Consider the following 230686-nt stretch of genomic DNA (forward strand, 5'->3'; position numbering starts at 1 on the left):
CCAACAGGAAGTGTATGTGTATTTTGGAATGTTGACAAGTGGTTTTTTAATTTGTGCAGGGCCTACGGCCCTATTGCACAAATTTAATGCCATACCCTACATTTTTATGATGCCATAAACACCTTTGTAACGAGTAATGGTAAATCTTCTAAAATCACATTAGAAAGTCCAGTAGAACCAATTGATCAAGAAAAAGTGTTAACTGCTATGCAATCAGTTATTTCTGCCAATATCTTTACTGGTAATAATGGTGATTTAGTTGCAGCAAAAGGAATACGTCTCATTGAACGTAATGTAACTGATTTTGATTTATAAGATAGGGTAGAAGAAAAGGATAATGCCATTAGTAATTCATTCTAATGGCATTATCTACTTATAAGTAGAATGGAGGAGGGGAAACGATGGAGGATTTAGTAACCATTATAAGTCAGGTTGGTTTTCCTATCGTAATAAGTTTCTACTTACTTAATAGAATTGAAACAAAACTAGACGTTATGATTACATCCATTCAGAGTTTACCAGAATCATTAAAATAGTAGAAACCTATCTATGTATAGAAAAAATAGGATAATTATCAGATAAATGAAAGGGTTTTCTATTGACAGAGTTACCTAATAATGTTAAATTTATATCAAGCCGTTCATCACGTATTTAGTATTTATTGTATATTTCTATCAAATTGTTTGAGAGAGTAATAGTAAAAATGCTTATGCGGAAGATGGTAATTTAATGAAGCTAGCAAAGCTTTTTTAGGAGGATTTATTTACATGAAAAACGGAAAAGTGAAATGGTTTAACGCAGAAAAAGGTTTTGGATTTATCGAAGCTGAAGATGGTAACGATGTATTCGTACACTACTCAGCAATTCAAGTAGAAGGTTTTAAATCTCTTGAAGAAGGTCAAGAAGTATCTTTCGAAGTAGTTGAAGGTGCTCGTGGACCTCAAGCTTCAAATGTAGTTAAAGCATAATAAGATATTGCCATATAATATAATAAAATCAGGCCCTTTTCTTAACAAAGATAAGGGTCTGATTTTTTGTTTATAAAAAATGTTAATTGGCTACCTCTACCATACCTAGCCTATTACATAGTTTGATATAATGTTAGAATAAAATCGGAATAAAATATCATAAAAATTTCTAACCTAATTAGATTAATTATTTTAAAAGAGGTGTCTATTGTGAAATTTATTCATACAGCAGATTGGCATTTAGGAAAATTGGTACATGGATTGTATATGACAGAAGACCAAAGAATCATGCTCCAGCAATTTATAGAGTTAGTCAAGGTTGAACAGCCAGATGCTGTTATAATCGCCGGTGACTTATATGATCGATCCATTCCTCCTACAGAAGCAGTTAATCTATTGGATGAAGTTCTTTATACCATTAATGTAGAACTTAATACTCCTGTTTTAGCTATATCGGGAAATCATGACAGTGCAGAAAGACTTTCTTTCGGTAGCTCCTGGTATCAAAAGAATCGCTTCTTTTTAAACGGTAAAATAGAAAATAGTTTTACTCCTATTCAAATAAAAGGAGTTAATTTTTATTTAGTACCTTACTGTGAACCAGTTATTGTTAGAAAGGTACTAGGAGATGAATCGATAGTAAGTCATCATGATGCAATGAAAGCAATTGTTGGGAAAATAGAAGATAGTTTGAATATGAACGAACCGAATGTTTTTGTTGGACATAGTTTTGTACTAGGAGGAAAAACAACTGATTCTGAGAGAATCCTTTCAGTTGGTGGGTCTGGATGTGTTGGTGCAGAAGTATTTACATCATTTTCCTATACAGCATTAGGGCATTTACACAGTCCAGATGCTATCAAGCACCAAACAGTCAAGTATTCCGGGTCTTTAATGAAATATTCCTTCTCTGAGGCAAAGCAAAAAAAATCTGTTTCTATCATTGAGATGCAAGAAGATGGTAGCTTTACGGAACGGTTTCATACTCTAATCCCACAAAAAGACATGAGAGAAATGGAAGGATATTTAGAAGAGCTTTTAGATCTTTCCTTTTACCAACAGCAAAAAGTAGATGACTATTTAAAAATTACCTTGCTTGATGAAGGAGCCTTAATGGATCCTATACAAAAATTAAGACAAGTATATCCTAATGTTCTTCATTTAGAGAGAAAAATAGAGTTAGTTGATCGAAAGAAAAAAGTGGCGATGGAAATGCGTCAGGAAAAGAAAAGAAATGAACTTGATTTATTTACGGCGTTTTATGAAGAAATGACAACTGCGTCCTTTTCTCAAGAAAAACAGGATTGGATGAGTTCTGTGATTAATGAAGTTTTAAGAGGGGAGAGTTCTAAATGAGACCTTTGAAAATAACGATGCAAGCATTTGGTCCATATGCCCAAAAAGAAACGATTGATTTTACTGTTTTAGGTAATCGAACGATGTTTGTTATTTCTGGTAAAACTGGATCAGGTAAAACAACCATATTCGATGCGATTAGCTATGCTATTTATGGAAAAGCAAGTGGGGAAGATAGAAACGGACCAGAGCTTCGAAGTCAATTTGCTCCTCCTTCCCTTTTAACAGAAGTAAGCTTTGAGTTTAAGCTAAAGGAAAAGCGATACTTAATTACACGATCTCCACAACAAGAGAAGAAAAAAGAAAGAGGAGACGGTACGACTACAATTGGTGCAAAAGCAGAGCTTTATTCATTTAATGAAGAGGGCGAACAAGAAATCATCGCCTCCTCCATTCGAGATGTGGAGGAAAAGATAAAAGAAATCATCCAAATAGATAGCAATCAATTCAGGCAAATCCTGATGATACCACAAGGTGAGTTTAGGAAATTGCTAACTTCTGATAGTAAAGAAAAAGAGAACATTTTACAACGGCTATTTCATACAGAAATGTATAAGCGAATAGAAGAGAGATTAAAAGACCAAGCGCAAAACCTTAAGAAAACGGTTGAACAAAAAGTATTAGTAAGAAACAATGCGCTTTCCAATATCTCTAGCTTATTTACAGAAGAATTAACAGAACTTATCGAGCAGTCCAGTGATAATGATGTTGTCATTTTGCCATTACTAGAGAAAGAAATCCAGAAGATGGAGAATGAAATAAGTATCAAAGAGAATAATCTGGTACAGCAAAATGTAGAAAGAGATAACTTAAAAAAACGTCTCTATGAAGCAGAAGTAGTTCTTAAGCAAATGAATATGAAGGATGAACTTCAGAATAGATTAAATCAATTAAAAAACCAAGAAAATGATTACAAGGATTTAGAAGAGAAAATCGAGTTAGCTCAAAAAGCAGCAATTCTAGCTCAGCAAGAGGAGATTTGTCATCATTTAAAAAGACAAATAGATCAAGGAGAACTAGAGAAAAAGCAAATCACGACATCTCTATCTCAATGGCAAGAAAAATTAGCACATGCTGAAGAACAATATAATATCCAAAAAGATAAAGAAAAAGATAGAAAACAAATAGCGGATAAAATCACGTGGTTAAAAAATATGGAACAAGATGTTCGAAAATATGCCAAATTGGAGGAACAGTTAGCACATACGAATAGCGAATTGAAAAGCTATAGTAAAAAAGAAAAAGTGCTAATGGAAGAAAGAAGAGAATTTGAAGTAAAAGTAATGACATTTAAAGAAAAGAAAAAAGACCTTGAAAATCAAAGAGAACAGTTTTTACAACTAAAAGAAAAAATTAGTGATTTAACCATTTTTCTTGATAAGCTAAAGGAATACGAAAGAGCAGGTACTAAATGGGCAAAAGTAAGTGAAGAGGCCATTTCCAAACAAAAAGAGATGGAAAAGGTAAGCCAAAGGTATCAAGATGCTAAAGACGTAGTTGAAAAGGTAGAAGAAAAGTGGCTAACCAATCAATCTTATTTTTTAGCATTGCAATTGAAAAAAAATGAAGCATGTCCAGTCTGTGGCAGTACTCATCATCCAGAACCTGCATCAATCCAAGAAAATGTTCATGGTGTTTCAGAAGAGGATAGAAAAAGTGCCAAAGCAGATTTAACCAAAATGGAGCAAGAAAAGGCATCTATTGAAAGAAAATGGTTTGAAGTAAAATCACAAGCTACTGTTTTGGAACAAGATGTTAATGAAAGGTTAGTAAAAATTAAGGCGCTAGATACTAGTTTTACACATGAAAATAGTTCCATCATAATCAATACAATTGAAGATCAATTGAAGCAGTGCAACAAAGAAAAAGCACAAATAGAAGAAAATATAAAAGAACTTGTACCTATTAGTAATAGGATTGAAAGTATAGAGGCACATTTGGTTACAAGCCTAGAACAATTAGACGAATTGCGAAAAAAGATACAGAGTTTAACCATACATTTTACTGAATATAATACAACACTCCAAAAAATGAAGGATAGTATTCCAGAGGAACTCCGTAACATAGAACACTATAATAAGACATGCAATGATAGTAAAAAGACGTTAGAAGAAATGGAACAAATATGGGAAAAAACGCAAAATCATCTATTGTTCACAAAAGAAAAAATGCAGAGTGAATCTATTCGATTAGAGTCTATGGAGAGACAGGTAGTACAGTTAAAAGAATCACTAGAAAAGGAAAGAGACATCTTTTTGGACAGAATGAGTAATCAAGGATTCTCTACTTATCGTGACTATGCGAATAGTAAAAGGCCAGATCATGAAATAGATCAATTCAAAAAAAATCTTCAAGGTTATAAAGAAGAATGCCGCTCGATTATTGATCGCTTAAATGAATTACAACAAGGTTTACAAGGAGTAGAAATACCGAATATAGAAGAGTTAAATGAATCTTTAGCAGCGATTACGGAAAAAATTAACACATTACAACAAGAAATGACGAACCTATTATTGATGCTAAAAGAAAACAAGGGAATTTATCAACAAGTAACAACAATTAATTTGGAAGTGAAGAAACTAGAAGAGCAATATAAGCTAGTTGGCCATTTATATGACATTTCTAGAGGTCAAAATGTACAGCGAATAACTTTTGAACGTTATGTTCTAGCATCATTTTTAGATGATATCTTACTAGAAGCGAATACAAGACTGAGTAAAATGACAAGTGGCCGTTATATGCTGCTAAGAAAAAGTGATCGATCAAAAGGTAATGTACAAAGTGGATTAGAACTATTAGTTTTTGATCAATATACAGGTCAGGAAAGACATGTTAAGACATTATCAGGTGGCGAAAGCTTTAAAGCATCACTATCACTTGCATTAGGTTTGGCAGATGTGGTGCAACAGCATGCAGGTGGAATATCACTTGAAACCATGTTTATTGATGAAGGATTTGGAACTTTAGATCCAGAATCACTAGATCAAGCAATTGAAACATTAATGGATATACAAAGTTCTGGAAGATTAGTAGGAGTTATTTCACACGTCCCAGAATTAAAAGATAGAATGGAAGTTCGTTTAGAGGTTATTGCAAGTCAAACTGGAAGCACTACAAGATTTGAGTATTTAAGCTAGACAATTATTCACTAACAAAATGAATTTAGTGCAAAACAGTAGACGTCTGTACTAAATTTGAAAAGGAAATAAAGTTTGTAAGCTAGGCTAATATAAACTAGTTAATAGAGTTACATGTTCAGCTAGTATAAAAGTAATATAGAAAGATAAACTAATTTTTCTGCAGATGATTGTAGTGTTTAAGGGGTGAGACTGTGGGATCTCCGAGACAGCTGAGACCCTACAGGTGAAAGGCAGACAGCGGCTCAGCGCGAGCCTGTAACGGAAGTCATCCTCTTATTTAGTATGGTATTTTGAACTTCATCTATATTTACTAGTTTTTTCCTATAACCATCAAAACACATGGAGAAATAAGAAATATCATGTAATTTTCCTATTTTCCTACAAATACATGTATATAATGGAAAAATCATGAAGAAATGGTGAGCATAAACTCGTAATTTACTAGAAGAAAAAAGAGAATATGGAAAACATTTTAACATATTAGTAGATTTTGGATGAATATCCATTTTCTAAGGATTGGAATTAAAATGATAGCCACTTAGAATAATAGTTAGCCAGAAAAAACTTTTCTTACAAAGGGAGATTACTTCGATGAAAAAACAACTATTAACGGTAGTGGCTGTATCAGGAATTCTATTAAGCTCTTTTTCTATTAGTGTAAGTGCTCATGAACAAAAGTACACAGTTAAAAATGGTGATACACTATGGAAAATATCACAAGAAACAAAAGTATCTTTGAGTAATATTAGAAGCTTTAATAACCTGAACAGCGATATCATTAAAGTTGGACAAGAATTAACGTTAATTCCACAGCATAGTCATTATACAGTCAGGTCAGGTGATAGTTTATCTAGAATCGCAAAAGATAATAATACAACTGTAATTCAATTGAAGGAAATGAATCAACTAACATCTGATCTTATTAAAGTTGGACAAGACTTACAAATTCCAGTTAATTCAACTGCATCAATAAGTTCACCTCCTACAAGCACTTCAATAAATAATGCAAATACGTATACAGTAGTAAGTGGAGATTCTTTATGGGGAATCAGCGTGAAGAGTAATTTGACTGTTGATCAATTAAAACAAATGAACGGTTTAACATCGAATACTATTTACGTAGGACAAGTATTAAAATTAACAGCAACAACAGAGACAACTACAAATGTAAATGAATCTGACAAAGTACAAGCATTAATAACAGAAGCTAAGAAATATATTGGCGTACCATATGTATGGGGAGGTAGTACACCTAACGGATTTGATTGTAGTGGATTCCTTAACTATGTTTATAATAAAGTAGGTGTATCAATTCCAAGAACAGTCGCTTCTATTTGGAATGCTACAACTCCGGTATCATCACCAAGTGTGGGAGATATCGTTTATTATGAAACTACTACAGGACCTTCTCATGCGGGAATTTATCTTGGAGACAATAAATTCATTCATGCAGGTTCCTCTACAGGTGTTGCTATTACAGATATGAATAACAGCTACTGGAAGCCGCGTTATCTTGGAGCTAAAGCAGTTTCTAATCTATAAGTGCTATCATTAAAATAGAGTTAACCATTCATGGTTGGCTCTATTTTTTTCGCATATAAATGGAAGGATTGTAAGAGATGCTGTACTATAGAAGGAGAACTAACAATGAAAAAGTATTATGCATTAGTGTACACTCATTTTTAGTTTATATACATCGCAAAAAACATGTTGGGAGATTATCACTTGAGCATGAAAACAAAACGAAAAAAGAAGCACTTCATTACCAATTTTATTATTCTCCTTTCCTTTTTTTTCATTCTCTTTTACTATTGGAAATCTAATACAGAAGAGAAATCAATAACACCGTTGCCTCAAGAGTTGAATGAGACGGTAAAAAATAAAATGAATAGCTTAATTGAACAAGTGGAAGAAGTGGGGATACGAATTATCATTACAGAAGACTATAGAAGTATAGAAGAACAAGATAGACTTTATGAACAAGGGAGATCTACAGAAGGAAACATAGTTACGAATGCAAAAGGTGGAGAATCGTATCATAACTATGGACTTGCTATAGATTTTGCTTTGCTTGATATAAATGGTAATGTAATTTGGGATATGAATTATGATGGAAATGGAAATGGGAAAGCAGACTGGATAGAAGTCGTTAATACGGCAAAAAAACTAGGGTTTGAATGGGGAGGAGATTGGGCTAATTTTAAGGATTATCCTCACTTACAAATAGATTTTGACTTAAGTATCGAAGAACTTCAAAGGGGAGAGAGACCACCTGAATAACAATAATAAAGAAGGTGTATTGAAAATTTACACCTTCTTTATTATTGTTATATTATTTAATCAAATCACTTAATAAGTATTGGTAAATTAAGTTTCCTGTTGCTTCAATGGATCGGAAGTGTGTGCGCTCATATGCATGAGAAGAATCAATCCCTGGTCCAATTAATGCGTGTTTAATATCATGCCCTGATCGAATAGCAGCAGATGCATCTGAACCATAATAAGGATAAATGTCTAATTGGTAAGGAATAGAATTTTTTTCTGCTAATTGCACTAAGCTCTTTCTCAATCCGTAATGATATGGTCCACTACCATCTTTTACACAGATAGAAACCGTATATTCATCTGTAGATTGCCCATCTCCCATAGCACCCATATCGACTGCTAAGTATTCCACTGTTTCAATCGGAATATTAGAGTTACCTCCATATCCAATTTCTTCGTTATTGGATATTAAGAAGCTAGTTGTGTATGGTAGTTCTATTTGCTGTTCCTTTACTTGTTTTAATACTAGTAAAAGAATAGCAACACTTGCTTTGTCATCTAAATGTCTCGATTTAATAAACCCAGAAGGAGTCATCTCAATGCGAGGGTAAAAAGAAACAAAATCACCTACTGAAATACCAAGCTTCACAACATCCTCTTTATTTCTTACAATCTCATCAATCCGGACTTCCATATTAGCTTGATTTCTTTCAGCAGTTCTGGCGTCTTTATAAACATGCACAGAACCTTGATGTAAAAGAATGGTTCCTGTATAAGTTTCACCTGAAGCCGTTTCAATCGTACAATTTTCTCCTTCAATACTATTGTATGTAAAACCGCCGATTAAATCTAAACGAAGTCTGCCGTTAGGCTTAATTTCCTTGACCATGGCACCTAGAGTATCTACATGAGCTGTAACCATCCGTTGTTTACTAGAATCCCTACCTGGAATGGTTGCGATAAGACCACCCTTATTATTTTGCTTTGTTTCTATATTTAACTGCTGTAAATAACTTTCTATTCTTTTTATAATAGCTTCTGTGTTACCAGATGGACTTGGTATAGATAAAATTTCCTCTAATAATTGTAAATATTCTTCTTGATTAATATGTACCATATAATAAATATCTCCTTTCATAATAGTTTCATTATACTATTAAATACTACATAAAGGTTGAGATCTTATGTGAATAAACAGTTTCAATAAAATACCAGTAGCTAATATAAAAAAATATGATAATGTAGTTATTTGTCGAAAAAAATATTAATATGTTCTTTAATATCCTTTTTTCGTAAATGTTATATATTTTACTGGTAAATTTCCTAAAATTCATGTAAGATATTTTTAATTTGGAAAGCGACAAATGATGAATTGACAGAAATAGGAATAAAAAAATATGACCTTTCTTACGGCTATATGTTATAATCTATTTTGTGCTTTTCAAGGATCACTTCTAATAAGAGATAAATATTTAGAAGGATCATTCGTCATGTATGAATTTATTTATTATTTAAAAAGGGTAAAATGAAAAATTTTTGAACTAATTGAATTGAGGTGAACGTGATTGAAAGGTGCAGCGGAATTATTTCGTAAAGTTATGTCCAAACATTCTTCTTTCTTTTTAATCGCTATTTTTTTATTTTGGATGAAAACGTATATTGCGTATAAAGTAGAATTTAGTCTTGGGGTAAAAGGGGCTTTACAAGAGTTTCTACTTTTTTTAAATCCCTTAAGCTCTGCTTTACTCTTTATCGGACTTGCACTATTTGTTAAAGGGAAAATTCAGCCTATCATGATTACAATCATGACCTTTATTATGTCTTTTTTACTTTATGCAAACATTGTCTATTACCGATTCTTCACTGACTTCATAACAGTTCCTGTTCTGATGCAGGTAAAAGTGAACGGTGGACAATTAAGTGATAGTATAATGTCACTATTTAAGCTTTATGACCTTATTTATTTCCTTGATGTTATTGTACTAATAGTATTACTAGTTACAAAAGCATATAAACCTAAAGTGCAGAAAAATAGACGAGCGGCAAAATCAGTTTTTGCATTAGCAATCCTAATTTTTATTATCAACCTTGGTTTAGCTGAAGCGGATCGTCCACAATTGTTAAGTCGATCTTTTGACAGAAACTATTTAGTTAAATATCTTGGTGCGTATAACTTTACTATCTATGATGTCGTGCAAAATGCTCGATCAGAGAGTCAAAGAGCACTTGCTGATAGTAGTGATATTACAGAAGTACAAAACTATATTAATGCAAACTACGCGGAACCTAACGAAAGTTACTTTGGAGCTGCAAAGGGTAAGAATGTAGTGTTTATTTCTTTAGAATCTCTACAATCATTTATTATTGATTACAAGCTTGATGGTCAAGAAGTAACTCCATTTCTAAATTCTTTATTAAAAGATCAAAACACATTTTACTTTGAGAATTTCTTCCATCAAACAGGGCAAGGGAAAACCTCTGATGCTGAATTTATGATGGATAATTCATTGTATGGCTTATCTCAAGGAGCGGTATTTGTAAATAAAGCTCAGAATACTTTACAAGCAACTCCAGCCATATTAAAATCTCAAGGCTATACTTCAGCAGCATTTCACGGAAATTATAAGACGTTCTGGAATCGAAATGAAATGTACAAAACAATTGGATATGATTCTTTCTTTGATGCTGAGTATTATAATATGACAGATGAAAACACGATTAACTATGGATTAAAAGATATTCCATTCTTTGAAGAAAGTATGCCTTTATTAGAAGGGTTAAGTCAGCCGTTCTATACAAAATTCTTAACTTTATCTAACCATCATCCGTTTATTTTGGATGAGGGAGATACAGATTTCCCTGCTGGGGAAACAGGGGATTCAGCAGTAGATGGATATTTTCAAACAGCTCATTATTTAGATCAATCTATTAAATTATTCTTTGACGAGTTAAAGGAATCTGGTCTATATGATAATACGATGATTGTTATGTATGGTGATCACTACGGAATCTCAGAAAATCATAATAAAGCAATGGCTGAGGTTTTAGGAGTAGATGAAGTTACATCCTTTATGAATAGTCAATTACAACGTGTACCTCTATTTATTCATATTCCTGGAGTGGAAGGAAATGTTGTAAGTGAGTTTGGTGGAGATGTGGATGTAATGCCAACTGTTCTTCATTTGTTGGGTGTAGACACAAGAGATTATTTACAAGTGGGTTCTGATTTATTATCTGAAGAACATCGTGAAACTGTCCCATTCCGAAATGGTGATTTTGTTTCTCCGACGATTACTAAAGTCGGTGATAATTACTATAATACAGAATCTGGTGAATTAGTGGATGCTGCAGAAGGAAAAGAGCAAACAGAAGCAGCAGCTGCAGAATTAAGCATATCTGATAGTATTGTTACGAAAGATTTATTAAGATTCCATACTCCGAAGGACTTCACTCCGATTAATCGAAATGATTATAACTACATCAAAGGTGGAGAGTCTAAGGATACTAAATCAAGTAATGATACTGTTTCAGAAGATGAAACTAATTAAAAGTACTTAGGGCAATTGCCCTAAGTACTTTTTTCTATTTATCTAGTTATATATAGGTAAAATATTCAATTAAATTATCTGATTTATTACAAGTATGATAATTTTAAAATTTTATAGAATTGCTAAAAAAAACTATTGCAGGTTTTATTGGATGAGAGTATGATATCAATGGAATATTTCAGAAATAGAAATATATTGAAAAAAGGATGATACTTTAATGCAAGAGCCAGAACAACTGAACCTTGAAAATGAAAAGTTGAGTATTAGGAATGGAATCTTCACAACGGTCATACAAAATATATCAAGTAATTATTTTCCACTCTTTGCCATAAGTGTTTTAGGAGCTTCTAATTATCAAGTAGGATTAATAAGCTCCTTGCCACAATTCATTGGTATGTTTGCAATGATTATCGGATCTGTGATTATGAATAGACTACAAGAGAAAAAGATTTTTACGGTGTATTCTTTCTTAATTGCTCGTCTTTTTTTAGTTGGGATTGCATTGGTTATTTTTATACCAGAAACGTATCAGAGTATTGTTTTTATCTTATTAGTTGGCCTAATGAATTTTCCCTTTTCATTTGCAAATCTGAGCTGGCAAGCATTAATTGGAGATATTATTCCAGAAAATCGACGAAATACTTTTTTTAGCTCAAGAAACAGAATGATGACTTTAATCGGAATGATTTCCACATTCTTTATCGGTTTATTTTTACAATTCTTTGAAGCTTCAAATCCTATTCCGTATGTGCTTTTATATTTACTTGCATTTGGTTGTGGATTAGTGGAAATATACTATCTAAAGAAACATAAGGAACCTAAGAAAGAAGTTATAAAAATAAAAAAAGCCACACCATTAATATCATTTTCTGTATTTAAATATAAACCATTTTTATATTTCATATTGTGTGCCTTGTTTTTTAATTTTGCATGGCAAATGTGTTGGTCGTTATTCAGTATTTATCAAATTAAATATGCCCATGCTACAGGCTTATGGATCAGTTTATTTGCGGTTGCGAACTCTATAGGGCAAATTGTTAGTTTTAAATGGTGGGGGAAAATGGCGGAGAAGCATAGTCATGCTAAGATGCTTATATTAGTCTCCATTGGTATGGCGATGGCTCCAACGGTAACGATTCTTTCCACCAACTTAATCTTTATTGTTATTACAAATATATTTGCTGGCCTTTTTGTTTCTGGTACTGTTTTACTACTATTTAATCAGTTATTAGATGTAACGAGGGATGATAATAGAAGTCAATGTATATCAAATTATAATATTCTCTTAGCATTAATTGCATTTTGTGCACCGCAATTTGGCGTGTACTTGTTAGAGACGACCAATATTTATACAGCCATGAATATTTCAGGATTTTTAAGAGCTTTCAGTGGTGTATTTTTCTTCTTTTTTTACATATACTTAAAGAGAAGAAACGGTTTATCGGTCAAAAGGAAATTTGCGAAAGCGTAAATAAAAATCCCATATCCAGAAGGATATGGGATATCATATATGTATAAAAAGGTAGTAACAAATCCAATAATGTGATAAAATCAGTTAATCTATAATATGTTTTATGCTTGTCGATTTTATAGGTAGATTTATATATTATAAATTATATTATATATTCCTGTGGTTTGTCAAGTTAATTGTTTAGGGGGACTTATCATGAATAAAGATGAAAAGGTAGAATACGAAAAAGAACAACAGAGAATTGACTTTGTATTGTCTGAAGTTGATGAGAAGATAAAATCTATGACAAAAGATAAGGATTTTATTAGTGGGGACGTAGGGCAGTTAAGAACCACTTTCTGGGAAGATGTTACAGTAAATATGGATGAACCAGATGATGTAGCAGAAACATATCTAAGTATAAAGCAGCAAGCGGAGCTTCTTGGTGAGAGGGAAAGAAGTTATGGGCAAATACATAGGCAATTAGCTACCTTAAGTAAATTGCAGAATTCTCCTTACTTTGGAAGAATCGATTTTAAAGAAGATGGAGAAGACACAGATCAAATTTACATTGGAATAACATCCTTTATGGATAAGAAAGATGAAAACTTTTATATTTATGACTGGAGAGCACCTGTTTCAAGTGTATATTATGATTATTCGCCAGGTGAAGCCTCTTATAAAACACCAAGTGGGATTATTGATGGCGAATTACAATTAAAAAGACAATTCATCATTCGAGATGGTAGTCTTATTAGTTTATTTGATACCGGAGTTACTATTGGAGATGAATTACTGTTAGAGGTACTTGGAAATAATGCCAATTCTATGATGAAAAGCATTGTTGCGACTATTCAAAAAGAGCAAAATCAAATCATTCGAAATGAAAATAGCAAGATACTACTTGTTCAAGGAGTAGCTGGCAGTGGCAAAACATCTGCTGCTTTACAAAGGGTTGCTTTTCTTTTATATAAACATCGTGAAACACTGAATGCGGAGAATATTATGCTTTTTTCTCCAAATCCGTTATTTAACAGTTACGTTTCTACCGTTTTACCAGAGTTGGGAGAAGAAAATATGAAACAATCCACATTCTATGAGTTCTTAAACTCTAGAATTGGGAAAGGGTATGAAGTAGAAGATCCTTTTAGTCAGCTAGAGTATTTGCTATCAGAAACGGATGAAGAGGCGAAAGTAGTTCGAGTTCATGCTTTACAGTATAAAAGTAGTATTGCATTTAAAAATAAAATGGATCGCTATGTAAGTAAGCTACTTCAACAAGGAATGATATTTAAAGATATAGAATTTAGAAATAAAGTGTTTATTTCTAAGGAGGAATGGAATAGAAAGTTTTATGAACTAGATGACCATATTTCCATTTCCAATCGCATACAAGCTTTAATGGAATGGGCACATAAAGAGATGAAAAAGCATGCCAAAGTAGAAAGAAATCAACGATGGGTTGATCAAGAAATTGAATTAATGGATAAAGAAGATTTTTTAAGTGCTTATCATGCTCAAGAGAATAAAGGGGAGAGAGAGCAGGAATTTCAATATTATGATCAAGAAGAAAAATATCTTCGTAAAATAGTTATTAATAAGTACTTTAAACCTCTTTATCAAGCTATTAGAAAAGTAAAATTTGTGGACTACACGTCCCTTTATAAAAATGTATTTAAAACAGAATGCCCAGAAAACTTAAGTACTAAAGAATGGGATGAAATTAGTAAGCAAGTGATTCATAATCTTTCGAGGCAATTTCTTTCCTATGAAGATGCTGCTCCATTTGCCTATCTTAAAGAGAAGATAGAGGGTAGAAAATCTACAACAGGGATTCGCTATGTTTTTATTGATGAAGCACAGGATTATTCAGATTTTCAAATGAGTTATATTAATGAATTATTTCCATATAGTAAAATGACATTGCTTGGTGATATTAATCAAGCCATATTTGCCCATAAGAATAAGACGTTAAATCCATCAGAATCAAAGCAAGATGTAGAAAGAATCGTCTTAATGAAAAGCTACCGTTCTACTAGTGAAATCGTGGAATTTACTAAAGATATCGCGATAAATGGACATCAAATTGAGCCTTTTAATCGCCACGGTTCTTTGCCAACACTTGTACATGCAAAAAACGATTCTTTAAAACATGAAGACTTGATAAATAGAATAGCAAAGTGGAAAAATAAAAATTTTCATACAATAGCAATCATTTGTAAAAATTATCAAGAAAGTTTACGTGTTTATCATATTTTAAAGGATCAGCTTGATGTCCGTATTATTGATAAGGGAACGAATACGTATGAAAAAGGGATATCAATAATACCTGCTTATTTAGCAAAAGGGATCGAATTTGATGCAGTGGTATTATACAATATTTCCATTTATAGAACATCTTTTGAAAAGGAATTGTTTTACACTGCATGTACAAGAGCTATGCACGAGCTTTATATGTATGGAGAGGAAGGAGATTCTAATCCGTTTCTTTCTCTCATTAGTAAGGATAAGTATACGCAAGTACACCTTACATGAAATAAATATAATAGTGCTGGTTAATTATACGACACCTAATAAAAACAGTTAAGTAAATATAAAAAATAGAACCTCCTCTGTAGTAAGTATATAAAATGCATGGAGGTTCTATATTTTTTTGAAAATCATTTAATTGTATTGTATTTTTCACTTTTCTTTTATGAAGCATTTTAACTTTCTTTTATATAATAAGTAAATCTCATATGAAAAAATGGATTGTATTACCATTAATAATGATGTAAAATTACACTATTAGTTTATAAAGGTAGTATTTGGTTAAGGAGATAAAAGAAAAGGAGAATAATCATGCAAAAATCCTTTGATGGTTCTTTTGAAAAACTATTAGAGAAACTTTTAGAACAAAAATACATATCAGAAGAAAATTATCAAGATGTTAGAACTGGTTTTCAACAATATGTACGAGAAGAACAGTTGAGAATGGATACGGAAAAGAAAAAAAGGGAGGAGGAAAAAGCAAGGAAGATTCAAAAATCTGTTAAACCAATAAAAGAGAAGAAAAAGCATACTCCTGAACAGTTAAGAGAAAGAAATTTAGGAGTAATGCTGTATCTTGGGGTATTTCTTCTTTTGTTAGGTGGTCTTTTTGTTGCAACGAGTAATTGGGAATCTATGCAAGGCTGGATGAAAGCAGGAGTTATTATCTTAGTATCTTTCCTGTTCTTTGGTTTTGGCTTTCTAACAAAAGAGATGATTAAAATACAAAAAACAGCATTTGCATTTTTTGTGCTAGGTGGTCTTTTTCTACCTATTGTTTTTATATCTATTAGCTATTTTCATCTCGCTGGTTTCTATCTCTCATTTATAGGAGAAGGGAGATACTTACTTGGCGTAATTGCAGGAATATTACTTATACCAATATATCTTTACCTCTCCCTTTATTTACACTCTAAGTTGTTTAAAGTGCTTACAATTCTAACACTCACCGGTACAATTGGCTTTATGCTTTCTTTCCTGCATGTAAATATGGATGTTTTCTTCTTATCTATGATTATTTATCATTTTCTTCTTCTTTTATTGCTGTTAAAGGGAGGAAATCATAAATGGGTTCTATACTTTACGAAAGAACTTCCAACGATTATTCAAACACAATTACTATTTATAACAATCTTTATGCTTTTTATCTATGATCAAATACTGTTGAATGGGTTTCAATACATACTCCTAAGTGCCTTGTTTTTTATGAGCGTTGCGTTAACCAAACAAAAGAACACGCATTTTATCATCACATTAACAATTACATTAGGGATTTATCGTCTTTTTTCGAATGAATTAGTAAGAGATATGCTGCCTATTGCATTTGCGGCATTAAGCATAGTAGTTATATGGTTCACCTATTTCCTGAAAGGGAGAGTTGTTTGGGGGAAAATATGGGATACCACTAGTCTTGTCTTAGCGATTGGCACTTTTCTCTATTCCATCGTTTTTTATGTAGATCGTCTTTTATATGGAAGTTTCTATTTAGTGATAGCTTATATACTATTATCCTTACAATTTCTGATTTTAACAAAGAAACTATCCTCTAGATTTATTTCTATTTTGCCTGCTATATTTCTTAGTTTATCCTTATGGCATATCAGTTTATTATTTAATTTAGTTAGCGATATTCATAGCTTATTTATGGTACTATATGCTATTCATTTCCTTTTACTAATGGTTATAGGAGTACTTTATACGAATCAGTATGTTCAAAGTATCAAACTTCCATCAGCTTTCTACTTATTTGCATGGATATCTATGATAACAATTCTTGCAGGAACCATATTTCTTGGTAAATGGTATATACCTCTTCTGATTATAGGTATAACCATGAGTTTACTATATGGATATCGATTTACGGTTAAAGAGGACGTTCGAAATTTTCTACATTTCACTATACCTGCTAGTATAGCTTGTTTCTTTGTAAGCTTAGTAGAAAGTGTTCCATTTATCCATGAAGAGGGTATTTTTTTATCTCTAGCGCTAGCTGGGATATTTACTACTGTTTCAGTTTCTATCTATAGGAAAATTAGTTTACAAATGACGAAATTAGCATATCTAATCGGTCACGTCATCTATATATTAGCAATGGTAGGTACGTTTACCTCTTTTGTAGAATATAATAATTGGATCTCAACCACCATTTTCCTTGTAGGAATCTTTATGTTACTTACCTTTTATAAAAAGCAAAAGCAATTATGGATTGTGTGGCTTGTTGGGGTAGGTAGTACACTCAGTTATCTATCATTAATACTTACTATATGGGATCAGGGAGATTATATATTTACCATTTTATTAAGATACGGTTGGATAGGTATATTTTGTTTGTCAATCTATCTCTCGAAAACAGTTTTCAAGTATCCTTTTTTAACCCTTTCTCATTGTTATTTGATTATTAGCATTTTGGTTAGCTGGTTTATAGATGGAACAGTGCCATATACGGTGTTTTTATTTTCCTTGTTAGCGTATATTATTACATCCGTGATAGTACCACATGTAAAGTGGAAGCTGTTTTTTCAATATGGAAGTTTTCTATGGACCTTTTTCTTTCTCGCTAGAGTAATTCCTTTTCATTTAGCAGGTGGAAACTCGTTTGCACTAGCATTTATTTCTACATCTATTCTTTTGTTTCTTTTATATGTAGGAACTAAAAGGAAGCATATTGTATATTTTTATATTCCTTTTAGCTTTCTTGGTATAAGTTACTGGCTATTTGCATGGCCATATAGTGTTTATACGTATTTAATTATTACATGCTATATCTTTTTGTTCCTTTTTGTAATTAATATCTCTAGGATTCATCTAGCAGCTATTATTGCTGTTTGCTTCATTCTTTTTAATAATCAATTATGGATACATCATGGAGATTTCTTACCATTTGATTCTTACTTATTACATGGAGCTTGGGGATTATTATTCTGGTTTATTAGCAGTATTTCTTATCCTAGCTTTTTTTCTTGGAAAAAGGATAAATGGGTGGATGTGTATATACTAGGGAGCTTTCTATCAATTGCTTCTTTATATACCATTTCTACACCATTTGCATGGGATAGCATCTTTCCTGGGGTGTTACTTGCAATTGTGCTATTTGTACAAAGAAATAGGGTGGAGCATCACTATCGTTGGTTACCAACATTACTTAGTTTACTACTATTATTACAACCATATTATGATTGGCTAAACATTCTTTCCATTCCAACACTAATTAATACCGAAATGTACGTTTTACCTTGGATTCCGTTATTATTGCTGTTAAAGAAATGGATAGCAAATCATGAAAGAATGTTTAAAATAGCGGAATGGAGTATCGTGGTATGTATAGCCATTGTTTTAGCAATTGATGGATGGAATTCTCATACTATAGATGATGCTATTCTTTTAGGGAGTTTAGCGGTGATTTCCATAATAGGTGGATTTTATTTTAGATTAAAATCTTACTTCTTTACAGGAATAGGTGTCCTGCTTTTAAATGTAATCCTACAAACAATGCCATTATGGGGTAATTTCCCTTGGTGGGTATATTTATTAATAGCAGGGTCACTATTGATTGTAATGGCAAGTGTGTATGAAATGAAAAAACAGGGGAAAAGAATTAAGCTTGTTTCATCTATATACTTATGGATAGTTGATAAAATAAAGCAATTAAAAAGCTGGCGATGATTTAGAGGAGAGAATAGAAGAAAGATATTTATAAAACATAAGGAATGGTTAGCCTTTATCTCCTTGCTTGGCTAACCATTCCTTTATTAGGGGCTAACATTTTTTGTTATTCCTGTTGTATCGTTTGTTAATTCTGCTGTAACTATGAATCTTTTTGGAGCATTTCCTATAAAGGAAAACGGATAACAAGTAGTAAGTGTAAGTATTGGTTTCGATCGAGGTGTTAAAATAGTGTCATTATCGGCAGATACAATAGAAAATTTCTTAATTCTATAAGTGAATGTTCCTTTCGATGTTTCCACTGAGATTAAGTCTTTTTCATTTAGTAGTTTTAAGCTTTTAAAATAGGTATCTCGATGGCCGGAGATGATGACATGGTTTTCTCGTTCACCAGGAAGGGCACTTTCACTATAATGGCCAGCTCCTTTAGCAAGTACGGAACTAGTAGTACCTTCGTATATCGGTATATACTCTTTTAACGAAGAAAAGATAATGGTACCTATTTTTTCTCCTTCTACATATTTCTTATTTGGTTTAACTGAAATAATTCTATCAATAGGTTGAGTAGGCGGCGTTTTTATCTTTTTATTCACTTGTTCCATTTGATATCCTGTAAAGAGTATAAGAAGAAACCCTAAAATGATCGTGGAAATGCCTACATAAAGAAATTTATTTCTTTTCATGATAGTTTTTTTGTAACAGAATAAATAGTCCACCTAAAATAAGTATATATCCCATACATAGAAAAAGAGGGAGAGAGGAAGCAGTATCTGGCATTTGCGCTGCGTATAAAGTCGATAATTCTTCACTGATACTAGCTAGCTCCACCATTTTTTGCACAGATTCAGCTGAGAATGGAATATTAATCATATCCGCTGTTAAAATAGCATCAGCAATAAATAATTCATTATCATCATATAATTCAATAGCAATTGTATCTGTTAGTGGTTCATTAACCAATTCAGCCATGGATCGTTTAATTCTATTTCCATTATCATCGATTGTAGTAATAACGGGCTTTAGGGAAGTGCTTTTAAAATAATTTACCCAAAATTCAATAAGGTTTTCTCTTTGTGTGCTAGTTAAGGTTTCGTTTTGATCTAGTTTTCTCAAAGGGATTAGTTCTTGTTCCCATGTTTGTATATGTTGAGAGAGGGCGGCAGAATCTAGTTTGGTTAAATGAGTAAGAAATAGCTGCTTTTCTTGATCATTAATACCAATTTTCTGTAGAAAGTTATCTAAGTCTATCATTTTTTCTTCATGATTTTGATAAAACTCAATAGCCACTTCTAAATCCTCTATAAACCAATAATCCGTAACGTCCTCATGAAACCCTGCTAAAAGTATATCAAGCTCTTCTCGAGATAAATCTAAATCTACTAGTAAAGAATCCAAATTAGTTGGCGTAATAGGAGTTCCTAATTGGCTTTCTAGTATATCAATAGTATCGAAATCTTCTATTTGTAAACCCTTGTAGGATAAATATGTTTGTAAGTCCTCTTTTGTCCATCCAAGTTTTGAAACTAAGCTATCTATTTCATGTTCTTTTGGAGCGGCTTCTGCAATAGTAGAGTGAAACCCAAAGAAGAGAAGGAATAAAAGGGAGCAGGTGATTTTGTATTTTTTCAGCATAAGGAAAACCTCCATCATTATTCTAAGCCTTATTATGTGAAGTTTTTCCAGTATTATGCATGAATAATAGAAAGAATCGAAATAATTAGTGATAATACTTCAGTAATAGAGTCTTTACTGAAGTATCAGAACATATTTTAGATGTTTTAAAAAATAGAGATGAAACATGAATGCTCCATCTCTTAATACTCGCTGACCACACCTTCAACATCCTATGTCTTTGTAACCCAATCCTCCTATTAGTCAGGTTCATGGCATACTACAACATCAGTGCCTTAACTTCTTACAAATCCATTAAGATCGTTCTACCTGGGCTAAACCTTGCTTTCTCATCTAACACATTTTCCTTTGCAGTAATTTTTGTTGGAGTTAATTGAAAGATGGTTGTTTTGCTACCTAGTGATGAAACATATTTTTCTAAATGAGATTTACTAAGGGGTTTATTGTAATACCCAGGTACGTACTTGTCTAACAATGCTTGCATCACATCACGACTAATGTTGATGTCCTCTAATTTGGTTACATTACCAAAAATCATCGCACTCATATATGCAGTATCCACTTTTGCTGGTATTGGGTTACTCATTACCCCTAAGCTCTCACTAATCGTAAAGCATGCTAAATGATTCTCTGCTAGAATTCTGGTCTTTCTTCCTTCACTTGCTCCGTGGAAATAAATACAGTTCTGAAACCATACGAAGTTTAACGGGATAACATAAGGTTCTAATCCATCAGATAATCCTAAATGACCAATTTGACTTTTTGTTAGAAAGGTATTTATTTTTTCTTGATTGTTCACTTCTAATTTGGATTGACGCATTTCATTCATGTTTTCTCTACCACCTTTAATTTAGTAAATTGTTCCTTTATTCTAAAATATTTCTAGCCACTTTTTTAGGTACAGTTTATGATTGTTTTATAGGTACAAATAAGAGAGGTTGGTGTAGATGAATATTGCAATTCATATTAGGAAAGAGAGTAAAACCCCGGTGTATCTACAGTTATATGAATACTTTCAAGATGAAATCATCAAAGGAAAAATGCCTGCAGGAACAAAACTTCCATCCATTCGCTACCTAGCAAATTACTTACATATCAGTAAAAATACAGTGATTGATGCATATCAGCAGCTGTGGATGGAAGGGTATGTAGAAAGTAAAGAAAAAAGTGGATATAGAGTAGTTTCACTATCTAGTTTTGACTACCATTCTAATAAAATGGAAACTAACAATGTAATAGTTCCTAAAGAAGAAGAGCATTTTATTGACTTTCATTATGGAAAGATAGATCAGCCACATTTTCCATCTAATGCATGGAAAAAAGCATTGAAGGAAGCAATAGAGACAGAAGGGAACTGGATGTTATATGGTGATTATAAAGGGGAAAGTATATTAAGAAACGAACTAGCAGGCTATCTTTCTAGATCTAGAGGGATATCTGTATCACCAGAAAATATTCTAATTTCTGCTGGGACTGAACAGTTAATCATGCATGTACTAGGTTTACTGAATAGAACATCTCTGCAAATTGCCATGGAAGAGCCAGGTTATGATGGAGTAAGAGAGGTGTTTAGGAAAGAAGGTCATACAGTTCATCCTGTTCCTGTTTTACAAGAAGAGGGTTATCAGCTTTCTTCTCTATTAAGTAGTAATAGTAATTTAGTATATGTCACTCCCTCCCATCAATTTCCTCTAGGAAATATTATGCCAATTAATCAAAGAATTGAACTATTAAAGTGGGCAGAGCAAGCAGATGGATATATATTGGAAGATGATTATGATAGTGAGTTTCGTTTTTTAGGCTCTCCAATACCAAGTATGAAGAGTATTGATAGGCAAGATAGAGTGATATATTTAGGAACTTTTTCTAAATGTTTTTTGCCATCCGTAAGAATTAGCTATATGATATTGCCAACAATACTCATGGAAAAATGGAACACAAGACAATTTGAAGAAACGCAATCTAGTTCTCCTCTTCTTCAAAAGGCAGTAGCAGCCTTTATGAAAAGTGGAGAATTTGAGAAGCATATAAAGCGTATGAGAAAGGTGTATGAACGAAAATATCATCTTTTAATGGAATGTATTAGGAGATATATGGGGAATAAGGTTACTATCATCGGAGAAAGTGCAGGAGTTCATGTATTAATTTCCGTAGAGAAAGTCCCTATAGACAAGCTGATACAAAAAGCAGAGAAAGTAGGAGTTAGAATTTATTCAACTGAGAAATATTATAAACAAGAAGCCAAATGCTTTCCTATCATTTTAGGCTTTGGGGGCTTAAATGAAGAAGAAATAGAAGTAGGAATTAAAAGGCTATCTAATTGTTGGTTTAATGAAGAGGGATGAGAAGATGAACATAATGATCAATATATTAATAGGAGTTATTGCTGGTTTAGTTATTATAGGAACTTTAGAGACTTACTTTTCTTTTCCTATAATAATCACTTTATCCATTAGTTACATATTAATATTCTCCCTTTTGTATGGTTTTCTATTTATGCAGAATAATAGGGAAAAAGATAGCAGGAAGGTGGAGAAACGATTAAAGAATAACAGGAAGCATCCGTATTATGGTTTTATCTTGGCCATGAGTAATCGAAATGATCGACAAGTGATCTTAACTTATCGAAAAATGATAAAAAATAAAAAGTATCTTCGCTTTTATCCCCAAATTACTATTCTATTCTCTTTGTATTTTGATCAAGCACTAGGCTTAGAGGATGAAATAAAGAAATTAAAAAGACCAGCTTGGAGAGCTTATTATAAGACAATTATATTATTAAAGCAAAATGAATTAAATCAAGCTGAAGAAGTATTGAAAACGATAAAAGTTAGCTGGATGAAAGAAGCACTCCTATGTGAATGGAAATTGAAAATAGGAGATAGAAATCAAGCACAAAAGCATGCTAATCTCGCATTAAAGCATGCTAGAGGAATAATTTTATATCAACTTAAAAAAGAATATGAGAACAAGTTTTCTTAACATTTTATTTGCCAGGAATTTTGGTGAGTAGGAAGATATTTATTTTTGCTTATGGAAATTTCAAGAATAGAACGAGGATAATCTGTTTTTAATACTTTATTGCAAATATCGATGGGGAATAAGATGCTTCTATTTTTTTCCTCAAGAATATTATTTAAATTAGTATTAATTTGTATGTGTAAGGTCTTATCCTCTACTAGTAGGAAAATATTTTCGGTGGAGCTAGGTAATAAAACTTCAATGAAGTATTCTTGTTCTGATTCATACAAATCAATGCGAAATTCTGTTATGTCTAAGAGTGAGGTTAGTGGATCGAGTGATTGATTTTGTAGCCATTTTTCAATCAAATGGAAATGGTCATTAACCATGCTAACACCATCTTTCATAGAATTTTATATTATATTCCCAGAATATAAATGTCGTGTCATTATTTTACAGACAAGAAGATAAATTGGAGTAATCATTCATAATTAGAAAAAAGTAGGAAATACTTAGTAGTAGAAAGGACTAAGAGTGCTAACTCGTTAATAGAGGAGACACCTAGATGGAATTAGTAGAATATTACATAATAAACTATGGATACATGGCGATTTTTATTCTTCTAGCTTTAGGAATTGTAGGACTACCTGTTCCTGATGAAGTAATCATGACCATTATCGGTTATTATACGCATACAGAAGCCTTAAGTTACCAAATGGCTATGATCGCTAGCTTTCTAGGAGCAGTGATTGGGATGCTTATTAGTTATACTATTGGTAGGAAATTTGGTAGAAATGTCATAAAGAAGTATGGAAAGTGGTTTGGATTGAAAGAAAGCAGGTTAAATAAGGTTGAATTATGGATGAAGAAATATGGAGCCTTTGCCCTGGTTTTTGGTTATTTCATTCCAGGTGTTCGCCATATCACATGCTATGTTTCTGGTATTGGTAAAATGAATGTAAAAATTTATCTATTATTTGCTTCCTTAGGTGCTTTTTCTTGGTGTGGTACTTTTATTTTAATTGGTCGTTACATAGGGGTTATTGGGACATAGTCTAACTATTGTCCAAACATAATTCATGAAAAGTCAAATGAGTTTAAAGATGTAACTCATTTGACTTTTTTCATATTCCTTAAAATGGTTAGGTAAGTAGAACGAATTACTACTTAATCTAAAACAGCTAAATTAATTCTTATAGATCATGGTGACTATTATGTTTCTGTCTAGAATGGTTGCGGTTTTTTACTTTTTTACTTCCACTCAATGGCTCAGGTTGGCCAGATTGTTTAGGAGCATTTTTACGCATATCCTTACTATCATTCTTATTCATACATATCTCTCCTTTTGTTTGTCATGAGAGTACTACAACTTTCTATATTAGAATGGTTTTTCTTTCTCCACTTTATACCGAATATTTTTACGGGCGCCTGCACAACTTAACAATATGCAACATGAATAACAAACAATTAGGAGGTACTTCTATGCCTTATCATAGTAATAAACAAGAAGCATTTCAGGATGCTCAGCGTAATATGAATGACACACAAACTTTATATCAAGATATTGTAAAAGACTCTGCAAATTATGGCCATCAGTTAAAGCATTTACAACAAGAAATAAATGAAACATATCAACAAATAGAAAATGCACTAGAAGTTGCTTCAGAGCATCAGAGAGAGCAACTAGAAACGTTTCAAAGAGATCTTAAAAGTATTGTGGACGAAGTAAACGGCATTTAAGATAGTGCCGTTAATGAGTGAATAATAAGGTTCCATATATAATGTAGGAAGTCAATTAAAACATGAAGGAATTATGGTTAGAGGATGTCTTCTATATAGAGAAGATGTCCTCTTTTATTTAAATAGTGTTAACCATGGGCTTTCCTTAGCGTTTCGAGAAGCTTAAAGTGAGGGATTAGATTTATTAGAAAATAGTAAATCAAAACCAAATCTACTCATAAGTAAATCTTATAGTATTTGATAACTTTATTGTTATTTACTTATCAAGAAACGTGTAATACAATAATTGATAGTAAATAGATAATAGAAAGATCAAAATATTCGACTATTTTTCTATTTTTGGTATATGATTACAATGAGGGGGTAATACATATGGCAAAAGATTTTTTTAATGCGCGAAAGTCCTTTGAATTGGATGGGAAGCGTTATCATTACTATCAATTAGCTGCGTTAGAAAACGCTGGAATCGGTAAGGTATCTAAATTACCGTATTCTATTAAAGTGTTACTAGAATCTGTTTTACGACAAATGGATGATTTCGTTATTAAACAAGAGCATGTTGAAAACTTAGCAAAATGGGGAACTGATGAAGTGAAAGAGGTAGATGTACCTTTTAAACCTTCTAGAGTTATCCTACAAGATTTCACAGGAGTACCTGCAGTAGTGGATCTTGCTTCTTTAAGAAAAGCTATGGCTGATTTAGGTGGAGATCCTAATAAAATTAATCCTGAAAAACCAGTTGATTTGGTTATTGATCATAGCGTGCAGGTAGATAAATATGGAACACCAGATGCATTAAGAGCAAATATGGATTTGGAGTTTGAACGAAATGCGGAAAGATATCAGTTCTTAAGCTGGGCTCAAAAATCTTTTGATAACTATCGAGCTGTACCACCAGCAACAGGTATTGTGCATCAAGTTAACTTAGAATATTTAGCTAATGTTGTTCATGTTAATGAAACAGTAGATGGAGAATACGAAACATTTCCAGATACTTTAGTAGGTACAGATTCACATACTACGATGATTAATGGGATTGGAGTTCTTGGTTGGGGTGTAGGTGGTATTGAAGCAGAAGCGGGAATGCTAGGACAACCATCTTATTTTCCAGTACCAGAAGTAGTAGGAGTGAAACTAGTTGGTGATATGCCAAATGGTTCAACTGCTACAGATTTGGCACTTAAAGTAACACAAGTTCTTCGTGCAAAAGGAGTAGTTGGGAAGTTTGTAGAGTTTTATGGAACTGGTGTAACTCAACTTCCACTTGCAGATCGTGCAACTATTGCTAATATGGCTCCAGAATATGGCGCAACATGTGGATTTTTCCCAATTGATGATGAATCACTAGCATATATGCGTTTAACTGGTCGTTCAGAAGAACAGATTAAAGTGGTAGAAACATACTGTAAGGAAAATGGTTTGTTCTTTGATCCTAGTCTTGAACCAGTATATACAGAAGTAGTTGAAATTAACCTTTCTGAAATCGAACCAAATCTATCTGGACCGAAACGTCCGCAAGATTTAATTCCTTTATCTAATATGCAAGAAGCATTTATTTCTTCTATAACTGCTAAAGAAGGCAATCAAGGATTTGGTTTAAAGAAAGAAGAATTCAATAAAGAAGTAGTAGTAGACTTTGCTAATGGAGATTCTACTACCATGAAAACAGGATCTGTGGCAATCGCTGCGATTACAAGCTGTACGAATACTTCTAATCCATATGTACTTGTTGGAGCAGGTTTAGTTGCAAAGAAAGCTGTTGAAAAAGGGATGGAAGTTCCAAAATTCGTAAAAACATCTTTAGCACCTGGTTCAAAAGTAGTAACAGGATATTTAAGAGATTCTGGTCTATTACCATATTTAGAACAGATTGGATTTAACCTTGTTGGTTATGGTTGTACAACTTGTATTGGTAACTCTGGTCCATTACGCGATGAAATTGAAAAAGCGGTTGCGGATTCTGATTTATTAGTAACAAGTGTTTTATCTGGTAACCGTAACTTTGAAGGCCGTATTCATCCGTTAGTAAAAGCTAACTATTTAGCTTCGCCACCATTGGTAGTAGCTTATGCGCTAGCTGGTACGGTTAATATTGATCTTCAAAATGATTCAATCGGAAAAGACAAAGATGGCAATGATGTTTACTTCAAAGATATTTGGCCATCTACAGAAGAAGTGAATGAGGTAGTTCATCGTACAGTGACACCTGAATTATTTAATAAAGAATATGACAGAGTATTTGATGATAATGAGCGTTGGAATGAAATTGAAACAAATAGCGATTCATTATATACGTTTGATGATACTTCTACTTACATTCAAAACCCACCTTTCTTTGAAGGGCTTAAACCTGATCCAGATCAAGTATTACCTTTAAAAGGATTGAAAATTGTCGGGAAGTTTGGAGATTCTGTAACTACTGACCATATTTCTCCAGCTGGAGCAATTGGAATCAATACACCAGCAGGGAAATATTTAAAAGATAACGGAGTAGAACCTCGTGATTTCAACTCTTATGGTTCAAGACGTGGAAATCATGAAGTAATGATGAGAGGTACTTTTGCTAATATCCGTATTCGTAATCAAATTGCACCAGGAACAGAAGGTGGTTTTACCACTTATTGGCCAACTGGTGAAGTGACTTCTATCTATGATGCTTGTATGAAATATAAAGAAGAAGGAACTGGCTTAATGGTTATAGCTGGAAAAGATTACGGAATGGGATCTTCTCGTGACTGGGCAGCAAAAGGAACGAATCTTTTAGGTATAAAAACAGTTATTGCAGAAAGCTTTGAAAGAATTCACCGATCCAACTTAGTGTTAATGGGTGTATTACCATTACAGTTTAAAGACGGCGAAAGTGCGGAAAGCTTAGGCTTGACTGGTAAAGAAACGTTTAATGTATATGTAGATGAAACAGTAAAGCCTCGTGATTTTGTTGAAGTTACTGCAACAGATGAAGATGGCAAGAAAACAACATTTGATGCATTAGTACGTTTTGATTCTGAAGTAGAAATAGACTACTACCGTCATGGTGGAATACTACCAATGGTATTACGTGATAAGTTAAAGAACTAGTAAGATTTGAGAGACTATCAATTTTTGATAGTCTCTCTGTTTTTTCTAGAAAAGAAGACCCTATTTCAAGGTATCAAAATGCTTGCAGAACTGAATGAAAAAACGTATCTATGAATTGGGTTCATTATAAAATTTTCTGTACTCAACAAAGTAAAATAAACGGAGAATTTCCGGTTACGTGCAAGTAGAATCTGATTTTAAGGATAATGAGGGGAGTTTTTCCGGTTAAGTAAGGAGAAATTGGCCTTGTTTCATGCTATTTAAGGAATAGTCGGAAATCCTCCGCTTATTGGAGCTATTTTTTATGCAAGTAATGAATAAAGAGTAATTTCTCCGGCTATTTAATGTCTGATCTGGTGCCTCGCCTAATTCTCCAGTCGATAAGATTAGACCCTTTTTATGTCAGATGAGAGAATAAGGAAATAGAAGATGATAGAAGAAAAATCAAATGGAAGATGCTACATTATCGTCATGATGTTTTCTAATCATTATAATAAAAAGCGCTTTACTAGTAATTGGTAAATAAGTTTGCTATTATAATAATGATAAATAATATATAGGAGTGATGAATAGTGGCATTAACGTTCGGTAAATTAGTAGAAGAAGCGAAAAGTAACGTATCAGGAATTTCTTCAGTAGAAGCTAAAAAGAAATTGGAAGATAACCCAAATACATATATCATCGATGTTCAAGATGCAGTTGACGCAGGTGCATGTGGATTAATTCCAAGCTCTGTAAACATCTCCTTAGGAATGCTTCCTATTCGTGCAGATTTAGAATTACCAGAAGAATTAAGAGATCCAGAATTAGCAGACCGTAATCGTTCTATTCTCGTAACATGTGGTCTAGGTGGACAAGCATGTCTTGGAGCATATTTACTTAAACAAATGGGCTTTACAGATGTAGCTTATATCGAAGGTGGAACTACAGCTTGGAAACAAGAAGGTTTTGAAACAGTTTAATAAATAAGGAAAAAATCGAGGATAAAAGTCCTCGATTTTTTTAATAACCCATTCTTTTATCAACCACATTTAATAATTCGTGGCCATTCATAAATCGTTTTATATTTTCTAAAAAAAGCTCCATATAGCTATCCATCGTATTTGGAGAATAGTAGGCATTATGTGGTGAAATAATGACATTATCTAAATCCCATAATTCATGGTGTTTCGGCAATGGTTCTATATCAAAAACATCTAAAGCGGCACCAGCAATCCTTTTTTCCTTTAGTACGGTAATTAAGTCTTTTTCTACTATAATATTTCCTCTGCCAATGTTAATTAAAAAACTAGATTTCTTCATCATTTCAAGTTTTTTCTTATTAACTAAATGAAAGGTTTCTTTTGTAGAAGGTAAGGCTAAAATAAGAAAATCTGCTTTTTTAATGACGGTATCTAATTCATCTAATCCTACAATAAAATCAGCAGGATCATCTGATTTTTGGATTTCAGGTCTTTTTTTACATCCAATAACAGACATATTAAAGGCTTTACACCGCTTAGCTATTTCTTTTCCAATTTCACCATAGCCAATAATTCCTACAGTTGATTTAGTAAGATCTGTAATGGGAGTGGGTTCCCATGCCTTCTTAAGTTGATTTCTAATCATGAAAGGAATGCCTCTTGCTAATCCAGAAATCATGGCAATAGTATGTTCAGCAATTGGAACGGAAGTGCAACCTTTCGTGTTTGTTATCGTGATCGGACTCTCTATAACATCTTTATGTAATAAAGCTTCTAAGCCGACACTCAAAGATTGAACCCATTCTACTTTTGGAGCAAATTGTGTTATAGCTAGAGTATCATGTAGTCCTAATGTCAAAACAATATTACAGTGACTAATATCATGCTTAGGTGGTTGTTCGAGATCACCATATTGCCAAGGTTCCATTATTAATTCAGCACCTAATTCCATCATTTTATCTAAATAATTTTGTGGAATAGTTTTACGTATATAAATTTTAGGTCTTTTTTTACTAACTAATGGATGCATTATTGAGCTTCCTCTAAATTTAGCTTGCTTTTCACATATTGATAATAACTATTTGCAAGTCTTTTTATTCCTACATAAATGGTAGCCTCATCACAATAGGTAAAACATAATCTCATATAATGAAAGCCTTCATTTTTAAGAAAGAAATGCTTACCATCAATGAATGAAACCCCTTCCTGAACCGCAATATCCATAAAATCGCTAGTATTTACATCCTTGTTAAAAGTAAGCCAAAGAAAAAATCCACCAGTTGGTTCATGGAATGATACATCATTTCCAAAGTGTTCTCTTATAGCAGCAACCATTGCATTCTTTCTTGAAGCATATATGGAGTTCAAGGAAGAGATATGGTCATCCATATTCATTTTTTCAAGTACTTGATGAGTAACTTCTTGTACATAAACACTTGTTAACCCATCAATTTTTAATAACTTCATTTTTTCTATAACTTCAGGTAAGCCAATTGCCCATCCTAAGCGTATTCCTGGTGCGATAATTTTAGAAAAAGTACTCAAATATATGACTCTTTCTGGTGCAAAGGAATAAACAGACGGTAGAAAATGACTATCAAAAGAGAGCTCCACATAAGCATCATCTTCGAGAATAAAGAAATTATATTCATATGCTAGCTCAGCTAGTTTTTTCCTGCGTTCTAAAGATAAGCACACACCACCAGGATTATGATAATTAGGAATTATGTAGAGTATTTTAGGTAAAGGTAAATTGTTACTAATTCGATATTGTAGCTCATGTTCTAATGTATCGACTATTAATCCATTCTCATCAATAGGAAAAGAAGTTAAATGAACTTCCGCAAGACGAAAGGTTTTAATGGCTCCGAAAAAAGTGGGAGCCTCTACCCATACTTCATCACCAGGATTTGTTAATGTTCTAGTAACTAAATCAATTCCTTGTGAGCTACCTGATGTAACTACTATTTGATTATTACTCACTTCAAGATTTCTGCGTTGAGATCTTTCTCTTATCCAATTCACCACATGATTTGGTCCACTTCCTCCTGTGTATCCTAATGAATTAGTTCCTTGAGCCTCCATTGCTGCTTTAGTAGCAGGTGCCATTAAATCTACTGGTAAAGATTCTGGTGCGGGAAAGCCGAATGATAATGGGATAAGATGGTTCTGATTACCGGCAAAAGAAGTGCCGATAACATCCATTTGGGGAAATCTACTGCTAAATGAAATTGGTTTTAACATACTCATTTTAAAGCCACCTACCTATAAAGAGATTTTTAATAGAGTTATTATCTATTTTTCATAAGAAAGTATTTCTATTACTGCATTCATCATATGAACAATATAAGCTATATATTTCGAATAGGGAAATATTGAAAGTAGGCTTAAATGAAAGTAATTAAAAGATAAAAGACGAAAAACAAACTAAAATAAGGAAAATTCAGAATTTTATATTTATTTTAGTTGATGGAGCCACTTAATATTCTAGTTATACAGTCGGAATACTAGTTTAATAGTATGTAAAATTCATGTAAACGCTATCTAATAAAATTTTTCAAAAAATTTAAAAAAACTATTGTATTAGATTAAAAGATTCCTTATAATGAAACCAAGTTAGATATTAGAACATGAATTGTGAGGTAAGTTAACATGAGTGAAATTACATTAGAAAAAATCGAAAGTATTGTTAAAGAAAAAAATGTAGAGTTATTACATCTACAATTTGTGGACATCGAAGGAATCTTAAAAAACATTACCATTACTGCTGCTCAATTAGAGGATGCAGTTGAAGGGAAAATCATGATTGATGGTTCTTCCATTAAAGGATTTTCACCAATTAATAAATCAGATTCATACTTATTACCTGATTTAAATACATTTGTTGTTTTACCTTGGACTGAAACAGAAGGATACTCAGAAGCACGTTTCCTATGTTCTGTAACAAATCCAGATGGAACTTTATTCGAGGGAGATACTCGTAACGTTCTTAAGAAAACAGTAGAAAGAGCTGCAGAAAAAGGCTACACAATTTCAGTAGGTCCTGAATTAGAATTCTTCTTATTTGCTACAGATGAGAATGGATATCCAACTCAAGAATTAGGAGATAGAGGTGGTTATTTCGAGCCATCACCAAAAGATTTAGGAGAAAAAGTACGTGTTGAAATCTTCAAAGCTTTAAGAGCAATGGGCTTCACTATTGAAGCACTTCACCATGAAGTAGCAGAAGGACAACATGAAATCAACTTTAAATATGCTGATGCATTAACTGCAGCTGATTTAGCTACAACTTACAAATGGGTAGTAAAAACAATTGCAGCACAATTTGGTTTACATGCAACTTTCATGCCTAAGCCAGTGTTTGGAATCAACGGATCTGGAATGCATGTTAACATGTCCTTCTTCAAAGATGGAGAAAACTGCTTCTATGATTCTAGTGATGAATTAGAATTATCTGATTCTGCATATTCTTTCATTGCTGGAGTATTAGATAATGTGAAAAGTTTTGTAGCTGTTACAAATCCATTAGTTAACTCCTATAAACGTTTAGTACCAGGATACGAAGCACCTTGCTATCTTGCATGGTCTGCATCAAACCGTTCTGCATTAATTCGTATTCCTGCAAAACGTGGAATGGCAACTCGTGTTGAGCTTCGTTGTCCAGATCCATCTTCTAACCCATACTTAACTTTCGCTGTGATTGCATCAGCTGGTTTAGATGGAGTAGAAAAAGGACTAAAAGCACCTGCTCCAATTAACGAAGATATCTTCCATATGACAGAAGATCGTCGTGCAGAGCTTGGAATTGATAGTTTACCAGGTGGATTAGATGCAGCAATCGCTGAACTTGAAGCTGGTGAAATCGGACTTAGTACACTTGGAGAGCACGTATTCTATGAATATGTAGCTGCTAAAAAAGAAGAGTGGGATAACTACCGTACAACTGTTCATGCATGGGAAATTGAAAACTACCAATTCAAATTCTAATTTCATAGATTACTTGAAAAAAGGAGCGCAATTTTTGTGCTTCTTTTTTCTTATTGTCAGAGGATTTAGGAAAATGAAATGTTATTTTTAAGCACTTGATTGTAGTGGGAGTAATGAGATTCCTGAGGGATTAGGAAGAGGCAAATGAATGAAAAGTGCATAATAGAAAAAGAAGTTATTTTAGTAACCAATACTTCCTTGTTTGAAGGGACATCTGGTTGACTTTTACGGGGGATCTGTGAGAAAGTCCGAGACCCTGCAGGAATGAAGTGACGAAGCTGCTTGTAGATGAGCCCCATAGAAAGCGATCGGTAAGCCTCGGAAAACACAGACTTAAACTATATTTTGTGATTATGTTAAATGCTTATAAAATAATATTACTTTTTCATTTGCTTTATTAGCGAACCCTTGTATCGGAAATCAATTCCCTAATTGAAGAGATTATTAGATATGCTAAGATTTATATATTGAAATCTTACACTAAATTTTCCTATCAAAATAATAGGAAATTGATAGGATTTTTCTTATCCAATCTTTTAATATTATGAAGATGTGATAAAATAAGGAAAGATGTATGTTTCGTATGAATAAGAAGTACATCATAATTACATATGTTTAAGGAGAATTGGATAATGAGTAATGTTTTAATTTTCGGTCATAAAAATCCTGATACGGATACTATCTGCTCAGCAATTGCTTATGCAGAGTTAAAAAAAGCACTTGGAGTGAATGCAGAAGCAGTTCGTCTTGGTGATGTAAGTGGAGAAACACAGTTTGCTTTAGACTACTTTAAAGTAGAGGCTCCACGCTATATTGAAAGTGCAGCTGCAGAAACGGACTCCGTAATTTTAGTTGATCATAATGAATTTCAGCAAAGTGTGTCAGATATTAAAGACGTTACCGTTCTTGAAGTAATTGACCATCATAGAATTGCAAATTTTGAAACAAGTGATCCATTATATTACCGTGCGGAACCAGCTGGATGTACAGCAACTATTCTAAACAAAATGTATAAAGAAAATAATGTGGAAATTAAGAAAGAAGTTGCTGGCTTAATGCTATCTGCTATTATTTCTGATTCTCTATTATTCAAATCTCCAACATGTACAGAGCAAGATGTACATGCAGCAAAAGAACTAGCTGAAATTGCTGGTGTTAATCCTGATGTGTACGGATTAGACATGCTTAAAGCAGGTGCAGATCTTAGTGATAAAACAGTTGAACAATTACTAAGTATTGATGCAAAAGAATTTTTAATGGGATCATACAAAGTAGAAATTGCACAAGTAAATGCCGTTGATACGAATGATGTACTATCTAAACAAGTTGAATTAGAAGCTGCAGTTCAAGGTATTATTGCAACAAAAGGATTAGACTTATTCTTACTTGTTGTTACTGATATCCTTAATAATGACTCTGTTGCAGTGGCATTAGGAAGTAAGGAAGCAGTAGTAGAAAAAGCATTTAATGTAACATTAGAGAACAAGACTGCATTATTAAAAGGTGTTGTTTCACGTAAGAAACAAATAGTACCTGTTTTGACAGAAGGTTTTGAAGCTCTTTAATAGTTGGAAAAAAAGGTGAGGGATCCTATGGAAGGATTCCTCGCCTTTTTTTGTTAATACACATCGTTTTAAGCTTAATACTAACTCTTATAGCAGGTATACGTATCAAAATTTTTGAATGTTAATACATATATATTTAGTTGATGTGAAAAAGTTGATTTAGCCATATTCATATAAAAAAATACCTTAAATAAAGTATAATAGTAATAATATCGATAAAAGGATGATTCGATGAAAAAAGACAAAATTTTAATTATTGAAGATGATAAGAAAATAGCTCGTGTTCTTTCGATGGAGTTAGAATACGAAGGATATGAAATAGCTGCAGAATATACTGGAAGTAAAGGATTAGAAAGAATCACACAAGAAAATTGGGATATTGTATTATTAGATGTTATGTTACCTGAATTAAGCGGGTTGGAGGTACTAAGAAGAGTACGAAATGCCAATAACCATGTACCTGTCATTTTACTAACAGCAAGGGACAGTATTCCGGATAAGGTAGCTGGTCTAGATTTAGGAGCAAATGATTATATTACTAAGCCTTTTCAAATAGAGGAATTGTTGGCCAGAATTCGTGCAGTTCTCCGGGTTGCCTCTGTACTAGAGAAAAAAGAACAAAAGAAAATTTTTACAATAGAGGACTTAGAAGTTCATGTTCAATCTTATCGTGCTTTTAGGAATGGTATAGAACTAGAATTAACTCCACGTGAATTCGAACTACTTGTATATTTATTAGAAAATAAAAACATAGTTGTTTCAAGGGAGCAAATCTTAAATCAAGTATGGGGTTATCATTTTGAGGCAGATACAAATATTGTGGATGTCTATATTCGGTATGTTCGGAAAAAAGTGGACTATCCCTTTGATCGCCCAATTATTCAAACAGTAAGGGGAATAGGCTATATCATTAAGGATAGCTCTGTATGAGTGTTAGAGTAAGGATTCAAACATTTACGACAATCATGTTAATTGTCATTATGATAATCGTAAACATATCCATCTATTTATTGTTTCAAAATCTGCTCTATTCTAATGACTTAGAGATAACAGAGCTAGAAAGAAACCAGACTGCTGAAGGGATACATTCCTTGTCTAACACAGAAGTACATGACATAAATCGTTTCTTACGAGCATATTTGCCTAGTAATGGAATGATTCGTATTATGAAGCAAGAGCAGATTCTTTATACAGTAACAAAGGAATCATCCTATGCAGATCTACCTGTTGAACCTACTTCCTCTCAAAGTAAAAGACTTTTACTACATGAAGATACGATGTATGCCATTACAAGTATGCCGATTATCTGGCAAGATGGTTCAGTTGTTACTCTAGAGGTTACTGATAATATTAATAGTTCAAAGGAAATATTAGGGATATTAAGACTTTTACTTATTGCTGCATCTGTAATTATTGTAGTACCAACATTTTTGGCTGGAAAAGTTTTATCAAGAGTCATATTAAATCCCATTCAGCAGCTTATATTAACAATGGAAAATATTCAAAAAGAAGGGAAATTTCATCAAATTCCATTACAAGCTAATAAAAAAGATGAACTAGAAAAATTAAAGAGTACATTTAACCATATGATCGCCATTTTAGAAAGGCAATACGAAAAGCAAAAACAATTTGTATCAGATGCTTCTCATGAATTAAAAACGCCAATAACCGTAATAGAGAGTTATTCCAAAATGCTAAAAAGATGGGGAAAAAAACGGGAAGATGTATTAGAAGAGTCAATAGAAGCCATTTATTCTGAGTCTATTCATATGAAAAATATGACGAATCAGTTACTAGAACTTGCTAATGCAGATGGAAACTGGAGTTTAAATGAAGAGAAGGTTAATCTTTTTGAGCTCAGCAGTGATATTGCAAAAAAAATGAAAATGACTAGCAATAGAACAATAATAGTTTCGAGTGATAATAAGGACGCTATTATTTTAGCTGATGTATTAAAAATGAAGCAGCTACTATATATTTTGATTGATAATGGTTTTAAATATGGCGCTGATCAGATGGCTATTACATTAACTTCTGATAGCGAGGAATTAAGGATGGCTGTAAAAGACAATGGTGATGGAATTGCTTTGGAAGAGTTATCTCATATTTTTGACCGTTTCTATAGGGTAGATAAGGCACGAACTAGGGAGGTAGGTGGAGTTGGCTTAGGGCTAGCCATTGCTAAAGAAATTATGAATGCTCATAATGGCGAAATACAAATAGACAGCAAGCTAGAAGAGGGAACAACCTTTACCTGCATTTTTTCTAAAGAGGAGCTGGGTAAATGAAAGTAAAAAGAAAAAAGTGGATTATAATTGGAACGTTAACAGTTGCTCTATTACTCATAATAGTTGGTTTTCTTTGGATGCATAAAGAAAACTCATTAACAGATAAAGCTGTAAATGAATTAATAATAAACACATATGGAGTTGCTCCAAGTAGTGTTAAGTTAGATGAGGATAAAAAAATATATACTTTTGAAATAGAACGGGCTACTGGGAGATATCAGGTAGATGTAGATGCGGTTTCAGGAAGTATTTTAAACTTAACTAATTTAACACCAAACAGTAATTCGGATAATCAAGAAGATAATGGCTTGCTATCTGAAGCAGAAGCGGAAGCTATTATTCAAGAACAAGAACAAACTTCACCAACAGAAATAAAAGAAATACAAAGAGGGGTGGAAAGGTACTTTTCCTATCAGGTTGCTGGAAAGGAAGAAACATTTCTAATCAATCGAATAACGAAAGAAATAACGATTAATGAAGAAAACAAGAGTGATAATGTCATGATTTCGGAAGAAGAAGCGAAACAAATAGCTGTTAAAGAAGTAAACGGTACAGTGCAAGAAGTTGATTTAGAAGAAGAAGACAATCAAACATATTATGAGGTAGAACTAGAAGATACGAATAATCGTGAAGCTAAAGTTCAGATTAATGCGTATACAGGAGAAGTAAATGCTATAAGTTGGGATGATGATTAATTACCCTAAACGAAATTTACTATCGTATCGTTGTTTATTTCATTGTCTCTAGATGATTTCTCATGAATTTCTCATTTTACTTCTTATGCTGTCTCATTTTTAGTGGATAAGATAAGAGTATAAGAAATGAAGGAGGAATTGAAAATGAAAGAAAAATTAACAAGAGCTATAAGTGACATAAAAAAATCAAAATGGAAAAAAACTGCGCTGGGACTACTATTAGTTTGTGGGATAGGTTTTGTGGTGTTAGAAATCATGGATGAAAGAACATCATACGCTTCTAAAAACCCTATCAATAATGTATTACCATTAACAACAGAAGTTTCTAAGAATGAAGCTGTTACAATTGCAGAGGAAAATACAAATCGTTTAGTAGAAGAAGTAGATTTAGAAACAGATGAGAATGGTCAAAGAGTGTATCATGTTGAGTTCGATGATGATTTAGAGGAAATTTATATCAATTCTGAAGATGGAAATGTTATTACAAAAGCTGATATGACCAATAATATTAAAATTACTGAAGATCAAGCTAAAGAGATAGCACTTAAAGATACAGAAGGTGTTGTAACAGAATTTAGTTTAGATGAAGAGGCTGGCCAAATTATTTATGAATTGGAAGTTACACAGCAAAACGGTAATGAAGTAGATCTAGAAATCTCTGCACAAACTGGTCAAATTTTAAAAAAAGATATAGATTAAGGAGAGAAGGAAGTAAGGGTGCTCAAAAGTACTCTTGCTTTTTTTATTTAAATTATAATTTTACGCAATCAACTAATAATGAATAAGTAAATGGATAATCTATAATAAATAAAGAAAGGAGGCACATCATGAAGAAAAAATATAGCTTTTTAATCTTTATTCTTTTACTTTTCGTTCAAACAAGCCTGGTAGAATCAGCAAATAATCAAACAGGCATTGAGATAGGGGAATATGCGCCGAACTTTCAATTAAAGAACCTTGAGGGTAAAATAGTTAATCTTACCGATTATAAAGGGAAGAATATTATGTTAAATTTTTGGACAACATGGTGTCCCCCTTGCAAAAAAGAAATGCTAGATATACAACAAATTTCAAAGGAAAAGGAAAATAGTTGGGTCGTACTTGCAGTCAATATTGATGGTGGGAATGAAGCAGGAGTTAGAGAGTTCGTTCAGAGCAGGAAACTAACTTTTCCTATTCTATTAGATGAAAGAGATACAGTATCCAACCAATATCATATATTAAGTATTCCAACTACGTTTTTTATTGATAAAAACGGGAAAATAATAAATAAAGCATATACCATGTTAACATTAGAGGAAATGAGAGAAATTGTGAAGGATTAACATAGAATAAAAACATTGAAAGCGCTTTACAAATATACTTCGTCCTATTATAATAGAAATGAGGGAATGCTTGTTCATTCCTTTACGATTAATTATCAGAAAAAACACACTTTTTATAATATAATGAAATATTTTTATGTTATTGTAATAATAAATGGATTAAAAGGGAATTATGTATGTACTATTACATTTTAAAGGAGCTAAGTCATGAGAAAACCTCGTAAAAGATCATTTCAAGAACTAGTTATGGAAAATAAGATGCAATTATTAAAAGACAGAGAAGCAATTGAAAGAATTGAAGAAAGATTGGAAAATAAGCATTTAAAGAAAGTACGCTAAGGCTTGGCAATAATTACTATCATGGGATGATCACCTTCCGAGCAAAATAGTAAGGAAGGAGATGATAATATGAGTAATCCAAAAAAGGACAGTAAACATTTTGTACCTAGTCATATCGGTACGAAATCAAGAGCATTTGGTGGAAACAATGGAAAGAAAATGCAAGATACATCTGGTCAGCATCCTCAAGTAATTCAAACAAAAGGAGAGTAATACTCTCAATAAATACCGCCTATATCAGTACAAAAGGAACAAGTTGTTTGTTCTTTATACTGATATAGGCTTTATTTGTTTTCAATCAAAAAATAACAATAAAATTAACGTAATAAGACAAATATGTTAGTATTATAGGTAGAACATCCCAAATCTACTAAGTGAAGTGAAAAAATAGAAATGAAAAAGCAAGGTAAAGTTATACAAGAAGAATTGGTTCAATTAGAAACAGAATTTAATGAAAAAGGATATATCGAAGAGGAGAAAATACTTCTAGATAGGATTCAGCAGTTAGACGAGAGTAAGGATAGCTTGGAAATTTCTAAGTTATTAAGTATTGCTGCAAAATCTAGAATGGCGAAAAATAATAAAGATACCATTGCCATTGCTTGGCTTAACAAAGCTGGTGAACTAGATCCTACAAATACGGAAGCTTTAAAGTATCACTCTCAATATGATTGGAAGCAATTTAAGGATTTATTAGATCTGTTGGTTTTTCCCAATATTAGAGAGACGGACAATAGAACTGCAAAAAGAAAAATTGCAGAGCAGTATATTAATAATTGTCATACTTTCTTGACTAATATAGATGATGAGTTAGAAAAGCTATCTAAGCAAAAGGAAACAGCTTCCTTATATGCTAATGAACTAGCTATTAGTAAGTATCAAGATATGCAAGTAATTCTCGAAGAAATAATAGCTAAAACCTCTGAGCTTTTAAAATCTTCTAAAGAATATGAAGAGTCTATTAGCGGAGTGTTTCATACTTCTATTTATTATGAAAGTGTTAAAGAATTAATCGAAGAATTAACTGTTTATAAAAAGAAATGGGAAGAGCTTTTTGTAGAAGAGGATAGTGAACATAGTAATCCTTCCTCGTTAGACCAACTAAATGAAATGATTGGTCTTGACTCGGTGAAAAGAAGAGTGAAGGATTTTTATCAGTTTTTAAAATATCAAAAATCTCGGAAAAAACTTGGTTATACCATTCAAGATGAACTAAGCTTAAACATGATTTTTACTGGAAATCCTGGGACTGGAAAAACAACACTTGCAAGATTAATGGCTAAAATTTATCATGAGCTCGGAGTATTGCCAAGTGCTGAAGTGGTGGAAACAGATCGATCTCAGCTGATTGGTGGATATATGGGTCAAACAGAAGAAAATGTTAGATCTTTAGTAAAGCAAGCAGTTGGTGGAGTGTTATTCATTGATGAAGCATATAGTTTAAAGAGAGAGGGACAATCTGGCAATGATTATGGTCAAACTGCTATAGATACACTGGTTTCGTTAATGACTGGTTCAGAGTTTGGCGGTAAGTTCGCTGTTATACTAGCTGGTTACCCAGAAGAAATGAGACAATTTCTAGATGGAAATCATGGACTTAGGAGTAGATTTCCGCAATCAAATTTCATTCATTTACCAAATTATACAAGTGAAGAACTTTTAGTTATTGGTGACAAAATTGCTACGGCTAACGATTATGTTATAACAGAAGAAGGAAAAAGAGAACTGTTAAAAAGGATAGAAAAAGAGCAAGTGGATGAAAGCTTTGGTAATGCAAGAGCAGTTCAAAATATTGTGATGGATGCCATTTTTAATAAAGGCTCACGCAAGGAAAACGAAAAGGAAATTCTACAATATACGTTATTGCAGGCTCTAGATTTTGCTTGTGATGAAGAAGATAAGCAGCTTGATCCTTCGAAAGAATTAAATGAGTTAATTGGATTAAATAAAGTAAAAGAAGAAATAAAAAAAATTATAGCATTTGTTAAAATACAGCAAGCAAGACAAGCTAGCGCTAAGAGGAATTTACCGATACAGCTACATGCTGTATTTACAGGAAACCCTGGAACTGGAAAAACAACGGTTGCACAGCTTTATGCACAATTTTTAAAAGACTGTGGAATGTTAAAAAGAGGTCATTTAGTTGTAACAAGTAGAGCTGATTTTGTTGCAGGATATGTAGGACAATCTGCTATAAAAACACGAAAGAAAATTAGAGAGGCTTTGGGCGGGGTGCTTTTTATTGATGAAGCATACTCCTTATTAGGAGCTGGCGGTCAAGATTTTGGCAAAGAAGTGATTGATACCCTTGTTATGGAAATGACAAAGCATAATGAGAATTTAGTAGTGGTGCTTGCAGGTTATCCAGATCAAATTAATGAGCTACTACAAAGTAACCCAGGATTAACTTCTAGATTTAAAAAGTTTATACATTTTGCTGATTATTCCCGTGAAGAATTAATTAAAATTATGAATCAGTATGCTAATAAATTTGATTATGAGCTATCTAGTGAAGCTATTGAAGCGTTGAATAAAAAATTACCAAGTGCATCCACACAAGGTAATGGACGATTTGCAACAAACTTAATAGATGAAGCAGTACAATTACAAGCATTGCGATTAATGGAAGAAAAGGATGTAAAAGAGGAAGATTATTCCATTTTATCAGAAGTTGATATCCAAAATGTTTTGGACAATTATCTTCAACAAAAGCAATAAAATACTTATTTAACAAGGAACGCTTATTAAAAAAAGCATTAAAGTTTAAATAAGACGTTAAGGAAAAGGAAGTGCAGTTATCTTGGTATTTATGAGTTCTCGAAATATTGATTTGTATTATGCAGATACTGATATGATGGGGGTAGTATATCATGCCAACTATCTTAAGTTCTTCGAAAGAGGGAGAACAGGTTTCATTGAGGATTTAGGGTATAGTTATTTGGAGATGGAAGAGAAAGGCTACTTTGCTCCAGTATATGATGTATATGCAGTGTATAAAAAACCACTTCGATATGGAGATAAAGCAGTTGTGAAAACATGGGTGGAGTCAAATGATGGTGTGAAAACAGTCTATGGGTATCAGATTATTAATCAAGAGGAGGACATCTGTGTAGAAGGTACAACTACTCATATCATTGTTTCAAAAGATAGCTTTAAACCAAAATCTTTTAAACGAGTTTTCCCTGAATGGTTTTATAAGTATGAGGAAATTAAGAAAGTGAAATAAGTATATACTAGTAAAATTTCTATGTTTTGATAAGCGAAGGAGATTTTATAATGGCATTTGGAATTAAAAGGTCTGATGTTAAAAGATGGAAAGAAGAAATTGATCAAGGGAATATTGCCTTTTTAACTCATTACTGGTTAGATGATCGATTTCCAGGATGTAAAACCGTAACAAAGGTCGGGTGTTCGGACCTAGCGAAGCTTGCTGACTGGGGAAAACAACATGGCTTAAAAAAAGAATGGATTCATCATAGAAAAGATGGATATTCCCATTTTGATTTATTAGGAGACACACAAAAGCGAATATTAGAAAAAGAAGGAATTTCTAATACTTTATAATAATAGCCATAGATGAATGGAAGAAAATAAAAACTACCAAATGTTAATTATCATTTGGTAGTTTTTGTTTTATGAATCTCATTAGGCGAAATATAATCTTCTTAACTTGCGTAATGATATTCTGGTTCGTTTGCTACCTCATTGAAATCAGCATACAAGTCTTGGTCATCAAAATACCATAAATCTTTTTCTTCAATATAATAATGGATGCCATTTTTTTCTATGCTTACACCAATATTCACAGGTTCTTCACTCGAGATTCCTAATGAGAAACCCTGTTGTACAGTGCTGCATCCACCATAACGGGCAAAGAAGCGAACATAAGCACCTGCTTGTAACAACATTTCCTCTTTATACCACTCTGCAGCTTTATCACTAATAATTATTTTCATGTACATAACTCCTTATGCTTTTTTTTTGATTAGTATTCTTTATAACTATACCCTAATTATAAAGGAATGTTCCTTTTTATGCGAAAAATTGACTTGTAATTTACTTGATATATTGAAGCATATGATTTGTTATCTTTTCATAAATAGAGGAATCATATTTTTCTATTGCTGCCTCAGAGTCTTTTAGAGGGTGCATGATATAATTTCTCTCTGCTTCACTAGAAACAAATGTAGGATAGAAGGTTGGTTCAAGCAAGGTAATGGCTTGTCCATTTTGGTTAGTCGTTTTTTGAACGCGCACAGAGACCATTCCTCCAATATCTCTATATTCCTCATCCTGTCCAGATAAAAAGTTACCTAAAGAATAAACAACCAACCCTTTATTACCATCCTTGCCTTCTAGCCATTCCATAGGCTGTAGAACATGTGGATGACTTCCAAAGATAATATCTACTCCTTCATTAACAAGCATTTGCGCTAATTTTTTTTGGGAGGCGGAAGGATAGCGTTCGTATTCAGAGCCCCAGTGAATCCCCATTACGATTACATCAGCTTCCTTTTTTGCACGACTTATTTCTTCTTTTATTTTCTGTTCATCAATGATATTAACAATATAGTCTTTTCCTTCAGGAATTGGTATTCCGTTTAAGCCATAAGTATAAGATAGAAATGCTACTTTTATTCCACCAGAAGACAACGTAGTAACTTGTTTCTGCGCATCATGTGAAGTATACGTTCCAACATGAGGAAGGGAAATACTATCAAGATAAGAAATAGATTGCTTTTGTGCATCAACACCTCTATCTAATGAATGGTTATTAGCAGTGGTTACAATATCAATTCCAGCAGCTTTTACACTATCTGCTACTTCATGTGGACTATTAAAGCTAGGATATCCTGATAATCCTATAGATTCACCAGCAACTATCGTCTCTTGATTGGCAAGTAAGATCGTAGGTTTGTTTAATTCAGGAGTAACATTTTGAAACATCTTGTCAAAATTAAATGTATCTCCTTCTCTAGCATCATTATAGACTCTGTCGTGAATTAATATATCCCCGATACCTGCTATAGTAATTTCCTCTATTTGATCCTGTGTAAGTTCTTTTTCATGAATGTTTATGGATCTTTCAGAAAAGTTACTCGTCTTGTGAAGGCTGCTTGATTCATTCTTTAAGTAAGCCATAGTACTGAGAAAAATAACTACTATTAATAATATAAATAGGCTAATCAACTTCTTTTTCATTTTCATTCTCCTAAAACAATGGACGTATCTATTCTAGGATAACAAAAAAATACTTGTATGTAAGCAAATAGAGAAAAGTAATAGAATAAATATGTTAAGACTAGGTGAATTTTCCTACAATAAGATTGACAATGATGTCTTTTGAATATAGACAATTACATTATCTATATTCAAAAGATTATTTTAATTCTTTATAAAAGGAAGAAGTAGTTTTACTGTAGTACCTACATTCCGAGTGCTTTCCACCACTATATCTCCATTTGCTCTTTCAATTAACTTCTTACATAAAAATAATCCCATTCCATTTCCTTCTTTTTTTGAGGTTTGTAAGGGTTGGAATAACTGTTCTAATTGCTTTTCTTTCATCCCAATTCCATTATCTTTGATAGAAATCACAATAGTTTCTTGGTTTAATTCAGTCTTAATGTCTATTACTCTATTAGAATAAGATGTGATCTCATCATAGGATTCTAATGCATTCGTTATTATATTTAATAGCACTTGTTTTAGCTTGTTTTTTTCACCAATTGTGAAGAGCGTTTCATTCGTTAAGGTTGTGTGTACTTGTACATCAGAAAAATTTGCTTTTGCCATAATAATGGGAGAAATCTCCATAATAGTGTCATTAATGGCATAAGATTCAATGACTTGTTTATGATTTTTACTACATGCAAGAAATTCAGTTAGTAAATCAGAAGCACGAGAAATTTCATTTAGTGAGATATCAATATAGGAAGCTAGTGTTTGTTCCTTTATGGATTGCTTCATAAGCTGAAGAAATCCTTTAACAGTTGTTAGTGGATTGCGAACTTCATGTGTAATGCTTGATACCATTTTATTAATATTATTACTGTATGTCGTATGAAAAGTTAAATCCTCCAGTGTTTCTTCCATACTTTTTAATAATGCAGCTTGATCTTTCATGCGAATTTCAAATGCTTGCTTTAGCTGTTCAAAGGCTTCTGTAGTCAGCATTTCTTTATCTAGAGTAGATTTCTCCATCTATATTTTCTCCTTTGTCTAAAATAAACTTGGTATGGAAAAGATATGACGAATCTCTACACTTTATGACAGTTTATAGCATGAAAAAGACGAAATAAAAAAGGCAGTATCAAGGGTACTTGATACTGCCTAGTTTTAAATCAAAATTACAACCAGCTTATTTTAGGTTCTGTTTTATTCATAATTCTTTTAATATTAGCTCGATGACGATAAATGACAAAAATAGTTAATAAGGCCATGATTACCATCAATAATTTATCATCCCATAATATAAGGGTATAAATAAATCCACATATTCCTGCAATCATGGAAGATAATGAAACATACTTGGATATGTATAGAGCAAGGAAGAAAACAGCCAGGATAATGATAAATAGTAACGGCTCGTGTCCAAGCAGAATTCCAGCTGAAGTAGCAACAGCTTTACCACCTTTGAATCCAGCAAAAATAGGATACATATGACCAATAACGGCAAAAACTCCAAATATGAGAGGATTTATATTAATCTCTATTCCCCATAATGAGGTAACGATTAATGGAAGTAAGCAAGCTAAGGTTCCTTTTAATATGTCAGAGATGGTAACAGCAAATCCAGCTTTTTTGCCTAATACACGAAAAGTATTAGTGCCTCCAAGATTCCCACTTCCATGTTCTCTTATATCTTTATTGTAAAATGCTTTACCTATAATTAAACCCGAGGGAATAGATCCGAGTAGATAAGCTAGTACAATTAATAGTCCAATAATCATTGTTTTTAGCTCCTTCATAATATGTAAAAATATAATTCGCTCATATATTGTATCATGTATTAGAAGAAACTCATCATTTTTTCAAAAAAAAATACTGATTATCACCTAATTATATGCTATTTACAAAAAAGATTTAGATTTAAAGAGCTATTACTTATCAGCCTATTTAATAAATGCTAATATGAAATAAATGACTTACTAGTGAATGATGTGGAGGATGAGAAGATGAAAACTCTATTGAATAATGATGACTTGGAACATCGGTTGGACATACTTAGTGAAATGGCAAAAAACTTTGCAAGGAGAGCAAAAGAGGTGGATGAAAGCAGCTCCTTTCCATATGAAAATATGAAAGAGTTAAAACAGTCTGGATACACCACTTTATCCATTCCCAAAACATATGGTGGAAAGGAAATATCCTTATATGAGTTAGTTCGGTTCCAAGAGGTCATTGCACAAGGAGATGGTGCAACTGCACTATCAATAGGATGGCATATGGGGGTTGTCAGAAATATAAACGAAGCGGATTGGGACGAATCAGTTAAAGTAGAAGTTTATAAGCAATTGGTGGAAGGAGCACTCATAAATAGTGCTGCAACAGAACCTCAAACAGGTAGCCCAACAAGAGGGGGGAAGCCGCAAACTGTAGCTACTAAGAAACAAGATACATGGGTTATAAATGGTCATAAATCTTTTACAACGATGTCACCTGTGCTTGATTATTTTTTAGTAACAGCATCTATTGAAGGTTCTAATGATGTCGGTAATTTCCTTATACCAAAAGATTCTAATGGAATTCAAATAGAAGAAACATGGGATAGTATTGCTTTAAAGGGAACAGGAAGTCATGATGTGTTTTTTCATGACGTAATTATTCCAGATAGATACTTTGTTGAAAAAGTAAGCAAAAATAAAAAGATAAATCCTTGGTTACTTCATATACCAGCCTGTTATCTTGGTATTGCAGGTGCTGCTCAAAGAGAAGCAGTTCAATTTGCAAATTCCTACTCTCCTAACAGTATTAATGGAACAATAGCCACAATCCCAAGTGTAAGAACGAAAGTGGGAGAAATGGAATTGAAGATGCAAGTAGCTAAACACTTCTTATATTCAGTATGTAAAAAATGGGATTGTGCTGATACAGATCAACAAGCTATTCTATTACCTGAATTAAGTGCGGCAAAGTTATTTGTCACTAATACTGCCATTGAAGTAGTAGATGTAGCAATGAGAATAGTTGGTGCTAGAAGCTTATCAGCTAAAAGTCCGCTACAAAGATATTATCGAGATGTAAGAGCAGGTTTACATAATCCCCCGATGGATGATATGACCATAGAGCAACTTGCTAATAAGTCCTTCTCAGAATTTTAATAAAAAATAGAGTTGCCATGTCTATTATGATTGATTGGCAACTCTTATTGTATCTTAACTAGCTTTATCCCATTCTTTCTTTTTCTTTCTCGTCTGATATACCTCTTTTATTTTACTTTCCCATTTGAATGGTCCATTAAAAAACCTTTTTAAACCGAGAATTACTGTTTCTTCCACAATGATAAGACTGACGATAGTAATACCTATAAAAGTAATTATGTTCATCACACCTTTACTTGTGTTAAGATTTCATCCAATAAGTACCAATTCTATTTAATGAAGTCATTTTCCTTTAATTTTATGAAATCAATAAGAAAAAAGACTTTATTAGCTGGTAATAAAATGAAAATTGATAATATTTATGTAATCAATCCTTTGAAGAAGAGGATATACCGCTATAAAACGGTGCTTTCAAAGAGCTAAACATTTTATTTTTTCTAGCATTCTCTATGTCTCTGTTCGTGCATTTCTTATTAGCACAGGTGTAGGTAAAGTTTTGTTCCTGGTTATATATTGAAAATAATTTTTCAAATCAGCGAGAATACGCTTACATTTCGAGTTGGCTAACATAGTATATAGTAAAATAATAGTATGTTAGGAGAATGGAATATGATTTTTGAACAGCTTCCTTTTTTGGTTTGGATATTATATTACCTATTTTATATCATCACAATACCTAATGGGTAAGGATAAACGTTTATATATTTATCTATAAAAAACCTATTTTCGCTCCAATTAACCTATTTTAAGACCGTTTTTTATCTAAATTTATATAATGAAATAAAGAGCGTATGAAAAGTAGGGATAATTATGAAGATTATTTGTTTTGGAGATAGCTTAACTAGAGGTGTTACCTATGTGAAAGGGAGAGTGAGAATTCTAAAAGAAAATTATCCTGCTCTCCTCGAAAGAAAGTTATTATCCTCTTACTCAGAAGACCTCGTTATTCTAAATAAGGGAGTTTTTAATGATAACTCTCATTTATTAATAAAGCGATTGGAAAAAGATGTGATTTCACATAAACCAGACTATGTACTAATAAATATAGGAGGGAATGACTGTAATTTTAACTGGCCTGAAGTTGTAAAGGACCCTAACAACTCTCATATGCCTATCGTTTCGATTCATGATTACTTAGCGAATGTAAGGAAAATAATCACAACGCTTAAAGAATTCAATATTAAACCGGTCATTATCACATTACCTCCTCTTAATCCTGTAAAATACTATAAGTTTCTTGCAAGTCAAAATGGGACAAGTATTAGTCATTGGATTTGTTCTTGCGGCGGCATTGAGTATTGGCATAGCTTATATAACACTCATTTAAATAGCTTAATAAAGGAACTGCACTTAGAGTGTATTGACATTCGTGAGGGATTGATGAAAGTTGTTGATTATCAGGAGTTATTTAGTGAGGATGGTATTCATTTAAATCAACAAGGATACAATGAAATGAGCGAAATTATTTATACGAATTTAGAAAAAATAATTCATACTAACTCATAGGGAATTCTATTGATCAATTAAAGGGCACTGAGAAACACATTTTTAGTGTCCCTAATCGGACTTAGTATCCATCCGTCCTTTTAATATTTTGTTATTGGAATAAAAAGTTTCTTCAAATTTTTGTATAATTACTATATGATGGAAGTAACAAACTTGTTATAACTAGGTAGATTTCGGAGGAAGAACACATGAGTACCATGTATGAAAAGATAATAGAGGTTTTAGAAAAACAAGGACCAACTAATCTTGTAAACTTATATGAAGAGTTAAATAGACAATGTAAAGATAGAGACCATCAAGAATCCACCATAGCTATGTCATCTATTAAGTCCGTGTTATCACGAAAAAAAGATTTATTTCATGTAAATGAAGATATTGTTTCCATTAATCCCGAAAAAGAAATTAAAAAACTAATTATAGAATATAGAAAAAATTCATACCAGACTTTTAGTATTCATATTGATTTTTTTAGAGAATCATATGTTATACAAGAATGGAGTCTTCGTCGAATAGTGTCACCACCAGTTTTTAAGAATGTTCAGCCAGAGCAATATAAATTATTAAAAAGAGACCTGTATCGCTTAAAAGTATGGGATTGGGAAAAGGAGAATATCATAGATGCTGCCTTTATCATACACTTACAAACACTAAATTCTACTTATACTTACAAAAGTCATGAGCTAGAAACAGATAAATGGAAGCAAATGAAAAAAATTCTCTCTATTTTTACTGACTTAGATCGCTTAAATAGTATCTAGAAAAATAAATGAGATAACAGTAACTAAAAAGATTAAAGAAATCCTTTAAGATAGCAGGATTGTCGTTGTGGATAGTACATTTTCCATGGATTACAATAAGTGGCAATCTTATTGTTCCTTTCATTGTGTATATTCCTCTCCTATTCTCCAAAAAAGCAAAATCATTTTTTCAAGATAAAAATGATTTTGCTTTTAACTGCTTGGATACTCCTAGCTATCCCATTTAAAGCTTATGATCTGTGCATTGTCCATAATCCAATATCCTTAAAACCAATTTTTTTATATAGTTTCCCTGCATTTGGATTGTCGTAAAATAAGCATACATAATTCTTTTCTTTAAGCACTTCATTTACAAGTGCTTTCATTACCTTACTTGCTAAGCCTTGATTGCGATAGTCTTTATGGGTGCAAACTCCTACAATCATCGCAGATTGAGAATTTTCTGCTGTAGTAGAAGCAACAGAAAGTAATTCTTTGTTTTCTCCCTCTATATAAAAACTTCTACCCGTCTTTGTTTCAAATGCTTTCTGTTTCATTGCTTTTCTATCTTCTGAAGGATGAAATTCATCAATGGAATCTTCTAGTTTAATAATTCTTGAAATGTCCTCTATAGAAGCAATTTCAACTTCATCAAAAGAAGGTGATGAGATGGAATCACATTGAGCAAAATAGGTGATTTTTTTTGCTCCTAAATATAGGTCACTTTGATTTTCAAACCTTTCAATAAGTTCTGTTTTTCCAGAAAGCTGTATAGGTTGTTTTCCTTGTTTTAAAAGAGTAGAAAATCCTTCAACATCGAAATTATCTTTGTCTTGACTATAGAATATGTAACTATCATAGAATTTAAGTAAAACGGCCGTTAATTCATTATTCCGCCATTCTCCCCATAACTTTTGGAAAGATGTATCATACCCAAATGCTTCTATATCCCCGATAATAAAAAGATTGATAGATGCCTCTTTTAATAAAAAGGGAAACAAGGAATCATGATCTTGTTTCGTTAACTGTCTTATCATTACAATACCCACTTTCATTTATATTAATTGTTAGTGTAACATAATGAATTACTATATAATAGGGAAAATTTTGAATTTTTGAAGTGGAGTATTAAAGGGGGGAATCGGATGTATCAGGCAACTTGTAGTAGGAGGGAGAGAAAGTAGCTATCCACAATAGGAAGAAGTTTTACCCTAATAAAACAGAGCTTGAAGGGGCACTTCAAAGCTCTGTTCAGGATAATGGAATATTTGTTTACATAATAAGGTTGCTATCTAGAATTCTATAAATCTGTGATTAGATTTACTTGATAGTTTCACCTAAGTGTAATTCAGCTGTTTTCTGTAATGCTTGCTCAAAATCTTGGATAAGATCCTGAGGATTTTCTAATCCAACAGAAAGACGCAGAAGAGAATTAGTTATCCCGCGTTCTTGTCTTGCACTTGGGTCCATTGCAGCATGTGACATTTTGGCAGGATAAGAGAGAATAGATTCAACTGCACCTAAGCTAACAGCAAAAACGGGTAGCTTCACATGCTCAACAAAGGTTCTCATTACCTCCTCATTATGTAACTCAAAGGAGAAAACAGCACCTGGACTTTTTGCTTGTTTTGTTTGAATTTCAAATTGAGGATGATCTTCAAATCCAGGATAATATACGTTTTTTATTAATGGGTGATTACGTAAGTATTCAGCTACTAATCTTGCAGCCTCACAAGAATGCTTCATTCTAACATGTAATGTTTTGATTCCTCTTAATAGCAACCAGCAATCTTGCACACCTAAGACAGCACCAAAGGAATTCTGTAAAGACCATAATCTTTCTCCAAGTTTCTCGTCTTTAACTACTGCTACACCTGCAATTACATCGCTATGTCCAGATAAAAACTTTGTAGCACTATGTAATACAATATCTGCACCTAAGTTCAAGGGCTTTTGTAAGGCAGGTGTTAAAAAGGTATTATCCACGAATGTTAATGCATCATGCTTTTTAGCTAGTTTGCTAATAGCTTCGATATCCGTTACTTTTAAAAGTGGATTAGAAGGTGTTTCAATATAAAATAATGCCGTATTAGGTAAGATAGCTTTTTCTACCTCATCAATGTTTGTCATATCTACGAATGTATGTTCAATACCAAATCTATTTAGAACAGTAGTAACCATTCGATAGGTTCCTCCATATACATCCTCAGAAATAATAACATGATCTCCTTGAGAAAGTAGTAGGAAGGCTGTAGAGATTGCTGCCATTCCTGAAGAAAAAGCAAATGCTCTAGAGCCGTCTTCTAAATCTGCTACTACTTCTTCTAACGCTTCTCTTGTTGGGTTTAAGCTTCTACTATAATCATATTTTCCAAATTTATCGATATCCTTTTGATGAAAGGTGGATGCATGCTGAATAGGAACACTAACAGCACCAGTTTCTGGATCAAATTTATGTTTGTTATGAAGTAGCTTTGTTTCAAAGGAATATTCAGAACTCATATTGTTACCTCCCTTGCAATACCTTTAGAGATAGAAAAAGCTTTATCTAGATCTTTAATTAAATCATTTGCATTTTCGATTCCTACGGAGAAGCGTAATAAGCGATTACAGACTCCGTTTTCTATTCTAATTGCTTCAGGTATATCTGCATGTGTTTGAGTTGCAGGATAAGTAATAAAGCTCTCTACACCACCAAGACTTTCAGCAAAGGAAATTAATGTTAAGCTTTGTAGAAATGGATTTACCCATGTTTCATCCTGAATACGGAAGGAAATCATTCCACCTCTGCCTGGATAAAGCACATCCGTTACAGCGCTATTTTCTTCAAGAAAAGCACAAAGAATTTTAGCATTCTCTTCATGTTTTTCCATTCTCAACGCTAAAGTTTTCATCCCTCTCATTAATAACCAGGAATCAAATGGACTTAGCACAGCTCCAGCTGAATTATGGTGAAGAGCTAATTCATCGCAAATTTCTTTGCCTTTTGCAACAATTAACCCAGCTAATACATCATTATGTCCACCCAAATATTTTGTGGCACTATGAATAACAATATCAGCTCCAAGACGAATTGGTTGTTGAATGATTGGAGTATAGAAAGTATTATCAACAATAAGAAGGATATTGTTTTCTTTTGCTATGGAAGCAACTTCATTTATATCTGCTTGTTCCATTAGAGGATTAGTTGGTGTTTCAAGAAAGATAGCTTTTGTATGCTCCGAAATGGCTGATTGTAGTTCCTCACTACACGAAGTATCGATATAAGTACACTTTAATCCCCATTTTTTAAAACCTTGCTCTAATAATCGGTAAGTACCTCCATATAAATCTTTGGAAATAATCCATTCATCTCCACTTTGAAAAAGAGAAAGTATAGTTTGGATAGCCGCCATTCCAGAGCTACATGCAAAACCACGATCTCCACCTTCAAGGTCTGCGATTGCCTTTTCTAAAATCTCTCTTGTAGGGTTACCAGTTCGCGTATAATCATATCCTGTAGATTCACCAATTCCAGCATGGCGGTAAGCAGTGGAGAAATAAACAGGTGGATTAACACTTCCTGTCGTTGTTTCACTTCTATTTCCAATTTGAGCTAATTTTGTTTCTACATTATACATTTATAACACTCCTTATTCTTATTTACTTAACACAGTTACTTTTCAAAGAGAGGTAGAGAAAGAAGGGGATGTCAAAAGCTATAGAAATAAAAAAGTCTCCTTCGTTTTAAGAAGAAGACTTTTAGACTGTAAGCTTAGCCGTTCTTCTTATCTCTCAAGCATCCAGCTTGATGGAATTAGCACCTTTTCAGCTAATATTGCACTGAAGGTTGCTGAGGTTTCTTCGGGCCATTTCCCTCTACCTCTCTGGATAAGAACTCCTATGTAATTGTGTATAAATTTACTATATATTCACAAATATAGCAACCATTATTTTTTGAATTCTTTATAAATTCGTTCATATTGGCATTTTTAGAGTATTATAATTTTTGTTAAAATTCTTCAATTAATTGAAAAACATCTACATCCATTTCGTGATCAGGATTGGTTTTAGTATAGATTCGTGCCACTTTAGATTTTTCATCCACATTTTGAATGATTACTTTCTCTCCTTGATAACTAACATCAATAATCTCAGCTGCATTCATTATTTCAATTGCTCTTCCAATATTCATTATTATCCTCCTAAATATACCCGTTCTCAAGCTCCCTTATTTAATCCATTATAAATTTGAGAGTATGTACAAGTTTCTATCTATATAATTGGTAAATTTTAAGAAATTTATGCCCATTTTTTTCTTCTCATTAAATTTTAATGATTCTTTCATGCAATTTTCGAAACAGAGGTATACATTAATTTTATTAGTTAAGCACTTTGAACAATGGGGAAAAGGTATTTATCTTGTAAACAAGGACTTATATATTAGGGAGAGATGAATCATGCATTATTTACGAGTAGCAATGATTATTTTTAGTTCTTTAACAGCAGCATCTTTATTTGGATTTCAAATTGTGGAAATGACACATTCTATCATGGACTCCATCTTTCAAAAAAAATAAGGTTAAGATCCCAATAGTCTTTTATGATTAATCTAAAGGCTATTGGGATTATGTCTTTTTTCATGTTAGAATAAAGGCTATCTTAATTTGTGAGCGTGATAAAATGAAAAAAATACTTATTATTGAAGATGAAAAAAATCTAGCTCGATTTATTGAATTGGAGCTTAAATATGAAGGATATGATACAGAAGTATTAAGCGATGGTAGAAGTGGGTTGAATAAGGCTATTGCAGAAGACTGGGATGTTATTCTTTTAGACTTAATGCTGCCTGAATTAAATGGATTAGAAGTTTGTAGGAGAATTCGGCAAACTAAAAATACCCCTATATTAATGATAACAGCAAGAGATAGTGTGTTAGATAGAGTAGCTGGATTAGATAGTGGGGCAGATGATTATTTAATTAAACCTTTTGCAATAGAAGAGCTATTAGCAAGGCTTCGAGCACTTTTTCGTAGATTTGAATCCAGTTCAGAGCAAAAAGAGCACCATTTAACAAGATTAACGTTTAAAGATCTAACATTAGAGTTAGAATCGCATATTGCCAAAAAAGGGAATGACAATTTGTCCCTCACCAAGAGAGAGTATGACCTTTTAAATATGTTTATGTCTAATATCAATATTGTTCTTACGCGAGAGGTGTTATTAGATAAAATTTGGGGTTATGAATCAGAGGTAGAGACAAATGTTATTGATGTATATGTTAGATATTTAAGAAATAAGATTGACCCTACAGGAAGTATGAATTACATAGAAACGGTAAGAGGCATAGGGTATGTGATGAGATGAGAATAATGAATAAATTTAATTTGTTACCATGGAAATGGAAATTAACACTTGGTCTATCTGTTTGCATCTTTTTAACATACTCTGTTTTTTCCTTTTTTGAATTCCATATGGTTTCATCTTGGTTGCAAAATCAAGAAGAAGAAGATGTGAAACAAACCATGAATCAGGTTATAGAAGAACTAAAGGGGAATATGGGAGAAAACGAAAAGAACAATGAATTGCTGTTAGAAAAACTTAATTCTCATGATCAACTAATTCGAGTATTAGATGAAAAGGGGCAAGTTGTCTTTTCTATATTAGATGGCAGCTTTAGCACGATAGAACCTAATGCTTTATTTAAAGATAAACAAATTCACTATATTACAATAGGTGAGCAGAAATCCTTAGTTTATAGTGAAGAAGTTACTTTTGATTCTTTTAAAGGCAGTGTAGAAATAATACGTTCCTTGCAATCCTTTCAAAAAGTAAGAGAGCATCTAGCTGTTGCAATGAGTTTATTCGCCATTGCGGCATTACTTATTTGTGCCATAATAGGCTATTTCATTTCACATTTACTATTAAAGCCATTAAACTCCATGACAAATACTATGAAGAATATTCAACAAACTGGTTTTAAAGAAAGAATGAATGTGTATCCTCAAAAGGATGAAATATCCGAGCTTTCTACGATTTTTAATGAAATGATGGATGTATTAGAAAATTCCTTTCAGCAGCAGAAACAATTTATTGAAGACGCTTCCCATGAATTGAGAACCCCAGTTTCTATTCTTGAGGGACATTTATCGATGTTAAACAGATGGGGAAAGAACAATCAAGAAATATTAGAAGAGTCCTTACAAGCTTCTACTGAAGAAGTGGCCAAGTTAAAAAAATTAATTATTTCCCTTTTAGATTTATCTAAACTAGGTCAAAATACCATTAAATCTGACTTATCTTCCAATAGATTAAAAGAGATAATCGAACAAACTATAAGAGACTTTAAGATGCTTAATGAAAACTTTCAATTTAAAGTGCATTTAGAATCCTTAAGCTTACAAAAAATATCGGAACAACACTTTCAACAAATTATCACTATTTTACTAGATAATGCGACTAAGTATTCTTTTCAGCAAGGAACTATAAAGGTTCATACTTACGAAATTGATTCTTATTTCTTTCTAGAAATTACGGATCAAGGATTTGGAATTGCAAAAGAAGATTTAGAAAAAGTATTTGATCGATTTTATCGAGTGGATAAAGCAAGAAGCAGGGAACGTGGAGGTACTGGACTGGGCTTATCTATTGCTAAGAAGTTGGTAGAAGCTTATGAAGGCTCCATTAGAATGGAAAGTGAATTAGGAAGAGGTACGAAAGTATTAGTTCGCTTCAGGATTTAATATATGGAGAATAAGGAAGGCTTTGTGATTTTTAAGGAAAAATAATCACGAAGCCTTCCTATTTTCATTGTCATGCTGTTGTTAATACATGCATAAAATTTTAAGAAAGTAAGTGAAAAATTTTTTAATAAGGCAGAAATAAAAAAATTTTTAATTTTTTTACGGTATTTATATGTAAAACTTTTGATGGTGCATTTAAAGCATGATAGAATATAAAATGTAAACGTTTTATTTTTTGCTTGAAAGTGTAAAGTTCAATTAAAATGGGAATATAAAGATGATAATAATTATGGTGGAGGGAAATTTCATGGGAAAGCCATCTGACGGTACTGTCTCATACCAACCGAAGTTTTACGGTCCTAATTTAGGGCTTGTAATGGAACTTTATGATCAATATGTAGAGGATCCTTTTTCGGTAGAGGAGGATATAAGAAACCATTTTGATCAATGGGGTGCTCCAACAGAAATAAATCAACAACAAGAGTCAAATTATTTATCTTTAGAAAGTACTGTTCAAGTAGAAAAGATTATTGCTGCCATTACATTAGTCAATAAAATACGAGGCTATGGACACTTGGCTGCAGATATTTATCCGCTGCAAGATCATGAACGAGAGCATAATTTATTTGATTTATCCAATTTTCAATTAACACAAGAAGATTTAATGAAAATACCGGCACATCTTATTTGCCCAGATGCTCCGAAGCACATTGTTAATGGGCTTGACGCAATAAATTATTTAAAAGATATTTATACAAAAACGATTGCTTTTGAATTTTATCATGTTAACGATATAAAGGAAAAAAATTGGCTACAGAAGAAAGTGGAATCAGGAAGCTTAAAACTATCTTGTCATAATGAATTAAAGAAAAAATTATTAAAAAGAGTAATAGAAGTGGAAGAGTTTGAAAAGTTTCTACATAAAACTTATGTTGGTCAAAAAAGGTTCTCTATTGAAGGACTTGATACGATGGTCCCATTATTAGATGAAGTTATTTCTGCTTCTGTTATTAACGGAGCGAAAAACATTAATATTGGAATGGCCCATCGTGGAAGGTTGAATGTATTAGCACATGTCTTAGAGAAACCATATGAAATCATTTTTTCAGAGTTTCAACATGCTCCAAATAAAAGATTGGTTCCATCCGAGGGCTCAATAGGTATTAGTTTTGGTTGGACAGGAGATGTGAAGTACCACTTAGGCTTAGATAGACAAATTAAAGCGAATAGTACTTCAAAGGTGCGATTAACCTTAGCTAATAATCCAAGTCACTTGGAATTTGTAGGGGCAGTAGTAGAAGGGTTTACACGCGCTTCACAGGATGACCGAACGAAGCCAGGTTTTCCTGAAGAAAATCAGGATAAGTCAGTTGCTATTTTAATTCATGGTGATGCTGCTTTTCCTGGTCAAGGAATTGTCTCTGAAACCTTAAACTTAACAGGATTAAAAGGATACCGTACAGGTGGGACTATTCATATTATAGCAAACAATACCATTGGGTTTACGACAGAATCTAGTGATTCTCGCTCTACAAGATATGCAAGTGATCTTGCTAAAGGCTTTGAAATTCCTATTATCCATGTAAATGCAGATGATCCTGAAGCCTGTATGAAAGCAGCTAAGCTTGCTAGTGAGTACCGAGCAACATTTAAAAAGGATTTTTTAATTGATTTAATAGGATATCGTAGATTTGGTCACAATGAAATGGATGAACCTATGACAACCAATCCATTGATGTACCAGTTAATCCATAATCACCCAACAATAACAGAGGTTTATGGAGAAAAGCTCTTAATGGAAAAGATAGTAAATAGGCAGGAAATAACAGCTGTAAGGGAAGATATTGTAAATAAATTAAAAAAAGCACATGAAGTAGTTCCTAAGAAAAAAGAGGAGCCAACAATCACCAATCCACCAAATTCTGTAGAAAGACAGTTACCTAGAATCGATACATCTGTTTCTACGAAAAGATTAACAGAAATAAGTAAAGGATTAGTGGCATTTCCTGATCAGTTTCAAGTGTTTGATAAATTAGTGAAAATTTTAAAACGTAGAGAAGACTCTTTCTATACAGAAGGAAAAATTGACTGGTCATTAGCAGAAACACTTGCTTTTGCTTCTATATTAGAAGATGGAACACCTATCCGATTATCTGGACAGGATTCACAAAGAGGAACCTTTGCGCACCGAAATATTATGTTACATGATCATCAGACTGGAAAACAATATTCACCTTTACATACACTGTCTAGTGCTAATGCTTCATTTGCTGTCCATAACAGTCCTTTATCAGAAGGATCTGTACTAGGCTTTGAATATGGATACAATGTATTTGCTCCCGAAACATTAGTATTATGGGAGGCTCAATTCGGTGATTTTGCAAATGCTGCACAAGTTATTTTTGATCAATTTATCGCTGCAGGGAGAGCGAAGTGGGGACAAAAATCAGGATTAGTCATGCTGTTGCCACATGGGTATGAGGGGCAAGGACCAGAGCATTCTAGCGCAAGATTAGAAAGATTTTTAACGCTTGCAGCGGAGAATAACTGGACTGTCGCTAATCTTTCATCTTCTGCTCAGTATTTTCATATTTTAAGAAGACAGGCTGCAATATTAACGAAAGAAGAAGTTCGACCACTTGTTATCATGACACCAAAAAGTTTATTAAGAAATGTTGATGTTGCTTCTTCTCTTTCTTCCTTTACAGAAGGAATTTTTGAGTCTGTTTTAGAAGAAGACACAGGGGAGAACTTTAATAGTGTCAAACGTTTAGTTTTATCCACTGGTAAAATGGCTATGGATCTTCATCAAGCACTTAAAAATAAAGAAGATGTAAATCATATACATCTTGCTAGAATCGAAGAATTATATCCATTTCCAGAAGAACGGCTACAAGAAATTATTAATCGTTTTCCTTCATTAGAAGAAGTGCTATGGGTACAAGAGGAACCAAAAAATATGGGCGCTTGGACTTTTATGGAGCCGAGATTAGAAAAACTTACTTCACCACTTGTTAAGGTGGAATATGTAGGTAGAAGAAGAAGATCTAGCCCTGCCGAAGGGGATCCAAATGTACATCGTAAAGATCAAGCTAGAATAATTGAAGAGGCATTGAGTTCGAGTTCGCAATGAATTATTTTGAGGGGGAAATATAATGGCGGAGATTAAAGTACCAGAATTAGCTGAATCTATTACTGAAGGAACGGTTGCACAATGGTTAAAAAAGACTGGGGAATACGTGGAAAAAGGGGACTATATCGTAGAGTTAGAAACAGATAAAGTCAATGTGGAAATTGTTTCAGAAGAAAGTGGATTTATCCAAGAGTTAAAAGCTAGTGAGGGGGATACCGTTCAAGTTGGTGAAACCATTGCCATTGTATTAAATAATACAGTAAAAGAACAGCAAGAGCCTAAAGAAGAAATAAAAGCTCCAGAGAAAAAAAGAAATGAGGAAACGAAGCAAGCGGAGGAAAAAGTAGAGGTAATTAAACCAACTAGTGATAATAGAAAACTGATTGCTTCTCCAGCAGCTCGTAAGCTTGCTAGAGAAAAAGGGATTGATTTAGCTAGTATAGAAACATCTGATCCTTTTGGAAGAGTAAGGGCACAGGATGTAAAAGACTATAAACCTAGCCCAGCGTCTAATGAAAGTGCCACTAAAGAGGTTAAAGAAAAAGCTCTGAATAAAGAAGCGGCATCAAATGATACTCGAGTGGAAAGAATTCGAATGACACGTAGAAGACAAACAATAGCTAACCGCTTATTGGAAGTTCAACAAAATACTGCTATGCTCACAACCTTCAACGAAGTAGATATGACAAATATTATGAATCTTAGATCAAGAAGAAAAGATGCATTCCAAAAAGAGAATGATGTAAAGCTTGGATTTATGTCTTTCTTTACAAAAGCAGTAGTTGCAGCATTAAAAAAAGCGCCTTTATTGAATGCAGAAATCCAAGGAGATCAAATACTCTTAAAGAAATATTATGATATCGGAATTGCTGTTTCTACAGATGAAGGGCTAGTAGTACCGGTAGTAAGAGATGCAGATCGTAAAAATTTTGCTGAAATAGAAAGTGAAATCATTGAGTATTCAAATAAAGCTAGAAGCAATAAGTTATCGATAGGTGATTTACAGGGTGGGACCTTTACCATTACAAATGGGGGTGTATTTGGGTCCTTATTATCAACGCCTATCCTAAATGGGCCACAAGTAGGGATTCTCGGTATGCATAAAATCCAATTAAGACCCGTCGCTATTGATGAAGTAAAAATGGAAAACCGCCCTATGATGTATCTTGCTTTATCTTATGATCATCGAATTATAGATGGGAAAGAAGCAGTTACCTTTCTCGCTAGAATAAAACAGTTATTAGAAGACCCAGAAGCATTATTATTTGAAGCTTAATAGGAATACGTAAGTAATCTAAACGTGATAAAACATGGCTGGGACATAAGTGTTTCAGCCATGTATTTTTGTCCGAACTATTAGAAGTCATTTTTTCTAGTTGTTCGGACTTTTTTGATACCTGTTGAATTATCTTCTTTAATCTTTACAATTTCTTTCTGATAAGGTTTAATGGACAGATTTCTTGTGGTATAGAAAGAAGGAACACATCTAGAAAGAAGGTCATAATATGTATATCCATGATCAAAATACCCTGTATGTCATTACACATGAAAATAAAAGGTATTATTCAATGAATTTTAAAAGAGTGGATTGGATTCACGGAAAATGCTATGTGACTTTTTACCAAGAAGTGACAGGACGATGGTTTACCTTTGAAAAAAGTTCATTGAATTTTATGGAGCAACAAAAAGAGAATTTAGTTTCTTGAGGAAAGCCTGTTGCACTTTAGACTTACTCAATATATACTATGATGGTAAAAGTATTGAAAGGAGTAGTAGAATGATACATCAAATTTGGGATCAAAAAGAAGCGATAAAAAAAGTAAAATGTATACATACAGATGCAAGCAAATATATCGTGAACAGAGTGCTTACAGTTGGAAAAGAATATGAAGTTAAAAATGAAACAGAAGAATTTTATTTTATCTTAGATAATTCAGGTAAAGTAGGCGGATTCTACAAAGATTATTTCCAAGCAATATAAGATTTCTTACAAAAAATTGGAGAAACAGGAATTGAATATCTTTCAATATGAGAGATATTCAATGAAGTTTTTCTTTTTTTTGAGAGATCTTTTTTAATTTTACAAGCTTTTTAACTAGTATTACATAGAGAGAATGTGTGACATATGAAATACGTATATATTGGGATTGGTGGAACGATAGGCAGTATAGCGCGATACCTAGTAACAAGCATCCCTATTTCAGCTAGTTTTCCTTTCCAAACAATGATGATCAACTTAATTGGTTCATTTTTATTGGGATGGCTTACTAGTGCTATTATTACTAAACAAAAATGGCGTGAAGAGCTAAGTTCAGCAATTGGTACAGGTATTATTGGCTCTTTTACCACTTTATCAACATTTAGTTTTGATGCAGTTAAATTATTAGAAAAAGGACAAATTGTCTCTGCTCTTATTTATATATTTTGTAGTGTAGTATTTGGATTAGTCTGTGCATTTATTGGCTTAAAGCTTGGTGAGAAGGGTAGAAAGGAACACATAAGAAATGGTTAGTATTCTACTTATTGGAGCAGGTGGTTTTTTCGGTGCAATAACCCGATATTATATAATAAATTTATTAAAGAGTATGTGGAAGAAGGATTTTATTCCTACGATACTTGTTAATTTAAGTGCTTCCTTCTTATTAGGACTTCTAGCTAATTCCATTAATCTATCTAGTATATATACGTTTGCTTGTATAGGATTTTTAGGAGCTTTTTCTACCTTTTCTACCTTAGTTGTAGAAGCTTGGAAACTATTCAATTTGGGAAGAAAAGTAGATTCACTAGTATATTTAGCTCTAACCTTTTTTGGTGGGATGGCTTTTTGTTTTTCGGGGGTTATGATAGGAAGAATGTTTTTTTAGAAATCAAAAAAGTATTCGATAAAGGATTTTTATCGAATACTTTTTGCTTTCTATTTTTGGGTAACTATTACTGGGTCCTTTTGTGCAGGATAAAGTTTTCTGCCCAACATGGATTGTAGTATTAAGAAAATACCTCCAACTGTCCAGTATAATGGAAGAGCAGCAGGAGCATTTAAAGAAACCATGATAATCATAATGGGTGAAATTAATCCCATAAATCTCATTTGCTTTTGTTGTTCAGCAGTCATCGTACTCTGACTTACTCTAAATTGTAAATAATAAACAATACCTGCAATAGCTGTTAGGATTAAATCTGAATGTCCTAGATTAAACCATAAAAAAGAATGTGAAGCAATTTCTTGTGAACCACGAATTGCATAATAAAATCCCATAAGAATAGGCATTTGGATAAGCATAGGTAAGCAACCAATATTTAAAGGATTAATATTATTCTTTTTATATAAATCCATCATCTCTGCTTGTAATTTTTGTTGTTCTTTTTGGTCTTTTGTTGTTTTTAATTTTTTTTGTATTCTATCCATTTCAGGCTTGATACCTTCCATTTTACCCTTCATGCTTTGTTGGTTTTTATATTGTCTTAACATTAGGGGCATTAACACTAAGCGTATCACTAATGTTATTAATATAATTGCTAAACCATAGCTTCCTGCAAAGATATTAGCAGTACCATGTATAATCGAAATAAATGGTTCAACAAAAACATTGTGGAAGAAACCACTGTCTGTACCATTTGTAGATGAAGAACATGCACTTAATAAAAGGGTAGTAAATAGGACAACTAGCATTAAACCTGTATTTTTTGTTAATTTATTCATTATTATTCCTCCAAATTTAGTATTAATTACTACTAAGAATGCAAGGAGGAAAAGGTTTTTCCAAATCATCATGAGAGCTTTGTATTCTTTTACGGATATTTTTACATATCCAGTGTAAAATAGGAATATTATACTTTTTAACATTCATATTTATAGCATTAATAGAAACATGCAAAGAAAATTGCTCATCAGTGTTAATAAACTCATTTTGAACGGATGCTTTCAAGTTCCAATCCCAAAAATGCTTTAAGATTAACCCTAAAAGTACCGTATAATATAAAGTTTGATAACTAGGAAGATTTGATAAGTCAAACAGTAATTCAATCATTTAGACACCTCTAATTCTAGTTAACAATAAAATTATAACTAACAGATGCATGAAAAGCAATTTATTGTTAAGGATTACATAGAAAAAAACACTAAATGATTCAGAAATGTGACAGAGAGTGGATAATCATTCAAATAAAAAGATTGTTATTAAATAGGATATGGGAGTAAAATAAGTAATTATAGTAATAGGTAATAGAACTTAATAATGGGAAATAAAAAATGCAATGGTATAATAAAAAGAAGAAAAATAACCGTATAGAAGTTCTAAACCAATGAGGAGGGAGATTGTGAAGGCTTTAATAAATATTGATTATACATTTGATTTTATTGAAGGAAACCTACCTTGCGGGAAACCGGGGATAGAAATCGAGCATAGTGTAACTTCTATTTCTAGGAATTTTATAGAAGCAGGAGATTATACTGTTTTCGCTATTGATTTACATCATAAGGATGATTCCTTTCACCCTGAATCCAGTTTATTTCCACCACATAACATAGAGGGTACCCCAGGTAGGGAATTGTACGGATCCTTACAAGAGGTTTATAAAGAGAATCAAAGCTTAAATAATGTTTACTGGATGGATAAAACGAGGTATAGTGCTTTTGCAGGCACAAATTTGCATATCAAATTGCAAGAAAGAAATATCAAAGATTTATATCTTGTAGGAGTTTGCACAGATATTTGTGTACTTCATACAGCGGTAGATGCTTACAACTTAGGATACAAGATTTATGTATATGAAAATGCCGTTGCTTCATTTAATGAAATAGGACATAAATGGGCATTAACGCATTTTGAAAATGTGTTAGGTGCCAAGATACTTACTTGGTAATTGGTGTTAAGTAGCAGGAGGATAATAGAAGAATGAGTTTTAATTTTGAAGATGACAGTTTAATGTTACATACAGATTTATATCAAATTAATATGGCAGAAACATATTGGGAAGATGGAATTGCGGAAAGAAATGCGGTTTTCGAACTATATTTCCGAAAGCTACCATTTCATAATGGCTATGCCATATTTGCTGGTTTAGAAAGAGTGATTCAATATTTAAGAGAATTACGTTTTACAGAAACAGATTTGCAATATTTAAGAGAACAGGGCTATCAAGAAGATTTTCTTCATTACTTAAAGGATCTGCGTTTTACTGGAAATGTAAGATCAGCTAAAGAAGGGGAAGTCATTTTTGCAAATGAGCCACTTATGAGAATTGAAGCACCATTAGCGCAGGCTCAATTAGTAGAAACCGCTATTCTAAACATTGTGAATTACCAAACATTAATTGCAACAAAAGCATCTAGAATCAAAAATTCTATTGGTGAAGGAGTTGTTATGGAATTTGGTAGTAGAAGAGCTCATGAGTTAGATGCCGCATTGTGGGGAACAAGAGCTGCATTTATAGGCGGATTTAGTTCTACTTCAAACGTAAGAGCGGGTAAATTATTTGGTATTCCTGTTTCAGGCACGCACGCTCATTCCATGATTCAAGCATACAGAGACGAGTATACAGCTTTCCATAAGTATGCAAGAAGACATAAAAATTGTGTGTTTTTAGTTGATACATACGATACCTTAAGATCTGGAGTACCTACTGCTATAAAGGTAGCTAAAGAACTTGGGGATAGTATCAATTTCCTAGGAATTAGGTTAGATAGTGGCGACTTAGCCTATTTATCAAAAGAAGCTAGAAAAATGTTAGATGCCGCAGGGTTTACGGATACTAAAATTGTGGCAAGTAATGATTTAGATGAATACACCATTATCAACCTAAAAGCTCAAGGTGCAAAAATAGATATTTGGGGAATAGGGACGAAACTAATAACTGCATATGACCAACCCGCACTTGGAGGAGTTTACAAACTTGTTTCCATTGAAGATGAAGAGGGACAGATGGTGGACACGATTAAAATTAGTGGAAACCCAGAAAAAGTGACTACTCCTGGTCTAAAAAGGGTATATAGAATTATTAATAGTATAAATGGAAAATCAGAAGGAGATTATATTTGCCTAGAATCGGAACATCCTGAAAACGAAGAGCGCTTAAAAATGTTCCATCCTACGCATACTTATATAAGTAAATTTGTCACAAACTTTCATGCAAAAGATATTCACCAAGATATCATTCAAAATGGAGAGCTTATTTATAAAACTCCAGATATTCTGGAAATACAGAAATATACAGAAGAAAGTTTAGCTTTTCTTTGGGATGAATATAAGAGGTCTTTAAATCCAGAAGAATATCCTGTGGATTTGAGTCCACTATGTTGGGAAAACAAAATGAACCATTTAGAACAAGTAAAAGAATCTGTTAGAAATAGAAGCTGAGGAGGAAATATTAATGAATCTACAACAGAAAATTATGAATGACTTAAATGTTCAAGCTCAAATAGATCCAAAATCTGAAATAAAAAAACGTGTAGATTTCCTTAAGAGTTATGTGAAAAAAGCGAGAGCAAAAGGTTTTGTACTAGGTATAAGCGGAGGACAAGATTCTTCTTTAGCTGGAAGATTAGCACAATTAGCTGTGGAAGAGTTACGACAAGAAGGATATGATGCTACCTTTATCGCAGTTAGACTACCTTATGGAACGCAGAAAGACGAAGAAGATGCAAAAAGAGCATTAACGTTTATAGCTGCGGATAAAGAGGTTATTTTTAATGTTAAACAACCAGTTGATGCTGTTAAAGAAGTATTTGATAGCATGGCAGGTGTTGAATTAACGGATTACCACAAAGGTAATGTAAAAGCAAGAATGCGAATGATTGCTCAATACGCAATTGGAGGACAAGAAAACCTACTTGTTATTGGAACAGACCACGCTGCAGAAGCAGTAACTGGATTCTTTACGAAATATGGAGATGGTGGAGCAGATATCCTTCCATTAACTGGTTTAACTAAAAGACAAGGAAAAGAGTTGTTAAAAGAATTAAATGCAGAAGAAGCAATCTATTTAAAGGTTCCTACAGCTGATTTACTTGACAATAAACCTGGTCAAGCAGATGAAACAGAACTAGGAATCACATATGATCAATTAGATGATTACTTAGAAGGAAAAGAAGTAACAAAAGAAGTAGCAGATAAAATAGAAGCACGCTATTTAATAACAGAACATAAAAGACAAGTTCCTGTATCTATGTTTGATACTTGGTGGAAGGCATAAGTCAGATGAAAATCCCTGTACTAAGCAGAAAGTGCTATGTACAGGGATTTTTATTTTTAAGACAAATGTTGAAAGTTTTTCAAAATATAATGATTTTGTACAGGCATGTCCATAAAAATTTCATAATCTATAACAAAGATACAAATTAGAAAGAAATAGGTTCCTATTTTGTATCTAATACATTTAAAGGAGCGAAATATATATGTTTACTATTTTTGGGTTAGATGTGAATTTAGTATTGCTTAATATTCCTTTTCATTTTGAGTATGCAATTTCTATCGGGGATGACCACAAAAAACCTCATCCACCTAAGAAACCACACCATGGAATGGCTGCAGCTACAGAAGAAGCATAATTTAAAAAGAAGGATTTCATATTTGAAATCCTTCTTTTTTTTATATTTGTCGTTAACTTATTGCTCTGATTGCTTTATTCAAGATATGTGTTGCAAAGTCAACAGACTCTTGGCTAGGAGGATCAATTCCATCTAGAGGGTAGTCAAGTCCGAGTGTTTCCCATTTATATACACCTAACTTGTGGTATGGTAAAATATCTATTTTTTCAACATTCTTTAAGGTTGAGATAAATTCACTTAGCTTAGTTAAGTCTTCTTCATTGTCATTTATTGTAGGAACTAATACGTGTCTAATCCAAACTGGAATAGCTTTTTCTGATAAATAATGAGCAAAATCTAAAATATGATCATTTCCCATTCCTGTTAAGCTAATATGTTTTTTTCTATTAATATGCTTTAAATCAAGTAGGACAAGATCTGTATATTCCATTAATTCACCTAATTGTTCTTGAAAAAGAGCAGATTTAGAATAACACCCACCAGATGAATCAATAGTTGTATGAATTCCTAGTTTTTTGCATGCTTTAAATAAAGAAATTAAGAAGGGAAGTTGTAATAAGGGTTCACCACCACTTACAGTAATACCTCCACCAGAAGCATCAATAAAAGGAAGATAGGTCTGAATATCATTCATGATTTCTGCAACAGACATTTGCTTTCCTGTACCAATTTCCCATGTATCTGCATTATGACAAAACTGGCATCTAAGTAAGCATCCCTGAGTAAATACAACATATCGAATTCCAGGGCCGTCCACAGTACCAAAAGTTTCAATTGAATGTATATTTCCGATCATTTTAAGTTCCTCCTTGTTAATAACACATTGTAGCAAGTATTACTCTAAGTAGAAGGGGGAAGAGGAAGTAAAGCTGTCTCTTCTCCCTAAAAATAAATTACATAGTATCGTGGAAAGTACGGCTAATTACATCTTGTTGTTGCTCACGAGTTAATTTAATAAAGTTAACTGCATATCCAGAAACACGAATGGTTAATTGTGGATATAACTCAGGATGCTCCATTGCATCTAATAAAGTTTCTCTGTTAAACACGTTAACATTTAAGTGATGACCAGCTTTTGCAGCATAACCATCTAAAATAGATACTAAGTTTTTAGCACGATCTTCTTCTTCTTTTCCTAATGCTTTAGGAACGATTGAGAAAGTATTAGAAATACCATCTAATGAGTAGTCATATGGTAATTTTGCTACTGAAGAAAGAGAAGCAAGTGTACCTTTTGTATCACGACCATGCATTGGATTAGCTCCTGGAGCAAATGGTTCACCAGCACGGCGGCCATCAGGTGTGTTACCAGTTTTCTTACCATAAACTACATTTGAAGTAATCGTTAAAACAGATGTAGTATGCATAGAATTACGATACGTTTGGTGTTTGCGTAATTTTTTCATGAAGCTTTGTACTAGTTCAATAGCTAATTCATCAACAGCATCATCATTGTTACCGTATTTCGGGAATTCACCCTCTGTTTCAAAATCAACAGCTAATCCGTTTTCATCTCTTAGAACTTTCACTTTAGCATGTTTGATCGCACTTAATGAATCTGCAACTACACTTAATCCAGCGATTCCAGTAGCCATTGTGCGTAGGATTTGCGTATCATGTAATGCCATTTCAATTCTTTCGTAAGAATATTTATCATGCATATAGTGAATAACGTTTAATGTATTAATGTATAGTCCAGCTAACCATTCCATCATATTATCGAATTTGTCTTTAACCTCTTTATAATCTAAATACTCAGAAGTGATTGGAGCAAATTTAGGACCTACTTGAACCTTTAATTTTTCATCTACTCCACCATTGATTGCATATAATAAGCATTTCGCTAAGTTTGCACGTGCCCCAAAGAATTGTAGTTGTTTACCGATTTCCATTGCAGAAACACAACAAGCAATTCCGTAATCATCTCCCCATTGAGGTTTCATAATGTCATCATTTTCATATTGAATGGAGCTTGTTTGAATAGACATTTGTGCACAGAATTTCTTAAAGTTTTCAGGTAATTGAGTAGACCATAGTACAGTTAAATTTGGTTCTGGTGCAGGACCTAAGTTATCTAATGTATGAAGGAAACGAAATGAGTTTTTAGTAACTAAAGGTCTACCATCATTTGCCATACCACCAATAGATTCTGTAACCCAAGTTGGATCACCACTAAATAATTCATTATAATCAGGTGTACGAGCGAATTTTACAAGGCGAAGCTTCATAATGAAATGATCGACAATTTCTTGTACTTCTTTTTCTGTAAGAGTTCCTCTAGCTAAATCTCTTTCTACATAAATATCTAAGAAAGTAGATACACGACCTAAACTCATTGCTGCTCCATTTTGTTCTTTAATAGCTGCAAGGTAAGCAAGATAAAGCCATTGGAAGGCCTCTAATGTATTTTCTGCTGGTCTTGAAAGATCAAATCCATAAGATTTGCCAAGTTCTTTTAATTCACTTAAAGCACGAATTTGCTCAGATACTTCTTCTCTTAAACGAATGTTTTCTTCTGTCATAACAGAACTTGTTGCTCTTTTATCTTTTTGTTTTTCGTTAATTAAGAAATCTACTCCGTAAAGAGCGACACGACGGTAGTCTCCGATAATTCTTCCACGGCCATAAGCATCTGGTAGACCAGTGATGATAGCTGCTTTTCTAGCTAATCTCATTTCATCTGTATAAGCGTCAAATACTCCAGCGTTATGCGTTTTACGGTGTTCAGAAAAGAATCTTTCTAAATCTTCATCTGCTTTATAACCATAAGATTCACATGCTTGAACAGCCATTCTTATACCACCATTCGGTTGGAAAGAACGTTTGAAAGGTTCGTCTGTTTGAACACCAACGATTTTCTCTTTTTCTTTGTCTAAATATCCAGGACCATGAGAGATAATAGTAGATACAATATCCGTATCTAAATTGTAAACTCCACCGCGTTCGCGTTCTAATTTACTTAATTCTAGCACTTGTTCCCATAATTGTGTTGTTTCTAAAGTTGGTCCAGATAAAAAGGAGGAATCACCAAGGTATGGATTAAAGTTTTTTAAAATAAAGTCTCTAACATCCACTTCTTTTTGCCAGCTACCTGATTTAAAGCCTTCCCAATAATTTGTTTCTACTTTTTCCATGAAATTCACCTCATCGAATAAAATATATAACAGAAAGCTAATTTCTTTCTGATTTAACTATAACAGATTATATGTGATGTTTTTCACATAAATATGTACAACTGACGAAAATTCTGTGACTTATTTGTGAACGGTATGATTAAAGAAGGGTTTATCAGTATGTAACCAAAAAGAATATATCTATATAAATGTTCATATTTTAACATCTGTTATATATAATAATCTTCTAGATTAAGAACTGTTATATTATAGGGGAGCTTTTCTTAGTATACACATACAGAATAACCTTTTTATTTCTGACCATACTAATTTTATTGTTTGTTTTTATTGAACAGGAAGGATATTTGTAACTTAAACGAATTAAAAAAGTAATAATAAATGCTAGTAAGAGTACATTACTGCTTAACTTTTTAGAGCATATGACAAGACTGTGTAGGTTAAAATACAGAACTATTTCATTTTTATAACAAATTCATTTATCTTATCCATATCTATCAACTGTTTGATACAATAGTCATGGTAAAAATATAGATAAAAAGTCATGGGTGGGGAAAAATGAAAATTTTAAAAGTGTTCTCCTTAATTATTTTATTATGGAGCATTCCTAGCATTAGTGAAGCAGCAGAAAGTACAGAAGTAAAACCTCAAATCATAAGTGAAGCAGCTTTTTTATTAGACAATGATACTGGTGCTGTTTTGTTTCAACAAAATGGGGACGAAAAAATGTATCCAGCAAGCTTAACGAAAATAGCAACCGCCATTTATGCATTAGAAAAAGGAAATTTAACAGATAAAGTCACGATAAGTGAAAATGCGTATTCAACAGATGGTACGAAGGTGTACCTTGAATTAGGTGAAGAAGTTACATTAAAACATTTACTAGAAGGAATGTTAGTTAATTCAGGAAATGATGCAGCTGTTGCTATAGCAGAGTACTTGGATGGCACAGTTGATCAATTTGCTGAGAATATAAATTCCTTTCTACAAAAAAAAGTGAAGGTAAAGTCGACTCATTTTACAAATCCTAGTGGCTTATATAACGACAATCATTATACAACTGCACAGGATTTAGCATTAATTACTCAATACGCATTAAAAAATCCAACCTTTCTCGAGATTTTTGGAACAAAGGAATTAGAGTGGGATGGTTTAACCTGGGATACGACACTAATAAGCCACCATCAAATGCTTAATGGAGAAAGACCTTATGATGGGATTATTGGAGGAAAAACGGGGTATGTTAATGAATCGAAGCAAACATTAGCTACTACAGCAGTTAATGGTGATATGAATTTAACTGCTATCGTGTTAAAGGCTGATTATAAAGAAGATGTATATATGGATACAAAATTATTATTAGATTATGGTTTTGCTAATTTTACACATAGTGAGATCAGTAGTAATCAAAATTTTAGTGTAGAGCAAACATCATATAAGCTACCAGCTAACACAGAAATTACTGTTTCCAAACAAAATGGAAAGGAAGAGGTTACTTCATCAGGAACCTTATTGATTGAGAGTAGTGAGGGTGATTTACTTCAAACTCTTTCTTTAGAAAAGGTGGAGAATTTCCCGTTACAAGCGAGCGATGTAGAAGTAGCAGCGGTAAGCTCTAATGAACAAAATAGGCATATATTCATACCTATTCTCATTCTTGGTGTTATGTTAGTTTTAGGATTTCCTCTTATTAGATGGGTTCAGAGAAGAAGAATATAAAGAGGCTGGGACAAAACCTTCCTTTTAAGATGAAAAGCCGTGAAGTTTTACGTGGAGTAAAATTTCACGGCTTTGTTTATTTTTTCAATAAAAATAACGAAAACATCGGATATCATATAGTTACCACACCAAATTTTATTCGAAAGAAGGGTCCTTATGTTTAAAGATTTTAACAGGAATCAATTAATTCTGTCTTTAGATTTAGAAATGAAATGACAAGAAAAAGATACCGCCTTACTATTCATCATTTAGTGGAAAGTATCCAGAATGAAGCGTTCGATTCCTTTGTTCGTTAAACGGGGTGTCTAGCTTATCATCCACGTATTTTTCTTTCTAAGTTACTTTTTCATTCCGCTTCTATTAATAATTTTGTTGAAAAAAAATCCCACAGCCACTTTGTAGGAATTATCAATAATAAGCGGAGTATTCCGACTAAAGGCAAATATACTGTTAAATGCTTTGCTAATAAGCGGATTTTTCCGGTTAAGGAAGGAAAATGCCTCCGAATTCATGTGTTCTAAGGAAATAGGCGTAATTCTCCGTCTATTTGCGTGGTTTTTCATGGAAGTAATGAAAATAAGAGGATTTCTACGACTATTTTTCTAAATAGTGGTCTTTTCTAAATTTTATATGGTACAAAGCATCATACATTATTTTATAGCTCTTTCGGTTTTCTACTATATCCATATTTGAATAGGTGAAGTACATAAAAAATCCCTCGTTTTCCATCTATTCAGTTAGTTAATTACCTATAAAGTTTACGTCACACTGATGCCACTAGTAATAGTGACATTTACATGGACATAATCTTTTTCAACAAACAAAAAAACTATCCTTTTATGGATAGTTTTTTTAGTTCATTTACTTATACATTTCAGCAATGCTTTTTTGTAAACTTACATCTTCTAAATACTCATCATAGTTCATTTGTTTATCAACTAAGCCACTTGGTGTAATTTCCAAGATTCTATTAGCAATAGTAGAAACAAACTGATGGTCATGTGATGCGAAAATCATGGAACCTTTAAAGCTAATTAATCCATTATTTAATGCGGTAATAGATTCTAGATCTAAATGGTTTGTAGGTTCATCCAGAAGTAAAACATTCGCTCCACTTAACATCATTTTAGAAAGCATACAACGAACTTTTTCTCCTCCAGATAAAACGCTTGGATTTTTCATTACTTCTTCTCCAGAGAATAGCATACGACCTAAGAATCCACGCAAGAAGCTTTCTGTTTCATCTTGAGGGGAATATTGTCTTAACCAATCTACTAAAGTAGACTCTTCTTTTGAAAAATACTCAGAGTTATCAGCAGGGAAATAACTTTGGGAAGTAGTTATACCCCATTTGTATGAACCGCTATCTGGCTCTAATTCTCCAGCTAAAATACGGAATAGCGTCGATTTAGCTAATTCATTTGCACCAACCAATGCAATTTTATCATCCTTGTTCATGATAAAACTAATGTTATCTAAAACTTTTTCACCATCAATAGTTTTTGTAAGACCATCTACTCGTAAAAGGTCATTCCCAATTTCACGCTCTGGAGTGAAAGCCACATATGGGTATTTTCTAGAAGATGGTTTGATATCATCTAAATTAATTTTATCTAATAATTTCTTTCTAGATGTTGCTTGCTTCGATTTAGAAGCATTCGCACTAAATCTAGCAATAAAGTTTTGTAATTCTTTAATTTTTTCTTCTTTTTTCTTGTTAGCATCATTAGCCATTCTAGATGCCAATTGACTAGATTCATACCAGAAATCGTAGTTTCCAACATAAACCTGGATCTTACCATAATCTAAATCTGCAATATGTGTACACACTTTATTTAAGAAGTGTCTATCATGGGAGACAACAATAACTGTATTTTCAAAATTAATTAGGAACTCTTCTAACCATTTAATAGCATGCAAATCTAAATGGTTGGTAGGCTCATCTAATAATAGAACATCTGGTTGACCAAATAGTGCTTGAGCAAGTAAAACTTTTACTTTTTCTGATCCGCTTAACTCAGCCATCGTTTTTTGATGAAGATCTTCACCAATTCCTAAACCTTTAAGAAGGATAGCTGCTTCTGATTCAGCTTCCCACCCATTTAACTCAGCGAACTCACCTTCTAATTCAGCTGCTTTCATACCATCTTCATCTGTGAAATTCTCTTTCATATAAATAGCATCTTTTTCTTGCATTACTTGATATAGTCTTGTATGACCCATAATGACAACCTTAAGCACTTCATGCTCTTCATATTCAAAATGGTTCTGTTTTAATATAGCAAGTCTTTCTCCAGGTCCTAGAGCAACATTACCAGATTGAGCTTCTAATTCTCCAGATAGAATTTTAAGGAAGGTGGATTTTCCAGCTCCATTTGCTCCGATTAATCCGTAACAATTTCCTGGGTTGAATTTAATATTTACATCTTCAAATAATTTACGATCACCATATCGAAGACCAACATTTGTAACTGTTATCATTAATTATTTCCTCCAAACTACAATATCCATAAAATTATACCATTATTGAAATAGAAGAGCGAATAATTTTCTAAGAAAAAGTAACTTAACACTATATTTATTACTTAAATAGAAGTAATCTACTGAAAGTGTATAGTTATTGAAGTAAATAAGCATATTTTAAGTATCAAATGTTTAATCATGTACAACTTGGGGGAACTAGATGTACAACAATAAATTTTAACAAAAAATAAAGGTATTCACTTTGTATAGAGAGAATAATAACTAGTGAAAATAGCTTTGTACAAGTTGTTATATTAAAAAGAATCATTATATTTCTATTTTGTTCATAGTTTATTCATATTTATCCTGTAAACTATTTAAAAACAGGAAGTAAAGGAGTAGTTAAAATGGCTAAAAAGCAACTTGTTGATTTGGTTAATAGTATGAAAAAATCTGGTATTAAAATTGGTTTTACAAAACCTAAATCTCAGCTTACTGTATTAATTCAACAAAGTAATAAGCTTACAACTACGACTAGCCACTAAGAACTGCATGATTTAGTACATATAGATAGATTTAATAGATTTTTTTCATGGAAGTGCAAGGATGCATTTCCTTCTAATTGTTAAAAAATGTTCAATATTTCACAAGGGATGAATAACTCCTTTCTGTATAATGTTAGCTATACGGAAAGGAAGGATACAAAAATGGAAAAAGAACCAATTGATCAAGCCGTTTATTATGCTTTGAAAAAAAAGAAAACCTTAGATGAATCATTTTTACGTTATTTTACAAAAGCAGCCTTAGCAGGTGTATATATTGGATTTGCTTTAATGATTTGTTATCGTTTTGCACAGCCTTTTTTTGATGTTCACTCACCAGCAACCTATCTAACGACAAGTATTCTCTTTGGATTAGCACTTGTATTAATTTCATATGGTGGGGGAGAGTTATTTACAGGTAATACAATGGCTTTTACTATGAGTACTATTGCTGGTGTTACAACATGGAAGGATACAATTAACAATTGGGTAACTACTTATCTTGGTAACTTTGTAGGGGCTTTATTTTTTGCTGTATTAATACATTACTCAGGGCTTTTTAGCTTGGCTCCAAAAACGACATGGATTATGGAAGCAGCGCATACGAAAATGAGCGCTACTACTTTGGAGTTATTTGTTAAAGGGATATTATGTAACTGGTTAGTATGCTTAGCTATTTGGATTCCAATGAATGTAAAAGGAGATATAGCAAAAATATTTACGACGATCTTGATTGTTTTTGGGTTTATGATTTCTGGCTATGAGCATAGTATAGCCAATATTGCATTATTCTCTATTACTTTAATAGTGCCACATCCTGAACATATTACTATTGCACATGCTTTACACAATATTATTCCAGTTACTTTTGGAAATATTGTAGGTGGAGCTGTTTTTGTGGGAGCTTTAAATATGTATATATTTCCAAAAAAGAACAATCAACAAAGTAATAGTGAGTCTGTTTCCACTAGTGTGGCTAAGTAAATAGCTACACATTTACATATTATTTATCCAAGTTAATTGGTAGTATGCTACATATCAACCGATGCTTGGATAGATTCACCCTATCGTGCTCATTGTTAATGAGAAAATTAAACCGATACAAGTAATAAAACCTACAACTGGTCCTCCTTGTTCAAAAGCTTCAGGTAACATGGTAGAACATACCATCGCTATTAAACCACCCGCTCCAAAAGCTTCAATACTTGTCAAAACATTTACAGAAGCATTTTTTAAAAATAAGTTACCAAAGGAACTGCTTATGGCCGAAACAATGATAACACTTCCCCAAAGGATAATTATCTTTGTATTAGAATATAAATCCTTCTTTAACCCTACCGTTGAGGAGAGAGCCTCTGGAAAATTGCTTATTAATATGGCGATCACAAAAAGCATATCTACTTTATGGTTATTTAATAAGCTAACTCCAATAATGATTGATTCAGGTATTGCATCCATAAGGGTACCTACATAAATGGCAAGACCAGAATGTCCTTCTGGATTTTTGTGTGACCTTTTTCTGTTGGAACCGCCCTTTCTATATAAAAATAATTCAATAATAGTAAAAAGCAATGCACCACCTAAAAAAAGAGTGGAGGTAATGAATAAACCGCTTTTTTCCACAGCTTCAATAAGTAGATCAAACGAAGATGCCCCGATTAATATGCCTGTGCCTAAGGCCATTAAATATCCTATCATCTTTTTCGGTATGGATAAATATAGTCCAAGGATGGAGCCAATCAATAAAGAAGAACTTGCAATAGCTCCCCAAATTGCCGCTATGTACATAATAAAACTCCTTTTATGCTTTACATTTATTTCTATTATAGATATTCAATAGTAAATGGAATCATATAAATTATTCTCTATTATTCTTTAATTATTCGACAAACATATACTTCTGTTTTACATCTGAAGTAGAACGGATCTTTTTTCCGCTTTTGATGTAGGATAGTTGTCCAATCTAAGTAGGGACTCGTACATATGATATATAGAAAATGGATAGGAGGTGTCATTATGTCATCAAACGGATTTTATAATCAATGTTCCAGAGGAGTAGGAAAGTGTGTAAGAATACGTCTTCAAAATGGCCAAACGCATATGGGAGTAATTGATAGAGTAACTCCGAGTAAAGTATATATCAGACCAATTGGTGGAAATCGACGAAACTATGGTGGCTTTGGCTATGGATATAGAAGAGGAGGCTATGGTCCTGGTTATGGATTTGGCTGGGGTGGAGCTGCAGTTGGTTTTTCTCTTGGTTTAATTATAGCTTTGGCCTTTATTCCTTTCTTCTAAAGCATTTTAAATGCAAAAAGTATTAAAGGTACCTTAGGTTTTGTTATGTCTAAGGACCTTACATAATTTTTATTAAAAAATTTTAACACAGCCCATACGTGACAAGCATAGTCTTCATATATTGTTAACGTGTATGAGGGAGGTGGATTAAATGAGTGGTAACCCAGAAGTTGGTTTTGGTGGAGGATTTGCTCTACTAGTAGTACTATTCATTTTATTAATTATCGTGGGATCTAGCTTTGTTGGATTTGCATACTAAAAAAATATAGAAAAAAGAGGAGTGTTTTTGAATGAATTACGGTTACGGTGGATATGGATATAATTCTTGTGGATGCGGTTATGCTGCTCCAGTAGCACCAGTTTCATCTTGTGGAAATGGTAATGGTTTTGTTTTAATCGTAGTATTATTTATTCTTTTAATCATTGTTGGTGCAGCTTGGTTATAAGAATTTAATTAATAAAAAAATGAAAAGGGAAGCTCTATACACGAGCTCCCTTTTTAGCATTATTTATTATTTCTATTAGAAAATGTTACAATTAAATAGTCTTCGAACTTTAAATGGAGGAATTTATGAAATGATGAATCAAGCAATAGAAGTATTAAAACAATATTTTGGGTATAACCATTTTCGAAAAGGACAAGAAGATGTTATTAAGCACATTCTAACAGGTGAAGATGTTGTTTGTATTATGCCTACAGGCGGTGGGAAATCTATCTGTTATCAAGTACCAGCAATGGTTTTTCCTGGTGTGACAATAGTAATATCACCTTTAATATCCTTAATGAAAGATCAAGTGGATTCCTTAACAGAAGTAGGTATTCCAGCTACATATATTAATAGTACTTTAACCGTCCAAGAAATGAACGATAGATTGTATGATCTCAAAGCAGGAAAATATAAATTATTATATGTTGCTCCTGAAAGATTAGAAGCAGGTTTATTTGCAGAAGTAATGGATGAGATGCCTATTTCATTAATAGCAGTAGATGAAGCGCATTGTATCTCTCAGTGGGGTCATGATTTTCGACCAAGTTATGCTAAAATTGGGTCCATAATAAGTAGAATGAAGAAAAAGCCTGTTATAGCTGCACTAACAGCTACAGCAACACCAAAGGTTCAAGAAGATATTTGTGAGCAATTAAAGATTAATCCTAATAATAGTGTTAAGACAGGCTTTCAAAGGGAGAATTTATCTTTATCTATTGTAAAGGGTGCAGACAAACTTTCTTATATGGATTCTTTTCTTCAACAAAATAGAGAAGAATCAGGTATTATATATGCGACAACTAGACAGGATGTCGAAAAAATTCATGAGCGATTGTCCAAAAAGGGGTATTCTGTTTCCAAGTATCATGGTGGAATGAGAGATATAGAAAGAGAAGAACAACAACAATCTTTTATTAATGATAATAATCAAATAATGATTGCTACTACTGCGTTTGGAATGGGTATTGATAAAAGTAACATTAGATATATTATTCATTATCAATTGCCTAAAAATATGGAAGGGTATTATCAAGAAGCTGGAAGAGCTGGGAGAGACGGGTTAGCTAGTAAGTGTATATTGTTATATTCAGCACAGGATATTCGTATTCAACGGTTCTTAATAGAGCAAACTTCCTTCGATATGGACAAGCAAAAACAAGAAATAGAGAAACTACAGGCAATGATCAATTTCTGTCATACAGAGGGCTGCTTAGAACAATACATACTCCAGTATTTCGGTGAAGTTCACTCTGAAAAATGTGGCAGGTGCTCCAATTGTACAGATAATCGTTCGATGGTAGATGTAACGATTGAAACGCAAAAAGTTTTATCTTGTATGATTAGAATGGGAGAAAAATTTGGTAAAACAATGATAGCGCAAGTCTTAACTGGTTCGAAAAGTAAGAAAGTTATTGATTTTCAACTAGATAAGATTAAGACCTATGGATTAATGAAAGAAAAGTCAGCCAAAGAAATTAGTGATTTTATGGAATTTCTAATATCTGAACAATATATTGATGTTAGCCTAGGTTCTATGCCCATTTTAAAGGTTGCTAATAAAGGAAAAGAAGTTTTATTAGGTAATGTAAAAGTGATGAGAAAAGAGCAAATGCAGGTAGTTAGCATTACAGAAGAAAATGGTCTTTTCCATTTCTTAAGAAGTATACGCAAACAATTGGCAGATCAAGAAAAAGTTCCTCCATTTGTTGTTTTCTCAGATGAAACATTACGGAATATATCTTTATTAAAACCTTCAACATTAGAAGAATTCCGTCAAATTAAGGGAATTGGAGATCATAAGTTAAAAAAATACGGAGAAACTATGATCCATAGTCTGAATCAGTACCAGAGTGAGAATGAACAAGAAATTCAAGAAGTAAACACTCATAATAGTTTGTTGAAAAAGACTACTTCTAAGAAATCTGTGGAAAATTCCCATTTAGTAACATTGGAGTTGTTTCAAGAAGGACTTGATATCAAGCAAATTGCCAAGAATCGAGAATTGAATGTACAAACAATTGAGAATCATTTACTTAAATGTGGAGAAGAAGCAAGAGATATAAATTGGAACGTCTTTCTAAGCGACGAAGATCATAGCAAGATAATGGAGGTAGTGAACGAATTAGGAAATAGTAAACTCAAGCCGATTAAAGAAGCATTACCTTCAGAAATTTCCTATTTCATGATAAAAATTGCACTAATGTTAAATAGCCGAGATACCGTTAAGCATTAAGGAGTAAAGGTTATAAGCAAAGATTGAAAAGAGTTAGAACTCGAACTTTATATAATTATCTCCTAGTCTAGCAGTTATATTTTGTCTTAAGCTATTACAACTTTATATTCATATTGGAAGAGAATGGGACATTAAAGCTCAGGTTCAGAAAAAAACGAACTATTTATATAGTTCGGTCAGTTTGTAGAAAAAATATTTAGAAAGAAAAAATAGAATTTTTATCCACATAATTTACGTTCCAGGGGTGAGATTGTGGAAAAGCTGAGACACTGCAGGCTTTAAGCAGACCGTGGCTCAGCGCGAGCAGCCCCTATTCAGTAGAGTGTTTAATAGCCTACATTATATTCTCCCTAAAACGAGGGGTCTTTCGAGAAGATGAGCAGGAGAATATAAGTCTCCTGCTTTTCGTAATTTAATAAATTATCTATATATACTTAGGTACTAAATCTAGTAACCTAAAAAAGTATATATCGTTTTAATGTGATATTTCTTTCTGGATTAACTTACTTAATTCTTCCATACATAGAAGAAGGTCTTCAACTTTCTGGAAAGTTGCTTGAGCTAATAGTTGATTGCCACCGCCTTTACCTCCGTAATTAGAAACGAAAGATTTTATGTATTCACCACAATGAATAGGCTGACTTCCATTATGCTGTAAAAGTATTTTTCGATCCATTGCAGAAGCAAATAGTAAAATAGAAGAAGATTTAGTTATTAATAATTTTGCGAGCTGAGTAATGTCTTTCATGGATCTATCTTCAAAAACTTCTTTCACAATGTCCCCTTGGTTGTTTTCTAATAGGCTATGAACGAAATGTTCATTCATTTGGTTTTTTAGGTAGTCATTTTCTTTCACTAACTCTTTTTTCTCTTTATCTAATTTTTCTAAACGAGTGAAAAGCTCTAATTTATTCGTCTGGAACAATAAACTCATACGTTCTAATATCATATGGGCGTTCTGATAATCATTTCTTGCTCTTTCTCCGCTTAAAAAAAACAATCTTGTTTGCCCACGCTGTTTTTCTGTTTTTATCACCTTTAATAAATTAAGTTCGCCTGTTTGATTTACATGTGTACCAGCACATGCTGAGATATCAAGATTTTTAATATCTACAATGCGAATGTGATCTGTCACTTTAGGTAGTTTTCGTAAAGGGATTTCTGATAATTGCTCTTGTGTTACAAAATATGTGTCTATAGGAAGATTTTTCGTTATGTAATGGTTTGCTTTCTCTTCAATTAGAATCAATTGATCTGGAGTTAATTTATTTGTTTCTAAATCAATTGTCGTATAGTCCTTACCTAAGTGAAAGCTTACTGTAGGAATTTGATATAATTCCTCAATAACAGCAGATAATAAATGTTGTGCAGTATGCTGTTGCATATGATCGAATCTCGTTTTCCAATCTATTTCACACGATACAAATTTCTGTCCTGGCAATTTCTGAACAACATGATAAATGGTATTATTAATTATTTGAACATCCTCTACTTCTAAACCATCTATTTTCCCTATGTCTACAGGTTGTCCGCCACCTCCTGGATAGAAAGCAGTTTCTCCTAGTTCTACGAATATTTTATCTTTTTTTTCCATGGTACTAATGATAGTTGTATTCCAATTTATAATATAAGGGTCTGAATAATATAATTTTTTAGTCATCTTAAACTCCTTTGCCTAACTGCTTACTCCATTTTGAAAGCTTTTTAAAGAAGAGTTAAAACAGCTTTCTTCTTATCATAACATATTCTTTTCAAAGTACTATTTACACTTGTTTAAAACGGGATATATATATAACAAATCATGTTTAATGAAAGTGGAGAAAAATAGAAATACTGGAAAAAGAACATAAATGACGGGAGATTTGTTCATACTATGGTAAAAAGGAGGATATTACATATGTTTTTCAATAGAAAAGGGATGGAAGATAAACCAGAAGAGGTTTTATTAAGTATGGAAGTTTACGCTTGTGAATCATGTCATGGTTGGATGAGAAAAGACTTTGCGACAGATGATTTACTTTGTCCTTTATGTGGTGGAAATACTTCCATGGAAATGAGAGAATTGCCGCAAATAAGTAATTAATGATAAAAATAGGAGTGTTTCAATAGAAAGCAATCTATTGAAACACCTTTTATTGTTATTGAAGATATTGATCTTGATACATGGTTTCATAAGCATCTGATGCATCGTTTTCTGTACGGAACAAAGCATCATCATCCTCGATCGTGTGAAAGGTATCATTTAAGAACAAAGCTACTGCATTCGGATCTTTTGGGTGTGCAACAATTTCTGCTGGTTTGACATTTGAAACGGTTGGAGTATGAGGGTTATGGTAGATAACATATATTTCATCTCCTACTTGTAAATCTTTTGGGTCAATGGTTTCCATCTATAATTCCTCCTTTAAAATGAAAGAAAAGCTGTCTTCTTTAGATTGTTTGTTTTTCAAATGATTTTTATGATGGGAATATATGGGGAGGTCGAAAATAGAGGACATATATGTCAAAAGCTTGGAAAATCAGTTTCGTTCATCTCTTATTGTGACTTTTATGTGACTAAATTTACAGAAAAACACTTTTCTATACTATCTATTTGTTTTACAATCAAATAGATACATGATGGGTACATATAACCACCATTATGTTATTTTGATTAGTATAGGAGGATTATTGTTGTATAACTCCATTTTAGTATTAATTAGCATCCTTATTGTCTATATGGCATGCTATTCTTCCTTTGACTTATTTCAACTAGTAAAAAATGGGGAGAAAAACAGTCGTTTATTATTCTTAGCCTCTACATTCACCATGGGATTTGGATTTTGGATATTAAGCTTTATAAGCTTAATGGTAACAAATGTGAATGCAACTGCAAATTATCGGATACCAATTACTGCTTTATCAATGGTTGTAGGTATTTGCTTTAGTGGAATGGCTTTTTATGCACTGTTAGATAAAGAGAAAAAGAAAAGTAGAATTTTTGTATCTGGCTTATTTTTTAGTTTTTCCTTAATTTCTGTTTTAATTATTAGCTTATATTCCATTGGAAGTATGGTTCAATTTCATTTACCTTTATTAATGTTTTGCTTTATTTTATTATTTTTGGGTTTTTCCAGTTGTATATGGATGTCCTATTATCGAGTGAAACCACTATTTATACCAGAAAAATGGGTTCGGTTTTTTTGTAGCTCTATCATGACAATCATTTGCTTAGTTAACCATTTTCTCCTTTTAAAAACAATAGTGGCACCAATTATAGTGGAGCATATTCATGCTTATGAAGATAGCTTTATTATTTATGTTTCCTTATTTGTAGCTATTTTAGTCCTTGGTGGTTTAATAGGAACAAGTACATTAATAGGAGAAAAATTAGATGTTAATAACATAAATGTTCGTGATATGCAATTAGCATTAGATGAATCCTCTATAGTAGCGTTTACTGATAATAATGGAATAATTACGTATGTGAATGATAAATTTGTTGAGATTTCTAAATATACCCGTGATGAGCTTTTGGGTCAAAATCATCGACTTATTAATTCAGGTCACCATTCTGCTGAATTTTTTCGGGAACTTTGGGAAACGATTTCTAAAGGAGAAACATGGAGTGGGGAAATCTTGAATAAAGCAAAAGATGGCTCTTTTTATTGGGTGGATACTGTTATTGTTCCGTTCTTAAATAAAAAAGGAGCTCCTTATCAATATGTTTCTATTCGGAGAGATATCACAGAACAAAAGAAAATAAATCTACAATTAGAAGAATCGATCAGAGAAGTTAGTGATATTACCTTTGCTCTTGAACAATCAAGTATTATTGCTTTCACAGATAAACGTGGTGTTATTACAAAAGTGAATGCTAAATTCTGTGAAATTTCAGGATATACTCGTAATGAATTAATTGGAAATACCCATCGAATCATAAATTCTGGGTATCATTCCAAGGAGTTTTTTCAAAAGCTTTGGAGTACTATTTCCAATGGGGAGATATGGAAGGGCGAAATTCGAAATAAAACAAAGTTTGGAACTTATTACTGGGTAGATACAACCATTATCCCTTTCTTAGATAAAAATAATAAGCCTTATCAATACTTAGCCATTCGAAACGATATAACAGAAAAGAAGCGAACAGAAGAAGTATTACATCGTCAAGATAAGCTAGCTGCTGTTGGCCAATTAGCTGCTGGAGTGGCTCATGAAATTCGGAACCCGTTAACTTCTATAAAAGGATATACAGAATTTCTTAGTTTGGATGAACAGGATTCAACAAAGAACGAATACTTTACGATTATATTAGATGAAATAGACCGAGTAAATGCTATAGTAGAAGAGTTTATGCTTTTATCTAAACCATCTGAGCTACATTTAGAAAAAAAGTCTATTTTACCTATTATTGAACAAGTATCAACTATTTTAGATTATCAGCTTAGAAAAAGTAAAATAGCATTAGATATCATTCATGAAGAGGAACTGTACATGGTAGAATGTGATGGAAATAAACTAAAACAAGTGTTTTTAAACTTTATGAAAAATGCTATTGAAGCAATGCCACAAGGTGGTAACTTGTCTGTTCATATTAAAAAGGTACAAGAGGAAATACACATCTTATTTAAGGATAGTGGAATAGGAATGTCAAAAGAGCAAGTAAAAAGAATTGGAGAACCTTTTTATACAACCAAGAATAATGGAAATGGTCTTGGGTTAATGGTGAGTTTTAAAATTATCGAAAATCTCCATGGGAAAGTATATATAGATAGTGAAGAAGGAAAAGGTACAAGCTTTCATATAACATTACCAAATGCTGAGCTTTGAGTTAACATAAAATAAAAAGAGTCAGATTGCCGCTGAATTCGCGGAATCTGACTCTTTTATTTATCATTAGAGCTTTTCATCTTTTTCTTGTTGATCTAACTTAATAAAGAATCGTTGAACTGGTCTTGCGATGCTTTTCATATTTTCTTCCAGCTTACTTGTTAAATAGTGAATTCTTTCAAAGATTACTTCCTTAATATGATCCAGTTGTCTAGATAATTTACTAACATTTCCATTTGTATCTTCTATATTTTCTAGGATCGTTTGATGAAAAACCTCTTGAAGGATCAGTTTTTCCTCTAGTTTTGTGTAGATAACTTCACTTTGATGCATTTTTTCCTTCACTTCATTCGCAAGAATAGAAAATTCATCTGTTTTTTCTGTTAAATGAGAAATATCTCTGTCTTGATTAATTATTTGATCAAAAAGAGCAGTATTTCGTAGGGATTCCTCGTGTATTATTTCTTTTTGTTTCGCTTGAATCTGTTCCATATCTGTTAATTGAGCATAAATGCTGTTCGTTTGTTCGTTAAGGATAGATAACTTTTCCGATAATTCACCTGTTAGTACATGATGGTTTGTTAAGTTTTGCTCCATCTTATCTATTTTATCTTTTTGATAGTCTTGAGCTAAAAGAGTATGTGCTTGTAAAGCTTCAATAAGAGATGTCAGTTTTTCTGTTTGCTGCTGCTGGTTACTTAAATAGGATTTCATATAACTGTGCTGGTAGTGAGTTTGATTGTGAAAATGATTTTTATTAGAAGCTGGAAGGTAGATCTTCCCTGATTTTTCTGAATGATAAATTGTATGCATATTCCTCCTCCTTTCTTCTTATCTTATGAGAAGTGGGGGAGAAAGCGTGCATGGGGCAAAGAGGGGGGGAAGTAATGAGAAAATAATTACATTAGCTTATGTGTACTAAAGTACATGTAATTGCTTTCTATATACTTCTATTTTCTTACATAAATGGTGGAATACCTTTAGTGATTTCTGTCATTATAGAGGTAATGGATGCAATATCTTGATCATCTAAATTAAAGGATTGGCGAATTTTATTCTCCAAATCTTTACTAACATTCCTTTTTCCTACTTCTACTAAAGCAATAAGAGCAAAGCTACAGTTTACCACTCTAGCAAATTCTCTTTGAGTCATTTCATAATTTTTTCTAATGAATTTAATGATATCCTTATTCATGGTTCACCTCAATATAACTTCTTTCCTTATATAAAATTCCTATTCAATGAATGAAAGGGGGTTTCAATTGTATAAGTAATGTTTATCCATCCATCCCTACAATAGAAGAATTATAGATTAATAATGTCAAAATGTAAATATCTCAAGCATCTATTTTATAAGTATTATTGATTTTAGAAGACATTTTCCCTTAAATAAAGGATATAACACCTCTATAAAGATTTGTGTACTATAACTAAAATATTCTCCTTATATTATATAATACGTACAATGACATAAATTAGCTTTAGAATTAATATTTTAATAACATAACATGTGATAAAATATAACATGATGGTAAGAAACCAATTATAATGGATGTAAGTCTCATTTTTTCGGAGGGATTTGATGTCATCTGATCAATATGCCGTTATAGAATCTATAATAACAAGTAAAAAAGGGAGTTTCCTGGCAACCATTATGGCTGTGGAAGGTTCTGCCTATCGAAGAGAAGGTACTATGATGTTTATCTCTGAGAGTGGTATTGAAGTAGGCTTATTAAGTGGAGGTTGCTTAGAAGAAGATATCATGGCTAGGATTGCAGTTCTTGAGAAAGATAAAGCTTTTTTAATGAACTATGATTTACGATCAGAAGATGATTTAGGATGGGGTCAAGGTATAGGATGTGATGGAAGCATATGTGTTTTAGTAGAACCAATCACAAGCGATTTAATTCATGACTTTATTCAGATAAAAAATCAGCTCCGTTTAGGAAACGCAATGGAACATAAGAAATGTATTAATAAGGAACTCGAAATAGTAGAAAGTTGTACTTATAACAATGCTGAAAACTATTTCGAAAAAAGAGAGATGAAAATCCAGATAAATGAATTAGCATGTAACCTTTTTTGGTGGTCTAATGAAGATGAATTAATCTTTCAACAAACCTTTTTTCCTCCTCCGAGACTCATTATTTACGGAGCAGGTCCAGATGTATTGCCAGTTGTCTCTTATGCAACAAATGCAGGATTTTATGTAGTACTTGCTGATTGGCGAGAAGCTTACTGTAAGGAAGAAAAAATCCCTTTTGCTAAGGAATATATTATAGACTATCCAATAGAAGCGATGAAGAAAATTCAACCTACAACAAAGGATTATTGCCTCCTTATGACTCATAGCTTTAGTAAGGATCAAGAATTGGTGAATTATCTTTTCCCTTTAAAATTAAATTACCTAGGTATACTAGGATCAAAAAAAAGAACGGAAAAACTGTTAAATAAGCTAAATCCTCCAGAGTGGGTATATTATCCAGTTGGTTTACCAATAGCTTCTGAGAGTCCAGAGGAAATTGCCATTAGTATTGTTGCAGAGCTAATCTTAATAAAAAATACCAAAAAGCGAGTTGCTTTATGATTACGGCCATATATCTTGCTGCCGGAAGTAGTAGGAGAATGAGGAAAGCTAAACTTTCCATGGATTTAAATCAGAGTAAAGTGGGAGATTTAGCATTATCCGTTATTCTTCATTCAAATGTGATTGATTATGTCATTGTGGTTGTTAATCAGCAGGATAACTTAGAGTGGATCTCTAAAAGTAATATGGCAAGATTGGATAGTGGGAGTGGAGAAATAATTGTTTGCCCAGAAGCCGCGAGAGGGCAATCATACTCCTTAAAAAAAGGTTTTGAGATAGCGGTAACTAGGGGTGCAGATAAAATCCTTATTTGCTTAGCAGATCAACCTTTCATTACAGAAAAGCTATTAGAAACATTGGCAATTACAGAGTGGGATGAAAAGGACGATTTTATAGCTAGTTCTCATCATGAGATTGTAAAACCTCCTATCTTATTTCGGAGAGAGGTATACTCAAAAGTAAGAAAGTTAGAAGGTGATGTTGGAGCAAAGCGACTTATTCAGAAGGGCGAATTATACGGTAAGAAGATTGAATTTTCTGAAGAAAAGCTTTTTTATGATATAGATACAGAAGAAGATTATTTTCGGATTTTAGAAAGAAGGGATTGAAATGAAGGGACAAAAAGATTCTAATCTTACAATAGTTGATGTACCGAATAATCTTAATGAGTTTCAAGAAATGAAAAGTCCTAATAGCCTGATAATCGGTGGCGGTACATACATGCAGTTAAACTGGGAAGCAGGAATAAAAAAGCCGAAACGTATGATAAGTATCCATAAGTTATCGATACTACAAGCTATAGAAGAAGTGGAGTGGGAGGAGAAAGCATGTATTAAAATAGGCTCCTCTGTTACTATTGCTAGTTGTTTAAAAAGTCCACTTATAGCAAAATATGCGAGTATTCTATCAGAAGCTTGTCAAAAAATTGCTGCTCCTGCAGTACGCAATCGTGCCACTATAGGCGGAAATATTTGCAGTAAAGTAGGAGATTGTATTCCAGTTCTTTTAGCCCTTGATGCAAGGCTGCAGTTTTTTGGGGAAAAAGAATATACCATTTCGTTGAATGAGTGGTTAAGCTTGGAAAACTCTGATCCTGATGATTTGTTAGTTAGTATCCTAATTCCTTCAAAGAAACCTACTTCTATTCAGACATTTGCTTTTTTTCATAAAGTTGGAAGAAGAAAAGCATTTACAGCTGCCATTATTTCCATTGCTGGTTATATAGAATTAGAAAATAAAAAGATACAGAAGGTGAATTTAACGATTGGGGGCGGCTCTCATGTTCCCTGTCATATAGTGAAGGCAGAGCATGAGTTATTCCATGTAAATATAGAAAATATTAATTGGAAGAATCTTCATGAAATAATCAAAGCTGGTTTTTCTACATACACCGATCCATTCGTATCTGCGGAATATCGTAAAACGATTTCTGCAAATCTCTTTGTCACAAACTTAAAAAGAATGGTTCATTCATTGGAGGGAGACGGATGATCCTAAATAGTCAAAATATGGGCAATCGATGGAAGATTAGAAGAGATGGAGAACAAAAAGTAACTGGTAGTTTGCAATATTTAACAGATTTGTATTTTCCAGAAATGCTGTACGGCTCTGTCCTTAGAAGTGAGTATCCGCATGCTGAAGTTCTTTTCATTGATACGCAGGAAGCAGAAGCACTGCCTGGTGTTGTTGCTGTTATTACCTATCGAGATGTTCCAGGATTAAATGGATTTGGCATTGTCATTCAAGATCAGCCTGTTTTATGTGAAGATAAAGTGAGATATGTAGGAGATGCTATTGCAGCTGTTGCGGCTGAAACAAAGGAGATAGCAGAGCAAGCTCTTGCTCTCATTCAAGTGAAATATAAGGTATTAGAACCTATAACTGATCCTGAATTAAGCTTGTTAGAAAATACTACTAAATTACATCCTAATGGAAATCTCTTGCATTCCGCGATATTTGAGAAAGGAAGCTTAGAGTTAGAACCTATTTTTTCCTCTTGTAATGTAGTTGTAGAAGATGTATATGAAACACCTAGGCAAATGCATGTATACATGGAGACAGAAGGTGGAGTAGCGGTTCCAGAGAAGAATGGGGAACTAACAATATATGCTCCTACTCAACATGGATTTAAAGATCAATTGCAATTATCAAGAATTTTAAATATACCAAAAGAGAAAATTCGGGTAATCTCTAGTCCAATCGGTGGGTCATTTGGAGGAAAAGATGAATTAAATATTCAGCCTTATATTAGTATTCTAGCATTAAAAACAGGAAAACCAGTTAAAATTCATCAATCTAGAAGAATGTCTGTACTATCTAGTATTAAAAGACATCCAATGAAAATCTATATGAAAACAGGTGCAGACTCAACAGGGAAAATAGTGGCTCATCAGGTGAAAATTATAGCAGATACTGGCGCTTATGCGACATTAGGTCCTGCTGTTTTGGATTTTGCTGTTGAGCATAGTGCGGGACCATATCGTATGGAAAATATTTTAGTAGAGGGCTTCTCTGTTTATACGAATAATGGGGTAGCAGGTGAATTTAGAGGTTTCGGTGGAAATCAAATTACTTTTGCATTAGAAACGCAAATAGAAAGATTAGCTGAAAAGCTGAAGATGGACTGTACAATGGTGCGTGAAAGAAACATTCGAAATCAAGATGATCTAGGACCTGTGGAACAAGAAATTGTTCCGACTAATGGAGCAAAAGCAGTCTTGAAAGAGATTTTAAAATCTCCTATTCTAGCAAACAAAGATGCTAAGAAAGCTTCAAGTGAATTTATCATAAAAGGAACGGGCTATAGTATTACCATGCATGGTGGAGGATTGGGATATGGTAGACCAGACCCATCAGGTGCTAGGTTATCTTTAAATAAAGAAGGTAAACTGGAGGTTTCCTTTGGGTTTGAAGAATGCGGACAAGGCTTAATAACAAGTATTGAGATGATTATGACAGAAACATTCCAATGCAGTTCGGAAGACATAGAAATTATTATAGGTGATACTTCAAAAGTTCCCCATTCTGGGTCTTCCACTGCCTCAAGGTCGACAAGTATGGTTTGGCTGGGTATTAATAAGCTCAAAGAGGAATTTACAGATGCTTTATTAGTGCTTGCACAAAAATTTACTTCATTAAAAAAGGATACTCTTTATCTTGGAAAAAGTGGTGTGTGGGCGTTTGGAAAGGAACAAGAAAAAAACTCATTAGTAGTAACTTATAAGCAATTAGCTGAAACGGCAGAAGTATTGCCATTGGTTACCACTAATTATCACTTTCCAACTACTCCAAACTCTATAGATGGAGGTCATTATTTATATACATTTGCAGGTGTAGCATGTGAAGTAGAAATAGATGTGTTAACTGGAAGAGTAGTTGTAACAAAAATGGATCATGCGATATCTGCAGGACCAATTGTTAATCCAATGGGGTACTTAGGCCAAATTGAAGGTGGTGCAAGTATGGGGCTTGGATTTACCTTAATGGAAGATGCTGTGATGGAAAACAGTAGATATATGGTTGGCAATTTAGATAATTACTTAATTCCAACTATTATGGATATACCTAAACAAACAAATGTGATTGGAATAGAGGAACTATTAGCAGGAGATGAATTTGGACCAAGAGGGGTAGGAGAAATTGGAACAGTTGCTGTTGCGCCCGCTATTATTTCTGCCATTCATCAGGCTACAAATGTATGGATTACGAAATTACCGATAAATACCTCTGACATTTTAGCAGCTGTAAAGGACAGATTCATCATTTAAAAGAGGGAGTTGAGGGAATTGGAGAGACCAACTGTAATAAATCATACAATTACTTTTACCTTAAATGGTAAGCTAATAAACTTAGAGATTTCTCCTACCTATCGCTTAGTAGATATATTACGAGATATTTTACACCTTACTGGAACAAAGATAGCTTGTGAGGTAGGGAGATGCGGAGCATGCTCTGTAATAATGAACAAACAGCTTGTAAATGCCTGCCTCATTATGGCTTATCAATTGGAAGGTGCTGAAATCATAACAATTGAAGCATTATCAAAAGATGCTTTGCATCCGATTCAAGAAGCATTCTTACAAGCAGGTGCCCTTCAATGTGGATATTGTACCCCAGGTATGGTGATGGCTCTAAAGAGTTTACTAGATGAAAATACCAAACCCTCCAAAGAGGAAGTGCATACAGCCTTATCTGGTAATTTATGTAGATGTACGGGATATGAGGGTATTCTGAGAGCTGTCGATCTTTTGATTCAAGAATAAAGAATGAGAGGAAGAGAAAGATGTATCATTTATCGGATGTAAATCAAATGAGCCGCGAGGAATTTATGGAGAAAATAGGATGGGTATTTGAACATAGTCCATGGATATCCAGTCTTGCTTGGAAATATAGACCATTTAGTGATCGGAATATCCTACATCAGATGATGGTTCAAGTAGTGGAAGATGCTACGAAAAGTGATCAAATGAATTTAATACGTGCACATCCTGACTTAGGTTCAAGATTGCAAATGACCGATTCATCTGTAAGAGAGCAAAAGGGAGCTGGCTTAAATACATTAAGTGAGGAGGAATATCAGCAGTTTGTTTCTTTAAATAAAGAGTATATATCTAAATTTCAGTTTCCGTTTATACTAGCTGTTAAAGGACATACAAAGGATAGTATTTACAAAGAAATGCAGAATAGATATCACCATTCCGAAGCAGAAGAATTTGAGACAGCACTAAAGCAAATATACATTATTACAAAATTTAGATTAGAGGATATTATTTTATCAGATGAAGAGTAGGTGTTTAAGGTGAAAACAGGAATTACTTCACATGTACTAGATATAACTACTGGAAAGCCAGCAGTAGGCATGAAAGTAGAGCTCTACCAGATTAAATCGCAAGAAAAGGCGCTACTATCAAGTGGAATTACGAATTCAGACGGAAGAGTAGATGAAAGCTTATTACATAAAGTTATAACAGGCGAATTTGAGTTGCTATTTTATGTGGAAGAGTATTATAAAAGTACTAATAATAGCGAGAATATTTTTTTTACCACAATTCCTATTCGTTTCTATACACAAGAGAGTGAAACACATTATCATATCCCTTTATTATTATCTAGATGGGGATATCAAACTTATCGAGGTAGTTAGCTAAAATGTATACAAGATAGGTGGAGAATAACACATGGGTCGAATGGATCTTTTAATTAAAAATGGCACTTTAGTTCAGCCTACTCAAACAGTTCAAGCAGATATTGGAATAGCAAATGGAAAAATAGTAGAAATAAGTGCTAATCTATCTAATAGAGATGCAAACAAAATAATAGATGCAAAAGGAATGCATCTCTTTCCTGGCCTTATTGATCCACATGTTCATTTTAATGAACCAGGTAGAGCAGATTGGGAAGGGATTACAACTGGGAGTAAAAGTGTTGCTGCTGGAGGCGGAACACTATACTTTGATATGCCATTAAATAGCCATCCACCAACTATTTCAAAAGAAGCTTTTCGAATGAAAGAGAATCTAGCAAACCAAAAATCTTTGGTAGATTTTCGTTTATGGGGTGGGGTAGTACCAGGTAATGTAGAAGAACTAGAGAAATTACATCATGCAGGTGTTATTGGGTTTAAAGCCTTTATGTCTAATAGTGGCATAGAGGACTTTTCTCACTCTGATGACCATACTTTACTAGAGTCCATGAAAAAAATTTCTACCTTGAACAGTATACTTGCTGTACATGCAGAGAGTGACGTCATAACAGAGTTTTTAGGAAAGGAAAATGTTTTACTGAATAAATACTCAGCAATTGATTTTTCCAATGCAAGACCAATTTATTCTGAAATAGAAGCAGTTCAACGTATAATTGCTTTCGCCGAAGCAACAAATTGTAAAGTTCATATTGTCCATATTTCGAGTGCTAAAGTACTGGAACCTATTTTAGATGCTAAGAAAAGAGGGATAGATATAAGTGTGGAAACCTGTCCACATTATCTTTCTTTAAATCTAGTAGATCTAGAAGAATTGGGAAGTATAGCAAAATGCGCTCCTCCCCTTAGAAGTCAACAGGAAGTAGATTTATTATGGGAATCGATACGTAATGAGGAAATGGATGTAATAGGCTCTGATCACTCTCCATCATTAAGCTCGATGAAAAAAGGAACCTTTTTAGAGGCGTGGGGAGGAATATCTGGTTGTCAATCTACCTTATCCATTTTATTAGAAGAAGGTTACTGGAAAAGAAGCATCCCTCTAGAAGTGATTGCAAAAATTACAAGTGAAAACGCCGCAAAAAGATTTGGTTTATATCCAAAAAAAGGTGCACTTTCTATAGGTAGCGACGCAGATATAGCCATTGTTGATATAAGCGAAACATATACACTAGAAAAAGAGGATTTGTTTTATAAAAACAAGCAAAGTCCTTATATTGGGAAAACCTATCGTGGGAAAGTAAAACGAACTATTAGTAATGGGAAGCTAGTGTATGAAGATGACGAAGAATAAGGAATGAAAAGAGGACTATTTTCTATAATGGTCTTCTTTTTTTGTTATATAAGCAATGTATTTGGAGGAAAGGTGGAAATAGTAGTATTGATAAATAACGAATAATTTTCGTTATTAAATTAAAAAATGTTCGGTAATTATCTAAAAAACACTTGAATAGACCTAAAATTTACGATAATATGCACAATAAAGGAATAATCATATTTTCGTAAGGGGGATTTTGTATCTATGTTAGGGGCACCATATACTTCACAAGCAAAAAAGTTCATGTTATTAGGAGCAGGTGAGTTAGGAAAGGAAGTAATCATTGAAGCTCAACGATTGGGATTAGAAACGATTGCTGTTGATCGTTATAATGAGGCACCAGCCATGCAAGTAGCTCATCACTCTTATACGATTGATATGTTAGATTCTGCTCAATTAAGAGAAATTATTACAAAAGAGAAACCAGATTTTATTGTTCCTGAGATAGAAGCATTGGATACAAGTGCATTATTAGAGATGGAAAAAGAGGGTTTTACCATTGTCCCAACAGCAAATGCGACCTTTTTAACCATGGATCGAGAAGGAATTAGAAGACTTGCAAGTGAAACATTAGGACTACCAACTGCAAAATATGAATTTGCGAATAGTTTAGAAGAATTACAAGAAGCTGTACATAAAATTGGAAAACCATGTGTCATTAAACCAGTTATGAGTTCATCAGGTAAAGGTCAAAGTATTTGTAGAAATAACGAAGATATAGAAAAATCATGGAAAGAGGCAATAGAGGGTGGGAGAGGAAAAAATGCTAGAGTAATTATCGAAGAGTTTATTCATTTTGACTCAGAAATTACGTTACTAACTGTGCGATCCACTAACGGAACTATTTTCTGTCCACCTATTGGTCATACTCAGAAGGATGGAGACTATATAGAATCTTGGCAGCCTCATTTTATGTCAGATGAGCAGCTAGAGGAAGCAGAAAGCATCGCTAAAAAAATAACGGACACGTTAGGAGGGTATGGGGTATTTGGTGTTGAATTGTTCTTGACTTCGAATGGTGTATATTTTAGTGAAGTATCTCCAAGACCGCATGATACAGGCATGGTTACGTTAATCACACAGAATTTATCTGAATTTGCTTTACATGTTAGAGCAATTGTAGGCTTACCGAATACGAATGTAAGGCTATATGCTGCAGGAGCTAGTAAAACCTTAAAAGCAGATAGAGAATGTGATGTATATCAAATAAACGGATTAGACAAAGCACTAGAAGTTCCTGATACAGAGATCCGCGTTTTCGGAAAACCTAAAACCCTTGTTGGCAGAAGAATGGCTGTAACATTACATACAAATGAAACAGTTGAGTTAGCATTAGAGGGTGTTCGTAAGGCAGCTGAACAGTTATCCATCACCTATCAAGGGGAAGAAAAATAAAATATAACATAAATTGGGGAGAAAACAACATGAAAACAAAAAATCGTTGGTTGATTGCTTTATCCGCAGTAGGAATCCATATTTCCATCGGATCTATTTATGCATGGAGCGTGTTTACTAAACCTTTAGAAGCAAGTTACAATTGGAGTTTAACAAGTATTTCTTGGACTTTTAGTATCGCTATTTTATTTTTAGGATTATCCGCAGCCTTTTTAGGCCATTTTGTAGAGAAGTATGGACCTCGTGCATCTGGTACACTTTGTGCGTTTTTATTTGGTATTGGCATGGCAGGAGCAGGTTTTGCAACTAGTATAGAATCTTTACCTTTATTATATATTATGTATGGTATGTTTGGTGGTATAGGGCTAGGCGTTGGTTATATTACTCCTGTTTCCACATTGGTAAAATGGTTCCCGGACAGACGCGGTTTAGCAACAGGGTTGGCTATTATGGGTTTTGGTTTTGCGTCTATGGTAAGTAGTCCAATCATCAATCATTTCATTAACACTATTGGTATATCTAATACATTTTATGTATTAGCAGCCATTTACTTTGTTATCATTTTATGTTCAGCACAATATTTAGAGGCACCACCTAAAGGATATATGCCAGAAGGGTATAAAGCCACCGATAAAAAAGAAAGTTTACTTCAAAAAGATTTATCGCAATTAACGGCTAATGAGGCAATTAAAACAAAAAGATTTTGGGCTTTATGGATTATGTTATTTATCAATATTACATGTGGGATAGCCATTTTAGCCGTTGCATCACCTATGGGACAAGAATTAGCGGGTATGTCTATAGCCCAAGCTGCTACACTAGTAGGGGTAATGGGTATATTTAACGGATTTGGTCGTATAGCATGGGCAACCATTTCGGATTTTATTGGAAGACCTAATGTATATACATTGTTTTTCGCCATTCAGGTGGTTGCATTTTTCGCTCTTCCACATTTAAATCATGCCATTGCTTTTTCCATTATTGTATGTATTATTATGTCCTGTTACGGAGGGGGCTTTGCTTCTATTCCAGCTTATATAGGAGATTTATTTGGAACAAAGCAGTTAGGAGCAATACATGGATATATATTAACGGCATGGTCTGCAGCAGGAGTGGCTGGTCCAAGTTTTGTTTCTTGGATTAGAGATACTACGGGTAGTTATCAAGGAACCTTACTCGTTTTCTCTTTTATGTTTATTGTTTCTTTAATTGTTTCCCTTTTAATTCGCTTAGACATCAAAAAGCTTAAAGAAGTGAATAAAGCAATGACACAAACAAATAGTATGAGCTAAGTAAAAAGAATCAGAGGTTGCTTTGGAAAAGTAGAACAGCAGCCTCTGATTCTTTTTCATTATACTATCTATGCAGAATGATCAATACGTAGTATAGTGATTTCATTAGGTTTTTTTGTATACAATTTCGTTGTTAGGGGATACGGTAAATGGAAAACTTCAATACCCAATTTATGTATTCTATTATCATTATTGCAATAGGATATATTTTTAAAAGAAGTAACTTGTTGAAAGAGAAGGATGGTGAAGCAATTGCTAGATTAATATTTAACATTACTTTACCATGTTTAATTATTTCAACCTTTCACAATATTATACTAGAAAAGTCTCTTGTTATGTTGATAATCATTGGTTTAACTTACGGTATCCTTATTGCATTCATAGGATTATATTTTCTTAGAAAAGAAGCAAGAACGAATAAAGGAATGTTAGGCATGCTAATGCCTGGATTTAATATTGGACTTTTTGCCTATCCATTAGTACAGGGAATATGGGGTGCAGAAGGAATTAAGTATTTTGGAATGTTTGATATTGGAAATGCTTTTGCTACTTTTGGGATTTCTTATTTGATTGGTAGTTACTATTCAAAAGAGAATGATACATTAAATGTAAAAAGTGCTGTTCATAAAATGAGTAAATCTATTCCACTTATGACTTATATGGTCATTTTAATCGTAAATATCATAGGTATAGCAATACCATCACCTATAATTGATATTACAAATACTATTTCAAAAGCTAACATGCCTTTATCTCTATTATTGTTAGGTATCTATTTGAATTTTACATTTGATAAGAGTTATTGGAAAGGGATTGGGAAAGTACTTGGGCTAAGATATAGTGTAGGATTAGTATTAGGAGCTACTTGCTTTTTTCTTTTGCCTGTTGAAGATATGTTTCGTTATACTGTTTTAATAGCACTAATCTTACCGATGCCCACATCAGTTTTACCATATAGTGTAGAGTTTAACTATAATCAAAGATTTGTTGGAACAGCAGCTAACCTATCCATTTTAATTAGTTTTTTGTTACTTTGGTTCTTAGGAAATATGATTGTTTAGAATAAATAATCACCATAAATGTTTAAAGGTCTTCCCTCATTCTTTCTAAGAAATGAATAGGGAAGACCTTTAATTATTTTGTAAGGAAATTCTCGGTATAGTAGGGCTGTGACTTTTCGTTAAAAGCAACTCCAACTCCTAATAAGGTAAAATCCTTTTGTAATATATTTTCTCTGTGTCCAAGAGAATTCATTAGTCCTTCATGTGCAAAAATACTACTGTTTTGGCCATATGCTAGATTTTCTCCAGCAATTGAATAGCGTATCCCATCATTTAACATTCTGTCAAAAGGCGATTCTCCATCTAAATTCGTATGATCAAAGTAATTATTTGTAGCCATATCCAAACTATGATCTCTTGCTGTCTCTTTTACGGCATCATCCCAACCAAGTGGATGTAATTGATTATTCACTCTGCTCGCATTGGTTAGGTCAAAGAGTTGATATTCAAACCCTATCTTTAATTGTTCATCACCTGAAACATAAAAATCGTCTCGATTATCCTCCAACTCTGTACTGATTATTTGCATAGCTGTTACTGTATTGTTCTTGTGTTTATCAAAGAATATAGTCACATAAGAATCGTCCATTAAGAACATCTCATAATCACGATCATCAGGCATTTTGTAGAAAACAAATCCCTTTTGTAGCTCTGTTAATGGATCACCAAGCGAATCTAAAACAGTTTCTTTATCACTTCCAAGCTTAATCCCATCTTTGGAGGAGATTAAATCTTGATTCGTATATAATGCAACAACTGTATTTGAAGAGTCATAGCCCACCATAATAAAATTTTGATAATCTTGGTGATAAGTCGACCAGGAAATTCCATATTCATTGATGGTTTCTCTTTTTGATTCTCCAATTAGTTCTTCTACTTTTTGTTTACTTTCTCCAATTGAGATATTATATATAGAAAAAGTTTGCTTATCTGGAGTGATTAAATCAGGCTTTTCGATAGATTCAGAAAGCTTTGTATCTTCTTCTACATTCCAATCTGGAAGTATTTCTTCTGTTTGTAAGATTAATGATTTTAATTTTCCGATCTCGTTACTGATGAATTGAAGAACATTTGATATAGAATCTTCATTAACGGAATCATGTAACTCATTTCCTTCCGTAGATAGAGAAAGGGAATTACTTTTATCTGAGACGAAATTCCAAATACCATATATAATGACGATAAGTATTAACCATCGTAAAAGTGTTCTCAATATATAGGTACCTCCTTTCCATATCCTTCATTATAGCCAAAAATTATTGGAAACATAATCTATGCTTTCATTGTTATCAATAAATGAATAGTATGAGACTATCATATACTATTTCATTTCCTACGTATATTGTTACATGAAAAAATTTCATTGTATCATCCCTGTAATAGAATTGTAATGGGCAATTAGTATGTTTTTGATGGGAAAGTTGCTATAATAAAGAACACAGATTAGTTCATTCATGCTCTTACAGAGGCTAACATAGCATACTAAATAGCTAAGAGGAGGCTTCCATATGCAATTACTTAGAGCGGATATAGATCAAGTGTTAAAAGATTCAGCAGAATTAGCAAAAACAAGTTGTTTATGGGATGTTTTTTTTGTTGAAATTGATAAACTTTTAGAAGAAACAAAAGATTGGATAGAAAAATAGAAAAGAAATATATATATAGAAAGAAATCTACAATCTGGACGTTGACTTTATTATGTGAGCAACCTTGAAAAGGGTTGCTCCTTTATATTTTACTAGGTTAAAAATAAAAATAATGAAGATTTTAGTATTTTCTCTTTTCCTTTGGAAACTTTGCGTTATAATATATAGAAATATATATAAAAGTAAGGAGAATTTACTGTGACTGAACAAACAATTACTGTAACTCTAACAAATGAAAAGAAACCAAAACCAGATCCATCTACACTTGTGTTTGGTAAAGTATTTACGGATCACATGTTTATGATGGACTATACAGTTGGTGAAGGCTGGCATGATGCACAGATTCTCCCATATCAACCCATTTCTCTAGACCCTGCTTCTGTTATTTTCCACTATGGTCAAGCTGTTTTTGAAGGAATGAAAGCTTATTTAACAGATGAAGATAAAGTGCTTTTATTTAGACCAGAGAAAAATTTTGAACGTTTGAACAAGTCGAACGATCGTTTATGTATACCAGAGATTGACGAGGAATTTGCTCTTTCAGCTCTGAAGCAGTTAATTAACATTGATAAAGAGTGGATCCCTAATGGGGAAGGTACTTCACTTTACATAAGACCATTTGTTATTTCAACTCAGCCTTACTTAGGAGTAGCTGCATCTGTAAGCTACAAATTTATGATTATTTTATCACCAGTTGGTTCTTATTATAAAGAAGGAATTAAACCAGTTAAGATTTTCGTAGAGAACGAATATGTACGTGCAGTAGCTGGTGGAACAGGAGCTGCTAAAACTGCAGGAAATTATGCGGCAAGTCTTAAAGCACAAACTGTTGCAACTGAAAAAGGATATTCCCAAGTTCTATGGCTTGATGGAGTAGAAAAGAAATACATTGAAGAAGTTGGAGCTATGAACGTTTTCTTCAAAATTAATGGAGAAGTAGTTACTCCTCAATTAAATGGAAGTATCTTACAAGGTGTGACTAGAAGAAGTATTATTGAGCTTCTTCAACATTGGGATATTCCAGTAACAGAAAGAAAAATTACGATTGCTGAAATCTTTGAAGCTCACAAAAATGGACAATTAGAAGAAGCATTTGGTACAGGAACTGCAGCGGTAATTTCACCAATAGGAGAGTTCCTTTGGAATGAAGAGTCCATTGTATTAAATAATGGAGAAACTGGTGAATTAGCAACAAAATTATATGATACAATTACAAACATCCAAAACGGAAAAGTAGAAGATCCATTTGGTTGGACAGTAGAAGTAGAATAAGAAGATGTAAAAAAGGAGTCTTTATTTTAAGACTCCTTTTTACAGTGTTGAAAAGATTATGTCAATGAAAATACCACCAATTTTAATTACATGAGGGAGTCGAGAACTCGTATAAGGAATGGTACACGCTAATAAGGTTCTGATTTCCGTTACAGGTCTTTCCATGGGGCTCGAAGCTAGCTGAGGTCTGCCCTTTGCCTACGGAGTAGAAATCTTTCTCAGATTCCATAGGAGTCTCACCACTAAAACCTGAATCATCTGGATAAAGATTAAGCTTATATTTATAATTTTGTTAACAAAAAATCCATAGCTAAATTAGTAGGAAGCATAAAAAATAAGCGGAGAATTCCGACTAAGGGCAAATATAATGTTCATTTTCTTGCTAATAACCGGAGTTTTCCGGTTAAGTAAAGGAAAATCCCTCCGATTTCATGTGTTCTAAGGAAATAGGCGTAATTCTCCATCTATTTCTGTTGTTTTTCATGGTAGTAACGAAAATAAGAGGATTTCTACGACTATTTTCTAAAAGTGTTTTTTTCCAAATTCTCTATGTGCAAAGCATCATACATTATTTCATAGCTCTTTCGATTTTCTACTACTTCTATAGTTGAATGGGTGAAGCACATAAAGAATTTCACGTTTTGTTACAAGGAGATCTCTATTTTCACAAATTGTCCATAGATAATTTTGTTTTTCAACAGTAGAAAGGAGTCTTAACAAAGACTCCTTTCTTTTTAGTTACCATACAGAGTATAAAGTGGTTAGAGTATAATCCAATTCATCTTCCAATAATCTCGAATATAAGTATTAGTACTATTAAAGTAATCAATTAGTTCATTTACTTAGACTCTGTTAATTCATCTAAGATAAACTTTTGGACAACTTTTGCAACACCATCATTGTTATTAGTATCTGTAACATAATTACTAATCGCTTTTACATCATCAGGAGCATTCCCCATAGCAACTCCTAAGCCAGCAAATTCAATCATAGCAACATCATTATAGCTATCACCCATAGCAATTACTTCATCCTGTTTAATCCCTAATTTTTCAATAAGAATAGAAAGGCTTGTCCCTTTTGTTACTCCAAGCTCTGTGAACTCTAAAAAGAAAGGCTTAGATCTCATAACACTTAATTCGGATACTAATTCTCTTTGTAATAATGATTCAACCTTTTGAAGATGTTCAGCTTCTTTTACCATTAATACTTTAACAACGGGATTACTAATTGCTTCTTTAAAATTTTCTACAGTCTTTATAGGTAGACCAGTAATCTTCGCTTCTACATCTGTGAAGGGATTATTTTCTGGTGTAACAATTTCATCACCTACGTATGTATGAATCCAAACATTTTCCCTTGTGCTTAGATCAAACAGTTTATGTACAGTCTCTGGAGGAAGGGTGCTACTGAATATTTCTTCCTTCGTTTTCCAGTTGGTTATTTTAGCTCCATTAAAGGATAGGATATAGCTTCCGTAGTCCGCTAAATGTAGTTCATTTGCCACATCGACCATTGCAAATGTAGGTCTTCCAGACGCAAGAACTACTTTTACACCATGTTCTTGTGCTTTCATTAATGCACTTTTCGTTGCTTCAGAGATGGTATGGTCATCTCTTAATAATGTATCATCCATATCTAATACAATCATTTTATAACTCATAATAATAGCTCCTTCCAATTTCATACTACTTAACAAGAATACATGATTATCCTCTATATGCCTATACTTAATATCCATGTCATTAATTTTAAAATAAAAGGAAAAAATTACTTATAAAAAATAATTGAATTATCTGAAAATTATTGCTATAATAAAAAAAAGAAAAAGGGGTTGAATCAAATGGAAAAGTATTTATTAAATGCACCAAAACAGTCTGTAGAAAATGTGGTTGATTCATTATTTGCTGAGATGGTATTGGATAAAGCCCTTTATGACTTTCAAATGGAGAAATTAAAAAAACAAATCGATCAATCACTTATTTCAGGTGACAGAGAGCTGTTCTTTTCTCTAACAGAAGAACTTAAAAAACTTACTACCTAAATTATTCTAAATAATAAGCGATCCATAAGTAAAGGTTGTCTGAACTGGTCGGGTGTTGCTTAGTAAGAAGAAATTCTTTTAAGTGACATCTTTGGCCTGGATTGGGCAGCCTTTTTATCATTTGATTTAAATAAATAAAAAGGACACCTATAATAGGTGTCCTACGTATTGAGGCAATAAACTACGCTCCACATAGCGTATAAAACGTTCATTGACTTATTCAATAGAGCTCATCGCATTAGTAAATATAACATGATGTATAAATATATGCAAGTGTTTTTAAAAAATCTTATACAAAAAGCAAAATAATCATGCAACAAAATGCACAGATAAGTTCAACGATTAATTAGCTCCGTTAAAGGATGTAAATAAGTGACATTAAGCTTTCTAAGTATATTTCTTTGCAATATTTTATAATGCTGTATATGATATCCGCATATACTTCCTTTATCTTATGCTTATTTAAGTTGGATAGGAAGAAAGTGAATTCTTAAAGGAGGATGTTTATATGACTACATATAGCTCAAGAAAAGATGTACCTATAAATGAGACTTGGAATCTTCAAGATATTTATAAAACGGAAACAGATTGGGAGAAAGATTTAGCACTTTTAGAACAAAAAAATGAGGGATTATCCCATTTTCAAGATAAAATGGACGGCTCTGCTAGCTTGCTACTCTATCTAAAAGAAACAGAGGAATTTAGCCTTGTGTATCGAAAGGTATATGCATATAGTATGCTTTCGTTAGATTTAGATACTAGGGAAAATCATGCACAGAGCTTAATAGAAAAAGCAAGGAAGATAGGACAACAATATAGTAAAGCTACTTCCTTCTTTATGCCATACTTATTATCATTAGACGAAGAACTTTTAAAGAGCTATATAAAGCAAGAAGAAGGACTATTATATTTTGAGAAGGATTTATTAGAGTCTTTTGCTTATAAAAAGCATGTCTTGAGTAAAGAAAAGGAAGAGATTCTTTCTGAATTTGGAGAAGCATTATCTGTACCGAGTCAGGTATTTGGTATGATTAACAATGCAGATATTAAATTTGGAGAAGTGACTAACGAAAAAGGTGAAAAAGTAGAATTAACAAGAGGATTGTATGCTAAGTTAATGGAGAGTAAGGACCGAGAGAGACGGAAGGAAGCATATCATGCCTATTACATGCCTTATTTAAATATGAAAAACACGATTGCAACAACTTTTGCTGCCTCTGTTAAAAATAATGTAAAAACATCGAGAATAAGAAATTATACGTCTGCACTTGATAAAAGTTTATTTGCTGATCGAGTTCCGTTAGAGGTTTATGATAATTTGCTTATCTCCACTAGGAAAAACCTTAAATATATGGATGAATATATGAGTTATCGCAAGAAAAAATTAAATTTAGAAGAGCTTCATGCTTATGATTTAAGTGTTCCCTTAGCGTTAGATGCAGACGAGATGGAAATTAGTTTTGATCAGGCATATGAAATTATGTTAGAGGCTTTAAAGCCATTAGGGGAAGAGTATATAACCATATTAAAAGGATTTAAAGAAAAACGTTTCTTTGATGTTAGAGAAACTCCAGGTAAAAGAAGTGGAGCATATAACTTAGGGGTTTATGGGGTACATCCATACATATTGTTAAACCATCAAGATGACTTGGATAGCTTATTTACGCTTGTACATGAATGTGGACATGGAATGCATTCCTACTATAGTAATAATTATCAACCACAAATTAGTGCAGGATATAGTATCTTTGTTGCAGAAGTAGCTTCAACGGTAAATGAAGTGCTTTTAATAAGGTACTTACTAAAAACAGAAAAAGACCCTGATAAAAGAGAGCATTTGTTACATCATTTTATCGATAGCTTTAAAGGAACTTTTTTTACGCAAGTAATGTTTAGTGAATTCGAAAAAGCAGTGCATGAACAAGCGGAAAAAGGAATGCCGTTAACGCTTGATTTCTTCAATGAAACGTATGAAGAGCTCTTTAAATCATATAATGGAAGTGAATTAGTAGTAGTAGATGAAGTGAAATACGGCTGGGCAAGAATTCCGCATTTTTACAGACCATTCTATGTATATAAATATGCCACTGGATTTGCGTCTGCAATAAATATTGCAGATAAACTTCTACAAGGGAACGAAGAGGACAGAGAAAATTATTTGAACTTTTTAAAAAGTGGAAGCGCTGATTTTCCTTTAGAATTACTAAAAGGTGTTGGAATCGATCTTACAAAGCCAGAACCGATTGATCATGCATTAAGTATTTTTCATTCATTAGTGCGCGAAGTCCTAGCGAATTAAATTTTAATGGATCTGACTACTTAGTGATAAGATACATAACTTCTGTTCTTATCTACTAAGTAAAAGTTAGATCCATATTTATCACCTATTGATACTTTTCTAAAATAGTAAAAAAATCAATGACATAGCGACTGAATATTTGTACAGAGGGTGGAGATTCTCGATTACTTGGTACTATAATACCAACTGTTCTACTGATAATAGGATCCTCAATTGGAATTTTCACTGTAAATTTTGGAACCGTATCATAAAAAGTGCTTTCAGGAAGTAAAGTTACACCCATACCAGCAGAAACTAGTCCTTTTATAGCATCCAAATCCTCACCTTCCGCGTTGATAGTTGGCAAAAATCCCTCTTGTTTACAAGCATCAATGGCAATCTTTTGTAAGATATATCCCTCAGGAAACAAAACAAATGGATCATTTCTTAAATCTCGTAAGCGAATAGATCTTCTTTCTGATAAAGGATGTTTATGAGACAATAGCGCAAACATTTTCTCTGTAAATAATATATTTCCTTTTAATAGAAAGTCATCTGTTGGTACAGGTCCAAGGAAAGCTAAATCTAATTCACGATTTTTTACAGATTCCATTAGATAATTATAAGATCCTTGTCTTAAATGAAACTTTACATTCGGGTGCTTTTCTTTGAAGGCAGAGATGACTGTTGGTAATAAATGACTTGCTAAACTAGTAGGAAAGCCAATTTTAATAGAGCCTCTCTCAGGATCTAAATAGGCATTTACCTGCTCAATAGCACGATCTACAGACTTAACGATGGTTAGTGAATGAGCTAAAAATATTTTCCCAATGGAAGTAAGCTTTACATTTCTACCTTCTCTTTCGAAAAGTTGAACACCAAGTTCATCCTCTAAATTAGCTATTTGCCTACTAACAGCCGATTGTGCTACATGTAGATGTTCTGCTGCTGCTGAAACATGTTCTCGTTCAGCTACTTCAATAAAATACTTAAGTTGTCGTAATTCCATTCTTTAGACCTTCTTTTCATGTAATTAGATTGATAAACAGTATTATACAATAGACAAAATGATTTATGATCTCATTTTTAGATTATTTCTATCTAAATGATATATTGTACATATGAATTTGTATAGTATAATTGAATTATCTGAATAAAAAAATTTGTTAGAAAATCTGACAGGGGTGGTTGAAATGACGTACAACCAAATGGAAAAAGCACAAGGTTTATATAGACCAGAGTTTGAACACGATGCATGTGGAATCGGATTATATGCACATATAAAAGGAATTGCATCACATGATATCGTAAAAAAAGGTTTAAGTATGCTTTGTCAATTAGATCACCGTGGGGGACAAGGAAGTGACCCGTTAACAGGGGACGGATCAGGATTAATGGTTCAGCTTCCAGATCAATTTTTTCGTAAAGAAATAAGTGAGTTCCAATTACCAGATCAAGGGGAATATGCAGTTGGCATGATCTTTTTTTCCCAAGATGAAGTAGAAAGAAAGGAAATAGAAGCTCAAATTAATAAATATATAGAAGAAACTGGTGAAATTCTGTTAGGTTGGAGAACTGTACCTACAGATGTCAGAAAAATCGGAATTGTCGCTCAAAAAAGCTGTCCAACTGTTCGCCAAGTATTTATTCAAAAGAATGTTTCTCATACTAACAAGCTAGCTTTTGAACGAAAACTATATATTATTAGAAAGCAAGCAGAAAATTGGGGGAGAAATAACGAGAAGGAATTTTATTTTGCTAGTTTGTCTTCTAGCACAATTGTTTACAAAGGATTATTAACTTCTGATCAAGTAGAAACATTTTACTTAGATTTACAAAATCCAGCATTTAAATCAGCTTTCTCTATTGTTCACTCTCGTTTTAGTACAAATACATTCCCAAGTTGGGAAAGAGCACATCCAAATAGATACTTAATTCATAATGGAGAAATCAATACACTAAGAGGAAATTTCAATTGGATGAAAGCAAGAGAGCAACAATTTGCTTCAGAAGCATTTGGTTCAGATTTATCTAGTGTATTACCGATATTAGATGCAAATGGAAGTGATTCTTCTGTTTTTGATAATGCTTTAGAATTCTTTATCCTATCTGGACGCACACCAGCACATGCTGCCATGATGATGATCCCAGAGCCTTGGACAGAGAACCCACATGTTTCTGATGAAAAAAGAGCTTTTTATGAATATCATAGTAGCTTAATGGAGCCTTGGGATGGTCCTATGGCTATTACATTTACAGATGGAAAACAAATTGGGGCTATTCTTGACAGAAATGGTTTGCGACCAGCTAGATATTATGTTACCAAAGATGATTATATTGTCTTCTCATCAGAAGTAGGGGTTATTCCTGTTGAGGAAAACAATGTATTGTATAAAGAGCGTTTAAGTCCTGGGAAAATGTTATTAATTGATTTAGAAGAAGGAAGAATTATTTCTGATGAAGAGCTGAAAAATCAAATTGCAACAGAACAACCTTATCAAGAGTGGTTGGATCAAGTTATTACTTTAGAAGATACAACAGAACAAGAAGAAAGATTAGAAGATTTCTTCACAAGACAAAAGGCATTTGGATATACGTACGAAGATGTTCAAAAGAATCTACTTCCTGTTGTACTTGAAGGGAAAGATCCAATCGGATCAATGGGGAATGATACACCACTTGCTGTGTTATCAGATAAGCCACAATCATTATTCAATTATTTCAAACAGTTATTCGCTCAGGTTACGAATCCACCAATTGATGCTATACGAGAGCAGTTAGTCACTTCTACCCTTTCATGGTTAGGAAGAGAGGGAGATTTACTTCACCCAAATGAAAAGAATTGCCATCGTATTCAATTGAAATCACCAATACTGAAGAATTCAGAATTGGAACAATTAAGATCAAATACACTTTCTGGATTTAGTACACGAACACTGGATATCCTGTTCCGTGATAACTTAAAGGAAAGCTTACGTGAACTTGTAGAGCAAGCAGAAGATGCCATTCACCATGGTGTATCTTTACTCATTCTTTCTGATAGAGGAATGAGTAAAAACAACAAAGCAATTCCAGTTTTACTAGCAGTAAGTGCTTTACACCAAGAATTAACAAGTAAAGGATTACGTACTAAAGCAAGTATTATCGTGGAGTCGGGTGAAGTAAGAGAAGTTCATCATTTTGCAAGCTTAATTGGTTTTGGAGCAGATGCAATTAACCCTTATCTAGTATATGCAACCTATTTACATGCAATAGAAGAAGAAATCCTACCATTAAGCTATGACGAAGCAGTCACACGTTTTAATGCTGTCATTACAGAAGGTGTAGTAAAAGTAATGTCAAAAATGGGAATTTCTACTGTACAAAGTTATAGAGGTGCTCAAATCTTTGAGGCAGTTGGTATCGGAGAAGAAGTTATTAATGAATACTTTACTGGAACTGTTTCTCAATTAGGTGGTATTGGTTTAGATACAATTGCTAAGGAAGCAAGTGTTCGTCACGAATTAGCTTATGTAGAATCAATAGATCAAACCCTTGATTCTGGAAGTGAATTTCAATGGAGAAAAGGGGGAGAACATCATGCCTTCAATCCAAAAACAATTCATACGTTACAATGGGCTTGTCGTAAAGGGGATTATTCCTTATTCAAGCAATATTCTACTGCAGCAAATGAAGAAAGTTTAAGCTTTATCAGAAACTTATTTAGCTTTAACTCTTCTCGACAAGCAATTGATATAAGCGAAGTAGAATCGGTAGAAAGTATTGTAAAACGTTTCAAAACTGGTGCTATGTCATTTGGATCGCTTAGTAAGGAAGCACATGAAACCTTAGCGATTGCTATGAATAGACTTGGCGCTAGCAGTAACAGTGGAGAAGGCGGAGAAGATCCAAATCGCTACCTAATAGATGAAAATGGGGATAATCGTAGAAGTAATATTAAACAAATTGCTTCAGGACGTTTCGGAGTAAAAAGCCACTATTTAATAAATGCAAAAGAATTACAGATTAAAATGGCACAAGGAGCGAAACCAGGAGAAGGCGGACAATTACCTGGTAATAAAGTTTACCCATGGGTTGCCGATGTTAGAGGTTCTACTCCTGGAGTTGGTTTAATTTCTCCACCGCCTCACCATGATATTTATTCGATTGAGGATTTAGCTCAATTGATTCATGATTTGAAGAATGCAAATAAAGAAGCACGTATATCCGTTAAATTAGTATCCAAAGGCGGTATTGGTACAATTGCTGCTGGTGTTGCTAAGGGAGCAGCAGATGTAATTGTTGTAAGTGGGTATGATGGTGGTACTGGTGCTTCACCAAAAACAAGTATTAAACATACAGGCCTACCTTGGGAGCTTGGTTTAGCAGAAGCACACCAAACATTAATGCTTAATGGTTTAAGAAGTAGAGTTGTATTAGAAACAGACGGAAAATTAATGACTGGAAAAGATGTAGTGCTTGCATGTCTTTTAGGTGCAGAGGAATTTGGATTTGCAACTGCACCATTAATAGTAATGGGCTGTGTCATGATGAGAGCTTGTCATTTAGATACTTGTCCTGTTGGAATCGCTACTCAAAATCCAGAGCTTCGCTATAAATTTGCTGGTGATCCACAGCATGTTGTGCATTTTATGCAATTTATTGCTGAAGAAGTTCGAGAACTAATGGCTCAACTAGGGTTTAGAACAGTAGAGGAAATGGTAGGAAGAACGGATGTTCTTGGTGTGAGTGAAAGAGCACAAACACACTGGAAAGCAAGTAGCTTAGATTTATCAAAATTATTACATCAAATGAATGGTCCACGTACTTATCAAACGGCACAAAATCATAAAATTGCTGAAAGTATGGATATGACTAAAATTCTACCAGCAGTAGAGTCTGCGATTGAAAATGGAAAGTCAGTAGACTTATACTATCATATTAAAAACACAAACCGTGTAACTGGAACCATTGTAGGTAGTGAAATCTCTAAAAAATACGGAGAAGCTGGTTTACCAGAAGATACTATTAATCTACATTTCTCTGGTTCTGCTGGTCAAAGCTTTGGAGCATTTATCCCAAAAGGCATGAGTCTTTATTTAACTGGTGATGCAAATGATTATATTGGAAAAGGATTATCTGGGGGGAAAATCGTAGCAAAAGCAACAATTAATGATACTTTTGTGGCAAAAGATAATGTAATCATAGGGAATGTTGCTTTTTATGGAGCGACAGATGGAGAAGCATTTATTAATGGAAAAGCTGGAGAACGTTTTGCAGTTCGTAATAGTGGTGCAAGTATCGTAGTAGAAGGTATAGGTGACCACGGTTTAGAGTATATGACTGGTGGAGAGGTTGTCATTTTAGGTGAAGTAGGTAAAAACTTTGCTGCAGGTATGTCTGGAGGAGTAGCTTATGTATTGTCCAGTCAAGTAGAGGAAGTTAAAAACCTAAGTAACAAAGAAATGATTATGTTTGAAACATTAGAAGATCGTGCAGAAATAGAGAGAATAAAAGGACTGTTACAAAAACATATAGATAATACAGATAGTATGGTTGCAAGACAGGTACTTGCAAATTGGGATAAATATATTTCTAGATTTATTAAAGTTATTCCTAAAGATTATAAACGTATGATTTCAAGTATTCAAAATGGTTTATCTAAGGGGCTAACAGAAGAAGATGCTGTAATGCAAGCATTTGAAACTAATTCAAAGCAGGACAAAAAAAAACAAACAAGTAAGTTAACGGTAGCAGTTCAGTAGAAGGGAGAGAATAGTATGGGAAAAGCAACAGGATTTATAGAATTTAAGCGAGAGGAAGCGGATGAAAGAAATCCGCTTTCTAGGCTAAAAGATTTCAAAAAATATTCCGCTCCTTTCTCTGATGAGGTTTTATCAAGACAGGGTGCTAGATGTATGGATTGTGCAACTCCATTCTGTCATATTGGGATGGAAATTGCAGGTAGTACATCAGGTTGCCCAATACACAATTTAATTCCTGAATGGAATGATCTTGTGTATAGAGGAAGATGGAAGGAAGCTCTTGATCGTTTGTTAAAAACAAATAATTTTCCTGAATTTACTGGAAGTGCTTGTCCAGCACCATGTGAAGGATCATGTACAGTAGCTATTTCAGATCCTGCTGTTGCTATTAAGAATATCGAACGTTCTATCATTGATAAAGGATTTGAGAATGGTTGGATTACACCTCGTATTCCTGCAAAAAGAACAGGTAAGAAGGTAGCAATTATTGGATCTGGTCCAGCTGGACTTGCTAGTGCAGATCAACTAAATCAAGCTGGACATTCTGTAACTGTTTATGAACGCTCAGATCGACCAGGTGGTTTGCTAATGTATGGCATTCCTAATATGAAAGTCGAGAAAAAGGATGTAGAAAGAAGAGTCAAATTACTAACACAAGAAGGCATTGATTTTATTACAAATACAGAAGTAGGTAAGGATATTACAGCAAGTGAACTTAGAGAACAATATGATTCCGTCATTCTTTGTACTGGTGCACAAAAACAAAGAGATTTAGTGATGGAAGGTAGAGAAGCAGAAGGTGTGCATTTTGCGATGGATTATCTATCTGGTGTAACAAAGAGTCTACTAGATTCCAACCTAGAGGATAAAAAATTCATCGATGCACAAGGCAAGGATGTAATTGTAATAGGAGGAGGAGATACTGGAGCAGATTGTGTGGCTACAGCTCTTCGTCAAAATTGTAAGAGTGTTGTTCAATTTGGTAAACATCCTCAATTAGGTGTTGTTCGTAGTAGTGACAATATGTGGCCAGCAGCACCAAATGTTTTTACATTAGAATATGCATATGAAGAAGCAGAACAAAAATTTGGAGAAGATCCTAGACAATATGGAATCCAAACGAAGAAAATGGTAAAAGACCAATTCGGACAATTAAAAGAGCTTCATACCGTTTCCATGGAGAAAATTAAGCAAGAGGATGGAACTTTTCTTTTTAAAGAAATTCCAGGTACAGAGAGAGTTTGGCCTGCACAGCTTGTATTTATTGCTATTGGTTTTGAAGGTGCAGAGAGCCCAGTATTAAAGCACTTTGGAATCGAAACAATGAATCGTAAAGTTGCAGCAGCTTATGGAGATTTTACGACTAATATTGATGGTGTATTTGCGGCAGGTGATGCACGTAGAGGGCAGAGTTTAATTGTTTGGGCTATTAATGAGGGTCGTGAAGTAGCAAGAAAAGTAGATGAGTATTTAATGGGTGTTTCTTATTTGCCAACAGTAAATGCTTAATAAAAGAACCAGAAATTCTATCTTTGGAGGGATTTCTGGTTTTATTTCTATCTATAACAATAATTTTTATCATGAAAATAATTTTACGCAACCAAATTATTAAAAAAATTAAAAAATATCGTTAGAGAAAACATAAAACAAATCCTATCCAATTGAACTTTTTAATTATCATTTATCCCAATTTATAATATAATAGGAAAAATACTTTTTAACGTGAGGAAGTAACCAGCTATATTGTACAAATAAAACTACAAGATAGGAAGTGTCGGAGATGAGAGATGTAAAGCTAACAGATATTTTAAACCACCATATTGCACAGAAATATATAACCAGATCGGGCTTAGCGCATGCTCTGGCAGTTGCTTATCATGCATTTGAGTTAGCGAAAAATGGAAATATAGATGTAGATAACGCTGCAAAAGCAGGTTTTTTACATGATATGGGACATTACACATGGTATAAAGACGGAAAATGGGATTACAAATTATATAAACAAAATGATATTCATCCCATTAAAGGTGCGGAGAGAGCTCATAAACTTTTAATACGATTAGGCGAAAATCCGATTAAGGCGAAAGAGATAGCTTTGGCCGTACTATTTCATACAGATAGTTTTATTCCTGGAGGATCTGTCAATCTTACTCCTTTACAAAAAATAGTTAAGCTTGCAGATGAGAAGGATGAAGAGCCAGGTGGCCACCATCATTATCGAACTATTTCCATCTCTAGAGCAAGAAAAAGCTTACAAGAATTAGATGGAAAAATCGATCGGATTCTAGGAGGAAATATAATAGAATAATTTTCTCCTATACACGATGGAAAATAGGTGTATTAATCTTTAACCTAGATTCATCCCTAATAATTAGAGTCTTGGTTACCAATAACTACTCACTATTTCTTCCCTACTCTTCATGTTATAATGGATAAACGAATTTTAGAGAAAAGGTTTAGATTATGACAAATATTATTTCAACCATTAAAGAGTGGCAAGAAGCATTACAACAAGAAATAAACTTTTTAAAAAGACATACACCAAATAGCTTGGCCATATATAATGGTAAGCTTTTAAATACTGGAGAAAACTACACCTATTATTTTGAAAGTATTAGTTTAGTGAAAATACCAATTGGCTCTTCCGTTACCCTTAATTGGTACACGAATCAGTTGAAAGGTAGAATACTTTCCTCTGATGGAAAAAGCTTAATCATTCATTTGGAAAAAATGATTGGAGAAGAGGTATCTGAAGCTACTTTATTCCATGATCCATGGGAACTTTTAGAGCAGCTCCAAGTACGATTTGATTCTATTAAGAAAAATAAACGAAAGCTTAGTAGAATTATTAAATTAATGAAGCCTAGTGAAAAAACAAAGCACCCTACAATAAATATACAAAATCATGTGCATGAGCTTGCTTTAAGAAGTAAGTATAATCCTATTACATTTGTATGGGGTCCTCCTGGAACTGGGAAGACATATACATTAGCTAGAGTTGCTTTACAAAGATACTGGAAAGGGAAGAGAATCTTACTATTAGCACAAAGTAATCAAGCAGTAGATGTACTTTTGAAGGAAATCACTCAAACCGCTAAATTAAAGAATCGCTTTAAAGTGGGAGATATTCTTCGATATGGAGGAAATACATCTGATGAGTTGTTAGCAAAGGAACAAATCACCACAAGTTCTTTATTAACAGAAAAGGATGTTAACTTAGCTAAACAAAAGAGTGAGCTTTTACTAGAAAAAAAGAATCTTAAAGTAGATTTGGCCATGTCTTTTACTAATCGCGATTCTTCTAGTTTATTAAAGCTAGAAGAAAAATTAGCATTGGTATTAGAAAGGATACGAAAACGAGAACTACAATTCGTAGAAAAAGCGATGATAATCGGTACAACCCTGGCTAAGGCAGCAACAGATGCAGTTATTTATGAAGAGGATTATGACCTAGTAATACTAGATGAAGCGAGCATGGCATATGTTCCACAAGTAGCTTTTACAGCCTCATTAGCCAAAAATACTATTATTTGCGGAGATTTTAAACAATTGCCTCCAATAGCAGCAAGTCGTCAACCTTTAGTAGAGAAATGGTTGAAAAATGATATCTTTCATGCTTCCAATGTAGCTGATCGTGTAGATTCTAAGACCCTTCATCCTCAACTTTTATTATTAAATGAGCAAAGAAGGATGCATCCAAGCATATCTGCGTTCACTAATAAATATGTATATCATTCCTTAGTGGCAGATCATAAAAGTGTCGAAAATACTAGGAAAACTATTACCGAGAAAGCACCCTTCATTGGGGAAGCAAATATATTATTAGATTCTAGTAATATGGGTCATTTTTCCTCCTTTGAAAAAGGAACAAAATCAAGAATTAATATTTTGCATTCCCTTTTAGCTTTACAAGTTATGAACGAAGCTATTCAAAATAATATGGAAAGTATAGGCTATGTAACACCATATAGGGCACAAGCAGAATTAATGGAAGGCATGGCTAATGAATTTTTCCCTTTATCTATGCAAAATAAGCAAGTAACTGTCGCTACAGTTCATCGTTTTCAAGGTAGCGAAAGAGATATGATTATCTTTGATAGTGTAGAAAGTGAGCCATTATTGAAAGCTGGAATGCTTTTAACAGGAAGAGATAGCGAAAGACTATTGAATGTAGCAATCACTCGTTCAAAAGGGAAGTTTATTCATATTGGTAATCGAGAATTTATTAAAAGAAAGACAGCTAAACAAAGCACTATTCATACACTTATTAAACATCAAGAGGAAGAGAATACCGTATTAACATCCTCTGCTATTGGATCATGGATTAAAGATAAAAATCCAAAACTTTTTTGGACACACGCTCAAAAAACAGAATTACTACAAAGAGATTTACAAAGAGCGGAAAATGAGGTATTCATTGCACTACCAGAAGATACAATACTATCTAATTCAACAAAAGGTCTTTTATCTCCATATAAACCATTACTAATAAAAGACCTGAATTTTCCAATTGTTATAATTAAAGAGACCATTGTATGGCTAGGTTACCCTCTAGAAGCTATGAAAGGAGTAAAGCCACCATCCATTGGCCTACGAGTATACTCTCCTACCTTATCAAGCTATTTATTAAAATGGCTTGATAAGTGATGATGGTAAATAACCATCATTATATGAATAGGAAAGCAAAATCGCGAATTTATAACACCTTTTAGGGAAAACGAGGGACTTTTTTATGTACTTCACCTATTCAAATATAGAAATAGTAGAAAATCGAATGAACGATGAAATAAAGTTAAACTTTGCATCATATAGAATTTGGAAAAGAGCATTTTTAGAAATAATAGTCGTAGAAATCCTCTTATTTTCGTTACTTCCATGAAAAACAATGGAAATAGACGGAGAATTACGCCTATTTCCTTAGAACACATGAAATTGGGAAGCATTTCCCTTACTTAACCGGAAAAATCCGCTTATTAGCAAGTAAATGAACAATATATTTGCCATTAGACGTAAATATCCGTTTATTTTTGGTGATTCGCTACAAAATAACTAATGTAGAATACCCATGAATGAAGGAAGGAAGAGTTTGTGAGGAATCGGTGAAAAGGTTTCTATTCCTACTCAATTAGGTGACCAACGGAAAAAATCAATAAATACTAATTTAGCAAGAAAAATTAGTATTATTACACAGATGATTGTAGTGGAAGGGGTAAGACTCCTACGGGATAAGCGGGACAGCTAAGACCCCACAGACGGAACGGCGAGGAGGCTTAGCGCCCGCCCCGTGGAAAGCGAACCTCTGTAACGGAAATCAGCCCCTATTCAGAGAGGAAATGACCTCCCTATACAATTCCTAGGCAGGATGATGCTAGTAATTTTTTTGTCTATCCATTGACATAATCTTTTTCCAATAAAGTGAAGATCTTCCTACCAAAGGAAGATCTTTTTATTTATTAAAAAGGATATTACTTTCATTTGTCGAATAAATTAATTAACTAGAAAAAAATATATAAGAATATTATAGGAGAAAATACTAGTCAACATTATTACTGTTAGGAGTTCACATGTTTAATTTCAAAAATCTCAGAAAAATAAATGTTTTCCTTTTTGTGTTGCCCATATTCACCCTATTAGTTATATACTTCTTAGCGAATACTTCATTAGTGGTTGAAAATTTTACACCATTACACACATTCCTTGAGATATGTGGTATTTTTGTTTGTTTTTCTATAGCTACATACAGCTGGCAAGCCTATAAATATGAACAATCCGCTGTTTTTTTATGGACACCATTCATATTCATTACCATTGGTATTCTTGATTATTTTCATACCTTTTCTTTTTTTGATATGCCCCAATTTATAACCGAAAATACGGCAGAAAAAACAATGTGGTTTTGGATTTTTTCAAGAATGCTACAATCAGTCTCTTTGTTTCTATTAATTACTTACTCAAGTGTAAAGCAACTAGTTTCTATTAAAAATCGTATCTATTTCTTTTTAAGCACTATTATTATCATTACTATAATCAGTTTTACTATTATCTACTTTGAACCTAATTTACCATTATTAATTGATCAAAATAATAATACAACACTTTTAAAAGCCTTATTTGAATGGTTTACCATTAGCTTTCAATTACTATCTATCCTTTTTCTTTTTACTTCTTATTTTGATGTTAAGCAATTCTCTAAACATGACCTTTTGTATGCACTTTTTTTCTTATGTGTAAATAGTTTTTTGTTATCTGCTTATAATATTGCGGAAAATGGCTTAATTATTATCGCTCATGTTTTTAAACTATTAGGGTTTGTCTATATATATAAAGCTTTCTATTATTCTCAAATTACACTTTCTTTTGCACAAAAAAAGGAAATTAAAAATAACTTAAAAGAAAGAGATACACTTCTTCAATCCTTTATTAATCATACAAAGGAAGGCATAATGCTTACCAATATGGATGGGGAAATTAAAACCATTAATAGTGCTTTTAGAGACATTTATGGATTATCTAATGATGATGTAACAGGAAAACATATTAATGACATACTGCCACGTTATCAATTACCTATTCAAAAATTATGCTATCAAATAATACATGGTATCCCTGTGGAAAACTATGAGTTTAAGTATGTACGAAATGATGGTAGAACTATTTATATTCAAATAACATTATCGCCTATTTACGATGAACAGGGAGAAATGGAATATATCTCTGGAATCTCAAGAGATATAACGGAACAAAAGAAAGCTCATATGCTACAAGAACAAGCAGAGCTTGAATTGAAAAATGCTGTGAAGCTACAACAAGGCATTATATTTAAATATCGAAGTCGAAATGGACAATTTATTTTCTCCTTATGGGATGGTCTCTTAAATGAAAAACTAAAAGTTAACCCAGATGAGATAATCTATAAAAATGTTCACTCTGACTTTTATGAAAAATTTCCTGGTTTACTTGCATATCAGCAACTAGCATGGAAGGGAAACGCCATTTCCTTTGAACTACCTTTTCAAAAAGAGATTCTTTTGTATGTTACATTAAATCCTGTATTTAAAAATGGAAAAGTTGATAGTGTTATAGGATCTTGTATAGAAATTACCCAGTTAAGAAATACGGAGAATTTACTTCAAAAGAAAGAAAAACTTGCTGTTGTTGGTCAAATGGCTGCTGGTGTTGCACATGAGATTAGAAATCCGCTAACAACCTTAAAAGGTTTTTCTCAATTACTTCATAATAATCTACTTTCAACTAGTAATAGAGAGTATTTAGAGATTATTATGGCAGAAATTGATAGAATTGAACTAATTACAAATGAATTTTTAGTAGTAGCTAAGCCACAAGCCCTTGTTTTAAAGCACCACAATATAAGTACATTAATTGAACAGGTTATCTTTTTTTTACAGCATGAACTTTCTACATCCAATATTCAGATAGAAACAGAATTTCAAACAAGTATTTTACATATTGAGTGTGATGGAAATCAAATAAAGCAGGTCTTTATTAACCTGTTGAAAAATTCTATTGAAGCAATGCCCAATGGAGGAAACTTAAAGATTTTAGTGCAGGAAACAGATGAAAGATATTTAAAAGTGGATATAGTCGATAATGGGATCGGTATTCCTCAAGAAATTATCCCTAAATTAGGTGAGCCATTTTATACCTTAAAAGAAAAAGGAACTGGTCTTGGTTTAATGGTAAGCTATCGAATTATGGAAGCAAATAAAGGGAAAATTTATTTTTCTAGTAAAGAAAATATTGGTACTAAAGTGGAGTTATTATTACCTAAATAAGTATTAATAACTCATAATCCTTGTCCCTCAAAGCTTTTTTCGATATGATGGAATGAAAAGTGATTAATGCATAGGAGTGTAAAGAATGAAGAAAGCACCATTTATAGTACAAAAGGGATTGGTTTTAACTACCATGTTGCTAATCATCATTTTGGCAGGATGTGGGTCGTCTAGCGACCAAGAAACGAAAAAGTCATCAGAAAGTAATGCATCTAATTCAACTGTAACTAGTTCAAGTGATAACCCTATTGTAACCATTACAATGGAAGATGAAGCAAAAATAGAAATAGAGCTTTTTCCAAGTGTTGCTCCTAATACGGTGAATAATTTTATTACTCTTGTGCAAGACGGTTTCTATGATGGATTAACCTTCCATCGAGTTATACCAGATTTTATGATTCAAGGGGGAGATCCGAATGGTGACGGCACTGGGGACCCTGGCTACTCTATTGAAGGGGAGTTTTCTGGGAATGGTGTAGAGAACAATCTTAAGCATGAAAGAGGCGTACTCAGCATGGCAAGATCTCAAATGCCTGATTCTGCTGGAAGTCAGTTCTTTATTATGGTTGCAGATGCCCCTCATTTAGATGGAGAATATGCCTCTTTTGGAAAAGTAGTAAGTGGAATGGATGTAGTGGACAAAATCGTATCTGTAGAAAGAGATTCAGCAGATAAACCAGTAACAGAGGTCAAAATGAAAGAAGTAACTGTTGATACAAAAGGAAAAGATTATCCAAAGCCAGAGACTATCGATAATTAAGATGGATAGTAAGAACATAAGATTTTCCTTCTTGCAAAAAAAATGGTATGATAAAATCTGATTTTAAAAAAGGAGATGTTTTTATGGCTAATAAAGGATACATATTAATGCAAAATGGTGAGAAAATTGAATTTGAATTATACCCAAATGAAGCACCTGGTACTGTAGCTAACTTTGTTGAGTTAATTAATAAAGGATTTTACAATGGATTATCATTCCATCGCGTAATTCCTGAATTTGTAAGCCAAGGTGGAGATCCAAACGGTAACGGAACTGGTGGTCCTGGTTACACAATTAAGTGTGAAACAGTAGGAAATCCACATAAACACGTAGAAGGATCTCTTTCTATGGCACATGCTGGTCGTGATACAGGTGGAAGCCAATTCTTTATTGTACATGATCCACAGCCTCATTTAAATGGAGTTCATACTGTATTTGGACAAGTTACTTCTGGAATGGATACAGTAAAAGCTATGAAAAATGGCGATGTAATGGAGAAAGTAGAAATTACAGAATAATAAACGGAAGTCTAAAAAACACTAGATGCGATTATGTCACGCATCTAGTGTTTTTTTTATATCCTCCATTTTTCAAAAAGAAAATGGTGTTAGTTGCTCAAAGATTACATATAATGTATTGAATCATCTTTGGGCGGTAATAGCTTTCAATTAATTTCATTTCGTTAAGCATTTCATGTTGGTATTTACTTGTACCAGATTCATCGTGTGTTCTAAATTTTGTTAGCGAATCATCATAATAATGAATAGGAATGCCATTTACAAGCAATCGGAACCACATTTCGTAATCATGTGTATACTTAAATACTTCATTAAATTTACCGAACTTTTTAAAAAGATCCTTCTTTAACATGATGGTACAACCGTTGATTATATTTGTGTTCAGATAGCTTTTGTATACCTCAGTAATGGTAGTGAAACGTTGGCTATTACATGGTGTGATAACATGATTATTTTTATCGATAATATCATAGTTCGTAAAACTAGCATCATAGCTGTTGGCTAACATAAATTTCAATTGCTTGGCAATCTTATCAGGCATAAAAAAGTCATCAGAGCTTAACCAAGCAATATATTCACCAGTTGCATGTTCAATACCATGATTTAAAGCAGTAGCTGTTCCACCATTTGCTTTGCGTAAATATACTATATCATTTTTATACCGTTCTAGCTTATCTATTTCCTTTGTTGATCCGTCATCTACTACGATTATTTCAATATTTTTATATGTTTGTTGTTTCGCACTCTGTATTGCTTGTTGCACATAAGAACAGTTATAAAAAGGAATGATTATGGAAACCTTTGGGTTCATTTCAAACCTCCTGTTAAACTTCAGTTTTATTAAATCTATTTTCCTATTGTTCTATACTCCATGAAACTACATTCATTAGTGTGATTAACATCGTTACATGATAAGAAAATTTTAATATATAGGGGGAAGGGAATATGAATATACTTTTTGTCTACTATGTCCCAAGCGGTGGTGTAGAAACATTGAATCGACAAAGATCTGCTAGCTTGAAAACTGTAAAATTAAATCCACATTTTCTGTATTATCGAAAAGAAAGAGACTTAGTTAATGACCATGAAGCCCCAGTCTACATTACAAATACTGATGAAGAAATTAAAGAGATATTGGATAAGGGTAATTATGGATTAATGATTATTATTTCAGATTATCCAGCCATACAAAGATTTAGAGAATTAGGCTATAAAGGTCCAATTGTATTAGAAATTCAAGGTTACGGTCCAAAACATGTAGCAGCAGCAGAGTTAACGAAGGCAGTCTCCTTTGTTACAACATATGGAGACGGATTACTTAACCCTAAAACACCACATATTTCTAAACTTTTTGATGATTTGTATCCTAAAACTCCTAAATTCCAATTTAATAATAGCTTTGATAGTAGTAAGTTTTCGTATCAGACTTTCCCAAAGCACCCAAACCCAATATTAGCTTGGATAGGTAGGTTAGAAGATAATAAGAATTGGAGAGAATTTTTATATATTGGACGAAAAGCAATTGATACGATTAATCAAGATATTGAATTATATATGTTTGAAGATCCAACGCTTTCAACACCACAAGAAAGAGAAGCATTTAAGCAATTAATGAAAAAATTAAAACTCGAGAGTAAAATTACGATTCATCCTAATGTTCCAAATGGAAAAATGAAAGAATATTTTTCGATTATTGGTGATTCAGGTGGCTTCTTATGCTCTACTTCAAAAGTGGAAGGTGCTCCATATTCAATCCTTGAAGCGATTAGTTGTAGATGTCCTGTATTAACAACTGATTCAGATGGTGTAAGAAGTTCCATCATTCATAATCAAACAGGGAAGTATTATACTCTTGGGGATATAGATGAAGCTATTACGGAAGCAACGGAGTTAATGAATAATTTTTCCCTTCGAGAGCAAATAAGGATGAATGCTACTTACCACTTAATCCGCGAATTTAGTCCACAAGAATATGCAAAAAATTTCTTGAAAATGTTAAAGACTCTTGGTATAGAAAACAAAGGATAGTGTCCTTTTATAAAATATATTATTATTATTGGTACAGAATGACCACCGCTGTCATTCTATACCAACTTAATCACTCATAATGAAAGAGAATTATGTTCATTTTGACGATAGAAATCTAAAATACTTTTTATAGAAGTTTGAAAAGGTATTTTATTCTCCCAACCCAATTGTCTGATTTTATGAGAACTAATTACTTTTTGTTGATCACCTAACATGTTATTTGCAGACTTTGTAGAGAATCCAATAGTTGAGAGCTGCTTTAGCTCGTTTACGATTTCCCCAAGAGAGCGTAATTCACCAGAAGATATATCATATGTTTCTCCAGCTACTCCTTTTTGAAAAATCATATCATATGCAGAGACAGCATCTCTCACATCTAAGAAATCTCTTGAAGCGAGTAAATTATGAACCTCTAACATCGGTTGCATTTTCCCTTGTTCCATTTTTACAATTTTTTGAGCAAATAGTGCACAGACCCCATTAGAATAGCCTGGTCCGATTAAATTAGATGGTTTTGCTTCCATTATATGAAGATTATATAAATGAGACCATCCTTTAGCAAGAATCGATTGTAATGCTTTACTCAAACTATAGGGGTGTGAAGGGTATTCTGTAATTGATTGATTTTGAAGAGAAGAACCAATAATTAATATTTTGCAGGAAGGATTAATACGATGAAGTGCGTCGATTAAATAGGCGGTAGATAGGACATTTGCTTCCAGTGTAGAGAGAGGATCCTCCCAAGAATCCGAAACATTATTCTGTCCTGCTAAATGCAAGAGATATTGTGGTTTCGTTCTACTTATTAAATGATATACTTCTTTATGATTTAAAAGATCTAAATGCTCCTGTTGGATATTGGATGACATATTAGTTTTACTTCTAGTTGTCGCAATTACTTCATATCCTGCATGGCTAAAATACTCACATGCATGTTGTCCTGTAAACCCGTTAGCTCCAGTTATTAGGATAGAAGGGTGGTTACTCATTTTTGCTGCATCCATGTTTTTAATTCCAGCAACATGTCTTTATATGATGGGATTGAATAGGAAAAATCTGTTCTTGTATTTTTTATTGTTCTATCTTGAATAAAATCATACTCAGGTAAAATCTGGACATCTTTTTTATCATAAACCTTTTGTATCAACGTTAGTAGCTCAAATTTTGATATTTTCGGAGTGTTTCCTAAATGGTATAAACCTACTACTTTTTGTTCTATCATCGCCTCTATCACCTTTGCAAGCTCAAGAGTTGTTACTCCATTCCACATTGCATTTTTAAAACCGTTAATTTCTCCTTTTTGCTTCATGAACCAGAGAAATAATCCAATTCCATCATCCTTTAGTTCTGGTCCTATAATGGATGTTCGAATGGTTAGATTTTTATGATCTTTTATTTCCCCTAATTGTTTTGTTTTGGCATATTCAGAGGTACCATCTGTTAAAGCATTCTCTTCATAGTCACCCTTTTCGCCAGAGAAAACACAATCTGTACTAATATGAATTAATTTACCATTATAGCGATCTACTAGTTTAGCAAGCTGATGAGGCAATAGGCTATTGACTTGTAATGCTAGTAATGGATCTTGTTCTGCAAAGTGATTGAGAACACCAATACAATTTATGACAATATCAGGCTTAGTACTATCAATCAAATTTTCGAGACTTTTCGTATCTGTCACATCAAGAAAGATTGTGTCTTGATCATTTTTATCGCGGGAGGTGGAATGTACTTCATATTTAGGATTCTTCTTGAAATAGGCGGAAATAACATGTCCTGCCATTCCTTTTGCGCCCAGGATCAAGATTTTCATTTTATAATAATCCACCTTTCATTAGCATTTCACGAATTTCTTTTTTACTAATTAGTTCTGTACTAGAATTATAGTCTTCTAAATCAACTGGTTTGTAACTAGCATAATGCTCTTTTAAGCCTTTAATATGAATGGAAGGAAGAATGACAAAATATTCTTCGTCATACACTACTGTGGTGGTACTCTCATATTTAGATAATAGTAGCTCATGGACTTTTTCCCCTGGTCTGATTCCAAGAATGGTTCTTGTCACATCTTTCTCGTTTAACTCTTCAATTAGTACATCAGCTAAGTCAGTGATTTTAATAGTTGGCATCTTCATGACAAAGATCTCTCCACCAAAGCTTTCGTAGGTTGCTTTAAATACTAATTGAATAGCATCATGAACGGTTAAGAAGAATCTCGTCATGTTTACATCTGTAATGCCGACTGTTTTCTTTTCTTTGATTTGCTTCTTGAATACATGGATAACACTTCCGTTTGTACCAAGTACATTTCCACCTCTAATACAAACAAATTTTGTATTAGAATCTTATTCGCATGAATTATTAGCTTTTCACCCATTGCTTTTGATAACCCATAAATATTTGATGGATCACTTGCTTTATCTGTTGAGATATAGACTACCTTATGAACATTACTAGCTATTGCAGCTTCTATTACATTTTGTGTACCCATTGCATTTGTTTTAATCGCTTCTAAAGGTTGATCTTCACATACAGGAACATGCTTTAGTGCTGCTAAGTGAAAGACGTAATCAACTTTTCTACAAGCTTCTAATAAGCCTTTCATTTCTTTAATATCTCCAATGATAAAATGTAATTTTGGGTTATTATCAAATTCTTGTTTCATGGAAAACTGATTAGATTCATTTCTAGAATATATTCTGATTTCTTTTGGATCTTCCTTCAGCAACTGTTTTACTAACTCATGCCCCCAAGATCCAGTCCCACCTGTAATAAGAATTGTCTGATCTTTAAACAACTTTCATTCCTCCTAATAATACTTTTATCACTTTATCTGAAACGTTCGGATGATCGTAACCCTCTGGAAAACTCCACATATTTTTTTGTTTTACCATTACTTGTACACTATTTAGAATATGCTCTTTGTTTAAGCCTGAAAGAATATTGCTACCGCAAGCAATAGTTTCAGGTCTTTCGGTAGAATTTCTAATTGTTACTGTTGGAACATGGAACAAACAACATTCCTCTTGAACTGTTCCACTGTCTGTTAGTACGCACAAAGCATTTTTTTCTAGTTTAACAAAGTCGTAGAAACCAAACGGTTCATGAAATTCTACTAAGGGATGAAGGCTTTCTATAGTCTTACGGTTTAATTTATCTTTTGTTCGTGGATGAATACTACATATAATTCTCTTATTAAAGCTTGAAGCTATTAAACTTAACCCATTGATGATTTCTGTTAATCTTGATTCATGGTCTACATTCTCAGCACGGTGAGCTGTTACTAGAAAGTAATCTTGATGTGTTAGTGACAATTTAGTTAAGATATCACTAGCTTCAATCTCTTTTTTATAATACTGCAGTACTTCGTAAATAGGATTGCCTGTTATCATGATTCGGTTAGAAGGTATTCCTTCTTTAAGAAGGTTTTCTCTACTTTGAGGAGTGTATGGTAAATTAACGCTTGAGATGGCATCAATTACTTTTCTATTTTTTTCTTCTGGAACCTCTAAGTCAAAGCAGCGATTACCAGCTTCCATATGATAAACGGGAATACCCATTCTTTCCGCTAAAATGGAACTAAGTCCACTATTAGTATCGCCAAGCACTAGTACTTTATCTGGTGCTTCTTTCTGGATGATTATTTCTAGTTCTTTAAACATGCTAGCTAATTGCTGGCCAACTGATTGTTTACCATTGCCAAGAAAATAGTCAGGTTTTCTAATATTAAGTTCTTGAAAGAAAATATCACTTAGCGAATTGGTAAAATTTTGTCCAGTATGCACTAAAGTATGCTTTTCTGCATATTCATCTAATTTATGAATGATTAGACTCAGGCGTATAATCTCTGGTCTTGTTCCTAAAACGGTTAGGATTTTCATTGGTCACCTACTTTCGAAAAAATTGCTTTATTCAAATAGTTTAAAAAAGGCCACAACCTTTTTACTTCTTTAACAGAGTATGTATAAAGTGGATAGTTGCTATAGGCATGTCTACTAGAAATTAAAAAAACTTGCATTAACACTTGGTTAAAAAGAAAGGAAAGTTTCACAGTAATCTAACTTTTATAGAAGAAAGGAGAGTAAAGATACTTTTTAAATATAGCTAACATACTTTAAAATGAGGGAAGCTTAGTTACCATCCTAATGTAATGCAAAAATCAACACAGTAGGAGGTTCTAACGATCTTCCCTATTAGTATGATGAAATTTGGAGTGGTGAATAGATGTTTGCATTTAACAAGAAAACGCTTTCTTATATATATTTTATTATTCTATTGATGATAGTTAGTTAAGGAAAAACCAGTTAACACTTTATCCCAAATTTCCAAATCATTTGGTCTATTTGCGGGAACTTGTACAGAACACACATGAGCTAAAGGAAAATTCATATCCTGAATATCGTTTATTCCTTCTGTAGGTTGAAGGATAACTATTTTAAAACGGTTTGGAATAATAGACATTAAAATACTTTCTAATTCAGCCATTTCATCAGCACTAGCATATCCCCATCTTAAAAATAAGACAGAGTTACTTGTATACAGTTTTTCGTATAAACGTTGTATGCGATTAGTCAGAGTCTCCTTAAATAGTGGATAGCGCACCTGCCAATCTTGTCCAGAAATTAAAGGGAAGTCATGAACAGAAATAATATTAGAGAAATTATCTTTAATAAAATGAGCTGTTACTGGATGTTCATCTCCTGTTTGTGCAAACACTGCATCTCCATCATCCAGGAAATGAGCAAATCCTTCTGTTTTTTCCAAATTTTCTAATTCCATATAACCATAGAAGTTTGTTTTTAATAATGTATTTACATCACTAAGTGAATTAGAAATAGACCAATCTAACGGAAAGGAAAATCTTCTTAAATGATGCCTTCTTAAATTTAACGATGGACCACACCAGCTACCTAAGCTTACATATAAATCATATGAGCCCTTTACATCTTCTAAATTCAACCTACTCACATCTCCTATTTATTAAAACTATTTATGAGTATCATAACTTTCTATTAAAGTACTTTATATAGAAGAAACAAGATCTTATGAAAAGATCTTGTTTCTTCTACTATTAGTAGATTTTTTTGGTTAGGATCTAAACCTCACAACCTAAAAGCAACTATTATACAATGCTTCTCACTGTCATTTGTCCAAGGTAATTTCCTGTTCCTACTGGTGGAGCAACAACTGTTGCATCAATAAATATATTAATCGTTCCACCTAGAAGAGCAGCCGCTAATATGGTATCAGCAGAAGCGATTTCTACACTAGTGTTTCCTTCAATATTTACAACATTAGTAAATAGAGGGAGAGTTAAAACTACTATCCCAAGAAGATTAAGCACTTGTAATGTACCACTTACGGATACGTTCTGATCTCCTGCAAAAGCATAGTTGATTGCGAGTGGTAATGCTAAAGAAAGCAATGGAGCGCCAACAGAAAATGTAGTTCTGAAGGTTACATTTTGACTAGGGGCTGTAAGTGGAGACCATATATAACTATTGTTTCCATCAATATAAGGTAATGCTGGATCTAGTGCTAATACGGGAGTTTTAGGTATAGGACCACCTGCAGAATCAGCTGTAATTACTGTATTAGCAGTAGTAGTAAAGGATTGTAAAAGTAATGTCATTCATTTCACCACCTTTTTCATTCTAATAAATAATAAAGAGTTAAAGTTTCAATTTAATGATGTTTAAACTACTGTTTGAACAATAATTTCTCCAAGATAACGACCTGTATTCGGAGGAGTATAAGGAAGAGTAACAGGAGCAGTTACAGTTGCATCAATGGTAATAGTTATAGATCCACCTAGTAAACTAGCTGCAACTAACGTATCAGCAGATGCAATTTCTACGTTATTTGGATTTGCATCATTGTTATCTGTGAATAATGGTACTGTTAATACAACAATTCCTAAAAGATTTAGTACTTGTAGTGTTCCAGTGACAGAGACATTTTCATTCCCAGCAAATGCGTAGTATACACTAACTGGTAATGCTAAAGCTAGAGCAGGAGCACCAAAAGTGAAAGTACTTTGAAACGTAACTACTTGTCCAGAAGTTGTTACAGGTGACCATAAATAAGCATCATTTCCTTCGATTTGAGGATTAGATGGAGTTGTAAATACTGCAGGGCCTACTGGTGCAGCACTATCAAAAATTCTTGTTGTATTAGCAGGTGTTGTATAAGCTTGTAATGCTATCGGCATATTTTCACCTCCAAGGGGTTAAAGAATGTTTGTACAGAACATATTATGTCTGATTCTCGATATTGACTAGACGAATAGAAAGGAGAAGGAGCGGAATTTTCGGAATAAATATAGATAGTAAGGGCTATCGTCTACACTACATTTAACTATTTGAAATAAGTATATAAAAGAGAAAAAAATAAGAGGAGTTGTGTATATGAAAATCCTACTTGCCACATTTTGGGTGGTCCCACATATTGGTGGCGTATGGAATTATATGAATCAATTAAAAAAACAGTTAGAGAAATTTGGACACGAAGTCGATTTACTCGGATATGGTGATAATCATAAATATGTATATTTTGTTTCAGAAGAAGTAAAGCTCCCAAAGGAAGATGTATTGGAAGAAACAAATAGACAAATAGACAAATTAGCTCTTGAAAAAAACTATTATGCTGATTCTGTTGTCAGATTCTGTGAGTCTCAAAGATTAGTTTTTGAAAAAAGTGTTTCTAAGTTAAACTTGAGTAAATATGATGTCATTCATACACAAGATGTCTATTCTAGCTCTGTTTTCGGAAGAGTAAAACCAAAAGAAACAACACTAATTGCCACTCTCCATGGCTCTGTGGCACATGAAATGAGAGATTATGTCATGAATGTACATGTTACGCCAACCTCTCCACTTGCTTGCACATTCTTTGACGAATTAGAGATACTTGGAGCTACATCTGCTTCTAAAACGATTGTAGCTAATAATTACTTAAAGGACGTCTTAATAAATGAGTTCCATGTCTCGCCAGAACAACTTCAAGTTATGCATTATGGCTATGATATTGAAACATTCTTAAATAAAATTAACCCTAATCAAAGGAATGTGACAAGATTAGATAATAAGAAAGTAATTATCTATACTGGTAGACTTGTCACCTTAAAAGGAATTCATCATCTTATTAATGCATTAAATATGCTACATGCTTCTCAAAAAGACTGGGTATGTTGGATTGTTGGGGAAGGGGAGAAACAAGCAGAATTAGAAAGACAAGTACAAGAAAATAATCTAGAAGATAGCATAAAATTTTTAGGAACAAGAGATGATATTCCACAGCTCCTATTTGAAGCAGATCTCTTTGTATTACCAAGCTTAATAGAAAATCAACCACTTTCATTAATTGAAGCACAAATTGTAGGGAAACCTATTATTGTTAGTGATGCTGGTGGAATACCTGAAATGGTGGAGCATGGAGTAACTGGTATCATTACAAAAGCAGGAAATGAAAAAGAACTTTGCAACAGTTTATATGCTTTGCTTGAAAATGAAGCATACAGTAAACAACTTGCTAATAATGCAAAAAAATGGGCTTTAGAACATTGGTCATTAGAGAATAGTGCAAGGAAAATGATGGAGATATATAATGAAGGAATTATTCAAAACAAGAGAACGAATAAGATATAGATGACAATGGTCTGAAGCTTATTTTAACTTTACCTAATGTCTACTAAAATATGACACGAAAATAATAGCAGTCTATATACTACTTATGTAAAGGTAGTAATACAAACAAATTCTTACGAGATGGTTTATAAGAAATAATCATGATAAGGGAGAAAATAAGATGATAAATGAGGGGTTAACAAATGTTAGGCGGAGATGAGAAAATGAAAATATTACTAGCAACCTATTGGGCCATTCCTCATGTAGGTGGAGTATGGCACTATATGGAGCAACAGAAGAAAAAGCTCGAATCCTTGGGACATGAGGTAGATATTCTGGGATTCAATGAAGATAATTCTGCTGTAAGTATTCTTAATAAAGGAATGGTATTAAAAAAGGAAAAGCTAATGCCCTTGCTTGAAGCAAAGTTATCAAAAGAATTATTTCCTGCCATTCATGCTAATACACTAGTCAAATATACTGAATTTCAAAGATATGTGTTTGAGCTTTCCGCTGCCTATTTTGGCTTAGAGCAATATGACGTCATTCATACACAAGATATTCTTTCAACTGCTAGTATTAAAAGAGTACTTCCCGAATCAACAGCTTTAGTAGCTACTCTTCATGGTTCAGTTGCTCATGAAATACGTCATCAAATAACCACATTGCATGATTCTAACAATTCATTTATGGCAAGAGCCTATTACGATGATTTAGAAAGAGTAGGTGCAAGTGCTGCAGATGAAACTATAGTTGCTAATAATTGGCTTAAAAACATATTGGTGAATGAGTTTCAAGCACAAGAAGAGAAGATTAAAGTATTGCATTATGGATTTGATACAGATAGTTTTCTAGAAAGAATGAAGCACAAAACAAAGTCCATTAAAATACCAAAAGATAAGAAAATCATTCTTTATACAGGGAGGTTAATTGACTTAAAAGGAATTTATCATCTTATTGATGCATTAGGCCAATTAAAAAAAGAGCGTAATGATTGGGTTTGTTGGATTGTTGGAGAAGGGGATCAACAAGCGGAGTTTGAAGAACAAGCAAAAAAACTTGACTTAGAAGATGATGTATATTTCTTTGGAGTACGAGATGATATTCCTTATTTAGTATCCATTTGCGATATATACGTATTTCCTAGTTTACTAGAAAATCAACCATTATCATTAGTGGAAGCACAAATTGCAGGAAAACCAACTTTGGTAAGTGATGCTGGTGGACTTCCTGAAATGGTTCATGACGGGGTAACAGGAATATTGTATCCTGCAGGTGATGTAGAGGCCATTTACAAACATTTAAATGAATTACTTACTAATGATAACTTACGAATATCATTAGGATATAATGCAAAAGAATGGGGAATGAAGCATTGGTCCTTATCAACAGGTGTAAATAATATTGTCGACGTATACAAGCGTGCTATTAGTAAGAGAAGAAAGGATTTTGAAGATGGATCCTTGGAAGAAGATTCTTAATGAAGTAGTCCCTATTATCGTTTCAGAAGGAATGAAACTAGGAAAACAGATATGGACATGGTCAAAAAATCAGAAAATAGAAAATCAATCCACAGTACAAAAAAAGCTAGAAGTAAAATTAGCAGAAGTAGTGAAGCTAGAAACTACTGATCTTCCACCTCTGCAAGAAGAAGCTCCTAAGAAAGTAAAAATTGAAAATAATATATGGGATAATATTTTAGAAAATTTAAAAGATAATTATAAAATACCCAATAAACGAACTACAGAAATATTTGAACCTATGAATATTGATACATTTTCATCTATCTTTATTAGTGAGCCAACAATGGATTCGGCTTCTACGTTTGTAGATCCATTATTTATGGAAACAATTCTTTCCTCTCTTCCATCTGACTACCAACTACCCAATGAACAAGCACTTCAATCCATTTATGAAATGAATGGTAATAACTATGATCATTTATTCTTAAATCCTCCACCTACCCCTAAAACATTTGTCGAGCAAGAAATTTGGGAAGAAGTAATGTCAAAGTTACCAAAGAATTATTTTCTACCGAATGATATTTTAGAAGATGTTTTTAAGGATATTTCAAGTGCGAAATATGATCAAATATTTCAAAATCCACCTGAGGCAAAGCATGTTTTTATTGACCCAGAATTAAGCAAATTAAATGCAAGTCTTCCAAATGAGTATAAATTACCAAATGATAAAACGATGGAACTAATAAAGAAAATTCAAAAAGAAACAGAAAATGAGCTTATAGCAGAGTCAACTTTCCATACTGCAGAGAGTTTGATTAATAACATATTTGACAAGACACTTGTTCAATAATCTCTAGTCCCATTATCTAAATCTTTGAACTCTTACAAGCTTAATCTATAAGAAACCCTTGTTATTAATATATATATCCCAATAGCAAGGGTTCATTTATCCCATTGTTAAATAGGCGATAAATCGTAGTCATATAGGTAGTCAACTTATACAAAAATAAAATCCTCTCATATTATATTAAAAAAGTATAGAGGAGATATAAAATGAAGATTTTTGTAACTGGAGGAGCAGGTTTTATAGGGTCACATTTGGTAGATGCTTTAGTAAAAGAGGGACATGAAGTTCATATAATAGATAATTTTATAAGTGGTAAAAAAGATTATATCAATCCACTTGCTATATTACATGAAGTAGATATTAGAAGTACAGCAGCAAAAAAGTTAATAATAGAAGAACAGCCTTCCATTCTTTATCATCTTGCAGCACAAGCAGATGTTTCTTTATCAATAGAAAATCCAACATATGATAGTGATGTGAATATAAATGGAACGATTAATTTACTAGAAGCTTGTAAAGAAGCAAAGGTTCATAAAATTATCTTTTCTTCCACATCTGCTGTATATGGAAATGTCAATAAACCAATTATTGAGGAGGCAGATTTGACTAACCCCTCCTCTTATTATGGCTTATCCAAATGTTCGGCGGAAAAATACATTCAATTATATCAGGAGCTATATGGTCTATCTTACTCCATTTTGCGTTATGGCAATGTATATGGACCACGACAAACACCAAAAGGAGAAGGTGGAGTTATAGCAGTATTCTTAGATAAATTAAAAACTAACACCCCCTTTAATATTCATGGAGACGGGGAGCAGAGTAGAGACTTTATATATGTAAAAGATGTTGTTTCTGCAAATATGGCTGCAGCTAAAACAAGTGATAGTGGTATTGTGAATATAAGTACAGGCAGAAACACTTCTATTAATGAACTGATAACTACCTTCAAAAGTCTCCACTCAGAAACCATTAAAACGAACCATACAGTAGCAAGAGTGGGAGATATCAAACATAGCTGTTTAAAAAATGAACAAGCAAATCTTCAGCTTAATTGGAATCCCCAATTTAACATCTTTTCTGGATTAAAGGAAACATACGACTATACAATAGCTAAAGTGGATTAACCTTTGATCAATATGTAACAATTAGTTAAACACCTTTTTTGGTTAGGTATAGATGTTTGCCTGCTCCAGATTGTAATAGTTTTCATTTAATATAGTAAGAAGTTTTACTTCTTACTATTTTCAATATACCAATATGTGAAATAAGGTGTTTAGTATGTATTTAAGCAGAATAAAAGGAGAATATGACGTAATATTTAGCTTAGGAAATAACTGCTTGCCAGCTATGAAACTAAGAGACAACCAATTAAGAACATATGCAGGTCCATTTGATTGGGTAGGTTCACCCGATTTAAGTAAGGTCATACATTTATTAGAAAATCACTTTGCTAACTTTTTAGATTTAAAAAATTTAAAAGGGATACAATATCTGTCAGATTACGATATGCTTGTATTCGATGAACAAAATGTCATTAGCTTTAATCATGACTTTAAAAGATCACGAAATAAATTGGACGACCTTCAAGAACTACCAGAAATAAAAGAAAAATACGATAGACGCATTGCCAGATTCTTAACCTTTCTTTCTAGCGCTAAACGTATTTTATTTATACGCACAGAAGGCACTTTAGAAGAGGTGATAAGGTTAGAAGAAGTGTTACGAAAAAACGTCAAGAATGACTTTCATCTACTAGTAGTCAATCACACAGAAGGAAATCAAATGACAGAATTATATTGGCCTTTAGAAAAAGTTACAGCCATAGAATTACCTAATGGAGAAATTTGGGAAGGAAATAATCATTATTGGAAATATATTTTAGATGGAATACACATTTCTAGTTAATAGAAGGACAAGTATTTCATCAAAAGAAGGTGGTATGTAATGAGTATATCTGAAATAAAAGGAAGCTATGACGCTATATTTAGTTTAGGTGATTTGTGTTTAGCAGGTATTCAGCTGAGAAAGTTAAATCTACGTCCTTTTGCAGGTCCACTAGATTGGATGTCTTCTCCCTCCCTTGTAAGTGTAAATAAACTTCTTGAAAATCGGTTTGAAGGATTTATGCTGAAAGAGAATTTACTAGCTACTGGCTACTCAACAGGTATTGATTCTATAGAAAAATACCTTGTAGTACATGATCAAGCATACGGTATTGTTTCTAGTCATGACTTTAAAGCAGATCAAAATACACTAGAAAATTTAATCACATATCCAGAAGTGAAAAGGAAATTAGATAGAAGATCAGAAAGATTGTTACATTACCTTGAAACAGGGAAGAAAATCTTATTTGTTCGGACAGAAGCTTCATTTGCTGATACGCTAAAATTAGAAGAAATATTAACTGATTTAGTAAAAAATGAGTTTCATATTTTAATCATAAATCATACAGATGTAGATACGATGAAAGAGAAAAATTGGCCAATTACTCATGTAAGTGTTGTTGAATTTCCAAAACATGATAAGTGGAACAATAATGATGACTTATGGAAAGAACTATTTAGTGAAGTGGAAATAGTGAGTGAAAATTAATCAAGAGAAAATTAAAGACTTTTCCTGTACTAAGAGAAGACAGCTTGTAGACAATCTCGAAAAAGAAATTCAGGAGGGAATAAGGTAGTATATTTAATAATCCCTTTGAATAGGAGTCTCACCCCTGGAACGTAGATCAGCTGCATAAAATTACTGTTAATCTCCCTAAATCACTTTTGTGAATAAGCTGACTTCTCTTGTACTTGGAGAAGTTTATTTTTGTTTTTCCCATCACTTCTAGATAAAATAAAGGTAAGAATTTGAGGGAGGATGTATAATGAGTTTTTTAAATAAGGTCGTAATTGTAACAGGAGCAAGTAATGGAATCGGTAAAAGCATAGCTGAAGCCTACATACAAAAAGGGGCAAAGGTAGTACTGGCAGATTTAGATATAGAAAATGGAACAAAGATAACTAAAAATGCATTACATCCAGAAAATATTTTGTTTGTTAAAACAAATGTAAAAGAAGAAGAGGATGTCATTCAATTAATCAAAAAAACAATCAATACTTTTGGTAAAATCGATATCCTCGTCAATAATGCAGGCATAAGTAATTTCAAATCATTTTATGAGCTTACTATAGATGAATGGGACAATGTTATTCATACTAATTTACGTAGTGTATTCCTTTGCTCAAGAGAAGCAGCTAGGGAAATGAGAAAGAATACAAGTGGTGGTTCTATTATCAATATGGCCTCTACAAGAGCATATATGTCAGAGCCACATACAGAAAGCTACAGTGCAAGTAAAGGTGGCATTATTGCACTTACACATTCTCTTGCGAATACACTTTCAACAGATAATATAACAGTAAATAGCATCTCTCCAGGATGGATAGAAACAAAAGACTATGACAGTTTGCGAGAAATAGATCATAACCAGCACTTATCTAACAGAGTAGGAAAACCAGAGGATGTAGCAAGAGCATGCTTATTTTTAACAAACGATGAAAATAACTTTATCACTGGAACAAATCTTACAATTGATGGAGGAATGACGGTTAAAATGATCTACGAAGAATAAGGAGGCAAATCTTTTAATATATGGGTAATTAGATTGAAATCTGAAATTCAGAGGAGTATAATAGCTTCCATATCAATACTTATTCACTATTGGAGGCTTTTTAATTGGACGTTCTACATCAAATATTACAAACCTACGCATCATTTTTTGATTGGGAAATGTGGGTGAAGGTGCTATCAGACCCTGTTTCTTGGGGATTAATTGGCTCACTAATTATATTAGAAGGATTATTATCTGCAGATAATGCCCTTGTTTTAGCAGTAATGGTCAAGAATTTACCACCAGATAAGCAAAAAAAAGCACTAACATACGGATTATTCGGGGCATATTTCTTCCGTTTTCTCTTTATAGGACTTGGTGTATACCTAATTAAATTTACATGGATTAAAGTAATAGGTGCTGCATATTTAGCTTGGATTGTTATTAAGCATTTCTGGTTAAATAAAGAGGAAGAAGAGAACACTTCAGTAAAGAAAACTGGATGGATGATTCGTGCTTTTGGTCTATTTTGGGCAACAGTTATTTCCGTAGAATTAATGGATTTAGCATTCTCCGTTGATAGTATCCTTGCTTCTCTAGCTGTTTCGGACGAAATTTGGATTCTTCTTATTGGAGGAATGTTAGGTATTCTTATGATGAGAACAGTAGCTAAAGTATTTTTAGTCCTTATTGACAAAGTTCCCGAATTGGAAAATACAGCATTTGTACTAATTGGAATTATCGCACTAAAAATGTTCGCTGGTATTTTTGGTTATGAGTTAAATCATTATGTATTTTTCGCCATTTTAATTATGGCTTTTATTATCACTTTTATTATTCACTTTATTAATAGAAATAAAAAGATGTCGGAAGAAATTGCTTCTACTAAAGAATAAACTTATGATTTTGCCTGTACTTTATTGGACAGGCTTTTTATTTTGTATATCTGTTCGCATAAGAGGAGGCTACAAAAGAATCTGGCTTTATTTTAGGCTCTATGCCTATTGATTCAATTCTTGTGACCATTTCTTTTACAAATTCTTTTGTTTTATTCCTACTTCCTGCACCTATATCAATATGCCCCTCCATCGTAAAGGTTGCTCCCTGATAAATGTTTGGTAAAACTACATCGATTAATCTATTTTTTCTCTCGTCCGTCAATAAGCTTACAATTTCCTCAGTAAGAGTGGTTTCATAGGAAATCTTCTCATGCAGCTGAAGGATCTTTCTAGGCACAATCTCTTTTCTAATACATGCCCAAACTCCTTTTCCTTTTTGTTGGATCACTATCCCAGTAATAAAAGTAGTTTGTCTTGCATGTACTTGAGAATCAGTCCCAATCATCAGTTGGAAATTTCCTCTAGGATTTTTTTGCATAAAAGAAAGGATTCGCTGAAAAACAATATCAAAGGTCATGTTTTTTTCTTGAAGATTTTGAAACGTAAGTTCTCTCTTCCAATCCATCTTCATTGTTTCCCTCCATATGCCAATGTATGCTTCTTTATCATTGTATGATGGTGTTCTTGATTTATCACCAGTATTCTAGTGAAGTAAAGATTCACTATTAGAGATTGCTTTTTCTCATTAGCAGGAGATTTCTGTAACATGGAAATAGATAAGCCGCATTCTTAGCAAAAAAACAATAAAAAGTAGTAATTAATTTGTAATAGAATTGAAACTTATCTGCAAACTTTTCGTCTAAGCAAGAAAGAGAGCTAAATAAGGAGTGATACTAACGTGAAAAGCAAGAAATTTATATGGCCATTTATTTTTAGCATGCTATTAATCGTTACAGGGTGCAGTGCTGGTCAAGGTAATCAAAGTAGTGAATCTACTACAGAGATGGCTGTGCAAGATTTAAAACAAGGAGATACTTCTACTGCCAATACAGGAGAGTCAGAGGAATTGGAAGAGAGCAGTGAGACGGATGATATAAGTAATGGCCAATCAGAGCGTTTGGTTATTTATAATGCCTCACTCTCTATGGAGGTGAAAAACTACGAGAAGATAGAAGGGGAAATTGAAAAGAAAGTGGACAGTGCAGGAGGATATGTTGTAAATTCCTCTATCTATAATGAAGGAGAAAATTTTATTAATGGCAACATCACCGTAAAAATCCCTCAAGAGCAGTTTCAAGCATTTATTGACAATGTAGAGAAGTTAGGAGTAAAACTTCTAGATAAAAGTATTAATGGTAATGATGTAACAGAGGAATACGTCGATTTAGAATCACGATTAAAGGCAAAAAATGCAGTAGAAACAAGATTACTAACCTTATTGGATCAAGCAGAGAAAACAGAGGATTTATTAAAAATTTCGGCAGATTTAGCAACCGTTCAAGAAGAAAAAGAACAAATACTTGGAAGGATGAATTATTTAAAAAATAATATTGATTACTCTACAGTCACTATTAACCTACAAGAAGAATTAGTAGCAGTTGGAAGCATAGATAAACAGGAATCATTTGATACATGGGAAAAAGCAAAAGGACTTTTCATTACTACAATTAATAGCATCTTAGCTTTTTTCTCCAGCTCCATCGTATTTATCATTGGATTGTCTCCTGTATTAATTCCTCTTGTTATTGTATTTTTAGCATGGTTTTTAATCAGAAGAAGAAGAAAAGAATAATAAAAGCAGTTGAAAGAGTGAAACTGAAGTGACCCCTAAAAGTTAGACACGGTTATTTCATCAGGCAACTTGCTCAAAATGAGTTCGGTATTGTACTGGACTCATTTTGAGTTTTGCCTTTATCCGTTTGGAATTATAATATTCCATATATTTTTTAAGTTCTTGTTTAAAATGCTCTACATTTTTGAATTCCTTATAGTAAAGGAATTCTGATTTCATAATCCCAAAGAAATTCTCCATCACTGAATTATCGTAACAGTTTCCCTTACGAGACATACTTTGTTTAATTCCTCTTTTTTGAAGGACATGACGATATTGTTTCATCTGATAATGCCAACCTTGATCTGAATGCATCAGTAGTTTATGTTCTTCTGGTAAGCGTTCAAGGGCTTTCTCTAACATCTCCGAAACAAGTGAATATATTGGTCTAGAGCCTATTGTATAAGTGATAATTTCTCCGTTAAATAAATCTAATACAGGTGATAAATAAAGCTTCTCGCCAAATAATTTAAACTCCGTAATATCCGTTACCCACTTCTGATTTGGTGCATCGGCTGTAAATTGACGATCTAAATGATTTGGTGCAATTTTCCCAACAGTACCTTTATAAGATTTATATTTTTTCATCCGTACTAAACATTTTAAGCCAAGTTCTTTCATGATACGTTAAACCTTTTTGTGATTCACTTTTTGCCCACGATTCGTTAGCTCATCACGTATACGGCGGTAACCGTAACGACCTTCATGTTCCTCATAAATAGCCTTTATTTCAGCTTTTAAGTCACTATTTGAATCTGGTCGATTCAATCTCTTTACTAAATCATAATATGTGCTACGTGGAATATCAGCTAGCCTTACGAGTTCCTTCACCGAGTATTTATGCCTTAATTCGTAGACTACTAGTGCTTTGTCTTTTTTGGTGATTTTTCCTTGTTTTGAACTAAGGCATTCAACTTTTTTAGATACTCATTTTCCATTTCTAGTTGTTTAATACGCGCTTCAAGTGCTTCTACAGATCCTTTAGCCGGTGCTTGTTTAGGTTGTTTAATAGGTTTCTTTTTCACGGATGGACGCCCCTTTTGTTTCGGTTCTAGGGCTTCTATACCGCCAACTTCCATTTTTCTCTGCCAATCATACACCATTGTATAACTAGAGATTTTAAAGAGAGCTGCAGTATCCATTAGTGTCGCACCAGATTGAACCATATAGTTTAGTACATCTAGTTTAAAACTAACAGAACAGTTTGTATAGGAATTTTTAAGACCTTCTTCTCCATGTAATTCATATAACTTTAACCAATATTGGAATTGTGCTCTAGTTATACCAATTTGTTTTACATATTCTTTTTGAGAAATTACTTTCGGGTTATAGCCTTGAATAATATTTAATTTCAAATCACTTGTATATTTAGTCATATAAAAAACTGCACCTCCAATTGCTAGACAAGTGTCTAACAATTGGGGTGCAGTTCAAACTTACTCTTTCAACTGCTTTTTTTGTTTTTCTATATTGATATCATTCTTCTTTTTAGAGGAACTCTAGGTTATCTAGCTAGCATTTATTTTCTTTAACGGATCAATTGGATTACTAAAGTTACTTTAATTCTTAGAAAAATCATCAAATATTTTTAAGTTACTGAACATTAAAAAGTATAATGCTTCCCCTCTAAAATGTATCCGTCTCGATTTTCTTTCTCAATATTGCACGTAACTTTTCAATAGTATATTGTTGTATTCAGCTATATGGTTCATCAACTTAAACCATTAAACTGATTATTGGAGGCTAGACTGAATGAATAAACAGGAACAATTAAATATAATCAAAGAAGATTTTATTAATTGTCAGAAAGTATTATTGGCAATTGGTGATGAAACTCGCCAATCGATCTTGTTAGTTCTAATGGGGACGGATTGTCAAACAGGATTACGCGTGGGTAAAATCACAGAACAAACACATCTTTCTCGACCTGCTGTGTCCCATCATCTTAAGGTTCTACGAGATGCTGGAGTTATTTTAATGCGTAAAGAGGGAACAAAAAACTTTTATTATATTAATTTACGTACAGAATTAGGTTTATTAAGAACACTTGTGTTAGATATTGATAAGTTCATGCAGAACTTTTATAGAAATGATGAAATTTAAACACACATTATTTGGAGGAATAGAATATGAGAGCAATGGTTATTGATAGGTATGGTAAAGTTCCAATGCGTATAGCAGAAATGCCCACACCTGAAATTGGTGAATATGAGGTACTCGCAGAAATTCATGCAGCTAGTATTAATCCTATTGATTTTAAGATACGCGATGGGAAAGTGAAATTGTTAGTTAAGTATAAAATGCCTCTTATCTTAGGGAATGACTTTTCAGGTGTCGTTACAAAGATTGGCGCAAAAGTAACTCGTTTTAATGTTGGTGACGAAATATATGCACGTCCACGTAAGAGCAAAATAGGTACTTTTGCTGAATATATCGCAATACATGAAGAGGACATCGCCTTAAAACCCAAAAATTTAAGCTTTGAAGAAGCAGCATCGATCCCGTTGGTTGGGTTAACCTCCTATCAAGCACTATATGATATTTTGCAATTGCAAAAGGGGCAAAAGATTTTAATTCACGCTGGTGCTGGTGGTGTCGGCACCTTTGCTATACAACTAGCCAAATTAATGGGTGCCACCGTTACAACGACTGCAAGTGATGCTGGTTCAAATTTAGTGAAATCTCTTGGTACAGATGAAATTATTAATTACAAGACAGAAAAATTTGAAGAGATACTGAAAAACTATGATGCTGTATTCGATACACTTGGTGGCGAGACACTCGAAAAATCATTTGAAGTGATAAAAAGCGGAGGAAAAATTGTTTCTGTTTCGGGATTACCAAATGCTCGTTTTGGTAAAGAATATGGTTCCGGATTTTTTAAAACGTTGTTGTTTTCTATAGCAAGTAATAAACTTACTGCGTTTGAAAAAAAGCATAATGTTCCATATACGTTTTTGTTTATGAAACCAAGTGGAGAGCAATTACGTATAATCGCAAACTTTATTGAGACTGGTAAAATCAAACCTATAATTGATAAAGTTTTTCCTTTTGAAGAAGCTCAAAAAGCGATGGATTATGCGGAAACAGGAAGGGCAAAAGGCAAAATAATAGTAAAAATCAGATAGTTGATAATATAGAAAAAAATTTTCGTAACATTCCTTTTTTTAATGATTCTATCAAAGTCACTCCGTTTTAATCGATCATTATTTAAAAGATACACATGTCTTAATAGAACAGGCACTTTCACGAAGTAACCAAAGCCTAAATTCTCACTTATAGTATGGGAATTTAGGCTTTTTAATTTTTGCTTACCTTAACGTTGTAACTCCGAATTTTCCATACGATACATCCATTAATAAAAAATGATAATTCAGTAAATACCATAATAAGATTATGGTAAACTAGATTGATACAAACACAGTTAGCCAACTAATATGGATAAAAAATACAGCAGTATACAAACAGAGTGGGACAGATAGAATAAATTTCCAAACATGAGTATGTTTGGTACTAAATGAATAGGCTAAATATAGAAGAAGTAATGACAGTATTGTTTTACTAATCAGAAAATAACTTGGAGAGGTAGTCCACATAAAATGCATAAGAGGATTAGCTTCTGTGATTAACTGAAGTCTCAAACCTATGTATGTAAAAATGCCATCAAATAAATTCAGCACACTTAAAAGAATAAATATAATTTTCAATTAGTCACCCCCACACATTACCATTATTATTACTAATTATCCCAATTTTACCTTCTAAAACAAATAGGTAATAACACACAAATGATATTTTCGTTCTAACGTAGGACTTCTGTCTGCATTACCGCGCATAATATCTCTTATGTGCGGTTTTTATCGATCTATAGTATACTAATAGTACATATTAATAGATTGGTGGATACATAAATGATAACCAAAGAACGACTATTTTCATGGTACGAGGAAGAGCTGACGATATTCCAAACCGAAATGGATAATAAGGACTATAGTAGATTTACTATTGATAACTATTTAAGAGACATATACTTTTTCTTGGAATACATAACACGTAAAAACGAAACAAGAGTAGATTTAAATGATGTAAAGAAAATTCAACTGACCATGTTTATGAATGAGCTAAAAACGAAAAGATCGAATGCATCAACTACTAGAAATCGACGGTTAACGGCTGTAAGATCCTTTTTTAAATGTTTAGTAGATTATGAGCTAGTTGCTAAAAACCCTGCCATTGATTTGGAAAGTGCGAAGGAACAGAAAGGGAAATTACCTAGTTATTTAGAGAAAGAAGAGTTAAAGTCGTTTTTTAGCATGATCGAAAAGGTCTCACAAAAACAGCATCAGAGAAGAAACAAGGTTATTCTCGGATTAATGGCTTTTGCTGGATTACGGGTTATGGAAATTCACGCTTTAAATCTTACCTCTATTCATACACAGCAAAAAGGAATATACGTGATTGGAAAAGGAAATAAAGCCCGTTATATTCCTCTACCTAGCAAGCTAATCAATGAAATACATTTATATATAAAGGAAGATAGAATTTTACCAATGAAGGGACAGGAAGATGCAATTTTCATTTCACGAAGAGGAAAAAGGATTTCAAGAAGGAGAATTCAAGAGATTACAGAGAGAATTTGTAGCCAAGTAGACGAAGAATATCCTCATTTACAATGGAAAGCAAAGGGGATTTCAAGTCATAAACTAAGACATACTTTTGCTACACATCTTGTACGGGATGGCCGTGATATACGTACTGTTCAAGAATTATTAGGGCATACGAATTTAAATACAACCCAAAAGTATACCCATGTATCAGACGCGCAAAAAGAAAAAGCGATGGATATGGAATTATCTGATTATTTATGATAACCATAATATTATTATGTAAACTAGAATAGATCATAACAGCTCCATTATTAGAATAGGATAAGAAATAGAGTATATAAATAAGGGAAGTGTGAGGAATGCCAAGTAAAAAGCATGCTGTTAACGTTTCTGCTAATATAAATACTGTATGGAATTTTATCCGACTTATGAATAATTGGGCTCCTTTAGTACCTGGATATGTTAGTCATGAAATAATAAATGAAAAAGTTTCTACTTGGGAATTTAAACTTGATTACGGTTTTATAAAGAAAAGGGTTGAATTAGAAGTGATTTTTCAGGGATGGGAAGAGAATTCCATGCTTAGCTTTTCCTTGCTAGGCCTTAATGAGCGTTTTAAGGGAGAAGGCTACTTTAAGGTTAAAAAATTGAATCCTAATAAAACTAGGATGATTGGATATTTAGAAATACATTCTACTGGTACGTTCCCATCGATGACAAATAGTCTTATTCAGCCGAAATTAGAAGAGCTAACAGAAGAATTAACAGTAGCAGTATGTAAGGAAATTAATAGTTTATAATAATATTATTATGTAAACTAAGAATAAACAAAAAAGATCGAGAAAAGGGGGAAACCTAATTCTTTCCCCTTTCTCGATCTATATTAGTTTTGAATCACCTTATTTAATTCTCTATATAGATTACCCATTTCAATCGCATTAACCGCAGCTTCCCAGCCTTTATTTCCAGCTTTTGTGCCAGCTCTTTCTATGGCTTGTTCTATATTTTCTGTCGTAATAACACCAAAAATAACTGGTGTTTCTTTATCTAAAGAGACATTAGCAACTCCTTTGGCTACTTCATTACTAACAAAGTCAAAGTGGGGAGTAGCACCGCGAATAACAGCACCTAATGTAATAATAGCATCAAACTTGTTTGTGCTAGCTAATTTCTTTGCTGCTAAAGGGATTTCATATACCCCTGGTACCCAAAGGATGGAGATATCACTTTCGTTTACACCATGTCTTTTTAGTGCATCTTCTGCCCCATCTAGCAAGCGATTTGTTATAAATTCATTAAACCTTGCCACAACAATTCCAATTTTTAATTCTGTACCAATTAAATTACCCTCAAATACTTGTTTCATTTTTTTCTCCACCTTTTATCTTTTTTCTTTTTGATATTGAATTAAGTCTTTAATTGTGATCATTTTCATTTGGAATTTATCTGCTATTTTTCTTAAATCGTTTACTCTTGCCATGGTGCCATCGTCGTTTAAAATCTCACAAATAACACTAACTGGCTGCTCTCCAGCTAGTATAGCTAAATCTACCGCAGCTTCTGTATGTCCGTTTCTCGTTAAAACTCCACCTTCTTTTGCAATTAAAGGAAAAATATGTCCTGGGCGTGTGAAATCACTAGACACAGCATTTTCCTCGAGCATACTCATGATAGTTAAGGAACGTTCATGTGCACTTATACCTGTAGAAGTATCTTTATGGTCAATACTTACTGTAAAGGCGGTGCTTCTTGGGTCACTACTATTTGTTACCATGAAAGGTAGGTCTAGTTTATTTGCAAGTTTTTCATTTATAGGAACACAAATCAGACCACGGCCTTCTCTAGCCATAAAATGGATCATTTCAGGAGTTGCATGTGCTGCTAACCCGATAAAATCCCCCTCATTTTCTCGATCTTCATCATCACATACAATGATAAGCTTGCCATTTTTTAAATCTGTGACTGCTTCTTCAATGGAACTAAACATATATTTATTCCTTTCTATAAGGACTTAATAAAATCCGTTTTCTTTCAAAAAGCTTGTAGTAACTCTACTTGTCGGTTTCTCTATTGAATCTGAATTGCGACTAATATGAGCTTGAAAAAACTTTGCTAAAAGATCAAACTCTAGATTCACTTTGTCACCTATTATTTTATTGCCTACAATGCTTACCTTAGCTGTGTGAGGAATAAGGGATACTACAATGGATGTATCTGTTGTGTTAAAAATAGTAAGACTTGTTCCATCTATCGTGATTGATCCTTTTTCCATTGTTAAATGAAGATATTCCTTTGGAATTTTAACCTCCAATAAGGTACTATTCTCTTTTTGTTGCTGAGAAAGAATGCTTCCAATACAATCAATATGGCCTGAAACAAAATGTCCGCCAAAACGACCATTTGCATGCATAGCTCGCTCTAAGTTAACAATCATTCCATCTTTCAGCTCTCGAAGTGTTGTATCATGAAATGTTTCTGGCATCACATCCATTGTAAAAAGGCTCTTTGTCATGGAAGTAACCGTCAAGCAAACACCATTAACAGCAATACTATCGCCAATATGCATATCTTCTAGTATCAATTGTGCTTGAACAGTAAGAGACAAAGTTTGACCATGTTTATTTATCTTTTTAACTGTACCGAGCTCTTCAACTAAACCAGTAAACACTATGTAACCTCCTTTCCAACAGTTAAATAGTCCTTAGGGTAGGATCATTAATGTATGGAAAATATATAAACTTTTCTAGAAAAATACACAAATAAACCCCGCATAGGAACTATACGGGGTTTTAGAAAACGACAAATAAGAGTATAATTTCGGCACATTTTTCCCAGATAAAAGGATATAGCAAAGAAGAGTCTTATTTTAAAGAAAATTAAACAAGCCTATTAGGTTCAAACACTGTCTAAAGAAAAATAGGTAGCATAAACCAGTTAATCAAATAGGTCATTCTTCTATAGCTATTGTTTTTAAAAAAAATGTCCATTATATACATACTTAAATAAAGTCATATAATATGACTTTTTTGCCTTCTCCCATCCAGACTATACTGTCGGCTTTGGTTTCTCACCAAATCCACCGCTTTACATTCGTAAACCGGGTCACGGGCTTAGAGTATTTCTACTCATCACCGCCGGTTGGGAATTTCACCCTACCCCGAAGGCGATCATCAAGTGATCATTACTATTTAATTACTGCTATCTTACACTGATTTAAGTTAGCAAGCAACTATTTTATACTAAAAGAGTAAGAATTAGGTGTTTTAAATGGAAGATAATACTAGCATAATACGCGACTTTTCTACTAGTATATTAGAACTGCATAAGCTATAATCAAGTTAAATAAAAATTAACTGAAAAAAGGCAAACTTGTTGAAAAGCAAGGACGCAAAGCTATGGACCTAAACGTATTCTACGTATGGTTGCCAAGTTGCCAGTTCACCCTTTTAGAGGAGTGATTGGGCTTTTTCTGAAAGGAAAGATTTATCATGAAAAAATTTTTAATAGCAACTATTTTACTATTCTCACTATTACCTTCTATGAACATACAAGCAGCAACACTTCAAACACAATCTACCTGGATATGGAACCCGTGGTCTCTTTATAAAGAGGAAACAAAAATCATCCAATTTCTTCAAAATAATAATGTCCAAAATGTTTATTTACAGATTGATGCAGATATTCCTAACTCGATTTATCAACAATTTATAACTAATGCTAGAAAAAGTAATATAGAAGTACATGCACTAGATGGCTCAGCTGATTGGATTTATACAAATGAAAATAATAAAATGGGAACATTTTTTAAATGGTTGACAAACTATCAGAATAGCAGTAATGTGGATCAACGTTTTTCTGGTGTTCATCTTGATGTAGAACCCTATTTACTGAGTGGATGGAGCACCGATCTAAATAATACCGTTCTAGCATATCAAGAAACCATTAAAACAAGTGTTGCCAAAAGTAAAAAGCTAGGCCTTCCAATTGGTTTAGATATGCCATTTTGGTTTAATACAATCACTTTCAATAACAAATTTGGAACAAGTAATTTAGCAAAATGGGCTATTAACCAGGCTAATTATACAACTATAATGGCTTATCGAAACACTGCAACTGGTGCAAATGGAATTAATGTATTAGTAAAAGAAGAAGTTCAATATGCAAAAAATGCAAAGAAACCAATTCAAATTGCAGTTGAAACGGGAGAATCAGCCGAAGGAGCAAATATTAGTTTCTACGGAAAGTCACTTTCTTACATGAATCAGGAATTAAATAAAGTACGCAATCATTATGTAAATGATGATGTAAGTATTTCTATTCATTATATTGAAACTTGGATGTCATTAAAGTAAGAAATAGGACAAAAGCGCCAGTCTATTAATTAGGCTGGTTCTTTTTTTGTAAATAGTTCTAAAATAGACATCTTAAACGATTATTTGGTCACAATAATCATAAAAGGATGTGTAAAGAACATGCAAATCGGAGAAAATGTGATTGGTTTTCGTACTTTCATTGCTAATATAGCCTACATATCAGGCTTAGGAGAAGATAAAAGTGATTGGGTATTAGTGGATACAGGGATACCTTTTAGTTCTTCTCTTGTTTTAAATAATACACAAAAGTTATTTGGTTCTAAAAAGCCATTAGCCATTATTTTAACACATGCACATTTTGATCATATTGGTGCTTTAGAAACATTAATTAAATTATGGAATGTACCCATTTATTTGCATGAACAAGAAGTACCATATTTATTAGGAGAGAAACGATATCCAGCTGCAAGGCCCTTTGAAGTAAAGGGGATTATGTCTTTTCTTTCACCATTCTATCCTAGAGATGGAATTGACCTAAAACCTAAAATTGTTTCCTTATCTTCTAAGACAACTATACCTTTTTTGAAAGGATGGAAATGGATTCACACACCTGGACATACATGCGGACATATTTCTTTATTTAGAGAAGAAGATGGTCTATTGCTTGCTGGAGATGCACTAACTACAGTAAAGCAAGAGTCTTTATTTTCTGTCATAACGCAAAAAAAGGAAATCCACAGCCCACCTGCATACTTTACACCTGATAGAGCAACAGCGCTCAAGTCAATAGAGAAATTGATCAAGTTAAACCCTAAAATTCTTTACACAGGTCATGGTAAGCCGCTGTACGGAAATAGTATTGTGAGTGGAATGGAGAAAATAATAAAAAGAGCTGATAAAGAAGCTCCAAACGTAAATCTGCAAACATAATTTGTGTAGGCTATCTTCCAAGTTTCCAAGTACTTTTCCTTTGATAGAAGCTCATTTCATGATAATCTAGTATATTAGTAATGAGATATGTGAAGGAGAACTACTATGAAATTAGTAACATGGAATGTTAATGGAATTCGCGCTTGTGTGAAAAAAGGATTTTTAGAATTTTTCCAAGAGACAAATGCAGATATTTTTTGCCTTCAAGAAACAAAGCTTCAAGAAGGTCAAATACAGTTAGAATTAGAAGGGTATCATCAATTTTGGAATTATGCAGAAAGAAAAGGGTATTCTGGCACAGCTGTCTTTACGAAAAACGAACCACTATCTGTTCGCTATGGGATAGGAGAGGATTTTGAAGAGTTGGAAGGACGTGCTATTACACTTGAATTCGAAGATTTTTTTCTACTAAATGTGTATACGCCGAATTCTAAAAGAGATTTAAGTCGCTTAGCTTATCGTTTAGAATGGGAAAAGCAATTACAAGAGTATATGAAATCTCTAGAGAGTATAAAACCCGTGATATACTGTGGTGATTTAAATGTTGCTCATAAGGAAATCGACCTAAAAAACCCTAAAACCAATATTGGAAATTCTGGGTTTACAGTAGAAGAAAGAGCAGAGATGACAAATCTATTAAATGTAGGATATGTAGATAGTTTCCGTTATCTGTATCCTGATAGAACAGATGTCTATACGTGGTGGTCTTATATGGCCAAAGTTAGAGAAAGAAATATTGGTTGGAGAATCGATTACTTTATCGTTTCTACTCAATTAGAAAACCAAATAGAAGATGTAACGATTCACTGTGATACGTTAGGCAGTGATCATTGTCCTGTCGAACTTACCATTAAACTATAATGAAGGAATCAAAAAGTGGTTTCATTAAACTGGAACCACTTTATTGTCGAAAATTATGGAAAACACTTCCTTTATTCATTTACTATCAAATGGTATACTTATTATTAACCAGTGGTCAATTAAAGGAGTTATCATGTCAGCACGTAAAAATAAGTCAAGTGAACTAACAAGAGAACTAATTATTCAAAAGGCACGTGCTCTTTTTGTAGTAAAAGGGTATCAACATGTTTCCATGCGTAGTATTGCAGCACAACTTGAGTGTAGTCATGGAGCTATTTATTACCATTTCAACAATAAAGCAGAGTTATTTTATGCCATAGTAGAGGAAGATTTCTCTAAATTAAATAATCTATTAGAAAAAACCATACAAGGTCCTGAAGATCATTCTATAAAGCTTTATCAAGTGCTGTATCGCTTTATAGAATTTGGTTTAAATCATCAAAGTCAATATGAAATGATGTTTTTAGTTAAAAACGAGGAAGTAGATAGTCTTTCACAAAGTGCTGCAAATACGAGTTATGATAAATTTGCACAGACTTTGAGTGTACTTTCTGATAATAAGCTAGAATACAAGGATATATATTCTGCATTTCTTGCTCTTCATGGCTTTGTTTGCCATTATCGGGGATATGTAGATGGGATAGAAGAAGCCCAATCTGCTGCCAAAGCACATGTTCAATTTATATTAAAAGGATTATTTGGGAAAGCGCTCTAAATCATTAGAATAGATTTAGAGCTTTTTAAAACAGTTAATTGACCATTGGTTAATAAAAAGAAGGGATGTTCTCCTTAATGAAAGCATTAGTATTAGGTGCTACTGGTGGAATGGGTTTTGCGTTAGTACAAGAGTGGGTAAGCAGAGGGTTTGATGTAGTAGCATTTTCTAGGAGTAAACACAAGTTGAAAACTTTATGTAGATAATCCCCAAATTACAATAGTAGTAGGTGATGCTCTTAATAGTGAAGACGTAACTCAAGCTGTTTCTGGAGTAGATATTATATTCCATGCAGTAAGCTTTCCATATGAAGAGTGGGAGGAGAAGCATCTTACCTGTTTAGATACAGTCATTCAAGCTGCAGAAATACACCATAAAAAGCTTGTTTTTACCGATAATATCTATGTATATGGAAAAAATCAAGGAGAAAAAGTTACGGAGAACTCCCCCAAAATGCCTCATACTAAAAAGGGGAACATTCGATTAATGATGGAAAATAGAATAAAAAAATCGAATATCCCCTGGTTAATTGGCCATTTGCCTGACTCATATGGTCCTAATGCCGAAAATACTATATTGTATGAAACATTAAAAAATGTTTGTTTAAATAAAGTGGCCAATTATGTGGGAGATAAAAAAATAAAAAGAGAATTTTTATACACAAGAGATGGAGCAAAAGCTTTAGTAGAGCTAGCTTTAAGAGAAGACACCTTTAATCAACATTGGAATATACCCTCAAGCTTTCCTATAAGCGGAGAAGAAATTCATCAATTGCTTCAAAAGGAATTTGGATATACAAAATCTTTTAGGATGGTTAACAAATCTATGATTCGTATGATGGGAATTTTCCACCCGTTTATGAAAGAAATGGTGGAAATGATGTATTTAAATGAAAATCCTATTTTACTAAATGGTGTAAAGTATGAACAAACGATCGGTCCTGTACCGAATACAGCTTATAACGTAGGAATAGCAGAAACACTTAATTGGATTAAAAATAATAAAGTGTAGTCCATTACTTTGCAACGAGAATATGCTTATAAACACCTAATCTCTCTAGATAAGTGCAGATAGATTAGGTGTTTATAAGCCGAACATAAATAGAAAATGCTATTATTATTTCTTTCTATAATTAGTAGATAACACTAGATCATCATCTGTCATGATATATTCATGACAGCTCATTAAAGGTTCTTTTAAGGAAAGCGATAATCGATCTTCTTCATAAGCACAAATCAGTAAAATTTGGTTATTTTGAACAATTTCATCTGCTTCTCTCTCAAATTCCACTAAAATCTCTTTTACTCCCTCATCTGCCGCCCACTCTACATGAGCCCAAATGCGGAAAGGAAGTTTGTTCTGCATATAATAATCTAATTCATTATTCAAGTATTCAAAAATATATGGAGGATTAAAGCTCCCACTTGAAAAATAATAATCATAATTGTTAATATGATGAATTCTTTTCATTTCTTCAGGCATAATAGAATTCGGTAGATTTTTCATAATCAAAGAAAAAATCCGATCATTTTCAATTAAAAATACATGCTCTAATTTGTTTATACCTGTTAGAATATAAGAAGTTACCTTATCGATATATTGATGTAAGCTTTTATTTAAATAGAAAATATGTGCCTTTTCAATAGTTTGTAGGGTAATATTAGTATGGCTCATAAAACAAATCCCTTCATTTAAAAATATTAGCTATCCTTAATTTATCAATAATTATACATATGCACAATTAAATTTAATATTTTTAAGAAAGTTGGTCAAATATGAAAATTAAAGGTATCCATCACATTTCAGCTATGACAGCTAAAGCTAAGGAAAATTATGAATTTTATACAAAGGTATTAGGCTTAAGACTTATAAAAAAAACAGTCAATCAAGATGACCCTTCTGTCTATCATTTGTTTTATGGAGATGAAATAGGAAATCCAGGTACTGAGTTAACCTTTTTTGAGATACCTAACTTGGCAGCAAATCAAGAAGGAATAAGTAGTATCTCTGCCACTTCTCTAAGAGTTCCTAATGATAAAGCATTAGAGTATTGGATCAATCGCTTTGATGAATTAGGAGTAAGCAATAGTGGAATTGTCGAAAGAGCTAACCGTCTTACAATAGAATTTAGCGGGCTAGAATCACAGCGATTTTTCTTAGTATCAGACGAAAAAAACAATGGAGTTGCTTCTGGTGTTCCCTGGGAAAAAGGCCCAATTCCATTAGATTTTGCGATAACTGGTTTAGGACCAGTTCAACTAACTGTTCGACGAAAAGAATCCACTATGCGTGTTTTAACAGAGATGATGGGTTATAGATTAATTGGGGAATATGCATCACCCATTAATGGGCAACCAAATATCCAAGTACTTGAAACAGGTGAAGGGGGAACAGGTACGGAAATTCATGTAGAGGAAAGAACAGATTTAAACGTGCAAAGATTAGGAAGAGGCGGTGTGCATCATGTTGCTTTCCGTGTAGATAGTGAAGAGGAATTATATGAATGCATTGAAACAGTAAATGATGAGAGATACCAAAACTCAGGCTTTGTAGACCGCTTTTATTTCCAGTCTCTCTATTTTAGAGAACCAAATGGTATTCTATTTGAAATTGCAACAGATGGCCCTGGATTTGCTACAGACGAAGAGGTCGAGCATCTAGGAGAATCTTTAGCATTACCGCCATTTCTTGAGCCGCAAAGAGCTGAGATTGAAAGGAAATTAAAGCCACTTTATACAACAGTTAATTAAGTAAAAGAACTATTGCTAGTTATGATAAAATAATAGAGATGCTGTAAAGCAAGTTAGTAAGGGGGAAAATGGTTTGTTGAAATGTGTTTCGCTTGATTTAGATGGTACTTTATTAGATGACCAGCACCAAATATCAGAAAACAATAAAAAGGTAATTCAACAATTAAAAGAAAATAATGTAGATGTTATTTTAAATACAGGTCGTCAATATGCTGATGTCATTAAAGTAAACGGTGTTAAAGAATTAGAATTACCAATTATATGCTTAAACGGAAGTATGATGTATCATCCTTCAGGAGAACTTCTTTATGAGACTAAAATATCCATGGAAGTTTACCAATCGGTTTTAACTGAATTACAAAAGCTAAACGTTGGCATTCTCGTATATACCAATCAAGGTGGTTTTCCATGTACTTTACCAGGATTAAAAGGAAAGTCATGGGACGAAATACAAGCTTTATTCGACAATCAGGATTATGACATGATTGCTCATTTAAAAGATGTTAAGATATATAAGTTGATTGCAGTGGTTGCTGAAACGGAAATGGACAGAATTAAAGATGTTAAGAATCAATTAAAGCAGTTTGATACGATTTCATTTTCTTCTTCTTTTCCAAATAATTGTGAGATTACCTCAAGTGAAGCACAAAAAGGAAAAGCCATCAGAAGGTATGAAAATCTTAAAAAAGTAGTTTTTGATGAGATATACTCCTTTGGTGATGGAGGCAATGATGTTACTCAATTTGAAGTTTCTACCCGTTCTTTCGCAATGGAGAATGCACCTGACGAAATCAAACGGAAAGCTAGTGATTTAACGAAAAGCAATAACGATGATGGTGTAGCATATGCCATAAAAGAAATACTGAAATTAGTTTAATAAGCATATTATGATGAAGTAGCTAGCGTTACGGGCTAGCTCTTTTTTTGATATTTAGTACGATGATAGGATAGGAGTTTTTAGATTGAAAAAAATAGTATTTACAGGTGGCGGCTCTGCTGGACATGTTACACCAAATATTGCCTTAATAAATGAACTACAGAAAGAAGATTGGAGCATTTCTTACATAGGAAGCAAGGCTGGCATTGAGAAGGAACTTATAGGGAAATTAGATATTCCCTATTATTCTATTTCTAGTGGGAAATTACGTCGTTATGTTTCTAAGGAAAATATCAAGGACATATTTAAAGTGATAAAGGGTTGCTTTGATGCTAGAAAAGTGTTGAAAAAAGAGAAGCCAGATGTTGTTTTCTCGAAGGGCGGATTTGTTTCAGTGCCAGTTGTTATAGCGGCGAATACGTTAAAAATTCCCGTTATCCTTCATGAAAGTGATTTAACCCCTGGATTAGCTAATAAATTATCTGTACGTTTTGCAACTAAGATATTTACCTCCTTTGAAGAAACATTACGTTATCTTCCAAGCGAGAAAGCAAAAGCAATAGGTTCACCAATAAGAAGAGAAATATTGGAAGGATCTGCTACTAAAGGGAGAGATTATTTAGGATTTCACAACGAGAAGCCAGTTCTAACCATTATGGGCGGAAGCTTAGGGGCCAAAAAAATCAATGACATCATCCGTGAAAATCTAGATACCTTACTACAAACCTATCAAATTGTTCATCTATGTGGGAAAGGGAATGTTTCCAATGAACATATACGAACTGGATATAAACAATTTGAGTACGTTCATGGAGAACTACCAGACATTTTAGCTGCTACTGACTATGTAGTTACTAGAGGTGGATCCAATTCCATCTTTGAGTTTCTAGCTTTAAAAATTCCCATGTTAATTATTCCTTTAACAAAGCAACAAAGTCGAGGAGATCAGATTCTAAATGGAAAAGTATTTTCAGAAAATGGATATGCTTATATGTTAGAGGAAGAGTCTCTAACATCTGAACAATTATTTAAGTCTTTACAAAAAATGGAGACCAATAAGCTACATTTAATAGAAAATATGAAGAAAGCACAAGCAAGTGATGCACTTAATGAAATAGTAAACGAAATAAAGAGCCATAGCTAAAAAGGATGCCAGATGTACGTCAAACGTTCATCTGGCTCTTTTTTTGCTTGTGTTCTAAAGGAATTACTTGATATTTTATAGAGAAACAGCCAAAATAAAGAATGGCTATCGCAATAGATAGTAAAGAAAGTAGGGAAAGCATGCAATCATTTAAAGAATTAGGAATTTCACTTGAGTCTATCACTCAACTAAACAAACAAAGAATTAAAGAACCAACACCAATACAAGAAAAAGTCATTCCTTTACTATTAAAAGGAAAAGATATAATTGCACAAGCACAAACAGGTACTGGAAAAACTTTTGCTTTCGGTTTACCCATCTTAGAAAGAGTAGATCCAAATAAAAAGGTTATACAAGCATTAATTGTGAGTCCTACAAGAGAGCTTGCTATACAAATTACAGAAGAATTAAATAAAGTAAAGGCAGAAGCTATCCAAATTCTTGCTGTATATGGTGGACAAGATGTAGAAAAACAATTAAACACATTGAAGAATGATGTGACGATAGTAGTAGCAACACCTGGGCGCCTTATTGACCATATAAAGAGAGGCAATATTGATTTAAAACAACTTTCTTATCTAGTATTAGATGAAGCTGATCAAATGCTTCATATTGGTTTTTTGGAAGAAATAGGATATATCGTTAGACGCACACCAAACACAAGGCAAACTATGTTATTTTCGGCTACCATTTCAAAAGAAGTACAAAAACTTGCCCAAAAGTATACAAGAAATGCTGAATTTGTTACTGTTGAGAAAAAACAGGGTCCTGCTTTAACTGTTAAGCAGTATAGTTTACATACTCCTGACCGAGCAAAACAAGGTACACTAATGGCTTTAATTAAAGAACATAATCCCTATATGGCGATTATATTTTGTCGGACAAAACGTCGAGTAAGTAAATTATATGAAGTAATGCGTTCTAATAAATTTAACTGCAGTGAACTGCATGGAGACTTATCTCAGGCAAAACGAGAACAAGTAATGAAAGAGTTTAGGAACGGGAAATATCAACTTCTTATTGCTACAGATGTTGCTGCTAGAGGGTTAGATATTGATGGAATTACCCATGTTTTTAACTATGATATTCCTTTAGATGCAGAATCTTATGTGCATAGAATTGGGAGAACAGGAAGAGCAGGATTAGAAGGTGTTGCCTTTACTTTTTATTCCTCTGATGATCGCCCTTTATTGGATACAATTGAAAATGATTTATCGATTAAGATAGAAAAGCTACAACAACCTAAAAGTGAGAAAAAAGAAAAAAGAGAACCTTCTAGAAGTTATAATCAGAAAAATGATGCTAGAGGTACTACTAACGGAAAGAAAAAAGGAGAAGCAGCTAACAAACCAAAAGATAAAAAATGGGATAATAAAGGGAATACTTCCACTACATCAAAAAACAAAATCAATCAGAATAGAAAAAAGCAAAGTAGAAGCCGTTAAAACTAAATAAAGGAGGCATGACATTGTTATTAAAAAAGCTGGAAACATATATAAAAAAGCAAGATACAGATAAAGTGTTATTACTAGAGGAAGAATTCAATCACTTAACAGAAACCTTTGCAAATGTGGAGGTAGTAAACAGTGTAGATAGGTTTTCAGATCTTTATTTGGAACTAGTAAATAAAGAAACAGACGAAACTGTGGAGTCAGATTTACCTTACTCATTTTTAGATAGTCAGATGAACTACTTTGAAAAAAACATAGAGAACTATCTTTACATAGAATCATCTGCCTTTGAAATTATATCAGCAGAATCCTTTATGATAGAAGTGGACTCCGTATTTAGTACGTATGAGTTAATTCTCGGTCTTCAATTGCCTAAAAAGAAGGAAAAAGATATCCGTAACTATATTAATGCAAACTTACAGGAAGAATCAGCGAGCTTTCAATTATTGTTCAATGATAAGGATGGGTTATGGGAACTAAATCTTCCATTAGATAAAATTAATGGTTTTGATAAAAATATGACGCTAGCAGAGAGCATAAAACTAGCCTATTTATTCTTATTTAACTTAGGAATTGCATTAGAAAGATAATGGATGAAGTGTAACCGGGAGGGGTTAGAATGACAGATAATAAATCCATAAAAATAGAATCAAGCGAATTTTCTTGGAATACACTTGATGGAGTATTTCATTTTGACGGAGCACCAGCTTTATTGTTCTGGGATTCAGCTTTTGAAATATTTTTTAGCACCATAATGGAGATTTCAGGCTCTGATGCCTCTAATACTGTCTTTGAGGCAACTGGCTTTCGAATGGGCTTACTAGTAAATGAGTACTATCAAAATCATTATACGGTGGAAGAAGTAATGAAAAAGTATAGTGAAATTTATTCAAGTGCTGGTTGGGGTAATATCGAAATTTTAAATTACGATAAAGAAGCAAAAACAGTAACTGTACAGCTCAGAAACTCCTGGGAACAACGTATTCTTCGTTCTATCAATTCAGAGCAATCAGCGGTACTTTTACCTTGTCACTGGGCGGGTGTATTTAGTGGATTATTCAAGGAGAATATGTGGTACTCATTAGAAAAAAGTAAGATGAATGGGGATGAGTATGATGAAGTGAAAATATTCCCTTCAACAATTACTCCCAATAAGAATATCCATGAATTGGCAAGGCAAAAAGAACAAGCATATATTAATGAGTTAGAACAAAAGGTTGATCGTAGAACAGAAGAACTCTCAACCCTTATTAAAACACTGTCTACCCCCGTTATGCCTGTGATGAATGGTATATTAGCTATCCCTTTAATCGGAAAGTTTAATGAGGAACGCTTTGAGGATTTACTTCAAAAAGGATTAAGTGAATTCAAACAAAAGCGTGCAAGTTACTTATTGCTTGATTTGACAGGAATTAAGGAGTTTGACGGATTTATTATTCATCGATTACAACATCTAATCAAAGCGATTGAATTAATTGGAGGAAATTGTGTACTAGTTGGAATTAGTCCAAGTCTTAGTATGCAAATTATTCATTCTGGTGCAGATTTAAACAATTTACCTACCTTTTCTACTCTGGAACAAGGCATTCAATATGCTATTGAAGAGCTAGGGTATCAAATTGTTAAGAAGGAACCTATAGTAGATTAAATACATAAACATTCTATGAACAAGTTATTCTTTTCTCATAGAATGTTTTTTGTTTTCTTATATAATTTCTCTTTTCGAAAATACTAAGGAAAAATAAAGGAGAGAGAATCATATGCCTGAATTACCAGAAATGGAGAACTACCGAATACAGCTTAGTCAACTATTAGTGAATAAACCTATTCATTCTGTTACTATCAATCGTGAAAAATCGATTAACATATCATCAAACGATTTTATTAACCACCTAAAGGGTTCGTCTATCGTTCGCATAGAGAGAAAAGCTAAGCATCTATTATTTCATCTATCTACTAATAAAATCTTACTTTTGCATTTAATGCTAGGAGGATGGATGTTTTACGGAACAGAAGAAGAGAAACCAAAACGTACCATTCAAATTCAGCTTTCATTCGGAGATAAGCATTTATACTTTATTGGTTTAAGATTAGGATATTTACATTTATTAACTCCTCAAGAATGTGAAGAAGAATTAAAGGACTTAGGACCAGAGCCTACTTATTATCAATTTACTGAAGCCAATTTTTTAGATTATTTACAGCACAAGAGAGGAAACATTAAGTTAAAGCTAGTAGATCAACATTTTTTATCTGGAATAGGAAATTGTTATTCTGATGAAATTTGCTATCATGCCAAAATACTTCCTACTAGGAAAATAGAAGATTTACAGGAAATAGAACAGAAACAACTATACCATTCTATCCGTTTTATTTTACAATCAGCTACAGAGATTGGAGGATATATGGAGCATCCTCTTTATAAAAATGATCAGAAAACAGGCAGCTATAATAATCATTGTAAAGTGTATGATATGGAAGGTACTACTTGTTCAAGATGCCAAGATACCATCGTATTTATTGAGCTTTCCTCTAAAAAATGCTTTTATTGTCCTGGATGTCAGCATTAAGAAAAAGTGTAGATGTCAAGTCTTCCATGGTTGGGGGACTTTTTTTATTTAGAGCTGTACAAATGACATTCATTAATCAATCTTATCTCCCATAAAAAGATTAAAACCTTCACCTTTTGTCCATACTATACATTTGTTACAAGGAGGGTTTTTTATGATTAAAAAGAAGCTAGGAGTACTTTTCATTATCACATTAACTATGTTGCTACTTGGCAGTGGAAACTTGGCTGCACTTTCTCCTGTATATGCTAATAATACTGTGCATACTGATTCATTTTTACTGACCTTACAAAAATTGTTAGAGACAGAATCGGAATTACAAGGAAGCTTGGCAGGTATCAGTATTAGAGATAGAGAAGCAGGAGAACTATTATTTGAAAATATGGCCGATGTAAGATTAGCACCAGCATCAAATATGAAGCTATTTACAGCAGCAGCAGCTCTCCAAATTTTAGGGGAGGATTATTCATTTATTACAGAAGTTTATGGTGATGGAAAAGTAGAAAAAGGTACTTTAAAAGGGAATCTATACATAAAAGGGAATGGAGATACTAGTCTTTCACCAGAAAATCTTGATAAGTTGGCGCAAAACTTAAAGAAAGATGGTATCTCCGTAATAGAAGGAGACATAGTCGCAGATGATAGCTGGTATGATCAAGAGCCGTACTCGGTAGATTTAGCTTGGAGTGATACTACAACCTATTATGGTGCACCTGTCTCCGCTTTAACACTGTCACCAAATAAAGAGTATGATGCTGGTACAGTTTTACTCCATTTAAGACCTTCAGATGAAATAGGGGAGAGTATTGAAATTGATTCGGAACCTAACACAAATGAACTAAAAATCATTAATAATGCAATTACAGTTAAAGAAGAAAACAAAAATACAATAAAAGTGGGTAAAAAATATAACAGTAAAGAAGTCATTATTGAAGGAGAACTACCAATAAACACTAAAGTGGTAAAAGAATGGGTTCCTATTGATGATCCTACTAGTTATACTTTAGATATTTTCCGGCAATCTCTTGAAAAACAAGGAATTAAAGTAACGGGAGAAGCATTCAAAGGAACGACACCACAACTCGCTTCACTTCTAACTACACATAAATCTATCCCGTTATCAGAGCTATTAGTTCCTTTTATGAAATTAAGCAATAATACCATTGCAGAAACATTAGTGAAAGAAATGGGAGTGGTAAGATTAGGGGAAGGTAGTTTTGAAAAAGGATTAATAGCATTAACCGATGAACTTGAGACTCTTTCTGTACCAACCTCTAATATGCTTATTCGTGATGGTTCAGGTGTTTCTCCTATTGATTTAGTCACTGCAAACGACATCACATTGTTGCTATATTCTATTCAAAAACAAGGTTGGTTTCCAACCTTTATGACTTCTTTACCTATTTCAGGAGAAGAAGATCGATTAGTAGGTGGAACATTAAGAAATCGACTAAACTCAGAAAATACAAAAGGAAAAGTTTACGCTAAGACTGGAACATTATCTGCTGTTAGCTCTTTATCAGGGTATGTAGAAAGCAAAAATGGCAAAGAATATATTTTCTCTATTCTATTCAATCATTTAGTAGATGAGGAAGAAGGAAAAATAATAGAAGACAAAATAATAGAGTTATTAGCCTCTTACTAAGATAGATACAGAGCTAAGTAAAAATAGAAAGAGCAATGGAAGAATTTCTTATGAATATCTTCCATTGCTCTTATATGTTAATTCTCTATTGACTTAGCTAGTTCCGTAATATAGGTAAAGAATTCTTCTGGTTGAACGGAGTAAACTACTGAAACTGGACGACCGTCTTTATGTTCCAATGTTCTTCCTTGTGAAGGAGATTCTGTTAGCACGATAGAAGAGACTTTCTTCATTTCTACGAGTTCAGGCTTTCCAATGGTCGCAGTAGTAAGAACATCCCATAAATAGTAGGTAGAGTTTGTTTCAACATGCACTAATGGAGGGCATGCTGCATAGCATTGGCCGATAAAATCAAGACCAGTATATTTGCGTAAGGATGCCCAGTGATTTCGGACAGAAACTGTTAAGGGTACTTGATTGGTGCTTTCTAATGCTATCATTTCTATTTTTATGGAACTATTCCAGACCGTAGCAACTGCCTCTGGGTCCCAAAAGGCATTCCATTCAGCTGTTCCATCATGTTCAGGCTCTTGAACATTTCCTACTTCTAAGAATGTTCCACCCATCCAGACTAATTTTTCTATTTTATCTTGTATATCAGGAGCTATTTCAATTGCTCTAGCAAGATCAGTTAAGGGACCTGTAAACAAAAGAGTTGTTCTTTCTGTATTTTCTCTTACACACTTAATTAAGTGTTCATGTGCAGGTAAAGTGCTCATAGGAGCTTCTACTTTACCACTCTCATTTAGTAGAGGTAGAGCATCTACATAGAAGGTATGCATACGCCAGTCTTTAGGAAAGGGATTGATACCACGAGAATTGGATTTAGCGACTTCTATATTACCATTTCCAAAGCGATCGATAATTTTTCTGCTTGCACTTATGCCTGGCTCTAGATAGCCGTCTGCTGGAATGACGGAAACTCCTGTTAAGGCTACATCCTCCATTTGTAATAATAAAAAGAGAGAAACTAAGTCATCGATACCTGCATCATGGTTAAAATATACTTGTTTTTTCATATGTATCACTCCTGCTTCATTGATAATTGTATAGCTGATTAATTACATTACTTTTTACTATAAAGATGGGTATGAAGTAAATCTGATAGCTAAGCTATAACAAATGCTAAAACAGAAGAATCAAAACTATTTTCTTCCAAAATCTGCTTTAATCTCTCCATAATTATTTGTATCCCATTTAAGTATTTTATTGGTATAAGAATGGGTAGCTAGCCACTTTTCTGCACTTTCTATCATATTCCACAATTTTTCTGTTCTTTCATCACGAAAAAGGGTAGTATTAGCTTTTTTATTTCGCACCCATGCAAGAGCAGTCATGCTATCACTATAGATGGTGGTAGCTTTTCCTTCCTTTTCCAGGTGTGATAATGCATGAACAATCCCTAAAAATTCTCCAATGTTGTTGGTGCCAAGGACTGGTCCAAAATGAAAGATTACTTCTCCTGTCTTTGTGTGCACCCCACGATATTCCATTAATCCAGGATTCCCACTACAAGCTGCATCCACAGATATACTATCTTCTTCAATTGGTTCTAATTTTTTATGTATCGTATTTTTTGAGGATTTTGAGGTACTAGTTTCATTTCTTCCTTTAGCAAATGCTTTTTCTGCTTCTGCAAGGGAAGGGAATGACTTAAATGAAGCTCCTTTAAAGCCTTTTGTTTGTTTTTCACATTCTGCCCAAGTTTGAAAAATTCCAGGTTTAAATCCTTTCCAAACTACATAATATTTTTTGCCTGCCATTGGTTTCCTCCTTAATATCCATCGTTGTTACTATATCATAGGCTGATTTAATTTTGAAACATAATACATAAGGTAAATGGGCTTGAAATAGTTTTAGTATTGCTTCTGTAATAATTCCACTCAAATAGTAAATTCTAAATTTATTGTAAGTAATTGAAGGAGGAGATATAGTATGAATTGGTTGATTTATGCTCTTTTATCCGCAGTGTGTGCAGCGTTTGTTAGTATTTTTGGAAAGATAGGATTACAAAATATTGATTCTAATACAGCTACAGCGATTAGAGCGATTATTATGGCTATCTTTCTCATGATTGTCGTTGCTATAGAAGGTAATTTAAATAAAATTCCTGTTATCTTAGCAGATAAGAAAAATATTATATATATTGTTCTAAGTGGCATTGCAGGAGCTAGCTCGTGGTTATTTTATTTTTTAGCTCTAAAATCAGGAAAAGTCACACAAGTAGCACCAGTAGATAAATTAAGTGTTGTGCTTGCAACTATAATCGCTGTACTTTTCTTAAGTGAAAAAATCAGCTTATGGAATGGGATTGGCATAGCTTTTATTACAATTGGCGTAATTTTAACAACCATATGATAATAATTCTACTAAATAGTTAAGAATCTCCAGATTTAGTCGATATAAAGGACAATCTATTAAAAATATATGAAGTGTTTGAATGGAGATTTATAATATGCAAAAAAACAGTAAAGCAAAATGGATTATAACCCTTTGTTTTTTTGTTATTTGTTCTTTCTTGGTAAACTTATTTCATCCTGATAAGTCAATTTTACTCATCCTCCATTTTATGTTAGATATGGCTATCATATTTACTCTGATTGTGATAATTAAAAGAATTGCAAGTATGTTCTCAGAATTATCACATAGTAATAAAAAATTACAATCTATATTTGAAGCAACTGATATAGCTATATGGTTTCATGACTTACGGTCAAATAATCTTCTGATTACCTCGGGAATCGAGAAGATATATGGAAGATCATTAGAAGAGTTTCAAAGCAATATTAGCCTATGGAGAGAAGTAATACATCCTGATGATTTAAAGATTATACAGTTTAGAGAAGAACATTTAAGAGAAAAAAACCAGGAAATTATCAGTGTATATCGAATTATAAAGCCTGATGGTAAAATTCGTTGGATAAAAGATCGAGGTAGTGCTGTATTTGATGTTATGACAGGCGAAATGATGGAATTTACTAGTGTACTAATTGACATAACGGATAGTAAAGAAAATGAAGATAAGTTTAGTACATTAGTCGATATGTCACCAGATATTATTGCTTTAATTAAAGATTTCCACTTTCTATATATCAATAATGCAGGAAGTAAAATACTAGGGTCAAAAACGTCATATGATTTAATCAATCGGCCAATTAGTGACTTTTTTTCTAACGAAACATATGAATATATTGTAGATACATTTAATAAAGCAAATGAAACTGATAATATCATGCTAGATTTAGAGTTAATCACCCTTCAAAAACAAAAGATAAATTTAGAAATTTCCTGTATGCCCATTCTCTTTGGAGGTCAGCGTACTGTCTTAGTGTTTGGAAGAGATGTTACTTCAAGGAAAAAAGCAGATTCCATGATTAAAGAATTAGCTTATAAGGACACATTAACAGGTCTGCCAAACAGAAATAGTTGTTTAGACTATCTTAATGAGAAGCTCAATAAAAATGAAATAAATTCCATGTCTATTCTTTTTATAGATTTAGATCAATTCAAACGAATTAATGATACAAAAGGGCATAGCACAGGGGATGTAATCTTAGAAAAAGTAGCAGACCGCTTACAATCTGTATTGGATGAAAAGGATTTTGTTTCTAGATTTGGCGGAGATGAGTTTTTAATTTTATTAGAGAATAAAACAAAAGAAGAAACAACTAATATATCAAAGGTAATTATAGAAGAATTTGCTACACCGATTCATGTAGATGAGGATGAATTCTTTGTAACGCCAAGTATTGGTATAAGCCTGTTCCCATCTGATGGAACGGATCAAGAAACATTAATTAAGAATGCAGATGCTGCTATGTATTTAGCAAAAGATTTAGGGAAAAATAATTATCAATTTTACTCCTCTTATCTTGCTGAGAAAAGCTCTAGAAAAATGGAACTAGAAATGGCTTTAAGAAAAGCCATAAAAAAGAAAGAATTATCGTTGTTTTATCAACCGCAAATTGATGTAAAGACAGGGAAGATTTCAGGGGTTGAAGCATTACTTCGCTGGAAACATCCTAAGTATGGGTATGTTTCTCCAGGTGAGTTTATCCCGATAGCAGAAGAAACCAATTTAATGTTCTCTATTGGAGAATGGGTCATAACAGAAGCATTCACCCAAAAGAAAAAGTGGGATGAATGTGGTGCAATTCATTTGAAATTAGCAGTCAATATTTCTGCCAAACAGTTTCAATATAATGAATTTCTGCACTTTTTAGAGACTGAGATAACTAGATTACAATTAGATACAGCAAATATCGAACTAGAGATAACAGAATCAGTTATGCAAGATATTGATAGTGCTAAATTAATTTTATGTCGAATTAAAAAGCTTGGTTTCCTTATTTCTATTGATGATTTTGGTAAGGGATACTCCTCCCTAAGCTATTTAAAATCTTTACCAATAGATATTATAAAAATTGATAAAGATTTTATTGATGATATTGAAAATCCCATCCATCAAGGTTCACTTGCTAAAGCAATCATTGATATGGGACATAATATGCATTTTTCTGTTATTGCAGAAGGCGTAGAAACAAAGGAACAACTAAAATTCCTAACTATACATCAATGTGATTTAATTCAAGGTTACTATTTTAGTAAACCATTACCATGGAATGAATTAGAACTATACTACATGGAACAAATGAATAAACGCTCTTAAGAAACGATTGCTTTTACAAAAATCTTTCATCTATGAAAAGATTTTGTAAAGGCAATCGTTTTATACTTCTTATTACTATTTTTAGAAAAATCGTTTATACTAACTAATAATTAGGCAATATAATGTTGGTGAAAGAGCCAAAATATTGTACTTGGAAAATATACATAAAGCTGGTGATGTAATTGGTTTGTCAATCAAATGAAGAATTAGAACTACTATTAGAAGAAGCTAAACAATATACAAAAAACGGAAAAGTTGCAGATTATATACCTGCTCTCAAAAAAGCGAACCCTGAGGATTTATCAGTAGCTATTTATAAAGCAGATGGAACATGTTATTATGCAGGATGTATATCTAAGAAAATCACTCTGCAAAGTATATCTAAAGTGATTACATTAGCATTAGCCTTAATAGAATGTGGCGAAGAATACGTGTTTCAAAAAGTGGGATACGAGCCAACAGGAGATCCCTTCAATTCAATTGTTAAGTTAGAAATGAGTAATCCCTCGAAACCACTTAATCCAATGATTAATGCTGGTGCTCTTGCAGTAACTCATATGATTCAAGGAAGTTCTGTCGATGAGCGTCTAGACAGAATTCTTGACTTTGTTAAAAAATTGTCTGGAAATAATGAGATTGAATATTCCGAGGAAGTAGCTCAATCTGAATTTGATACCTCTCACTTAAACAGAGCACTTTGCTATTTTATGAAACAGCACGGAATTATTAATGAAGATGTGGAAGAGCTTTTAGATCTATATACAAAGCAATGCTCCATTGAAGTAAACTGTTTAGATTTAGCACGAATTGGGATAGTATTTGCTCTAGATGGAAAAAATCCAGAAACAAATGAGCAAATTATGCCTCCACATGTTGCAAGAATATGCAAAACATTTATGGTTACTTGTGGAATGTATAATGCATCTGGTGAATTTGCGGTTCGTGTCGGAATTCCAGCAAAAAGTGGTGTTTCTGGAGGGATTTTAGGAGCAGTTCCTAATCGTTTTGGAATTGGTTTATCTGGTCCAGCATTAGATGATAAAGGGAATAGTGTAGCAGGATTAAAGCTACTAGAATTACTTGCTAATAAGTATCAATTAAGCATGTTTTAAAGGAAATAAAAAGGAGAGCGAACTACCTCTGTATTCACAAGACGTGAATAAGTGGTAGTTCGCTCTTTTTTGATTAACTCATTCTCTCTTCGGGTAACCTAAAATTATAGGTAAAAAGGTAGAAAGGAGAACAAATAAATGAGCTTAACACCAGAAGAGCGCATTGAACTGCATGGATTTAATAATTTAACTAAATCTTTAAGCTTTAATATGTATGATATTTGTTTTACACGGACAAAAGAAGAACGAGAAGCCTACTTACAATATATCGATGAACAATATAATGCGGATCGCCTGACAAACATTTTAAAAGATGTATCGGATATTATAGGTGCGCATGTATTAAATATAGCGAAACAGGATTATGAGCCTCAAGGTGCAAGTGTCACACTACTCGTTTCTGAAGGACCTATAATAGAAGCTCCGAAAGAAGCGTTTGAAGAATCTCCTGGACCTCTTCATCCTGATTCGGTAGTTATGCATTTAGATAAAAGTCACATTACCGTACATACTTATCCTGAATACCATCCAGACGAAGGGATTAGTACTTTTCGAGCAGATATTGATGTTTCAACATGTGGAGAAATTTCTCCGCTTAAGGCTTTAAATTATCTTATACATTCCTTCGATACCGATATTATGATATTAGATTACCGAGTTAGAGGCTTCACACGTGACATCAATGGACACAAACTATTTATAGATCATGAAATCAATTCTATACAGAACTTTATTCCAGAAGAAATAAAAAAACAATTTGATATGATAGATGTGAATATTTACCAAGAAAATATCTTTCATACAAAATGCAAACTGAAACAGTTTGATTTAAATAATTATCTCTTTGGATATACAGAAGATGCTTTATCACATCAAGAACGAAACTTTATTACGGAAAAGCTAACAGAAGAAATGAATGAAATTTTTTATGGGAAAAATATTAAGTAGACACCTTTTTTAAGCATTAGGTAGTGGTTATTTATACCACTCCTTTTTTATGTAACAAAAACTATTTCTCTCATTATTAATAGAAGGTACATGTAGTCTCATACATTATTTTTGCATATTTATACTAATAATTCTATTATTAATCACTTTTTTCTAGTAAAATAAAGAAAATCTAGTAAACTAGTAAGTAGAAAAAACAAATGAGGTGCAAGTGAACATGAAACAAAACATCCTAGACACAATTCAAGAAAAGGAAAAGATGTTTAAAGAAATTAGTATTTATATTGGAGAAAATCCAGAGCTTGGACATGAAGAATATAAAGCTTCCAAAATTTTATCAGACACATTAAAAAAACATGACTTTCAAGTAGATATGGGTACTTGTGATTTAGCTACCGCTTTTAGAGCTGTGTATGATAGTGGAAAAGAAGGTCCAACTATAGGATTCATGGCTGAGTATGATGCTTTACCAGAGTTAGGACATGCTTGCGGGCATAACTTAATTGGTACAATGTCTATTGCAGCTGCTATTGGATTAAGTAAAGCTTTAGAGGAAACAGGTGGTAGAGTAATCGTGTATGGTACTCCTGCAGAAGAAACAAAAGGTGGGAAAGTTACCATGGCAGAGAATGGTATCTTTGAAGAATTAGATGTCGCTATGATGGTACACCCACTAGATAACTATGTAAAGAGTGGATCCTCTCTTGCAATGGATGCCATACAATTTGAATTCTTTGGAAAAGCTGCTCATGCCGCTGCAAGTCCGCATCATGGCATCAATGCATTAGATGCTGTTCTACAAACGTTTAATAGTATTAATGCATTAAGACAGCACGTAACATCAGATACAAGAATTCACGGAATCATAAAAGAAGGTGGCACAGCTGCTAATATTGTTCCAGATTATGCTGTAGCTCAATTTTATGTACGTGGAGCAAAGAGAGAGTATGTAAATGAATTGGTGAAGAAAGTCATTCAATGCGCAGAAGGAGCAGCTTTACAAACTGGTGCTACCTTAAAGACCTCCAATTACGAGTTTTCTTATGATGATATGATTACAAATGAAACCCTATCAGAGGTTTTTTCAAAACAACTAGTAAGCTTAGGTGTTGCAGCTGAAGATATCTTAGAACAAAAAGATGGTACAGGATCACTAGATATGGGAAATGTAAGCCAAGTAGTACCTTCTATTCATCCATACGTAAAAATTTGTAATGAGGAATATGCATGTCATACGCATGAATTTAGAGAAGCAGCTATGTCAGAACAAGGTAGAGATGCTATGATACTAGGTGCTAAATCTATGGCTTTGACAGGGTATGAAATACTAACTAATAAAGAATTGTTAATCAACATTAAAGAAGAATTTCAGTTAAAAAGAATTTAATATAATTTAAGACAACAGATGCTTTTTCTGATTAAGTGAATAACTAGATTTATTACTAGTTATTCACTTAATCAGAGAGCATTTTTTTATTTTAGGCTTCAAATGTTAGATATGTGGGTAGAATTACTTCATAACAAGTTGAAGAAGAAGGTGAAAGCTATGGAGAATAAAACAATGATGCAATTTTTCGAATGGCATCTTGAAGCAAATGGTAAACATTGGACAAGATTAAAAGATTTAGCTGGAAAACTAAAAGAAAGTGGCATTGATTCTGTCTGGGTACCTCCAGTTACAAAAGCCTCCTCTCAAGATGATAATGGCTATAGTGTTTATGATGTATATGATTTAGGAGAATTTGACCAAAAGGGTGGCATTCGAACGAAATATGGTACGAAGGAAGAGTTAATAGAAGCAATTGAAGCATGTCACAATGTAGGTCTTAATGTATATGTGGATATTGTTATGAACCATAAAGCAAGTGCCGATGAAAAGGAAACTTTTCAAGTCATAGAAGTAAATCCTGAAAATAGAGAAGAAGATATCTCAGAGCCGCATGATATTGAAGGCTGGACAAAGTTTACTTTCCCTGGAAGAAAAGGTAAATATTCAGAATTCACTTGGAACTTTATTCATTTTAATGGTACAGATTATGACGATAAGGAAGGTAAATCAGGCGTTTACCGTATAATTGGGGATAATAAGGATTGGAATAGTAAAGTAGATGATGAATATGGAAATTATGATTATTTAATGTTTGCAAATATTGATTATGCCAATCCAGAGGTTCAAAAAGAAATGATAACATGGGGAAAATGGCTTAGTGAAACAGTGAATTGTAATGGCTATCGCCTTGATGCCATTAAACATATTAACCATGATTTTATTAAAAAATTCGCAGCATCTATGCTAGAACAGAAAGAGGATTTTTATTTAATAGGTGAATTTTGGAAAGCAGATTTAACGGAGTGCAGGGAATTCCTAGAGGAAACAGAATACATGATTGATCTTTTCGATGTTCCTCTTCACTATCAACTACATACTGCCTCCACTCAAGGCAGTGACTTTGATTTAACCACTATTTTTGACGGTACATTAGTGAAAGAGAATCCACTTAATTGTGTAACATTTGTTGATAATCATGATACCCAACCAGAAGAATCACTAGAATCTTGGGTAGAAGATTGGTTTAAACAAATAGCATACAGCTTAATTTTACTTCGAAAGGATGGTTATCCTACTGTTTTTTATGGAGATTATTATGGAATCAGTGGAGAAAATCCAATAGAAGGCAAGAAAGAAGCAATAGATCCATTACTCTATGCTAGAAAGAAAAAAGCATACGGAAAACAAGATGACTATTTTGATAATGCTCATTTAATCGGATGGGTAAGACATGGAGAGCAAGAAATAGAAAAGTCTGGATGTGCAGTCGTAATTTCCAACAAAGAGGATGGTATGAAAAAAATGTTTGTTGGGGAGTCCCGTAAAGGAGAAAAATGGATGGATATTACTAATACACGAGATGACATAATAGAAATTGACGAAAAAGGATTCGGCAACTTTCCTGTTAATGCTAACAGTGTTTCCGTATGGGGATTAAGTGATTAATGAAATATGGAAGAGAGTTAGTATCTCCATTTGTAGATGACTAATTCTCAGTTTGTTGACAATAGTGATTTGGCAAGAATAAAAAATATTTTTACACAGCTTATCTACGTTACAGGGGTGAGACTCCTACGGGATATGCGAGATAGTCCGAGAAGAAAGCAGGAGCGTTAGAGAAGAATCGGTTCGTAAATGAGCCACGTGGAAAGCAACCCCAGGAACGGAAATCATCCCCCTATTCAGTGGAATGATTAAATACACTTTCCTATAAACGTCTAAATCTCCATTTAGGAGTTTGGCTACAGCCTGAGAGTTAGTTTATCTAAATACAGATAACTAACTCTTTTTTTCTTGTTCACCAATAATAATAAAAGAGAAAATCTTACAAAACTTAGGTATAATAAACAAAAAGGAGGTATCTATTCGTGTATAAATTAAAGACGACAGAAACAGACAATGACGTTATAGAATTTATTGAATCCGTCGAAAGCAAAGCAAAAAAAGAAGATACTTATAAGCTAGTAGACATTTTTAGTCAGATAAGTGGATATCCTCCAAAAATGTGGGGACCTAGTATTATTGGGTTTGGCTCCTACCACTATAAATATGCAACAGGACATGAAGGAGATGCACCAATCGTAGGATTTTCTCCTCGCAAAGCTAATATAAGCCTCTATTTAACAACAGATGAAGTAATTAGAGCGAAATTTTTAAAAGATCTAGGCAAGCACAAACCAGGAAAATCATGTGTATATATAAATAAATTAACAGATATAAGAGAAGAAGTACTTAACGAGTTTATTGAACAATCCGTTCTATTTATTAAAGATAGATATCAAGAGAATTAAGAGATAGTGATGCATATTTTCCCCCTCTTCCCTTCATAATAAAAGGAGAAAAAGGAGGGTGTAATGATGGCTAAGAAAAATAAAAAATCCGATCCACAACAAAAAAACAAAAAAGGCTTTGATTCTGCCGTATTAAATGAAGAATTTGCACATGAAATAGGTAGTGCAGCAACAAATAAAATTCATAAAGACAAAGCAAAAAAAGAAAAAGCAGCAAAAAATAACGGAGAATATAAAGGGTAGGAACAAACTTCCTGCAACTATTCTTGTAAAATGAATACATGTTTGGGAAAGTACCTATCATTGATATATTTGATAAAGCGTCTATCCTACTTTTCCTGAAATCCGGAGAAAGAACAAGAAGAAAGCATGCACAGATGAAGAATTGCTCGACATCAAGCAAATACATTCTATTTTAGGTTAAATAAAATGTCATTTACGCAAGTAATATTTCATCAATTGTTCATACACTAACTGTAGATACTTTTATCTACAGTTTTTTCTTTTTACTTCAAACGGTTATTAGCATATAATAATAAGCGCGATAAGAATCGAGATCACGAGTACAAGGAGATAGTAAATGATAGTTAAAAACGAACAAGATATGAATGGATTAAAAGAAATTGGTAAAATTGTTAGTTTAATTAGAGAGGAATTAATTAGAAGTACTGTTCCTGGAATAACGACAAAAGAGCTTGATGAAATTGCAGGAAAATTGTTTCAAGAGCATGGTGCCGTATCTGCGCCACAAGATATGTATGATTTTCCTGGATATACATGTATTTCTGTTAATGATGAAGTAGCACATGGGATACCAGGTAGTCGTGTTATCAAAGAAGGGGATTTAGTGAATATCGATGTTTCTGCAAGTAAAAATGGTTATTTTGCAGACACAGGTAAATCCTTTGTTGTAGGTAATGGGGATCCTGAATTAGTAAAATTATGTGAAGTGGCACAAGAGGCTTTTGAAGAAGGATTAAAATGCTTCAAGCCTGGTGCGAAGAAAAATAGAATTGGTAAGTATGTTTATAATACAGCGAAAAAGAATGGTTTCACTGTGATTAAAAATCTGACAGGTCATGGAATTGGCACTTCTTTACACGAAAGTCCTGATCATATTTTAAACTATTTTGATTCATGGGATACGGAATTATTAAGAGATGGAATGGTTATCGCATTTGAGCCATTTATTTCAACAGGTGCAGAGGAAGTTTATGAAGAAAGTGATGGATGGACTTTTTCTACTAAAGAAAAAAGCTTTGTCGCACAATATGAGCATACCGTTATCATTACAAATGATAAACCAATTATCACTACACTATAAGTTTCAGAAGAAAGAAGGGATACCTTTCTTTCTTTTTTTATTATACATTTGAGTACGAATACTTCTAATTTTCACACTTCATGATGAAGCATTGACAGCCTAATAAATATCTCGTAATCTAATATTTATGATTTAATCATTTAATACTTTAATAAGAGAAAACCTTGTCAGCTTAAGATGAGGTAGAGGTTGCGATTTTTAAGAGTATAAAGACGGAGAGTCAGAGAACTTGTAGATGTCTTTAAAAAGGAAAAATCGCCGAAGCACTATTGTTCTCTGATAATAGTAGCTGGGTCTGTAGTCGAATAGATACAGAACTGTCATAGAACTTCTATGATGAACTATCGTTTTTATCTGATGGTGTTTTTTAATTAGTAACACACCATTATAGCGGTGTGTTTTTTTCTAGGTAGGTATATGTAGATAAAGGTTTATGTATAAAATAATCTTATTCATCAAGAACTAACATTTGTAACAAGGAGAATGATTATGAGTACAAAAGGAAAATTAGGCTTAGGAGTATTAACCTCGTTAGTTGTAGGAAATATGGTGGGTTCAGGCATATTTATGCTACCACGATCGTTATCAGAAGTGGCAAGCCCAGCAGGAGTTATACTTGCTTGGCTACTAACGGGATTTGGAGTATTGGTTACTGCTTTTGTTTTTGGTAATCTTGCAATAAGAAAACCTAACCTAGTAGGTGGACCACAGATTTACGCAAAAGAACTCTTTAAACCAGGTTCAAATAAGTCGACATTGGCTGGTTTTATGGCAACATGGGGCTATTGGATTGGAAATTTAGCAGGTAATATTGCCATTATTACTACATTTGCTGGATACTTATCTACTTTCTTTCCCATTTTAACAAGTGGAGCAGCATTGCTGAAAGTTGGTTCTTTCACTTTGTATGTAGGAAATGCCCTGACATTTTTGGTTTGTACCATACTATTATGGGGTACACATTTTATTATTTTAAATGGAATGGAACATGCAGGAAAATTAAATTTAGCGGCAACTGCTGCGAAAGTCATAGGTTTTATGCTATTTATTATCATTGCATTATTCGCATTTGAAACAAGTAATATTCTGCCTTTTGCAGAATCAAAGATAGATGATTCTGGCCATGCTGTTGGTATTTTTGGACAAGTAAATAGTGCGGCCATTACCACTTTATGGGCATTCATCGGGGTAGAATCTGCCGTAGTATTTGCCAGTAGAGCGAAAAAGCAGTCAGATGTTAAAAAAGCGACAATGTTAGGTCTGATCATTGCCCTTATCATTTATATAGGTATCAGTACATTAGTCATGGGGCTATTAACGCAAGAGGAATTAATAAACTCACAGAAACCACTAATTGATGCCATTGAAACAGTATTAGGACCAATAGGCGGAAAAGTATTAGCAGCAATTGGATTAATTAGTTTATTCGGTTCGACGATTGGGTGGGTCATGCTAAGCTCGGAAGTTCCTTATGCAGCAGCAAAACAACGGATATTTATACCCGCATTTGCAAAAGAAAATGATAAAGGAATTCCCACTTTTTCTTTACTGTTAACGAATATTTTTGGACAGCTATTTATTTTCTCTACCATTTCAAGTAGTATTTCACAAGCATTTGATTTTGTTATTTATATAGCAACATTAAGCTATCTTGTCCCATATTTGATTTCTTCGATTTTTCAACTAAAGTTAACGATTACAGGAGAGACTTATCGAACAGTTAAAGAAAGAAGAATTGACTTTGCGATTGGAATCATTGCCACAGTATATTCTATATGGGTTATCATTGCGGGAACAGCAGATTTAAAAACATTTAGTTTTGGAGTCTTATTATTATTCAGTGGAATTTTCTTTTACCGAGCATTAAAGAAATCTCCTAACACTTCTATATAGTAAGAAGAACCATTTTTAAACACTTTCTACGTGTTAAAATGGTTCTTTTTTTAGCCTCGAGTTAATGTCAAGGTTGCTACACAAAAGGAATTAATGTAATAGGTTAAATTGACTCACTTATAGCCTTTTCATCGAACTCTACATCATGCTCTTTCGCCAATGTATCTATAGCGTCTAAATATTCTCTAATAAGGGATCTTGCCTCTTCTAACATAGAATTAGCTTCTTCCACTAAAGCGATATCCTGTGTTTCCAATGCACTTAATATTTTCACAAACGCATTAAACTGGATATCTGCAGCTTCAATATAAATCTCATGTATATCTCTTAACTCTTCAGTTTCTATCTTTACCTGATTTAATTCTTTAATGAACTCGTTGTAATTTGGAATTACAGTTAAACTAATTGTGTCATACATCGTGTAATCATCTGTATAGTTAATTCCAGAAACTTGATCATATGCACCTACAGCTAATGCTTCAAGCTCGAAAGCATCAGTCATCTCTTCATTTACATAGTTCAAAAGATCTTCTTGTACTGGGTCAGTTCCACAAGCAGTAAGGAAGAATAAAAAAGGAATGACCGTTAATCTTAGTAATTTTTTCACCATTTCACCTCCTATTTTTAACTGTATGTAACAGTGGAAGTCCACTATGTTGCTAAAAAGCAGAAGGATGAGCCTATTTTTCAGCCGTTTAACAACCACTATCTTGTAATGCAAAATAGCATTTGTTATAATGACAATAGTTACCAGTATTAGAAAGGGATTTCCACTATCTTGTATAACCAGGTAGTTTAAGTTAGCGAGGGAAGGTATATGTCAAAAAGTCAAATGTTAAAAGGGGTACTGGAAGGGTGCTTACTTGCAGTCATTTCGACAGGAGAGATTTACGGGTATGAAATGATTGAAAAGTTAGAGGAGTACGGATTTACTATGGTAAGTGAAGGTAGCATATATCCAGTTTTATTACGTATGAAAAAGGAAGAATTAGTATATGTGGTATCCAAACCATCTCCACAAGGGCCGAAGAGAAAGTATTATTCCCTAACAGCTAAAGGAAAAGAATCACTTCACACATTTATGAAGACGTGGAATGTTCTATCAACAAGTGTTTCTCATTTACTGTCTGATATTAAGGAGGATTAGAATGGCATTATCAAAGGAAGCGCAAAACTTTATCGATAACATGTATTTATATTTAATGGCTAGTGGAAAAAATGAACAAGAAATGAAGGAAATAACAGAAGAGCTCTCTAATCATTTGGAAGAAGCAGAAGCAAATGGTAAAAATATAAAGGATATTACAGGTGCTTCTCCAAAAGAATATATGGAGAATTTAGCAAAAGAGATGGATACGGACATGAAAGGATGGGGAAAACTTATTCCTCATATTTTTATAAGTCTAATATCATACTCTCTTATAGGCAAAATCATTTTAGGAGAAAGCACCTTTTCTTTATGGGTTGGGATAGGAAGTCTATTAATCTGTGTCTTTATGTTAGGTGTGTATGTATTTGTTTTTCGTTTTACGACGGCAAGAAACCAGACAAATCGAACATTCTTCCTTCTTCTACTCAGTCTACAAATACTAAGTACAGCACTATTTATATTACTTATGTTTTATGGTAATTCTCTACAACCTGTTTTTCTTATAGAAGGTTTCCTTGCTAGATTTTTCGTTTTTTGTATCCCATTTGCGTATCTATGTTGGTTTGCATGGTGGAGCAAATCTTTTGTTGTTTTTGTGCCTTTAATGATTTATGTTCCTAATATGATCGTAGATTACTTGCCTTTAACAGAGGAAAAGAAGGCGATCTATTCTTCCATTCTATTATCTTTAATCATGCTTGGTTATTTATTAACTTTAATAGCAAGTAGCAAAAAGGAGAAAACAGAGTAATTTTATTATTAAAAGAACAACACCATTTTCTTAATGGTATTTATACACGTCCTATATAATGTAAAGAAAAACACATGTAAAAGCCACAAAGCTATTTTTACATTATGTACATAAATCTCCTTTAACTGGAAAAGATACCTTCATACACTTAAGGAGGTATCTTTTCCTATGAAAGAGAAAGAAAATAACGAAACAAAAGAAGATATTCTTACTAATCGACAAGGACATCCAGTCACAGATAATCAAAATGTACGAACAGTAGGAGACCGAGGACCAACTACATTAGAGAATTATGATTTTTTAGAAAAAATTAGTCATTTTGACCGAGAAAGAATACCAGAAAGAGTCGTACATGCAAGAGGTGCTGGTGCTCATGGGTATTTTGAAAGTTACGGTACAGTAGGGGATGAACCGATTTCCAAATATACAAGAGCTAAAATCTTCCAAGAAAAAGGCAAACAAACACCATTATTTGTTCGCTTTTCTACAGTCGTGCATGGTCTACATTCTCCTGAAACACTGCGAGATCCTAGAGGATTTGCGATTAAGTTCTATACAGAGGATGGAAATTGGGATTTAGTAGGGAATAACATAAAGATTTTCTTTATTCGTGATCCTCTAAAGTTCCCTGATATGGTACATGCGTTTAAACCAGACCCTGTTACGAATTTATCAGACCCTGAAAGAATGTTTGATTTTCTTGCACAAACTCCAGAATCCATGCATATGATCACCTTTCTTTTTTCACCATGGGGAATTCCAGCTAATTATAGGCAGATGCAAGGCTCTGGGGTTCATGCTTATAAATGGGTAAATGAAGAAGGAAAAGGAGTTCTTGTTAAGTATCATTGGGAACCAAAACAAGGGATAAAAAATTTAACGCAAAAAGAAGCAGATAAAATCCAAAGTATGAATTACAGTCATGCTACACAGGATTTATATGATTCCATAGAGAAAGGTGATTACCCAGAATGGGAATTATATGTTCAAATTATGGAGGACGGAGAGCATGCTGAGTTAGATTATGATCCCCTTGATCCTACTAAACTTTGGTATAAAGAAGATTACCCATGGCTGCCTGTAGGAAAAATGGTGTTAAATAAAAACCCAGAAAACTATTTTGCAGAAGTCGAGCAAGTTGCATTTGGAACTGGAGTACTTGTTGATGGCTTGGATTTTTCAGATGATAAACTGTTACAAGGAAGAACCTTTTCCTATTCTGATACACAAAGATATCGTGTAGGATCCAATTATCTACAATTACCAATTAACAAACCAAAGAAGCATGTAGCAACTAATCAAGAGGGTGGACAGATGGATTATCGCACTAACTTTAGCGAACATCAAAATCCACATATTAATTATGAGCCTTCTACCATTGGTGGATTAAAAGAAGCAAAAAATCCTGGAAAAGAACATACGCCTTATGTAGAAGGAGAACTTCAAAGACAGTCTATTTCTCGTGAAAATAACTTTGGTCAAGCTGGTGAGACATATCGTAGATTTACTGATTTTGAACGAGATGAGCTTATCTCTAATCTTTCACAAGCTCTTGCAAGCTGCCGAGAAGAGATACAGAGTATTATGATTGAAAACTGTACGAAATGTGATCCTGACTATGGTAAAAGAATTGCTGAGGGAATTAAAAAAGTTACAGAATCTAGACAAGAAAAGATGGACAAAGCAGTTGGAGAAGCTGAACAAATGGCTCATCCTTCTGATCCTTATTAATAGCAAAAAATAAAAGAGACCGGCTGATTTTCGTATAAAAAATCAGCCGGTTTTCATTACATTTAGATTTCTCAACACTTCTTAACTTGTTCACGAAATGCTCGATTCGTTAAGAACTTCAATTGAAAACCACTTATATTTCGAGAAAGTTTTGCTTGTTCTATCATGGTTAAATTATTAGCAAAAAAAGCTATTTCCGTCCTATTGTATTCTTTGTCAGTAGCATACATAGCATTTGTGAAAATAAATGCAGTAGATCCACCTTTTTGTCCAGCATGAAATAACCATTCTTGATTAGTTCTATTCTTCATCAATTGTTCCATAATTGGTTCAAGATGTTGATAGACATTTTCATGAAAGTATATCTTTTTATTCAATTTATGCAGAATGGATATATAATCACTTGTTGTAGAACGTGGAAGCCGATCTGACCAAACTTTTTGAAAATCCCTATTTAATATCTTTATAAAATCTCCTTTTTCTTTTTTAGTTAGAGGGGCGTTAATCCAACTATTATGAATACTAATAGCTCTAGAGCAGTATTCAGACATATCCATTTTCTTCATTATCTCAAGCACCTCTTGTTTAGATATGCCCATTTCGTTCTTTAATTGCGTTGGTATATATAAAGCACTAACGATTGGGTAAACAGGTTCATGATGTAAAACACCTAACCTTTTAAAAACCTCATTTATATTTGGAAGACCTAACACATCCATCAAATATTCAGTATTAGCATTAGAGCTATAAGCAATCATGCCGTTTGCTACTTCAGATAGAGGAACACTGACTACTTCTTTTTTCTCTTTTAAAGAAGAAAGCCAAGCTTCATGTGATCCACCATCTGTTTTAGGAATATAGAATTTTTCTAAATCCTTTAAATTCACTTCTTTTTTTGAATCAATTATTCCTTCTGCTGCTTGCTGGGCGAATTCAAGAGCTAAAATAATTTTCACCGTGCTTGCTAGAGGTAACATCTGATTTGAATTAACTTCTATATAGCTTTCGTCATTATATTGAATCATTAATGATACGTTTCCAGTATTAGCCTTTTTATGGACATAGTTTAAAAGGTAATCAGGATCTTCTTTCTGTATCTCCCTTCGAAACTTGAAAACTCCTATTGAAATAATTAAAAGTGTCAATCCTATTGCACCTATTAGCATCCATAATGCAATCCACAAATTAGCTATCTCCCCTTTTTCATTTCTATTTGTTTAAATTATTACGACTAGAATTAGGAAAAGTTTCACTTAAATTCTTACCCTCTAAATTTACATTCTCATACCTTCAACATACAGGCAGTTGTCAAACCTTCAAATAATTGACATCACACTAAATATATGATATTAAAATAATAGATTAGCACTCACCTTAATTAAGTGCTAAAATTATTAAGATGTTTAATATAGAAAGGGGAACAATCATATGGTAGAAACAAAAGAATTTAAAGCCGAATCGAAAAGATTATTAGAAATGATGATTAACTCTATCTATTCACAAAGAGAAGTTTTCTTACGAGAGTTAATTTCCAATGCAAGTGATGCTATTGATAAAATTTATTATAAAGCATTATCAGATGACACGATTAATTTTGAAAAAGAGAATTATTACATAAAAATCACTGCTGATAAAGAGAACAGAACATTAGCTATTTCTGATACTGGAATAGGAATGACGAAAGAGGAATTAGAAAATAATTTAGGTACAATCGCAAAAAGTGGATCACTTGCTTTCAAAATGGAAAATGAAGCAAAGGATGGGCATGATATCATTGGCCAATTTGGTGTAGGTTTTTATGCTGCATTTATGGTTGCAGATGAAGTAACCGTATATACGAAAGCCTTCGAAAGTGATACTGCTTATAAATGGACTTCTAAAGGTGCAGATGGTTATACCATTGAAGAATGCGATAAAGATACTGTTGGAACAGATATTGTTTTAACGGTAAAGGATAATACAGAAGATGACCAATATGATGAATTCCTTGAAGAGCATCATTTGAAATCTATTATAAAAAAATACTCTGATTTCATACGCTACCCGATTAAGATGGATGTAACAACTAGCCAGTTAAAAGAAGGATCAGAAAATGAATATGAAGAAATGGTGGAAGAACAAACCATCAATAGTATGGTTCCTATCTGGAGAAAAAACAAAAGTGAACTAACGGATGAAGATTATCAGAACTTTTATGAAGAAAAACGCTATGGTTTTGATAAACCGTTAAAGCATATTCATGTTAGTGTGGATGGAGCTATCCGTTATAATGCCATTCTTTACATTCCAGAAAAAACTCCTTTTGACTATTACTCTAAAGAGTATGAAAAAGGGTTAGAGCTTTATTCAAACGGTGTATTAATTATGGAAAAATGCGGAGACCTTCTGCCAGATTATTTTAGTTTTGTAAAAGGGATGGTAGATTCAGAAGATTTATCCTTAAACATTTCTCGTGAAATGCTACAGCATGATCGCCAATTAAAACGTATTGAAAAGAATTTAACGAAAAAAATTAAGAGTCAATTAGTAAGTCTCTTAAAAGATGAGCGAGAAAAATATGAGTTGTTCTATCAATCATTTGGCAGACAAATTAAGTTTGGTGTTTATAATGATTTTGGCATGAATAAAGATATGCTACAAGACTTGTTATTGTTCCATTCGTCTAAAGAGAAAAAATTAGTTTCCTTAGATGAGTATGTAGAAAGAATGCCAGAAGACCAACAATATATCTATTATGCAACTGGTGATTCCATAGACCGTATTGATAAACTGCCACAAACAGAATTAGTGACAGATAAAGGCTACGAAATTCTGTACTTTACGGAAGATATTGATGAGTTTGCCATAAAGGTCATCATGAACTATAAAGAAAAAGAATTTAAATCTGTTTCAAGCAGTGATCTTGGTCTGAATCAAGAGGAAGATCAACAAGACCAAAATGAAACAGAAGAAAATAAAGAGCTTTTCTCTTATATGACAGAGGCTTTATCTGGTAAAGTAAAGAATGTGAAAATTTCTACTCGCTTAAAATCTCATCCAGTATGTTTAACTTCTGAAGGAGAAGTAACCATTGAGATGGAAAAAGTGTTAAGTATGATGCCAGACAATCAACATGTGAAGGCAGAGAAAGTACTAGAAATTAATAAAAATCATGATATTTTCCAATCTCTTAAAGAAGCCTTTACAAATGATAAAGAGAAAGTAGCTTTATATACGAGCCTTCTATATAATCAAGCATTGCTGATTGAAGGATTACCAATTGAAGATCCTGTTGAATTTACTAATAATATTTGTAAAGTGATGAAGTAACAAAAAAGATGCGCATGCTCTCTTTCTGAGTCTGCGCATCTTTTTTGTTAGTTTTTATATTTTGCTAAGGGTTCTACAGCTGGACCTTCTATTACTTCCCCTGTATAGTCAAATCTTGATCCATGACACGGACAATCCCATGTTCTTTCACTGTTATTCCATGCTACCTCGCAACCAAGATGGGTACATGTCGTATCAACCATATGAACATTTCCTGTAGAATCCTTATAACATCCTACCTTTTTCCCGTCTATTCTAAATATAGCCGCTTCATCTGGAGATAATTCTTTACTTGTTTCCACACCACCCAACTTCCCTTTTATTAAATGTCTCGCAACATCAACGTTATTCGTTATAAAAGAGGCAAAAGCTGGCTCTAAATATAGTCTTGATGGACTAAATAATTCTTTATATGGATTTTCTTTTTCTAGAATAATATCAGTCAGTAATAATGCTGCTGTAATGCCATTTGTCATTCCCCATTTACGGTAACCAGTAGCAATTAGAATGGAATTAGTGTTTTTGGTTATTTCTCCGATATATGGCAACTTGTCTAGTGTGGTTAAATCTTGGGCAGACCATTGATAGTGTGCTCCTTCCGTTTTGAGGACATTCTCACTAAAAGATAATAATGCTTGATAGTATTGCTCCGTATCATCTTCTTGCCCGGTTTTATGGCTTTCTCCACCAACCAATACATATTTTTCCCCGTTAATCTTAACAGAACGTAACGACCGGGTTGGTGTGTCTACACAGTAATACATCCCACCAGGATACTCTTCTTCTGGTTTAACAGCTATTATATAAGAACGTTCTGCATACATTCTGGAAAAATACAGTCCTTTTAAATCATAGAAGGGAAAATGAGAAGCAACCACGACCTTCTTACAATTTATGACGTATTTATCTTTTGTAAAAACAGCAGGATGGAGATTTTCCTCTATATCGACAGCAGTAGTATTTTCATAAATGGATACATCCTTACTTACCATTTCCTCTATTAGCTTTTTTAAGAAGAGAAGAGGATGGAACTGAAATTGATTACTCATTTTTAATACTGCTTTTGTTTCAATAGAGAATGGTAATTTGTTTGATAAATCACTTGGAATTCCAATTTTCTGATATGCTTCATATTCTTTCTGTAATTTTTTTTCATACTTACTACTTGTTGCATATAAAAAAGCTTCTTCTTCTTCTAAATCGCATTTAATATGTAAATTTTTTACGCTTTCTTCGACAAATTTCATTGCCTCCATATTTGCTTCGTAATATAGCTTGGCCTTATCGATTCCCATATGTTGAATTAATTCATCATAAATTAACCCATGCTGTGCTGTTACTTTTGCCGTTGTATAGCCTGTCGTACCAGTTAAAATGGTATCAGATTCTAGTAGAACCACTTTACAGCCTTTTTTGCTTAATAGATAAGAAGTAACGATACCAGTAATTCCTCCACCAACAACACAAACATCCGTATTTATATTTTCTTGTAATGTCGGAAAGGAGGGAAGTGAAACAGAATCTCTCCAGTACGATTGATGCATTCTTTCATTCATTGTAGAACTCCTTTAACGGTTTTTTCTCTATGTTTCCCCATAAAACCGATAAGTAACCTATCTAGAGTAAAGAAATGAAAGAAGAGGTTTAACTATAAGAAATATTGTACTCCCTGATATCCAAAGTATATTCCGAATAATAATAATACGAATCCAGATGATCTACTAACAAACGTAATAAATTTTTCGGATACCATGTTGCGAAAAAAACTAGATAGAATAGAAACAGTAAAATCCCATATGGCTACTCCCATTAATATACATAATGTATAGAAAATAACTGTACTTGTACTAAATTTATCTATAGAGGATGCAAGGACAGATCCGTATATACCGAGCCAAAACACAATAGACAAAGGATTCATAAAGCTCATCAGAAAACCAGTAATAAAGGATTTATGAAGGGCAGGACTATCCTTACTGCTTCTGACAAAATTACTTGTTTTCGTGAGTATTCCTTCCACTCCCGTGTAGATTAGGACGAAACCTCCAAATAAATATAAGAAAGTTTGAATAATAGGAGTATTAACTAATTGTGCTACACCAAGATAGACAAGGAGAATATAAATCACATCCGCAAGGATAGAGCCTAAAGCAAGTATCCATGCTTGAAAAAAACCATATCGAAGTCCTCGATTAATTACCGCTGCATTTATAGGGCCAATAGGAGCAGCGAGTGAAAGTCCTAACGCAATATAATATAAAATACTAGTCATCTATTAAGTCCTCCTATCAATCATCCATATAATCCTATTCAGACATATGGGCATGTACCACAATTTTTTTATAAAAAGAGGCAAAATTCACCTAAAGCAATACGTTGGAAATAAGATAGTATATATCGTATAGTGTAGTATTAGTATGATAGAAAGAAACACTTATATTGGAATAATTTACTTGTAGAATTTTAATAAAAATGACCGATAGATTAATATAATAGGAAAAGGAAAGGAAGACTGTGTAAATATGATTTGTGACATTTGCCATCCAAAACAAAAGGGATATACCATTTATTTTCATCATGAGAGCAAAGTAATATGGAACTATTTTCGAAATATTACAACCGATTTATATCGGTTTGTTTCGGATACGACTTTATGGTTGTCAGAGCCTGTCTTCTTCGCTTTTCTAGATTATGCCAAGATACATCTACAAACAGAAACTATACTCGCTGCAGAATCGGAATGGATTTCCCCCTTGGAAGACAAGTATCCACGCAAAAAATTAGTAGATTTTACAGCAGAAAAAGAAGCAAGTTGGATTGATGATATTATTTTAAATAATGATATTACTTCTTATTTCCAAGCAATTGTTCAATTAAAGGACAATAAACCAACTATTATTGGATATGAGATGCTTTCTAGAGGACTTGATCATAGGGGAGACATTATTCCTCCAAATCTTCTGTTTGATGCAGCTCGTAAAAGAAATAGGCTTTTTTCCCTTGATCGGGCATGTCGTTTACAATCAGTGAGAAATGCTTCTATTATTCCAAATTCACTTGTTTTTATTAACTTTATACCTACTGCTATTTACAACCCAGAGCATTGCTTAGAAAGTACGTTTGCGTTAATAAAAAAACTAAATCTTAATCCAGAAAATATAGTGTTTGAAGTTGTGGAAACAGACGAAATTAACGAGCTAACACATTTACAATCTATTTTATCTTACTACAGGAAGCATGGATTTAAGTATGCACTTGATGATGTAGGAGTAGGCTATAACAATATTGAAAAACTGGAGGCAATCAAACCTGATATTGTTAAGCTTGCCTTTGAATATTGTAACGGTGTTTCAAATGATGTGGAAAAACAAGTTATGGCTAACGCTGTATTAGAAGCTACTCACCGTATAGGTGCATTGGCATTAGCAGAGGGAGTAGAAACAGTAGAAGATTTAGAGTATTTAAAAGAAATGGGGTTTGACCTTTTTCAAGGATATTATTTTGCTAAACCCAGCCCAACTCCTCTTACCCAAACAGAATTGGAGAACATATTAAGAATGACTTACTAAAAAACATAATTATCTTTTCTTGGGGTAAATAAATTGACATAACCCTGAAATTAAAGATACAATTATCGACGGTTTATTAATTTTTATAAATAGGGTTATACTAATTTAGCTAGAATTTTTCATCCACCTTTATCATTTTTTTCACTAGGAGAATGTACATGAATCACAGAACAGATGAAGAACATCCAACACTAGAATTCTTTCGTGTCTTGGTGGAACATGTTAGTGATTGGATTTGGCAAATAAATAAAAATGGAGAATTTGTTTATTCTAATTCAATTGTAGAGGACATTTTAGGCTATTCCCCTGAAGAAATTAATGGGAAATCTATGTTCTTATTTATAAAAGAGGAAGAAAAAAAACAGGTAGCAGAAATTATTAATGAATCTCTTGCCCAAAATAGAACTTTACATAATATGGACTTTACGATGATCCATCGCGATGGATTTGAGGTCTTTATTGAAACAAACGGAAAACCTGTTCTCAATGAGGATGGAGTAGGTATAGGGTATAGAGGTATACATCGTGATATAACTGCTTGGAAAAAAAACCAGGATCAAAAGCAGCAGCTGTTAGATATTATTGAAGCATCACCCGATTTTATTGCTACTGCCGATAGTTTAGGAAATACAACCTATTTAAACCCTTCTGCTAGAGATTTTCTAGGATTACAAGAAGAGACCCTTGATGATAATTCCACATTAATTCCTTTATGGAAAAGTAACCAAGACCAAAAAATAGGTGCTAATATCGCTTTAGAAAAAGGAATTTGGAAGGGTGAAACCGTACTCTCCAATTCCTATGGTAAGGAAATACCTATGTCTCAAACAATTGTATCCCATAAAACAGATCAACAAAATATTCATTTTTTTTCCACTATTGCAAGAGATATTTCTGATAGAAAAGCCTATGAATCCATCATAAAACATCAAGCATTGTATGATACACTAACGGAGCTTCCAAATCGACGCTATTTACACAAAAAAATCGCTGAGTTAATAGATGGTCGTGCAAAAAAAGATTCCTTTGCGTTACTTTTTATTGATATAGATAATTTCAAACAAATTAATGATACATTAGGCCATCATTATGGGGATATTGCGCTTAAATTGATTTCATCAAGAATTAAGGGAGCCGTTAGAGAACATGATTTTCTTTGTCGTTTAGGAGGAGATGAATTTATTTTATTAGTAGATGGATGCTATGAATTAGATGATTTAAATAATTATGCACAAAGACTAATAGATATTTTCAAACATCCATTTCGCATGGATCAGCATATTTGTATGATTACTTGTAGTATAGGTATTAGTATATATCCTGAACATGGCTCTGATGAAAAAAGCTTAATGCGAAAAGCAGATAAAATTATGTATGAAACGAAAAGAAATGGCAAGAACGGATATAGTATTTCAGAAGAATGATTCAAAGGAGCATAATACCTTTTGAGTCTTTTTTATTTTTTGATTGATATTTCCATTTACGAGAAATAATTATGGATAAATGACTTTTTTTATAGATGAAAATATACCTAGAAGAAAAAAAGATATTTCCTTTTTATTCCTTCAACAAAATAGATAATCCTATAGTTTACAAGACTTCTCCTACTATTTCCTTAGAAAAAGGAAGAGGAAGGAAGGGAAACTTGTCTAACTATTGAAGGATTTTGTAGAAATGAATCGAAAAATCTTTAAAAAGCATGTATAATAAATTATTAGGATAGTAGATTCTGAAAGAGGGAGGATCTTTATAATGGAATGGACATTAGCCATTTTGTTTTTTGCAGCAGCCATCTTGCTTATTACCTCACTGGTAAATGCAAAGAAAACTTCTATAAGTGAACAGCGTGAAATAGACGTTATTCATCTTTCTGTAATGGAAGAATTGGAAGGTTTGCAAAAACAAGTGCGAAATCTTGAGCTTGATATGGAAATACTAGAAAAAGAAGCAGGCGTAAAAACAAATGGAACAGACAGAATTGTATTACGTGAAGTAATTGATCTGTATAGACGCAAATATTCTTTCGAAAGTATTGCAGCTCAAAAACAACTTACTCAAGCTGAAGTAGAAGAAATGCTTGCTCCTTATCTAGTTGTGAAAGAAGAAAGGAGAAAAGTATTACAATGAAATGGAAAACTAACTTGATAAATAGTTTTGCAGCTGGTGTACTTTTAGCAACTTCTGTAAGTGGAATTGTATACTTTTCTACTAAAGATGATGCTTCGAATGTAAGTGCTACTGCAAATAATAATAAATCCGATTCAGTGGATGAGAATGCTGTTAACACTCCTACTGTAGAGGAAATGAAAGAAATTTTAACAAATAGTGGATACGTAGTTCAATCTAATGAAGAAGCTGGAAATGCTGAAGCAGCAACAGATCAAGAGCAACCAGCTGAAGAAAATCAGGAAGCTGAGCAACCACAAGAAGAACAGCAACCAGAAGTTAAAAAAGTTACCATTACAGTATCAGAAGGTATGACAAGCTATGATGTAGGAAGTACACTTAATAGCGAGCAAATCATACCAGAAACGGCACTACAGTTCTCTCAAAAAGTGGAGCAACAAGGTGTAGCAAATTACCTTAAACTAGGTTCATATGAAATATCTAGTGATATGACAACAGATCAAATTATTTCTACTATCTTTAAGAAACAAAGCTAATCTAATAAAAAAGTGTAGACCATTTCCATTGTGAGATTGTCTACACTTTTTTTATTCTTCATGAGTGAATCCTCCAATCCTTATGCTAGCCATTAACATATGCTGATAAGGTAAAGGAGAGAAGTGTATGTATAAAGAAGAACGAAATAAAAGAAGAAATAGATCCGGATTTTGTTTGCCTGGAGGATATCGTTATTGTGGCCCAGGTTGCAGTGGTCCAGGAGCACCTATTAATTATGTAGACTCCTGTTGTGAAAGACATGATAGATGTGTCACTCGATATGGATCTTGTGCCTATTGTGACCAAAGGTTAATGGATTGTGTAGAATCTAGAAAAAGAAGACAGGGAAACGAAGGGCAAACAGCGAGATTAATTTCTACTTTTATGAATTTACGAGTTAAGCTTAGTAGAGGTAAATAGACATTAGTTTGAATCATGCACTTTAGAAAAAGGAGAGAAAATCTATCTTAAAAAGTTGTTTTTTTTAAGATAGATTTTCTCTCTTTAATTTTGCCATAATGCTTCTGTTAATTTACTATCAAATAAATTTGTATCAATGTTGCAGGTTTCCGAGTTAATTCCGTACTGCCAGCCGTAAGAAAGTGAACCTTCTGGGGCTTCTACCGTATAATCAGTTGGTGCTTCTACCTCTTTAGATACGCCAATACTAGGGGAAGAAGACCAAATATAAGTGTTTTGTTGTATTTCTGCTTTTTGTTGAACGGCAGTATTAAATGCATTGACAATTTCATTTTCCGGGTCAAATGAACCGTAGATGGCAGGCTTATAGTTAGAAGAGGTTATACCATCATACCAGCCCTGTATAAACCCAGCATCGACAGGATAGGTTGGTTCTATATCGGCAAATATTGCTACGCCTTCAGGTATCCCTAAATCAGTAGCTAACGAAATTGCTTCCTGTGCTTGAGCGACACCGTTATCATATCCAGTTGCATCAGTAAAGCCATTATAAATTGGTAAGATATCAGCACCATTTGCATGAATTAATTTAACTTGTTCCGCAGTTAGACCTGAAGAGACTCCTTCTTTCGTACCTAAATAGCGAGCGAAAATTTTTGGTTCACCTAAATTTTCTCTAACACAGGCATAAAACTCTTCTGTTGTTTCACTGGCAGAGTCAATTCCCCATATATAGGTGAGTTCTTTATTATCAGGTGGTGTATTCTCTGGTGGTGTATTAGCCTCTTCGGGTGGCTTTTCTGAATTATTAGTAGTGTCACTAGGCTGTCCCTCATTTGGCGCACTAGTATTGTTTTCTGGAGGTTGTGGTTGCTTGCTATTATTGTTCACTTCATTAGTTAACTCTATTTGAGCTTTTGTCTGTAGATCATTTAAAATATTATTTGCTAATTCGCTCTTCCCAGATGAGAGAAGATTGTTTGTAATATTATTACGAAGAGTACCTTGTAAATCCCCTTTAAAAATATTCTCAATGGCATTATTTACCGTAATCGTTGCTTGGTCATTTGAATCATTTTGAATAGTATTCTCAAGGTTAGTATTGTTGTCACTTATATTGTTTTTCACTTTATTTTCTACAGTAGCAGTTGATTCTCCATTGACCACAGTTTGTATATTATTTGTTATGGTAATTTGTACATTACTATCTTCATTTGAACTTGTATTTTCTTGTGTATTGGCCGTATTTGATTGCGTACCTTCTTTGGCTTGTGGATTATTAGATTGCACGATTAGAAAGCTTGTAATACCTGCTAGGAGGATTAAAAATGTAGCTACTGTAATGAGGACATAATTCTTCCAATTCATTCATACACGCCCTTCCTAATTTGCTTTCTACATGGTATGCAAATTAGGAAGGAATGTGTGGGTTATTCCTGTAGAGGACATAGGAGGCTGCTCCATAAGAGAGGAGTGTTATTTTCTTTTTTTCTTATTGTCTACTGCAATAGCATTAGTTTTTACTAGCTTCTCTAGTTGTACATAGACTTGAAAGGTATTTTCTTTCGGTTCTACAACATGAGTTACCTTTCCTTTTTTTCCTTTTATTTTTATCTCTTGATCAACAACTGGTACTTCTTTTTTTAATTGTGTTAAAAGAACTACACTATTTTCAATATAATGTACAATAACCAAGCGTTCCAACCTCCTTCTAACATTTTCACAAATTCTTTATACAGTATTGAAAAATCCTTCTCTTTAGAACGCTAGGAAAGAATTCATAGTGATAATTTTTTAAAGACAATGATGCATTTGTTCTATATACTCAAAATAAAGGATCAATTAGTAGCTTTTTTGTATTTTTATGATATTTAAAACAATAGTGAGGAATAAGAAAATGACAATTACCTTTAAGAAGCTTGAAGAACCAACAGATGAATTAGTAAACAGCTTAAATAAATGGGAAAATGATCCGGCTATAGTACCCTTCATTCATCCTTGTAGATCAAAAGAAGAGGTTGACACAAAAGTAATGATTACGAAAGAGGAACTAACAGCTCGGTTATCAAGCTATAGCATGTATTTAATCTACTTAGATAATCTACTAGTTGGAGAAATGAACTTTATTGTTGATCCTAAGCATCTATTTAAACAGGAAGAGGGTTCAGCTTGGATAGGAATTACAATTGGAGAGAATGCTGCACGAGGAAGAGGTGTAGGCTTTACATCACTATCCTACCTAGAAAGCGAAATAAAAAGACTCGGATTAAATAGAATAGAATTAGGAGTATTCGCCTTTAATCAAGTCGCTCACAAACTGTACAAAAAGCTTGGATATAAAGAAATAGGAATAAACAAAGATTTTACCTATTATCAAGACAAAATGTGGGATGATATCCGAATGGAGAAGTATATAAAATAAAAAGGAAGAGGAATCTTTATGAGGTTCCTCTTCCTTTTTAAATTAAGCTTGTCTATACACATAAGGATCTTCTGGCTCTGCAATGGATTTCCACTTTGTTACCTTTAAAACAGGAATTGTCTTTTTGAAAGGTTGATAGTAGACAGAGTCTAGCGTACCAGTCACTTGTAGCCATTGGTCATTCTCTGTAGACATTTCATCTGGTATATCTAAAAGGATGCCATATACTCCAGAATCAGCTATACAGTGAATAATACCAAATCGTAATAAGAAAAGCCGATTTCCTTTCAATTCATCTTCATGAAAGGTGAAGCCAGTTAATGATAAGGATCTCCCTAAAAATTGACCAGGATAATTATAGATAGTTTCTAAATCATTTAGAAATGTATCTTCTTTTAAAGTAATTTTTTCTTTATTCGCTAACTTTTTCATGCCTTTGTCCATAAGCTCAACATAGCCATCTTTTCCATAATAGCTACTTGTATTAGGCTGTAGAAACTGTCGTTGACTATATTCATCTCCCTCATCGTAAATAGGAAAGTATAATCCTTTTTTCTCTACAATATTAGAATCAAGGGTTGCAACAGGAAAGAAAAGACCTGTAAACACAGGAAGCAAAAGAATAACAAAGGTAAAGCCACGTTTCCACCATGTGTTTTCTTCCTTCGCATGATCGTGACCACAATGCTCACAGCTGTCTCCATGTACATGGTCCGTTTTATCTTTTTTCATATAGTTATAAAGACAGATTAGGGTAAACGCTATAAAAATGTAAATGGCAGATTCCGAAATATAAGCATATTTCATATTAATATATTTGGATATGTCACCTGTAGCATGAAGGTGTAAAAACAAGTAAGTTAAACCGATTAAAATAAATATTCGAAACATGCTAGAGCTCCTTTACACTAGAATGGTTACAATCAGAACAGTAATAGTAATAATAGCTGTTAGTTTCCATACAAAATTAGCTTTAAAGGTACTTAACAGCATAAAGGTATTTTTTATATCCAACATTGGACCAAAAATAAGGAATGATAAAATAGCACCTTCTGAGAAACTATTTCTAAAGCTAGACGCAACAAAAGCATCTGCTTGAGAGCATAAACTTAGTATATAAGCAAGCCCCATCATAACAAGGTGAGAAGAGAAGGGACCACTTCCTATTTGTACTAATGTAGCAGTACTTATAAACGTCTGTACAGCTGCTGCGATAAGAGAGCCAATTATTAAGAACTTTCCAACCGAAAAAAATTCATCTATCGAGTGCTTAAGCATTCCATCTATTTTTTCTTTAAAGGAATGATAATGAATATGTTCTAACGTACTATTTTTTAATGGAGATTCTTTTACGAAAAATTTAAGTAGTATACCTACTATAATAGATGTTACTAAAGCTAAACCAGCTCGATAGAAGACCATTTTCCAGCTGTTACCGAAAGCGATGTACGTAGATGATAGTACAATCGGATTGATAATAGGTCCTGTAAGCATAAAAGCCATAGCTGCTGGGAGAGGAACTCCTTTAAGCATTAATCTTCTTGTTATAGGAACAATTCCACACTCACATGCAGGAATAATACTTCCTAGTAAAGATGAAAAAATGACGGCCAGAATCATATTTTTCGGCATAATTCGAGCGATAAATTCTTCTGAAATAAAGATTTGAATAATACCAGAAATTAGTACACCAATTAAAATAAAAGGAAGAGCTTCTATTACGATACTTATGAAAATCGTATTCATTTGTAATAACATTTCCGTATTCAAAAATAACACCTACCTAAGATTCAATGACAACAAATATATAGTATAATAGCCAGAAATTAAAAATGGATGAGAAAAGGGCTATAAATAAAAAAAAGAACTATCCTTTTAAAAGAGAATATACTCTTTTAAAAGGATAGTCTTAATTAATCAGTTATACGCCAGGAAACCAACCTGGGGCATTTGTAATGGCATTCCATAAAGGATCAGGTACTACTAATTCTTCTTGTTTTTCTTTATCTAGAAGGGTAATTATTTCTTCTTCCTTACCTGATTCTATTTTTTGTACCCAATCAGGATCTATTATGAGCTCACGACCTAGTGCCAATAAAGAAATGTCTGATTCAAATGCTTTTTGAGCATCTTTAGCGGAATAAATACCGCCAACACCTATAACAGGTACTCGATTATTTACTTTCTCTAAAATCCACTCTATACGAGTTTTACTTTCGTCTGCACCACGTCTTGGTTTAGACCAGAAATCATTAACAGAAACATGTAGATAATCTAGTTCTTTTTCTACTAATTTTTCCATTAGTGTGAACGTATCTGTCATAGTAAGACCATTTTCTTCTGGTTCTTCAGGAGAAAAACGATAGCCAACAATAAAGGAATCATCCGCATATTCATTTACAATACGTTTCACTTCATTTACTACTGCTAGAGGGAAAGCTAAGCGATTTTCCACATTTCCTCCCCATTGATCTTCACGAACATTAGTATGCCCAGAGTAAAATTGTTGGATAAGGTATCCATTTGCTCCGTGTATTTCTACTCCATCGTAACCAGCTTCAATAGCACGTCTAGTTGTTTGACCAAACGCAGCAATAATCTCTAGAATCTCTTCATGAGTTAAAGGTCTTGGAGCAGGAAGATGTTCCATTCCTACATTGCTTGCACTAACAAGCTCTCCGTTTGGAACTAGGTTTGGAGGACATGCGCGTCCGCCATGAAAGATTTGCAATATAGCTTTCGCACCTTCTTTTTTAATAGCAGATGCAAGTGATTGAAGACTAGGTATCATTTCATCTGTATGTCCAGCAAACTCACCAGGAAATCCTTTCCCGTTTTCTGTCACATATGTACAAGCTGTAATTACCATACTTACACCTTTTGAACGACGTGCATAATATGCTAATTCTTCAGGAGTTACCGTTCCATCAGCATTAGAGGAAAAGTTAGTCATTGGTGCCATGATAAGGCGATTTTTTAGTTCTACCTTACTTGATAACGGCAGGGGGTTAAATAGTTTTTGATATGCTTGATTCATGATTACTATCCTCCAATAATTATTAGTTATTAACATGATTATCATAATTCTTTCAGCAAGAAATAGTCAAATAATTGAACTGACAGAAAGGGGATAGGTGTTTATAGGAGCTAAGAATGAAAAAAACTACTGAATAAGAGGGCCGTATAGCCTGCTACTCAGTAGTATACTTTCATTACCTTCTATTTAGTAAAGAGGGGGAGGCTACTTGATCTCTACCATTATTCTTAGCTACATAAAGAAATTCATCTGCTTTCTGAATCATATCATCTAGTGATAGGTTATTGATATTATCTCTATAATAAGAGCCTATACTAACTGTAATGTAAATCGTGTCTCCATTACTTGTATGAAATGGTTTATTTCTTAATGAATGTAGGAGAATAGTAGAAATGTCTAATGCATTGGTACTACTAGCATTCTCTAAAAGGACAATAAATTCCTCACCACCGTATCTTCCTATAATACCTAATTTTCCAACAGTTTTAGTTATTTGGTTTGTCACAAAAGTGATGGCTTGATCACCAATTTGGTGACCATATGTATCATTGATGTTTTTAAAATGATCAATATCGATTAAAAGTAGAGCTACTTCTTGATTCAGTTTCTTCGATTTTTCTATTAATGAGATTGCTTGATTAAAGAAATGCTCTCGATTATACACCCCAGTAAGATGATCATACATAGCTGACTTACGTAACGTATGGTATTGGAGTAAATTCGAAAGTAAGATATTGTATTGTTCCACAAAAGTAGGAATTATTTTTGATTTTACATAGTTTTCTAATGTATGTTTTTCGTTGCTGAAAAGTATGATTATGCCAATATGATTTTTTAATGAGATAGGAATAGTAATTACGGAACCAATCTGTTCATTAAGGCCTAATTTTTTTCCTAGCACTTCATTTGAGTAGATAATTTCATCTAAATACTTAGGCTCGATGTTAACAACAGAAGTTACATCTATTTCCTCTGTCTTAGCCAGAATAGTCCAAGTAGCATTTTCTTGAAGGAAGTAGATTCCTTTTTCATGCTTTGTTAAATTGATAAGCGTGAGAATAGTCATGTAAGCTAAGTAATCTACTTCCTTTAAAGTCGACATCTGTTTTAAAGAGCTTTGAAGAAGTGTTTGTAAGTAATGTTTTTTAGATTCTCTCTCTTTTTCGAGCGTAACTCTTTTAATTCGGTCTGCTAACCCTAGTGATAATACCAATACTTCTATAACTGCACCAATTTTTGGCGCATATAAGCTTATAGCCGTTAATGGAATGATTCGATAAGCTGCTAATAAATTGAGGATAACGCCTATTAGTAGAAAGCCCCATGCAGCTAGGAAAAATTTTGCTTCTCTTGTTTTTATTCTAACCGTACTAATCATGCAAATAATGAGCAATACAAAAACAGAAGCAATAATTGTACTAGTCATCGTTGCAATAGGTATAGGTATTAGTAATGGAATAAGTAAAGATAGGAAGCATAAATAACTAAATATATGTACAATTTTATGTAAGAGAGGAGCTTCTGTTTTTAGTTGTAAGAAATGTTTAGCAAACTGTAAGGCAAATAGAGAAGTCCATATAATAGTAAAGGAATTGGAACGCAATGCCCACCAAGGATAGTTACCCCAAATCCATTGAAAAGCTAGTCCATCCCATATAGCCTGCATAATAGTAAATCCTAAGATAAATAAAATATAATAAAAATATGTTTTTTCTTTCAAGGATATAAAAAGAAACGTATTATATAATATCATTGCAATCATAATCCCATAATATAGACCAAAACCAATCTCTGCATTGGAGCTATGCTCAATAAAGGCTGTTGGTTCCCAGATTGTGATAGGAGCCTGAAAAAAACTATCTGTTTCAATTTTTAGTAGATAGATTGACGGTGTTTCAGTAGATGGTAGTGTAGTAGAAAAAATCATATTTCGATTCTTTATTTCTCGATTATTAAATGGTAAGCTATATCCCATTGTTTCTAATAGGGTAGGCTCATTCTCATTCCATTTATATAAGGAGATAAGGCTTAAGTGCGGTTTTTTAACTTCTATAATTATGTCTTTTACTGCTTCTGTTGTATTATGTAAATTTAATGAAATCCAATAGGTGGAATCTGCCATTTCACCATCAATACTGGCTTCCTTTAGAGGTTGAAACTCCTGGATAATGTTACTTATTTCAGATGGCGAGCGGTGATTTTTATCAATAAACACTTCTACATGATCTGTAATATCCTCTTTAGCTGTTTGGTTATCTATTATTATCTCATCTGCTTGGGCATAAACTCTACTATGCTCAAGTGAAAATAAGAAAGATAACATAACTATTCCAATCATTATGTTTTTCTTACTTAAAAGCAGTTTCATAGTAATGGACTCCTAGAATAATATAGTATTATATAATTATAGCATGTATTTTTGTAGTAAAAATAGGTAAATAGGAGGTAGAATACTTGCAAAAGGAGTCTTATGTAAAACTTTTACCAAGCTTAAAAACGGGAGATTTAATTCTTTTTAGTGGACAATATCCCATTAGTAAATTAGTGGAAAAACTAGAGCATAGTATGTGGTCACATGTAGGTATGGTAGTAAGACCTGATCCGCTAGGGGAAGTATATTTTTTTGAATCAACTGCCTTAACCAATTTAGAAGACGAATGGTATCATGATCATCAAACAGGTCCAAAAGTGGTAAAGCTATTAGATCGGTTAAAAACATATGGACAAGATGTAACTCCTTATGTACCTCCATTATATGCTTTACGTTCATTAGACGAGGAGACTAGGATAGATTCTGTGAAGTTAGATCAATACATAAAGGAAGTGCATGGAATACCTAATCCTGGGGAGTGGCAGATGATAGAAGAGGTAGTAGAGGGTAGAATCTTTTCACTTCCTTCTAAACGGAAAGACTATACATGCAGTAGACTAATAGGAGAGGTATATGAAATGTTAAACATAGCCACCTTTCACATTCCTTTAAACGGTTTAATGCCAGCTGATTTTTCTTCAGGTGGAAAAATCGAGCTCAAACAAGGAAAATTAGAGAAAGAGATATTAATTGAATTAAATCCTGCATCTGTTAAAGAAGCAGCACGATGATAGAGTAATTCCGTTTATTTTGGCTGTTAAAGTACAATTTATAATGTACGAATCTTATTTTAATAAACATCAAAAACACAGTTTCTGAGCTATCTAGAAACTGTGTTTTTTATATATATAATAATTATTGCCTAAAATAGTTGGTTTCTGTTGCAACAATAGTGTATGATACATAGTATAAGATAAATACTGTATAACACATAGTATAGAAGGATAGGAGGTGAATACATGAATGACTTAATAAATTCATTAGAAACGGAGCTGAGAAGAGGAAGCTTAACATTAGCTGTTCTTAGTCAACTTCAAACACCACAATATGGCTATTCACTCGTCCAATTATTAGAAAAATCAGGAATTTCCATTGACCAAAGTACACTATACCCTTTACTCCGAAGATTAGAAAAACAGGAATTAGTTTCAAGTAGCTGGGATACTTCTGAAAGTAGGCCAAGAAAATATTATGTTCTAAGTGATAATGGTATTAAAGTGTTTTTACATTTAAAAAAAGTTTGGATTAAGAATTCAAAAGAGCTTTACAATCTATTAACAGAAGGGGAAGATGATGATGAATCTCACTGAGGTATATATTCATGAGGTTACTAGAAGGCTACCAGAAAAGACAAGAAAAGATATTGCACTTGAGCTAACATCAACTATTGAGGATATGCTACCTGAAGACTATACAGAAGAAGATGTTAAAAACGCACTTGAAAAGCTAGGAGATCCAGCTATTTTAGCTAATAATTATCTTGATCGACCCATGCATTTAATAGGTCCACGATATTTTAATATCTATGTGTCTTTGTTAAAAATGATTTTACCAATAGCAGGAATGATCTCTGTTATTTCTATGGTTGCCGAGTCCTTATTTAATTATCAAGGAGAAGAAGCCATCCTCAATATCATTATTGATATATTTTCAGTTGGAATATATCGACTGATTGAGGTAGGAGTTCAAGTGTTTTTTTGGTTAACGATTATCTTTGCTATAATAGAAAGAGTGGATTCTAATAAAGAACAACAACCAGTAACAAGCAGTTTAGAAAAATGGAAGCCAGATGATCTAAAACAAATTCCATACATTCCTAAAGAAAAGACGATTTCAAAATTAACAGTGTACGGAGCTTTAATATGGACGACAATCTGGGGAACCATATATTTTAATGCAACACATTTAGTTGGGGTATATAATGGTACGGAAGAAGGACTAGAATTTATTATGCCATCGCTAAATCAAGAAGTGTTAAACAGCTATTGGCCACTTGTTATCATTATGATTGCTTTAGAGATTGCGTTGGCTGTATACCAATTAGTAATTGGTATTTGGACGAAAAAAATGGCACTATATAATGCAATACTCCAAATTTTTGCAACGATCGTTTTTATCATCATTTTATCAAATCCACAGTTACTCAACATAGAATTTACTTCCTATATGGCTGATTTATTTCATGTAACAACTCACGCATTCACTTATTGGTTAATTGGTGGTTCCATTTCCATATTTATTCTTTCAGCAGTGTATACAGTGTATGAAGGATATCGTAAAGTGAAATAGCAATATATATTAGAGAAATCAATAATTTAATGAGTGGAGCACAAATTTCTAATAGAGGTTTGTGCTTTTTTATTCAATGGGGAGACGGGAGGCAGTAGTATTAGATGTTAGTGTATAAACAAATTTTCTTTTTCTAGTTTACATAATATATATTATACTAAGCAGTCTAAAAAACGAGAAATTCTGTCTCTTAATTAAGTATACTTGAAATAGTGAGATAAAATAAAAAATTTTTATTATAGATTGTATGTAAAATAAAATTACTTCATCGGATCATAAAATAATTTTATTTATATAAATGAATAGCTTATTATATATGTGATTTCTTTGAGTATTACTTTTTTATTACTGTTTCTCTTTATTTTAACCAATTGTATGACCTTCAAATGCTTGCATCGTTAAGTGAATTGTTTCTTGTGTCTTAATAACAGACTTTTGAGAATCCTGGGTAACACCACTAACAGTTTTTACTTCTTTAGAAATATTTTCAATATTAACATTAACTTTTTTAATAGCATCTTCTACATTGCTAGCTAATTTTCGTACTTCAGCTGCTACCACATTAAAACCGCGACCATGCTCACCAGCTCGAGCTGCCTCAATCGCAGCGTTCAATGCTAGAATGTTTGTTTGTGCAGAAAGTTTTTGGATTGTCTTAGAAAGTTGACTAATAACTTCTGTTTCATCATGTAATGCTTGTATAGCTTTCATATTCTCTTTTGAGTTATCTGTAACTATTTCACCAAGATTCAATGATAAGTTTTTTAATTGGTTAACAATCTCTATTGTCTTATTTTCTCTTTCGGTGATATCTGTTGCAATCTTTAATACAGCTTCGACTCTACCTTCCTCATTTAAAACTGGAATGTACGTAGCTTCTAGCCAAATTAACTTACCTGACTTACAAACTCTTTGGATCTTTTCTTGAAATTTGTGACCAGCTTTTAAATTAGTCCATAACAAATTGTAATTATTACTGTTTTGTAATTCTATTGTACAAAACTGTTTATGCATCATATGAAGCATTTCTTCCACACTATATTCCATGGCCAGAGCAAAATTTTCATTGACCCAAATCACTTTTCCACTTAAATCAAATTCAATGATAGCTAAATTAGCTTCTAATGATGCCATTACAGAATGAACATCTAAAACTTGGGTACTAATTTGTTTATCCATTAAAACCTTCATACGATTTCATCCCTTTTCATAACTACTTATATATTAACGTCTATTAACAATAAAACTGAGTATCTTTTAAAAGCAAATGTACTATTCCATCATTTAGATAAAAGTTTAACAATAAGTACAATTATACTTAACTCGGGCAAAAAATAATATTAGTAATTAGTTCCTATTTATCAGGAAGAAGATAAAATGAGAAATACTTCCTAGTAGTCTTAGAAAGTACTTCTAAACAGCCATTTCTATTTAAATAATCTGGGAAGTGGTTAAAAATAGGACTCATTCAAGTTCTTAGGAAACAAACTTAAATAAGTCCTATTTATCTTCCATATGTTTGTAATCGCATTCAGACACTTTTCGGCTATTGATGACAGTCACTTCATTCTTCTATTTCTAAGATTAAGATCTTTACTTGGCGTTCTACTGTCTTGACCTTCTTATGTATGTAAAGTATTCATTTTCTAATTCACTTAAACTCAGCTCATATAACTGAATATTATCCTTTTTAAATATACCAACTTGTAATAATTGATCTATGATAAATGCCTTCCTTACTTCCACAGCATTACTCCATATTGTCAAAGGAATCACTCTCCTCTAATTGATAACAATTTTCATTCTCATCAATATCTTACTTCATTAGAAATAAAAAGGCAACTTTTTCAATGGAGTATTCCCTAATATAACCTTCTTACAATCATTTATCTCTTACTAACTCCCATTAGTTTTAATAAGTGTTAAACTATTCTGCTTGTTGTACTCTTATTACGACAAAAGTTATTCATAGTACTCTATGCTAACTTTTCTCCGCTTTCCATTTAAATCTGTTTTCTATTTTAATATTCAACCTCTCTCCTCTTTTTGTTAAAAAATGAGCAGTCTATTTCAATAGGTTTACATTTACTTATAATCATAGATGTAGCCCAATAATTGGTATAAGTTTATGTTACTTTCCGTTATAAGAATTTTATTGTACTATTTATCTAAAGGAAAAAGGAGGATTAATATGATTAAAGCTGTAATTTTTGATTTTGATGGATTAATTTTAGACACAGAAACCGCTTGGTATGAGTCATATAAAGAAGCATTGCAAACTTATCAATGTGAATTGCCTCTCGAATATTTTGTGAAGTGTGTTGGAACTGATAATACAGAGCTCCATCATTACTTTCAAGAACAATTAGGCGAAAGATGTAATATAGAGGATATTGAATCACGAGCAAAAAATATACATATAGATAAAATGAAAAAACCAATAGCACGTGAAGGGGTAAAGGACTATTTAGAAGAAGCTCAAAAATACGGGTATAAAATTGCCCTTGCCTCTAGTTCTGATAGAAAGTGGATTACCGACTTTTTAAATAAACTAAGTCTTATTCACTACTTTGAAGTAATCGTAACTGGTGATGATGTAGAAAGAGTGAAACCTGCACCAGATTTATATCTAGAGGCAATCAATCAATTGAACCTACAAGCAAATGAAGCTGTTGCTTTTGAAGATTCACTGAATGGCTTACAGGCTGCAACATCTGCTGGATTAAAATGTGTCATTGTTCCGAATCCTGTTACAGAAAATTTACCATTTGAAACACATCAACTTCGTCTCCCATCTATGTCAGAGAAGCGTTTAAATGATGTCATTCAATATATAGAGCAAGATGGTGTATAAATAAGTACATTGAATTAACACCTTATTTTTTAAAATTTTTACCCTTTGCACCATCTTTTATAGACGAACCTAGTCCAAATTATAAAGTATGCAAAGTAGTTTCCTTCTCCTATCTTCTATTCAGCCACTGAGTAGTTGGTTAGCTTTTAGGTTTAATAGCATTATAAAGATTGTATTCACCTGGTGTGGGATCTTCATTTACGGAACAGTGAATGATATAATTTTTAAATTTTTTCAGTTGCTCTCTACCTAGAAATCTCATACTTAGGTGTTCTTTTCAATGTCCATAATTCCTGTATGTAGACAATGATGAAAAATCTATTCCCCGCTTTTCCCTCCTTAATCTTCCCTCTTATTCATTAAAATTTCGTTGTATGGAATTATGCCATTGTAACATACTATTTTTAGGTGCATAGATTAGCTTTTACATTTCAATTTATGAAAAGAAAGGATAAATAACACTCCTTTCTACCATACATATCAAATTCATCCCCTATAGTTATAGATTATTGAACTCCACATTTTCGATCCACCTCCTCTTAGACTTCCTTACTCTGAATTATAAAATAACCAACTTATGTTGAAGGAGAATAGACATGTTTTTAGACATTGCAATTGAATTAGTTGTTGGTTTTCTTTCTTTGTTAGTGGTCTTAAAAGTATTAGGAAAGATCCAATTTTCACAAGTTACTCCCTTTGATTTTATTACAGCAATGGTGATGGGTAATTTAGTTGGTGATGCTATTTTTAGTGTTAAGGCAGGAATTAAAGAAATAATCTTTAGTGTTGTTATATGGGGAATATTAATATATTTAGTAGAATTCACTACACAGAAATCCATCTTATTAAGAAAGTTCTTTGAAGGTACCCCTTCTATCTTAATTAATAAAGGTGAGATTATTTATAAACAATTGAAAAAGAACAATATTGATTTAAATCAACTCCAACAGTTAATGAGGAAACAAGGTTATTTTTCTATTTATGAAGCTGAATACGTTATTTTAGAAAGAGACGGACAAATTAGCATTGCACCAAAATTTCAATATCAATTGCCAACTACACAAGATTTACAAATTCCTCCTAAAAAGGTTGCTTTATCTTATGCCATTATTATGGATGGTAAAGTGCAAATGCAAAATCTCACGCTAGCAGGATTAGATGAAAATTGGTTATTGAATCAATTAAAACAGCATAATGTGGACAATTATAGTGAAGTTTTTTTTGGTGAATGGCAACAAAATAGAGGTCTACTTATTTCTAAATATAAATGACAACTACTGCTATATGTTCCTGCTTGTGGTGACCAACGTTCTTAATAGTATCAGAAGAATATAGAACAAAAAACAATGCTCTTATTGTAATGGAGAGAAAGCATTGTTTTTCATTAAAAGATACTTCTATTATCGTGGTAAATAGATATGGAGGATAAACCAATTATCTTCTAATTCTGCATGTATCTTTCCATTCATCCATTCTACTAACTTTTTAGACATATAGAGACCTAATCCACTTGTATCGGAGTTTGTTCTACTAGAAAGCTCTGTATAGAAGCGCATAAAAACCTTCTCTATTGCCAGCTCGCAGGATTGGTAATAAGAGCAGCAGCAATGGCTAAACGTTGACGCATGCCTAGTGAGAACATAGTAGTTCAGCACAAATCTATAGATTCAAAAAAGGAGCTTATTGGCTCCTTTTTTACATTACCCTGTTCATTTAAAATGGTTGTAACTTATGTGATTTAGGTAACAAAGATTTTCTCTTTCTTTCTTAACACTTCATAATAGATGGCTGAAACTGATTGAACTACTAAGAAGATGGCAAATGAATATAGAAGCTTATAGCCATTTTGGATAGTAACAACACCTATTTTGTTAAAAATCCATTGAAAGAGAATACCTATTACAACCCATGATATAATATATGGAAGAATGGATTTCTTATTTATATGTAATACCTCGTAAAAATAAAAAAACAGAAAGCTAAATGGTCCAAAAATAGAATAATAAATCATATCAGTCAATTCGTAAACGTCCGAATCATTCAAAACATAATAATTTAATAATCCCCCACCTATAGTAAAGTCAAATAACATCCCTGTTGCTAAACCAAAAAACACACTTAGCATGGTTACCCTTTTTGAAAACTTCTTTGGTAGAAGGAATATGAGAACATACGAACACAAAGATAGTGAAAAAACGACCACTTCATTTAGATCAAAATTCTCCCACAACATTAGTGACCATGCACCTCCTTTTTCTCCATAAATCTTAAAAATCGAACACATAAATATCCTATACTATTAAGAATGAGAAAGTAGGTGAAATCCAAGGCTGCATTCCACTGGAGATATTTCGTGATATGAAAGTAAATTCCTCCAGATGCTAGTAGTAATAATAGCGAAGCAGATGCTACTAAATACAAGATAGTTCTTCCCACTGAAGGAGAAAACAGAATTAAATTCATCGTAATGACGATAATTAGTGGAACTGCAATACTTCTGTTAATAATAAAAGCGGTATAGAACATAGGCTTAGTAGTCAATTTGATAAGACCCCATTCCTGGTAAACAAACCATGACCAATTCATACTAATGACTAGCGTAAAGAGATAGATAAATGAATTTTCAATAAAAGAGAGCTTTTTCGGCATTAGTACGAAGATAAAAGTAGTTAACCAAGATACAAAGAAGTAAATTGCAAAGACCATTTTATCCCTCCTTCTTTTTTTCATATTGTTCCAAAAATTAGATGCATCTATTCAGCCTATACATGTCTTTAATCCTCTACTCCGTCAAATAAAAGGAAGTAGACTGAGTATGTCTCCACTTCTTAAGCATTTATTAAGGTTCTTTCTTTATGCTGTGATAGGGATTGCTGCAAAAAAATCAAAAATGCAATCTCTTTTAAAGAAAGGAGTTTATTTATATGTCAGTTTCAATAAACAGTCCATATTATAACCTTTATGATAGCTGGTTAAAAACCAATGGTACAAACACTACTACAAATAGTAATTCGGAGGCAGCTGAAAGTAATCAGACATCCTTTGGTGACTATCTACAACTTGCTTCTACTACTCAAGGGAATTCATTTAAATACAGTAGTAATCAAGTAGATATGACGAATTTAACATCAAAACAAAAAACGGCCTATTTAGAAACCATGCTTAACCGAATTCAAGAAATAGATTCAACCAATAGTTCTACCCTTCCTGAAGATTTAAAAAGCGCATTAAATTCTGTAAGTGAAATTCTTAGTGATTTTATTCCAACTTGTAATACAGAGGAAGAAATAGCTACATTATTTACTTCTGTTACAGAAACAATGGAAAAAGCCAACCCGTCTAAAACAGAGATGCAAGCAAACGGAATGACTCTACCTCCACCGCTTCCTTTTATCAATATAACGCAATCAGAAGAGACGGCTTCTGACACAGACAGTGAGCTCGCAGTAGATTCAATGAAAGAATTTATATCTAACTTAATAAGCTCTCTTAGATCGAATGAAGAAGATACTACTAGTATCAGTGACACTTTAGGGACTGATTTAACAGAGGAACTTTCTGATTACAAGGAAGCATCAATGACAGATGAAGATGTAGAAGTATTGTATAACGAGTTAATATCACGGTTAGAAGAGTCACAAACTACTAATAATAGTTCAATTGAGGCTTTTCCTAGCAGTATCCAAATGACAGGTTCTTCTTTACCTCCTTTCAATTGGAGACCAAGTAGTACTACTGTATCCGTATCAACAACTAACTAAGCTACAGCTTATATGAACTTTAGCAGATGTTTCTTAGCTATTAGATGATTTTCACATCATACGTAATAGTTAGGACATTAAAAAATGGCGATTCACTATTGAATCGCCATCTCACTCTTCCTATTAAATTAAGCCATATTTTTTAAAGCAATTATAAATTCCATCGTCATCATGTCTATCCGTAATATCATTTGCTACCTTTTTTACCTCTTCATGTGCATTTCCCATAGCAATACCATATTGAACATATTCTAGCATCTCCAAATCATTCCAACTGTCACCATAAGCATACGTATTTTCCTTCTCAATCCCTAAATGCTGAATTATTTTTTCAATAGCAGAAGCTTTATGGATACCTGGTAGTGATAGTTCTCCACTATTTTGTCCCATTAAGGAAACAGTGTTAGGAATTACCGTAAACGTTGCCTCAAATTCTTTTTTTATCATGTCAAAAGGTATTTCAGAGCTTAAGAAAGACACCTTGTTAATATCATCTCTTATTAAATCTTGTCCTTCTATTAATAAATCATAAAATGGTCGAAATCCTTTTTCAATTTGAACTTTAAAATCGGGCTTATCTGCTAATAGTTTATCAAGTATAAGTTGAAAATATTTCTTTCCATTTGTACTACTGTACATGCCAGTTGTTGACTCTAAGAAAAATTCAATTTGATGATGACCAAAAAAGTCTACTACATGCTGAATATTTTGTAACTGGATTTTTTCATGAAATAAGACTGTTTCACCCATCTCGATATATCCACCAGCAGATCCTATCATTCCGTCAAATCCCATTTCAATAATATCTGGAAAGATGACTATTTTAGACCTTCCTGTACAAAGAAAAACTAAATGTCCATTTTCTCTTGCCTTTTGAACGGCGTATTTTGCTGTATCTGGTACTACTCCAAAATCATTTACTAATGTTCCGTCTATATCTAAGAAGATTATCTTTTGACTCATTGTTACCTCCGATTTTATGCAAATACATATGGTATGTAATTCATCTGTTTTTATTATTATTGTATTAACTTTTAAGTAAATAGTATATAAACCGCTTCCTTTTAGTTATTTGTAACCACAAATAATATACGTTACAAAGATGTAACAATGTGTAACATTCCTTCTTATTTAATTGGAAAAATGGTACAAAATCATTAGGCTTTTAAAAGGAAAGTTGCTTGTGTTAAAGCTTCTATGCTTCTTGTTATTGACAAGAACATTGGAGGCATATTATTAGGGGAACATTTCATGAAAGTTAACTAGCTTCATTTTAAAAAAGAGGGAGTGATTCGAGGAACACTCCCTCTCCTTATTAAGGAGAATAATCTCTCTTTCTTAGTTACTATCTATCTTTTTCAGTATTCTAGCAGGATTTCCTCCTACTACTGCATTATTGGAAACATCTTTTATAACGTCTGCACTAGAAGCTACTACCACGTTACCTCCAGGATTAATAATGGTACTTCCTCCAATCCATTCATTATTACCAATGGAGATAGCTTTTTCCTATTCTTTCCTAGAATTTCGCTCTACTGGGTCTAGTGGGTAATTTTCCTTTTTCTTTCTTCAAGGAAGCCCCACTTTATAGATTTGTAACTATGTCTAACAATCTATTTTATTACAGAGTTAGAATTATTATCATAGGATAATCTCTGATTTTTAATAACTCGATTTAATATTTCTGTACAAAAATACATAGCCATTACAAAGATCGCAATGCTTAATGGAAAAATCCCGATTGTACTGTGTGATGCAAGGAATCCAAGTAATGGTGGTAGAAAGGTCGTTCCTGTATAGGCTAGCGCCATTTGATACCCCATAATGCTTTGAGAATGTTTATTTCCAAATCGTGCAGGTGTTTCATGTAACATACAAGGGAAAATAGGTGCTAACCCTAATCCAATAACAATAAATCCAATCAATGAGTAAATGGCTGGTAATGGTAGTAACAGAATGATTGTTCCAAGAAGTGCTATCATTTGCCCAGTGCGAACAAGGGTTCTGTTAGTCCATTTAAAGGTAATAAATCCTGTTATTAATCTACCAACCGTAATTCCTCCATAATACAAAGAAACCCATTGTGCAGCAGTAGAAGCACTTAATCCCTTTACCTCTACTAAAAAGCTACTTCCCCATAACCCTACCGTTGCCTCTACTCCGCAATAAAATAAAAAGGAAGCTAGGGCTAAGTTAACTCCTTTTATTCTTAACGGAGATTTATTTTCATTATGTTCCTCTATTGCTTGATTATAGGATTCTGATTTTATTTGTTCTGTTGACATATTATTTGGTTTTACTTTTTTCCATAACGGCAATGTAAGGAAAAGAATGATAACTAGTGCAAATTGGAGACACGCAATCAGTAAATATCCGTTTCTCCATGCATTATCATTTGCAATGAATTGTGAGATGATAATAGGACCAGTTGTAGCCCCCACTCCCCAGAAGCAATGTAACCAGCTCATATGGTGTGCTTTATAGTGTGTGGCAACATAGTCATTTAAACCAGAATCAACCGCTCCAGCACCTAAACCAAGTGGAATAGCACAAACCACTAACCACACAATCGATGGAGCAAATTGAATACCTAATAACGCACAAGCAGTCATTAATACACTGACGAATGTAACTTTGCCAGTACCAAAACGTTTTAGCACTTTTCCACTAAGTAAACTAGAAATAATAGTCCCAATCGCAATCATCATAAATAAAAATCCAGCCATTTCTAATGGAGCTGCTAGTTCTACTTGCATAACCGGCCATGCGGTTCCTAATAAGGAATCAGGTAATCCTAAGCTAATAAAAGCTAAATAAATGATAATTAATAGAAATGTTGCCATTTGTTATTTCCCCTTTTTTTAACTTGAGTCCTAAACCTCATACATTAAAAGCTCTATTCCAAGGCTTTGGAGTCCATATAAATAATCTCTTTTCCAATCACTAATAAGAAGGTTTGGAAGGTGCTCAGATGGTATGTACTTTGAACTATTATTCTTTATTTTTAGTAGTAATGTCTCATTTACTTCATCACTACAAAAAATAATGGTATGAGGATTGATAATAGCAACAAAGCTTGCTATTAATCTACTCATTGTGTCAATTGTTCTTCCTTCATTTGCAGAAGTTCTTAAGTCCCTATCCCTTTGGTTTACTAATGCCTGACCAAAGTTCTCTGTATCTGTAATTGGAATAAAAGAAATTTCACCAGCAAAAAAGGAGCTTCCTCTTACAACATCCCCATTTATCATAAACCCTGCTCCTGGTCCGTTTTGGCCAGAATACATATACACTAATGATTGGTTCTTTTTAATTCCATTTCTATAATAATAACCAAGTACAGCAGCGTTCATATCATTTTCAACTTTAACTGGCATGGAGAATAACTTCTCATAATATTCCTTTAAATGAAAGTTCTTAAATGCCTCATATCCTGGTATAAAAAAGATGCGCCCATGATCTACAGAACCAGGAACACCGATAGAAATGGACTTAATTCTGCTGTTATCATTTAGAAGAGATGAGATGAGATTCGTTAATAATGAAATGCCATCTTCCTTTAAAACGCTCTCCCATTTCTCTTCTTTATGTACCTCTCCCTTACAATTATACAGAGTATAATATGTGCCATCTTTTTCTAAGTAAATAGCGAGACCAAGCATATATTCCGTATTATAACTATAGCGTTTTGCTCTTCTTCCACCACTTGAATCATCTAAGCCAACTAATACAATCTCTCCTTCTTGCTCCATTTGTGCTAGAAACTTACTAATGGTCGGAAAGCTAATATCTAACTTTTTACTAAGTTCTACTTTTGTAGCAGTTCCCATTTTAATTAGTGTTCTTCTTATACCCGAAAGTATCACTTGTTTTAAAGAATGATTTGTGTTTTGCAAACTATCACCTCCAGTATTAAATGAATGAAACGGATATAAATTACCGTAATTATGGGGTACATCCACTTATTAAACCACTTTAATAAGTCGCCACAAATATAGCATAGAATCGCCAATAATACAATGAATGGAAATGAAAAGCAAAAAATCCTCTATTGTTTGTCGATAGAGGTTTTTTTCTTAAAACTGATAATATAGTTAATGTTTAGCAATATCTAAAGCAGTAGCTGCAATTTTTAAATCAATCTCTATTTGCTTCGTTGTATCATGTGGATAATAATAACCTTGTTCAATCATATAGGTAGAAATAATTCTATGTGAAGCAATTGCATCATCTAAATGTCTTATTAATGTTTGTCTAACTTCAGGTGTAATAGCTTCTGTTATTGCAAAAGCATAATTTTTAATACCTGATTTAGCTGCTATTAATAAATCAGTAGCAATGACTTGGTCAGTTAAAGGAGCCATCCCTGTGATTTTTTCTATAAATTGATTCATTTTAACCCACCTTTTATGATAAATGATTCTTTAATTCTTTAACTTGATTGGTTGAGCTAATTACATCTTGTTTCATAATATCTTTGAGTCTTGGATCAGATACAAGTGACTGCATAATAGTAGACTTTGTTAAGCAAACATTTTTAAAAGTTAATAACTCATGTAATTCCAATACTTCATGAACGCCAATTCTACTTTTCATATCCTCTTATCTCCTTTTATATAAGGTACATTATTAGTGCCTTAAGATGTAATCTGCATACTCTATATCTTTTTGTAATTGCTGCGGCAGATTATAAGCATCATATCTACCTCGATCCTGAAGAAATCCATAGATTTTTTCATGCTGCTCAATAGCTGATCTTAACTCCTTTGTAAGAAAAGTATGTATCTCCTCTGAAGTAGATTCTGTAATGGCAGTAGCTAAATCCTTAATTGTTGCTTTTGTTTCAAATAATATATCTGTTGCTATAACATGGTCTGTAAAGCTAAGTTGTTTTGTCTCCAACGAAGTAACCCTCCCTATTCCTCTATTTGTGAAGATGCTTTACTTAAAATTGTCTTCATTTCACTAACAGCATTTGTATCAAGCTTTACCCTTTGTTGTACAATTGTTTTCAACTCTTCATTTTCTACTTTTTGCATTCTTGCTTTCGCTTCTGCTAAGCTTGCTACTTTAAAGTTTAATATTTCACGCAAGTCCGCAATCTCGTGAATACCATATTGACTACTTTGCATCATTTATCTCCTTCTTTATTTCATAAAATATAATAATTCTTGCCTAGATATTATTACCTAATTAGTTGTTGTTATGCTGTATGTGTACTAAGGAGATATAAAAGAAGTAGGTGCTTTCAAAGATTGCTGCTTTGAGGAATATAGGTAGGAATAAACTATAATAAATGGTAATCTATACAAGGAGGAAGGGAGAGGGGAAACCTGAACAAAAATAAACTACATACGATGATCGTATTTCTCGGAAGTGTTGCTATTCTAACGATAGGCGGTTTAGTGTTGAACCAGATATACAACAATCATCAATCAAACAACTTAATTATAGAGAAGTGCTTTAATCACTTTAATAAAGAAGGAGAGATTGTAATTAAAAAGGATGGCTTTTGGTCACCTGTTGCTTGTGAGAGTAAATAGCATTTCCAAAAACCGTTGTACCATTGGATTTTTGACAAGCTAAAACAAGGATTTGCTCTACTTGTTTTTCAACGCTTTATTTCTTCCTAATTCAAGCCAAGTATATGGGTATAATTATTATCCGAATACTTTGTTACCACTCCTTGAAAACCGTACTTGTCTTTCAAGCGGTTATTAGGTTTATTGAACTGCTGAAGGTGTAAAATACTTCGTTGAATCCTTCATATATATCTTACGCTTCCCACCATCCATTGTATTAACTATGCGAGAACAGCCTTTCAAAAAATTAAAAAGAGGTGAATGTCGTTTCATCCACAACATTTACCTCTTTCTTAAACTTATATCGTTTCTTTATCAGCAATAATATTTTTATAAAAAGCAGCATTAGATGCAGCAACATACGGAGATAGCCATAAATAACCTATCCCTAAAGTAAGAATACCTAAAATAGCCCATCCAATAAAACTTAAGTTAAGAAGAAAATACTTCCACTTATATCCTTTCATTCTTCTTCTACTTTCTGTAATAGCTTCAAATACTCCAAGATCTGAATTATCTCTTAACAAATTCAAGCTTTGAGAATAAGCAAGTGCTTTTATAATTCCAGGAATAAGCAATAATAAGGACCATAAAAACGTAAAGATACTAATCATAATTGTTGTTCCAAGTACCTTCCAAACCGTATTTCCAGCTGTGTAAATAGTAAAGACTTGAGAGATACTAGGATTTTCCGCTCTTACCAAGCTAATATAAAACCAAGCCATACCAACCGTTAATGGAATTAATAGAAGATAGTAAATAAAATTAAAAATATCTACTGATATAGGAGTTACATCTTGGTTGATCCAATTATTATATCCACCACTAATAGTAATTTCTACCGTGGTAGCAAATACCACGCTTATTAGAAAATAAAGGAGTGTTAATAAAACTCCTTTTCCCCAGGCACCTTTTAAATGATCCCTAGCATCTAACTTAATTTCGGCAATTCTCAATTTTTTTCCTCCATTCATTTTGATTTAAAAAGGCAGGAACATACATTTAACTTACTTTTAATACGTATGCATACTATAAAGATTTATGTAGAGTTATTTATCTAATGACACAGTATATAGTAGAAAATATCTGCTCCCTCTTTTTCATTAAAGCTAAATTATAACGTTTCTGGTAAATTATGTACATACATTTCCATTGCATCTTTATGTTCTCTTAATGTTTTTATTGTTTTTTCATTAGGTCTTGGAAAGATAGTAGGATAATCGACTTCGCCTTGCTCCTTGTTCACCTGAAAAGCTAACTGTTCTCTTTCTATAGAAAATTGAGCATCAATACCTGGTTTATTCCCTCTAGCATCTAATCGAATCCATTTTTTTATTGATTGGATATAAACTGCATTAAGCGCATGTATGCAATACCCTTTTTCTGGTGTATCAAATAGCATCAAACGTTGATAACAAAAACCGACTGGGATATTCTGTGATCGTAACAGGGCTGCGAGTAAATTAGATTTTGCATAACAAATACCACTACCATGTTCTAATACCTCAGAAGCATTACAAGTAACTTTCTGTGATTGAATATCCCATGAATGAGAGATATGATCTCTTACAAATTCAAAAGCGATCTGAATTTTTTCTATTTCCGATTGTTTATTATTAAATAACTCCATTGCTTTTGCCGTAATAATGGGATGGGAGTAATCTACTTCCCTTAATTCAAGGAGATAATCTCTTAAACTATCAGATTCTGGTATCATGTTTAGCAACTCCTTCTGTTTTAGGATCAGTCATCTGTTGAATGAATTCACGGGTATTCGTCAATATAACCGTTTTGTCTTTTAAATGGCTATATTTATTAAAAAAATGTGGTTTAGCTACTTCCTCGAAATATTTATTCCAAATGAACATATTCTTAAATATATGGAAAGTAGGGGTATAATTTGCTTTTTCTATTCCCAGCTTTTGTTTACCATACCTTTTTATAATTCTAAATATTCTTATCATATAGTTAGGATCTAAGAATATAATTATATCTGCATACTGAAAACTTATTGCTACCCAATCTTCTTGATGAACACCTTCAATTATCCAGCTCTCTGTTTTAACAAGAGTTTGCAAGTATGCTTCTCTTTCAATCTCTGTTCTTTTTACATCCCCATTGTCTCCTCTTACCCAAACAACATTGTCTAGCTCGTAAAAGGGGATATTTAGAGTTTTTGATAATGTTTTTGCCAAAGTGGTCTTCCCGCTACCGACTGATCCAATAATATGTATCTTTTTTGGGTTGATTTCGAAAGAATTTTGTTTAGTAAGAACTTTATACATAACCTGAAGCATACACCTCTCCTAGTTTGATATAAAAAGAGGGCAGCATATAACCAACCCTTTCTTCTTGTAGAACAATATGTACTAGAATTTTCTTTCCTCTTTATTAATCCTTTTTATCTTCAAGATCCAATAATTCTTTACCCTTATCTCTAAAAGAAGCATCTGCTACTGTTTCTACTGTTATTTCGCCATCTTTTACCACTATGACAGAAACACAGCAATTATCATGCTGAGGGAAGTCTGTTCTGTTTAATAGAGATCTAATATAAAACGCAATGGTTACTCCATGCGAGAAAACTAACACATTACCACCTGTTTCTTGGTGTGCATCTATTATATCTTTAACGGCAGCTTTTGTTCTTGTTAATAAATCGGAATAAGATTCTCCTTCATCAAGTCTTCTTTCGAGGTCCTTAAGAGAAAAGAAAGTTTCTAAAATATTTCCATGCTTTGCTACTATTTCTTCTGGCAACATGGCTTCTAAAACACCAAAATTCATCTCTTTTAATCTTGCATCTTTCGTAATAGAAATATCTCGATCGCCAATTGCATACCTTGCAGTATCAAGTACGCGCTGACTCTCACTTGCATAAGCACAAATAAAATCAATGTTTCGAAGACCCGCTCCTACTGACATAGCTTGTTTGATACCGTTTACTGTTAGAGGCGAATCACAGAAACCTTGCATACGCTTCTCTATATTGTATTGTGTTTCTCCATGTCTAATAAAATATAATCTTAATTCCTTGGACAAAATAAACACCCTTTCTCATTTTTATTCACTCCTTTTTATCTTATCATTTTATTTCACTAAATATCTTCTTTTTCCATAAATCTTTCCATCATATTCTTCTCACATTCATTTTGTAACTCCAAAAATAAAAGGACCCTCTATCCATTTTTAATAGAGGGTCCTTAATGAATTCCTAAAATTCCTCACTTATTAAATCAGCTATAACTCCACTTGCTGTTTTACTTCCTTGTGCAGCAGCTATAATTAATTGAGGGACATCTTGTAGAGTAGCGTCTCCACAAGCATAAATACCTGGGATACTACTTCTACCGAAAGTATCTGTTTCAATTCCACCTTGTGCATTTCTATTCAAGTTTAACGCTTCTAAAAAAGGACTTGCCTGTGATAATTGGGTACCTACGATTCCTCCTACTCTAGTGACTTCTTTACCGTCAGCAAACACTAGTTTTTCCAATTGTCCATTTTTTCCTTGTAAAGAGGTAATTTTCTCTTCGTAGACTTTTATATTATTTTTCTCAAAGGATGCTAATTGCTCTTCTGAAAGTACGTTATGGCCATTTGTACATAAAATCACATCTTTACTCCAGTTCCATAACATTTTCGTAACGTGAAAAGCATGTTCACTTTCTGCTATTACGACCAAAGGTTGATTTCGCATTTCATATCCATCACAAAATGGGCAACTGAAAAAGCTTTTTCCATAATATTGATGAATACCTTCTATGGCTGGTAATGAATCTTTTAATCCAGAAGAAATGATTACTTTTTTCGCCTTGTATTGATCATCTTCATTCGTTTCCACTATAAAATAGGTGCCTTCTTGTGTAATAGAAGTGGCTCTTTTACTTTCTATTGTTATATTAGGATATTTCGCTAAATCCTGTTTGGCTAAGTTTTTAAACTCCGCTGGTTTAATTCCATCACGAGTGATAAATCCATGTGATTCTTGCGTAACAGCATTTCTCGGTTTATTCTCATCCAACAGTAGTATTTCTCTTCCAGCTCTTCCTAAAACAAGTGATCCATTTAATCCAGCAGGACCGCCACCAATAATAATACAATCAAACATTTTATTCCGCCCATTTCAATATATTATAGACATGTGATATCTGTTATAATAATAAAAAAAATTATTTTTTCTTTGCAATAATAAGGTATAGATTATCGGCTATACTCTTCTTCTGTAAAAGGGTAAAATCTAAGTTTTCCAACTCTTTTTCTAAATAAGAAGAAGCTATTCTTGGTACCTTTTTTGTTTCATCTTGTGGTTCTATTTCTAAACAGAAGAATTTACCATTAGATTTTAACACCTGATTAAGCTTGTTTAATGCTTGAGGTAAATCAGGTACTTCATGTAACACTAAAGAAGCGATAATAACATCAATAGACTCATCCGTTAAAGGTAGATTTTCTAGGTTAGATTCTACTACTTGAATATTCGTAATATCATGTTCTGCTGCTTTTTTCTTAATAATATCCAACATATGGTGATCCATATCTAATGCATACACTTTATTATCTACCATTTTAGCAGCAGGAATAGTGAAGTAACCTGTTCCCGCTCCAATATCCAGTATTGAATCTGTTTTCTTAAGTGATAATAGTTGTAAAAGCTCTTCAGGTGGAGTAGTTCTTAATCTATCTGGATGATCAAGTGCAGCTACTATTCTTTCTAATTGTTCTTTTGTTTTTGATTTTGTGTGGTGGTGGTGATTCATTTTTGTTCTCCTTTACACTTTCATTTTTAGGGTAAAGCTTTGCTTTACAATGTATTACTAATTTAACTTGTTAGTCATGTATCTATTAAAATAATAAATTCATCATCTTCTTTGAAATAAAATCACATTCCATAGTTTTACAATGATTTACTATAAATAATAAGGTTATCGTACAAACCATTAACATACATTAAAGATTTTTAATATCTATAATATATATGATAATGGTTTTGCTGTCAATTAATATTACTGAGAGCTAAAAGCTATGCAAATCATACATGAATATATCGATTGCATTTATTTGATCTTTATAACCTAATAATTATCTTAATTTTGTATTTGGATAGCGAAGCATTATTTTCAAATTTTATATAAATATGTCTGGACCCCTACCAAAAGCCTTTTAATTCTAGTCATTTCTTCAATTTCTTAATTTGTCTTTTAGAGAATAAAAGGATATACACTATAGAATTGTTTTAAAGAAAGTCGATAGCTTCTTATTGTTTCATTACTGAACCTAGATTGATTAACATTAAAAAAAGCCGCTATAACTTCTTCTACTCTCATGCTTATCTACCTCATTTTCTTTAGGTTCACTTCCAGCATTATTTTCTGTTAAAATCTAAGCATAAGCACGTGCAGTTTTTAAATCGGCATGTCCCCATTCAACTGCAATTAATAATATTTCGACTCCTCTAGCTAGCATGTTTGTGGTGAATATATGTCTACAACAATGGCGCTACAGCTATAGGAGCTGGGTGTTATATAGCTGGTCAACTTAGACTACCTAATGTAAAGTAGCGGCTTAGGTACTGCTAGTTATTTAGGAACCAATATTCCATAAGGCGTGGAAACAAGACATTCGTCTCAGCAACAGTAAGATAGATTCCAACAGGTATAAAATATTAATATAATATTGTAGGATGTGAGGAGATTATATGAAGCGAATTGATTTTATTTTGCTAATTTTTGTTGTAATAATCTCTGTATTTCTGTTTCTTCTTCTACAAGAAAAAATATCAAACACCATTATAATTTTAATTATTTTAGGTCTTGGTTTAGTTATTGGGTTCATTAGACTTTATATATTTAAGAAGGCAAATTACCTATTGTTTACTAATCTATAAGAAAACATAAAAAATCCAAATGCAAAGGTTAAGCGATTATCGATGATCTTGGTATCTTCTATAAAAAGATGTCGTTTTAATGTTAACTTTTTATTATAAAACCTGCCAAAGTGGTACAAAGGATTATTTCACTAAGAAGCAACAACTTTTGGTTAGATTGACCAAGAGTAATAAAGCCAGAAATAATCCTCCATAAATGATTGTTACTTATAAAGCTTGTTTCCAGTTTCTTAGTAACTGATTTATCTCAAGTTCATAATTACTTATTACAATTTCATCCTGCTTCCATTTTTATATTGTTTAGGAGTAAGCCCTGTATGTTTTTTGAAAATCTTAGTGAAGTAGCTCTGATCAGTGAAATTTAGTAATGCTTGTATTTTTGACAATGGAAAATTTGTGAAATCAAGAAGTTTTTTCGACTCATCTATTTTTAATTTTTGAATGTAATTGGTGATTGTTATACCCGTTTCCTTTTTAAATAAGTTTGAAAGGTATTTGGGGTTCATTTGTACATATTCTGCGATTCTTGAAAGATTTAATTCTTCATATATGTGTTTATAAATATAATATTGGCTCTCTGCAACAGGTTTTGTATATTTTAGCTTTCTAGTCTTATCCACCCTTTTTGCAAAGTCATAGACCACGTGCTCAGTAAAAACCACTACATCTTTTGCATTTTGAAGCTCCTCCAGTTCTTGTATGTACGTATCCCCAAGTGTGTATGCAACTTCGGGATTAAGTCCTCCATTAATTGCTGCCCTAGTAGCCAATGTAATACTAGCAATTTTTAAATTCTTCTGATTTCTTAATTCGCCTTTTTTTGATAACAACCCAAATTTGAATTCCTCACTCTCATGAAAATTCTTCCAATATAAGAGTAAATCTTCATATTTCCCATCGGTAATATATTGATAAATCTCTCTTTCATAGTTCGGATCTTGATGAAAAACCGCATTTTGACGTGATTCTAATAATGACAATTCTAAAGTTTCTTCAGTAAGTACGCTATTGTCTAAATTCGTTATACTGATTTCAGTAAAGCTTAACATCCTTTTATAAAGTTCGTAATAAAGTAACATACTCACATTAATCAATTTCCAATTACTGATTACTTTCAATGATTGTAAATAGTTAATTAATAATTCTTCTTTTTCCTTCAACCCTTGTCTTTCCATTATCTCGTTTAAAGTGGACTTTGTTACTTGCGGAAAAACAGTTGGACCAATAAATAAATATCCAAAAATAACATGATTTTTTACGATAGGGATCAAAACAATGTTTTCTAACCATTCTGTTTGATGAATGATAGGAAGTTTTCTGATTACATTAGTTGTACTAATTGCCCTTAAAAATTCCTGAGTTGAAGAATATAAGGGATTATGAATAGTATATGGAGAGAATTCCAGTAATAAATTCTTTTCACTGTCCAGAAGATATATTGGTATATTGGAGAATTCATAAATTTGCTTACAAATAAATTCTAACTCTCCTAGTTTTAACTTACATTCCATACTTTGCACCCCCGGATATTTAAAAAATGAATAAATACCAAATTAACAGCAATTTTACCATAAAATCAGAGGAAATTACCTTATATTTTTTTTAACTACTAATTTCATTTGCACATACGTAGAAAAGCTTTAAATAATTGCTAAAGTAAAGGAGTACTTAAATTATGCATAAGCGGTTACAGGAAGAAAAAGTAAGGTTAGGAGTTTGCTATTATCCAGAACATTGGTCTGAGGAAATGTGGGAAAATGATTTTAAACGGATGAAAGATCTAGGTTTTACCTATGTTCGTATGGGTGAATTTGCGTGGACTGTGTTTGAACCAGAAGAAGGAAAGTTTACGTTTGAATTATTTGATAAAGCCATTGATTTAGCATGGAAAATTGGATTAAAGATTATCCTGGGCACACCAACCGCTACGCCTCCAGCCTGGTTAACTACAAAATATCCAGATGTTTTAAATGTTAGTCAGGATGGGCTAACCATCCAACATGGTGAACGGCGACATTATAATTATAACTCCAAAAATTATAAGAGATTATCATCCATCATTGTTACTGAACTAGCAAAACATTATAAGAACCACCCCTCAATAGTTGGTTGGCAAATAGACAATGAGTTCAATTGTGAAATAAACGTATTCTATTCGGAAGCCGATCATACAGAATTTAGGAACTGGGTGATAAATAAATATGAAACATTAGATAAATTGAATGAGGCATGGGGTACGGTATTTTGGAATCAAACCTATACTAACTGGAATCAAATTTATTTAACTCGTAAAACGAATCAAAACTCACCGAATCCCCATCATGCTTTGGATGAAAAACGCTTTATTTCAGATAGTGTAATTGCATTTGCAAAGTTACAAGCAGATATTCTTCGTCAACATACTTCTAATCAATGGATCTCAACAAATGGTATGTTTGGACATTTAGATAATCACCGTTTAACTGAAGAGGTTCTTGACTTTTTCGCATATGATTCTTACCCTAACTTTGGAAGAATTATTGAGGATAATACGGAAAAACCATTACGAGATAGAAAATGGAGCTGGAATTTAAGTGAAGTAAGAAGTATATCTCCTAACTTTGCTATTTTTGAACAACAAGCAGGTCCAGGAGGATGGGTTACTAGGATGGAACAACCCTCACCTAAACCTGGACAAATTCGTTTATGGACATTTCAATCCATTGCACATGGTGCTGACATGGTGCTTTACTTTAGATGGCGGACAGCAACAAAGGGTACAGAAATATATTGGCATGGTATTAATGATTATCATAACCAACCAAATCGCCGAATTAAAGAGGTAGAACAAGTTAGTAAAGAAATTAAGCAATTGGAGAATAAAATTGCCGGTTCATTCTATCAAGCAGAAGCGGCTATTGTGCTCGATTATAATAATCAATGGGATGGTGAGCTTGATAACTGGTATGGCCCCTATGCCACAAAAAGTAAAGAAGCATGGTTCAAAGCATTTCAATATAATCACGTTCCAGTTGATGCTTTCAACCTAACATCAGAATCAACCATCGAGGAGATAAAACAATATAAAGTATTAATTTATCCCCATCCAGCAATTGTTACGAAAGAAACAGCAACCTTACTCGAAACGTATGTCCATCAAGGTGGAAAGATTGTATTTGGTTGCCGTACAGGATATAAAGATAAAACTGGCCAAGCATACATGTTGCCTTTTCCAGGTTACTTGGCTAATTTAACAGGCATAACAATAGATGACTTTACCAGAATTTCTCCATTTGAACCTATCCCTGTTGTTAATATTAGGAATGGTAAAACATTTGTTGCAGATGACTTTAATGAAGTTTTACAAGTAAATAACAGAGACGTAGAAGTAATTGGTACATTTGACAATTCATATTACCAAGGAAAAGCAGCTTTAGTGAAAAGAAACACTGGAGCTGGAACTAGCTATTATTTTGGTGGTGTTTTTGATATACAGTTAGCATCTTTCCTATTATTAAATGAATTAAAAATGAATAATCATAATCATTTATTTGAAATTCCAGAAAACATAGAGCTAGCAATCCGAAAAAAAGAAGAAAAAAATTATTATTTTTTATTAAATTACTCAGATAATGACCAAGAAATTTTTCTTAAGCAAAAAATGAACAATTTATTAAAAGGAACTATTGAAAGAAATAAAGTGGTTATGAGAGCATTTGACATTTTAGTGTTAGAAGAAATGACTATTTGATATAGTAATTCCAATAAATATTAGCATTATTAGAGTGAATTAATTTAATCAAAATTTGTGGCTTTTTCATTGACATAATCTTATTTCAACACTGTAAAAAAGGAAAGATCTTAATCTTTCCTCAGGCTGTCGAGAAACCCCTCAATGTAATAGAGGGAGAATATAAAGTAGTATATTTAATCAATCCACTGAATAAGGGGATGATTTACGTTACAGGGGTTCGCTTTCCGTGGGGCTCGCGCTGAGCCGCGGTCTGCCTTTGGCCTGCAGGGTCTCAGCTGTCTCGCAGATCCCACAGGAGTCTCACCCCTTCCACTCCAATCATCTGGATAAAAATTCTATTTTATCTTTCTATTATACTTTTTCTACAAGCTGAGGAAAGATCTTACTCTTTCCTTTTTTGCAGCTCAAATTTTTTTAAGATAATGATACTCCACGTAATTACTTGGATAAGTGTTTTGGCCATGTACATCTTCGTAATATTCATGTGCCTAAATAATTCTTCCACTAAATGAAACTGCAGTAATCTTATTTAAAACACTTTAGTAATCAAACAAACTCTACATTTGAACGATTGAATCTAGTATAGGCAACTATCTCTATTGTTCCTTCTCTCGCATCCTATCAATCTTACCAAATGCCCACTTCATTGCTAAAGGCACAATGAACAAGATGAATAACAACCGAAACAGTTGATAGGTAGTAATAATAGGAAGATCTGCACCAACTGCTCCACCTAACACGGCCATTTCTGCCATACCTCCTGGTGCTAATCCAATAAAGGCTGTTAGTAAATGAATGTTATCATCTACTCTTGTTAATAGAAAACCTAACAAGAGGGAAAATAACACAAGAAAAAAAGAGGAAACAAAAGCTACACTAATAAACTTTGCTTTGTGTTCCATTTTTCCAAACTTGATTTGAAAACCAAGACTTATTCCAATTAAAATCTGTGCAATACTCGAAAGACTTGTTGGAATCAATGGAATCTCATATCCTGAAATAGCTAGGCTGGCAATAAATAATAGCGGACCTATTATAAATGGTGCAGGAAATTTCCACTTTTTCACTAACTTTGCAATAAGATAGCCAATTAGAAGCAGAGCAAACAGGTACCAATGATAGGAAGGGGTCGCTGCATTTCCTATCGTTGGGTAAGCATCTACACCATCTAAAACCGGACTATATACAAGAAGTGGAACTAGAATAATGACAGATAGTATTCTACTAACCTGTATGAGTGTAACAACGGTTAAATCGATTCCTTTCATTTCAGAGCTTATAGCAATCATCTGAGTTAGGCCACCTGGAATACTACCTGCAATGGTCGATTTTAAATTACTTTTTGTTATTTTGGATGTAATAAATGCTAGACCAAAACTAAAAATAATCATAATAATGGTCATCAAAAACATGGAGGGAAAATGAGTGATCATTTCGAGTAATGTTTCTTTACTGAACTGAGTGCCTATTGTATAGCCAATAACAAGAAACCCAATATCTCGAAAGAAAAAAGGCAATGATGGAGTCTTTTTCGTAAATCGTATGAAGATCATGCTACTAAACATTGGTCCAAGGAGCCATGCTAGTGGAAGATGACAAAGTTGAAAAAGCAGACCACCAAGACACGCGGTGATGCATAATAAGATTAATGACATGTTTTCGAATCCCTTCTAGAAAAATAGGTAGTTTCATTATACTACTTATTTTTCTAGAAAATGAAGCTTGATTAGGATTTCTGTTAATTACTTTTGTGACTAATTTCTTTTACTATTACCTTTTCTAAGCTCCAGTCTGTATTTTTCCAAGTCCAAATGGTCTCTAGATAGCCAACTGTATCAACGGTAGCTAGTCCACTAATTCGTTGTTTCCCCTTGATTGCTGTTTTGTTGTCTATTCTAGTTATCTTTAGCTCCGTGTATGGTCCAACAATTAATTCGGTAGGTTCATTTAATCGACCTTCATGATATAGACCTAATTCCTCATAATGATTCTTCCGCTCATATAAATCGAATATATAGGTCTTTTTATCTTCAATCGTTAATTGAGCTTTATAGCCATCTTTAAATTCACTAGCGATAGATGATAGCTCTGGTTTTGTTAGCTCTATGAGTTCATCTTTTTGTAGTTGATAGAAATAAAAGTTTTTTTGTGAGCCTCGTTCATTTCCTAGAACGGTTAAAAACATTTCCTTTTGACCGTCATCATTAATATCTAATAAATGTAGTTTAGGGGAATAACCACCTTCAAGATCTAACTTCGTGCTCTCACCACTTTCTTGTATCACTTCTAAAGTAAGTTGGTTAAAAAACGGGCTATTTTCTGTATCATCCGATGTTATTCCTTTTAAGATTACCTTCTCTTGTTGAGCGTCATGAGAAATGTCTGTTTCTTCTTCATAAATTATTTCTTCCGTCTTATCTTCTTTTTCTACAGCATAAGCAACTGTAATAGCAGTAAGTGAAAAAAAGAAGAAAGCTGTTAAGGCAAATAATATTTCCTTCCTCATAGAAATCCACCTTTCTTAAAAGCATACTATTAGCATGTCCTATTTTGGTAAATTAATGTAAGTGAGGAAAGAAAAAATGGTGTATAGCTTATATGTTCATCTTTTAAGCACTATTAAACGAAAAAAAGAGGATGTTCCAAAATATAGAACATCCTCTCATCCAGCATATCTTTATTTTTTTTCTATCCAGATTTCAACTGCTTGTCCAGCATCTGACTCATCGAATACAAAGGAGCCATTTGAATAACGATCATTAAAACGCAAGCTATCAACATTGACTGTTTCTATCGTACCTTTATCTGTTTGCATGTAGATAATGTCATGTTTTTGTGTTATTCCCATGCCAATTATACGATGTGGGTTTGATTTTAGCTCTCTTAACATAATAAATCCGCGCTTCGCTCTACCAGAAAACTCAAACTCTGTTAGCTTCATTTTCTTAATAGATCCGCGCTGTGTTAAAATAACGACACTTTCTTCGAGTGGATTCGTAATAACCTTTCCGGCAACTACTATATCTCCCTCTTTTAAATTGATTCCTTTAACACCTGCAGCTCTAGCACCTACAATATTAATTTCTTCTTCATGAAACCTTAAAGAATAACCGAAGTGGGTAGCTAGTAACACTTCTTGTTTACCATCTGTAAGATGAACATCTACGACAGAGTCATTTCCTTTTAGATTAATAGCAACAAGAGGCTTAGAATAGCGTTGAGCTTTATAATTTAACAAGTCTGTCTTTTTCGCCATGCCATTCTTCGTAAAGAATACGAGATATTGTGGTTTTTCAAAATCTTTAATTGGCATAGCTTTGATAATGGATTCATCACGATCAATCGGAATAATATTCGAAATATGCTGACCAAGATCTTTCCATCTAATATCGGGTAATTCGTGAACAGGTATGTACAAATAGTTCCCTTTATTTGTGAATAATAAGACAACCTCTGTTGTATTAACATCAATTTGTGCGAGTATCCGGTCTGAATCCTTCATACCAAAATCCATCCCATTACTTGCAGCATAGGAACGTTGACTTGTACGCTTTATGTAACCTTCTTTTGTCACCGTTACAATAACATCTTCACTTGCTATTAATACCTCTAGGTTAATTTTTATTTCTTCAATTTCTGCCTGTATGATTGTTCGACGCTCTGTTTCAAAACGTTTTTTCACATCTTTTAATTCTTTCTTTATAACAGCAAGAAGTTTCTTCTCACTCGCAAGAATAGCCGTCCATTCGTCAATTTTCTTTTTCAACTCATCTGCTTCCGCTTGGAGAGCCGTAATATCGGTATTGGTTAAGCGATAAAGTTGCAGAGAAACAATTGCCTCTGCTTGTGGTTCAGAAAATTGAAATGCTGCTATTAAGTTATTCTTTGCATCTCTTTTATCTTTAGAAGCTCTAATTGTCGCAATTACTTCATCCAATATTGATAAAGCTTTGATTAATCCATCTACGATATGCTGACGTTCTTTCGCTTTTTGAAGATCAAATTCTGTTCTTTTTTTAATGGTGTCTTTTTGATGTTCAATATAAGCATCTATAAGCTCAATTATTCCCATTAACTTTGGACGTTTATTATGGATAGCAACCATGTTAAAGCTATACGTAATTTGCAAATCTGTATTTTTAAATAAATAGTGAAGAATTCCGTTTGCATCTGCCTCTTTTTTTAATTCTACAACAATTCGCAAGCCTGTTCGATCGGTTTCGTCACGAACCTCCGCAATTCCTTCCACTTTACGATCTAAGCGTAACTCATCAATTTTCTTTACTAAATTACTCTTATTTAATTCATAGGGAACTTCTGTAATAACGATTTGTTGTTTACCACCACGCAATGTTTCTACATCCGTTTTCCCACGAACAATAATTTTCCCTTTACCTGTTTCATATGCTTTCCTAATACCCTCTACCCCTTGGATAATTCCACCAGTAGGGAAATCAGGTCCTTTAATATGGTTCATAATATCATCTACGGTGCAGTTTGGGGAATCCATTCTCTCCATTACCCCATCAATAACTTCTCCTAAATGATGTGGTGGAATATCTGTTGCATATCCTGCTGATATTCCTGTTGATCCATTCACTAATAAATTCGGGAATTTAGCTGGTAATACAGTTGGTTCACTAGATGTATCATCAAAATTGGGAATAAAATCTACCGTTCTTTTTTCGATATCACGAAGTAATTCTGAAGATATTGCTGATAATCTAGCTTCTGTATAACGCATTGCTGCTGGAGGATCTCCGTCAATGCTACCGTTGTTTCCATGCATCTCTATTAATAAATTACGTACCTTCCAGTCTTGACTCATTCTGACCATTGCTTCATACACAGAAGAATCACCATGTGGATGATAATTACCGATAACATTTCCGACTGTTTTAGCAGATTTACGAAAGTTCTTATCGTGTGTATTACCCTCTTCATGCATTGCATAAAGAATACGTCTTTGAACTGGCTTTAATCCATCACGTGCATCTGGTAATGCACGCTCTTGAATAATGTATTTACTATAACGCCCAAAACGGTCTCCGAGTACGTCCTCTAAGGGTAAATCACGAAATTGCTCGATGGAACTCATGATGGACTTCCCTCCTCTGCAACCGAAATATTCTCATTTTCTAATATATTGTCTTCTTCATCTAATCCAAAAGCTACATTTGATTCTATCCATTTACGACGTGGTTCTACTTTGTCTCCCATGAGTGTTGTGACGCGTCTTTCTGCACGGGCTATATCATCTATTTTTACTCGAATTAGAGTTCTTGTTTCTGGATTCATCGTCGTATCCCAAAGCTGATCTGCATTCATCTCTCCAAGTCCTTTATATCGTTGAAGAATATAGCCTTTTCCGACTTTTTTAATAGCATCCTGTAGATCATCTTCACTCCATGCGTATTCTAGTATTTCTTTCTTACCAGAGCCTTTACTTACCTTATATAAAGGTGGTAGGGCAATGTACACCTTCCCAGCTTCTACTAATGGCTTCATGTAACGATAGAAGAAAGTTAATAATAATACTTGAATATGTGCTCCATCCGTATCCGCATCTGTCATAATAATAACTTTATCGTAGTTAGAATCATCTACAGTAAAATCAGCACCTACTCCAGCACCAATAGCATGAATAATCGTATTAATCTCTTCATTTTTAAAGATATCTGACAGCTTTGCTTTTTCTGTGTTAATTACTTTCCCTCGGAGTGGTAGTACTGCTTGAAAACGGCGATCTCTTCCTTGCTTGGCAGAACCGCCCGCAGAATCTCCTTCCACTAAATATAACTCATTCTTTTGAGGATTTTTAGACTGTGCCGGAGTTAGTTTACCAGAAAGAACTGCTTCTCCACGTTTTCGTTTCTTCCCACTTCTTGCTTCTTCTCTAGCTTTTCTTGCAGCTTCTCTTGCTTGTGCTGCTTTTATTGCTTTTTTAATTAATAAAGTGCTTGTTTCAGGATTTTCTTCAAAAAAGTAGGCTAAATGCTCAGAAACAACGGCATCAACAGCAGAACGTGCTTCACTTGTACCAAGCTTTCCTTTTGTTTGTCCTTCAAATTGTAGTAAATCCTCTGGAACTCGGACAGATATAATAGCAGACAATCCTTCTCTTATGTCAGATCCATCTAAGTTTTTATCCTTTTCTTTAAGCAAATTTACTTTGCGAGCATACTCATTAAACATTCTAGTCATAGCGGATTTAGCACCAGCTTCATGTGTACCGCCATCTTTTGTCCGAACATTATTAACAAAAGAAAGGACATTTTCCGAGTAACCATCATTGAATTGAAAAGCATATTCTACTTCAATGGCATTACTTTCTCCATCTAAACTAATGACAGGATGAAGAGAATCTTTCTCTTCATTTAAATATTCAACAAATGCCTCTATCCCATTTTCATAATGGAAAACATGTTGTTCATTATTTCTTTCATCTATAATTTCAATCCTTAACCCTTTTAATAAAAAAGCGGATTCTCTTAATCGTTCACATAATGTATCCAAATTATAGGTAGTCGTGGAGAAAATCGTTGGATCAGGTTTAAAGTGTATGGTGGTTCCTGTTTGGTTTGTTTTCCCGATTTTTTCTAACGTAGTAGCTGGCTTTCCGCCATTCTCAAAGCGTTGTTCATATACATGGCCATCTCGCTTAATTTTCACTACGACCCACTCAGATAAAGCGTTAACAACCGAAGCACCTACACCATGTAATCCTCCACTGGTTTTATAACCGCCTTGTCCAAATTTGCCTCCAGCATGAAGAATGGTAAAGATAACTTCTGGAGTTGGCTTTCCAATCTTATGCATTCCGGTAGGCATTCCTCTTCCTTTATCTTGAACACTAATGGAATTATCACGATGAATTTTGACAATAATGGTATCGCCAAATCCAGCCAATGCTTCATCCACTGCGTTATCTACTATTTCATATACTAAATGATGTAATCCTCTAGAATCCGTGCTCCCAATATACATACCAGGACGTTTTCGGACAGCTTCTAATCCTTCTAATACTTGAATAGCATCATCATTATATTCAAATGCTTGCTGTTTTTTCGCCACTGACATACTCCTTTCACTTCTACGAATCCGACATATTTTCTTTCTATGTATCATGTCGAACAATTGTTTATGTATTCGTCTAATCTGTAAATAATCCTTTAAAAAACTCAAATTTTTTCTAAAAGAAAATTCACTCTCATTATTAGACGTGTTAAAAAGAAGGCAAAATTGTACCTTCTTTCACTGACAAACCTATCACATTATTAGAGTCAATTAAATAAACAGTTGTTACATTATATTGAACAGAACACCCGTTCTCATCAACCGAATTGTAGCATATTTTTCACATTTCTCATACTATTTTTTATATTGTTGTTAGTTATTTCTCATTCTTCCTAGCAAAATCAATATTATACTAATCAAATCCAAAGCAAAAGACCTTTTTATGTAAGTTGCTTCAAATTACCTATATTATGTTAACATAGATTCTTCATAAAGACGAATTTGTTTTAAGAACCTTGCTAGTAAATCTCTCCTTGTTTTACTGTATCTTTAGTGAATTCTTAGAAAAAAATAAGCCTATTTTACAAGAAGTAAAATAGGCTTAAAAAAAGTTGATTCAATTACTATCCTTGATTACTTTGTCATAGCATGCTCTACTTTTATACAACGATCCATAATGACTGTATATCCTTTTTCTTCTAGAGAAGTAAACGTTTCTTCGTGACTTAGACCTAATTGTGCCCAAAATACGTCCGCATCTATTTCTTCAAATTCATTAGCAACCTCTGGTAGAAATTCTGATCTCCTAAAAACGTTCACAATATCTACATGACCTTCTATATCTCTTAAGTTTTTCACTGCTTTAACGCCTAGTACTTCATCAACGGTTGGATTAACTGGTATAATTTCATAGCCTGCATTTTGCATGGCTTGTGACACCATATAAGAAGTCCTATCTGGTTTGTCGCTTAGTCCAACTACTGCAATTCTTTTAGCCTTCTTTAAAATTTTCCCAATTTCTTCACGACTAGGGTTATTAATTGCCATACTATCGCTCCTTTTTATTTCCTATTATTTTACCATTCCCTTAAAGTGCCTTGAACAAACAAAGCTATTTCTTTCTTAGAATAGCAATAATTTCTATTCAACGGAAGAATAATGACTTGTTGATACCATCATGAATTTTTAGATATATTTACTACCTTCTCGTATACTCAATCTTGAAAGAGAATTTTGTTGAATAAACAATCTTACAGAGTCAGGGTTTGTTTTGGAGTATTCTCTTAGTGCCCACCCAATGGCTTTTTGAATAAAGAACTCCTTGCTGTCTGCATTAGCTATTATGTAACGATTTAATCTTTGTTCTTCTGTTGTTTCTTTATATTTTAATTGAAATAAAATAGCAGCACGTCGTAGCCATATATCTTGTCCATATGCCCATTTTTCTATCGTTTCATCTAAAACGCTAGGATCTTTTTTCGCTATTGTACCAACTGCATTCGGAGCAATACCATCTATAGAATCCCACCATTGTTTATGTAGCATTATATTCTCCATAAGCGGTAAGTTTTGTTTTGTTAACTTCTTTAAGCTTTTAGTCATATAATCAATTGCCGCATACTGATATTCTCTCTCCTTCTTCTCCCATAAGTGTTCAATAAGTGTTTCTTGAAACTCTACTTTTAATATTCCTGTCTGGACATATACTTGTTTCATTAATTCTCTTCTTAATGGTGTCTTGATTCCTAAAAAAGGAAAGTGGTTTTTCATATATTTTTGCATAGGTATAGCATTTGTAGGATTGCGATTTTCTTCAAATAATGAAGTTATTGTGTCTAAAACTGTATGTATCTCACTCACTTATATTCTTCCTTCCATGCATTTTCTTCTTTCTAGTATATGGGTTACACTTATAATCATCAATTGAAGGAAATATTCTAGAAGCCACTACGATGCATTCACTTTACTATTTGTGAATAAATTAACCTTCGAATTAGACTATATGGAGACTATTTAAAAAGGGTACAAGTAAACTATTATGTTTACATGCACCCTTCAATAAAAAAACTTCTTAACCATTTATATTTAAAAGATAATCAAAAGGAGATGGAGAGAACCTAGTGGTAGAACCATTGAAACAAAAATCCCAAAAAAATTATTAATCTAAGCGATTGTAGGGCCTTTAGACCAATCCATTACTAAGGGAGCAGTTTATAAACTGAAACTGGATTGTATTAACTATTCATCGATATTCCCTCTCTATTTCACTGGAATGGATTAAAATGAGTCAGGAAAAGTGAGAGTTTTTATCAAATTAGGAACAGTCCCAATTATAAATGACATTCTTAAAATTTTTCTCTTTGAGATCTTCTGGTTTGATAAAAAAGTTTGCAATGCCACAATCTCCCCATAAAAGTTCTACTTCGTCATCAGAGTCGATTTGCAATAACAGAACTGTGTAATCTTGATCTACATATTGACGGGGATCTTCTTGGGTAAACCCTGGATACCCACCTAGTTTATGACCAAAACCACTTTGTGTTTCATAGAATTCATCCATTAGGGCATCAGCTTCATCGTCATCGTCACTCATCGATTCAAATAAGTCCCAGCTTTGTTTACCAACCAATTTTTCAAACCGAAAATCTCCTGCACTTATAGTTTCACAAGCTAATTCGCCTGTAATAGCGCCTTCTTTCCTAACAGGAAAATAAAAATCATTAGGGATTTTTACAAAAGAGAAATCTGTTAACAACTCTTCTTCGACTAAAAATGGCTCTTCTATAAACTTAATACGGAAATCTTTTTGCTCTGCTTTATGTTGATAATTCATTCCATAAAGGTCATCATGTACAGAAATAAAAATTTGTAGAAGTCCTGATTTAGGGTAATCTTTCAGCTTTGGAAGCTGATTGAAATTAATCTGTACTAAAAGCTTCATAGGACGTCCTTCACCGTCAACTGGATATTCTTCTTTTTTTGGAAAATACGGGTCTCCAGCAATTTTACTGTCGTATGGCCCGGTTTTTCCTTGTTTTATGTGTAATGGAATCATCTGTTCTTCCGTTTGATCTAATACAATACGGTAAGGTTCTAGTTTTTCTTTTAGTTTCTCTGATTGTGTCACGATGGTCTGCCTCCTTATGAATATGTAATTTGTTATTCAATAAGCATCTTTTTCCATTATACAGAATTGGATCCAGCCTGTCAGTGATTGATCATTTTCAGAGAAGTGTAACTAACGTGAAAGATTTATTTATTAGAAATCCACAACTGAAAGCTTATAGAAAAAAGAAGGGATAGCTTAATTGCTCTCCCTTCTTTAAGTTTAATAATCCATTTACACAGAAAATTACATGGATATCTAACATGTTTCAACCTTAAATGGAAACCCGTTACGATGCATAAGGAAATTCTTTTACCTTATTCTTCCTCTGTCTCCAATGATAATGCTACCCAAGCTTCTTCATTAGCAAAAGAACGTGACCAGCTGGCAACTCCCGCTAATCCATATTTATCTACTAATTCCACTCTTTTAGATAAAGAGGTTTCGTCCTCTAGCCAAATTTTATACGTTGAATTCGTTTCTGGATCATAATATTCACCATAATTTTGCCCACTTGCTTCATCATAGGTTGGTGTAACATTTTTTTCTTGAAGCCATTCTTCCACTTGATCCATAGATAAAGCTTGTGAACTTAGCTCTCCATTTTCGTTTTCTTCCCATAATCTAGCATATAGCGGAACACCTAATACTAGTTTTTCATTTGGTATCATTTCTAATAAGCTGTCTAAATTTGTTTCTACCCATGGAATACTTGCGACACTACCTGCAGTAGGACTAGTAGCCCAGTGCTCGTCATATGCCATTACAACTAAATAATCCACAATATCTGCTAAATGCTCTCTTTCAAAGAAAGCCGAGTAGTTTCCTTCCGCTACAAAGGTAATATCCATCGACACCGTAATCCCTGCTTGGTGTAAATATGGAGTTAATTCCCGCACAAATTGCGTTACATATTGTCCATCTTCTTCTTCTACGTTTTCAATATCTATATTGATGCCATCAAGTTGATACATTTCACTATAGACTAATAGCTGTCGTATGACATTTTGTCTTTTATTATAGCTAGATAGCACTTCATGTGTAAGTTCTGGATTAAAATCATTAGAAAACAATGCCCATACTTGGTAGCCTTTGCTATGTGC

Annotated in this window: 212 protein-coding genes, 5 pseudogenes and 4 riboswitches (1 of these 221 cut by a window edge); of the genes and pseudogenes, 130 read left to right on the forward strand and 87 right to left on the reverse strand. The window is 33.1% G+C overall.

What is annotated here, in order from left to right; all coding sequences use genetic code 11:
• The first annotated feature begins 114 nt into the window (after window positions 1-114).
• The 7 genes from F9279_RS06090 (at window position 115) to F9279_RS06120 (ending at window position 7744) form a co-directional block, all read left to right on the forward strand.
• Window positions 115-315, forward strand: a complete 201-nt coding sequence (locus tag F9279_RS06090) for a DUF2922 domain-containing protein (RefSeq protein WP_152111905.1) — start codon at window positions 115-117, stop codon at window positions 313-315.
• An 86-nt stretch (window positions 316-401) separates the two neighbouring features.
• On the forward strand, window positions 402-536 hold the full coding sequence (locus tag F9279_RS06095; protein WP_152111906.1) for a YvrJ family protein: 135 nt from the start codon (window positions 402-404) through the stop codon (window positions 534-536).
• Between the two features lie 231 nt (window positions 537-767).
• Window positions 768-968, forward strand: a complete 201-nt coding sequence (gene cspD / locus F9279_RS06100; RefSeq protein WP_152111907.1) for a cold-shock protein CspD — start codon at window positions 768-770, stop codon at window positions 966-968.
• 210 nt (window positions 969-1178) lie between these two features.
• The gene (locus F9279_RS06105; RefSeq protein ID WP_152111908.1) at window positions 1179-2324 is read left to right on the forward strand and encodes an exonuclease SbcCD subunit D; all 1146 of its coding nucleotides are present in this window, start codon (window positions 1179-1181) and stop codon (window positions 2322-2324) included.
• Entirely contained in the window at window positions 2321-5461 is a 3141-nt protein-coding gene (locus F9279_RS06110; RefSeq protein WP_152111909.1) for an AAA family ATPase, read from the forward strand. Before F9279_RS06105 ends, F9279_RS06110 begins: the two co-directional genes overlap by 4 nt.
• A gap of 594 nt (window positions 5462-6055) precedes the next feature.
• Entirely contained in the window at window positions 6056-7006 is a 951-nt protein-coding gene (locus F9279_RS06115; RefSeq protein ID WP_152111910.1) for a C40 family peptidase, read from the forward strand.
• Window positions 7007-7195: 189 nt separating this feature from the next.
• The gene (locus F9279_RS06120; RefSeq protein WP_152112115.1) at window positions 7196-7744 is read left to right on the forward strand and encodes a M15 family metallopeptidase; all 549 of its coding nucleotides are present in this window, start codon (window positions 7196-7198) and stop codon (window positions 7742-7744) included.
• Window positions 7745-7796: 52 nt separating this feature from the next.
• Here F9279_RS06120 and F9279_RS06125 read toward each other — a convergent pair whose 3' ends face one another.
• Complete coding sequence (locus tag F9279_RS06125) at window positions 7797-8846, reverse strand: M42 family metallopeptidase (RefSeq protein WP_152111911.1); 1050 nt, start codon at window positions 8844-8846, stop codon at window positions 7797-7799.
• A gap of 481 nt (window positions 8847-9327) precedes the next feature.
• Between F9279_RS06125 and F9279_RS06130 the strand changes: the two genes are divergently transcribed.
• The 4 genes from F9279_RS06130 to F9279_RS06145 all read left to right on the forward strand — a co-directional run bounded on the left by F9279_RS06130 (window position 9328) and on the right by F9279_RS06145 (window position 18919).
• Window positions 9328-11277 (forward strand): LTA synthase family protein, encoded by a 1950-nt coding sequence (locus F9279_RS06130; RefSeq protein WP_152112116.1) that lies wholly within the window; start codon window positions 9328-9330, stop codon window positions 11275-11277.
• A 217-nt stretch (window positions 11278-11494) separates the two neighbouring features.
• Window positions 11495-12748: an MFS transporter gene (locus tag F9279_RS06135; RefSeq protein WP_152111912.1), complete on the forward strand. Its 1254-nt coding sequence runs from the start codon at window positions 11495-11497 to the stop codon at window positions 12746-12748.
• A gap of 195 nt (window positions 12749-12943) precedes the next feature.
• Window positions 12944-15262, forward strand: coding sequence for an RNA polymerase recycling motor HelD (gene helD / locus F9279_RS06140; protein WP_152111913.1), 2319 nt, complete (start codon window positions 12944-12946; stop codon window positions 15260-15262).
• 306 nt (window positions 15263-15568) lie between these two features.
• Window positions 15569-18919, forward strand: a complete 3351-nt coding sequence (locus F9279_RS06145) for a hypothetical protein (protein ID WP_152111914.1) — start codon at window positions 15569-15571, stop codon at window positions 18917-18919.
• An 86-nt stretch (window positions 18920-19005) separates the two neighbouring features.
• On the opposite strand, the gene F9279_RS06150 is transcribed toward F9279_RS06145, so the two are convergent.
• From F9279_RS06150 to F9279_RS06160, 3 genes are all read right to left on the reverse strand, one after another.
• Entirely contained in the window at window positions 19006-19602 is a 597-nt protein-coding gene (locus tag F9279_RS06150; RefSeq protein WP_152111915.1) for a class D sortase, read from the reverse strand.
• Entirely contained in the window at window positions 19589-20551 is a 963-nt protein-coding gene (locus F9279_RS06155; RefSeq protein ID WP_193224481.1) for a processed acidic surface protein, read from the reverse strand. Before F9279_RS06155 ends, F9279_RS06150 begins: the two co-directional genes overlap by 14 nt.
• A gap of 283 nt (window positions 20552-20834) precedes the next feature.
• Window positions 20835-21380, reverse strand: coding sequence for a pyridoxamine 5'-phosphate oxidase family protein (locus tag F9279_RS06160; protein WP_152111917.1), 546 nt, complete (start codon window positions 21378-21380; stop codon window positions 20835-20837).
• A gap of 118 nt (window positions 21381-21498) precedes the next feature.
• Between F9279_RS06160 and F9279_RS06165 the strand changes: the two genes are divergently transcribed.
• Together F9279_RS06165 and F9279_RS06170 are read left to right on the forward strand one after the other, a co-directional pair.
• The gene (locus tag F9279_RS06165) at window positions 21499-22896 is read left to right on the forward strand and encodes a PLP-dependent aminotransferase family protein (RefSeq protein WP_152111918.1); all 1398 of its coding nucleotides are present in this window, start codon (window positions 21499-21501) and stop codon (window positions 22894-22896) included.
• 4 nt (window positions 22897-22900) lie between these two features.
• Window positions 22901-23533, forward strand: coding sequence for a hypothetical protein (locus F9279_RS06170; RefSeq protein WP_152111919.1), 633 nt, complete (start codon window positions 22901-22903; stop codon window positions 23531-23533).
• On the opposite strand, the gene F9279_RS06175 is transcribed toward F9279_RS06170, so the two are convergent.
• Entirely contained in the window at window positions 23530-23880 is a 351-nt protein-coding gene (locus tag F9279_RS06175) for an Hsp20/alpha crystallin family protein (RefSeq protein ID WP_193224482.1), read from the reverse strand. The two genes, F9279_RS06170 and F9279_RS06175, sit on opposite strands and share 4 nt — an antisense overlap.
• Before the next feature lie 197 nt (window positions 23881-24077).
• Between F9279_RS06175 and F9279_RS06180 the strand changes: the two genes are divergently transcribed.
• Window positions 24078-24566, forward strand: coding sequence for a DedA family protein (locus F9279_RS06180; RefSeq protein ID WP_152111921.1), 489 nt, complete (start codon window positions 24078-24080; stop codon window positions 24564-24566).
• 139 nt (window positions 24567-24705) lie between these two features.
• Here F9279_RS06180 and F9279_RS06185 read toward each other — a convergent pair whose 3' ends face one another.
• A complete protein-coding gene (locus tag F9279_RS06185; RefSeq protein ID WP_152111922.1) occupies window positions 24706-24843 on the reverse strand; it encodes a small acid-soluble spore protein P in 138 nt (45 codons plus the stop codon).
• Between the two features lie 151 nt (window positions 24844-24994).
• On the opposite strand from F9279_RS06185, the gene F9279_RS06190 reads away from it, so the two are divergent.
• The 3 genes from F9279_RS06190 to F9279_RS06200 all read left to right on the forward strand — a co-directional run bounded on the left by F9279_RS06190 (window position 24995) and on the right by F9279_RS06200 (window position 29292).
• Window positions 24995-25252 (forward strand): hypothetical protein, encoded by a 258-nt coding sequence (locus F9279_RS06190; protein WP_152111923.1) that lies wholly within the window; start codon window positions 24995-24997, stop codon window positions 25250-25252.
• Between the two features lie 372 nt (window positions 25253-25624).
• Window positions 25625-28330: an aconitate hydratase AcnA gene (gene acnA / locus F9279_RS06195; RefSeq protein ID WP_152111924.1), complete on the forward strand. Its 2706-nt coding sequence runs from the start codon at window positions 25625-25627 to the stop codon at window positions 28328-28330.
• 572 nt (window positions 28331-28902) lie between these two features.
• The gene (locus F9279_RS06200) at window positions 28903-29292 is read left to right on the forward strand and encodes a rhodanese-like domain-containing protein (protein ID WP_152111925.1); all 390 of its coding nucleotides are present in this window, start codon (window positions 28903-28905) and stop codon (window positions 29290-29292) included.
• Window positions 29293-29332: 40 nt separating this feature from the next.
• On the opposite strand, the gene F9279_RS06205 is transcribed toward F9279_RS06200, so the two are convergent.
• Window positions 29333-30322, reverse strand: coding sequence for a D-2-hydroxyacid dehydrogenase (locus tag F9279_RS06205; RefSeq protein ID WP_152111926.1), 990 nt, complete (start codon window positions 30320-30322; stop codon window positions 29333-29335).
• Window positions 30322-31542, reverse strand: coding sequence for a PLP-dependent aminotransferase family protein (locus F9279_RS06210; RefSeq protein WP_152111927.1), 1221 nt, complete (start codon window positions 31540-31542; stop codon window positions 30322-30324). The genes F9279_RS06205 and F9279_RS06210 overlap by 1 nt, the downstream gene beginning before the upstream one ends.
• 402 nt (window positions 31543-31944) lie before the next feature.
• Here F9279_RS06210 and glnA point away from each other — a divergent pair, with 402 nt between their 5' ends.
• The 12 genes from glnA to F9279_RS06270 all read left to right on the forward strand — a co-directional run bounded on the left by glnA (window position 31945) and on the right by F9279_RS06270 (window position 43055).
• The gene (glnA, locus tag F9279_RS06215; protein ID WP_152111928.1) at window positions 31945-33279 is read left to right on the forward strand and encodes a type I glutamate--ammonia ligase; all 1335 of its coding nucleotides are present in this window, start codon (window positions 31945-31947) and stop codon (window positions 33277-33279) included.
• A gap of 632 nt (window positions 33280-33911) precedes the next feature.
• Window positions 33912-34844, forward strand: a complete 933-nt coding sequence (locus F9279_RS06220; protein WP_152111929.1) for a manganese-dependent inorganic pyrophosphatase — start codon at window positions 33912-33914, stop codon at window positions 34842-34844.
• Window positions 34845-35075: 231 nt separating this feature from the next.
• Window positions 35076-35774, forward strand: a complete 699-nt coding sequence (locus F9279_RS06225; RefSeq protein ID WP_152111930.1) for a response regulator transcription factor — start codon at window positions 35076-35078, stop codon at window positions 35772-35774.
• Window positions 35771-37132: a sensor histidine kinase gene (locus F9279_RS06230; RefSeq protein WP_152111931.1), complete on the forward strand. Its 1362-nt coding sequence runs from the start codon at window positions 35771-35773 to the stop codon at window positions 37130-37132. Before F9279_RS06225 ends, F9279_RS06230 begins: the two co-directional genes overlap by 4 nt.
• Window positions 37129-37827, forward strand: coding sequence for a PepSY domain-containing protein (locus tag F9279_RS06235; protein WP_152111932.1), 699 nt, complete (start codon window positions 37129-37131; stop codon window positions 37825-37827). Before F9279_RS06230 ends, F9279_RS06235 begins: the two co-directional genes overlap by 4 nt.
• Before the next feature lie 144 nt (window positions 37828-37971).
• Window positions 37972-38526: a PepSY domain-containing protein gene (locus F9279_RS06240; RefSeq protein ID WP_193224483.1), complete on the forward strand. Its 555-nt coding sequence runs from the start codon at window positions 37972-37974 to the stop codon at window positions 38524-38526.
• 128 nt (window positions 38527-38654) lie between these two features.
• On the forward strand, window positions 38655-39152 hold the full coding sequence (locus tag F9279_RS06245) for a redoxin domain-containing protein (RefSeq protein WP_152111934.1): 498 nt from the start codon (window positions 38655-38657) through the stop codon (window positions 39150-39152).
• Between the two features lie 207 nt (window positions 39153-39359).
• Window positions 39360-39491: an FbpB family small basic protein gene (locus F9279_RS06250; protein WP_152111935.1), complete on the forward strand. Its 132-nt coding sequence runs from the start codon at window positions 39360-39362 to the stop codon at window positions 39489-39491.
• Between the two features lie 69 nt (window positions 39492-39560).
• Window positions 39561-39704, forward strand: a complete 144-nt coding sequence (locus F9279_RS06255; RefSeq protein WP_152111936.1) for an acid-soluble spore protein N — start codon at window positions 39561-39563, stop codon at window positions 39702-39704.
• Window positions 39705-39884: 180 nt separating this feature from the next.
• A complete protein-coding gene (locus F9279_RS06260) occupies window positions 39885-42209 on the forward strand; it encodes an AAA family ATPase (RefSeq protein ID WP_152111937.1) in 2325 nt (774 codons plus the stop codon).
• Between the two features lie 91 nt (window positions 42210-42300).
• Window positions 42301-42717 (forward strand): acyl-CoA thioesterase, encoded by a 417-nt coding sequence (locus F9279_RS06265; RefSeq protein ID WP_152112117.1) that lies wholly within the window; start codon window positions 42301-42303, stop codon window positions 42715-42717.
• A gap of 50 nt (window positions 42718-42767) precedes the next feature.
• Window positions 42768-43055 carry a hypothetical protein gene (locus tag F9279_RS06270; protein WP_152111938.1) on the forward strand — a complete coding sequence of 96 codons (288 nt, stop codon included), beginning with the start codon at window positions 42768-42770 and terminating at the stop codon, window positions 43053-43055.
• 101 nt (window positions 43056-43156) lie between these two features.
• On the opposite strand, the gene F9279_RS06275 is transcribed toward F9279_RS06270, so the two are convergent.
• The 4 genes from F9279_RS06275 to plsY all read right to left on the reverse strand — a co-directional run bounded on the left by F9279_RS06275 (window position 43157) and on the right by plsY (window position 46444).
• Window positions 43157-43447: a HesB/YadR/YfhF family protein gene (locus F9279_RS06275; protein ID WP_152111939.1), complete on the reverse strand. Its 291-nt coding sequence runs from the start codon at window positions 43445-43447 to the stop codon at window positions 43157-43159.
• A gap of 100 nt (window positions 43448-43547) precedes the next feature.
• Window positions 43548-44693: a CapA family protein gene (locus F9279_RS06280; RefSeq protein ID WP_152111940.1), complete on the reverse strand. Its 1146-nt coding sequence runs from the start codon at window positions 44691-44693 to the stop codon at window positions 43548-43550.
• A gap of 183 nt (window positions 44694-44876) precedes the next feature.
• Window positions 44877-45695 (reverse strand): sensor histidine kinase, encoded by an 819-nt coding sequence (locus F9279_RS06285; RefSeq protein ID WP_152111941.1) that lies wholly within the window; start codon window positions 45693-45695, stop codon window positions 44877-44879.
• A gap of 146 nt (window positions 45696-45841) precedes the next feature.
• Window positions 45842-46444 (reverse strand): glycerol-3-phosphate 1-O-acyltransferase PlsY, encoded by a 603-nt coding sequence (plsY, locus tag F9279_RS06290; RefSeq protein ID WP_152111942.1) that lies wholly within the window; start codon window positions 46442-46444, stop codon window positions 45842-45844.
• Between the two features lie 225 nt (window positions 46445-46669).
• Here plsY and F9279_RS06295 point away from each other — a divergent pair, with 225 nt between their 5' ends.
• Complete coding sequence (locus F9279_RS06295; RefSeq protein ID WP_152111943.1) at window positions 46670-47815, forward strand: acyl-CoA dehydrogenase family protein; 1146 nt, start codon at window positions 46670-46672, stop codon at window positions 47813-47815.
• Between the two features lie 54 nt (window positions 47816-47869).
• Here F9279_RS06295 and F9279_RS25075 read toward each other — a convergent pair whose 3' ends face one another.
• Window positions 47870-48040, reverse strand: coding sequence for a hypothetical protein (locus F9279_RS25075; RefSeq protein ID WP_193224484.1), 171 nt, complete (start codon window positions 48038-48040; stop codon window positions 47870-47872).
• Window positions 48041-48625: 585 nt separating this feature from the next.
• Between F9279_RS25075 and F9279_RS06300 the strand changes: the two genes are divergently transcribed.
• Together F9279_RS06300 and F9279_RS06305 are read left to right on the forward strand one after the other, a co-directional pair.
• Window positions 48626-49321: an SGNH/GDSL hydrolase family protein gene (locus F9279_RS06300; RefSeq protein WP_152111944.1), complete on the forward strand. Its 696-nt coding sequence runs from the start codon at window positions 48626-48628 to the stop codon at window positions 49319-49321.
• Between the two features lie 188 nt (window positions 49322-49509).
• On the forward strand, window positions 49510-50079 hold the full coding sequence (locus F9279_RS06305) for a hypothetical protein (RefSeq protein WP_152111945.1): 570 nt from the start codon (window positions 49510-49512) through the stop codon (window positions 50077-50079).
• A gap of 230 nt (window positions 50080-50309) precedes the next feature.
• On the opposite strand, the gene F9279_RS06310 is transcribed toward F9279_RS06305, so the two are convergent.
• The 4 genes from F9279_RS06310 to F9279_RS06325 all read right to left on the reverse strand — a co-directional run bounded on the left by F9279_RS06310 (window position 50310) and on the right by F9279_RS06325 (window position 54232).
• Window positions 50310-51095: a GNAT family N-acetyltransferase gene (locus F9279_RS06310; RefSeq protein WP_152111946.1), complete on the reverse strand. Its 786-nt coding sequence runs from the start codon at window positions 51093-51095 to the stop codon at window positions 50310-50312.
• Window positions 51096-51378: 283 nt separating this feature from the next.
• The gene (gene metC / locus F9279_RS06315; protein ID WP_152111947.1) at window positions 51379-52560 is read right to left on the reverse strand and encodes a cystathionine beta-lyase; all 1182 of its coding nucleotides are present in this window, start codon (window positions 52558-52560) and stop codon (window positions 51379-51381) included.
• Entirely contained in the window at window positions 52557-53678 is a 1122-nt protein-coding gene (locus F9279_RS06320) for a methionine biosynthesis PLP-dependent protein (protein ID WP_152111948.1), read from the reverse strand. Before F9279_RS06320 ends, metC begins: the two co-directional genes overlap by 4 nt.
• 144 nt (window positions 53679-53822) lie before the next feature.
• A riboswitch (SAM riboswitch) is annotated at window positions 53823-53935 on the reverse strand.
• Window positions 53936-54049: 114 nt separating this feature from the next.
• Window positions 54050-54232 (reverse strand): H-type small acid-soluble spore protein, encoded by a 183-nt coding sequence (locus F9279_RS06325; protein WP_152111949.1) that lies wholly within the window; start codon window positions 54230-54232, stop codon window positions 54050-54052.
• Window positions 54233-54720: 488 nt separating this feature from the next.
• Here F9279_RS06325 and F9279_RS06330 point away from each other — a divergent pair, with 488 nt between their 5' ends.
• The 7 genes from F9279_RS06330 (at window position 54721) to F9279_RS06360 (ending at window position 62777) form a co-directional block, all read left to right on the forward strand.
• Window positions 54721-55404 carry a response regulator transcription factor gene (locus F9279_RS06330; RefSeq protein ID WP_152111950.1) on the forward strand — a complete coding sequence of 228 codons (684 nt, stop codon included), beginning with the start codon at window positions 54721-54723 and terminating at the stop codon, window positions 55402-55404.
• A gap of 5 nt (window positions 55405-55409) precedes the next feature.
• Window positions 55410-56780, forward strand: a complete 1371-nt coding sequence (locus F9279_RS06335) for an ATP-binding protein (protein ID WP_193224485.1) — start codon at window positions 55410-55412, stop codon at window positions 56778-56780.
• Between the two features lie 307 nt (window positions 56781-57087).
• Window positions 57088-59913: a 2-oxoglutarate dehydrogenase E1 component gene (locus F9279_RS06340; RefSeq protein WP_152111952.1), complete on the forward strand. Its 2826-nt coding sequence runs from the start codon at window positions 57088-57090 to the stop codon at window positions 59911-59913.
• A 22-nt stretch (window positions 59914-59935) separates the two neighbouring features.
• Window positions 59936-61189 carry a 2-oxoglutarate dehydrogenase complex dihydrolipoyllysine-residue succinyltransferase gene (gene odhB, locus F9279_RS06345; protein ID WP_152111953.1) on the forward strand — a complete coding sequence of 418 codons (1254 nt, stop codon included), beginning with the start codon at window positions 59936-59938 and terminating at the stop codon, window positions 61187-61189.
• Between the two features lie 501 nt (window positions 61190-61690).
• Window positions 61691-61894, forward strand: coding sequence for a DUF6501 family protein (locus F9279_RS06350; RefSeq protein ID WP_152111954.1), 204 nt, complete (start codon window positions 61691-61693; stop codon window positions 61892-61894).
• A gap of 144 nt (window positions 61895-62038) precedes the next feature.
• Window positions 62039-62425, forward strand: a complete 387-nt coding sequence (gene crcB, locus F9279_RS06355) for a fluoride efflux transporter CrcB (protein ID WP_152111955.1) — start codon at window positions 62039-62041, stop codon at window positions 62423-62425.
• Window positions 62418-62777 carry a fluoride efflux transporter FluC gene (locus F9279_RS06360; RefSeq protein WP_152111956.1) on the forward strand — a complete coding sequence of 120 codons (360 nt, stop codon included), beginning with the start codon at window positions 62418-62420 and terminating at the stop codon, window positions 62775-62777. Before crcB ends, F9279_RS06360 begins: the two co-directional genes overlap by 8 nt.
• 50 nt (window positions 62778-62827) lie before the next feature.
• On the opposite strand, the gene yidC is transcribed toward F9279_RS06360, so the two are convergent.
• On the reverse strand, window positions 62828-63613 hold the full coding sequence (yidC, locus tag F9279_RS06365; protein WP_152111957.1) for a membrane protein insertase YidC: 786 nt from the start codon (window positions 63611-63613) through the stop codon (window positions 62828-62830).
• A gap of 22 nt (window positions 63614-63635) precedes the next feature.
• Entirely contained in the window at window positions 63636-63941 is a 306-nt protein-coding gene (locus tag F9279_RS06370) for a hypothetical protein (protein WP_152111958.1), read from the reverse strand.
• A gap of 286 nt (window positions 63942-64227) precedes the next feature.
• Between F9279_RS06370 and F9279_RS06375 the strand changes: the two genes are divergently transcribed.
• The 4 genes from F9279_RS06375 (at window position 64228) to F9279_RS25080 (ending at window position 67459) form a co-directional block, all read left to right on the forward strand.
• Window positions 64228-64776, forward strand: coding sequence for a cysteine hydrolase family protein (locus F9279_RS06375; protein WP_152112118.1), 549 nt, complete (start codon window positions 64228-64230; stop codon window positions 64774-64776).
• Between the two features lie 32 nt (window positions 64777-64808).
• Window positions 64809-66269: a nicotinate phosphoribosyltransferase gene (locus tag F9279_RS06380; protein ID WP_152111959.1), complete on the forward strand. Its 1461-nt coding sequence runs from the start codon at window positions 64809-64811 to the stop codon at window positions 66267-66269.
• A gap of 13 nt (window positions 66270-66282) precedes the next feature.
• Entirely contained in the window at window positions 66283-67104 is an 822-nt protein-coding gene (gene nadE / locus F9279_RS06385) for an ammonia-dependent NAD(+) synthetase (protein WP_152111960.1), read from the forward strand.
• Window positions 67105-67306: 202 nt separating this feature from the next.
• On the forward strand, window positions 67307-67459 hold the full coding sequence (locus F9279_RS25080) for a hypothetical protein (RefSeq protein WP_193224486.1): 153 nt from the start codon (window positions 67307-67309) through the stop codon (window positions 67457-67459).
• Window positions 67460-67511: 52 nt separating this feature from the next.
• Here F9279_RS25080 and pflA read toward each other — a convergent pair whose 3' ends face one another.
• Together pflA and pflB are read right to left on the reverse strand one after the other, a co-directional pair.
• Window positions 67512-68255: a pyruvate formate-lyase-activating protein gene (gene pflA / locus F9279_RS06390; RefSeq protein ID WP_152111961.1), complete on the reverse strand. Its 744-nt coding sequence runs from the start codon at window positions 68253-68255 to the stop codon at window positions 67512-67514.
• Window positions 68256-68352: 97 nt separating this feature from the next.
• Entirely contained in the window at window positions 68353-70593 is a 2241-nt protein-coding gene (pflB, locus tag F9279_RS06395) for a formate C-acetyltransferase (RefSeq protein WP_152111962.1), read from the reverse strand.
• 555 nt (window positions 70594-71148) lie between these two features.
• On the opposite strand from pflB, the gene F9279_RS06400 reads away from it, so the two are divergent.
• The gene (locus tag F9279_RS06400; protein WP_152111963.1) at window positions 71149-72309 is read left to right on the forward strand and encodes a D-alanyl-D-alanine carboxypeptidase family protein; all 1161 of its coding nucleotides are present in this window, start codon (window positions 71149-71151) and stop codon (window positions 72307-72309) included.
• An 861-nt stretch (window positions 72310-73170) separates the two neighbouring features.
• Here F9279_RS06400 and F9279_RS06405 read toward each other — a convergent pair.
• Window positions 73171-74790: an ABC-F family ATP-binding cassette domain-containing protein gene (locus tag F9279_RS06405; RefSeq protein ID WP_152111964.1), complete on the reverse strand. Its 1620-nt coding sequence runs from the start codon at window positions 74788-74790 to the stop codon at window positions 73171-73173.
• A 389-nt stretch (window positions 74791-75179) separates the two neighbouring features.
• Between F9279_RS06405 and F9279_RS25085 the strand changes: the two genes are divergently transcribed.
• Window positions 75180-75317: a hypothetical protein gene (locus F9279_RS25085; RefSeq protein WP_193224487.1), complete on the forward strand. Its 138-nt coding sequence runs from the start codon at window positions 75180-75182 to the stop codon at window positions 75315-75317.
• Between the two features lie 162 nt (window positions 75318-75479).
• Entirely contained in the window at window positions 75480-76298 is an 819-nt protein-coding gene (locus F9279_RS06410) for a formate/nitrite transporter family protein (RefSeq protein ID WP_152111965.1), read from the forward strand.
• 75 nt (window positions 76299-76373) lie between these two features.
• Here the strand turns inward: F9279_RS06410 and F9279_RS06415 are convergent, their stop codons facing one another.
• Window positions 76374-77102, reverse strand: coding sequence for a ZIP family metal transporter (locus F9279_RS06415; RefSeq protein WP_152111966.1), 729 nt, complete (start codon window positions 77100-77102; stop codon window positions 76374-76376).
• Between the two features lie 228 nt (window positions 77103-77330).
• Between F9279_RS06415 and F9279_RS06420 the strand changes: the two genes are divergently transcribed.
• From F9279_RS06420 to recQ, 4 genes are all read left to right on the forward strand, one after another.
• Window positions 77331-77612, forward strand: a complete 282-nt coding sequence (locus tag F9279_RS06420) for a hypothetical protein (RefSeq protein ID WP_152111967.1) — start codon at window positions 77331-77333, stop codon at window positions 77610-77612.
• Window positions 77613-77763: 151 nt separating this feature from the next.
• Window positions 77764-77871, forward strand: coding sequence for a YjcZ family sporulation protein (locus F9279_RS06425; protein ID WP_152111968.1), 108 nt, complete (start codon window positions 77764-77766; stop codon window positions 77869-77871).
• A 31-nt stretch (window positions 77872-77902) separates the two neighbouring features.
• On the forward strand, window positions 77903-78058 hold the full coding sequence (locus tag F9279_RS06430; RefSeq protein ID WP_152111969.1) for a YjcZ family sporulation protein: 156 nt from the start codon (window positions 77903-77905) through the stop codon (window positions 78056-78058).
• A 130-nt stretch (window positions 78059-78188) separates the two neighbouring features.
• Window positions 78189-80333 carry a DNA helicase RecQ gene (recQ, locus tag F9279_RS06435; RefSeq protein ID WP_152111970.1) on the forward strand — a complete coding sequence of 715 codons (2145 nt, stop codon included), beginning with the start codon at window positions 78189-78191 and terminating at the stop codon, window positions 80331-80333.
• A 475-nt stretch (window positions 80334-80808) separates the two neighbouring features.
• Here recQ and F9279_RS06440 read toward each other — a convergent pair whose 3' ends face one another.
• Window positions 80809-81993 carry an alanyl-tRNA editing protein gene (locus F9279_RS06440; protein WP_152111971.1) on the reverse strand — a complete coding sequence of 395 codons (1185 nt, stop codon included), beginning with the start codon at window positions 81991-81993 and terminating at the stop codon, window positions 80809-80811.
• A 237-nt stretch (window positions 81994-82230) separates the two neighbouring features.
• On the opposite strand from F9279_RS06440, the gene F9279_RS06445 reads away from it, so the two are divergent.
• Window positions 82231-82416, forward strand: coding sequence for a cold-inducible protein YdjO-related protein (locus F9279_RS06445; protein ID WP_152111972.1), 186 nt, complete (start codon window positions 82231-82233; stop codon window positions 82414-82416).
• Window positions 82417-82471: 55 nt separating this feature from the next.
• Here F9279_RS06445 and F9279_RS06450 read toward each other — a convergent pair whose 3' ends face one another.
• The gene (locus tag F9279_RS06450) at window positions 82472-82723 is read right to left on the reverse strand and encodes a transcriptional regulator SplA domain-containing protein (protein WP_152111973.1); all 252 of its coding nucleotides are present in this window, start codon (window positions 82721-82723) and stop codon (window positions 82472-82474) included.
• 328 nt (window positions 82724-83051) lie between these two features.
• Here F9279_RS06450 and F9279_RS06455 point away from each other — a divergent pair, with 328 nt between their 5' ends.
• Window positions 83052-85142, forward strand: a complete 2091-nt coding sequence (locus F9279_RS06455) for a PAS domain S-box protein (RefSeq protein ID WP_413463197.1) — start codon at window positions 83052-83054, stop codon at window positions 85140-85142.
• 66 nt (window positions 85143-85208) lie between these two features.
• Here the strand turns inward: F9279_RS06455 and F9279_RS06460 are convergent, their stop codons facing one another.
• Window positions 85209-85955 carry a hypothetical protein gene (locus F9279_RS06460; RefSeq protein ID WP_152111974.1) on the reverse strand — a complete coding sequence of 249 codons (747 nt, stop codon included), beginning with the start codon at window positions 85953-85955 and terminating at the stop codon, window positions 85209-85211.
• 145 nt (window positions 85956-86100) lie between these two features.
• Window positions 86101-86337, reverse strand: coding sequence for a helix-turn-helix transcriptional regulator (locus F9279_RS06465; RefSeq protein ID WP_152111975.1), 237 nt, complete (start codon window positions 86335-86337; stop codon window positions 86101-86103).
• A gap of 387 nt (window positions 86338-86724) precedes the next feature.
• On the opposite strand from F9279_RS06465, the gene F9279_RS06470 reads away from it, so the two are divergent.
• From F9279_RS06470 to F9279_RS06520, 11 genes are all read left to right on the forward strand, one after another.
• A complete protein-coding gene (locus F9279_RS06470; RefSeq protein WP_152111976.1) occupies window positions 86725-87729 on the forward strand; it encodes an XdhC family protein in 1005 nt (334 codons plus the stop codon).
• On the forward strand, window positions 87726-88337 hold the full coding sequence (locus F9279_RS06475; RefSeq protein ID WP_152111977.1) for an NTP transferase domain-containing protein: 612 nt from the start codon (window positions 87726-87728) through the stop codon (window positions 88335-88337). The genes F9279_RS06470 and F9279_RS06475 overlap by 4 nt, the downstream gene beginning before the upstream one ends.
• Before the next feature lies 1 nt (window position 88338).
• Entirely contained in the window at window positions 88339-89220 is an 882-nt protein-coding gene (locus tag F9279_RS06480; RefSeq protein WP_152111978.1) for an FAD binding domain-containing protein, read from the forward strand.
• Window positions 89217-91496, forward strand: a complete 2280-nt coding sequence (gene pucD / locus F9279_RS06485; protein WP_152111979.1) for a xanthine dehydrogenase subunit D — start codon at window positions 89217-89219, stop codon at window positions 91494-91496. The genes F9279_RS06480 and pucD overlap by 4 nt, the downstream gene beginning before the upstream one ends.
• 18 nt (window positions 91497-91514) lie before the next feature.
• The gene (locus tag F9279_RS06490; RefSeq protein ID WP_152111980.1) at window positions 91515-91991 is read left to right on the forward strand and encodes a (2Fe-2S)-binding protein; all 477 of its coding nucleotides are present in this window, start codon (window positions 91515-91517) and stop codon (window positions 91989-91991) included.
• 20 nt (window positions 91992-92011) lie between these two features.
• A complete protein-coding gene (gene uraD, locus F9279_RS06495) occupies window positions 92012-92518 on the forward strand; it encodes a 2-oxo-4-hydroxy-4-carboxy-5-ureidoimidazoline decarboxylase (protein WP_152111981.1) in 507 nt (168 codons plus the stop codon).
• Window positions 92519-92527: 9 nt separating this feature from the next.
• A complete protein-coding gene (gene uraH / locus F9279_RS06500; RefSeq protein WP_152111982.1) occupies window positions 92528-92872 on the forward strand; it encodes a hydroxyisourate hydrolase in 345 nt (114 codons plus the stop codon).
• A gap of 34 nt (window positions 92873-92906) precedes the next feature.
• Complete coding sequence (locus F9279_RS06505) at window positions 92907-94223, forward strand: allantoinase (RefSeq protein WP_152111983.1); 1317 nt, start codon at window positions 92907-92909, stop codon at window positions 94221-94223.
• A gap of 228 nt (window positions 94224-94451) precedes the next feature.
• Window positions 94452-95642: a formate-dependent phosphoribosylglycinamide formyltransferase gene (gene purT / locus F9279_RS06510; protein ID WP_152111984.1), complete on the forward strand. Its 1191-nt coding sequence runs from the start codon at window positions 94452-94454 to the stop codon at window positions 95640-95642.
• A 29-nt stretch (window positions 95643-95671) separates the two neighbouring features.
• Window positions 95672-96934 carry an OFA family MFS transporter gene (locus F9279_RS06515; protein WP_152111985.1) on the forward strand — a complete coding sequence of 421 codons (1263 nt, stop codon included), beginning with the start codon at window positions 95672-95674 and terminating at the stop codon, window positions 96932-96934.
• Window positions 96935-97083: 149 nt separating this feature from the next.
• On the forward strand, window positions 97084-97995 hold the full coding sequence (locus tag F9279_RS06520; protein WP_152111986.1) for an AEC family transporter: 912 nt from the start codon (window positions 97084-97086) through the stop codon (window positions 97993-97995).
• Between the two features lie 73 nt (window positions 97996-98068).
• On the opposite strand, the gene F9279_RS06525 is transcribed toward F9279_RS06520, so the two are convergent.
• On the reverse strand, window positions 98069-99208 hold the full coding sequence (locus tag F9279_RS06525) for a CAP domain-containing protein (RefSeq protein ID WP_152111987.1): 1140 nt from the start codon (window positions 99206-99208) through the stop codon (window positions 98069-98071).
• 295 nt (window positions 99209-99503) lie between these two features.
• Between F9279_RS06525 and F9279_RS25090 the strand changes: the two genes are divergently transcribed.
• Together F9279_RS25090 and F9279_RS06530 are read left to right on the forward strand one after the other, a co-directional pair.
• A complete protein-coding gene (locus F9279_RS25090; protein WP_193224490.1) occupies window positions 99504-99641 on the forward strand; it encodes a hypothetical protein in 138 nt (45 codons plus the stop codon).
• A gap of 198 nt (window positions 99642-99839) precedes the next feature.
• A complete protein-coding gene (locus F9279_RS06530) occupies window positions 99840-100913 on the forward strand; it encodes a branched-chain amino acid aminotransferase (protein WP_152111988.1) in 1074 nt (357 codons plus the stop codon).
• 838 nt (window positions 100914-101751) lie between these two features.
• Here F9279_RS06530 and F9279_RS06535 read toward each other — a convergent pair.
• Window positions 101752-102576 (reverse strand): Cof-type HAD-IIB family hydrolase, encoded by an 825-nt coding sequence (locus tag F9279_RS06535; protein WP_152111989.1) that lies wholly within the window; start codon window positions 102574-102576, stop codon window positions 101752-101754.
• Between the two features lie 180 nt (window positions 102577-102756).
• Between F9279_RS06535 and F9279_RS06540 the strand changes: the two genes are divergently transcribed.
• The gene (locus F9279_RS06540; protein WP_152111990.1) at window positions 102757-102957 is read left to right on the forward strand and encodes an IDEAL domain-containing protein; all 201 of its coding nucleotides are present in this window, start codon (window positions 102757-102759) and stop codon (window positions 102955-102957) included.
• A gap of 508 nt (window positions 102958-103465) precedes the next feature.
• Window positions 103466-105256, forward strand: coding sequence for an oligoendopeptidase F (gene pepF / locus F9279_RS06545; protein ID WP_152111991.1), 1791 nt, complete (start codon window positions 103466-103468; stop codon window positions 105254-105256).
• Between the two features lie 85 nt (window positions 105257-105341).
• Here the strand turns inward: pepF and F9279_RS06550 are convergent, their stop codons facing one another.
• On the reverse strand, window positions 105342-106244 hold the full coding sequence (locus tag F9279_RS06550; RefSeq protein WP_152111992.1) for a LysR family transcriptional regulator: 903 nt from the start codon (window positions 106242-106244) through the stop codon (window positions 105342-105344).
• 184 nt (window positions 106245-106428) lie between these two features.
• On the opposite strand from F9279_RS06550, the gene gltB reads away from it, so the two are divergent.
• The 7 genes from gltB to F9279_RS06585 all read left to right on the forward strand — a co-directional run bounded on the left by gltB (window position 106429) and on the right by F9279_RS06585 (window position 120050).
• Window positions 106429-110979, forward strand: a complete 4551-nt coding sequence (gltB, locus tag F9279_RS06555; RefSeq protein WP_152111993.1) for a glutamate synthase large subunit — start codon at window positions 106429-106431, stop codon at window positions 110977-110979.
• 15 nt (window positions 110980-110994) lie between these two features.
• Window positions 110995-112488, forward strand: coding sequence for a glutamate synthase small subunit (gltD, locus tag F9279_RS06560; protein WP_152111994.1), 1494 nt, complete (start codon window positions 110995-110997; stop codon window positions 112486-112488).
• A 271-nt stretch (window positions 112489-112759) separates the two neighbouring features.
• Complete coding sequence (locus F9279_RS06565) at window positions 112760-113287, forward strand: HD domain-containing protein (RefSeq protein ID WP_152111995.1); 528 nt, start codon at window positions 112760-112762, stop codon at window positions 113285-113287.
• Window positions 113288-113442: 155 nt separating this feature from the next.
• Window positions 113443-115626, forward strand: coding sequence for a DEAD/DEAH box helicase (locus F9279_RS06570; protein WP_152111996.1), 2184 nt, complete (start codon window positions 113443-113445; stop codon window positions 115624-115626).
• Window positions 115627-116543: 917 nt separating this feature from the next.
• Window positions 116544-118772 carry an MASE3 domain-containing protein gene (locus F9279_RS06575; protein ID WP_152111997.1) on the forward strand — a complete coding sequence of 743 codons (2229 nt, stop codon included), beginning with the start codon at window positions 116544-116546 and terminating at the stop codon, window positions 118770-118772.
• 85 nt (window positions 118773-118857) lie between these two features.
• On the forward strand, window positions 118858-119532 hold the full coding sequence (locus F9279_RS06580) for a peptidylprolyl isomerase (protein ID WP_152111998.1): 675 nt from the start codon (window positions 118858-118860) through the stop codon (window positions 119530-119532).
• Between the two features lie 83 nt (window positions 119533-119615).
• The gene (locus tag F9279_RS06585; RefSeq protein ID WP_152111999.1) at window positions 119616-120050 is read left to right on the forward strand and encodes a peptidylprolyl isomerase; all 435 of its coding nucleotides are present in this window, start codon (window positions 119616-119618) and stop codon (window positions 120048-120050) included.
• Window positions 120051-120147: 97 nt separating this feature from the next.
• Here F9279_RS06585 and F9279_RS06590 read toward each other — a convergent pair whose 3' ends face one another.
• On the reverse strand, window positions 120148-120861 hold the full coding sequence (locus F9279_RS06590; protein ID WP_152112000.1) for a glycosyltransferase: 714 nt from the start codon (window positions 120859-120861) through the stop codon (window positions 120148-120150).
• A 134-nt stretch (window positions 120862-120995) separates the two neighbouring features.
• Between F9279_RS06590 and F9279_RS06595 the strand changes: the two genes are divergently transcribed.
• Entirely contained in the window at window positions 120996-122078 is a 1083-nt protein-coding gene (locus tag F9279_RS06595) for a glycosyltransferase family 4 protein (RefSeq protein ID WP_152112001.1), read from the forward strand.
• A gap of 74 nt (window positions 122079-122152) precedes the next feature.
• On the opposite strand, the gene F9279_RS06600 is transcribed toward F9279_RS06595, so the two are convergent.
• From F9279_RS06600 to F9279_RS06630, 7 genes and pseudogenes are all read right to left on the reverse strand, one after another.
• On the reverse strand, window positions 122153-123082 hold the full coding sequence (locus tag F9279_RS06600) for an NAD-dependent epimerase/dehydratase family protein (RefSeq protein ID WP_226793313.1): 930 nt from the start codon (window positions 123080-123082) through the stop codon (window positions 122153-122155).
• Window positions 123064-123891, reverse strand: coding sequence for a dTDP-4-dehydrorhamnose reductase family protein (locus tag F9279_RS06605; RefSeq protein WP_152112002.1), 828 nt, complete (start codon window positions 123889-123891; stop codon window positions 123064-123066). Before F9279_RS06605 ends, F9279_RS06600 begins: the two co-directional genes overlap by 19 nt.
• Before the next feature lies 1 nt (window position 123892).
• Window positions 123893-124875: pseudogene (locus tag F9279_RS06610) on the reverse strand (polysaccharide biosynthesis protein).
• A complete protein-coding gene (wecB, locus tag F9279_RS06615) occupies window positions 124868-125959 on the reverse strand; it encodes a non-hydrolyzing UDP-N-acetylglucosamine 2-epimerase (protein WP_152112003.1) in 1092 nt (363 codons plus the stop codon). Before wecB ends, F9279_RS06610 begins: the two are co-directional and overlap by 8 nt.
• 391 nt (window positions 125960-126350) lie before the next feature.
• Window positions 126351-127037, reverse strand: a complete 687-nt coding sequence (locus tag F9279_RS06620) for a DUF1796 family putative cysteine peptidase (RefSeq protein WP_152112004.1) — start codon at window positions 127035-127037, stop codon at window positions 126351-126353.
• A 163-nt stretch (window positions 127038-127200) separates the two neighbouring features.
• On the reverse strand, window positions 127201-127710 hold the full coding sequence (locus tag F9279_RS06625) for a hypothetical protein (protein ID WP_152112005.1): 510 nt from the start codon (window positions 127708-127710) through the stop codon (window positions 127201-127203).
• Window positions 127711-127773: 63 nt separating this feature from the next.
• Complete coding sequence (locus tag F9279_RS06630) at window positions 127774-128289, reverse strand: hypothetical protein (RefSeq protein ID WP_152112006.1); 516 nt, start codon at window positions 128287-128289, stop codon at window positions 127774-127776.
• 196 nt (window positions 128290-128485) lie between these two features.
• Here F9279_RS06630 and F9279_RS06635 point away from each other — a divergent pair, with 196 nt between their 5' ends.
• The 8 genes from F9279_RS06635 (at window position 128486) to F9279_RS06670 (ending at window position 136507) form a co-directional block, all read left to right on the forward strand.
• Window positions 128486-129724 (forward strand): glycosyltransferase family 4 protein, encoded by a 1239-nt coding sequence (locus F9279_RS06635; RefSeq protein ID WP_152112007.1) that lies wholly within the window; start codon window positions 128486-128488, stop codon window positions 129722-129724.
• 182 nt (window positions 129725-129906) lie between these two features.
• On the forward strand, window positions 129907-131184 hold the full coding sequence (locus F9279_RS06640; RefSeq protein ID WP_319020749.1) for a glycosyltransferase family 4 protein: 1278 nt from the start codon (window positions 129907-129909) through the stop codon (window positions 131182-131184).
• A complete protein-coding gene (locus F9279_RS06645) occupies window positions 131159-132016 on the forward strand; it encodes a hypothetical protein (protein WP_193224492.1) in 858 nt (285 codons plus the stop codon). Before F9279_RS06640 ends, F9279_RS06645 begins: the two co-directional genes overlap by 26 nt.
• 203 nt (window positions 132017-132219) lie before the next feature.
• Window positions 132220-133140, forward strand: coding sequence for an NAD-dependent epimerase/dehydratase family protein (locus F9279_RS06650; RefSeq protein WP_152112009.1), 921 nt, complete (start codon window positions 132220-132222; stop codon window positions 133138-133140).
• A 154-nt stretch (window positions 133141-133294) separates the two neighbouring features.
• Window positions 133295-133921 (forward strand): DUF1796 family putative cysteine peptidase, encoded by a 627-nt coding sequence (locus F9279_RS06655; RefSeq protein ID WP_152112010.1) that lies wholly within the window; start codon window positions 133295-133297, stop codon window positions 133919-133921.
• A 39-nt stretch (window positions 133922-133960) separates the two neighbouring features.
• Window positions 133961-134608, forward strand: coding sequence for a DUF1796 family putative cysteine peptidase (locus tag F9279_RS06660; protein WP_152112011.1), 648 nt, complete (start codon window positions 133961-133963; stop codon window positions 134606-134608).
• 277 nt (window positions 134609-134885) lie between these two features.
• Window positions 134886-135632, forward strand: coding sequence for a glucose 1-dehydrogenase (locus F9279_RS06665; protein ID WP_152112012.1), 747 nt, complete (start codon window positions 134886-134888; stop codon window positions 135630-135632).
• A gap of 104 nt (window positions 135633-135736) precedes the next feature.
• Complete coding sequence (locus tag F9279_RS06670; RefSeq protein WP_152112013.1) at window positions 135737-136507, forward strand: TerC family protein; 771 nt, start codon at window positions 135737-135739, stop codon at window positions 136505-136507.
• Window positions 136508-136544: 37 nt separating this feature from the next.
• Here the strand turns inward: F9279_RS06670 and F9279_RS06675 are convergent, their stop codons facing one another.
• A complete protein-coding gene (locus F9279_RS06675; protein ID WP_152112014.1) occupies window positions 136545-137081 on the reverse strand; it encodes a ribonuclease H-like YkuK family protein in 537 nt (178 codons plus the stop codon).
• Entirely contained in the window at window positions 137078-137218 is a 141-nt protein-coding gene (locus tag F9279_RS25095) for a hypothetical protein (RefSeq protein ID WP_193224493.1), read from the reverse strand. Before F9279_RS25095 ends, F9279_RS06675 begins: the two co-directional genes overlap by 4 nt.
• 130 nt (window positions 137219-137348) lie before the next feature.
• Between F9279_RS25095 and F9279_RS06680 the strand changes: the two genes are divergently transcribed.
• Window positions 137349-138242, forward strand: a complete 894-nt coding sequence (locus F9279_RS06680) for a DUF4349 domain-containing protein (RefSeq protein ID WP_152112015.1) — start codon at window positions 137349-137351, stop codon at window positions 138240-138242.
• Between the two features lie 60 nt (window positions 138243-138302).
• Here F9279_RS06680 and F9279_RS06685 read toward each other — a convergent pair.
• Window positions 138303-139657 (reverse strand): annotated as a pseudogene (locus F9279_RS06685) (IS3 family transposase).
• 376 nt (window positions 139658-140033) lie between these two features.
• Between F9279_RS06685 and F9279_RS06690 the strand changes: the two are divergent.
• Window positions 140034-140384 carry an ArsR/SmtB family transcription factor gene (locus F9279_RS06690; protein WP_152112016.1) on the forward strand — a complete coding sequence of 117 codons (351 nt, stop codon included), beginning with the start codon at window positions 140034-140036 and terminating at the stop codon, window positions 140382-140384.
• Between the two features lie 26 nt (window positions 140385-140410).
• Window positions 140411-141409, forward strand: coding sequence for an NADP-dependent oxidoreductase (locus tag F9279_RS06695; protein WP_152112017.1), 999 nt, complete (start codon window positions 140411-140413; stop codon window positions 141407-141409).
• 276 nt (window positions 141410-141685) lie between these two features.
• On the opposite strand, the gene F9279_RS06700 is transcribed toward F9279_RS06695, so the two are convergent.
• Window positions 141686-141988, reverse strand: a complete 303-nt coding sequence (locus tag F9279_RS06700; protein ID WP_152112018.1) for a DUF5658 family protein — start codon at window positions 141986-141988, stop codon at window positions 141686-141688.
• A 204-nt stretch (window positions 141989-142192) separates the two neighbouring features.
• Between F9279_RS06700 and F9279_RS06705 the strand changes: the two genes are divergently transcribed.
• Both F9279_RS06705 and F9279_RS06710 read left to right on the forward strand, forming a co-directional pair.
• A complete protein-coding gene (locus F9279_RS06705) occupies window positions 142193-143149 on the forward strand; it encodes a tyrosine-type recombinase/integrase (RefSeq protein WP_152112019.1) in 957 nt (318 codons plus the stop codon).
• Between the two features lie 98 nt (window positions 143150-143247).
• Window positions 143248-143688 carry a CoxG family protein gene (locus tag F9279_RS06710; protein ID WP_152112020.1) on the forward strand — a complete coding sequence of 147 codons (441 nt, stop codon included), beginning with the start codon at window positions 143248-143250 and terminating at the stop codon, window positions 143686-143688.
• Between the two features lie 83 nt (window positions 143689-143771).
• Here the strand turns inward: F9279_RS06710 and ribE (F9279_RS06715) are convergent, their stop codons facing one another.
• The 3 genes and pseudogenes from ribE (F9279_RS06715) to ribE (F9279_RS06725) all read right to left on the reverse strand — a co-directional run bounded on the left by ribE (F9279_RS06715) (window position 143772) and on the right by ribE (F9279_RS06725) (window position 145556).
• Window positions 143772-144254: a 6,7-dimethyl-8-ribityllumazine synthase gene (gene ribE, locus F9279_RS06715; protein WP_152112021.1), complete on the reverse strand. Its 483-nt coding sequence runs from the start codon at window positions 144252-144254 to the stop codon at window positions 143772-143774.
• Between the two features lie 21 nt (window positions 144255-144275).
• Window positions 144276-144875 (reverse strand): annotated as a pseudogene (gene ribB / locus F9279_RS06720) (3,4-dihydroxy-2-butanone-4-phosphate synthase); the annotation flags it as partial.
• Window positions 144876-144899: 24 nt separating this feature from the next.
• Window positions 144900-145556, reverse strand: a complete 657-nt coding sequence (ribE, locus tag F9279_RS06725; RefSeq protein ID WP_152112023.1) for a riboflavin synthase — start codon at window positions 145554-145556, stop codon at window positions 144900-144902.
• 356 nt (window positions 145557-145912) lie between these two features.
• Window positions 145913-146057: riboswitch (FMN riboswitch) on the reverse strand.
• 183 nt (window positions 146058-146240) lie between these two features.
• Window positions 146241-146326, forward strand: a riboswitch (cyclic di-GMP riboswitch).
• 50 nt (window positions 146327-146376) lie between these two features.
• Between ribE (F9279_RS06725) and F9279_RS06730 the strand changes: the two genes are divergently transcribed.
• From F9279_RS06730 to F9279_RS06750, 6 genes are all read left to right on the forward strand, one after another.
• The gene (locus F9279_RS06730; protein WP_152112024.1) at window positions 146377-147240 is read left to right on the forward strand and encodes an amidase; all 864 of its coding nucleotides are present in this window, start codon (window positions 146377-146379) and stop codon (window positions 147238-147240) included.
• A gap of 120 nt (window positions 147241-147360) precedes the next feature.
• A complete protein-coding gene (locus F9279_RS06735) occupies window positions 147361-148131 on the forward strand; it encodes an MBL fold metallo-hydrolase (protein ID WP_152112025.1) in 771 nt (256 codons plus the stop codon).
• A 105-nt stretch (window positions 148132-148236) separates the two neighbouring features.
• Window positions 148237-148992 carry an exodeoxyribonuclease III gene (locus tag F9279_RS06740; protein WP_152112026.1) on the forward strand — a complete coding sequence of 252 codons (756 nt, stop codon included), beginning with the start codon at window positions 148237-148239 and terminating at the stop codon, window positions 148990-148992.
• A gap of 133 nt (window positions 148993-149125) precedes the next feature.
• Window positions 149126-149707 (forward strand): TetR/AcrR family transcriptional regulator, encoded by a 582-nt coding sequence (locus F9279_RS06745; protein WP_152112027.1) that lies wholly within the window; start codon window positions 149126-149128, stop codon window positions 149705-149707.
• Between the two features lie 77 nt (window positions 149708-149784).
• Window positions 149785-149913, forward strand: coding sequence for a hypothetical protein (locus F9279_RS25925; protein WP_264298232.1), 129 nt, complete (start codon window positions 149785-149787; stop codon window positions 149911-149913).
• Window positions 149914-149926: 13 nt separating this feature from the next.
• A complete protein-coding gene (locus F9279_RS06750) occupies window positions 149927-150718 on the forward strand; it encodes an NAD-dependent epimerase/dehydratase family protein (protein WP_264298235.1) in 792 nt (263 codons plus the stop codon).
• 105 nt (window positions 150719-150823) lie between these two features.
• Here F9279_RS06750 and F9279_RS06755 read toward each other — a convergent pair whose 3' ends face one another.
• Complete coding sequence (locus F9279_RS06755) at window positions 150824-151381, reverse strand: MEDS domain-containing protein (protein WP_152112029.1); 558 nt, start codon at window positions 151379-151381, stop codon at window positions 150824-150826.
• A 101-nt stretch (window positions 151382-151482) separates the two neighbouring features.
• Here F9279_RS06755 and F9279_RS06760 point away from each other — a divergent pair, with 101 nt between their 5' ends.
• From F9279_RS06760 to dacB, 8 genes are all read left to right on the forward strand, one after another.
• Window positions 151483-152457, forward strand: a complete 975-nt coding sequence (locus tag F9279_RS06760) for a ring-cleaving dioxygenase (protein ID WP_152112030.1) — start codon at window positions 151483-151485, stop codon at window positions 152455-152457.
• Window positions 152458-152530: 73 nt separating this feature from the next.
• Entirely contained in the window at window positions 152531-153334 is an 804-nt protein-coding gene (locus F9279_RS06765) for an HAD family hydrolase (protein WP_226793320.1), read from the forward strand.
• Window positions 153335-153419: 85 nt separating this feature from the next.
• A complete protein-coding gene (locus F9279_RS06770; RefSeq protein WP_152112031.1) occupies window positions 153420-154478 on the forward strand; it encodes an undecaprenyldiphospho-muramoylpentapeptide beta-N-acetylglucosaminyltransferase in 1059 nt (352 codons plus the stop codon).
• Between the two features lie 101 nt (window positions 154479-154579).
• Window positions 154580-155923 carry a DEAD/DEAH box helicase gene (locus F9279_RS06775; protein WP_226793324.1) on the forward strand — a complete coding sequence of 448 codons (1344 nt, stop codon included), beginning with the start codon at window positions 154580-154582 and terminating at the stop codon, window positions 155921-155923.
• Window positions 155924-155946: 23 nt separating this feature from the next.
• On the forward strand, window positions 155947-156519 hold the full coding sequence (locus F9279_RS06780) for a branched-chain amino acid aminotransferase (RefSeq protein WP_152112033.1): 573 nt from the start codon (window positions 155947-155949) through the stop codon (window positions 156517-156519).
• A 29-nt stretch (window positions 156520-156548) separates the two neighbouring features.
• Window positions 156549-157577 carry an STAS domain-containing protein gene (locus tag F9279_RS06785; RefSeq protein WP_152112034.1) on the forward strand — a complete coding sequence of 343 codons (1029 nt, stop codon included), beginning with the start codon at window positions 156549-156551 and terminating at the stop codon, window positions 157575-157577.
• A 112-nt stretch (window positions 157578-157689) separates the two neighbouring features.
• Window positions 157690-158499, forward strand: a complete 810-nt coding sequence (locus tag F9279_RS06790; protein ID WP_152112035.1) for an Fpg/Nei family DNA glycosylase — start codon at window positions 157690-157692, stop codon at window positions 158497-158499.
• A gap of 154 nt (window positions 158500-158653) precedes the next feature.
• Window positions 158654-160144, forward strand: coding sequence for a D-alanyl-D-alanine carboxypeptidase/D-alanyl-D-alanine-endopeptidase (gene dacB, locus F9279_RS06795; RefSeq protein ID WP_152112036.1), 1491 nt, complete (start codon window positions 158654-158656; stop codon window positions 160142-160144).
• Window positions 160145-160221: 77 nt separating this feature from the next.
• Here the strand turns inward: dacB and F9279_RS06800 are convergent, their stop codons facing one another.
• Together F9279_RS06800 and F9279_RS06805 are read right to left on the reverse strand one after the other, a co-directional pair.
• A complete protein-coding gene (locus F9279_RS06800; protein WP_152112037.1) occupies window positions 160222-161163 on the reverse strand; it encodes a nucleoside hydrolase in 942 nt (313 codons plus the stop codon).
• A gap of 126 nt (window positions 161164-161289) precedes the next feature.
• The gene (locus F9279_RS06805; protein ID WP_152112038.1) at window positions 161290-161907 is read right to left on the reverse strand and encodes a viroplasmin family protein; all 618 of its coding nucleotides are present in this window, start codon (window positions 161905-161907) and stop codon (window positions 161290-161292) included.
• Window positions 161908-162079: 172 nt separating this feature from the next.
• On the opposite strand from F9279_RS06805, the gene F9279_RS06810 reads away from it, so the two are divergent.
• The 10 genes from F9279_RS06810 to F9279_RS06855 all read left to right on the forward strand — a co-directional run bounded on the left by F9279_RS06810 (window position 162080) and on the right by F9279_RS06855 (window position 173930).
• A complete protein-coding gene (locus tag F9279_RS06810; RefSeq protein WP_152112039.1) occupies window positions 162080-162502 on the forward strand; it encodes an EamA family transporter in 423 nt (140 codons plus the stop codon).
• Between the two features lie 97 nt (window positions 162503-162599).
• Window positions 162600-164813, forward strand: coding sequence for a GGDEF and EAL domain-containing protein (locus tag F9279_RS06815; protein ID WP_193224494.1), 2214 nt, complete (start codon window positions 162600-162602; stop codon window positions 164811-164813).
• A 182-nt stretch (window positions 164814-164995) separates the two neighbouring features.
• Window positions 164996-165925, forward strand: a complete 930-nt coding sequence (gene glsA / locus F9279_RS06820; RefSeq protein WP_152112041.1) for a glutaminase A — start codon at window positions 164996-164998, stop codon at window positions 165923-165925.
• A 138-nt stretch (window positions 165926-166063) separates the two neighbouring features.
• Window positions 166064-166873, forward strand: a complete 810-nt coding sequence (gene speD / locus F9279_RS06825; RefSeq protein ID WP_152112042.1) for an adenosylmethionine decarboxylase — start codon at window positions 166064-166066, stop codon at window positions 166871-166873.
• A 217-nt stretch (window positions 166874-167090) separates the two neighbouring features.
• The gene (locus F9279_RS06830; RefSeq protein WP_152112043.1) at window positions 167091-168260 is read left to right on the forward strand and encodes a M20 family metallopeptidase; all 1170 of its coding nucleotides are present in this window, start codon (window positions 167091-167093) and stop codon (window positions 168258-168260) included.
• A gap of 159 nt (window positions 168261-168419) precedes the next feature.
• Window positions 168420-169868: an alpha-amylase gene (locus F9279_RS06835; protein WP_152112044.1), complete on the forward strand. Its 1449-nt coding sequence runs from the start codon at window positions 168420-168422 to the stop codon at window positions 169866-169868.
• 422 nt (window positions 169869-170290) lie between these two features.
• The gene (locus tag F9279_RS06840) at window positions 170291-170713 is read left to right on the forward strand and encodes a DUF1801 domain-containing protein (RefSeq protein ID WP_152112045.1); all 423 of its coding nucleotides are present in this window, start codon (window positions 170291-170293) and stop codon (window positions 170711-170713) included.
• A gap of 66 nt (window positions 170714-170779) precedes the next feature.
• Window positions 170780-170956, forward strand: coding sequence for a hypothetical protein (locus tag F9279_RS06845; protein WP_226793327.1), 177 nt, complete (start codon window positions 170780-170782; stop codon window positions 170954-170956).
• 337 nt (window positions 170957-171293) lie between these two features.
• Window positions 171294-172037 (forward strand): type I methionyl aminopeptidase, encoded by a 744-nt coding sequence (map, locus tag F9279_RS06850; protein ID WP_152112047.1) that lies wholly within the window; start codon window positions 171294-171296, stop codon window positions 172035-172037.
• A gap of 175 nt (window positions 172038-172212) precedes the next feature.
• Window positions 172213-172389, forward strand: a riboswitch (Lysine riboswitch).
• A 137-nt stretch (window positions 172390-172526) separates the two neighbouring features.
• Entirely contained in the window at window positions 172527-173930 is a 1404-nt protein-coding gene (locus tag F9279_RS06855; protein ID WP_152112048.1) for an amino acid permease, read from the forward strand.
• A 103-nt stretch (window positions 173931-174033) separates the two neighbouring features.
• Here the strand turns inward: F9279_RS06855 and F9279_RS06860 are convergent, their stop codons facing one another.
• Window positions 174034-174537 carry a hypothetical protein gene (locus F9279_RS06860; RefSeq protein ID WP_152112123.1) on the reverse strand — a complete coding sequence of 168 codons (504 nt, stop codon included), beginning with the start codon at window positions 174535-174537 and terminating at the stop codon, window positions 174034-174036.
• A 210-nt stretch (window positions 174538-174747) separates the two neighbouring features.
• Between F9279_RS06860 and F9279_RS06865 the strand changes: the two genes are divergently transcribed.
• From F9279_RS06865 to F9279_RS06875, 3 genes are all read left to right on the forward strand, one after another.
• The gene (locus tag F9279_RS06865) at window positions 174748-175077 is read left to right on the forward strand and encodes a PadR family transcriptional regulator (RefSeq protein WP_152112049.1); all 330 of its coding nucleotides are present in this window, start codon (window positions 174748-174750) and stop codon (window positions 175075-175077) included.
• Between the two features lies 1 nt (window position 175078).
• The gene (locus F9279_RS06870) at window positions 175079-175831 is read left to right on the forward strand and encodes a DUF1129 family protein (protein ID WP_193224495.1); all 753 of its coding nucleotides are present in this window, start codon (window positions 175079-175081) and stop codon (window positions 175829-175831) included.
• 168 nt (window positions 175832-175999) lie between these two features.
• A complete protein-coding gene (locus F9279_RS06875) occupies window positions 176000-177562 on the forward strand; it encodes a catalase (RefSeq protein WP_152112051.1) in 1563 nt (520 codons plus the stop codon).
• Between the two features lie 71 nt (window positions 177563-177633).
• On the opposite strand, the gene F9279_RS06880 is transcribed toward F9279_RS06875, so the two are convergent.
• Entirely contained in the window at window positions 177634-178746 is a 1113-nt protein-coding gene (locus tag F9279_RS06880) for a serine hydrolase (protein WP_226793330.1), read from the reverse strand.
• Window positions 178747-178990: 244 nt separating this feature from the next.
• Here F9279_RS06880 and htpG point away from each other — a divergent pair, with 244 nt between their 5' ends.
• Window positions 178991-180871, forward strand: coding sequence for a molecular chaperone HtpG (gene htpG / locus F9279_RS06885; protein WP_152112052.1), 1881 nt, complete (start codon window positions 178991-178993; stop codon window positions 180869-180871).
• Window positions 180872-180918: 47 nt separating this feature from the next.
• Here htpG and F9279_RS06890 read toward each other — a convergent pair whose 3' ends face one another.
• Both F9279_RS06890 and F9279_RS06895 read right to left on the reverse strand, forming a co-directional pair.
• Complete coding sequence (locus F9279_RS06890) at window positions 180919-182427, reverse strand: FAD-dependent oxidoreductase (protein WP_152112053.1); 1509 nt, start codon at window positions 182425-182427, stop codon at window positions 180919-180921.
• Between the two features lie 92 nt (window positions 182428-182519).
• On the reverse strand, window positions 182520-183143 hold the full coding sequence (locus F9279_RS06895; RefSeq protein WP_152112054.1) for a LysE family translocator: 624 nt from the start codon (window positions 183141-183143) through the stop codon (window positions 182520-182522).
• Between the two features lie 250 nt (window positions 183144-183393).
• On the opposite strand from F9279_RS06895, the gene F9279_RS06900 reads away from it, so the two are divergent.
• The 5 genes from F9279_RS06900 to F9279_RS06920 all read left to right on the forward strand — a co-directional run bounded on the left by F9279_RS06900 (window position 183394) and on the right by F9279_RS06920 (window position 187524).
• Complete coding sequence (locus F9279_RS06900) at window positions 183394-184440, forward strand: EAL domain-containing protein (RefSeq protein WP_152112055.1); 1047 nt, start codon at window positions 183394-183396, stop codon at window positions 184438-184440.
• Between the two features lie 158 nt (window positions 184441-184598).
• Window positions 184599-185864, forward strand: coding sequence for a bifunctional diguanylate cyclase/phosphodiesterase (locus F9279_RS06905; RefSeq protein ID WP_193224496.1), 1266 nt, complete (start codon window positions 184599-184601; stop codon window positions 185862-185864).
• Between the two features lie 328 nt (window positions 185865-186192).
• A complete protein-coding gene (locus tag F9279_RS06910) occupies window positions 186193-186567 on the forward strand; it encodes a hypothetical protein (protein ID WP_152112057.1) in 375 nt (124 codons plus the stop codon).
• Complete coding sequence (locus F9279_RS06915; RefSeq protein WP_152112058.1) at window positions 186564-187103, forward strand: hypothetical protein; 540 nt, start codon at window positions 186564-186566, stop codon at window positions 187101-187103. Before F9279_RS06910 ends, F9279_RS06915 begins: the two co-directional genes overlap by 4 nt.
• A 127-nt stretch (window positions 187104-187230) precedes the next feature.
• Window positions 187231-187524 carry a Parvovirus coat protein VP1-like protein gene (locus F9279_RS06920; protein ID WP_152112059.1) on the forward strand — a complete coding sequence of 98 codons (294 nt, stop codon included), beginning with the start codon at window positions 187231-187233 and terminating at the stop codon, window positions 187522-187524.
• Window positions 187525-187608: 84 nt separating this feature from the next.
• On the opposite strand, the gene F9279_RS06925 is transcribed toward F9279_RS06920, so the two are convergent.
• Together F9279_RS06925 and F9279_RS06930 are read right to left on the reverse strand one after the other, a co-directional pair.
• Window positions 187609-188892 (reverse strand): glycoside hydrolase domain-containing protein, encoded by a 1284-nt coding sequence (locus F9279_RS06925; protein WP_152112060.1) that lies wholly within the window; start codon window positions 188890-188892, stop codon window positions 187609-187611.
• A gap of 108 nt (window positions 188893-189000) precedes the next feature.
• Complete coding sequence (locus F9279_RS06930) at window positions 189001-189219, reverse strand: hypothetical protein (RefSeq protein ID WP_152112061.1); 219 nt, start codon at window positions 189217-189219, stop codon at window positions 189001-189003.
• 202 nt (window positions 189220-189421) lie between these two features.
• On the opposite strand from F9279_RS06930, the gene F9279_RS06935 reads away from it, so the two are divergent.
• Entirely contained in the window at window positions 189422-189946 is a 525-nt protein-coding gene (locus F9279_RS06935) for a GNAT family N-acetyltransferase (protein WP_152112062.1), read from the forward strand.
• A 42-nt stretch (window positions 189947-189988) separates the two neighbouring features.
• Here the strand turns inward: F9279_RS06935 and F9279_RS06940 are convergent, their stop codons facing one another.
• The 4 genes from F9279_RS06940 to F9279_RS06955 form a co-directional block, all read right to left on the reverse strand.
• On the reverse strand, window positions 189989-190837 hold the full coding sequence (locus F9279_RS06940) for a TIGR03943 family putative permease subunit (protein WP_152112063.1): 849 nt from the start codon (window positions 190835-190837) through the stop codon (window positions 189989-189991).
• 12 nt (window positions 190838-190849) lie between these two features.
• Window positions 190850-191704, reverse strand: coding sequence for a permease (locus F9279_RS06945; protein ID WP_152112125.1), 855 nt, complete (start codon window positions 191702-191704; stop codon window positions 190850-190852).
• A gap of 163 nt (window positions 191705-191867) precedes the next feature.
• Window positions 191868-192983 carry an NADH-dependent flavin oxidoreductase gene (locus F9279_RS06950; protein WP_152112064.1) on the reverse strand — a complete coding sequence of 372 codons (1116 nt, stop codon included), beginning with the start codon at window positions 192981-192983 and terminating at the stop codon, window positions 191868-191870.
• Between the two features lie 175 nt (window positions 192984-193158).
• Complete coding sequence (locus F9279_RS06955) at window positions 193159-195351, reverse strand: diguanylate cyclase (protein WP_152112065.1); 2193 nt, start codon at window positions 195349-195351, stop codon at window positions 193159-193161.
• An 86-nt stretch (window positions 195352-195437) separates the two neighbouring features.
• Between F9279_RS06955 and F9279_RS06960 the strand changes: the two genes are divergently transcribed.
• The 3 genes from F9279_RS06960 to F9279_RS06970 all read left to right on the forward strand — a co-directional run bounded on the left by F9279_RS06960 (window position 195438) and on the right by F9279_RS06970 (window position 197643).
• Window positions 195438-196085, forward strand: a complete 648-nt coding sequence (locus F9279_RS06960) for a hypothetical protein (protein WP_152112066.1) — start codon at window positions 195438-195440, stop codon at window positions 196083-196085.
• 228 nt (window positions 196086-196313) lie between these two features.
• Window positions 196314-196664 carry a PadR family transcriptional regulator gene (locus tag F9279_RS06965; RefSeq protein ID WP_152112067.1) on the forward strand — a complete coding sequence of 117 codons (351 nt, stop codon included), beginning with the start codon at window positions 196314-196316 and terminating at the stop codon, window positions 196662-196664.
• On the forward strand, window positions 196651-197643 hold the full coding sequence (locus tag F9279_RS06970) for an HAAS signaling domain-containing protein (RefSeq protein ID WP_152112126.1): 993 nt from the start codon (window positions 196651-196653) through the stop codon (window positions 197641-197643). The genes F9279_RS06965 and F9279_RS06970 overlap by 14 nt, the downstream gene beginning before the upstream one ends.
• A 363-nt stretch (window positions 197644-198006) precedes the next feature.
• Here the strand turns inward: F9279_RS06970 and F9279_RS26220 are convergent, their stop codons facing one another.
• The 3 genes and pseudogenes from F9279_RS26220 to F9279_RS06980 form a co-directional block, all read right to left on the reverse strand.
• On the reverse strand, window positions 198007-198354 hold the full coding sequence (locus F9279_RS26220; RefSeq protein WP_413463198.1) for a methyl-accepting chemotaxis protein: 348 nt from the start codon (window positions 198352-198354) through the stop codon (window positions 198007-198009).
• A gap of 93 nt (window positions 198355-198447) precedes the next feature.
• A pseudogene (locus F9279_RS26225) lies at window positions 198448-198834 on the reverse strand (PAS domain-containing protein); the annotation flags it as partial.
• A 414-nt stretch (window positions 198835-199248) separates the two neighbouring features.
• Window positions 199249-199410, reverse strand: coding sequence for a Fur-regulated basic protein FbpA (locus F9279_RS06980; protein WP_152112069.1), 162 nt, complete (start codon window positions 199408-199410; stop codon window positions 199249-199251).
• A gap of 424 nt (window positions 199411-199834) precedes the next feature.
• Here F9279_RS06980 and F9279_RS06985 point away from each other — a divergent pair, with 424 nt between their 5' ends.
• Both F9279_RS06985 and F9279_RS06990 read left to right on the forward strand, forming a co-directional pair.
• Window positions 199835-200497 carry an HAD family hydrolase gene (locus F9279_RS06985; protein ID WP_152112070.1) on the forward strand — a complete coding sequence of 221 codons (663 nt, stop codon included), beginning with the start codon at window positions 199835-199837 and terminating at the stop codon, window positions 200495-200497.
• Window positions 200498-201093: 596 nt separating this feature from the next.
• Window positions 201094-201768 (forward strand): DUF421 domain-containing protein, encoded by a 675-nt coding sequence (locus tag F9279_RS06990; protein WP_152112071.1) that lies wholly within the window; start codon window positions 201094-201096, stop codon window positions 201766-201768.
• A 129-nt stretch (window positions 201769-201897) separates the two neighbouring features.
• On the opposite strand, the gene F9279_RS25930 is transcribed toward F9279_RS06990, so the two are convergent.
• The 3 genes from F9279_RS25930 to F9279_RS07005 all read right to left on the reverse strand — a co-directional run bounded on the left by F9279_RS25930 (window position 201898) and on the right by F9279_RS07005 (window position 203203).
• On the reverse strand, window positions 201898-202152 hold the full coding sequence (locus tag F9279_RS25930; protein ID WP_264298233.1) for an ATP-binding protein: 255 nt from the start codon (window positions 202150-202152) through the stop codon (window positions 201898-201900).
• 83 nt (window positions 202153-202235) lie between these two features.
• Window positions 202236-202730, reverse strand: a complete 495-nt coding sequence (locus tag F9279_RS07000) for a hypothetical protein (RefSeq protein ID WP_152112073.1) — start codon at window positions 202728-202730, stop codon at window positions 202236-202238.
• Window positions 202730-203203 carry a hypothetical protein gene (locus F9279_RS07005; RefSeq protein WP_152112074.1) on the reverse strand — a complete coding sequence of 158 codons (474 nt, stop codon included), beginning with the start codon at window positions 203201-203203 and terminating at the stop codon, window positions 202730-202732. The genes F9279_RS07000 and F9279_RS07005 overlap by 1 nt, the downstream gene beginning before the upstream one ends.
• Window positions 203204-203421: 218 nt before the next feature.
• On the opposite strand from F9279_RS07005, the gene F9279_RS07010 reads away from it, so the two are divergent.
• The gene (locus F9279_RS07010; RefSeq protein ID WP_152112075.1) at window positions 203422-204258 is read left to right on the forward strand and encodes a hypothetical protein; all 837 of its coding nucleotides are present in this window, start codon (window positions 203422-203424) and stop codon (window positions 204256-204258) included.
• A gap of 123 nt (window positions 204259-204381) precedes the next feature.
• On the opposite strand, the gene F9279_RS07015 is transcribed toward F9279_RS07010, so the two are convergent.
• The 8 genes and pseudogenes from F9279_RS07015 to F9279_RS07045 form a co-directional block, all read right to left on the reverse strand.
• Complete coding sequence (locus tag F9279_RS07015) at window positions 204382-205221, reverse strand: HAD family hydrolase (protein WP_152112076.1); 840 nt, start codon at window positions 205219-205221, stop codon at window positions 204382-204384.
• A 375-nt stretch (window positions 205222-205596) separates the two neighbouring features.
• Window positions 205597-205809: pseudogene (locus tag F9279_RS25640) on the reverse strand (acetyltransferase); the annotation flags it as partial.
• A 62-nt stretch (window positions 205810-205871) separates the two neighbouring features.
• Window positions 205872-207101, reverse strand: coding sequence for an MFS transporter (locus F9279_RS07020; RefSeq protein ID WP_152112077.1), 1230 nt, complete (start codon window positions 207099-207101; stop codon window positions 205872-205874).
• Window positions 207102-207131: 30 nt separating this feature from the next.
• Window positions 207132-208154 carry an ROK family transcriptional regulator gene (locus F9279_RS07025; RefSeq protein WP_226793333.1) on the reverse strand — a complete coding sequence of 341 codons (1023 nt, stop codon included), beginning with the start codon at window positions 208152-208154 and terminating at the stop codon, window positions 207132-207134.
• 198 nt (window positions 208155-208352) lie between these two features.
• Window positions 208353-208652 (reverse strand): spore coat protein, encoded by a 300-nt coding sequence (locus F9279_RS07030; RefSeq protein ID WP_152112078.1) that lies wholly within the window; start codon window positions 208650-208652, stop codon window positions 208353-208355.
• Between the two features lie 13 nt (window positions 208653-208665).
• Window positions 208666-208854, reverse strand: coding sequence for a hypothetical protein (locus tag F9279_RS07035; RefSeq protein ID WP_152112079.1), 189 nt, complete (start codon window positions 208852-208854; stop codon window positions 208666-208668).
• A gap of 33 nt (window positions 208855-208887) precedes the next feature.
• On the reverse strand, window positions 208888-209160 hold the full coding sequence (locus tag F9279_RS07040; RefSeq protein ID WP_193224497.1) for a spore coat protein: 273 nt from the start codon (window positions 209158-209160) through the stop codon (window positions 208888-208890).
• 14 nt (window positions 209161-209174) lie between these two features.
• Complete coding sequence (locus F9279_RS07045) at window positions 209175-209390, reverse strand: hypothetical protein (RefSeq protein ID WP_226793336.1); 216 nt, start codon at window positions 209388-209390, stop codon at window positions 209175-209177.
• A 225-nt stretch (window positions 209391-209615) separates the two neighbouring features.
• On the opposite strand from F9279_RS07045, the gene F9279_RS07050 reads away from it, so the two are divergent.
• Window positions 209616-209801 carry a hypothetical protein gene (locus F9279_RS07050; RefSeq protein WP_226793339.1) on the forward strand — a complete coding sequence of 62 codons (186 nt, stop codon included), beginning with the start codon at window positions 209616-209618 and terminating at the stop codon, window positions 209799-209801.
• A 338-nt stretch (window positions 209802-210139) separates the two neighbouring features.
• Here the strand turns inward: F9279_RS07050 and F9279_RS07055 are convergent, their stop codons facing one another.
• The 7 genes from F9279_RS07055 to F9279_RS07090 all read right to left on the reverse strand — a co-directional run bounded on the left by F9279_RS07055 (window position 210140) and on the right by F9279_RS07090 (window position 217238).
• Window positions 210140-210796 carry a DUF975 family protein gene (locus F9279_RS07055; protein WP_152112083.1) on the reverse strand — a complete coding sequence of 219 codons (657 nt, stop codon included), beginning with the start codon at window positions 210794-210796 and terminating at the stop codon, window positions 210140-210142.
• 158 nt (window positions 210797-210954) lie between these two features.
• Window positions 210955-211557: a transglutaminase-like domain-containing protein gene (locus F9279_RS07060; protein WP_152112084.1), complete on the reverse strand. Its 603-nt coding sequence runs from the start codon at window positions 211555-211557 to the stop codon at window positions 210955-210957.
• Complete coding sequence (locus F9279_RS07065; protein ID WP_226793342.1) at window positions 211541-212137, reverse strand: AAA family ATPase; 597 nt, start codon at window positions 212135-212137, stop codon at window positions 211541-211543. Before F9279_RS07065 ends, F9279_RS07060 begins: the two co-directional genes overlap by 17 nt.
• Before the next feature lie 94 nt (window positions 212138-212231).
• A complete protein-coding gene (locus F9279_RS07070) occupies window positions 212232-212882 on the reverse strand; it encodes a histidine phosphatase family protein (RefSeq protein WP_193224498.1) in 651 nt (216 codons plus the stop codon).
• 172 nt (window positions 212883-213054) lie between these two features.
• Window positions 213055-213951 carry an NAD(P)/FAD-dependent oxidoreductase gene (locus F9279_RS07075; RefSeq protein WP_152112086.1) on the reverse strand — a complete coding sequence of 299 codons (897 nt, stop codon included), beginning with the start codon at window positions 213949-213951 and terminating at the stop codon, window positions 213055-213057.
• Between the two features lie 61 nt (window positions 213952-214012).
• A complete protein-coding gene (locus F9279_RS07080; protein WP_152112087.1) occupies window positions 214013-214600 on the reverse strand; it encodes a class I SAM-dependent methyltransferase in 588 nt (195 codons plus the stop codon).
• A gap of 1393 nt (window positions 214601-215993) precedes the next feature.
• Window positions 215994-217238, reverse strand: a complete 1245-nt coding sequence (locus tag F9279_RS07090) for a helix-turn-helix domain-containing protein (protein ID WP_152112088.1) — start codon at window positions 217236-217238, stop codon at window positions 215994-215996.
• A gap of 164 nt (window positions 217239-217402) precedes the next feature.
• Between F9279_RS07090 and F9279_RS07095 the strand changes: the two genes are divergently transcribed.
• A complete protein-coding gene (locus F9279_RS07095) occupies window positions 217403-219457 on the forward strand; it encodes a beta-galactosidase (protein WP_152112089.1) in 2055 nt (684 codons plus the stop codon).
• Between the two features lie 599 nt (window positions 219458-220056).
• On the opposite strand, the gene F9279_RS07100 is transcribed toward F9279_RS07095, so the two are convergent.
• The 8 genes from F9279_RS07100 to F9279_RS07135 form a co-directional block, all read right to left on the reverse strand.
• Complete coding sequence (locus F9279_RS07100; protein ID WP_152112090.1) at window positions 220057-221115, reverse strand: AbrB family transcriptional regulator; 1059 nt, start codon at window positions 221113-221115, stop codon at window positions 220057-220059.
• An 83-nt stretch (window positions 221116-221198) separates the two neighbouring features.
• On the reverse strand, window positions 221199-221966 hold the full coding sequence (locus tag F9279_RS07105; RefSeq protein ID WP_152112091.1) for a hypothetical protein: 768 nt from the start codon (window positions 221964-221966) through the stop codon (window positions 221199-221201).
• A gap of 171 nt (window positions 221967-222137) precedes the next feature.
• Window positions 222138-224558 carry a DNA topoisomerase IV subunit A gene (parC, locus tag F9279_RS07110; protein ID WP_152112092.1) on the reverse strand — a complete coding sequence of 807 codons (2421 nt, stop codon included), beginning with the start codon at window positions 224556-224558 and terminating at the stop codon, window positions 222138-222140.
• Window positions 224555-226534, reverse strand: a complete 1980-nt coding sequence (parE, locus tag F9279_RS07115; RefSeq protein WP_152112093.1) for a DNA topoisomerase IV subunit B — start codon at window positions 226532-226534, stop codon at window positions 224555-224557. The genes parC and parE overlap by 4 nt, the downstream gene beginning before the upstream one ends.
• A gap of 576 nt (window positions 226535-227110) precedes the next feature.
• Complete coding sequence (locus F9279_RS07120; RefSeq protein ID WP_152112094.1) at window positions 227111-227524, reverse strand: CoA-binding protein; 414 nt, start codon at window positions 227522-227524, stop codon at window positions 227111-227113.
• Between the two features lie 138 nt (window positions 227525-227662).
• A complete protein-coding gene (locus F9279_RS07125) occupies window positions 227663-228328 on the reverse strand; it encodes a DNA alkylation repair protein (protein ID WP_152112129.1) in 666 nt (221 codons plus the stop codon).
• A 463-nt stretch (window positions 228329-228791) separates the two neighbouring features.
• Window positions 228792-229604 (reverse strand): YwqG family protein, encoded by an 813-nt coding sequence (locus F9279_RS07130; RefSeq protein ID WP_152112095.1) that lies wholly within the window; start codon window positions 229602-229604, stop codon window positions 228792-228794.
• A 296-nt stretch (window positions 229605-229900) separates the two neighbouring features.
• Window positions 229901-230686, reverse strand: partial view of a glycosyl hydrolase family 18 protein gene (locus tag F9279_RS07135; RefSeq protein ID WP_152112096.1) — the 3' end only. The gene runs 924 nt beyond the window's last position; 786 of the gene's 1710 nt are visible here — the last part of the coding sequence; its start codon lies off the right edge, out of view; its stop codon occupies window positions 229901-229903.

Source organism: Bacillus sp. B1-b2, assembly GCF_009183415.1.
Classification (GTDB): domain Bacteria; phylum Bacillota; class Bacilli; order Bacillales; family Cytobacillaceae; genus Niallia.

What these genes read in the sequence shown, in the direction of transcription:
- F9279_RS06735 (WP_152112025.1), top strand. Translation starts at nt 147,361, where the DNA reads ATGCAAATCGGAGAAAATGTGATTGGTTTTCGTACTTTCATTGCTAAT.
- F9279_RS06205 (WP_152111926.1), bottom strand. Translation starts at nt 30,322, where the DNA reads ATGCATCCATTAGTTAGTAAAAAAAGACCTAAAATTTATATACGTAAA.
- dacB (WP_152112036.1), top strand. Translation starts at nt 158,654, where the DNA reads ATGATTAAAAAGAAGCTAGGAGTACTTTTCATTATCACATTAACTATG.
- F9279_RS06540 (WP_152111990.1), top strand. Translation starts at nt 102,757, where the DNA reads ATGGAAAAGTATTTATTAAATGCACCAAAACAGTCTGTAGAAAATGTG.
- F9279_RS06115 (WP_152111910.1), top strand. Translation starts at nt 6,056, where the DNA reads ATGAAAAAACAACTATTAACGGTAGTGGCTGTATCAGGAATTCTATTA.
- F9279_RS07120 (WP_152112094.1), bottom strand. Translation starts at nt 227,524, where the DNA reads ATGGCAATTAATAACCCTAGTCGTGAAGAAATTGGGAAAATTTTAAAG.
- map (WP_152112047.1), top strand. Translation starts at nt 171,294, where the DNA reads ATGATAGTTAAAAACGAACAAGATATGAATGGATTAAAAGAAATTGGT.
- F9279_RS06470 (WP_152111976.1), top strand. Translation starts at nt 86,725, where the DNA reads ATGTCATCTGATCAATATGCCGTTATAGAATCTATAATAACAAGTAAA.
- F9279_RS25090 (WP_193224490.1), top strand. Translation starts at nt 99,504, where the DNA reads ATGCAATTACTTAGAGCGGATATAGATCAAGTGTTAAAAGATTCAGCA.
- F9279_RS25075 (WP_193224484.1), bottom strand. Translation starts at nt 48,040, where the DNA reads ATGAACATAATTACTTTTATAGGTATTACTATCGTCAGTCTTATCATT.
- wecB (WP_152112003.1), bottom strand. Translation starts at nt 125,959, where the DNA reads ATGAAAATCCTAACCGTTTTAGGAACAAGACCAGAGATTATACGCCTG.
- purT (WP_152111984.1), top strand. Translation starts at nt 94,452, where the DNA reads ATGTTAGGGGCACCATATACTTCACAAGCAAAAAAGTTCATGTTATTA.
- F9279_RS06230 (WP_152111931.1), top strand. Translation starts at nt 35,771, where the DNA reads ATGAGTGTTAGAGTAAGGATTCAAACATTTACGACAATCATGTTAATT.
- F9279_RS06805 (WP_152112038.1), bottom strand. Translation starts at nt 161,907, where the DNA reads ATGGCAGGCAAAAAATATTATGTAGTTTGGAAAGGATTTAAACCTGGA.
- F9279_RS06300 (WP_152111944.1), top strand. Translation starts at nt 48,626, where the DNA reads ATGAAGATTATTTGTTTTGGAGATAGCTTAACTAGAGGTGTTACCTAT.
- F9279_RS06640 (WP_319020749.1), top strand. Translation starts at nt 129,907, where the DNA reads ATGTTAGGCGGAGATGAGAAAATGAAAATATTACTAGCAACCTATTGG.
- F9279_RS06575 (WP_152111997.1), top strand. Translation starts at nt 116,544, where the DNA reads ATGTTTAATTTCAAAAATCTCAGAAAAATAAATGTTTTCCTTTTTGTG.
- F9279_RS07095 (WP_152112089.1), top strand. Translation starts at nt 217,403, where the DNA reads ATGCATAAGCGGTTACAGGAAGAAAAAGTAAGGTTAGGAGTTTGCTAT.
- F9279_RS06690 (WP_152112016.1), top strand. Translation starts at nt 140,034, where the DNA reads ATGAATAAACAGGAACAATTAAATATAATCAAAGAAGATTTTATTAAT.
- F9279_RS06785 (WP_152112034.1), top strand. Translation starts at nt 156,549, where the DNA reads ATGACAGATAATAAATCCATAAAAATAGAATCAAGCGAATTTTCTTGG.
- F9279_RS06185 (WP_152111922.1), bottom strand. Translation starts at nt 24,843, where the DNA reads ATGAATAAGAATGATAGTAAGGATATGCGTAAAAATGCTCCTAAACAA.
- F9279_RS06520 (WP_152111986.1), top strand. Translation starts at nt 97,084, where the DNA reads ATGGAAAACTTCAATACCCAATTTATGTATTCTATTATCATTATTGCA.
- F9279_RS07060 (WP_152112084.1), bottom strand. Translation starts at nt 211,557, where the DNA reads ATGATACCAGAATCTGATAGTTTAAGAGATTATCTCCTTGAATTAAGG.
- F9279_RS06595 (WP_152112001.1), top strand. Translation starts at nt 120,996, where the DNA reads ATGAATATACTTTTTGTCTACTATGTCCCAAGCGGTGGTGTAGAAACA.
- F9279_RS06170 (WP_152111919.1), top strand. Translation starts at nt 22,901, where the DNA reads ATGAACATAATGATCAATATATTAATAGGAGTTATTGCTGGTTTAGTT.
- F9279_RS07035 (WP_152112079.1), bottom strand. Translation starts at nt 208,854, where the DNA reads ATGAAAAGTAGAATTGGCGTTCATGAAGTATTGGAATTACATGAGTTA.
- F9279_RS06550 (WP_152111992.1), bottom strand. Translation starts at nt 106,244, where the DNA reads ATGGAATTACGACAACTTAAGTATTTTATTGAAGTAGCTGAACGAGAA.
- F9279_RS06635 (WP_152112007.1), top strand. Translation starts at nt 128,486, where the DNA reads ATGAAAATCCTACTTGCCACATTTTGGGTGGTCCCACATATTGGTGGC.
- htpG (WP_152112052.1), top strand. Translation starts at nt 178,991, where the DNA reads ATGGTAGAAACAAAAGAATTTAAAGCCGAATCGAAAAGATTATTAGAA.
- F9279_RS06905 (WP_193224496.1), top strand. Translation starts at nt 184,599, where the DNA reads ATGAATCACAGAACAGATGAAGAACATCCAACACTAGAATTCTTTCGT.
- F9279_RS06800 (WP_152112037.1), bottom strand. Translation starts at nt 161,163, where the DNA reads ATGAAAAAACAAGTATATTTTAACCATGATGCAGGTATCGATGACTTA.
- F9279_RS06110 (WP_152111909.1), top strand. Translation starts at nt 2,321, where the DNA reads ATGAGACCTTTGAAAATAACGATGCAAGCATTTGGTCCATATGCCCAA.
- gltD (WP_152111994.1), top strand. Translation starts at nt 110,995, where the DNA reads ATGGGAAAAGCAACAGGATTTATAGAATTTAAGCGAGAGGAAGCGGAT.
- F9279_RS25080 (WP_193224486.1), top strand. Translation starts at nt 67,307, where the DNA reads ATGTTTACTATTTTTGGGTTAGATGTGAATTTAGTATTGCTTAATATT.
- F9279_RS06810 (WP_152112039.1), top strand. Translation starts at nt 162,080, where the DNA reads ATGAATTGGTTGATTTATGCTCTTTTATCCGCAGTGTGTGCAGCGTTT.
- F9279_RS06480 (WP_152111978.1), top strand. Translation starts at nt 88,339, where the DNA reads ATGAAGGGACAAAAAGATTCTAATCTTACAATAGTTGATGTACCGAAT.
- F9279_RS25085 (WP_193224487.1), top strand. Translation starts at nt 75,180, where the DNA reads ATGGCTAAAAAGCAACTTGTTGATTTGGTTAATAGTATGAAAAAATCT.
- F9279_RS06125 (WP_152111911.1), bottom strand. Translation starts at nt 8,846, where the DNA reads ATGGTACATATTAATCAAGAAGAATATTTACAATTATTAGAGGAAATT.
- F9279_RS06570 (WP_152111996.1), top strand. Translation starts at nt 113,443, where the DNA reads ATGACAAATATTATTTCAACCATTAAAGAGTGGCAAGAAGCATTACAA.
- F9279_RS07075 (WP_152112086.1), bottom strand. Translation starts at nt 213,951, where the DNA reads ATGTTTGATTGTATTATTATTGGTGGCGGTCCTGCTGGATTAAATGGA.
- cspD (WP_152111907.1), top strand. Translation starts at nt 768, where the DNA reads ATGAAAAACGGAAAAGTGAAATGGTTTAACGCAGAAAAAGGTTTTGGA.
- F9279_RS06240 (WP_193224483.1), top strand. Translation starts at nt 37,972, where the DNA reads ATGAAAGAAAAATTAACAAGAGCTATAAGTGACATAAAAAAATCAAAA.
- pepF (WP_152111991.1), top strand. Translation starts at nt 103,466, where the DNA reads ATGACTACATATAGCTCAAGAAAAGATGTACCTATAAATGAGACTTGG.
- F9279_RS07090 (WP_152112088.1), bottom strand. Translation starts at nt 217,238, where the DNA reads ATGGAATGTAAGTTAAAACTAGGAGAGTTAGAATTTATTTGTAAGCAA.
- F9279_RS06430 (WP_152111969.1), top strand. Translation starts at nt 77,903, where the DNA reads ATGAATTACGGTTACGGTGGATATGGATATAATTCTTGTGGATGCGGT.
- F9279_RS06285 (WP_152111941.1), bottom strand. Translation starts at nt 45,695, where the DNA reads ATGGAGAAATCTACTCTAGATAAAGAAATGCTGACTACAGAAGCCTTT.
- F9279_RS07010 (WP_152112075.1), top strand. Translation starts at nt 203,422, where the DNA reads ATGTCAGTTTCAATAAACAGTCCATATTATAACCTTTATGATAGCTGG.
- F9279_RS06755 (WP_152112029.1), bottom strand. Translation starts at nt 151,381, where the DNA reads ATGAGCCATACTAATATTACCCTACAAACTATTGAAAAGGCACATATT.
- F9279_RS06245 (WP_152111934.1), top strand. Translation starts at nt 38,655, where the DNA reads ATGAAGAAAAAATATAGCTTTTTAATCTTTATTCTTTTACTTTTCGTT.
- F9279_RS06410 (WP_152111965.1), top strand. Translation starts at nt 75,480, where the DNA reads ATGGAAAAAGAACCAATTGATCAAGCCGTTTATTATGCTTTGAAAAAA.
- F9279_RS06855 (WP_152112048.1), top strand. Translation starts at nt 172,527, where the DNA reads ATGAGTACAAAAGGAAAATTAGGCTTAGGAGTATTAACCTCGTTAGTT.
- plsY (WP_152111942.1), bottom strand. Translation starts at nt 46,444, where the DNA reads ATGATTATTGGACTATTAATTGTACTAGCTTATCTACTCGGATCTATT.
- F9279_RS06275 (WP_152111939.1), bottom strand. Translation starts at nt 43,447, where the DNA reads ATGAAAATAATTATTAGTGATAAAGCTGCAGAGTGGTATAAAGAGGAA.
- F9279_RS06915 (WP_152112058.1), top strand. Translation starts at nt 186,564, where the DNA reads ATGAAATGGAAAACTAACTTGATAAATAGTTTTGCAGCTGGTGTACTT.
- F9279_RS06190 (WP_152111923.1), top strand. Translation starts at nt 24,995, where the DNA reads ATGCCTTATCATAGTAATAAACAAGAAGCATTTCAGGATGCTCAGCGT.
- F9279_RS06380 (WP_152111959.1), top strand. Translation starts at nt 64,809, where the DNA reads ATGAGTTTTAATTTTGAAGATGACAGTTTAATGTTACATACAGATTTA.
- uraD (WP_152111981.1), top strand. Translation starts at nt 92,012, where the DNA reads ATGTATCATTTATCGGATGTAAATCAAATGAGCCGCGAGGAATTTATG.
- F9279_RS06465 (WP_152111975.1), bottom strand. Translation starts at nt 86,337, where the DNA reads ATGAATAAGGATATCATTAAATTCATTAGAAAAAATTATGAAATGACT.
- F9279_RS06940 (WP_152112063.1), bottom strand. Translation starts at nt 190,837, where the DNA reads ATGTTTCGAATATTTATTTTAATCGGTTTAACTTACTTGTTTTTACAC.
- F9279_RS06360 (WP_152111956.1), top strand. Translation starts at nt 62,418, where the DNA reads ATGGTTAGTATTCTACTTATTGGAGCAGGTGGTTTTTTCGGTGCAATA.
- F9279_RS07100 (WP_152112090.1), bottom strand. Translation starts at nt 221,115, where the DNA reads ATGTCATTAATCTTATTATGCATCACCGCGTGTCTTGGTGGTCTGCTT.
- F9279_RS06710 (WP_152112020.1), top strand. Translation starts at nt 143,248, where the DNA reads ATGCCAAGTAAAAAGCATGCTGTTAACGTTTCTGCTAATATAAATACT.
- F9279_RS06425 (WP_152111968.1), top strand. Translation starts at nt 77,764, where the DNA reads ATGAGTGGTAACCCAGAAGTTGGTTTTGGTGGAGGATTTGCTCTACTA.
- F9279_RS06870 (WP_193224495.1), top strand. Translation starts at nt 175,079, where the DNA reads ATGGCATTATCAAAGGAAGCGCAAAACTTTATCGATAACATGTATTTA.
- F9279_RS06255 (WP_152111936.1), top strand. Translation starts at nt 39,561, where the DNA reads ATGAGTAATCCAAAAAAGGACAGTAAACATTTTGTACCTAGTCATATC.
- pflB (WP_152111962.1), bottom strand. Translation starts at nt 70,593, where the DNA reads ATGGAAAAAGTAGAAACAAATTATTGGGAAGGCTTTAAATCAGGTAGC.
- nadE (WP_152111960.1), top strand. Translation starts at nt 66,283, where the DNA reads ATGAATCTACAACAGAAAATTATGAATGACTTAAATGTTCAAGCTCAA.
- F9279_RS06865 (WP_152112049.1), top strand. Translation starts at nt 174,748, where the DNA reads ATGTCAAAAAGTCAAATGTTAAAAGGGGTACTGGAAGGGTGCTTACTT.
- F9279_RS06235 (WP_152111932.1), top strand. Translation starts at nt 37,129, where the DNA reads ATGAAAGTAAAAAGAAAAAAGTGGATTATAATTGGAACGTTAACAGTT.
- F9279_RS06945 (WP_152112125.1), bottom strand. Translation starts at nt 191,704, where the DNA reads ATGTTATTACAAATGAATACGATTTTCATAAGTATCGTAATAGAAGCT.
- F9279_RS06265 (WP_152112117.1), top strand. Translation starts at nt 42,301, where the DNA reads ATGAGTTCTCGAAATATTGATTTGTATTATGCAGATACTGATATGATG.
- F9279_RS06630 (WP_152112006.1), bottom strand. Translation starts at nt 128,289, where the DNA reads ATGCCGATAGCATTACAAGCTTATACAACACCTGCTAATACAACAAGA.
- F9279_RS06120 (WP_152112115.1), top strand. Translation starts at nt 7,196, where the DNA reads ATGAAAACAAAACGAAAAAAGAAGCACTTCATTACCAATTTTATTATT.
- metC (WP_152111947.1), bottom strand. Translation starts at nt 52,560, where the DNA reads ATGAGTTCTGAATATTCCTTTGAAACAAAGCTACTTCATAACAAACAT.
- F9279_RS06580 (WP_152111998.1), top strand. Translation starts at nt 118,858, where the DNA reads ATGAAGAAAGCACCATTTATAGTACAAAAGGGATTGGTTTTAACTACC.
- F9279_RS06790 (WP_152112035.1), top strand. Translation starts at nt 157,690, where the DNA reads ATGCCTGAATTACCAGAAATGGAGAACTACCGAATACAGCTTAGTCAA.
- F9279_RS06600 (WP_226793313.1), bottom strand. Translation starts at nt 123,082, where the DNA reads ATGGATGCAGCAAAAATGAGTAACCACCCTTCTATCCTAATAACTGGA.
- crcB (WP_152111955.1), top strand. Translation starts at nt 62,039, where the DNA reads ATGAAATACGTATATATTGGGATTGGTGGAACGATAGGCAGTATAGCG.
- ribE (WP_152112021.1), bottom strand. Translation starts at nt 144,254, where the DNA reads ATGAAACAAGTATTTGAGGGTAATTTAATTGGTACAGAATTAAAAATT.
- F9279_RS07000 (WP_152112073.1), bottom strand. Translation starts at nt 202,730, where the DNA reads ATGTTGTGGGAGAATTTTGATCTAAATGAAGTGGTCGTTTTTTCACTA.
- F9279_RS06660 (WP_152112011.1), top strand. Translation starts at nt 133,961, where the DNA reads ATGAGTATATCTGAAATAAAAGGAAGCTATGACGCTATATTTAGTTTA.
- F9279_RS06295 (WP_152111943.1), top strand. Translation starts at nt 46,670, where the DNA reads ATGAAAACTCTATTGAATAATGATGACTTGGAACATCGGTTGGACATA.
- F9279_RS06350 (WP_152111954.1), top strand. Translation starts at nt 61,691, where the DNA reads ATGATACATCAAATTTGGGATCAAAAAGAAGCGATAAAAAAAGTAAAA.
- F9279_RS06645 (WP_193224492.1), top strand. Translation starts at nt 131,159, where the DNA reads ATGGATCCTTGGAAGAAGATTCTTAATGAAGTAGTCCCTATTATCGTT.
- F9279_RS06475 (WP_152111977.1), top strand. Translation starts at nt 87,726, where the DNA reads ATGATTACGGCCATATATCTTGCTGCCGGAAGTAGTAGGAGAATGAGG.
- F9279_RS06875 (WP_152112051.1), top strand. Translation starts at nt 176,000, where the DNA reads ATGAAAGAGAAAGAAAATAACGAAACAAAAGAAGATATTCTTACTAAT.
- yidC (WP_152111957.1), bottom strand. Translation starts at nt 63,613, where the DNA reads ATGAATAAATTAACAAAAAATACAGGTTTAATGCTAGTTGTCCTATTT.
- F9279_RS06155 (WP_193224481.1), bottom strand. Translation starts at nt 20,551, where the DNA reads ATGCTGAAAAAATACAAAATCACCTGCTCCCTTTTATTCCTTCTCTTC.
- F9279_RS06340 (WP_152111952.1), top strand. Translation starts at nt 57,088, where the DNA reads ATGGGAAAGCCATCTGACGGTACTGTCTCATACCAACCGAAGTTTTAC.
- F9279_RS06895 (WP_152112054.1), bottom strand. Translation starts at nt 183,143, where the DNA reads ATGACTAGTATTTTATATTATATTGCGTTAGGACTTTCACTCGCTGCT.
- F9279_RS06325 (WP_152111949.1), bottom strand. Translation starts at nt 54,232, where the DNA reads ATGAATATTGGAAGAGCAATTGAAATAATGAATGCAGCTGAGATTATT.
- F9279_RS06675 (WP_152112014.1), bottom strand. Translation starts at nt 137,081, where the DNA reads ATGAAGATGGATTGGAAGAGAGAACTTACGTTTCAAAATCTTCAAGAA.
- F9279_RS06585 (WP_152111999.1), top strand. Translation starts at nt 119,616, where the DNA reads ATGGCTAATAAAGGATACATATTAATGCAAAATGGTGAGAAAATTGAA.
- F9279_RS06455 (WP_413463197.1), top strand. Translation starts at nt 83,052, where the DNA reads ATGGCATGCTATTCTTCCTTTGACTTATTTCAACTAGTAAAAAATGGG.
- F9279_RS06965 (WP_152112067.1), top strand. Translation starts at nt 196,314, where the DNA reads ATGAATGACTTAATAAATTCATTAGAAACGGAGCTGAGAAGAGGAAGC.
- F9279_RS06330 (WP_152111950.1), top strand. Translation starts at nt 54,721, where the DNA reads ATGAAAAAAATACTTATTATTGAAGATGAAAAAAATCTAGCTCGATTT.
- F9279_RS06740 (WP_152112026.1), top strand. Translation starts at nt 148,237, where the DNA reads ATGAAATTAGTAACATGGAATGTTAATGGAATTCGCGCTTGTGTGAAA.
- F9279_RS06935 (WP_152112062.1), top strand. Translation starts at nt 189,422, where the DNA reads ATGACAATTACCTTTAAGAAGCTTGAAGAACCAACAGATGAATTAGTA.
- speD (WP_152112042.1), top strand. Translation starts at nt 166,064, where the DNA reads ATGAGCTTAACACCAGAAGAGCGCATTGAACTGCATGGATTTAATAAT.
- F9279_RS06260 (WP_152111937.1), top strand. Translation starts at nt 39,885, where the DNA reads ATGAAAAAGCAAGGTAAAGTTATACAAGAAGAATTGGTTCAATTAGAA.
- F9279_RS06730 (WP_152112024.1), top strand. Translation starts at nt 146,377, where the DNA reads ATGAAAAAATTTTTAATAGCAACTATTTTACTATTCTCACTATTACCT.
- F9279_RS06220 (WP_152111929.1), top strand. Translation starts at nt 33,912, where the DNA reads ATGAGTAATGTTTTAATTTTCGGTCATAAAAATCCTGATACGGATACT.
- F9279_RS07030 (WP_152112078.1), bottom strand. Translation starts at nt 208,652, where the DNA reads ATGAATCAATTTATAGAAAAAATCACAGGGATGGCTCCTTTAACTGAC.
- F9279_RS06440 (WP_152111971.1), bottom strand. Translation starts at nt 81,993, where the DNA reads ATGACTAAAAAATTATATTATTCAGACCCTTATATTATAAATTGGAAT.
- F9279_RS06910 (WP_152112057.1), top strand. Translation starts at nt 186,193, where the DNA reads ATGGAATGGACATTAGCCATTTTGTTTTTTGCAGCAGCCATCTTGCTT.
- F9279_RS06305 (WP_152111945.1), top strand. Translation starts at nt 49,510, where the DNA reads ATGAGTACCATGTATGAAAAGATAATAGAGGTTTTAGAAAAACAAGGA.
- F9279_RS06835 (WP_152112044.1), top strand. Translation starts at nt 168,420, where the DNA reads ATGGAGAATAAAACAATGATGCAATTTTTCGAATGGCATCTTGAAGCA.
- F9279_RS06650 (WP_152112009.1), top strand. Translation starts at nt 132,220, where the DNA reads ATGAAGATTTTTGTAACTGGAGGAGCAGGTTTTATAGGGTCACATTTG.
- F9279_RS06460 (WP_152111974.1), bottom strand. Translation starts at nt 85,955, where the DNA reads ATGCATACAATTTATCATTCAGAAAAATCAGGGAAGATCTACCTTCCA.
- F9279_RS06535 (WP_152111989.1), bottom strand. Translation starts at nt 102,576, where the DNA reads ATGAGTTATAAAATGATTGTATTAGATATGGATGATACATTATTAAGA.
- F9279_RS06830 (WP_152112043.1), top strand. Translation starts at nt 167,091, where the DNA reads ATGAAACAAAACATCCTAGACACAATTCAAGAAAAGGAAAAGATGTTT.
- F9279_RS06210 (WP_152111927.1), bottom strand. Translation starts at nt 31,542, where the DNA reads ATGAGTATGTTAAAACCAATTTCATTTAGCAGTAGATTTCCCCAAATG.
- glnA (WP_152111928.1), top strand. Translation starts at nt 31,945, where the DNA reads ATGAGTGAAATTACATTAGAAAAAATCGAAAGTATTGTTAAAGAAAAA.
- F9279_RS06900 (WP_152112055.1), top strand. Translation starts at nt 183,394, where the DNA reads ATGATTTGTGACATTTGCCATCCAAAACAAAAGGGATATACCATTTAT.
- F9279_RS06605 (WP_152112002.1), bottom strand. Translation starts at nt 123,891, where the DNA reads ATGAAAATCTTGATCCTGGGCGCAAAAGGAATGGCAGGACATGTTATT.
- F9279_RS06415 (WP_152111966.1), bottom strand. Translation starts at nt 77,102, where the DNA reads ATGTACATAGCGGCAATTTGGGGAGCTATTGCAAGTTCTTCTTTATTG.
- F9279_RS07105 (WP_152112091.1), bottom strand. Translation starts at nt 221,966, where the DNA reads ATGAGGAAGGAAATATTATTTGCCTTAACAGCTTTCTTCTTTTTTTCA.
- F9279_RS06590 (WP_152112000.1), bottom strand. Translation starts at nt 120,861, where the DNA reads ATGAACCCAAAGGTTTCCATAATCATTCCTTTTTATAACTGTTCTTAT.
- F9279_RS06150 (WP_152111915.1), bottom strand. Translation starts at nt 19,602, where the DNA reads ATGAAAAGAAATAAATTTCTTTATGTAGGCATTTCCACGATCATTTTA.
- F9279_RS06160 (WP_152111917.1), bottom strand. Translation starts at nt 21,380, where the DNA reads ATGAATGAAATGCGTCAATCCAAATTAGAAGTGAACAATCAAGAAAAA.
- F9279_RS06400 (WP_152111963.1), top strand. Translation starts at nt 71,149, where the DNA reads ATGAAAATTTTAAAAGTGTTCTCCTTAATTATTTTATTATGGAGCATT.
- F9279_RS06135 (WP_152111912.1), top strand. Translation starts at nt 11,495, where the DNA reads ATGCAAGAGCCAGAACAACTGAACCTTGAAAATGAAAAGTTGAGTATT.
- parC (WP_152112092.1), bottom strand. Translation starts at nt 224,558, where the DNA reads ATGAGTTCCATCGAGCAATTTCGTGATTTACCCTTAGAGGACGTACTC.
- F9279_RS06920 (WP_152112059.1), top strand. Translation starts at nt 187,231, where the DNA reads ATGTATAAAGAAGAACGAAATAAAAGAAGAAATAGATCCGGATTTTGT.
- recQ (WP_152111970.1), top strand. Translation starts at nt 78,189, where the DNA reads ATGATGAATCAAGCAATAGAAGTATTAAAACAATATTTTGGGTATAAC.
- F9279_RS06705 (WP_152112019.1), top strand. Translation starts at nt 142,193, where the DNA reads ATGATAACCAAAGAACGACTATTTTCATGGTACGAGGAAGAGCTGACG.
- odhB (WP_152111953.1), top strand. Translation starts at nt 59,936, where the DNA reads ATGGCGGAGATTAAAGTACCAGAATTAGCTGAATCTATTACTGAAGGA.
- F9279_RS06405 (WP_152111964.1), bottom strand. Translation starts at nt 74,790, where the DNA reads ATGATAACAGTTACAAATGTTGGTCTTCGATATGGTGATCGTAAATTA.
- F9279_RS06445 (WP_152111972.1), top strand. Translation starts at nt 82,231, where the DNA reads ATGTTTTTCAATAGAAAAGGGATGGAAGATAAACCAGAAGAGGTTTTA.
- F9279_RS06955 (WP_152112065.1), bottom strand. Translation starts at nt 195,351, where the DNA reads ATGAAACTGCTTTTAAGTAAGAAAAACATAATGATTGGAATAGTTATG.
- gltB (WP_152111993.1), top strand. Translation starts at nt 106,429, where the DNA reads ATGACGTACAACCAAATGGAAAAAGCACAAGGTTTATATAGACCAGAG.
- F9279_RS06270 (WP_152111938.1), top strand. Translation starts at nt 42,768, where the DNA reads ATGGCATTTGGAATTAAAAGGTCTGATGTTAAAAGATGGAAAGAAGAA.
- F9279_RS06745 (WP_152112027.1), top strand. Translation starts at nt 149,126, where the DNA reads ATGTCAGCACGTAAAAATAAGTCAAGTGAACTAACAAGAGAACTAATT.
- F9279_RS06095 (WP_152111906.1), top strand. Translation starts at nt 402, where the DNA reads ATGGAGGATTTAGTAACCATTATAAGTCAGGTTGGTTTTCCTATCGTA.
- F9279_RS06950 (WP_152112064.1), bottom strand. Translation starts at nt 192,983, where the DNA reads ATGAATCAAGCATATCAAAAACTATTTAACCCCCTGCCGTTATCAAGT.
- F9279_RS07005 (WP_152112074.1), bottom strand. Translation starts at nt 203,203, where the DNA reads ATGGTCTTTGCAATTTACTTCTTTGTATCTTGGTTAACTACTTTTATC.
- F9279_RS06225 (WP_152111930.1), top strand. Translation starts at nt 35,076, where the DNA reads ATGAAAAAAGACAAAATTTTAATTATTGAAGATGATAAGAAAATAGCT.
- helD (WP_152111913.1), top strand. Translation starts at nt 12,944, where the DNA reads ATGAATAAAGATGAAAAGGTAGAATACGAAAAAGAACAACAGAGAATT.
- F9279_RS06625 (WP_152112005.1), bottom strand. Translation starts at nt 127,710, where the DNA reads ATGACATTACTTTTACAATCCTTTACTACTACTGCTAATACAGTAATT.
- F9279_RS06335 (WP_193224485.1), top strand. Translation starts at nt 55,410, where the DNA reads ATGAATAAATTTAATTTGTTACCATGGAAATGGAAATTAACACTTGGT.
- F9279_RS06890 (WP_152112053.1), bottom strand. Translation starts at nt 182,427, where the DNA reads ATGAATGAAAGAATGCATCAATCGTACTGGAGAGATTCTGTTTCACTT.
- F9279_RS06310 (WP_152111946.1), bottom strand. Translation starts at nt 51,095, where the DNA reads ATGATAAGACAGTTAACGAAACAAGATCATGATTCCTTGTTTCCCTTT.
- F9279_RS06505 (WP_152111983.1), top strand. Translation starts at nt 92,907, where the DNA reads ATGGGTCGAATGGATCTTTTAATTAAAAATGGCACTTTAGTTCAGCCT.
- F9279_RS06370 (WP_152111958.1), bottom strand. Translation starts at nt 63,941, where the DNA reads ATGATTGAATTACTGTTTGACTTATCAAATCTTCCTAGTTATCAAACT.
- F9279_RS06655 (WP_152112010.1), top strand. Translation starts at nt 133,295, where the DNA reads ATGTATTTAAGCAGAATAAAAGGAGAATATGACGTAATATTTAGCTTA.
- F9279_RS06515 (WP_152111985.1), top strand. Translation starts at nt 95,672, where the DNA reads ATGAAAACAAAAAATCGTTGGTTGATTGCTTTATCCGCAGTAGGAATC.
- F9279_RS06565 (WP_152111995.1), top strand. Translation starts at nt 112,760, where the DNA reads ATGAGAGATGTAAAGCTAACAGATATTTTAAACCACCATATTGCACAG.
- acnA (WP_152111924.1), top strand. Translation starts at nt 25,625, where the DNA reads ATGGCAAAAGATTTTTTTAATGCGCGAAAGTCCTTTGAATTGGATGGG.
- F9279_RS26220 (WP_413463198.1), bottom strand. Translation starts at nt 198,354, where the DNA reads ATGAAAGCTATACAAGCATTACATGATGAAACAGAAGTTATTAGTCAA.
- F9279_RS07020 (WP_152112077.1), bottom strand. Translation starts at nt 207,101, where the DNA reads ATGGCAACATTTCTATTAATTATCATTTATTTAGCTTTTATTAGCTTA.
- F9279_RS06450 (WP_152111973.1), bottom strand. Translation starts at nt 82,723, where the DNA reads ATGGAAACCATTGACCCAAAAGATTTACAAGTAGGAGATGAAATATAT.
- F9279_RS06250 (WP_152111935.1), top strand. Translation starts at nt 39,360, where the DNA reads ATGAGAAAACCTCGTAAAAGATCATTTCAAGAACTAGTTATGGAAAAT.
- F9279_RS07065 (WP_226793342.1), bottom strand. Translation starts at nt 212,137, where the DNA reads ATGCTTCAGGTTATGTATAAAGTTCTTACTAAACAAAATTCTTTCGAA.
- F9279_RS06130 (WP_152112116.1), top strand. Translation starts at nt 9,328, where the DNA reads ATGTCCAAACATTCTTCTTTCTTTTTAATCGCTATTTTTTTATTTTGG.
- F9279_RS06320 (WP_152111948.1), bottom strand. Translation starts at nt 53,678, where the DNA reads ATGTATAATGTAGAAACAAAATTAGCTCAAATTGGAAATAGAAGTGAA.
- F9279_RS06985 (WP_152112070.1), top strand. Translation starts at nt 199,835, where the DNA reads ATGATTAAAGCTGTAATTTTTGATTTTGATGGATTAATTTTAGACACA.
- F9279_RS06695 (WP_152112017.1), top strand. Translation starts at nt 140,411, where the DNA reads ATGAGAGCAATGGTTATTGATAGGTATGGTAAAGTTCCAATGCGTATA.
- F9279_RS06165 (WP_152111918.1), top strand. Translation starts at nt 21,499, where the DNA reads ATGAATATTGCAATTCATATTAGGAAAGAGAGTAAAACCCCGGTGTAT.
- F9279_RS07045 (WP_226793336.1), bottom strand. Translation starts at nt 209,390, where the DNA reads ATGCAAAGTAGTCAATATGGTATTCACGAGATTGCGGACTTGCGTGAA.
- F9279_RS06815 (WP_193224494.1), top strand. Translation starts at nt 162,600, where the DNA reads ATGCAAAAAAACAGTAAAGCAAAATGGATTATAACCCTTTGTTTTTTT.
- F9279_RS07015 (WP_152112076.1), bottom strand. Translation starts at nt 205,221, where the DNA reads ATGAGTCAAAAGATAATCTTCTTAGATATAGACGGAACATTAGTAAAT.
- F9279_RS06180 (WP_152111921.1), top strand. Translation starts at nt 24,078, where the DNA reads ATGGAATTAGTAGAATATTACATAATAAACTATGGATACATGGCGATT.
- F9279_RS06420 (WP_152111967.1), top strand. Translation starts at nt 77,331, where the DNA reads ATGTCATCAAACGGATTTTATAATCAATGTTCCAGAGGAGTAGGAAAG.
- F9279_RS06845 (WP_226793327.1), top strand. Translation starts at nt 170,780, where the DNA reads ATGGCTAAGAAAAATAAAAAATCCGATCCACAACAAAAAAACAAAAAA.
- F9279_RS06665 (WP_152112012.1), top strand. Translation starts at nt 134,886, where the DNA reads ATGAGTTTTTTAAATAAGGTCGTAATTGTAACAGGAGCAAGTAATGGA.
- pflA (WP_152111961.1), bottom strand. Translation starts at nt 68,255, where the DNA reads ATGATCGGAAATATACATTCAATTGAAACTTTTGGTACTGTGGACGGC.
- F9279_RS25095 (WP_193224493.1), bottom strand. Translation starts at nt 137,218, where the DNA reads ATGTTACAGAAATCTCCTGCTAATGAGAAAAAGCAATCTCTAATAGTG.
- F9279_RS06145 (WP_152111914.1), top strand. Translation starts at nt 15,569, where the DNA reads ATGCAAAAATCCTTTGATGGTTCTTTTGAAAAACTATTAGAGAAACTT.
- F9279_RS07050 (WP_226793339.1), top strand. Translation starts at nt 209,616, where the DNA reads ATGATCGTATTTCTCGGAAGTGTTGCTATTCTAACGATAGGCGGTTTA.
- F9279_RS25925 (WP_264298232.1), top strand. Translation starts at nt 149,785, where the DNA reads ATGAAAGCATTAGTATTAGGTGCTACTGGTGGAATGGGTTTTGCGTTA.
- F9279_RS06760 (WP_152112030.1), top strand. Translation starts at nt 151,483, where the DNA reads ATGAAAATTAAAGGTATCCATCACATTTCAGCTATGACAGCTAAAGCT.
- F9279_RS06970 (WP_152112126.1), top strand. Translation starts at nt 196,651, where the DNA reads ATGAATCTCACTGAGGTATATATTCATGAGGTTACTAGAAGGCTACCA.
- F9279_RS06280 (WP_152111940.1), bottom strand. Translation starts at nt 44,693, where the DNA reads ATGAAAAAGAAGTTGATTAGCCTATTTATATTATTAATAGTAGTTATT.
- pucD (WP_152111979.1), top strand. Translation starts at nt 89,217, where the DNA reads ATGATCCTAAATAGTCAAAATATGGGCAATCGATGGAAGATTAGAAGA.
- F9279_RS07080 (WP_152112087.1), bottom strand. Translation starts at nt 214,600, where the DNA reads ATGAATCACCACCACCACACAAAATCAAAAACAAAAGAACAATTAGAA.
- F9279_RS06775 (WP_226793324.1), top strand. Translation starts at nt 154,580, where the DNA reads ATGGCTATCGCAATAGATAGTAAAGAAAGTAGGGAAAGCATGCAATCA.
- F9279_RS06990 (WP_152112071.1), top strand. Translation starts at nt 201,094, where the DNA reads ATGTTTTTAGACATTGCAATTGAATTAGTTGTTGGTTTTCTTTCTTTG.
- F9279_RS06925 (WP_152112060.1), bottom strand. Translation starts at nt 188,892, where the DNA reads ATGAATTGGAAGAATTATGTCCTCATTACAGTAGCTACATTTTTAATC.